This window comes from Deinococcus peraridilitoris DSM 19664, assembly GCF_000317835.1.
Taxonomy (GTDB): Bacteria; Deinococcota; Deinococci; order Deinococcales; family Deinococcaceae; genus Deinococcus_A; species Deinococcus_A peraridilitoris.
In genome coordinates this window covers 166,292-394,561 of the sequence record NC_019789.1, presented here as the reverse complement: position 1 = coordinate 394,561, position 228,270 = coordinate 166,292, and the positions used below count along the sequence as shown (strand labels likewise).

Genomic DNA, 228,270 nt, shown 5'->3' with positions numbered 1-228,270 from the left:
CACCTCACGACGTCCAGCATGAACGCACTCACCCCTCTACAGGAACAAGCGCGCCTCGCGGAACTGCGACGCTACGCCATCCTTGACACCCTCCCGGAAGACGCCTTCGACCGCCTCGCCAAGCAGGCCGCCGCGCACTACCACGCGCCCATCGCCCTGATCTCACTCATCGACCAGGACCGCCAATGGTTCAAAGCCTGCGTCGGCCTCGACGACCGCGAAGCCAGCCGCGACGTTTCCTTCTGCGCGCACGCCCTGCACGCCGATACCCCCCTGATCATCCCGGACGCCACCCAGGACGAACGCTTCAGCCAGAACCCATTTGTCACGGGAGAGGCCCACATCCGCTTTTACGCCGGCGCGCCCATCATCACCCCCCGCGGTCACCGACTCGGAACCCTCTGCGTCGTCGACACCCAACCTCGCGCGTTCAGCTTCGAGGACGCCGAGTTCCTGCAGCAGCTCGCCGCGTCCGTTACGAGCGAACTCGAACTGCGCAACGCCCTGCACCGCCTCAAGTACGAAAAAATCGTACTGCAAAGCATCGACGACGCCCTCGTCGTGCTCAACCAGAACTGGCGGGTGGCCATGCTCAACCAGGCCGCGCAGACCCTGTACGGCGTCACCGAGGAGATCCTCGGAAGACCCGCGAGTGAACTCTTCACCGCCCGCTGGCCCAGCCCGGAAGCAGAACGCGAAGTCCAGGAAACCTTGGCCCGGAATGCTTCCTGGACGGGACAGGTCACGCATCGCTTGCGTGATGGCAGCGAACGCCACGTCGCCCTGACCATCACAAACATCCTCGCTCCGGACGCCCGCCAGCAGGGACAACTCTTCACCATCCGCGACCTGACCGAGCAACGCCGCCGTGAAACCCTCGAGCAGGACCGCCGCGTCATCCTCGAAATGGCGATTGCGACCGCGCCACTGCCCGGCGTTCTGCACGCCGTGCTCCAAATGATCGAAAACCAGCTGCCCGGCAAGACGGCCGCCATCATGCGCCTGCGTGACGGACGACTCTTCAACGGTGCCCCGTCCAGCCTGCCTGCCGCGTATCTGGCGGCCATCGAAGGCATCGAAGCGGGTCCGAACGTCGGATCCTGTGGCGCGGCGGCCAGCAGCAAAAAGCTCACCATCACCCCCGACATCATGACCGACCCGAAGTGGCTGCCGTACCGTGATGGCGCGCGCACCTGCGGACTCATGGCCTGCTGGAGCATGCCCGTCCTCGATCAAACCGGGGCAGTGCTCGGCACCTTCGCCGTGTACGCACCCGCAGCGTGTACCCCCACGCCCGCCGAAGTGGAGGTCCTGCAGGACGCAGCGCAACTGACGTCGCTGCTGATCGAACGTGATGAAGCACAAAAAGCCACGCGCCGTCAGGCACTCCACGACCCACTGACCGGCCTGCCGAACCGCACCATGATTCACGAGCTCCTCGGGCACGCGCTGAGGACCGCAGTACGAACCGGTGAGTTCGTCGCGGTTGGCCTGCTGGATGTCGATCAGTTCAAACGTGTCAACGAAGCACTCGGGCAAGCCGGAGGAGATGAAGTCCTGCGACAGATCAGCGCGCGTCTGCAGACAGCGCTTCCCGTGAACTGCACGGTCGGTCGCGTCAGCGCCGACGAGTTCGTGCTGCTCGCCCCGCAACTCTCCGGGGACGGCGCGTTGGCCTCCCTGGCTCAAACCGCCCGGGAAGTCTTTCATACGCCATTCGTCGTGGAAGGTGAGGAACTGTTCGTCACAGCCAGCGCCGGCTGGGCGCTCTTCCCAGGTGACTCGCTCAATCCCGAAGCGTTGCTGAGCCTCGCGAACGCGGCCATGCAACGCGCCAAGCGTGACAACCTCGGCTGGACACGCTTCACGACTGGCCCCAGCCTCCCCGACCGCCGCACCCTGAGTCTGCGTAATGCCTTGCACCGCGCGCTGGAACGCCAGGAACTCAGCGTACACTTCCAGCCGATCGTGCACGCCGGGGACGCGCGACCGTACAGCGTTGAAGCCCTGCTGCGCTGGCAGCACCCGCGGTACGGCAGTGTGTCCCCGGCGACCTTTATTCCCCTGGCCGAAGAGTCCGGCTTGATCATGTCGATCGGTGAGTGGGTGCTGCACGAAACCTGCCGGGAGCTGAAGGCGCTGCAAGTCAGCACTCCAGGCTTGCGGGGACAGGTGAACCTCAGCGCCCGGCAGTTCAGCAGTCCGCACCTGCTCGGGAGTATCCGGGCTGCCCTCGAAGCAGCAGGGCTCGATCCCAGTCTGCTGGAGCTGGAAATCACGGAAAGCAGCATCATGAGTGCTGAGGATGCCGCCCTGACCATGCAAGGCCTGCGGAAACTCGGTGTACGCCTCGCAGTGGACGATTTCGGCACAGGTCATTCGAACCTGGCGTACTTCAAGCGGTTTCCCGTGCAGACCCTCAAGATCGACCGCTCGTTCGTGCAGGACGTTGGAGAGAACCCGACTGGTACGGACGCCATGATCGTCAGGACCATGGTGGGTCTCGCGCGGGCGTTGAACTTACAGGTTGTCGCTGAAGGCGTGGAAACCGAGAAGCAAGCCAGTTTCCTGCGAGATGCTGGGGTGGATTACCTGCAAGGCTGGCTGTACGCGCGCGCCATGACCGGCGAAGCTTTACTTCACTGGCTGACTGAACGTCACGAGCAGGTGCTTTCAAGGCCCTGAACGAACGCGGCAGCTAACCTGAGCAGAGGAGGAGCATGCACACCCCCACCGACTTCTCGCAGATACTCACGCGCGCCGTACATGCCGCGACCAACGGCCTCATCGTCACCCAGGCGGACGGTGACTTTCCCATCCTCTACTGCAACCCGGCTTTCGAAACGCTCACCGGCTACCCGGCCAGTGAAATCCTGGGACGCAACTGCCGCTTCCTGCAAGGCCCCGGTACGGACGCGTACACGCGTACACAAATGCGTGAGGCGCTGTGTGCTGGCCTTTCCCTGGACGTCGTGATTCTGAATTACCGCCGGGACGGCACGCCTTTCTGGAATGCCCTCAACCTGGCCCCAATCCATGACGAGCAGGGGCGTGTGACGCACTTCGTGGGTGTACAGACTGACGTGACGGACCGGGTGCGCCTCCAGCGGGCCCTGGAGAAGAAAATCCAGACGGATGACCTCACCGGACTCGGGAGCCGCGCGTCGTTCCTGGAGGCGTTGCAGCTCGCCATCCAACACTCTGCTTCTTCGCCATTCGCGGTGGGATTCGCTGACCTGGATGACTTCAAGCGCGTCAACGACTCGTTGGGCCATGAAGCGGGGGATGAATTACTGCGTCATGTGGCCATCCGCTTACGCGAAAGTGTGCGCAAGGGAGACCTGGTCGCTCGCCTGGCGGGAGACGAATTCGTGCTGCTGTTACGGGAACTGGAGGACTGCTCGGTGGTGGAAGCCGTCGCGAAGCGGGCGTTGCAGGCGCTTGAACGACCCTTCAGCCTCAAAGGACTGCAGGTGCGGGTTGGAGCGAGCCTGGGTTTTGTGGTGCCATCAAAAGGCGTGAGCGCCGTGGAAGTGCTCTCGAGTGCCGACCGGGCGATGTACGACGCCAAGCATCAAGGCAAGAACCGCTTCGTCATCCAGGATTGCCGCTGAGGCTCAAGGACGGCAAAGTATGGGGTCGCGAGCTTACTGCTGGGCACCAAGTAGAAAAGCAGACCTGCAGACTCCCGTTCTTCTCTTTCGGACAGGTCAGGCTGAATGACCTGCTGTCCGGCAGAGGATGTGCTGCGAGGCGTTATCTGGGGAGTTGCAGGTAAAACGTGGCCCGCTCACCCAGGCGCCCTTCTGCCCAGATGCGGCCATGATGACGCTCCACCATCCGCCGTACCGTTGCGAGTCCCACCCCGGCTCCCCGGAACTGATCCTTGCGATGCAAGCGTTGAAACACATCAAAAAGCCGTTTCTGAAAGCGCGGATCGAAGCCCGCACCGTTATCCGTCACCGAAAAAACGACGCTTTCACCCTTCACTTCTGCCTGAATCCCGATACAAGCGATTTCTCGTTTCGAGGTGTACTTCACCGCGTTGGACAGCAGATTTTCGAACGACTGACACCACAGCAGCGGGTCACCCTTCACCACCGGGAGGCGCTCGCTGACGCCACGCCGCCGTGCGGCTTGGGCAACGCTGACTTCGCTCCGCAGAACGGCCAGCACAACGGCTTCGTCGACGTCGACAGTCCAGGTTCTTCGTCGCTTTCCCTTCCTTGCCTCCAGTTTGCTCGCCCCTCGCATGTGCAAGGTCAGAACCTGGAAGCAACTCCTGAAGCACTGCCGGTTATTCTCGGAGTTCTGAACCCCGTAGAGGAACAACAGGTGCACCTCAGGAAGCCCACAGGCTCGGACCGTCCAGTCTTCTAACTTCCATCTCACATTTACAACGAAATCACGGTTTGTTATGCTGAAGTCATCAGGACAGAGTGACTCTCTGACTGATAGAAGCTTTGAAGCGTCGTCCTGTACACGGGCACCTGGGACGCGTGGAGCCAGTGGTGCGACCGGCTATTAGTCACGCTTTCCGCCTTACCCCGGAGAGCACCGCTGCCGTCTTCCCTGGAAGCGGCCTTTGCCAGAGTCAACAGGAGGCACCGTGCAACGAATTACCCGCACGGACAACGACCAGGGCATTCCGCTGACGGTCACGATCGAACGGACGGGCGCCCTCACCACGAGCAGCATCAGCATTGAAAGCGATGAAGAAAAGTGGCAGTTCGAGGACCACAACACCTTGACGCAGACACTTGATTGGATCATGCATGACGCGCGCAGCAAGGCGGAGCATATCTCCACCCAGTACCGCAACGCCGCGCTGGGCGGATGGGCCGTCACATTCATCATGCCGGTCGGTCATAACGGCGAACTGAGTATTTACGACCGGTGGCTGTTCAGGAAGCTGATGAGTTGCTGCCCTGCATTTCAAACCACCTGGAATACCATCGAGCACAGCGGCAGTATGACCCGCATCCTGCGCCAGGATGACCACTTCCGCGTACAGATTGCTCCGGAAGGTTCGCCTGCCCATGCACGAACGTTCTCCTTCAAGGCAGATAACTTCACCTCCATCCTCGAGCACATCGCTACCTACACCAGCACGGCCGCTGTCAAGCACGCGGCTGACTAAGGAGCTTCATGCGCAACCGCGCCGTACTCATTCCCCTGTTCCTCAGCCTCGCCGCATGCGGACAATACGCTGGCTTCCCGGCTGGTTCTCCTTCAACCCCCATTCAGATTCAAAGCGTCGCGTTGGGCGATACTCGGGTATTCATCGCGGACGGTTCCCGATGGTGGGCCGACGGCTCGCGCTGGTGGGCGGACGGCTCGCGCTGGTGGGCCGACGGCACCCGTTGGTGGGCGGACGGTTCGCGTTGGTGGGCTGACGGCACCTTTCAACCGGCCCCGGAAAACAGCGCTGCCTTCAAGCTCATCGGACTTGACCGCATTCAGGACCTCGCGTCCAAGATGGGGCAAGGGGTGATTGTCGCGGTCATCGACACGGGCGTGGACTTCGAGCATCCCATGCTCAAAGGCGCCCTCCTTCCTGGCCATGACTACATAAACAATCGCCAGGGTGCGCGTGAGGAGGGGGGAGACCACGACCTGGCTTATGGTCATGGTAGCGCCGTCGCCGGCCTCATCCGTCAAGTCGCGCCAGCCGCGACGATCCTGCCCATGCGTGTCCTCTCCCCGGATGGGAGTGGCCTTGACAAGGCCGTCGCGCAAGCCATTCGTGACGCGGCCGCGCAAGGCGCGCGGGTCATCAATCTGAGCCTCGGGACCAGCACCTCGACGGGCGGTGTGCGTGACGCCATCGTCAGTGCGACCGAACAAGGCGTGATTGTGCTCGGCGCGAGTGGGAACGCAGGCGAGTCCAAGCCACAATCACCCGCCTGGCATATGGGGAACCCGGATGCCGCTGGTCGGATGTCGCTCAGCGTCGGTGCAGTCGATCAAGCTGGAAACGCCGTGAGCTGGAGCAATGCCGGCAGTGAAGTCGTCGCTCCCGGTGTGAACATGACCACTGCTTACCCTGGCCAGCGTCTCGTGAACGCCTCCGGAACGAGCTTCAGCACGCCCTTGGTGAGTGGCGCGGTCGCCCTCGCGCTTGCAGAGGGCGCAAACGCGAGCCGCTTGAGCGAAACGTTGAAGAGCAGCAGTCAACAAGGCCGTCTGGACGTCGCAAACCTGATGGCTCAGCCAAAATAAAAGTTTCAAGAAGACAGGAGCGTGGCACGCCACGCTCCTGTCAGGGTGTCTATGTCCAATCGCCTGCCTACACCTTACGCTGGCCACACCATCCTGGAAGAAGCCCTGTCGCAATGCGGTCTGGACGATCAGCGTGCCATGCTGTTGTTCGAGCAGGCTGCCAGTATCGCGCGTGATACGCGTGATCGCGCTTTGTTGGCCAAAGCCTTGAATGGCATGGCCCGAATTGAGCATGCGCACGGCGACAGTCACGCCGCTCTTTTTCACCTGCGTGAAGCGCTTGAATTGCGCCGCGAAACGCACGACCTGAACGGCGAAGCGGCCATTCTGTGCAACCTCGGCGCTCTTTACACCGACCTCGGCCAGTACAACTTCGCTCTGGATTATCTGCTGAAAGCACTCGGCATTATCGATGAGCAAAGTGACCGCAAGCGCGCCTCCATGCTCGCCGCAAATCTCGCGCGAGTGTACGATGCCCTCGAACAAACCGGGTCGGCAGAAGAGCATTATCAGACGGCCCTGCGTCTCGCGCGTGAGTCCCAGCAGCGTATCGGAGAGGTGATCTTATGCGCCAACTACGGAGACTTCCGGCGCCGCCAGGGGCACTACGATCACGCCGAGCAGCTTCTGCGTCACGCCCTGGAGTGCGCAGGAGGTGAGGGTGTATTCCCGGCGATCGCGTTGCATCCGCTCGGGTTACTGCACCGTGATCGTCACGACCGTGCATCCGCTCTGGATGCCTTCGCGCAGGCGATGCGCTTCGCGCGTGAACACAACGACACGGACACCCTGCTCGAGATCATCCTCAGCCAAGCTGAAACGCACCTGCAATGCGATACACCCGAGCTGGCCAGGCAGGTGCTGGAAGAAGGCGTACAACTCGCGGAGGAAAGTGGACGCAATCGTACCCTCGGCCGAATCCTGCACCTGCTGACCGACGCCCTCGAACGGCTCGACCAACCAAGCCTGGCGCTCGCTGTTTCTCGCCGCGCCAACCAGGTCGACTCAGACGTTCTGACTGCGGAAGCGTACCGCCAGACCCGTCAACTCACCACCCAGTATGAACTCGAGCGCGCCAAGGCTGAACTGGAAGCGCAACATCAGAAGTACGACGCGCAACGTCTTGCCAAAGAAGAGCTGGAACGCGAAGCGACCGCGAGACTCCGCGAGCTTGAACGGCAAGCGTTGTACGACCCCTTGACCGGCCTGCCCAACCGCCTGCTGCTGGCCGACCGGTTTCGTGTCGCGCTCGAGCTCGCCGTGCAGCAAGGCACCCAACTCGCTCTGGGTGTCATCGACCTGAATAAGTTCAAGCAGATCAACGACACCTTCGGTCACCACATCGGCGACCAGCTCCTCGTGGAAGTCGCGCGTCGCCTGGAAGTCGTCATGAACGGGCAGGACACCGTCGCCCGCATGGGCGGGGACGAGTTTGTGCTGCTGATTCGTGACGCTGACCGGCCACAAACGGTGCTGAGCGTCGCGCGACGCGTCCTTCGAGCATTCGAGCCGGTCTTCGCGCTGTCAGGGCATGAACTCCACGTACGGCCCAGCGTGGGTTTCGCGGTGTACCCCGATGACGCCCTGACGTACGAAGCGCTGTTCGAGCAGGCCGATAAGGCCATGTACGACGCGAAAGTGCGTGGGAGTGGCTTCGAAATCCACAATCACCAGAGTGAACGGCGGGCGCCTGCCACGCTGGAAAGTGCATTACACCAAGCCCTCGCCTTGGGGCAGTTCAAGTTGGTGTACCAACCACAAACCACGGCAGGCGGGCAGGTTCGTGGCGCTGAGACGTTCCTGCGCTGGCAGCACCCGCACTTCGGGAATGTGCCGCCCGCTGAGTTTCTGCCACTCGCCGAAGCCACAGGGCTGAGCTTGCCCATCGGCGCGTGGGTGCTCGCGCAAGCCTGTCAGGAAGCGACCACCTGGCATGGCCGGATGGTCGCCGTAAATCTCAGCGCCCGCCAGTTCGCCCACCCCAACCTGTCAAGGTCCATTCATGAGGCGCTGGAGTGCAGCGGCTTGCCGCCTCATCTGCTGGAACTTGAAGTGAACGAGGAGATGCTGGCTCGCCACCCGCACCGCGCCCGCTCCACCCTGCAGGACTTGAAAGCGCTCGGAGTGCGGGTCGTGATTGACGATTTCGGCTCGGGCTTCACGAGCTTCGCGGCCCTCAAGCACGATCCAGTTGACGGTGTGAAAATCGATCGGGCGCTCGTGAATGACTTACAGGCCCGCGAGCGACCCGGTCGGGACGAAGCGCTGGTCACGGCCGTTGTGCACATGGCTCACGCGCTGAACCTGGACGTCATTGCCGAGGGAGTAGAAAACGAATACCAGCAGTGTTTTCTGGCGTCGCTGGGTGTCACAGCCGTACAGGGTTTCCTGCTCGCTCCTCCGCAACCGTCTGAAGTATTCCGGCTCTGGATGGAGAGCCATTGAGTGATGTCGTGCGGTGCGGACCTGACGCACCCGGACCGTTCGGTGCGCGTGACGTTCTGCACCCGAACGATCAGCTGTCCTCCAAGAAGCTGGTCTTGCGGGACCTTCCCGCGGGCAGCACCGTCACCCGCTCGCCCCGGCGGGTACGGACCGCTTTGGGAAGCTGGCGCTGGGTGGAAGGGAAGGTACTGCCACCAACCTGCGGCAATGACCGCCGAGCAGCGAACCCGTGAGCTCACCAGCGCTTGGCTCAGCCTCAACCACCGACGAGGTCGTGTAGGTCATCCTGACACACGCCATTCCGGCCACGCAGACCAGAGTGGACGGCGTGATCCTCGTGCAACCCGGCGGGCAGCACCTCGAAGTGCTCGGCTCGATGGTGACCCCTTATACCCCAGACTGACTGTCATTCGGCGACAAGATCGTGTTCGGTGGCTGCTACGCTCCTTGTTCGCGCTTGACAGATTGGAACATACGGGGACGTACGGCGATCAGCAGTTCCGCGCCATGCGTGCGAGCGAACGACGCGTTGGCGGCGGTGCCGTTTCCATGCTGGGCGTGGACCGTCGTGGCGGCCAGCAAGCTGGAGAACCGCGCTTCAGGCGTGGTGAAGATGTATTTCACAGGCAGTTTTGCGGGAGGCTCTGTCTCGCGCCAATGAACTTCCGATCGCCGGAGAATTGGCAGAATTAGAGGAAATCCGATTTGGACTGGCAGGTGATGTGGGCTCCTGCGTTCAGGTCATTCTCGGGCTGCTGGTGCGGAGGGAATCGGATCAGAAGGATCAGGATGGCCGTGGAGCTGACCCAGCATCGGGCCGGATCGGACAATTTATTGATGGCTTGTTTGCGCGGATAACGCCGAGAGTTGGTGGGCGGCCTTCAAGCGCAGCTGGCGTAGCCTGATGGCCTCGGCTTTGCGGAAGTGCTCGCGGGTGACGCGTTCGGCCCCATCCGCGTCTGAGCTTTTGATCGCCAGGAGTATCTCTTCGTGTTCCTGCAGGGCCTCCACGCGCCGCTCGTGAGTGTGCAGGGTGCTGGTCTGCATGCGTTCGATGGTTTCACGCAGTTCGGCGAGCCGCGTGGTGAGGTAGCCGTTGTGGGCCGCTTGCCAGACGGTGCTGTGGAAGGCGTGGTTGGTGCGGATCACGGTCTGGAAGTCGTCTTCCTCGACAGCGCGGTGCATGCTGTTGTTGAGGTCGGCAAGCACCCACAGGTCGATGTCGTTGCGCTGGCTGGCGGCGAGCCGCGCGGCGAGGCCTTCGAGGGCTTCTCGTACGACGCACAGTTCCGCGAGGGCCTCGAGGCTCACTTCGGAGACCATCAGGCTGCGCCCGCTGGGAACGAGGAGGCCTTCGGCCTGCAGCCGACGCAGCGCTTCACGGATGGGGGTGCGGCTGACGTTGAGGTGCCCTGCGAGGGAGACTTCGGTGAGTTTCACTCCGGCGTCGAGGACACCACGGATGATGGCGGCGCGCAGGGCTTCGTGGACGCCATCAGCGAGAGAGGTGTGAGTGGGGATGTTGATGGGAGGGAGGGGCATGCGGTGGTCCTTGTCCTGGTGTGATGCTGACAGCGTAGCCGAAGGATTGGAGAGGCGCGACAGCTCTCCCCGCTTGCATTCCATTGTATACAGTGGGATACTCAGCGAAACAACATTTGAGCGTCACCCAGCAGGAGAGGATCATGCACTCACCGACTGCAACACCGAATCACGCCAACCAGTACGACTCCATCGTCGTCGGTGCCGGCAATGCTGCCCTCTGCGCCGCCATCGCCGCGCGCCTCCAGGGCGCCCGCGTCCTCGTCCTCGAGCGCGGACCGCTCCATAAGCGCGGCGGCAACTCCTACTTCACTGACGGCGCCATCCGCTTCGCCTACAACGACCTGAGCGACATTCGCCAGGTCATCCCACGCATCGACGACGAGGAAGCCGACAAGATCGTCATGCCCGGTTACGCCGAAGACGACTACTACGGTGACCTGATGCGTGTCACTGGCAGTCAAAGCGACCCGGCGCTCGCCCGGCAGCTCGTCAGCCGCTCCCTCGACACCATCAAGTGGATGCACCAGCAAGGTGTCGTCTTCGACCTGATCTACGACAACCAGTCCTTTCTCAAGGACGGCAAGCACCACTTCTGGGGTGGCCTGCCCGTCAAAACCGACGGGAAAGGCATTGGCTTGATCCAGCGCCTGAACGAGCGCGCCGAAGAACTCGACATCGACGTCTGGTACGACACTCGGGCGGTGCAACTCGTGACGAAAGACGACCGCATCGCCGGCGTGATCGTGCAGCAAGGCGACGACCAACGCACCATTCCCGCCACCAGCGTCATCCTCGCCAGCGGCAGCTTCGAAGCGAACAAGGAACTTCGCGCCCAGCACATCGGCGCCGAATGGAACGCCGCCATCGTGCGCGGCAGCGAGTACAACACCGGCGACGGCATCCGCATGGCCGTCGAAGTCGGCGCGCAACGCTACGGCGAGTACTCCGGCTGCCACGCCATCGGCACCGACGCCGGCGCCCCCAAAGTCGGGGACTTCACCAAACCCGGCGACATCTACAAGAAGCACTCCTACCCGCTCGGCATCATGCTCAACCGCGACGGGCTGCGCTTCGTCGACGAAGGCGCCGACTTCCGCAACTACACTTACGCCAAGTACGGCCGTGAGATCCTCAAACAGCCCGGCCACGTCGCCTACCAGATTTTCGACGCGCAAGTCCGCCCCATGCTGCGCAAGGAATACAACCTCGAAGAAGCAACCCTCTACCAGGCGGACACCCTCGAGGAACTCGTCGCGCAGCTCGACGTGGACAAAGCGCAGTTCCTCAAGACGATTCAGGAATACAACACCGCCGTGCAGGACGGTGACTACAACCCCACCATCAAGGACGCCAAGGGCACCAGCGGTATCACGCCCCCCAAGACAAACTGGGCGCAGCGCATCGAGCAAGGCCCCTTTTACGCCTTCCCGGTCACCTGCGGCATCACCTTCGCGTTCGGCGGGATCAAGGCCAGCACCAGCGGTGAAGTGCTCGACGCCGAGGACCAGCCGATTCCCGGCCTGTTCGCCGCAGGTGAGATGATCGGCGGAATCTTCTACCAGAACTACCCGGGCGGCTCAGGCCTGATGTCCGGCGCGGTGTTCGGCAAGCTCGCCGGGGAAAGCGCCGCCCGCTACGTGCGCGCCAACCAGCCCGCCTCCGTCTGAACAACCCGAATTCACACGCAACAGCCCAGCCCATACTCAAGTACCCCAAACTCACGTTCCCCAAGGAGGAATCATGAACACCAAACGCACCTTTGCCGCCCTTGCCCTGATGGCTTCCCTCTTCACGTCGGCCCAGACGCTCGACAGCGTTCGCATCATGGCCCCCGCCGCGCCCGGCGGCGGCTGGGACCAGACGTCCCGCAACGTTCAACAGGTTCTGCAGGACACCAAACTTGCCAAGAACGTCCAGGTGTACAACGTGCCTGGCGCGGGCGGCACCATCGGCCTCGCGCAGTTCAACAACCAGAAGGGCAGCCCGAACTCCCTGATGGCGATGGGCCTGATCATGGTCGGCGCCATCGAAACCAACAAGAGCAAAGCCACGCTGGAAAACGTGACACCCATCGCGCGCCTCACCGGCGAGTACGAGGTCATCGTCGTGCCCGCCGCCAGCCCGCACAAGACCATGGCGGACCTCGCCGCCGCGTGGAAGAAGAACCCCGGCGCCGTCTCCATCGCCGGTGGCAGCGCGGGCGGCACTGACCACATGCTCGCCGGCCTGCTCGCGCAGGAAGCCGGCGTGGACCCCGCCAAGATCAACTATATCGCGCACTCCGGCGGTGGTGAATCCCTCGCCGCGCTGCTCGGCAATCAAGTTACGATGGGCATCAACGGGTACGGCGAGATGGCCGAACACATCAAGTCCGGCAAGCTGCGCGCCCTCGGCATTTCCAGCGCGAAACGCGTACCCGGCGTGAACATCCCCACCTTCGCCGAGCAGGGCCTCGACGTGGAACTGATGAACTGGCGCGGTATCGTCGCTGCGCCCGGCATCAGCGACGCGCACCGTAAGGAACTCACGGCGGTATTCGACAAGATGCACGCCAGCAAGGAATGGAAGGAAGTCCTCGCCAAGAACAACTGGACGGACCTGTACCTCAGCGGTGAGAAGTACGACGCGTTCCTGAAGTCCGAGCAGGCACGCGCCAAGAAGGTGCTGCAGTCCATCGGCCTGGTGAAGTAAGTTGAACAACCCACAAAGCGCCCCGCGAAAGCGGGGCATTTCCCTGGCCGACCTGGCCCTCGCGCTGGGCGTCACCGCCCTGGGCGGGCTGTTCCTGCTCGGCACCCTCCAGATTCAGGCGACCACCGGGTACTCGCAGGTCGGCCCGCGCTTCTTCCCCTACGTCGTCGCCACCGGCCTGCTCATCGTCGGGGTGCTCCTCACCATCGACGCGCTGCGCGGCGGGCGCGCGGAACCCGCCGCGGAGGAAGACGCCGACCCCAACGCCCCGAACAACTGGGCCGCGATGGGCTGGATTGCGCTTGGCATCCTGCTCGACATGCTCCTCATGAATGTGGGCGGGTTCGTCGTCGCGTCCATCGCCCTGTTCTGGTGCGTCGCGCGCGGCTTCCAGTCCAGGAAGCCCCTGCGTGACCTGGCCATCGCCGTGATCCTCGCCGTGCTGGTGTACGTGGTGTTCACCCGCGGTCTCGGCCTGAACCTGCCCGACGGCATCCTGAAAGGCCTGCTCTGATCGTGGAAACCCTCACCGCACTCTTCGCCGGATTCCAGACGGCCCTCACGCCCATGAACCTGCTGTGGGCGCTGGTCGGCACGGTCCTCGGCACGGCCGTGGGTGTCCTTCCCGGCATCGGCCCGGCCCTCACCGTCGCGCTGCTGCTGCCCGTCACCCTCACCCTCGAACCGACCAGCGCGTTCATCATGTTCGCCGGCATCTATTACGGCGGGATGTTCGGCGGGTCGACCACCAGCATCCTCCTCAAGACACCCGGGGAGAGCGCCAGCATCGTCGCGGCCATCGAGGGCAACAAAATGGCCCGCAACGGACGCGCCGCCACCGCCCTCGCCACCGCCGCAATCGGCTCGTTCATCGCGGGTACGCTCGGCACGCTCGCCCTGACGTTCGCCGCGCCCGCCATGGTCGAAGTGGCCCTGAAGTTCGGCCCGGCCGAGTACTTCACGTTGATGCTCCTCGCGTTCACGGCCGTGTCCGCCCTGCTGGGCTCGAGCGTCCTGCGCGGCCTGGTCAGCCTGCTCTTCGGCCTCGGCCTGGGTCTCGTCGGCATCGACCTGCAGAGCGGACAGGCGCGCTTCGCGCTGGGACGCGCCGAACTGCTCGACGGGATCGACGTGGTCGTCGTCATCGTGGGCCTCTTCGCGGTGGGGGAGACGCTGTACGTTGCCTCACGCCTGCGCACCGTGCAGGACGCCGTCATTCGCGTGCGCGAGCGTGTCAGCATGACCCGGGAGGACTTCGCGAGAAGCTGGAAACCCTGGCTGCGCGGCACCTTACTGGGCTTCCCGTTTGGTGCGCTCCCCGCGGGCGGCGCGGAAATGCCGACCTTCATTTCCTACCTGCTCGAGAAACGCCTGTCCAAGCGCAAGGAAGAATTCGGGAACGGCGCCATCGAAGGGGTGGCCGGGCCGGAAGCGGCGAACAATGCCGCCGCGGCGGGCGTGCTCGTCCCGCTGCTCGCGCTGGGCCTGCCGACCAGCGCGACCGCAGCGATTCTCCTCGCCGCGTTCCAGCAGTACGGCCTGCAACCCGGCCCGCTGCTGTTCACCAGCAACCCCACGCTGGTGTGGGGCCTGATTGCCAGTCTGTACATCGGGAACGTCATGCTGCTGGTCCTGAACCTGCCGCTCGCGCCATTGTGGGCTCGTCTCCTCGAAATTCCCCGCCCCTTGCTGTACGGCGGGATTCTGGTGTTCGCGACGCTCGGCACGTACAGCCTGAACAACAGCGTCTTCGACCTGATGCTGCTGTTCGTGATCGGCGTAATCGGCTTTCTGATGCGCCGCTTCGACATTCCCGTCGCGCCCGCCGTGGTCGGCATGATCCTCGGGCCCCTTGCCGAGCAGCAACTCCGCCGGGCCTTGTCGATCTCCCAGGGGGATTTCAGCGTCTTCCTCACGCGTCCCATCAGCGCGACCATCCTGGTCATCGTCGTGCTGATCCTGGTCGGCCCGCTCGTCGTCCGCTGGTGGCAAGCCACGCAACGCCGCTCCACCTGACGTGCCGCTCGTGAATCACCCTCAGCATCAACACCGGTGACCTCATCGAGAGTGAAACCCACCCTATGCAAGAAGCCCAAACGGTCGAATCCTCTGCGGTCCAAGTCCCTCTCCCGCAGCTCTTTCGCGAGTTCCTGCTGATCGGCTGCACCGCCCTCGGCGGGGGTGGCGCTCCCTTCATTCACGCCGCGGTGGTCCGCAAGCGCGGGTGGTTGAGCGAGGAGGACTTCCTGGAGGGCGTGACGTTCGCACAACTCACGCCCGGACCGAATTTCTCCAATCTCGCGACGTTCGTCGGCGCGCGCCTCGGTGGCCCGGCCGGTGCGCTCGTGTCGCTGCTGGCCGTGCTGACACCGGGCATGCTGGTCATCCTGACGCTCGCCGCGCTGTACACGTCCTTTCCGGTGAACGACAACCCCTACCTGCGCGGTGCCTTGAGCGGCGTGGCGAGCGCCGCCGTCGCAGTGCTTGGCGTGGTCGTGCTGCAAACCCTGCCCGCCGCGCTGCGCTCACGCCATGGCCTGTCCGTCGTGCTCGTCGCGTTCCTTGCAGTCGGGTTGTGGCGTGTCAACATCGCCTGGGTACTCTTGACCCTGCTGCCGTACGCGCTGTGGGCAAACCGGCCCGGCAGCGAGGAAGGCGGGAAGCGTGAGTGAACTCCTCGAACTGCTGCTGGTCTTCGCCCGGTTGGGGCTCCTCAGCGTCGGCGCGGCCTTCGCGGTCCTGCCGGAAATGGCACGCCAGCTCACCGAGGTGCACGACTGGCTCACCCCGCGGGAATTCACCGATGGGTACGCGCTTGGGCAACTCGCGCCAGGGCCGAACATGCTCGCCGTCTTCTTCTACGGGCACCGCGTGGCCGGGCTGCCGGGCGCGCTGATGGCCGGGCTGGGCATGTTCGGTCCGCCCCTGCTGATCGCGCTGAGCGTCACCCGCCTCTGGTCATCGGTGAGTCACACGCCTTGGGCACAGGCGGCACGCCGGGCGCTGGTGCCGGTCGGGGCGGGCCTGATGGCGTCCGGAGTGCTGACGCTGTCGCGGGGAGCCCTCCATGACGCGTTCACGCTGGCGCTGGCCGTTGTGGCGCTCCTGGTGCTATACCGCTGGCGCGTGAACCCCGCTTTGGTCGTCGTGATCGGCGGCCTGCTCGGCGCGCTACACGCACTCCTGGCTGCTTGACCACACTCGAGGAAACGGTCGGGATCATTCGCACTTCCATGGCCTTTGTCTCCTTGGGGTAGGCCTCAAGTGGGCACGTGTCGACGCCCCCAACTCTTACTTTGCGTCACCAACACCCGTGTAGCCCTCGCAACTCGGTCGAACCCCGCGCCTCCGGCTGGCTCGCGCTCGGCGTGTCACGCGCCACGCACTCCCATCTCCAGAATCTCTTCGTGGAGTCAGTCCTCCCGAGGATGCCCGTGAGTTCGCACTGCGTGAATCGTTCACTACGCCGTAAGGCGCAGGTCGACGCGAGTGCCACCTGTCACCATCAAGTGTTGCTGATGAGGTTGATGGACGTGCGATGTCCAAAGGAGCTGAACATGATTTCACATGTGGTTTTTGATTTCGACGGTACCCTCGCCGACTCTCCGCACCTGGTGGTCGAGCTGTACAACGAAGTGGCCAGAAAGCAGGGCTTCGGCGAAATGACCCCGGAGAACCTCCATCTGCTGCGCGGCCTGAGCGTGCGTGAACGCAGCAAACAGCTGGGCGTGCCCATGCACCGCCTGCCTGGCCTGATGGTGCAGGTCGCGCGCGCCTATCGCGCGGTCACCTCGCGCGTCGCATTGCACGACGGCGTTCCGGAGTTGCTGCGAGAGTTACGCGGCAGGGGTATGCGGGTCTGTGTGCTGTCCACCAACAACGAGGAGAACATCCGCGATGTGCTGCGCCGCTACGACCTCGAAGCGATGGTGTCACGCGTGTATTGCAGTAACCGCATCTTCGGCAAGGCGAGCCTGCTGCGGCGCCTGATGCACCACGAGAGCGTGCCGGCAGACCAGTTGGTGTACGTCGGCGACGAGCAGCGCGACGTGGACGCCTGCCGTGAGGTGGGCGTGCAGGTCATCGCGGTCAGCTGGGGAGTCGACACGCTCACGCGTCTGCAAGACGCCCGACCGGACTGGCTCGTGCACACTCCCGAAGGCATCTCGCGAGTCGTGGCCACGCCTCACAAGGCCATGGTGTGAAGCTCGGAAGCAGTCTGCGCCTCAGGTTGGCTGCGGCAGCGTGAACCGTCCGGCTCGCACCAGCATCTCCCCGGCGGCGCTCACGAGTTTCGACCACGGGTAGCCCACCGGTCGCAGCAGAAACAGCGCGATGTCGCCGCGCCGCACGTCCTCGGTCACCTCTCCGTCGAGCGTGTTGGTATAGCGATCTGAGCATCCACGCCACCGCGACGTACGTGAGCGCCTCGAAGGCGCGCAGGCCACCCACCTCGGCTTGACCGGCGTGGATGAAGTACGCCCTGATACCAATCAAAGCGGGTGAGGCTGGCGATGAGGTCACGGAACCGCACCCGCGCGAAGCCCACGTAAACGCTTTGGTCAGTCACGCCGTCCCCGGTCGTACAGTTCCCACAGGACGTCTGTGATCCTCGCTTCGCGCAGCTGAAGATCCTCGGCGGGCACGGGCGCAAGGGTGCGCGTGACGAGGTCGGAGGTGCGAACGCGCCGCGTGCATACACCGCCGTGAAGCGACCCTGCTTTTCGTCCGTCCAAGTGACGTGCAACTCGCGGGTCGGCCTTCAGAGGCGCGACGCTTCCGCGTGACGCAACGAGCGTCACACGGTCACCGCGTCTGAGATCTCTGCGCAACTGCTCGGGCACGCCGCCGAACACGAGCTGGCCTTCGACGATGGTAATAACGCGGTCGCTGCTCATTTCGGCACCCCCGAGGTGGTGTGCGGTGAGCAACAGCGTCGCGCCGAACTCACGGTTGGCGTGGCGCCGAAACTCGCGGATGCGCGCCTTGACGCTGACTTCAAGGCTGATGGTGGGCTCGTCAAGGAACACCACTTTGGGGTCGTGCAACAGGGCGGCGAGGTCCGTCCGGACGCGCTGCCCGAGGGAGAGTTTACGGGCGGGTGAAGTGAGCCGCTGGCCGCGGTCAGGTACGGTGGGAACAACGCCCGTTTTGGCCAGGAGGGTGGGCTGCTGCCCCCACGCCACGCTCCGAGGGTGGCTTCCGCGTGTCGGGGCAGGCCCGGTGTTCATCAGCAAGGCTGATGCACTTTCCAGACCGCCTTCATGCAAACGTCGTTCGTATCAACGGTGCGCTGCCAGGTAACCTATGGGCCGGTCTTGTCAGTTCAGTGGCGCTTGGTGCGCCAATACTTCAGCGCGGCGCGCGCTTCAGGCCACGCCGCAGGAACAACTGCCAGACTCGCCGCAGCGGCAACCAGGCAGTACGAGCACAGCGCTTTATGCTTCGCGATCTGCTCCCACGTGAGGTACCCGGCGTTGACGGCATCTACCGTCACTTTTCCTGCGAGGACAAGCGGGATCAGTGGATACTGGCGCGCCCGGTCCATTCCGGCCATCGTGGCCAGCATCACGGTCGCCGCGTAACTCACCAGCCCCAGCGCCGCGTCCGGCGTAGCGCTGCCCACGCGGTTGTACGCTTCCGGGGAAGCGTCGACCTTTTCAGCATTCAGGTACGGCAGCGGAGGCTCGGGAAGATGCTTGACGAGGCCAGTCTGGTACAACGTGACGGCCCCCATCGCTGCAGCGGCCAGCAAGCTCAGCCCCACGATGCGGCGTCGTTCCGCCAGGAAATCGCCTTCTTCTGCACGCCATTGCGCACTGAGCGTCTGTGCATTCATGCCTTCCTCCTCATGACCAGGGCGCCACCGAGTACTCCAAGCAGCCCCAGGGCGATCGTACGTCGGTTTTCACTCAGCCACAGTTGACGGCTGTACGGTCGGGCACGCTGATCGAACACCCCGTGCGTGCCGTGATCGTGAAGGTCATCTGCGGGAGCGTGCAGGTTGTTCGGCCGGGATTCATTCAGCGGTTCATCCAGCTGTTGTCCTTGCACAGCCGTTCTCGCAAGGTACCAGTCGCCAAAGCCTGGAAAGAACTTGTTTCCCCAGACCAGCAGGAAGTTGATTCCCCCGACCGTCATCTCGCGGCGTCCGGTGTCCGCCGCGAAGACGATGGCGCGCGCGGCGACTTCCGGCTGGTAAATGGGTGGCACAGGCTGCGCTTCGTTGGGCAGTCGGGACTTCACCCAGCGGAACTGTGGGGTGTTCAAGGCGGGCAACTGCACCATTCCGACGGTCACCTGGCTCCCGTCGTGCAGCAACTCGGCGCGTAAGGAGTCGTTGAAGCCCTGAATGGCGTGCTTCGCGCCGCAGTACGCCGCCTGCAGGGGAATTCCACGGTACGCGAGGGCGCTGCCGACCTGCACGATCCTCCCGTGATTCCTGGGCAGCATCCACTGGAGTGCGGCGAGCGTACCGTTCACCACGCCGAGGTACGTGACGTCCGTGACGCGTTTGAAATCATCCGCTGTCATTTCCTTCACGGGTGAGAACACGGACGTCATGGCGTTGTTCACCCAGACATCAATTGGCCCGAAGGTCTCTTCGACCTGCCGTGCGGCGTGCTGCACCGCCGCAGCATCGGCCACGTCGACCTGAATCGTGAGGGGAATTCCTCCTGCGGCGAGCACATCGCTGGCAACGCCCTTCAGTCCCGCCTCACCCCGTGCGAGCAATGCGACTTTCGCGCCTCGCTTCGCGAACTCAATCGCGGTTGCGCGTCCCACCCCGGCGGACGCGCCCGTCACGACCACTACCTGCTGCTTTCTGCTCATTCGGGTCTCCTTGTGTCACTCGTCAAGCCGAGCGGCCATGACGTCATTCCAGCCTAAATCCACCATCAAGCATGTCGTTTTCAAGACACATCACGCTTGAGGTGTCCTTCACGACCACATCTGATGTCGTGCGCTTGACACACGAACCTCCCATGGAAGTTCACGCTGACTTCGGAGGAACAACATGAACACAGAAAACCTCAAGGCGGGCGTCGTGGGTGGTCTGGCAGGTGGGCTGGTGTTCGGGATGCTGATGGCCATGATGGGCATGCTGCCGATGATCGCCAGTCTCGTCGGCAGTGAGAGTGCGGTGGTGGGTTTCATGGTGCACATGTTGATCAGCGCCCTGTTTGGCGTGATCTTCGCGGCGCTGCTGGGTAAACGCGTGCACTCCTACGGGCAGGGTGCCGGGCTCGGCGCGCTGTACGGTCTGGCGTGGTGGGTGCTGGGACCCCTGCTGATGATGCCGGTCATGATGGGAATGGGTCCGCAGTTCGGCAGTGCCTTGAGCATGCCGAGCCTGATGAGCCTGCTGGGTCACCTGATCTTCGGTGTGGTGCTTGGTGTCACGTACGCCGCCCTGGTCGTCAGGCACGCTCCACCCGCGCAGCGCGCCTCTTAAACGACCCTGGAGCCCGGCGCCCAGGACGGTCGGGCTTGATGCCCCGCACCTGGCGTGGAATGACGGGCAATGAAAGGCGAAGTCCAGCCGCTGGCTTTTAAGTGTCTGCCGCTTCAGTTCTTCCGTTGTGGCAACAGCACCCAGAACTACAGAATCCAGCGGCAGACAGGCTTCCCCGGCTCGCCTCCGCTCGCCCCACGTTTTGGGAGAACACCAAAACTCAAGTAGGAGGGACTTAAACCTCAGAACGCCGGGAGGGGCCAGCGGTGGATTTGGCCGGATTCATCTCCCGCGATCAGTTGTCCGCCGGAAACGATGAGGTTACTGCTGAGCGGAGCGTCCAGGTTCAGTTCCTGCCGCACCGAGCAGTGCGAAGCACAGCGGATGATCAGCAAGCGCTGGCGGTCCTGCGTGGGCAGCACGAGCTGGTGGTCGCTCAGCGCCACCGCCATGCTCAGGTTCCGGCTGCCGATCACGTGATTGGACACGCCCTCCAGGCGAGAAAAGGCGGACAGCACGCCCCCCCGTTCCTGGTAGTGATGCAGGACGCCTCCCAGATGGGGCGTATGTACCGCCCAGACCGCGTGAAGACCCACGATCGGCGCGAGCCAGCGGTTGGGTTGCTGGAAGTCGGGTCCCAGCGAACGCATGTGCAAGGTGGATTCGCGCTGCTCGATGACCGCCAGGGCTGAGCCACCCTGCGCGCTCGAACGGACGACTACCAGCGCGTCACGCTGATCCGAGGTGCGCAGTGGTCTGGCCTCAAGGTCTTCGAATACGTCAGGAGCGCCGAGTGTCAGTTTCGCGCGCAGCGCCAGGTGTGTGGAATCGAAAACGCCGATGCCGGTCGCTTCCACGGTGTCACCCAAAATGCCATGCCGGTAACGCTCACGGTTCGGGCCCCGCAGGGCCACAATCTGCCGCGTTCCATTTCCGGTCAGGTCCGCCAGGGTGAGTTGCGCGTCAGGCAAAGCGTCCGCCTGCACGCGTGCGGTTTCACGCCAAGTCCGGTCGCGCGTTTCGTACCGCACCAGGTCACCGTTCATCGCGACCGCCACCAGCCCGTCAGGAACGCAGGCTGGGCGGGACAGTGCTGAAAGCCGCGCACCCGACGTCGAAACGAGCTGCCCTGCGGTCCAGCGTTGCAGCTCACCGTACCCGTTGACGCCCACGACCCCGCCATCGCAGGCGATCAAAGGACTCAGCGCGAACGCCTTGTGCAGCAGGCGGATCTGACCGGCCTGCCAGGTGAACAAGTCGCCGCTCTGCGTGGTCCCGTAGACGCCTGACGCACCGTCCACCAGCCACACGACCGGTGCGGGAAGGGCAGGTGCAGCGCAGGCGACGGTGAGCGGGGGAATGCACAGCAGCCAACGAAGCACCCACAGGGCCCTCAAGGCTCACCCGTGTCAATCTGGAAGACCTCACCGAGCGTCTGCCGCTGCAAGCCGGGAACCTGCACGTCAGGAGCCGGGTACCCGACGTGCAGGACCGGCCTGGCGTCTTCGTTTTTCGCGCGGTTCAGCAGCTCCCCCACGAACCCCATCGGGTTGGGCGGTGACACCCCAGCGGCTCGAAGATCAACCCTGGAGAACCAGCGTAAAGTTCCTGAAAGGTCCGTCTGGGTCTGGACGTCATGCCCTTCCTTTCCTTCAGAGTTGCGTGACTTCGCCGCGGGCCGGGTAGTTTTTCTGCACCGCGAAATCCACTGCGCCGAGCAGGTCATCGAAGTTGGGACGGGCGAACGGCATGCTCTGCACGCTGGCGTAATACAACGTGCCATCCGGGCGCACCAGAAACACCCCGGGTTCGCTGAAGCCTTCGGGTTCCTCGATGCCAGTGGAAGTCTTTCCTCGTCCGCTGGAGATGTACAAACCCCACCGGCGGGCGTCGGGCAGGCTGAGACCGTACCCGAGTTTCAGCTGCGTCAGCTTCCAGTGTTCTGTGGCCTGTTCGGCGCGCTCCTGTGGATCGCTGCTGAGTGCGATGACGTTCACGCCTCGCTCTTCGAAGGCGCTGAGTTTGCTGTCCAGATCCCGCAGGTACCGGCCGCACACGGGGCAATGCAAACCGCGGTAAAAAACCAGCATCGTGAACTGTTCGGGTGACTGTGCGTGCAGGTTCCACTGGCCTCCCTGAGCGAGGGACACCGTGAGGTCCGGTACGGGTTGTCTGGGCATCAAAGCTTGGATCATGGTCATGCCTTCCTTTGCAGGGTGCGTTGCCGCTTGAAGCTGGTATGAAGAGGGCTGAGTTCAGGTGAGGGTCGGTTCGGGCTTCAGTGTCACAGGCGTGCTCATGAACAGGTTGTTCAGCGATTCACTGAAAGTCGGGTGGGAGAAGATTCCATCGCGGATCTGCGCGGCGGTGACGTTTCCCAGCATGGCCATCTGCAGGACGCTGAGCACCTCACCACCTTCAGGCCCGAGGACCGTGGCGCCCAGGATCAAGTCGGTGTCATCGTCCACGACGGCTTTCATCAGGCCACGGGTTTCAGCCGTTTCTATGGCGCGCGCAACGCGCGTCATGGGCAGCGTGTACACCCGGACGCGGCGTTGCTGCGCTTGGGCGTCGGTTTCACTGAGACCGACACGGGCGAGTTGCGGGTCAGTGAAGACCGTGTACGGAACCAGCCTCCCGGCGGTCGTTCGGGGTCTGTCATGCAGCAGGGCGTCACGCACGACGCGGTAATCATCGTACGAAATGTGGGTGAAGGCAGGCCCGCCCTTGACGTCTCCCAGCGCGTACACGCCGTCAGCGCTCGTACGTAGATGCTCGTCCACCTTGACGTACCCTCGCTCGTCCACCTCGATGGCGGCGGTTTCGAGTCCCAGGTCATCCGTGTTCGGAGTCCGTCCAGTCGCGACGAGCAGGTGCGAACCTGTGAGGACGTGCTTTTCCTGCGGGCCGTCCAAGGTGACTTCAACGCCCCGATCGGTGCGTCTGGCGCTGCGGACACGGTGGCTGAACAGGAAGGTCACGCCGTCTTCATGGAGTGCTGTGGTGAGGGCCTGCGCAACGTCAGGATCTTCACGCATCGCGAGGCGCTCAGCCTGCTCAATGATGGTGACGCGGCTGCCGAAACGCGCGAAAGCCTGGCCGAACTCCAGCCCGATGTATCCTCCCCCGAGAATCAGCAGGTGCTCGGGTAATTCAGTCAGGCCGAGAATTCCAGTGGAGTCCAACGCGCCTGCCTCACGCAGGCCCGTGACGTCCGGCCATCTTGGGCGGGTGCCGGTGTTGATGAACACCAACGGCGCGTGGAGCTCGCGCTGGGAGCCATCGTTCAGGGCAACCTGAATGGAATGAGGACCACTGAAGCGGGCGTGTCCCATCAGCAGTTCAACGCCGGCCTTGTGCACGCCGGTGGTGCTTCCCGAACGAAAACTCTCGACAATGTCATCCTTTCGTTCCTGAATCCGTGTGAAGTCCACGCTGACAGTACCGACGTTTACGCCGTAGTCGCTGGCACGGCGTGCCAGGTGAGCCACGCGGGCGCTGGCGATGAGGGTCTTGGTGGGAGTGCAGCCTTCGTTCACGCAGGTGCCTCCGACGTGGGATTTTTCGATCAGCGTGACGCGTCGACCGCTTCGGGCGAGCGCTCCGGCAAGTGGACCGCCTGCCTGCCCGGCGCCGATTACGATCACGTCCCGCTGCTTGTCCGCTGGGTGGGGTTCGGTCATACGTTCACCTTAAGGGTCGTGCTCGGCCGGATGTGTCTTACGGACGACATGGCATGAACGCCTCGACGTGAACTGAGTGAGACAGCAAGGAGGCACGTGACCCTTCCAGGAAGCTGCGCCCCACTCGAAAGGCGTGTTGTCCGGTGGAACCGGGCCAACCGTGCGCCTCGTCTTACGTGTGCGAGGGGCGCCTGGTTTTAACGGCATCTGATACAACGAATGGAGCATCAGTCACTGCGGCTTCTCCGGTGCGCTGCAGCGGTTGCGTCTCTCATCCGTCCCGTTTACTGCGCGTGAGTTCGCCTTGATCGTTTTGCAATAATGAACGGTGAACGTTTGCGTCCTCCCATAGTCCATGCTGCTTCAGCGCACCAGTAAGCCCACCAGCGCTGCCAGCAGGACCACCTTTCAATGGGACAGGGGCGGAAGTTTCCGCACGCCAATGCCCCGCACCTGGCCAGCATCAGCGTGGGGTTTTCTGCTGGGCACACGACCCACGTGTGCTGCCTGGCCAGCACGGTTTTTATGACTGCCACACTCAGGGAACGCGTCTGCATCCGAAAACCGGTCCGCTGGGCGTTTCAGAAGGGCGATTCGCCTGCCGTCTTTTCTCCTGGTGGCAGGCGAATCGCCACGAGTTTCTTCAAACGAAGGCGAGCCGTACCGTTCGATTGTTGGACTCCTGCTGAGCGATCAGTTCCAACTTATTGCGCGGGGCGATCATTTTGGTGTTCCGGACATGACGCTGGTCGGGAAGTTCGCTTGATGCGTGCTGCCAGCGGTTCAGTCTTCCGGCTGCAAGTGGCGGACATGAATGTCAGCGCGCGTGAAGTTCTCGGGTGAGATCGGTGCGCCCGCCGCGCGGCGCAGCAACGCGAGTTGCCCCGCGTGGGCCATGGCGTCCGACAATGGTCCTTGCAGCAGCAGCTGCGCTTCCCCCAGCGCCAGGTTGGTCCGTTGCTGCAAGACCTGATCGAGGGTGGCCAGAACGGAGGTGAAGCGTTGACACTCCTGTGCCCAGGGCTGATCATCCAACGGGGAGTCCGGTTGTTCCTCGAGGAGACGGATGGTGTATGAAAGGAGACCGGTCATGTGGCGCAGCAGGGCGTGTGGCGTGCGGACGCCGTAACCCAGCTCAAACGCTTCAAAGCCAGCAGGTGCGCCGTGAAGCGCTTTGTTGGTCCGGTACGCCAGGCTGGCGAGCTGATGACGCAGAAGCTGCTGCGTGTCCTTCATGCAGCTGATTTTAATCGGTGCTTCTGAAGCAGCGGTGACCTGCTCCGAAGAACTGGGGCAAAGTCAGCACCGGGCGCGGGGAGGGCTGGTGCTCACCGTCGCGCTGTGCGACGGTTTTCTCTTCGCGCTCGATGTGCCCACGATTTCGATCTTGTCTCTACGGCCGTGCTGCCGTCCGGGCATAATGAACTCTTCCGTTTGTGCTCAGCTTGCTGGCTGACAGGGCGAAGTGTTTTGCTCCACTGTCCGGTTCCAAGAGCTTACTCCAACACGAACAGACGAAGGACCCGCGTGACGACCTGCACGGAGAGGGAAAGGAGGGACCCGGTTGTCCGCTGGCCGTCCGCTGGCCGCCAGCACGTATGCTCATCGAGGCGTACCTCTGTCAAGCTTGGGTCGCAGTCGAGAGTGATGGGGCCGACGGATTTTACGAGATACCACACTGCTGAGTTAGATTCTCACCATGAAACAGTTCGCGAGTTGGATCAGCGTGATTCCCTACGAGGAAGCCACCGGCAAGCTCAAAATCCTGTACGACCGCATCAAAGGTCCTGGGAACGAGATTGACAACATCATGCTCACCCACAGCCTGCGTCCTCATTCCATGGAAGGTCACATGGCGCTCTACAAGAACGTACTCCATCATCACGGCAACAGCCTGCCGAAGTGGCTGCTGGAAGTGACGGGTGTGTACGTCAGCCTCCTGAATGGCTGCGAGTACTGCGTCGAACACCACCACGCCGGACTCACCCGCCTCCTCCGCGATGACGACCGCGCGCACGCCATCCGTGAAGCCCTGGAGAACCAGACGCCAGAGCAGGTGTTCGAAGGAAAGGAACTCGCGATTCTGCGTTACGCTCGGGCGCTCACCGAGACGCCCGCTTCGCTGCATCGGGATTCTCTGGCGGACATGCGAGCGGCCGGCATGGACGACGGTGAAATTCTGGAGGTGAACCAGGTCGTCAGTTACTTTGCGTACGCGAATCGAACGGTGCTGGGTCTGGGCGTCACGACTCAAGGAGACATGCTTGGTCTTTCGCCAAGTGACTCGGACGATCCGGACAACTGGAGTCACGGGTGATCACGTCATGACCGGACCCGGGCACCATACGTTCGTGCCCCTGGGCCGTTTGACGCTGATGGTTTCGTCGGTGAATCACGGTCGAGAATCCCAACTCGGGGCGGGCCGGACATCGAATCGGGTTTGTTGTCCGGCTCCTCTCGAAGAGAAGCTTGCCGCCGCACTGTCCTGAACAAAGATGGCCCTCGGCGACAACAGCACGCGGACCTCCTGAAGTGGCGTTGACGTGACTCCAGGCCGGACGGGTCTTTTGAGCCGTACACGTTCGTGACGTCTGCCGCGCGAGGACCGAGGTGATCGCGGCGTTTGGCGTGGAGTGGCCTTTCACTCCACGGCATGTTGCCCACAATCAATTTCGGGACGTTCACGAACACAGTGGTTCCTGACGTTGCCCCCGTTTTGAGGTCCAGGGCTGACACCCTAGGTAAAACAGGAAGAGTGTATGGCCAAACCACGGCACAGTGAAGAGAAAGTCCTCGAAATCCTCGGCCGGATCGAGAACGGCGAGAGCATTGCCGTTGTCAGCCGAACCAGTGGCATCAGCCGCAAGACCATTCAGTACTGGAAGGCCACCTACGGTCACCAACCCAAAACGGACGACGCCAAGCGGCTCAAACAGCTTAAGGATGAAAATGCCCGGCTGAAGAAACTCGTCGCCGACCTGGCACTCGACAACGCCATGCTGAAAGACGTTGTGGGAAAGAAGCCGCAGGCCGAGCGTAGCTCGGCCCGTCGGTGGTAGCGGCCGAGCAGCGCCGTGAAGCGGCACGCTACCTCCAGACACAGCACGGCGTCAGTGAACGGCGAGCCCTGCGCACCCTGGGCTTCGGGCGCTCTTCGCATCGCTACAAAGTTCGCAAAGACGACAAGAAGATCAGCGAACGGCTTCAGAAGCTGGCGGAGGAACGACCCCGTTTCGGCTATCGGCGATTGCATGTCCTGCTACGCCGCGAAGGCGAGATGGTGAATCACAAGCGGGTCTGGCGCGTCTACAAGGCCCTTGACCTCACCATGAGGAAAAAGACCCGGAGAAAGCGAACAGCGATGCGCCTGGATTTCGTCTCAGACCAGCTCGCCAGCGGACAGCGCTTCCGGGTGTTGAACGTGGTGGATGACTTCACGCGGAAATGTCTGGTGTGCTTCGCAGACACGTCCATCACAGCCGTCACCGTCGCCAGATTACTTGGGCAAGCCGTGAAGGAACGAGGGAAGCCGCAGGTAATTGTGAGCGACAACGGGCCAGAGTTTACAAGCCGTGCTCTGGACGCCTGGGCGCATCAGGAGGGGGTTGGACGGCATTTCATTGACCCTGGGAAACCGGTGCAGAACGCTTACGTCGAGAGTTTCAATGGACGCTTTCGAGACGAGCGGCCCCGCACCGAAGATCCGTATTGAGGCGCGTTGTTGGGGCCAAGACGTGTCTCAATCAGCACTGGTTTCCGAGCCTGCCGCAGGCTCGATTGGTCTTGAGCGTATGGCGGCGGGACTACAACGGGATCCGGCCGCACAGCTCGCTGGGAAACCTGACCCCGCAGGAGTTCGCGCGTCGGGTGGCAGGCTGAGGTAGGCTCAGGTGAGGGGTTCGAACTGGACCACAAAATGGGGCAGGCTCACATTCGACTTGCTGCGCAAACGTGTTCTGCTGGTAGTTCAGTGAGATGAACCCGCGGTTCAGGGGTAGAGCGGGGTGCCCAGCAGCTCGGCCAGCAGCCAGGGGCGCTCGGCGAGACCGGCGGCCATGGCGGGTGTGCGACGCTGGTACTTGCGCCGCCCCTGCGGTTCCTCCAGGGGCCGCTTGAGGCTCGCGTGCAGCCTCGTCCAGTTGTACGTGAGGGTCACGAGTTGCGCCAGCGCCACCCGGGTCGGCTCCCGACGCGCGAACGAGAGCCCCTTGCGGCGCATATGGGGCGTCATCTGACGGGCCGTGCTGTTCTGACGCTCGATCGCCGACGTGTTGGCGACGCTGTAGCCCAGGGCATCGAGCTCTCGATCCACCCGACGATGACTGCCATGAGCGAGGCGCGGCTCGACTCCGACGAGTCGCTTCCCTTTGCGGTGCTTGATGACCTGCATGTGGGCGAGCGTTCTGGGGATGCGGTGACGAACGGCGGGCGGACGGCCGTGCAGGTGTTTGCGCGGCGGGCGGTACGGAACGCCGAAGACGAGCGGGAAGAGCGTACGGTAGCTGACCTCGCCATCGGTAAGCAACACCAGGTTGTGCGGGTCGTCGAGGCGTTCCTTGGCGTCGAGGAGCAAGCGGTGGATCAGGGACTCATCGCGGCGACCCAGGGCAAGAGCCACGACGAGTTTGGTGCGGGGGTCCACGACCGTCGGCTCCCAGCAGGGCGTTTTCTTGGATCCGACAACGCCATGGCGCTCATCGGCTTGCAGGGCGGTGGTCTGGAGGCCCACGGCGCGCTGGTCGTGCAGGAGGCGGGCGTGTTGGCCGCTCACGAGGGCGATGCGCTCCACGGTGTCATGGTGCAGGCCCACCAAGCGGGCGGTGGCGCTCAGCGAGGTGCCTTCGGTGAGGTGCTGGGCGGCGGAGATGAACTCGGTGCGGTCAATCTTGCTGTTCCAGAAGGGCGTGCCGCGGGTCTCGGAGAACTCGCGTTGGCAGCGCCGACAGCGCAAGTAGCGCGTCGCCTCCTTACCGTAGGTCTTGCGGATGTAGAGGTTGTCCTGGCCCCTTTGGGCGTACAGAGGACACTCAGGGGTGGGGCACGCTAGGCTTTCAAGCGGGAGTGGTTCGGACATGAGACCCGCAGTGTGCGGAGGCCGGCTACTCCCTTTCCGTTACCCTCCGCGGGATCATCTCACCGAGCTACCTTCTGCTGGCTTCCTGACTCTTCCCGTAAAGCGCGGGAGACCCAAACTTCTGAACGTGCCCAACCGTGACGTCAGTCCCGCGACCGCGACATCTCCAACCCCATCATCGTTGGAGTCTTGGAAGGTTTCAACGTCCACTTCATACAAAATCGCCTCTTTGTACCACTGGGTTTGCGTCATTCCACCTCCTGGATCCAGGTACTCGGCGGGTCAATCGCGGTCAGGCTGCGCCGATAAGGCAATACGGGCACAGATACTGTCCACCGCCAGGCACAGGGAGCGCAGAAGTTCGGAGCCTTCGGCGTAGTCGGGCGCGGCGATGTCGTCGATGCGCTCTTCGGCTTCCACGCCGTCCGCACCCCAATGCACGGGCGTGTCGGGTTTGTTGACGCCCAGTGCGACACCGTGATGCGCGTTGAGCAAGGTGAAGCACGCGACGTCACTGCTGCCGTCACCGACGTAGATCATCTGGTGCAGTGGCACGTGCAGTTCGTCTTCGGGCAGGTGCCGGAAGACTTCGTACGCGGGGCGCTTGAGGTGTTTCTCCACCCCCTTTTCCACCAGGTGTAGATAACGGGGTTTTTCGGTGTGCTCGACGATGACTTTCGGAAATTCAATTTCTCCATCCGCTGCGAAATGAAAATCGCAACCCCAGATGCCGTCGAACCGTCCGGCAATTCGGGTCGCCCGGATGATGTCACCAAAACCGGAACTCACCACATAGAACAACACTTCAACGTTCGGGGTGGTGTGCGCGGCCCGCGCACGGATGCGCTCGAACATGTCCTCGACGCCCGGGTACGGCTCGAGGCGCTTTCCGTACGCCTGCAGGCGCTCGCGAGTGATTTTTTCTTCCCGGCGGTAAGACGCCTGAATCAGGGCGTAAAACCGAGCGGGAATTTTGCTCCAGCCGTCCTTGACGAGCGGATCGACTTCGGATTGATCAAACTCATCCGGGTTGATGCCCAGGTCGTTGAGCAAACCATCCCAGGTGTCCGGAGCGAGCGTGTCGTCGAAATCGAAGACCAACGCGATTCGGGGGGTTTCCGGATGCGTGTGGGTGACACCCGTGTGCTGGGTGCTCATCGGGCTGGAGTCTCCTGGCTTTTCGCGGACCGCTTCCCTGAAACGCACGTACCGTGGTTCATCGCGTGCCTTCCGGTGCCGTGAGGGCGAGTTGCAGTTCCACTGGTTCGCCGTCTCGCAGTACGGTCAGGGTGACGCTTTCACCGGGTTGTTTGGTGACCAGTACGCTCTGCACGTCCGTCAGTGTCGTGACCGGACGGTCGTCGACTTCGGTGATGATGTCACCCCCGAGCGTCAGCGTGGTGTCTCCTACCTGAGTCCTTTGATTCCCGACTTGCAAACCGGCGTCCGCGGCCGGTCCACCCGGAGCGACTTCCTGAACGAGGACGCCCGAGTCCGGCAGGCCGAGTTGCTGGCGAGTCGCGGCGTCCAGCGCCTGAATGGGAATTCCGCCGACCCCAATGCGAGGCACACTGATTTCCTCTCCGGCTTTCAGGCGTGTCAGCAGCGCTTTGGCGACGTTGATGGGAATCGCAAAACCCACCCCGGCATTTTGTCCGACGCCACTTTGGGCAGTTCCAGGCGAGAGAATTTGAGTGTTCACGCCGATCACGCGTCCATTGCTGGTGACGAGCGGCCCGCCGGAGTTGCCGGGGTTGATGGCGGTGTCAGTCTGGATACTGTTTTGGGGAATGCCTTGCATGCCTGTGGGTATCACCCGGTTCTTCGCGGAAATAATGCCTTGCGTCACCGTGAACTCCAGGCCGAACGGCGCACCGAGTGCGATGGCTTTCTGCCCCACCTTCACCTGGTCGCTGTCACCAAGTTCCATCGGATCGTACAGGTCGTCTGGCACTTCGGTCTTGAGGAGCGCCAGGTCATAATCGGGCGCTGTACCGACCACCCGCGCCGGGAATTCGCGATTGCTGCCGTGCAGGCGCACGCTGACTTGATCTGCCCCTTCGATGACATGGTAATTGGTGAGCGCGTAGCCTTCACCGTCGATAAAAAACCCTGAGCCGCTGCCGCTAGGTTGCGCTTCGCTGCCCGTCGGATTGCTGTTGGGATCGTACAAGGTGCCTTGAGGCTGATTCAGCCGCGTGACGAACACCACGCCATCCTGCTGTTCCTCGGCCACCTCGACGGTATTCTGTTCGTAGGCGAGCAGATCGGTGGCGGTGGCGCCCGGCGTTTCCTGCGCTGAAGGAGTGGAGTTGGCGGTCCTTTCGTCACGGCAGCCTGTCAGCACCAGTGAGAAGGAGAGCAGGTACAGAAGTGGTCGCTTGTCGGAAATCATTTCGGTGCCCTCCTGGAAAACTCGGGGTTGTGAGCCTGCCGACCACAAGCGAGCTTGGGGTGTCAGGTGCAAGAATCGTGGGTAGCATAAGGAGCATAAGGGTAAACCTCTGAGCTGAAGTTGACGCGCAGTACAGCCTCGTTCAAAAGGGTGACTCAGTCGTTCCTGGCCGCTGGTTGGAGGACAATTGTAATACGAATGGCGCCCGTACTGACGAGCCGGCCGTGTGGGCCCAGTTCCCAGAGATTTTTCAGGTTGATCGGCTTCATGCTTTCCCGTTTTTCGATCACGCCGATCCGCACTGACGAAATGAAAAAATCTGCGTTGAGTGAATCAAGTCAGGGTCATTTAGCGGTATGGGAAGGGTCCCATGCCGACTGCCGGTCCCCAGTACGGGGTGTATCCGTAGTAGCCGTAGTAGGGCTCGTAATAACCCACATGCTGGGGCTGCTCGGCCAGTTGCGGAGTGTACTCGGGGGACTGCACGACCCGCTCGCGTGACTGATTCAGCTGCACCCGGTCTCCCTCGATGCTGACGACCGCTTCCACCGGAATCAGGAAGCGTTTTTCTCCCAATCCCAGGAATCCACCCGCGCGGACATCCAGCAGCCGCACTCTGCGTTCCTGAGTGTCGATCAAGAGGTGCTCGACGTGCCCCAGGTTGTTGCCGTGCTCGTCCAGCACGGTTCGTCCACGAATGTCCTGCTGAGGATCTGCGATGGTCATGCCGGAGTCCATCAGCTTGACCAGCAGGGGAGGACCACCTGTCCTGCCGTCCGCCTGTGCGCCATGTGCTGCTGAGGAACCGTTCACACGCAGGCGGTTGTGCACGTCATGCACGCCACGGACGTGCAGCGCGACGTCTTCAGCGCGGCGTTTCTGTTGGCGGTCGTCCACCCGGCCGTGCAGGGTGACTTCTCGTGCCTGCACTTCGACTTCGATGTCCCGCGCGTCCACTGTGGGATCGTCCGTCAGGGCCTCGTTGACGTCTTCTTGGATGCTCTCGTCGCTCCTCGCGCCATGGCGTGGTCCCTTGCCGTACATGCTGTGGATCGGGACGAGGCGAGCTTCGTGAGGAGCGCCTGGATGGTCACGGTCATTCATGTTTCCTCCGGTCTTTGAGCCTGCGATGCAGCGTACGAAGAAATGCGGTCCTCCGGGCGCTCCCCTTACCGCACGGCGGGCAGCACGAAGCCAGGGGGCAGCAGGACCGCGTCGATGAGGTGAATCACGCCGTTGTTCGCGTTGATGTCCGCAGCGACCACGGTGGCATTGTTGAAGCGTACGGTGTTGCCGGCCGGTGTGGCTGAAATCGCGGCGCCCTGCAGCGTGCGTTCCTGACGAAGCCGGCCGAGCGTGTCGGCCGCATGGCGGTTGGGGAGAAGGTGGTAGCGCAACAGTTGGGTGAGGGCCGCTCGGTCACGCGTGAGCGCTTCGAGCTGCGCCGCGGGAATCTGGGCGAACGCGTTGTCGGTGGGTGCGAGCAGCGTGTACTGACCGTCATCGTTGAGGCTCACGTCGAGGTTGGTGAGGGTGAGGAGTCGTGCGAGAGTCGACAGTCGGGCGTCACGCTGGACAGTCCAGGCGATGCTGCCCTCGCGTGGCGTGACGGTTCCTACCGCAGTGGACGCCGCGGGGGTTGACGTGGAGGCAGCGGCCGTCGTACCTGGCGCTGTCGAGGTGGCGTTTCCAGGTTGCAAGACGTTGTCGATCTGATGAACGACGCCGTTACAGGCGCGAATTTCGCGTTCGAGGAGTGCTTCGTTCACGCGCAGTTGCTCGCCTCGCGGGTACAAGGTGAGTGGCCTTCCAGCGAGGGTGTTCTGCACTGAGTCACGCATGACGTTTTGCTTATCGTGTACGCCTTTCACGACGTGGTAACTGAGCAGGCGGGTGAGCGCCACCTTGTCGTTTTGCAGCGCCTGCCAGTCGTTGGTGTTCAGACGCTGAAAGGCGGCGTTCGTAGGCGCGAAGAGGGTATAGAGGGCAGGGCCATTCACGACGACCAGCAGGTCGGCACGCTCAAGGGCGCTGCGCAGGGTGCTGAATTGTGGATTCGCTGCGAGGATCTCCCCGATCGTCTGGCATTGCACGCTCGTTCGATCGAAGTCGAAAAGGATCTGGTAGGTGTCGGGACCCTCACGTTGTGCCGTCCAGGTGAGGACCGCGTTTCCCCGTGCGTACGAGGCGGTGGCTTTGTTGGTGTCATTGGCAGCCGCCCGTCGCTGGTATCCCTGCTGCGAGAGTTGCTGGGCGTAGAAGTCCATCAGCAGCGTGAGGCTGGCAGAGGTGCGCAGGGTGAACAGGGTGTCTTCGTTGAGGCGGCCGACGCTGAGGATGGTGGATCCGGCAGGTACGGGCAGCAACACGATGGCCGGAAACTGGGTGACGGGAGCGACGGGGATTTGAGGGGTGCCCGCGGGTGGCGTGGTCTGGGCTTGCGCGGTGCTCAGCAGCGTGGCGGCGAGTGCGATTGCTTTCGTCAGCTGGTTCACGGGTGTCTCCTTTCATGGTGTGTCGCGCGTCCGGCGTCGTGCCCTGCTGCCGCTCCCGTCACGCCTGCGCTGGGCCGGGAAGTGGCAGCCGGGGGTTAGCGGGAGTTAACGACGGTGACAGGGACGCAGGCGACGCCGGCGTCTGCGGGTGCGCCGCTCGCCTCGGCGGCGGTGTGGATATTGAAGTACGCGGCGTTGGAGATCGATCCGGTCGAGACGCTGCCGTTCATCATGAGGTCGCCATTTCCGTCGCTGCGTCCGACGACGGCTGATGACAGGATGGGAGCTCCGTTGGACGTGCACGGCTCTTTCGAGTCAAGTCCCATCACGTGGTAGTGACCGACGTAGTAGGTATTGGGTTTCAGGCCGAAGAGGATCACAGAGGTGCTGGTGGTGCCTTGGCTGTTGGCAACGGAGATCGAACCGTTCGGTTTGAGGGTTTCGGGTGCGCTCGCCTGGCGGGTGAGGTTGAAGGCGCGGGTGGGTTGGGCTGGTGTGGTGGACGCGTTGCTCATGGCGGGTGCGCAGGCGGTCAGGAGCAGGGTGCAGGTCAGCATCATCGGGAGCGTTTTCATGGAATCCTCCGGTGAGCGTGATGGCGGCCCTGTCAGGCTGCTCAGGAGTTCCTGACGGGCGAGTGAACGGACAGACAAAAGCCGGGTTGGATCATCTGGATTCTGCCGTGAGTGGGGTGAAGTATGGCGTGCCACTGGTTAAACGGTGAGGTCGATCTGCTCGGAAGCGGCTTTTGTCCGTCTACGCACAAAGCGATCCGGTGACCTTCCTGCACGACTGACTGCGCATCAACGTTCGACGAGCAGCGGGCGCCACGCCCGTGTGATTCAGCGCATGGCGTCCAGCAGATTCAAGCGAAAACGCCAGAGGTTCTGCGCTTCCTGGTGCAACAGAAATTCAATGCTCATATCGCCTTTCTGGTACCTGGCCCGCGCAAAGCCAGGACCGACCGAACGGCTGGCGTCTACCACCCGGTACCCCTGCCGCAGAAAATCGGCTTCGTAGCTGTGAAACAGCCAGAAACTCGAGATGCCTTCGGCTGGAATTCGCTGATCGTACCGCTGCGCGGGAATACGTGACACCCAGATCAACTCGGCGTCTTCATACCGCACGCCAATGACGTTCCCCACCGGATTGGCCACCAGCACCAGGTCACGCTGCACGGACGCCTTGACCTTCTGCAGCGTGTCATCGGTGTCGAACAAGGCCCAGCGCAGCTCGCCGGTGGTGCCAGCCAACACCGGCTGGTACGGTGTCTGCGCGGATGGAAGCGAGAGCAGTACGCTCACGCTGAACGCCACGAGCGCAGCGTGGGATGGCAGACGTTTGGTGGGCTTCGTGTTTGGCATGTTCATCCTTTGGTGAGCTCGGGTGCTCCTGCAGTCGAGACGCACTATCGGGTGGAAGGACGGTAGTCCAGGGTGGCGACGAATCGCCCCCCGGCTGAGGTTGTTTGCGGCTGCACACGCAGTTCGACGAACACCAGGTCGCGGGTGTAGCGCGCACTCACGCCGTTTCCCTCGGCGCTGGGCGACGGCGACGCGAGCTCAAATCCCTGAGCGGTCAGTTGCCCGGCGAGATGATCGAACACCTGACGGACGGGCAGGTCGGTATCGAACGGCAGACGAACCCTGTCCGCCTCTTCTTGCAGGTACGGCTCCCGGACGGCGTTCACCGCCCGTGGAAGCGCCAGCCGAACGAGGTCCTCGCGGGGCTGCACCGGTCCCAGTGCGCCCGCCCGGTAGAATTGCCAGCGCAGGCCGCTGTTGTACGTCACGAGCAGCGGTGGACCGTACGGACGCTCTGGAACGATCGTGCCGGAATTCGGTCGGTACGGCACACCGGCTTCGGTCGCGCTCGCACCACTCAAGTCCAGGATGACGTGGTAAGTCTCCGTGTGGCTGCGGATGACGTGTAACTCGACGTTTTCGTCGCCACGTTCGTACGTTCCGCGAAGCGCGCCGCTCCGGGTGATCTGCTCGCTGCTCGCGAAGCCCTGCTCGCGCAACTGTTCGTCAAGGCGTGCGTACACCGCACTGAGCGGCAGGTTCGACCGGAAAGCCAGGATCGCTTCTTCCTCGATCTGCTCGTACTCGGCGCCCAGTACACGTGCCCCGGGCGGTGCCGTCAGAGAGACCGAGTGTTCGCTTCGTTCCGGCGCACGTGCGCCGGGTCGGTACAGCCTCCAGTGCAGGTCGTGCGTGGTTCCTGCCAGAACCGTAGCAGGACCGTTGGCACTTTGGTTGACGTTGTGCTCCTGCGCGCCGCCATTAAGCGCTGCGAGCACCAGGAGCGTGCAGGTCGTGCGGACAAGTCGGGTCATGCGTTTCTCCAGGGGCGGGGACGGCAAGCGGATGGATGAAGGTCACGGCAAGCTCAGAGGAACAGTCGGTGCACCTTTTTGGACCGTCGGGAGCGAGCAGGGGAAGCGTGCGTACCGAGGGGCCTGAGGACGACTTCAATACAGGGAACCGTCATGAGCCGCTCAGGCTGTTGTTCGGTGAGTGCACGAATGCCGCATCCTCTGGGGTCTGCCGCGCGGTGAGGTCGTGATGACCGACGTGCAGGAACACCTGATCCTCGTGCTGGTCCGCGACCCACTCCACGGGAATCAGAAAGCGGCGTTGACCGAGGTTGACGGCCAGCTGTTCACTGACTTCCAGCCACCGGGCGTCGAGGGACGCGTCAATAAGGACTTCGGTGACGCCTCCGATGATGCAGCCATGCCGGTCGTACACCCGCCGGAACAGCCAGCCGAGCAATGGTGCCGCGTCCTTGACGTTGCAGCCACTGAGTGTCTTCAGTCCCGCAGGGGGAGCGCTGGGCTGCTCTGGGTGCCGCGCCGTCTGCCTTTGGGGAATACCGCTTCGGGAACTGTGCATGCGTGTACCTTCCTGTCAGGCGTTCCTTCGCTTCACGGGCTTGCGGTGCGAGGCTGTCTGTACCTTCTGGCGTTCAAGGTGTGAAGTCGAGGGTGACGACGTACCTTGCCGGCGTGCCGGTTTCACGTTCCACCGTGAAGCGAACAGTGCGGTCACCACGCGCGTAACGCGCGATGATCTCGGTGGCACTTTCCGTGAGTTGCCCGCTGACCTGCGAGAATCCTTGCTGTCTGAACTGCCGGTCGTAATGATCAAAGACTTCGCGCAACGGCTGTGGCGAAGCGAATTCCAAGGTGACGTCGTTGTCGATCAGTGCCGGGCGGTCGATGTTCGTGGCGCTGGGTGGCACGGCGAGGCGCACTCGCTGCTCGTCGCGCGTCAGGGTATCCATGCGGAAATCCGGACCGTACAGATCGTAGCGGAGGCCATTCATCTCGTGGCTGTACAGCGGGGCTGCTTCGGTATTCTGGCTGGGCGTGGTGTTGGCGAACGGCACTCCGCGTTCCTGACCGCTGACTGTGTTGCCGTCCCGAGCTCCTTCGAAGTTGAAGAGCAGCTGGTAGGTGCCGTTTTCTTCGCGTTCGGCTGTCCATTCGATGCGGTTTCGGGTGTTGGTGCGGCTAAACGTTGCGCCCGTCTTTTGTGGCTCGTTCGCCGCAGTTGAGGGCATCCGTTCAAATCCCTGGGCCTGAAACTGCCGAGAGTAGAATTCGGTGATCTGCGCGAGGGTCTGCGTGGAGCGGAAGGACAGCCGGATGTCTTCGTCTTCTTTCTGTGCGTCTACCAGCGTGGCGCCCTGAGGAACCGAGAGTCGGATGACCTTCTCGTCGCGTTGCAGGTTGTCGAGCGCTACGGGACCGAAGACCAGGTAGCCGAGGCGGTCGGTGTTCCCCTCGTCACTCAGGAGAGCGTTGCCCGGGGCGGCACTCGCGTCGCGACTGGTATTGGTGGCGTTGAGGGAGGTGAGTTCGCTCAGTTCGAGTTGCGCGCGGTAGACGTTGTGGGTGGTGTCGCTGTGCGTGAGGGTGAGTTGGAGTGAGCTACCATTGCGGGTGTAGCTGGCGCGGGCGTCGTTGCCGGTAAGGTTCATGTTGCTGCGTGTGAAGCCTTGTGCGCGAAGTTGCTGGTCGTGAAAGTCGAAGGTTGTCCGCAGGGGCGCGTTCTGTCGGTAAACCAGCAGGGCGTTTTGGGCGTCTTGCTGGTATTTGGCACCGAGAACCGTAGCTTGCGGTGGGGCAGAGAGGCGCAGTTGACTGGACTGTGCGCTGAGGTTGGGAAGGGGTCCTGGGCCGTAGAGGGTCCACGCCACGCCATTGGTGCGTCCTGAGAGGACTGATTGTTGTTGCGCGGCGGTCTGGCCGAGCAGGGTGGCAGTGAGCAGGACAGTGATGAGGGCAGGCCTTGATGTCATGGTGAACCTCCTGAGAAGCGGTGCTCGCAGACTTCGGATGTCGGCTGCACACGCGAGGAACAAGTGTCTCGGGTTAGGTTGTGCGGGCAGCAAGGCGCGTGGGGTGTTTCTTGCGACCATGCGTGCTGCCGGGCGGGCGCTGGTCGTCCCCGAACTTGCCTTCACAGTGCCACCAATAAAACATCGCAATGCGATATTTTACTGAAGAGCCCTTGAGGTTCGATACAGCTTCACCACTGGTACGGAACCGTGCCCAGGCCCACCTCACCCAGCATGACGCGGCATGCCTGTATGGACTGGGACTCGGTGGGAGCGCTCTTCACCCTGCTTCGGTCGGCACGGCCAAGTCCAACCGGGTTGCAGACCGCCAGAACCGTCTGGAAAGCGCAAACGGCCTGATGCAAGCACCACGAGTTATCGCAGTACGATATGAAAAATGGGACGTAGGTATGGAGGAGTTGAATTTCACTTCAGCGCAGCCTCCACCGGAGACGGTTTACTGCAGAAGGTCGGCGAGGCTTGTCCTCGCTTCACCTCCTGTGCAGGCTCCCGCCGTCATACGGGAGCCACTTTTATGGAGCAGTTCACTCCCAACATCTTCCGCCACACCACGGACGCCGACCACACGAGGATACGAGCGGGACCTCGCGCTGCTCTTCGGGCGCCTCGGCCGCGCTGAGGCGCCTGCTCATTACCCGCGACAATCTGCTGGAAGCCCTGCGCAGTGAGGCCGAAATGACTGATCCGGCGACGTACACCACGCTTGGCTGGAACGCAGTGGCAAATGGAGTGCTCAGAGCAAACCCTCCCGGGAGGCACAGGTTTTCGATGTCCGCATTGAGGATGGCGTGCAGACCATTCGTATCAAACTGGAATAGTGCGCGTGACTTCATCACCTTCGCGCCTTGTCCAGCTAATCCAAGTATCTCCTGTTTACGTTTCCGATCTTCGCTTCGCTCCAGATCTCCATTTTCAGCGGGGAAACCTAAAGGGGAGGCGACGGATGGCCGTGGAGGGCGCCGCACAGAAGCGTATGTCGCCCTGCCTCCACCCGCTCCTTGGGCTGCATTGACCACGCAGTGAACCGATGAGCAGCAGAAGCAGCCACGGGGATACCTGACGCAACAGGATGAACGTCCGCAGGTTCAGGTGCCGCTTCGCGGCGCTCGAGGTGTTCCGGGCGGTTCGGTTCACTGCCCGAATTCTAGCGAGGCCCAGCAGGGTTTTTCATGGCCGGCGCTGCGTCGCGCGCTGCTTCGCTGTCGGAGTGTCGGCGCCGAGGTGCTCTATCTGCAGCCAGGAGCGCTCTTACCGATCAACGTAGGGATGGTGAGCGGAACTTCCCGAGTTGCTCGGAGTGCGCGTCGAGGACGCTGTTCGCTTCGTTATAACCCAAGTCCACGGCCTCATCGAGGGACCCGAAATCTGCGTCATGAATCCCGTGTTGATCCAGAGGGGGGCGAATCGTGAGGTCAGGTGGGAACTGCCGGTACAGGTCTTCGACGATCGCGCCCCGGGTGATGACGTAAGCTTTGTACATCAGTTCGATGGGCAGCGGCATTTCCTTGTGGGCAGTTCTGGTGATCATGGCCAGCAGGCCTGTCTTGCGGTCCAGGTTGACTTTGCGAGCGGGGGTGGACGCGACGTCCACGACGATGACGGGGTCGCTGCTCAGCTCCCGGATGACGTCCAGGGGAACGACGTTCAGGATGCCTCCGTCCATCAGGGTACGGTTGTCATGCTTGACAGGCTCAAAGACGCCTGGAAAAGCGTTGCTGGCCAGGGCGGCGGGAATGAGCGCACCGGAGCGGTAAGTGTGCAGGGTGCCCTCCTGAATGTCCACGGCGACCAGGGCCAGGGGTATGCGCAGTTGCTCGAACTGTTCGGGAACGCGCCGCGCCAGCCATGTGCCGATCTGATCGCTGCTGAGCAGGCCACTTCCGAACTGAACGGCGGTCATGTCTCCAAAGTCCGTGCGGCGGGCCAGACGGTACAGTGTGCGTGCGTCGTAGCCTGCGGCGATCAGGGCGCCGATGATGGCGGCACTTGAACAGGCCGCGATGGCGCTGGGGTGGATCCCACGTTCCTCGAGCGCGCGGAGCGCTCCGAGTTGGGCGAAGCAGCGTGCTCCGCCTCCGCTGAGTACAAGTCCAGTCATGCCTTATACGGTCTTGCGTTGAGGATCTTCCGAGGAGCATGCTGAGGCGTGCCCCCCGAAGTTCGTTTGAAGCCGCACTTGACCTCGGATGAATTGCGCAAGTGCTATCGGTGCTGTGCTCACCCTGCCGACAAGACACGCTGGCACGCCTTGTGGTTGATCTCGCAAGACAAGGCCAATCGCCACGTCGCGCAAGTCGTCGACCGTTCGCATACTTGGGTCAACGACCTGGTGCGTGCCTACAACGAAGGCGGACCCAACGCCGTACCCACCCACAAGCGTGCAGGCGAAGCACGCGGCGGCAAGAAAGCGGTCTTGGACGTCAGCGGCGTCTTGGAACTCGGGCAAGCGCTCGACACCGAGGCACCGCCAGGCGGGGGACTGTGGACGGGCGCAAAGGTCGCGGCTTGGATTGCAGCGAAGACGGGCCATCGTCCTGACCAAGCGACCGGCTGGCGATACTTGCAAAAGCTCGGTTACAGCCAGCAAACGTCGCGTCCCGCGCATCCCCAGGCGGCCAGCAAGGAAGAGCAAGCGGCGTTCCAAAAAAAATCCTCGCACTGAGTGCCAAGCTCCAAGCCGAACATCCGGACAAGGACGTGCGGTTGTGCTTTCAGGACGAGGCGCGGTTCGGTCTCAAGCCCACGTCTCGCCGTCTGTGGGCCAAGAAAGGTCAGCGACCGACGGCGCCCAGTACCGTCAAGTACCAGTGGACGTACCTGTACGCAGTCGTCGAGCCTGCGCTGGGTCGGGTGTTCTGGTTCGTATTGCCGAAGGTTGACACGTGCGTCATGAGCGTCTTCTTGCGCGCCTATGCGGCTTCACTACCCGAGAAGGTCATCGCCCTGCTCGTGCTTGACGGTGCAGGCTGGCATTCGACCAGGAAACTCAAGGTGCCCGACAACATCGTGTTGGCCGTCTTGCCACCCTACTCGCCCGAACTCAACCCAGCTGAACGCTTGTGGACCTTGGTGCGTGAGGCGACGCACCACCAGACCTTCACTGATCTCGACGCCCTCGAACAGCGGCTGTGCACTCGCTGCGTGGAACTCGATGCACAGCCACAGGTCATTTCATCCGCAACGGCCTACTTGGGCTACTACCCTGAAAGTTCATGAATGCAATACCGTATTATTGGTTCAGCTCCGTGGTTCCTGCAGGTGAGGAAGCAAGGAATGGCACTTCAGGGTGGTGGGTTGCGCTGCTGACAGCCTGTGAGGGTGGGTCTGATGGGTAGCGCACTCTGCCGAGCGCCGCTATACTTGAATATATCGCAGTGTGATGTAATTCTGAAGTCCGCCTCAGCAGGGCAACAGTTTCGCCACAGCTTCGGAGAATCCCGTGAACACGCGCACCCCTCACTCCCATCAAACCTACCCTGCCATGGCCGCCTTCCGCAGCTGCCTCGCCGCCTACGCCCACGCCAGTGAGCGCATCGTGCGTCGCTTCGGACTGACACCACAACATTACTCTCTGCTCGTCGTCCTCGGCGCCCAAACCAACGGCACCGTCACGGTCGGCGAGGTGGCACAGGCCCTCAACATCGCTCATCACGGGGCCGTCGGCCTGACCCAACGCGCACAGCAGGCCGGGCTGATCGAACGCATCCGCGATTCTCACAGCCGACGGCGCGTGCTGCTGCACCTCACCGCGACCGGGCAGCAACGCCTTCAAGACATCACCCAGGCACACATGAACGAACTCCACGAGCAACGCGCCGGACTTCATCACGCTCTCCACCACTGGATCAAGGTACTCGACGAAAACGCGACCGAACCTGCCTGATCACGCCCTGGCCCGCGCTCAGGCAGCCGACCTGAGTGCCGCCACTCAACGCACGAAGCAAGGGCTGCCGAGCGCCCGGCCAGACCATCACCCCGCACTACAACTGAAAGGTGCAGCGCACATCACTGCAAAGGACCTGCAGTGAACCCACACCTGCCTCCCTCAGCACCGGGTACCGCACGAAATTCATCCCGGCCCCTGGGCACGCAGCGCAACCTCAGCCAAAGTTCACGTGTCACCCTCGTCTCCCCGTCTGCGACTCTTTCTCGCCAGAAGTACTGACGCGTGCACGCCAGAGGGTGAAGTACACCAGCGTGCCGAGCAAGGCCGGGAGCAACACGGTCGCCAAGCGGAACAGCGTGGAAGCTGCAAGTGCCTCTTCGGGCGGAAGGGCACTGTTGACCACCAGAAATCCCACGGCGCTGGCTTCCGCGACACCAAACCCCCCTGGAACCGGCGACAGGCGCGCAAGCAACGTGGGAAGTACGAAGGCCAGCACCAGCGGCCCGAGCGGTAAACTCCAGCCGACACCCAACAAGCACAGGTGCAGCGCCAGCACCTTGATCGCGAAGGACAGCACGGTCAACGCTGTGGCCGTGACAAGCACTGGCGCATTCAGCAACGACCGGGAGTGAGTGACGGACGCCCGCCACTCGTCACGTATCTTGAAGTGCGCCGCCAACTTCTGCGCTTGACGCACAAGTTGGCGGCGCAAGACCGGAATCGCCAGCAATGCCGCTGACACCAGAACTCCAGCTCCGATCAGCAAGGCAGGCAAACGCGCCTGTTCGTACCAGAGGGTCGCGATCATCACCCCGAGCAGCAGCAGCGCTTGATCGAACACGCTGGCGAGTAAGACGGGTGGTGTCGCGGACGACAAAGGCACACCCGCCACGCTGAGCAAGCCTGCGCGCGCGGCAAATCCCCCAGGCAGCAAGGCCACCGCCGTCCCAGCCAGATGGGCGAGCAGCACCGCCTGGGGGGCGACATCACTGACGGGTTTCAGCAGCGTCGCGAGCCTCAAGCCCTTCACGACCGGGTAAACGAGACCCAACGCGACGATCCACGGAGCGTACACGAAATCAAAAGTCGCGAACGCCTGCGTGAGCGCCTCCCCATTCAGGTACCGGACCGCCGTAAACACCAGCCCAACCAGGATCAGCGCACTCAATCCCCATTTCAGGACCGCTTTACGTGTCATACGGCCTCCAGGGTACAAATTGGATCGCGCTGTTTGATGGAACCACAAACGGTCGCGCCTTTCATCAGTCCCCGTGTTGACGGCCAAGTGCTGCCTTGGCAGCTGATCCTCAGAAAGTTCCGGTGGAGCGCAACGCCCGGTTCGATGCCCTGCTGAAGTCCAGTTTTGCACGGTACCGCCTTTCAGAGCGATCCTTTCCGTTAAGGAGCAGCACTCCGGACATGCCGTCGCGAGTGTATGAAGCCTCAGTACCCCACAACTTGAGCTGAGCAGTGCGATGGAGCGGAAAAAAATTTCACGACAAGGCTCAGGAGAGCCTGCCGCCCGCCCGTGTCTTAACGCCAGGAAGCGGCAAGAAGCTCCAAGGTCGTACCTGACGAGGCTCACTGCACGGCGTCCGTTCTGCCCAAGAGAGGCCAGCGCTTTTTTCCGGTCTACCAAGACCGCATCCTGGATCTGGCCGACTTGGGCATGTTCTCGCAGCCTGCACCACAAGAAGAGACCCGAGAACAACGAATCTGACACCCTCAACCTACCCCAAGGGAGGACCAGCATGTTCGTTCTCGGCATCGGCAAGCGAGAACTCCACGTCAGCACGATCCCTACTTTGTTCCTTTCATCAACACTGTATGGAAGCCGACTCCTCATACCGTGAGCCCTTTTATGGGTGGCCACGATTGGGCTGTAACCTTACTGCCGGTCAAGGGGTTTCCAAAGCCCGGTGGGAACGCCTTGACCATCGCTGTTGACAGGAGAATACCTGTCAGGTACAACCATAGAGAAGGAAAAAACCTGTCATGACGATCGTTGATCAACCGTCCTCAGAACGTGCGGTTGCCTTCCCCGGCATTCTCGCCCTGCTCCGCCATCGCCTGCACAGTCTCAATTCCTCCGCTCAAAAAACAGCCGAGATGATTCTCGCCGACCCAGCGCTGACCGCCAGCGAAACCCTGACCGAGTTGGCCGAACGAGCCGGCGTCAGCGAATCCAGCATCGTCCGCTTCGTCCGCCAGCAAGGCTTCAAGCGCTTTCAGGAATTCAAAGTCGCCCTGGCATTCGATGCTGCCCAGGAAGCCATCCAGCAAAACCCCACCGCACCCTCCGGCGAGCAACCGCACCCGCTGCAGCACCTGCTGCACTCATCCATCCGGTCTCTCGAGCAAACCTACGCCTACCTCGACCCATCACACCTCGGAGTGATCGCTGAGGAACTCATGCGCGCGGATCAGATTCTGGTGATCGGCGCTGGCGCGAGCGGCGCGCTCGCTCTGGAGTTCCAGTACAAGCTGGTGCGGCTCGGACTGCGAATCAACGCCACCAGCGACATGCATCTCGCCGCGATGCAGGCCAGCCTGCTCAACAGCAACAGTGCCGCCATCGCCATCAGCCGCTCAGGCGCCACCATCGACACCCTGCGCGCATTGGAGTTCGCCAGGCAGCAAGGTGCCACAACCATCGTGGTGACCAGCAAACCCAAAAGCAGCGCTGCACAAGGAGCCCGCCACGTTCTGCTCGCAGCCGGTGCGGAATCCCCCATTGAAGGCGGAGCGCTGACTTCAGAACTCAGCACACTCTTCATCCTGAACGCCCTGCACACCACCCTGCTCGACCGGCTCCCACATGCCAGAAGCACGCTCCTGAAAACCGCGCAGGCCATCAGCGACAAACGCGAATAAAGCCCTGGAGGATTACATGAAAAAACTGCTGCTCATCACCTCGTTTCTGTTCGTCAGCTCCGCCGTAGCCCAAACCACCCTCTCCTTGTGGTCATGGCGAACTGAAGACCGCGCCGCGTACGAGCAACTCATCAAGGACTTCGAACGCAAGAACCCCGACATCAAGGTGAACTTCATTCCCTACGAAGCCACCAGCTACAACACCGTACTCTCCACCGCACTGGCCGGCGGAAAGGGCCCTGACCTCATGATGGTGCGCGCCTACGGCGGTCTCGAACAACTCGCCAAAGCCGGTTATCTGGAGCCCATCACCAATAAATTTCCTGATCTCAAGAATTTCTCTGCTGAATCGCTGGCCGCACAGACCCTGCGTGCCGACAAGCAACTGTACGCAGTCCCGTTCGCCACCCAGACACTCGGCCTGTTCTACAACAAAAGCCTCTTCGACAAACTGAAGCTGCAAGCTCCCCGAACCTGGAATGACCTGACCAACGCTGGCGAGAAACTCAAGGCGGCCGGGTACATTCCATTCGCCAACGGCACCAAAGATGCCTGGCAGGGAGAAATCATGATGGGTGTCTTCGGGCCAAACATCTACGGGCAAGACTTTTACCAGGACATCGTGAATGCCCGCACTGACTTCGAAGATCCCCGCTTCGTGAACGCCATTCGCAAGCTGCAGGAACTCAAGCCCTTGATGCCACAAGGATTCACCGCAGTGGATTACACCACCGCCCAGCAGCTCTTCACCAGCGAGCGCGCCGCAATGTTCGCCGGAGGCAGCTTCGAAATAGCCAATTTCCGCAAGCAGAACCCCAACCTGAAGTTCGCTTTCGTGCCCGCCCCCACCTTGAAGTCCGGCGATCCGCGCATGGTCAGCCTGTTCGGTGACGGAGGGTACGCCGTCAACGCCAAAAGCCCCAACAAAAAAGCGGCGCTGAAGTTCCTGGAGTACACCGCCAGCCGCCAGTTCGGTCAGAAATTCACCGACCTGCTCGCGAACGTCTCACCCATGCAAGGGGTCGTGCCGAGCGACCCGATGGTGCGGCAGGTGATGCAGTACAACAAGAGCGCCTCACCGTACATCATGCTGGTCAACTTCCGTTACAACGACCCGACCGGTTCGACCCTGCTGCAACAGGCCCTGCAGAAAGCTTTTGCGGGTGACATGACCCCCGAACAGGCCGCCAGGCACGTCACGCAAGGAATGAGTGGCTACTTCAAGAAGAAGTGAGCACAAGCCAGGGCCACCCTATCAGGAGTCCGGTCCTGGCTTACGGCGCCGGCCACGCCCCAACGCACGGCACCACCGCATCGCGTGGCTCTGCTTCCTGCTCATCCCGCCCGCGCTGTTCTTCAGCACCTTCGTGATTCTGCCGATCCTCAGCGCCTTCTGGTACAGCGTGTACGACTGGGACGGTTTACGCCGCACCGAATACATCGGCCTGCAGAACTTCCGCACCGTACTGTTCACCCCGCCGTACAGCACCACCACCTACACCGCCTTCGGGCATAACGTGATCGTCTTCCTGACACTGATGGTCGTGCAGAATGGCACCGCGTTCTTCCTGGCTTACTTTTTAAGCAAGCAATTCCGCGGCTTCCGCTTTCATCAGGTCGTGGTGTTCTTACCCGTCATCCTGTCCACCATCATCATCGGAGTGCAGTGGAAGCTGCTGCTCAACCCGCTGTTCGGCGCGTTCAACATGGCCCTCAGCGCCCTGAATCTCTCTCACCTCGCGCAACCCTGGCTGGGCCAGGAAAGCACCGCGCTGCCCGCGCTGATGCTGGTGAACACCTGGCACTGGGTGGGCTTCCCCACGCTGGTTTTCCTCGCGGCCATTCAGCGCATCCCCACCGAACTGATCGAAGCGGCTCGGCTGGACGGTGCCAGTGAAGGCGTGCTGCTTCGACGAATCGTCTGGCCTCTCATCGCCCCCGCCGTGACCATCATCGTCATCCTCACCTTCATCGGGGCATTCAACTGGTTCGAGCTGCCGTACATCATGGCCGGACTCGACGGTCCTTACGGCACCGACGTCCTCGGCCTGTACTTTTACCGCACAGCCTTCGGAAACGTCGGAAGCAGCTTCCAGAACTTCGGACTCGGGAGCGCCCTGGCGGTCCTGATGTTCCTGTTCATCCTGATCTGCTCGGTCATTCTGACGCGCATACTGCGGCGCCGTGAAACCGAACTCTGAAGCGGAGATAGCGTGAGATCCAACCCCACCCACCACCTGCTCGTGCAGGGACTGCTCACCCTGAACGCCCTGGTGATGCTCGTCCCGATCCTCTTCATGCTCATCGCGGGCTTCAAAAGCAACAGCGATCTGCTCTCCAAACCCTTCAGCCTCACCACACCACTCCAGCTGGACGCCTACACCCGCGTACTCAGCGAAACCGAGTTTCCACGCTACCTGTTCAACAGCCTGCTGGTGACCGGCAGCTCACTGCTCCTCATCCTGATTCTCGGCACCATGGCCGCCTACGCCTTGGGGCGGTACGTCTTCCGCGGCAACGAAGTGATCTTCCTGTTCTTCCTGAGCGGCCTGATGATTCCGCTGAAGCTGGCCGTCATCCCGTTATTCCTGCAGCTCAAGGCATTGCAGTTGATCGACACGCATTGGTCGCTGATTTTCATTTACGCTGCCATGGGATTACCAAGCGCCGTATTCATCATCACCGGCTTCGTGAAGACCCTGCCAGCCGAGCTGGAAGAATCTGCACGCCTCGACGGCGCCAGCGAGGCGCGCATCATGTGGACCATCATGCTGCCGCTGGTCCGTCCCGCCATGATCATCGCGGGAATCTACAACGCCGTACCCATCTGGAACGATTTCTTCTTCCCGCTGATCTTCATTCAGTCTGCCGCCCTCAAAACGCTCCCACAAGGACTCACCATGTTCATGGGTGAATACAGCACTGACTGGAGCGTGCTGTTCGCCGGGCTGACCCTCTCCGTGCTTCCCATCACCGTGGCGTACATCCTGCTCTCACGACAATTCATCGCGGGGCTGACTGCTGGAGCCGTAAAATGATCACCACGTCACTCCCCACAGAGCAAATTGAAGTCCGCTTTGCCGACCTTGACCTGCTGGACGAACGCAACCTGCTCGAACGACTGCTGAACGACCAGGAGGGGGCCATCCGTGCCGTGCGCGCCAGCCTGCCACAACTGACAGCCGCCGCGAAGGCCGCAAGTGAGCGCTTACGCCACGGCGGCCGAATCGTCTACGCAGGTGCGGGTACCAGCGGAAGGCTCGGCATGATCGACGCTGCGGAACTCACCCCCACCTTCAGCTGGCCACCCGAGCGCACCGTAAATCTCGTGGCAGGCGGTCGAGACTCGTTCTTCGCGGCGGTAGAGAATGCCGAAGACGACGTTACCACTGCCGAACACCACTACCTGCAAGCGAATATCACCGAGCACGATGTCATCCTCGCCGTTGCAGCCAGCGGTACCACCCCCTACGTCTGCCGTGTCCTGCAACTTGCGCGTCAAAGCGGAGCGCTCACCATCGGCATCGCGAACAACCCGGGTACGCCGGTACTCGGCCTCTCCGAGCACGCCGTCCTGCTGGACACCGGTCCAGAAGTGCTGAGTGGCTCCACCAGACTCAAAGCCGGCACCGCCCAAAAAATTGCGTTGAATTTGCTCAGTACCACCGTCATGGTCCAGCTCGGAAAGGTCTACCAGAACCTCATGGTGGACCTCGTCGCCACCAATGAAAAGCTTGTCAATCGCGCCAACCGACTGGTGCAGGAAGCAGCGCAAATCGAACCCCAGCAGGCCGTCACGCACCTGCGTCAAGCCAACTGGAACGTCAAAACTGCGATCGTGACCGCCACTCAAGGCGTCGATGCACACTGCGCGCGCGCACTCCTGGACGCCCACCATGGACGCCTGCGCAGCGTCCTCCACCAGAACACCCCAAATTTCCCAGCACGCCCACTGCCCACAGGAGTCATCGTGTCCTGTCAAGCCCGCGCTGACAATCCACTGCACGGGCCGCAGTTCATGCGAGCCATGGCCCTCGCAGCCGCGCAAGCCGGCGCGGTCGGCCTGCGCGCCAACGGCGCAAGTGACATCCGTGCCATTCGGGACGCCAGCAACCTCCCAATCATCGGAATTCAAAAAGTATTCGGCAGTCCCTACGACGTGTACATCACTCCGGACTTCGGCTCGGCAAGGCTGGCCGCGCAAGCCGGCGCGGACATCATCGCGATTGACGCGACGCACCGTCCACGCCCTGTCCCCCTGCCTGACCTGATTCGCTTCATACACGAAGAGCTCGGTAAGTTCGTCATGGCCGACATCAGCACCAGCGATGAAGGAATGCGCGCCGCCGAATACGGGGTTGACTACGTAGCCACCACACTCAGTGGATACACCAGCACCTCCCCGACCCTACCAGGTCCAGATGTTCAGCTCGTGCAAGCCCTCGCCTCCCACCTTGACATCCCCATCGTCGCAGAGGGCCGCATACAAACACCACACGACATCAGGGCCGCACGTGAAGCCGGCGCTAACGCGGTTGTCGTAGGCACAGCCATCACCAATCCGCGCGAAATCACCCGGAGACTCGTCCACGCCTGGAGTGAATGATGCAACTCGGCATAGACGCAGGCGCGACTCGCGTGAAGTGGTCACTCGCGCACCACGGGAACATCCTCGCTCGCGGTGACGCCCCCGCCCTTACCGGGCATCTCTTCAGCAAAACCCAGCAGGGCAACGCGACAGAACGACTGCAGCACCTGCACGCCAGCGTCCACCAAGCCTGGCCGGACGTGAACCTGAGCTCGGTGCTCGCTGGTATCACCGGCCTCGACGCTGGCGAGCCTTCAGCGCTGACGCTCCGCACCTTACTCTCCCGCACCTTTGCACTCCCAGAACAAGCGGTACAGGTCCACAGCGACCTGCACCTCACGTACCTCGCGTACTACGAGCCTGGTGCGGGCGCCTTGCTGTACGCCGGAACGGGCAGCATCGCCTACCTGCTCGATTCGCAAGGCAAAGCTCACCGCACCGGGGGCTACGGATACCTGCTGGGCGACGAAGGTGGCGCGTGGTGGCTCGCGCGGGAAAGCCTGAAATGCCTGCTACGAATCAAGGATGACGGCCAACCGCCACCACCGGTATTGACGGCCAAACTGCAATCCTCACTCGGTCCCCTCGACTGGCCAACTCTCCGGGCATTCGTGTACGGCAGCGAACGCAGCCACCTCGCCAGCCTGGCGCCCCTGGTAACCGAAGCAGCACAAGAAGGTGATCCGGTGGCGCAAGCCATCATCGCAAACGCTGCAAGAGAACTCGCGAGGCTCTTGTCGAACCTCACCCGCCTCCACCCAGCACAACATGACCTCACCGCCTGCGGGGGCGCCCTCACCCCCTTCGTATTCACGCTGCTGCGCAGTTACCTTCCCCATCATCAGGTGACCTACGGGCAGCGCTGCGTCAGCGACGCCAACGCACTTCGCCTTACACCCGCCTCAGCAGAAGGACACGCTGAAAAGCGTGTCCTTCGACCCTCACAATGAGCGGGTGCAGCATCCTGGAGGCAACTGCAGAACTTCCTGAAGGCGTGGACGCCGCAGATTCTCCTTGAACAGCCACGCCCTTCAGCGGGAACATCATTTTGTTTCTCCGCTTCACGATATTGACGCCGCGAAACCTACGGACTGAGGAAGTAGAGCAATGTCGGACACCAAGTACAGCTGTACTGGCTGCGTCAGGCTGTTTGAGGTCAAAGGGCTGAAAGTCGTGCAGCTGTGACAAGTCAACGATGACCCTGGCGGTGCTGACCCCACCAGCCTTGCGTGACGAGCCCCTTCTCTTCAGCCTTGGGGGCTCGTAAGACACGAACAAGGCACACGTTGGCAACTCGCCGTCAGGACGAAAGTAAAAACCCACTCGAAGAGTGGGTTTTCCTGGTGCACCCGAAGAGATTCGAACTCCTGGCCTTCTGATCCGTAGGTGGAAGCTCCACCCAGGAACCTGGTGTCCATTGATGCTCCATGGCGTCCCCAATTCCGTTGCACACGCAATTTTCTATAACTTTTCGCGCCAGGTGACACCCGCTCGTAGCCATTCATACGCGCCCCCGTAAGGCACGCACCAACGACCACGGACATTCACCTTCTTCAGCAGGAGCACCCCCAAGCGACAGCGTCAATCACCGCCTCAACGAATAACCCTCATTAGGCGACGTACACCAAGTCCACCGGACCCGAGGAGCCCCACCTTTTTCCTGTCCGAAGCCAGTGGTCGGCTGACGTTCCCATTGCGCATCTGTGATTTCCTCGCGTTACAGCACAAAAAGATAGGTCTCCAAACACGGTTTCTACCATTGGCCTACAGACCCTACTACCGACAACGGTGGCACTCGCCGTTGAGCTACAAGACCCCGGTAGAATTCGAGCAGTTCAGGGAACGCAAGGCGGCGTCACTGAAAGCACGCAAACCGAGGCAGTCTCAGTCACAGTGGATCAGACGAGTTCATCCCAGTTCTGGTAACACAACCGCGCCCTGATCCAACCATTGAGGTTCGCCAGACCACACCACGCTCTCGGACACCGGTTTGTGCCTCAGGCGTTATCCTGCCCTCATGCCACTTTTCGACACCGTACGCGCCCTGGCTCCCTACCTCCAGTCATGGTTGGAGTACCAGCGGGACCAAGCGCGGGTGCCGGGCGTACAGGTGGCAGTGCGGGTAAGCGGTAAGCTGGCGGCCTCCTTTGCGCTGGGCGTGGCGAACGAGGCCACGGGGCAGCGGCTCACACCACGGCACCTCTTCCGTATCGCCTCGCACTCCAAGACCTTCACCGCAACCGCGATCTTCCAACTGGCCGAGACCGGAACGCTGCGTTTGGACGACCTGGTGGGCCGCTGGCTGCCGGAACTGGCGGGATCGCCCCCAGCGGGGTTGACGGTACGGGCACTCCTGGGGCACCAGTCCGGCATCAACCGCGATGGGGCCGACAGCGACTACTGGCAGCAGCTCCACGATTTCCCCGACCGTGACGCCCTGGTCGCACTGTGCCGGGCAGACGCCGTGTACCCACCGAATCAGTTCTTCAAGTACTCGAACATGGGCTACTCGCTGCTGGGCCTGATCATCGAGGTGGCCAGCGGCCAGACGTACGAGGACTACGTGGCGGCGCACATCACCGGACCGCTCGCGCTGACCAACCTGGGGCCGGAACTGCCGCAGGGACGCGAAAGCGAGCTGGCGGCTGGGCACAGCGGGCGGTTGGCAGGCAACGACCCCCGGCGGGTGCTGCCGTCTTCGGATACGCGGGCGATGGCGGCGGCCACAGGGTTTTACGGTACGGCGGAAGATGTCACAGCCTACCTGGCCGCGCACGCACTGGGACGTGTCGAATTGCTCACGGACGCGTCCAGGCGCCTGATGCAGCGCAAGGAATCCGAGATCAGCCGACCTGTGAAGCGCTGGTACGGACTGGGCTTCATGGTCGAGGAGATCGGGGAGCGCACGGTCGTCGGCCATTCGGGCGGCTTTCCTGGGTACATCACGCAGTCATGGCTCGACCCGGAATCGGGCCTGGCTGTATCCGTCCTCACGAATTGCCTGGGCGGCCCCGCAACCGATTGGGCGACGAACCTCATCAAGCTGATCGATCTGGCGATGAGCGTGCCGGAGAAGAAGACCACCGATGCGCCGGGCTCCGACCTGGATACCTTCACCGGTCGCTTTGCCACCGACTGGGGCGTGTTCGACCTGGTCAATCTGGGAGGCCGCCTGGTGTCCCTGACGCCGCAGGGCGATCCTGCTCTGAGTGCCACGGAATGGACCGTGGTCGACGCCGAGACGCTGATACCCGAACCGGAGGCTGGCTTCGGGGCGGTCGGTGAGCCGCTCCGGTTGCAGCGCACGGCGGCTGGCGACATCGAGTGGGTGCGCCAGGGCGGAGGGCGGGCCTGGCCCATCGCGGCGTACCGCCAGCGAGTGGGCCTCGGCCCGCTGCCCTGAGCCGTAAGGTGAATGGATCGCTTCCTTACGGTCCTGACAGGTAGGTGTGTCGAGCTGAGCCAAGGGAAGTTCAGCGCTCATGGAGCGTTTGTCATATTGATTGGTGGGATAGGGCGTGAGAGAACCAGCCGAGGATATCGGTTGAGGTGACAGCAGCAGATCGGGAAGCCCAGCCCCTGAGTAAGGCTTTGAGCCTGGAGAACAGCATCTCGATAGGATTGAAGTTCAGACTGTAGGGGGCAGGTAGATCAGGTGACAGCCCCGTGGCTTTGATCAAGTGGCGGACGCATCCCGCTTATGAGAAGCCGGGTTAACCATCAGCCCGGGTACGAGCGTCGGACAAAGCCCCTCACGCACCTACACCTCGAAGAGCTCAGTATTCACCGCACCTTCGATCACCAGTTCCGCCTGTGAGCCCTGCGAGCTCATGGCACACAGCAAGGTGAGGTTCTTGCCGGTGTTTCTCGGAACGCGGGCAAAGGCTCGCTGATTTCGTGGGGCCCTGGCATAGACGCGACTCATCCCGGTGTGGAAGCCACTTTCGTCGAAGCACACCAGGTCGTGCAGCTTCAGTCCAGTTATCTCATTCACAAAGGCGGCTCGAGCTTCAGGGGACTGTTCAGTGGCGCGGACGGTCTTTTTTTCTCGTGATTGAGAGCCGTTCGAACATGCGGTCCATGGTTTTGATGCTGACCCGCACGCCATGCTGCTCGAAGTAGTACTCCACGTGCTCGGCAAGGGTCGCGTCGGGGTACTGCTCCACCTGGGCTCGTAGGGCGGTGTGGCTGGCTTCTCCCAGGATTCGTACCCGGCCTTTGTGCCGGACTGGCGCCAGGGGCTGGCCTGCAGCGTGAGCCCGCACATAGCTGCGTACCGCTGATTCACTCAGCCGGAAGGTGCGGGCCACTTGCGCGATCACTGGCGTGTCCTGGTATGCCGCCACCACTCGCTCTCGTAAATCCAACGAATACGCCCTCATCCTTCTATCCTACTGACAAATGCTCTAAGGTTGGATTCCGGGTGAGGCGCTGGTTTCGTAGGCCTTTTCGCCTCACCCGGATTTTCATTTTACCACTAAGCGTTAACACCATCAAGGTAAACCAGGAAAAAACGCCAAATAACAGCACAATGAGGTAGATGGCTACTGTTCGTTGGAAACTCGCAGATTTTCTCGATCAAAGAGGAATCAGTACCTACGCTTTGGTGAAGGTAATGGGTACTACGCGTATGAACACGGTCTATCGCCTTGTCCGTCGCGGAGATGAACCAACTCGGGTTGACCTGCCTACACTCGCAAGCGTTATCGCAGGTCTCCGTCAGATGACTGGCGAGCCTGTGGACATCACCGACCTGCTCGAGTTCGATCCGGACGGGGGGGAGGGCACGAACGCAAGCCCGCTTCCCGGAAGCGGGGAAGCGGGCCGAGCAGTTGAAGCCAGCTCAGCGGGACGTAAAACTTACCAAAACCTTGTCCTCAAGACGGTTTCAGGTTTTTGAGGTTAGAACGCGGCTTGCTGGGGGTTAGACCACCTTCCGGTTTTGGCATCCGAAGTCATTTCGAGCTCTTTCACACTGCCACCACGCGTCTTGCGAACGGCAAGCCAGTGACGGGCACGCCGTCCCGGCACGCTCTCGCCGTTCTCGTCCTTCTCGGTTTGCGCGAGGTCCGCTTCCGTGACAGGTCGGTGACCGGTCACGACCAGACCGACGCGGGTGGTCATCACCTTCGCGCGGGCGACGTCGGTCTTCTCGGGCGGCCCGTTGCGCTTACGGCCGTCCTCGTTGGTCTGGCTCAGCATCGCAAGTACCAGCGTCGCACACCCGCCATGGCCGCCGGTCTCGCCGAGCGCCCCTGGCTGCTGGCCGAGCTGCTGGGCACCCCGCTCTACCCCTGAACCGCGGGTTCATCTCACTGAACTACCTGGATTTGCCGCAGTAGTGATTTGCGGGAAATGCGGATTGTCGGCCGGGTCCTCGTAGACTTCCGAAATCCACACGAAAGTGCCGCCTGGGCCGCGGTTTTGTGGCGCCATAGGTAGCCGGTCGCCTGCAGCTCCTTGAGCACGGCGCGAATGCCGTCACGCTTGAGGTGACCCTGCTTGATCAGGTCGCTCACGCTGACCGTCCAGTTGTCCGGCTTGCTCAGCAGGTAGCCCATGATGCCGCGGGCGTTCCACGACAAACGGTCGTCCTGCAATGCCCTGCGGTAGATCTGAGAGTATGGGTTCTCCCGAGAGCGTACCTTGCGAATGATTTCGCTCACGAGAACCACCCCAGGGCGCAGAAATCCTTGAGCTTGATCGTGACGTGGTCGCCTTGCAGTTTCGGGGCGGCCTCGATGCGGCCGAGGTGCGCGATGTGTTCGAGTTGCTCCATGATGTCGGGGATCCCGACCAGGAAGGTGGAGGCGTACTCGATGCGGTCGAAGGTGACGCCGCCGTCCTGGCTGTCGGTTTCGACCGCCAGCGTGTGCAGCCACAGGTAGAGGTGCAGCGTGCGGCCAAGCGTGAACATTCCCCGCGGGGAACGCAGTTCGCTTGGGACGAGCTCGATCGTCGCGTAGTGTTTACGCTCGAACTGCCCGGGTTTGACTTTGATGATGGTGGTTTCCTTGTGACGGCGGCTGAGCGAGATGAGTTCCAGAAAGCCGTGGTTGTCGAGGGCGATCAATTCGGACTGGGCGCGCTGAAAGTATGAAGAGGGGTGACTTGCTGGCTCGCCGGGCTGACGAATCCAGCGTTCGCCGAAGTCGATCAGGTTGATCTTCGTGAGACCGTTGGCGTCGGCCTGCGATTCGAGTTCCTGAAGGATGGCGGCGCGCTTGCGGCCGAGCTGGTTCAGGGGGTTGGCGTAGTCGTTGTAGCGGATATGGGGCATAGCGTCTCCTCGCCCTACCCTCGCCGAGGGCCCGGGCATTAAATGACTGACCCGCCGGGAGGGAGGGGCAATCTCCTTACCCCTCCCCGGTGAGGCACTTGGCCTTGTCGGTCAGGACGTACGGGCTCGCCAGGAAACGGTTGTTCGCGTCACGCTGACGGGGGTTGTCCAGGTAGCCGAGCTTCTTGAGCTGCTTGGTGAGGTGCTTGACCGCTTCGGCCTTGTTCTTGCCGGCTTCGGCGAGCTGCTTGTGGGTGGCGGCGCCGCCGAGTGCCAGAATCAGGGCGAGCACGCCGCGCTGGGCGTAGGTGATGTCGGTAAGGTGCGTGAAGCCTGCCAGGGTGGAGAGGCTCATGGAAGGGACGGTCGTCTCCTCACTGGACCTGTCCCAAACGGGAACCCGGCTCCATCGAAGCTGGATCGTGATTTGGCGACGTACTGCACTGGAGGGAAGCGGTATGCCAGCCCAGGGCCTCTCCTGCTTCTGGGCCACGCCGGCACGCTGGCCGTGCGGTGATGACCCCTCGTTGTTGCTGCAATCGGAATCGTGTTGTTGGGGCGCTCGGGTGATAGGGAAGTCAGCCATACTTTGACCCTACGCCGTTTTTTCGCGGGGACCGCTGATTTCTCAAAAAAAAACTCCCCTTTTGGGAAACTCGGACAGGGCGGGTTTGGCGGAGACGATCCACAGCGTCTGGTACGCACTTTCGTCCCGCTCGGCTTCCTGAAGGCCTGTCGAAGCTGCATAGGCAAGATCGTTTTGGCTGGTTTTCGGCTGACATTGCTGCACTTTTTGCCATGAATTGCAGTTGATTTTTGATCGTCGGCACTGCCGACAGGCGAGCAGTCGTTCGGAAGCGTGCCGCTCCAGCTCCGCGGCAGGCTCGTTCCGGGTAAAGACCGCTCACTTCTCCGGAGTGGTGCCCCGTCTGAGCTGGACGATCGGGTATGGCAGAACTTTTGGTATATGGCCGGTACTCCGGCATGAACGGCTGCATCGTCGCGTACACGCTGGTGGACGCGGCCGACGAACCTCTCGCCCGGCGCTACCGCTGGCACCTCGGTGGGCGTGAGCGGCAGTACGCCATGGCGGTCACGGAACGCGGAACAGTACTGCTGCACCGCCTGCTGCTCGAGGCCCAGCCGGGCCAGCGTGTACGGCACCTTAACGGCAACCGCCTCGACCACCGTCGGGCGAACCCGGAGTTGGTGCACGCAGTGAACGTCGTGCCTCCCCATGCCCGAGTTGCGATTGTCGCCGACGAAATTTATCCCCGCCCGGGAGCCCGGTCGTGAAGTTCGAACCCCAACCGCGCTACTTCTACACGCCCTCGGAACTCGCGGAGCTGCTGCGGGTATCCGAGGCGACCATCCGGCGGATGATCCGGCGGGGGGAGATCGAGGCGGTCAGCATCTGCCGGCAGTACCGCATTTCGCACATCGAGCTCTCCAGGCTGCTGGGGAATGCGGGACTCCCGGAGGAAGCCCTGCCGCCCACCCCCTGGCAGCAGCTGGAAAGCCTGTTCAAGCAGTGATGCCGAGAGGAAGTTCGTGGGCGCATGGTGGAAGGGGGAAAGCCGCTGAGCCGGATCATCCGCAGCCTGGCGATGTCGTTCCCCGCGGGGAACGGTCAGATAGACAGCAGCAAGAAGGTCGACCGTCGGCTGGGGCGGCGGGGGAGCGGCCATCGGAAGGGCCTCACCCTCTACTGGTGTCTCACCCCGAGGCGGCTGGACTCCATGCTGGCGTAGGGAAACTGAAGAGCTGAAGCTGCATTATGCATTACCCCCCCGCCATGAGTGTTCAGGATAGTGCCCGCTGCGTCCGGCCTGATGATCGGCATGTTCGATCCTTCGTTGATTCGCCCGCAGCGTGCCGTCGTTTCCCGCGCTTTCCGTGAGACCCTCCTGGGCCGGATGCCGCGCCTCCGCGATCAACTGGCGTACTGGCGCCCGTTGGGGCACGTTCTCTTCACCCCCTTTCTTGATGAATACCAGGCAGAGCGCGGCGCGGTGATTCCCCGCCCGCTGGCAGCGGCGCTGGAAGGCAAGGAAAAGGAGCTGCGAGGCGGCCGTTACCGCTCCTTACTTTTTCTGACGGGCTTCGTGGACGCGTGTGGCCTCGAGGCGACGCTGTCCCCTTACGACCACGAAGCGGGACGGGCGCGCGTGCTGACCTTGCGGCTGGAGCCGGCCCTGGACGCCGGATTGCAGCAGGAACTGCGCACCCCGCAGCAGCAGCTGTTCGAGCCGGTGGACTTCGAAACCGGTAAAGCGGTGGGTTGGCGTGGTGTGAACGAGCGGTGGCGGCAAGTGCGGCAGCACGTCGCGGTCGACCCTTCCCACCCGAACGCTGACGGCGTCCGTTACCTCAACGGTGTCTCGCCGCGCGTGTACGCGCCGCACCGCGAGCGGCTGGACGCCGCCTATGGTGTGTGCCTGACCTTGCCCGCCACCAAAGTGGACGCCAACTTGCGGATCCTGCGCAGCCTGCCCTGGCAGTTCGAACCCACCTACCAGCAGGTCCGCAAGTCCCCAAGGATCTACACCATCGGATCCTCGCTCGCACTGTGCTCGGGCGTGGTGCGCCGCTGCCTGCTGCACGACGCGGCCCAGTACGATCTGGAAAACGCGCAACCGGCGGTCGTAGCCTGTTTATGGGACATTCCCGACATCCATGCGCTCTTGCGGGAGCATGGCTCGATCTGGCCGCTGTTGCTGCGCCAGGCGGGTTTGTCGGACGAGCACAAGCCGAGCGTCAAGATCTGCGTGTACGCGGCGGTGTTCGGCCGCACGAGGTGGATGCTGAGGCAGGTACTGGCCAAAGACATCGGTGAAGAGCGGGCGGAGCGGCTGCTGGCGTCGCCGGTGTTTCAGAGCCTGCTGGACGCTCGCGACCGCCGAATGAAGGCCATCAAAAGGGACGGGGGAATGCGGGACGCCTTCGGCCGGTTTCACCCGCTGGAGCCGCAAAGCCGGAACATCCGCACGCTGCTGGCTTACGAAGCGCAGTCGTATGAAGTGAAGCTGATGTGGCCCATCTTCGACCTGGCGCGCCGGACAGATGATTACTCGATCGTGCTGTGGCTGCATGATGGGTTCTACGTGCGCAGTCATGACCGCAGCAAGTTCACGCGGCAGATGCGGCGGCTCCTCGGCGCGGTGGAACGTCAGGCTCAGGAGCTGAACATCCCCACCCGCCTGGTGGCCAGTGCCTGATGAACGAAAATGAAAGTCCGGCGGGCCGTTCGAGCTCTGTAGATCTCGGCGTAGGGGCGGGTGGGCTGGCCGAGCCACTGAGCTCACCCGGAGGAGGCCGGTCACGAGCAGGACGCACTTCGCTGCAGCGGCCACCTTTCTGTGGGCGGGTGCCTACAACGAGTAGCTGCTGGGATGGGTCCTCATTGACCGGAGCGGAGAGCCAGCGGTCTCGCACCACAGGGCTTTGCTGTATCCCCGCACGCGTCGGGCGTCCGGACGCAGTTTTGACAAGCGGACTATCGTCCGCGTCGAAGTCAGCCTGGTGGGGATTCTCGCCTGACGGTCCGCTGACTTCCCGTCCGCATCGGCCCCGACGGGTGATTCCCAGGCGAAGAGGCAGCCTCAGGCATGATCGAGATTCCGGTGTGTGGACGGTGGAAGCGGAACAACAGCCTGTTCATGCGGGCGCTCGTCGATGACGAGGACGCTGACGTGGCGTGGCAGTACATCTGGCGGCTCAGCCGGCGCGAGCCGCAGCAGGTCGTGGCCGATGTGGGTGGCTCGGTGATCGTGCTGCCCTCGCTGCTGCTGGGTTTGGAGGGTTGCGAACAGCGCCTGCGCGTCGAGCACCGAAACGGCAATAGCCTCGATAACCGCCGCCGGAACTTGCAGGTGGTGTCGCTTCCCGAGCGCGGGCGCGGCCGAATACCGGCAGGTCTCGGGGGTGTGGGCGACAGAAGCTGAGGCTGAGCGGTTTGGCTCCGGCAGTGCCCCGGACCGCGGGTGAAGCCAGGGTAGCTGGGTTGGCGCGGAGCGCGAGCGGAAGTCGCGTTGACGTCCGTTGATCGTAGGGTGTCCATTGTTCCCCGCGGGGAATGCCGGCGGAAGGCGGGGTCTGCGAGTGCAATGAACTTCCCACCTTTGGACGTCGCTTTGGCATTACATTAAGCGTTGATGATGACTTCTCCTTCTGCTCCCCGCCCGGATGAGATCGATCTGCGGCAGGTTTTTCAGGCGCTGCGGCGTCACGCGCCGCTGATCGCGCTGACCAGCGCGCTGGCGGCGGGAGGCACCTTCCTGCTGTCCAAACAGCAGGCGCCGGTATACCGGGCCACCACCAGCGTGATGGCCGGCAGCAACGAGGCCGGCAACTCCCTGATCAACAACACCCTGGTGACCGCGCCGCCCCTTCCGCAAGGGGCGCTGCAGGAAGCCCTGCACAGCCGGCGCGTGGTGGGCGCGGTGCTGGAGGGGCTGGAAAAAACCGACTTGCCGCCGGACGTCGTCGCGGTCATTCGCCGGGATCTGCAAAATGAGCTGGCCGACAACGTCTTCAGGCGCTTCACCGTCAAAGCGCGGCTCGATCCGCAGCAGCGCGGGGTGTATGAAATCAGCGCGACCGGCAGTTCTCCGGAAGCGGCGCGGACTTTGGCGGAAGTCGGGGTCACGGCCCTACTCGACTGGGACACGGCGCGCGCGCAGGCGGGGGTCAGCCGGGCGCGCCGCAGCGTGCAGGCGCAGTTGCGTGACACCACCGCCCGTTTGCAGGCCGCGCCGGCCGGCAGCCTCGACCGTCAGAGCCTGATCGCCGCGCGCGGGCAGCTGCTGCAGAACCTGTCGCAGGTGACCGTGCTGGAAGCGGCGGCCAGCGGCACCCTCAGCTTGGTGGCGGAGCCGGTCGCGCCGCGCCGTCCGGTGGCGCCACGGCCGACCCGCAACGCGGCGCTGGCGGGGTTGCTGGCGTTGTTTCTCAGCTCGGGGCTGGCCCTTTTGAGTGACAGCCTGCGCCGGCGGGTGAACGGCACCGATGATCTGCTGGCGTTGGGGTTGCCGGTGTTGGGGCAATTGCCGCTGGTGCAGCGCAAACACCTGCAGGGTGGTTTTGTGGCGGCCAGTGAAAGCGGGCCGCTGTACGAAAGCGTGGGGTTTTTGCGCATCAATTTGCTGAGCGTGCTGCCCGGCGATCGGCAACGGCGGCTGGTGGTGTCGAGTGCGCATGCCAGCGAAGGCAAAAGCAGCCTGACGGCGGCCCTGGCGGCCAACCTGGCGTCCGGTGGATTGCGGGTGCTGGTGATCGACGCGGATTTGCGCCGTCCCACCCAGTTCAAGGTGTGGGCGCCTGAGCAGACCGAACTGGTGGCGTTGCCCGGTGCGCAGGCGGGCCAGGCGCCCGTGGCAACCCTCAGCGGCGCCTTCTTGCAGCCGGAAGCGGCGCATGCGGTGCGGGTCTCGGAAGGAGTGGATCTGCTGCCGGCCGGCAAAGGTGCGCGGGGCGGGGAAGCCACCAACATTCTCAACCAGCCGGCGCTGCCGAAGTTGCTGGAGCGCTGGGCGGCCGGGTATGACGTGGTGCTGATCGATTCACCGCCGATGCTGTCGCTGCCGGACACGCTGTCGCTCGCGCGCAACGCGGACGGGGTGCTGCTGGTGGTCGAGGCGGGCAAGACGCGCCTGTCGGACGTGGAACGTTCGCTGGAGAATGCCCGCACCGCGGGCGTGGGCGTGCTGGGCCTGGCGCTCAACAAGCTGCCCCGCAACCGCAGTTCGTATTACGGGTACGGGTACGGCGAGGAGGAGCAAAAGCAGCGCTTTCGCGGTTTGAAACCCGTGCGGTAGAAAGGGTCTGAAGCGGGCTTGCACGACCGGGGAAGCAGGTGTGGTTGCCTTTCCGGTTGCTGGTCCGACGAAAAAGAAAGCGTAAAAAAAGTGCTCCCTGGCTCTGGCGGGCCGGGGAGCACTCTGCGCTGGTGGACGGTCAGTCGCCGGGATGCCGGCTGTTCCAGAACGAGCGCAGCTCGCGGTTTTTCTCGCGTTCGCGCTGACGAATGGTCAGGCGGTCGTGGAGTTCGCGTCCGCTGAAGACCAGCGCGACGGCAGAGATGGGCAGACCAATGGCCATGGCGAGCTCAAGAAAAGACATGTCGGATCCTTGCAGAGATGGCGAAGGGGAAGAAACAGGACACCGGTGGCTGAAGAACTTGCCTCAGCGTAGCGCGGCGGTTCTGACAAAACCCTGACGGCCCCGATGAAGGTGTGGCGGTCGGCAGTCAGGCGGACGGACCGGGCAGCCTCAGCACGCCGCTCGGTCCATTGAGCCGCAGGGAAGCGCTGGCCAGCGCGGACAGCTGGTCGAGCCAGGCCCGCGAGGGCGGGCTGGCGGGTGGTTTGGCCAGGGCCTCCTGCAGTTGCCCCAGCACCAGGTAATCGAGCCGTTCAGGGGTGATGGGGGCCAGCCGTTGGCCCTGCTGAAATTCGGCGTCCAGCCGCCAGCCGCTGAGGGCGCAGTACCGGTAGCCTCCGTACACGCTCACTTCACCCTCGCTGGTGGATTCAATGGTGGTGAGGCGCCAGGGTCGGCCTTTCTTCTCGATCACCACCCATTCACCCGCTGAGAAAATGAGAGGTTGGTGGGCGTCCATGGACTCACCATATGCGAAGAATGGACTGCCGTGAAGTCTGGCACGAGGTTTAGAACTTTTTTTATCGTTCGCTAATTTGTGAGTCCTCTACGAGAAATGTGTACTACGATGAAGCCACATGCACCCAGCATGAAAAATTTCACGGAAGCGTTGAAGCCTGCCTCAGTACACGGTCACCTTAGGGCAGGTGGAGCCAATGGTGAGCCCGGCCAGAGGAGTATTCATGAAAAAGGTTTCACTGTCGGTGGCGGCCTTGACCCTTGCGCTCATCCTCGCGGCCTGCGGTCAAGGCGCCCCTCAGGACGGCCAGCTCCCCACGGTCGGCAGCGTCACCTACGACGCCCAGACCGGTCAGGCCACCATCCTCGCGTCCGACAACGTTGGCATCAGCAAGCTCGAGTACAGCATCGACACCGGACCGGTCATCACCCTCAAGGTGAGCGGCAAAGGGCCCTACACCATTCCCCTGCCCAGCAGCCTCAAGCCCGGTCCGCACACCATCAAGGTCACGGTGTTCGACTCGGCCGGCAATCCCTCCAAAAAATACACCCTCAGCATCACCGTGCTCGACCGTCACGCGCCCACCAAGGTGGTTCTCTCCAGCACTGCGCCCCTGACGGATCCCATCACCCGGGCAGGGCCGCTGGGCCTCAGCGTTGCTGCCCAGGACAACGTCAAGGTCACCCGGGTCGAGTTTTATGACGGCGCCACCAAAATCGCCGAGGACACCACCCCGGACGACGGCTTCACCGCCAGCGTCGATTTCGCCGCCGGCAACCAGTCCAGCCACCAGTACAGCGCCCGCGCCTACGACGCGGCCGGCAACGCCAGCGCGCCCAGCAACACCCTCAGCGTCAACGTCAACATTCCCGGCCTGCCGGTCGACGTGCCCGCGCCGACCAACGTCGTGCTGTCGCGCGAGGGCGACGGGCCGGTCACCCAGCGCGGCGGAAGCGTGCTGCTGAAGGTCACCGCCGAAGGCGCCGTCGATCACGTCTTCTTCTACGACAACGGCGTGCAGGTCGGGACCGGGGATTTCACGCCCCAGGACGGCTTCGCCAAGACCATCGAGTTCAGCGCCGCCGACAACGGCACCCACGTCTACACCGCCGTGGCCTTCACCGCCGCCGGCAAAGCCAGCGTTCCCAGCAACGCGGTCAACGTCACCGTCGACATCGACGACGTCGCCCCCAGCGTCAGCGTCACCGCTTCTCCCGCCTCGCTCACCGCCGCCGGTCAGGTGGAAATCACCGCGGACGCCACCGACAACCGCTCTGTCAGCAAAGTGGAGTTCTACCAGAACGGCGCCCTGCTGGGCACCGACACGAACGGCAGCGACGGCTGGACGGCGGCAGCGGAGTTCAGCGCCAACAGCCAGAACGGTACGTACGACTACACCGCCAAAGCCTTCGACGTCGCCGGCAACCACACCATCAGCGACGCCGCCCGCGTCACCGTGGCGATTGACACCACCGCCCCGACGGTCAGCCTCAGCTCGTCCAGCCCGACCGTCACGAGTGAAGGCAGCCTGACCCTCACGGCCGCCGCGCAGGACAACGAGGGCGGCACCGGGGTGAATTACGTGGAGTTCTACCGCAACGGCGTGCTCGTAGCGACGGATGCCAGCGCGCCGTACGAGTACAGCGCCAGCTTCACCTTCGCCGACAACGGCACGGTGACCTTCAACGCCAAAGCCTTTGATCAGGTCGGCAACGTCGCGACCAGCGGCGACATGCAGATCAACGTGCAGATTCCCGATTCGCTGGCACCGGTGTTCGGCAGTGACCTGGCAGGCGCGGCGATCGTCAGCGTCGACGGTGGCTATGACGGGCGCATCACCGGCACGCTGAGCGACAACGTCGGCGTCACCAGCCTCACCTACAGCCTCAACGGCGCGCCGGCCGTGACGGTCTCGCCGATCACCAGCAGCCTGGATATCCTGGTGGACGCCTTGCAGGACGGCGAGAACAGCATTCTGCTCACCGCGCAGGACGCCCAGGGCAACACCGCCACCGCCACCGTCACCATCACCGCGCCGGACGTGGGCGCCCCCAGCTTCAGCAACGTCGTGACCGAAGTCCTCGGGGCGGGCAGCGACACGCCGACCCTGCGCATCAGCGGTCAAGCGAGTGACCTGGTCGGCGTGACCCGCGTGACCTACCAACTCAACGGCAGCAATGAAAGCGAGCTGCTGCTGAGCGGCAGTGCCCAGGACGCCACCTTCGACGCGACCGTCAGCGGTCTGGTCCCCGGCAGCAACACCCTCACCTTGCAGGCTTACGACGCGGCGAACAACGTTGCCCGTCAGACCAGCACCTTCTCGCTCAGCGCCAGCGACTCGATCGCGCCGACTATCAGCGGCCTCAGCGCGATTGCCAAAGGCAAGAGCCGCAACACCGCAATTAGCGCGACCATCAGTGACACTGCGCCGGTGGGCGCCACCGCCGGCATCGGTGACGTGCGCCTGTCGTACAGCGTGGACGGCAAGAATACCGACGTGAGCATCAAAGGCTCGCTCAGCGGCACCAGTTTGCAGCACAACCTCAAGAACGTGCCAGTCGGCACCACCCTTACCGTCACCGCCATCGACCTCGCCGGAAACAGCGTGAGCGCCACGACCATTATCGTGCGCCGCTGAACTCGGGCTGAACCGCCGGTCCGCCCGCAAGGGCGGACCGATGAGAAGTCATCCTTATGAGGAGGCCCGTCAAACCACCCTGCACCTGGGAGACAATCGCGGCCTCATGAAGATGAATAGTTTATGATGAGATCGGAGAAAAACGTGAAGAAACCCCTGATCGCCGGCCTGCTCGCAACCACCCTCGCTTCGTGCGGTGGCGCTCCGGCGCCCACCTACCCCTATAACCCCAACATGAACACCGTCGAGCAAAACAGCACCCTGGTGCCGTACTACGGCGACTGGGTCATAGTGGCCTCGCTCAACGATGGCACCCGGCGCTACGGTGTCGCCAGCTTCAGCAGCAAATACAAAAGCACCACCTACGTCAACGCCAGCGGTGGCGTGATGGCCTGGTGCTACAGCCAGTCGTGCAGCACCGACAGCGAACAGGGCGCCGGCATCATGGGCACCCTGAAGACCAGCTCCGGCTCGGCACTGGCTTCCGGCATGGTGCCCTTCAGCGACAGCAGCGTTCCGCGCGGCAGCAGCCCCACCCGCTTTTTCATGACCGACCTCGACGGCAAAGTCGAAGTGGTGAACAAGCAGGCCGTCATCGCCGGAAAAGGCTTGTGGACCAACGAAACCGGCACCGACCAGGCGGCCGGATTCGCCTTCGTGCAGGTAGAGACCAGCCCCAGCATCCGGCCGCAAGCCACGCCCAGCGCGGCCTACCTGACCGCGCAGACCGCCGCGCAGCAGGCGCTGACCGAAGCTCGCCTGAGCGCGCAGAGCAGCCTGAGTCCCGACGTGGTTCGCGCGGCCATCACCGACGCCACCCGGTAATTGAGGAGAGCAGCCAAGGCGCCCGAAAGGGCGCCTTCTTCTTGCGGTGCAGGCCAGTGTTCGACGTTCTCTCTGCCACGCCTGCTTCTCTTGGGCCTGGGTACGACAACAGGAAGAGCAGCCCTCGGGCCGCTCTTCTTTGACTGGTTTGGCTTCAGCCGGGTTTGGTCGGCGTGACGGCTTTTTGTGCGTCTTCGGCCGCTTTGTTGGCCGCGGTGAGGGCGGCGGGGTCGCTGAGCAGTTTGCTGAGGCCGTCCGGGGTGTTGGTGGCCAGCGAAGGGTTCTGGGCCAGGAAGTTGTTCACGGCGTTACCTGTGAACGTCTTGCCGGTGGCGGCTTCCAGCGCGGCGCGGGTGACCAGATTGGTGGGGGCGGCGGTGTTGCCGTAAGTCAGCAGTTGAGCGACGACTTCTGCCGAAATGCGCAGCTGTCCGGCCAGCGTGCTGAACTGGGCGGTGCTGGGGCGCACGCTCTGGAGGGTGGCGAGGTTCAGTTGCACGCCGCGCGCCTGGGCGATGGCCAGCAGGGTGGCGTAGCCGGTGAGGGCCTTGGCTTGAGCGAAGGCGGGAGAGGAGGCGACGAGCGCGGCGGCGGTCAGCAGTAGGACATTCTTCACATGGGCTCCCGTTAAAACCAATCTAACGAATGTCTCATTCTAGCACGGGCTCTCATACTGAGATGAGACGAACTGGCCGATCAGTACCATCACACAGCGTCAGTAGGCACCCGAGCCACGCAGCACCACCCGCACCGTGCGCACCAGAATCATGAAATCCAGCCAGAGGCTCCAGTTGCGCACGTAGTAGCTGTCCCAGCGTTCCATCCCGGCGGTGCCGGTGTCCGAACGACCGGACACCTGCCACAGGCCGGTCATGCCCGGCAGCACTTCCGCGCGAAGCCGCTGGACACAGTTTGGCAGCTCCCGGGCGTGGTAAGAGGGGAGAGGACGCGGCCCGACCAGGCTCATCTCACCGCGCAGGACGTTGCCGAGTTGCGGTAGCTCGTCGAGACTGGTTTTGCGCAGTACAGCGCCCACCCGCGTGATGCGCGGGTCATGACGCAGCTTGAAGCCGGCTTCCCACTCGCTCCGCATGGCGGCATCCTCGGCGAGTTTGCGCTGAAGGACTTCCTCGGCGTTGGGCAGCATGGTGCGGAACTTCCAGGTGCGGAACATCCGGCCGCCACGGCCCACCCGCTCCTGCACAAAGAATGGGTTGGCGCGGTCCTCCAGCCAGATCAGTCCGGCGATCAGCAGGCACAGCGGCAGCCACAGCGGCAGGGTGAGCAGCGTGACCAGCACGTCGAACACGCGTTTCAGCGCGACCGCGCCCGAACCGAGGAGCGTGTTGGTCAGTTCCAGCCCCAGCGTGCCCGCCAGGTCGCGCGTCCGCACCCACAGCGACTGCACGCCGAACAAGTCGGGAATGATCACCACCTGCCGGTACACCCGCAGGTTGTCATCGAGCAGGGCCTGCATCTGTGTACGCGGCGCTCCAGGCATGGCGAGAATGGCCATGGGCGCTGCGAGGGTGGTGTCGTGCGTTCGGCCGAGCACTGGAACACCCGCGACCGTCTGTCCTTGCAGCGAGGGGTCATCATCAAACACACCCACCGGGACGTACCCGAACCCCGGGTTGTCCTGCAGGGCGCGCACGACCTGCGCTCCGGTGGCTCCACCACCGTAGATGACGGTGGGCAAGCCCCATTGACCGATGCGAATCAGCAAGGTTTTGCCGAAGCTGCGCGCCAGCAGGATGAGCGGCCAAGCGATGGCGAAGTTGACCAGCAGGGCCAGCGCCGCGTTGAGCGAGCCTGCCTCGGTCAGGGCGTAGGTGAGGCTGCGGGTGAGCAGCACGATCAGCAGCAGTTGCGTGAGGCGGCGCATTTCTTCCGGTGCGCCCAGGCCCCAGCCGGGAGTGAGCCGCGCGGCGGCGGCACCCAAGGGCCACAGCAGCAGCACGACCCAGTCCCACTCGGGGCCGACGAACCGGTGAAGCAGCGCTCCCTTCACCACTGCCGCCAGCAACAGCGCCAGCTTGAGGGCCAGCAGGTCACCTGCCAGCAGAACCGCGACGTTGAGGGCCCGACGACGGTAGAAGCGAAAGGCGCGGGTGTCGCCCGGCGTGGTGGATTGTACAAGGACGGTCATCGCTGGCTCCTGGGGCACGCTCGGCTGAAACACCGAGCATCCGCTGTTTACCCAAGCAGCATAATGCTCTCATCCTGCTTCTGGTTAAGTATATTTGGCCGGCTTTGTGGACCAGTACTGCCAGCTCGCCAACATTGCGCTTTGAAGCCGTTTTTGGTTGAGCAGGTTCCCTGCAGCCCTCGAGGCCTGGATCAAATTCTCAACTCCAGATTCGCCAGGAGCGTTAATCTTTCCTTTACCGGATGGGCAGAAAAACTTTGCCCACCCAGATCGAGGACACCATGCGTACCTATCCTTTTCCCTGGTATCTGGCGGTACCCTTGACCGTTCCCCTGCTGTGGATGGCCAGCCTGGCCATCACCGAGCTGCGCGCACAGCAGCTCACGGCGCTCGCAGAGGCACAGCAGCAGGAATTTCAGTTTGACCAGGCTCAGGCGACCAGGCGGGCCGCGGCGGCGCTCAGTCCGCAGGACGCCGAGCTGCAGCTCGCTCTCGCCAAGGGAGCCCGTGCCCTGTGGACCTTTCGCGGCACTCCCGAACTGAAACGGGAAGCCGACTCGGCCTTTAAGCGCGCGTCGCAGCTCAGCCCGCACTGGGCCGAACCGGCCTATGAGCACGCCCGCATGTACAGCTTCAAGGAACAGTACGCCCACGCGCTGAAACTGCTCGAACCGGCCTTCAAGCATGACCCGAATCATGCTGGCTACTGGCTGGAGCGCGCCCGTTACCTGGAAGCCCTCCAGCGGCCTGCAGACGCCCGAACCGCCTACGCGCGCTGTGAGAAGCTCAATCCCGTTCGTGCCTGCGTGGACGGCGTGAAACGATTGGCGACGCCATGAAACCCCATCTGACCCGCTTGCTGGAACAGCTGAGCCTGGCCCTCGCCCTGCTGACGCTCGCCTGGGGCCCGCTGGCGCAGGGCAGTACCTTCACTTGGGGCTTCAGCGGACTGATTCTGCTGGGCTGCGTCACCTTCACCCTGACGCTGTTCACGGTGGGTCTGCGTGGGCAAGTGCAGATCGCCAATCCCTGGTGGGTGCTGGCCGCCCTCGTCCTGCTGGGCTGGATCTGGGCCAGCACCACCTGGGCGCCATACCAGTTGGAAGCGCAACGCTGGGCGGGTGTCTGGACCGCCGTCCTGGGTGTGGCGCTGAGCCTGCACCTGCTGGCCACCACCCACCGCCGGCAGCAGGCCGTGCTGACCACCCTGCTGCTGAGCGGCGCGGCTGCCGTCGTGATCGCCCTGCTGCAGCAGAGAGGAGTGATCCTGCCCGGTTACCAGGCGTTGCCCGGCACGCCCGAACAGTACTTGACCGGCCCGTACTTCCACCCCAGTCACTTCAGCGGTTACCTGGTTGGCGTGGCAGCGGTGGTGAGTACGGTGGTGCTCTGCACCCGCGTAGGTTGGCACACGCTGCCCCTGCTCGCGCTGGCGGTTGGAGTTCAGTACGTTAACCTCAAGACCGACGGCAGCTCTATCCCGGCGGTCATGCTCGCGGCGGTCCTGCCACTGGTCGTCTGGGCGTGGACGAAGCGCGTGTGGCTTGGTGCAGTGCTTACCGTCATGGCTATTTCTGGCGCGGCGGGTGGCGCCTACCTGCTGGGTACGGTGCATGGACAGGCGCTGTTTGCCGCGCACAAGCAGCAACTGGGCATAAAAAGCCAAAATCTGGAAGGCTTCCTGCAGACCCGATACGCCATTCACTATTTTGGCGAACAGCTTTGGAGAGCTCACCCCACTTTCGGCGTGGGCCTGGGTCAGTACCCAACCGAGTTTCAGCAATACCGTCGGCCTAAGGAAGATGTGCCTGGAAGCGTAGATCATGCCTTCGTGAATTACGCGCACAGCGATTACTACCAGATGCTCGCGGAACTCGGGACTCCCGGCCTCGTGCTGTTCCTGCTGTTTCTCGCCACGAGTATCCTGACGCGGCCATCAACCTTGACCGCTCTCGCCTGGTTCAGTTGTCTTGCCGCCTATCTCTGCACCGGGTTCTACGACAGCCACCTCACGGCGATCCCCGGCACTATGTTGACCGTCTTTGCCCTGGCTGGTGTACCGATGTCGCTTTCCCACAAGGCAGTCAAGCAGACCCTTGCTGAAGATCAAAGAGACGAAGGAGCAAAGCGTGGATTGCTGGCAACCAACTGAAAGGCTTACTCAAATGCGCGCACAGGTGACCCCGCTTTTTCACTATGTGGTCTATCCAGGGGCTGGGACGCAGTGAGCCCAGTCTTCTATCCGGTCATTCTGGCGGGTGGTAGTGGGGAACGCTTCTGGCCCCTTTCACGCCGTGCCAAACCCAAACAGTTCCTCACCCTTGACACCAGCGGCGAGAGCCTCCTGCAAGCTACTGCGCGGCGCCTCAGTGGCATCAATGGCAGCCTTGACAACTTGTACGTGATCACCAGCGGTGAGTACCGGAGTCAAGTCCTCGACCAATTGCCCGACCTATCCATCGAAAACCTGATCGTCGAACCGGTGGCGCGTGACACCGCCCCCGCCGTTCTGTATGCCGCCCTGCGGATCGCTCAGCATGACCCCAACGGCGTGATGGGCGTCTTCCCAGCCGATCACCGCATCACGGACACCCAAGGCTTCCACCGGGTGATCGAACGCGCCCGACACGCGGCAGAGATGTACGACAGCCTCGTCACCCTCGGCATTACGCCTACCTTTCCTTCCACCGGCTACGGCTACATCGAGAACGGTGACCGGGTCGAAGATGGCGAATTTCCCATCAACACCGTGACATGTTTTCGCGAGAAACCTGACCGAGGAACCGCCGAGGAATTCCTGCAGCAAGGGCACTATTGCTGGAATTCGGGCATGTTCGTCTGGAAGGTAGACAGTATCCTCAACGCTTATAGAGAGTTGCAGCCCCCGATGTACCAGGCGCTCAGCGAGGCGCTGCAATCTCGAGGTAAGGTACGCGAGGTATTTCCAGCGCTGGAGAAGATCAGCATTGACTACGCCATTTTGGAGCGTGCAAAGAATGTGCAGATCATCCCAGCCAACTTCGGCTGGGATGATCTGGGAGACTGGAACGCGCTGGAAAGACTTCTGCGCGGTGTAGGATCGAACGTCGCCGTAGGACGTCACGTTGGGCTCGACACGGACGGTGCCATCCTCTACACCACCAACAGTGACGACCTGATCGCCACCATCGGCCTCGAAGACGTCGTTGTCATCAGGACGCCTGATATCACGCTGGTGGTTCGCAAGGACCGAACGCAGGACATCAAACAGGTCGTCAAACGACTTAAAGAACACCCGGAGCTGGTGCGCTTCGCTTAACGGGGCATGGAAAGCAAAAGACTGCCGGAAGCGTACGCTTCCGGCAGTCTTTGTCTGCGAGTGGGGGCAGCATCGTCCGCTAAAGAGCCGAATTCAATGCCGGACCAGTTCTGAGTCGCGGTGCGTCAGATACCATTCCAGCGTCTGCTCAATCCCTTCGCGCAAATCGATGCGTGCTGTCCAGCCCAGCTCACGCAGCTTACTCACGTCCATCAGTTTGCGTGGTGTGCCATCAGGTTTGCTGGCGTCGAACGCGAGTGCTCCATCGTAGCCCACGACATCCCGCACAAGCAGAGCCAGATCGCGAATCGAGAGGTCCACGCCCGTTCCCACGTTGATCGGGCCGGGTTCGCTCACGTGCTGCATCAGGAACAGGCAGGCATCTGCCAGGTCGTCCACATGCAGGAACTCGCGCAATGGCGAGCCGGAACCCCAGATGTCTACGACCTGTTTCGCCTGCTCCTTGGCGTCCACCATTTTGCGAATCAAGGCGGGCAAGACGTGCGAGTTCTGCAGGTCGAAGTTGTCCCCCGGACCATACAGATTGGTCGGCATGGCGCTGATGAAGTCACACCCGTACTGGGCGCGGTAGTGATCACACAACTCAATCGCGGCAATCTTCGCCACGGCGTACGCACGGTTTGTCGCTTCCAGCGGCCCCGTGAGGAGGTACTCCTCGCGTAGTGGCTGCGGGGCGAGCTTCGGGTAGATACAACTGCTTCCCAGATTCAGGAGTTTCCGCACGCCCACTTCGTACGAGCCATGAATCACATTGGTGGCGATCATCAGGTTGTCGTACAGGAAATCAGCGGGGTAGGTGCTGTTTGCCAGGATGCCCCCCACTTTGGCCGCCGCCAGGAAGACATACTCGGGCCGCTCAGCCTCGAGAACCTCACGGACTGCCGTCTGGTTCCGTAAATCCAGCTGGCTACTGGCGCGTGTGATGATGTTGGTGTATCCCTCGGCCTGCAAGCGTCGAAGAATAGCGCCGCCCACCATGCCCCGATGCCCAGCAACGAATATTTTTGCGTGCTTGTCCATTCAGCTGGCACCCTTCAGTTCGTGCTGATGCCTTTGAGGGCAATCTGGTGTCCTGCATTGATCAGCGTTTTTTCCTGGCGGGCGAGCTCCAAGTCGTGGTCTACCATTTCGCGCACCAGTTCCTCAAAAGTGGTTTTTGGCTGCCAGCCGAGTCGCTGTTGGGTTTCCTCTGCATCTCCCAGCAGGTAATCCACCTCGGCGGGACGGAAGTAGCGTGGGTCGATCTCCACGTACTCCTGGTAATCCAGGCCGACCAGCGCGAACGCCCGTTCCGCGAACTCCCTCACGCTGTACGCCTCACCCGTGGCGATCACGTAATCACGCGGCGCATCCTGTTGCAGCATCAGCCACATTGCCTCCACGTAATCCCGCGCGTGCCCCCAGTCGCGCTTGGCTTCCAGGTTCCCCAGGTACAGCTTCTTCTGCAAGCTCATCTTGATGCGGGCTACCGCGCGAGTGATCTTGCGCGTCACGAAGGTTTCACCGCGCCGGGGAGATTCGTGGTTGAAGAGGATGCCGTTGCAGGCGTACAGGTCGTACGCCTCGCGGTGGTTCACGGTCTGCCAGAAGCTGTACACCTTGGCCACGGCATAAGGGCTGCGGGGGTGAAAGGGGGTGTTGAGGCCCTGGGGTGGCTTGGCCGCGCCAAACATCTCTGAGCTGCTCGCCTGGTAGTACTTCACTGCGTGGCCAGTGCGGTCGCGGTAATCGCGGATGGCTTCCAGCAGGCGCAGGGTGCCCAGGCCGGTAATGTCGGCCGTGTACTCCGCCTGGTCGTAGCTGACCTTGACGTGTGACTGCGCGCCGAGGTTATACACCTCATCAGGGCAGACGCGCTCGATTAGGAGACGGAGGTTGCTGCTGTCTGCCAAGTCACCATAGTGCAAGAACATCTTCGCCTGAGGATCATGAGGGTCGCGGTAGAGGTGGTCGATGCGGTCCGTGTTGAAGGAGCTGGCGCGGCGGATGATGCCGTGCACTTCATAGCCTTTGGAAAGCAGTAGCTCGGCGAGGTATGAGCCGTCCTGGCCTGTGATGCCCGTAAGTAAAGCCTTCTTCATCTTACTACCATACTAGTGCCTATTAAGATAGTGCTGATGAATTTTAGTCTTCAAAAGTTGGATGGCGAAAAGGACAACAAAGCGTGGATTATGACGGGCATAGCGCTTCCAGAGACGCTTTGGTTCCATCAGCAGGCGAAAGAGCCATTCTAGTCCCAGCTTCTGCAGTATGCTAGGTGCCTGCCGCACCCGCCCTGAATAAAAGTCAAAGGCCGCCCCCACGCCCAACATCACCAGCGGCAAACGGTCATGGTGCTCGTACATCCACCACTCCTGTTTCGGGCAACCGATGCCTACAAAGAGAATGCGTGCCCCGGACTCTACGATCTCGCGAGTGTGCCTTTCATCCTCTTCAGTCGTGAGTGGTCGAAAGGGTGGAGCGATGGAGCAGGCTATCCGAATACCAGAGAACTTGTGGTGCAGGAAGGCTTTGAAGTCGTGCAGGCTTTCGGGCGTGCCGCCGTACAGGCCAATGGGGATGTCCTCACGCACTGCCGCCTCGCAGACATGCAACATTAGGGTCGGCCCGTAAACGCGAGAAGCATCCGACACCCCCAGCAACTTCAAACCCCATATAAGCGGCATGCCGTCTGGCGTGACAAGATCTGAACTGTTCACGACACTTTGGAAGGGCACGTTGTCATACGTCTCCATCGTCATATGAACGTTTGCCACGGCAACACGACGTTCCTCGCCCGCTTTCGCCCACGTTAGGATGCGTTTCGCAGCGTCCTCGTAACTTGTCGCGTCCACGCGCATTCCCAAAATGTACCGGTGTTGCAAAATGTTCATCTCTTGCCCTGACGCTCCTCGTTATGCTTGATAGCTCTCCGGTAAATGCCGAGCAACTGCTCCACGTTCCGCTGTTGGGTATACAACGTTTGGTATTCCTCAGCAGCCTGACGTCGCAGCGTTCGCAAAAGATCATCATTCGATGCAATCAATCGCATCTTCGAGGCAAGATCTTCAGCATTACCGGTTTTAAAGTGTAGACCTGTCATCCCGTGACGGACCAATGTCGCTTGGGCTCCGATATCGGAACTCAGAACAGGCAGACTCTGTGCGTAGGCCTCGACGATAACGTTACCGAAACTTTCATAAAATTCCGAAGCTACGATCAAGGCCGTGGCGGAAGCCATTTCGTATGCGACTTGCTGCTTTGATCGCCAACCAAGAAAAGTTACGTTTGATAGTCCATGCTCTTTGACGGTCTGCTCCAACGCCGCACGCAAGTCGCCGTCACCGACAAGCCTCACGGTATACGGCATGGCTTTAGCCGCTTCAACAATCGTTCGAACCCCCTTCCGCTCATCCAAACGTCCGACGAACAAAAAGGTCGGAGGCGAAGGAATGGAGTTCTGAATGGACGCCGCTACTTCCACGAATGACGGATTGGGTTTGACGACAATCTTCTCGGCAGGAACTCCCGAACGTATGTTTATTTGCCGGGCGAACTCTGATGATGTGATAAAAACGTCGACATCATCCAACCAACCGGAGGCAACCTGAGAACGTCCTGCTAAAGCGGCAGCGACCGATTGAACGCGTGAACCTCGGTAGCAAGAGTGAACGATCCCAGAAAGCGGCGGACCTTGCAAGCAATCCGTACAAACCCTACCGTCACGGTACAACACTCCGTTTAAGCAGAAAGGACGGTAGTTGTGTAGCGTTTGCACGAGCGGCATGGCGCGTGCTTTAGCCGCCTTCACTGCAGCAACGGAAATTAAGGGGAAAATGTTGTGAACGTGAACGATGTCTGGCGAGAACCTGTCAATCGCGGCTTGAACGCCTTTATAATCTTGGCGGCTCCAGAGAACTCTACGGGCCACCTCCAGCCCTCCTTCACCTACGTCTTGACTTCGCACTACGTAAAATTCGACTTCGCAACCAGCAGCTCGCAGTAAGTCGGCTTCCGCCTCAACGACTCGGTCTTCACCTCCTGGTTGTTTGTAGTAGTTGTGTACTAGCGTGACTTTCATACGCCCAATCTGCGACGAATATCTGACGCGATACGCTCTGATACTTCCGATGTTGGAAGCAGAGGACTTGTGTCTGCTTTCGCAAGACCACCGGTCACTGCTAGACGCAATGCCCGATCAAAATCGTCCGCATTAAGAGGATCAAAACGGTTTTGCTCTGGAACGATCTCTTCGGTGCACCCCGCATAAACGGACGAGAGTACTGTCAATCCCGACCAAAGCGCCTCATTTACTACCAGGCCCCACACGTCCTCGAGAGTCGGGAATACTAAACAGTCTGCGGAGCGATAGACGGCAGGCATTCCTTCCGGCGCCTGCGGCGGTAGAAAGTGCACGTTCCGTAAGTTCAGGACGGCTGCTAGCTGCTCTAGTTCCTTCTGTTCCGGTCCACCCCCAACAAGCAGCAGGGTAAACACATATCCTTCATGCTGTATGCGCGCTGCGGATTCCATCAGGGCGCTCACACCTTTACGTCCAATCATCTGTCCTACGTATAGCAGCACGGGCCTTGGTTGGATGGTCATAAGGGCTGGCACAGGTTTTGAATACGTCGCCTCGTTCACCGCGTTCTGTATTTGTAAGATATGCTCGCGCGGTACACCTAATTTGCTCAGATATGTCGTGGACGATTCCCCGTAACTGATCCAGCGCTGAACCCAATGCACGAGAATGTCTCTCAAAATACGCTTCAACCGCCCGCGTCCCCGTTCTGTGTGAAGTGTACCGCCCCACCAAACCCATACCGGTCGATGTGTGAGCAAACCATAAAGTAAGGCGAAAATTGTACGCGTCCCGAGTTCGTTTGTGATCACAGCGTCGGGACGGTCGCGAAACAAGGCCGAAAGGTAGCCAGGCGTGATGTGTAGATAACGCAAATCCTGCACGCGGCCTCCCTGACGCACGCTGCGCTGAAACGTAACCCCCCAAGGGCGTACTATGCGAACGCCAGCCTGTTCAAGCTCGGTGATAGTGCCTGCCCATTTTGAACGATTACCTTCACTGCCAGAGATATACACCGTTAAATCGAATGCTTGCCCCAAAGCTTTGTAGATCGGCAGGCGGTATGGAGCGATGATATTAACCATGAGAGCCAGACGTGGAGTACGTGTCACTTTGTCCTCCGTTGAGGAGACACCAAAACACGTGCATATGGCGCAACCCAGTGAAGAGGCCAGAATAAGCCCGCGTGGCGTCGCGCAAATTGAATCCATTCCCGAGGCGGCAGGCCTTTAATACTCCGGATCTTTTGCCAACGAACACGACGTGGCAAAGTCCGATCTTGCCAGGTTCCAGCTTCTTGATTGCGGCTGCAGGTGCCAACAAACCCTGGAGCAACCCAAATCTCGAAACCTTCCTGCCGCGCACGTAAGCCATAATCAAAATCTCCCATTCCGTGAGAGAACTCATGGCTCAAATTTCCCACTGCTTTCGCTACCGCCCCTGGAATTAAGACGCAATTGCCATTCATCGTTTCAGCTGAGCCAGGGCGGTCGCTTGGTGTCACGCGTTCGAAGTACAAAGGTTTCAAAGGATAAGGGCGGACAACGCCACCGTATGTCAAGCCACCGGTCTGGGCATCGCGGGTTGACCCTACTACTATTGCTTGGTCAGCAAAAAAGGCAGAGGTGCGAAGCAGCTTTGTGAGTGCATCCGCGTCTAGCTCTGTGTCGTCGTTAAGCCACAAAAAGAAATCTGGTTGAAGTTCGACTGCGTCTTCCCAGGCACGGCGCATTCCACCATTCCAGTAGCATCCGCCGTCTCCTTGCAACACGACAACTTCTGGGAAGCGTTCATGAACGGCCGATGAAGTTTCATCCGTACTACCATCGTCAAGTAAATGGACAGTCAAGCGCACGCTTGGTCTGTCTTGCGAAAATAGACGTTCGAGACACGAAAGTGTTTTTTCGCGGCGATTAAATACGGTGAGAAGGACGGCTACGTGTATCATGACATACCTCCTACTTTGGTATGTTGGGGTTGTATGGAGTGAGAAGTTCTTTGTGTAAACTGTACGTAACTTGTCAATCCGAAAAACAGCCCAAAAAAGTAAGGTGCGGAGTACGCTCCGCCATAGACGAACAGTGCGAAAAGGACAAATTGTAGTGGGCGGAAGAGCAAGTTCTTACCTGCCAAGCGGGCCATCTGGCGGAATGCGACAATTAACAGGGCGAGATACACTGCTAAGCCAAGTCCGCCAAGATCTACAAGGAGTTGCACGTACATATTGTGCGGGTTATCCAAAACGACCGCCCCGTTTGAAAGCATCCGTTCGTACCCTGCCCCCATTGGTTGACCTACAGCGTAATTCGCGATGTCGGTGTAGCGTGTGGGACTCAGCAATTGCACCCAGCCATCAAAACGCCATTGGAATGTGTTGGTATTTGTGGCCGAGTTCTCCAACGACTCGCCCAATTGTCCGGGAAAAGCGAATGTGAGCAACCCGACGACAATTAAGCCGGCAATGCTCAGACCTGTAACGAGCCGCCCACGTCCTTGTCTTTCGATTAGGAGCCACACAAGAAGTGCTGCCACAGTTGCAAACCATACCGTTCGATGTTGCAAAATCACTACAGCAGTAAGGAGGATGTAAGGAACCCATGGAGAAAAACGCAACCATGGGCTAGTGCGCAGCAAGTACAGAGTGACCAAACCAGCTGACGCGAGAAAGAACGCTTGCCCCGCCCCCAAGAAACGAAACGTCCCCTGATACTCAGAATACGTTGCTACACCTGCTAGGTTCAGCACAAACCACACCAAGCCAACGGCCAGCGTGGCCAAGGCAAAGCGTACCCAAGTGCGGAGAAACCACTGCAGCATTGAGTCGTCCCAGCGAAGCGTGATCGAGTACAGCAGCATGCCAAGCAGCGTGATGTAAGGGCGCCCGGAGTTCACCACTTTCTGAAAATCAAAGTCCGTCAGCCCACGCAGGACTGCGACGAGAAACAGCGCAACAAGACCTAATGCGAGCAAGGTCGAAAAGTTTATTCTTCGTCGTAGCGCCCGAACTGTTCCGATAAGCAGGAGTAAACCTGAGACGGCATCAGCGGGATATATATTCGCAGTTGCCACTGCTACTGCAGGAGGTTGACCTTGGAAGGCTGCATCGAGCAGAAACACAATGAAAATACTCGAGATAGCAATTTTGGGGTAGCGCCACAACAGCAAACCCAGCATGGCAGCTAAGACGAGGGGCGCAAGTTGCATGTACATCGCATGCAGTGAAACCAAAAAATCCATTAAGAGTGGCCTCCTTGTCTCGTGTGAGGCCACACGTAAGCAGAAGACCCTGCTCGTACTGACACATCAAGTACGCGACATGATTCTGTGGCGCAGACGTATGCGGCTGCACCGTATATGGCAGGCAAGCACCTGTAGGAGCACGATTCATCGCAGTACATTTTGGATAAAAGCTTTGAACGAGGCAGCTTATGATTCATAGTACTCGCCGTAATACTTCTGCGTAAAGTTGCTCATAGCCTGTCAGCTGCGCTTCTATTGTGAAACGGGAGCGTGCCCACTCGCGTCCATAAGTTGAAAGTTGCTGACGTACAGCCGGATGATGAGCCAAGTTCAACATTGCGTTGCGCAGCGATGCAACGTTGGACACATCGATTAGCAAGGCGGCACGGCCTTGGTCTGTAACCCAGGGTACTGCTCCACTACGCTCGCCAGCGATTACGGGTAAGCCTAATGCCATCGCTTCAGCAAGGGCCATACCGAATGATTCCTCTAAGGAAGGGTGAACGAATATATCAGCCTCAGCAGAAAGTCGTGCAAGCATTTGGTCATATGGCGTTTTACCAGCAAATTCTACCCCACCTACCAGATCCTTCGCCCGAGCGTACTGGTAGGCTTCCTGGCCAGGACCGTAGCCCTCGCCAAACATTATCAGTCTCGTGTGCGGTAACTGTGAATGTAGTTCGCTAAAAGCGTGTAATAAATTGGCCCCGTTTTTTCGCTTTCCCCATCCCATCATAGAAGAGGCGAAGGTAAGATCTGTGCGGACCCAATCGATTGATGCAGTGTGTGTGAATGCTTCCGTTGGAATCCCGTTGGGTACTACATGCAAATCATATCTGCCTGTTGTTCGAGCGAAATGTTTTGCAATATAGGGCGAAACTGCAGTCATCAATGGCGCCTTCTGAGCCACCACGGCCGACATGGCGGCACGTGCGAGGCGATAGAGGTCAGGGTGATGCTGTAACACTTGAAGCGGCGCGTCATGGGCCGTAACAAGTACCCGGCGCGAACTGGCAAGCGCCGCTAGGGCAAACTCATATGTCCAGTGGGCATGCAGCACATCTTGCGGATGTGAACGCATTAACAGAGTTAATTCCTTACGCTCGACGGCGAAGAAATCACGTGCGCGACCTTTCAGTCGGTATGGAGCAACGTGTAAGCTCAGGCCATCCCCATAGTAACTGCGGGGCTTGGTGACATCAGGTGAAAGGGTAAATACCGCAACTTGGTGCCCCCGCTCGCGCAAGCCAAGCACCCATCGCGCCATCGGTGCGAAGGCATATCCGTCACTCAGCGCTTCCGCTCCCTCCAGGTAAGGTGTTAGGAGCGAAAGGGTGACTGGTCCGGCGACCCCGATTCTCATTGCTGCTCCACGCCTAGAACCCGGCAAGGATTCCCGGCTGCGATGCTATTGGCTGGAATGTCTTTTGTGACCACGCTTCCTGCACCGATTACTGCGTTATCACCGATGCTCACCCCTTTGAGAACTATAGTTCCTGTGCCCAGAAAGACATTGCGACCGATAGTCACGGGCGTATGTTGAGCTTGACTTAGCGGCGCATAGCGTCTTGCTGGATGTTGAACAGGATGAAAGTCGGTGTCGCTGATGGTTACATTTGCGCCCAGCATTGAGCCCGCACCGATTTCGACTCGCGCAGCTGCACAGATGCTGCCGCCGCTAATGCCCACGTCACTACCAATAATGATCTCGGCACCGGGCAACAGGGTTCGGAGAACAACAGGGTGATTGACACCCAGAGCGGTAGCTTCGCTCTCGGAGCATAAGACAACGTTGTCTCCAATGGAGATAACAGACTTTGGTGCGCAGGATATTATCGGAGTACCGTAGTAGGTGATGTTCACGCCGAGGCGCACGCCGATATGGCGCAAGTGTTGTTTGGTTCGGACCGCAATTATGGTTCTACGAAGTTTTCGACAAACTTTTTGGATAAGTGTCATGCGAACCGCCGGGCGAAGCGTTGGGGAAGTTTTCGTGTAAGTCGGTGGAGGTAGCGCTTTGTTTCGGGTTCGGTGAAGACGTTGGGCAGCATTAGGAGAAGGAGAAGCCAAGTCGTTCCGCTAACCAGGATCTCGAGAAGGAACTTCAGGAGGGCAGGGGCCGTCCAGAACTGCTCAATTAGGGCAGGTAAGAAAGCGCAAAGACCGGCAAGGAGTACGGCACGTAGGAGGATCCTCGAAATTGTGCCAGCGCTGACGCGAAGCACATTACATGCGGCGGCAGTCATGAGAGTGAAGCGAAGGGCATGAACGAACACGCCCACCCAGACGAGAGCGGCGAGAGACCAGCTTGCAGCAAGTAGGAGCGCAGGAATGGCGACCAACGCTGCAAGCGATTGCGCGCGGAGTTCTTCTTGAGGTCGGTTAAGGCCTGCAAGAATAGGACCGGCGATTGCCATCAGAGCAAACAGTGGCATTGCGATAGCGAGGGGGAGAACAAATGGGATGGCGTTCACCCATTGCTGCCCGTATGTGGCCTCCACTAATGAGGCTGCCGCCGCCGCCGCGGTCATAAACGCAGGAACTATGACAGTGGCAAGGCCGCCGAAGGTGGCGAGGTAGGTCTGTCGCGCGGTGTCGGTTTGATTTTGCGTTCTTGACGTTGCTGCGAACAGCACCCCTTGCGAAGCAGACACGACCACGGTAACGGGAGTATTCAGGAGAAAGAAAGCACGATTATAGAGACCGAGCGTCGCAGTGCCGAAGGCGCGTCCAAGCAGAAAGCTGTCAAGGTATGTGCTGACCCAATTTACGATATTGGTGGCAAGGATGCGGCCACCAAAGTGCAACATGTGAGTGTCGCGTTGCAACAGGGGGGCGATGGGATGGCGGGTCGCGTGGTATAGCAGCGCGAGGTTGAGGGTAGTTTGAAGCACTTGCGCACCAGTGAGGCTCCACACACCGAGGCCGAGGTACGCTGCAGGAATTCCGAAGCCAAGATAGCTCAGCAGGTAGCTCCCTACCTGTGTTTTTTGAATGCGGCGGAAGTCCATGCGTCGGCGCAGTAGGGCGGCAGAGGTTTGACTGGCGCTTTGAAGTACCAGCGTAAATGCGAGAACTTGTAGGACGGGGGCGAGGATTGGCTGGCTGTAGGCGTGCGCGAGAAGTGGAGCGGAGAGTGCGATACTGAGGGCGAGCCCTATGCCAATGAGCGTTTGCGCGGTAAAGGCGGTGCGAACGTCGTTGTCATGGATTTCTTTCCTCTGCACGAGGCTGGCGCTCAAGCCAGAGTCGGCGATCAGCAAGCCGAGACTGATAACCAAGCTGGCGATGGCGATAACACCGTAGGATGCTGGTCCTAGCAAGCGGGCTAACATAATGTTGATAGCGAAGCCAGAACCTGACCTTGTAGCAAATCCCGCCATGTTCCAAAGAAACGCTCTTCCGGCGTCACTTGCTGAGCTGGGTAGAGTAGGTTGCTTCACGATGGAAGTGAAGTTGTTTGCACACATCCCAGGCTGCGCTCCAGGCCTTCTCTAAGCGTCACTTTAGGTGCCCATCCCAAGAGTTGCAAAGCTCGAGTATTATCTGGTTTCCTCTGCTTTGGGTCATCTTGCGGCATAGGGCCGAACACAATGTTGAGGGCGGGGTTAACACGATCACGGATGATTTGTGCGAAGTGCAGAATGCTGTACTCGTCTGGATTGCCGAGGTTGATTGGCTCGTGGTATGTCACTCCCATCAGGCGAGCAATTCCCTCTACCAAATCATCGACGTATTGAAAGCTACGAGTTTGGCTGCCGTCGCCGTAAACAGTTAGAGGCTGACCCGATAATGCTTGATTGATGAAGTTGGTCACTACGCGTCCATCATCGGCTCGCATCCTAGGCCCAAAGGTGTTGAAGATACGGATGATTCGCGTGTCAATCCCCTTCGTGCGGTGGTACGCCATCGTGATGGCTTCTGCATACCGCTTAGCCTCGTCATAACAACTCCGCACCCCATTCGGGTTCACGTTACCCCAGTACGTTTCGGGTTGGGGGTGCATCAGCGGGTCGCCATATACTTCGCTAGTGCTGGCCAGCATAAACTTCGCGCCGTGCCCGTGCGCCAGCTCCAAGGCATTCTGCGTACCTTGTGCGCCGACCATCAGCGTTTCGATAGGGAATTGCTGGTAGTGAGGCGGACTGGCGGGGGAGGCGAAATGCATCACCCAGTCGAGGTTCTCGCCCTCGAATGGAATGCCGTAGCTCACGTCCGCCTCGATAAAGCGGAAGTTGGGGTGGCTCAGGAACAGTTCGGTGTTGCGCTTCTGTCCACTGATGTAGTTGTCGACGCCGGTCACGAAATGCCCCTCGCCGAGAAAACGCTCGACGAGGTGGCTTCCGATGAATCCGGCGCTTCCAGTGATCAAGATGTGTAGGGGTAGGGTCACAGCGCTCTCGATTCTATTGTTGGCGGTTTTGGAGTAGTGAAGCGATTAAGCGACGGCGTCCGCAGCAGTCCGCTCGGGGAGTTCTTTACCGATCTGCTCGATGACGGCCGGGACGTCCAGGGGTTCGCTGATGACGTTGCGGGCGTCGATGACCAGTGCATTGCGCATGGAGCGCACCTTGCTGTTCCAGTTGAGGCGGCGGTACTCGGTCCACTCGGTGGCGATGATCACAGCGTCGGCACCGTTGATGGCGTCCTGCGCGGTGGCCGCTTCCTGATAGCGCAGGTGAGCCCATTCCTTGCGGGCGCGCTCCATGGCGACCGGATCGTGCGCGACGACGGTCGCGCCGAGCAGATTGAGGCGGGCGATAAAGTCGTGCGCGGGTGCGTCACGCAGATCATCCGTGTTGGGCTTGAAGGCCATGCCGAGGACCGCGACGCGTTTGCCTTTCAGCAGGCGCAGGTGCTTTTGCAGCTTGTCGATGACAGTCGAGCGCTGACGCTGGTTGACCTCGATGGCGGCACTCAGGATCGGCATTTCGTATCCGTAGTCCCCGCCCGTAGTGATCAGGGCGCTGGTGTCCTTGCCGAAGCAGCTGCCACCCCAGCCCGCGCCGGCCGCCAGGAAGCGGTGACCGATGCGCTGGTCGAACCCGATGCCCGCAGTTACCTCGTCGATGTTGGCCCCCACTCGCTCGCACAGGCCGGCGATTTCGTTGGCGTAACTGATCTTGAGCGCCAGAAAAGCGTTGGCGGCGTACTTGATCATCTCAGCACTGGTGAGGGTGGTTTCCACGACGGCGGGGACGGTGTATTCCTTGGGACGCGGCACGTAGTCGGGCGCCTTGAAGGACTGGTGAATCAGGGGCGCGTAGAGCTGACGCATGCGCACGAGGCCAGCGGCAATGCCACCCAGCACGATGCGGTCCGGGTAAAGGCTGTCGCCGAGCGCGGTGCCTTCACGCAGAAACTCAGGGTTGGACACGACGAAGTAACGGTTGGCGTGGTAGTCCACCGCGTGCTCCTCGATGATACGCGACACCCAGTCACCGCTGCCGATGGGAACGGTGCTTTTGTTGACGATCACCTGGGTTTTCCCGTTGAGGTTCTGGGCAATGCTGCGCGCCGCTCCTTCCAAGTAGCTGAGGTTGGGCCGACCGTCGCTTTGTGGTGGGGTTCCGACGCAGATGAAGATGACGTCGGCATTAGGGATGGCGTGAGCGTAGTCGGTGGTCCAATGCAGATTGGCCTGAGCCTCCGCGAGCAGCTGGTCGAGTCCGGGTTCGTAAATGGGGATCTCCCCGCGTTTGAGCGACTCGATTTTCGTGGGGTCCGTGTCGAGGCCGATGACCTGATGTCCCAGGTAAGCGAGCATCACTCCGGTGCCCAGTCCTACATAGCCAGTGCCAACGATGGTGACATTCATGCTCTCTCCATTTCACTTGCCCTTGAACAAGGACTCATCTTCTGGTGATTGTAGTGGCCTGGGTGTCTTCAGGACGTAAACTTGCCCAGCCCGGAGCGACCCTGTCAATAGGGACCGCTGTCTTTAACAACCCCACATATAGGGCTCACTCTAACGGCATGTTTCTTGCAAATTTATGACAAATGCGGCGGAGAACCTCTCATGAGAAATCGCGTCCAGGACGGCGGTACAGTTGATCTTCGCTTGACGCCATGCCAGTGGCTGCGCCCTCCAGTTCTTCAGCCAGCAGCCACGCGCTTCAGACGATCTTTCGCATCTGGACAGCCTGACTGGGACCGGCGTTACCTCCAACTCATCCGGGCGAGCCCCCGGGGTGTGCTGAGCAGGGGTAAGCGCCAGCAAGGAAGGTCAGCTTGGTATGCTGCCAGACGTGCCCCCATCGCCTGCCGAGTTGTCTGCCCCCGAAGTGCTGGTTTTGTGGCAATTTCTGCTGCTGGCGCCCATAGCGCTGCTCGGGGTGAGCCGGACGAAGCTTTAAGAACTGCCGTCGGGCGAGCTCGGCACCTGGCGCGCCTCCATTCGCTGGGCGAGCGGAGCCTTGATGCAACAGGAGAATTTAAACAGCCTCGAACTGGATGCAGTCACCAGCACCCTTGGCCAGCGCGGGCTGCTCTTGACCAGGGAGAGAGGCCTCCAATTGACCCCGGCAGGTCTGGATGTGGCGCATTACTTGCTGACTGAGTTCATTGGTACGCTCGAAGCAAGGCAGCACCTTCGGGCCTGACGCCAACCTCCGAGAGTACCAGATTAGGCTCGGTGCGCGGCTTACTCTAACGGCGCAGCGCTCGCTTACCTTCAGCGCCGGGAAGACACAGGAGCATGCTGTGATTAAAAGGCCATGCACCCATCGCCCGAACCGCGCTGGCTGGCAACCAGCGGGCCCCACATCATACCGAAACGATTTCTTCGTGGGTCAGCCGTGAAGGAATTTATCTTTACTCCACGTCACTTCAGGACTCACCCGACCCCAGTGCGGTGAGACCGACGGTCGCGCTCGGTTGCCTCCTGTGGTCTCGATCCTGAAGATGGGCGGTCATGGACGTTTTGACCGGGTGAGGACCGGGCAAATTTCAACCAGAGCAGGAGGGGCCCGTGAGGCCCCTCCTACTCTGGTGCGCTGACTTGGTTTACCGAATAACCGTCAGCTGGCAGGTTGTGGAAGCCGACTTGCCGCTGGGGTCGGTCGCGGTGACCGTGACCGTCACTTCACCTGAGCTGTTGTTGTTGGCTTTGGTGATGCTGAGGATGCTGCCGCTGACGCTCAGCGTGGCGCCCTGGAAGGAAGCCGGGGTGACCGAGTAGGTCAGGGCGTCGCCGTTGGGGTCGCTGAAGGCGCCCGCGAGCTCGACCTGGATGGTCTGGTTGCGCAGCACCGTCTGGTCCGCGATGGTTCCCACCACGACTGGGTCGCCGTTGAAGTCGACCAGCACGGTGCTCTCGGCACTGCCAGCTTCGTTGCCGGCCGCGTCGACCGCGACCACGTGGTAGATGTGCGTGCCCTGGTCCGCCGAGGCATAGCTCACCGTGAACGAGGCGGCGCCGTCCTGTGCACTTTGGGTGCCGAGCAGCGTCGTTCCTTCGTACAGCTTGAAGGTCGCCACGCGGTCGTTGTCGCTGGCGCTCACGGTGAAGGTCGCGTCTCCAGCAGCGCTGACCTTCGCGGGGGCCTGCAGCGTGACGTGCTGTGGCGCCTGCACGTCCTGGCGGGTGAAGGTGACGCTCAGCGAGGCGGGCTGGCCGCTCACGACGGTCACGGTGCTGGTGTCCGGCGTGTACGTCCAGCCGCCGTCGGTGAAGCTCGCTCCCTCGAGGGTGTAGACGCCGCCCTTGAGGTCCTTGAGCGCGCTGCCGTGCTGAACGCTGGCGCTGAACCCGTCCGGGCCATTGAGAGTGAAACTGCGGCCTTCGGGAGTGCCCATCAGGCTGACGCTGAGCGTGCCGGTGACCGCCTGGTACGCGACGTTCACGACGCCCACCTGGCCGGCCTGCAGGTCCAGGCTGGCGGGCGTGACGCTCGCGGCGTACTGGTAAGTCCCGTCGGTCGCCGCCGCGGCGCTGATGGTGTACTGGCCCGGCTTGAGGTACGGCAAGGAGCTGAAGCCGCCCGCCGTGAGGGTGTGAGCAAAGCCGTCGGGGCCAGTGATGCTGACGCTGGGCGTCACGCTGCCTGCCTCGAGCGTGAGGTGGATCTTGCCGTCGATGGCGGCGAAGGACAGGGTGGCGTTCGTGGTTTGCCCGTTGACGACCTGAAACTGCACGGGCGCGGCGCGGTAGGTCATGTCACCGCTCTGCACGTCAGGGGCGCTGAGGGTGTAGGTTCCTGCGGGGAGACCGCTCACCAGCCCGCCGGTCGGAATGGTGATTCTTTCGTTGGCGGCGTTGGTGAGCACCAGCGCTATGCCCGCGTTGAGGGGCAGGCCGCTGAAGCCCACTTGCGCGCTGCCCGTGCTGATGGCCGCAGGCACGTTCACGGTGATGCTTTTGCTGGCGCTTGTGGACAGGCCGGCGGCGTCGAAGGCGGTGGCGGAGACCGTGAACGTGCCATTCTGGCTGAAGGAACGGGTGAAGCTGAAGCCGTCGCCGTCGGCGTCCTCGACCGTCTCGTCACCCAGCGTGAAGCGCACTTTGGTGACCTTGACGTTGTCCTGGGCGCTGGCGCTGAAGGTGACGTTGGTGCTGGCCTCCCGGCTCTGCGATCAGCGACACCCTCACGCCGACCTTATGCCGCTTTACAGAATGCGGACACCACAATGACAGGCCCTCCAGCATTCTCGTTTCTTCACAATCAACAGCTTTCTAAGAAGCTGCTTAAAATGCGACCAAGTGCGTTCTCGCCATCTCGCGTGATGAACGGGTTTCAATACAGAAGCCGGACCCACAACCCACCCCTGGAGGCCGTATGTTCGCACGCTCGACATCCGCATTCCCGCCTCGTTCCCTGCTCACGGCTTCTCTGGCCCTGCTGATGACGGCCTGCTCTCAGCAGGCAAGTTCGCCCGGGCCGCAGCCGAACGACCCAGGCTCAACGGGCACCGGTACCCTGAGCGTGGCGGTGAATGGCGTCCCCAGTGGGTCCACCGCCCAGCTCCAGGTGTCCGGCCCCAACAACTTCAGCAAATCCCTCGCAACGACCGCTTCATTGGCCGTCAAACCCGGCGTGTATACCGTGACGGCCAATGACCTCACCAGTGCGGGCAAAACGTACCGGGCCAGCCTCAGCAGTACCTCCGCCACGGTCACCGCCGGAAAAACCGCCAGCATCACCGCCACTTACGCGCTCGCCACCGCCAGCATCAATGAGTTGACCGCCACTCCTGCCGGCCTCGGCGCTGCCGGTGGCGCCCTCACCCTCAACTGGTCAGGCACCAACCTTGGCAGCAACAGCCTCAGCGTCGAACCCACCCTAGATGTGACCGGACTGCCGGGTGGAGCGATCAGCGCGAACAGCGTCACCGTCAACCTGCCCGGGAACAGCGGACTGACGGCCATGACCTACACCTTTACCCTCACCAGCACGTCCAGTTCGGGCGGCACTGTCACCCGCAGCATCACCGTCACCGTCGCTTCGGCCAGCAAAGGCGCCCTGAACCTCAACGTCATCGGGCTGCCACAGGACACCGGCGCCGAGATCAAAGTGACGGGTTCCGGTGGGTTCTCCCGAACCGTCACGACTACCAGCAACCTCACGGACCTCACTCCGGGCAGCTACACCGTCAGCGCCAACAGCGTCTCGGCCGGAGGCCTGAACTATCAGCCGACCGTCAAGGGCAGCCCGGTCAACGTGCAGGCTGGAAAATCAGCTTCAGTGGGCGTGACTTACACGCAGGTACCCGTCAGCGTCAGCCTCTCACCCAAAGGCGTCACGATGGCACCAGGCGACACCACCTCATTCGAAGCGACCGTTCTGGGCGCGGTGGACACCGGGGTGATCTGGACGACCGACGGGGGCGTCATCAGCGGCAGCGGCCGCAGGGTGATCTACCAGGCACCCGGCGAGCCCGGCACGTATCACGTCACCGCGACCAGCACCGCCGACAAAACCAAACAGGTCACGGCCACCGTGACCGCCCAGGCGAACGCCAGCGTTCCGAACCTGTCCGGCATCTGGGTGGGTTCGCACAACCTGGAACGAAGTGACGAGCGTCAGCTGCTGAACCTGGTCATCACGCAAGACTTCCAAGGCAACCTGAGCGGGCGCCTGCACACCGGACCGGATTTGTGGAACGTGCGGCTCACTGGCTCCCTGGGCAGCGGCGAACTCACGGGCAGCACCGCCAACGGTGGCGAGGTGACGCTCAAAGGAACCTTCCAGCGTGACGCGCCGTATACCTTCACGGGGATCATCACCGTCACACGCGGCGGCACACCCAGCGCCGACAATCTCACGATGAACCTCGACGTGCCCGGCGGTGAAGTAAAAACGCCGGCGCCAGAACCGCAACCCATCTCGGCGCTGTTGTCTTACAAGGGAAACTGGGTCTTCGGCTACTCCCCGGTTTACCACGGCCCGAGCGCCAAACGGGGTGTGATCTACCTGACCGAGGAGTCACGCACCAATGGCGTAATCACCGCCACCGGCACCCGCGCGGTCTGTGACCGGGATCCTGAAGCGCTCGACGCACAGTGCGAACTCGCCGGGCCTGCCAGTGTCACGGTCGAGAATAACGTCGTGACGGTGCTGTTCGAGGACGTGCATCCCGTCACCAGTTACCGCTCCCAGAACATGAAGTCGTCGGGAGGGCTGGTCCGCGAGGCGGGCCGATTCCTGATGGGGGGACAAGGAACCGCGATCGGTGGGGAGCGCGACAACGGCATTCAGTTCCAGATGTACCGCCGGGACCGTTGATCGACGAAACCCGTCAGGACATTCACACGCCAGGCGATCATCGCCTGGCGTCTTTCCTCTGGTCCTGACGGCCTGAGCCGAGGATGCAAAGACCGAATGGGATCTCCGTGCTTTTCCTGAAGCTTGGCCTGGCCTGGCGAAAACGACGGTCCTGAGGGATGCGAATTGATTTCGTCTGCCACTAATTGTGCCACTAAATAGGGCGGTAGAGAGGAGGCCTGACGGTGGGAGGCCGGGAAGGCCGTTAACAGAAAAGTGGGTGTAGGACGAGTTGGGCGAATTTAGGGTGTAGTGCAGGGAAGCCTTTCAGGCTTCTGTTAATCGAATGGTCGTAGGTTCGATCCCTACCTGCCGAGCCAGAAAAAACCCCCTCCTGGAGGGGGTTTTCCTTTTGGGAGAAAAACAGAATATGGGCTGACCGACGCCGTGCCACTCATTCTGCCACTAAATGTCGAAAGCGACCGCCAGAGCCGAGATCCTCCAACCCAGCCGGGAGCCAAGCTGGTCTCGTTCGGGGTGATTCCGGTGGTGGCCCTGGACGGCCGCTCAGATTGCAGGACAAGTGCAAACGCTCCGCCTTACAGTTTGTCGGTGCACAGTTCAGCGCGCTGCTTCGTCTTGGACGGTTCCACGTTCACCCGTGGCAGCCCACTCCGGCCCCCTTGAAGCACCCAACCCAGATTTTCTTTCATTTTTATTACCGAGAAGGTGGGTGGGAGATGTGACATGGCGTCTCAGTGCCGCTTTCTTTCAAAAAGAAAGTATGAGCCCACGGTGAACAAAATGCCCATAGATGAGCCTATCAAAAACCCTAACTGAGGTTTACGCTCATTATCAGACCGGTTTGAGACCGAGACGCGAGCCTGACCGACCGCCCGCCCGAACAGCTGAAGTGGCGGTGAGAACAACCCAAAGGAGGTGCATCTGGGAGACTGACCGCCCCCGGAATTCAAAGTGAAGACTGCGGCGTACATCAAGGCACGCCACAGTCGCCCACGTCATGCGGAACGGCCGGCAAGCAAGCTCCGCACCCACCCCAGCTTGAGGTGAACCCACCATACTGCACGGTTCGCAGCGCGAACCGTGTCGGCGGGCACCTCGCTGCTTTTTGACCCTGCCACGGCAGGGACACCCGAAAGGCAAGTGTCTCCCCATGCCCAGCCACACCCGCTCACGCGCCTGGTTCATCTCCCTCGTCCTGCTGCTCGGCAGCTGCGCCCAAGTGCCCCCGACCCCACACGACCCGGCACCCACCGCGTCCACCGGCACGCCCCGCCTTACCGGTACCCCAGCTTCCTCGGCCGTCAAACTGACCGTCCAAAGCGTACCCGTTCCGGACACCAGCGCGGCCTTCGCCTTTCTGGCCCCCCTGGACAGCCGCGCGACCAGCGACCTCACCCGCTTTGACGCGTCCCTCACGCCGTTGCTGTCCGTGACGGTATGCCGGGTCCAAGGATCGGCGTGTCCCGTCCTGGCGACCTTCACCAGCAGCAGCAAGACCAGCGAGCGGCTGCGTCTCGACTCGGCCGCCGGACAGTACCTCACCGCCTGGTCGGCCGCCAGCGCCGACCTGACGGCCGGTCAGACCCTGCGCCTCGCGGTGTCGCTGAGTGGACTGCAACTCGGGACGACCAGCCTGACCGTCGAAGCGGGCGGCAATCTGCGCACGATGGACGGTCAACTGATCAGCATCAACAAAAACCGCACCCTTCCGATCACCTTCCGCGTGGAGAACCACCCGGTCGTTCGGGCGCACGCCCTCAAGACGCTCGGCAAAAGCGCCAGCCAGATCGCTCAGGCGCTCAAAAGCGAGTTCGATCTCGCGGCGGACGTCACCGCACAACTGCTGCGCAACGAAGGCTTCAGTGCCGACCAGGTGGCCGGCGCGCTCAAGGACGTGTTCGCGCTGGGTGATCTGGCCACCGCCACGATTCTTCAGCGCGTCGAGTACCCGATCAACGCTATCGCCGGCGCCTTGAAGTCCGTCTTCAGTCTGTCCGACATCGGCAACGCCACCATCCTCAAAACCCTCAACTTTACTGCGCCTGAGGTGGCCGGCGCACTCCAGGCCGTCTACGCGCTGAGTGATCTGGCCAACGCGACGATCCTCAAGACCGTCGGTTTCGGGGTCGAAGGCATCACGCTGGCCCTGCAGCAGGTCTACAGCCTGACCGATACGGCCAATGCGACGATCCTCAAGGGCATCGGCTTTGCCGCCGACGCGGTCGCGCTGGGCTTGAAACAGGTTTACAGCCTGACCGACGCGGCCAGCGCCGCGGTCCTCAAGACGGTGGGTTTCGCGGCTGAACACGTCGCGCAGGCCATGAAGCAGGTGTACAACCTGACCAGCCAGGCCACCGCCAACCTGCTCAAGGGCGTCGGCTTCGCCGCCACCGCCGTGGCGCGCGCCATGAACCTCGCTTACAGTCTCGGGGACGCCGCGACCACCCAGGTGCTGAAACTCGCCGGTTTCACGGCCGTGCAGGTCGGCGAAGCACTCAAGAACGTCTTCAACCTGGGCGGTCAGGCCACCGCCGCCTTGCTCAAAGGCGCCAACTTCACGGTGAACGAAGTCGCCGAGAGCCTCAAGTCGGTCTTTGGCATCGCGGCGAACGTCGCCACCGTGATCCTGAAAGACATCGGCTTCCCCCCCGAACTGATTGGCGGTGCCTTGAAGATCATCTACGTCTTGACGGACGTCGCGGCCGCCAACGCGCTGAAGCTCGCCGGCTTCGCCGCCGAGCAGATCGCCAGCGCCCTCAAGATCGCCTACGCGTTGACGGACGTGCTGACCGCCAACGTGCTCAAGACCCTCGGGTTCACGGCCAGTCAGGTCGGTCAGGCCCTGAGGCAGGTCTTCCTGCTGGGCGACGCCGCGACGGCCGCGGCCCTCAAGTCCGCGCTGTTCACGGCCACGCAAGTGGCTCAGGCGTTGAGCGTGGTCTTCGGGCTGGGCGACCAGGCAGTATCAGGGGTGCTCAAAACCGTCGGATTCGCGGTCAATGAAATCGCTGAGGCCGGCAAAGCCCTCTTCGGCTGGAGCGGTCAGCGGGCCGGGGAAGTCCTCAAGGCCATCGGTTTTGGAGCGGACGCGATCGCCGGCATCCTCAAGGACGTGTTCGGCTTCTCGGTCCAGCAGGTGGCGGATTTGCTCAAGGATGTCCTCGGCTTCGGTCAGGATGCTATTGAAGGCGCGTTGGCGGCCGCAGGATTCCTGGCCGGCGAAATCGCCGGTGTGATCGAGGACCTGTTCGGTGCCGTCGGTGACGTGTTCTGTGGGATCTTCGGCTGCTGAGACCTGAAGGCGGTCTGCTGAGCAGTTCGAAGGCACCGCCCGGAACCACCCTCTGCTGAAATGCCACCCGGTCAGCAGCACCGAGTCAAGCGCAGCCACACCTTCAAGGTGTGGCTGCGCTTGACTGCGGCAGTGAAAATCACATCAGGCGGTGTTGGTTGGCCCGGCGCTGAAGGCCGAGGCGACCGCGGCACCGAAGCGGGTCATCGTGCTTGACCGTCAGCGCACTCCAAGGTCCGCCGTGATCAGCCGCGGACGCTATAGCGTCCCGTCCTCCAGCAACTCCTTCAAGCTGATCGCCGCGCGCTTGCGTTCCTGAGGCAGCGCGTCCTGATACACCCGCGCGGTGAAGGCCGGATCGGCATGCCCGACAAACTCCGCGATCGCCCGCAGCGACAGGCCTTTTTTGGCGCCCAGGATGCTGACGTAGGTGCGGCGCAGGTCATGCACCCGGATCTTCTTCACGCCCGCTTCGCGGCACAGGCGGGTGTGGGTGCGGTTCATGGTGCTGGGCCGCAACGGCCAGCCGTCACTCCACGACAGAAATACGAAGTCCTCTTCCCGCCAGGGTGCGGGAGTCAAGGCCGTGACGGGCGCCCAGCGCTCACGGTGCTCCTGCAGGATCGGCAGCAGATCATTGGGCAGCGGCACCACCCGCACGGCGTTGCGCGACTTCGGCGGGCCGAACTGCAGCTTGCCGGCAATTTCGGTGATGGTCACCCGGACGTGCAGCTCACGCTGCTCGAAATCGAGGTCCTGCCAGCGCAAGCCCGCCAGTTCTCCGCGCCGCAGGCCGGTCAGGATCGCGGTGATCCACAGCGCCTTGAGTGGATGGTCCTGGACGTGCTGCCAGAAGGTCTGCACTTCGGTGAGCGTCCAGGACTGCTGGAGGGTGCGGGGCACCTTGGGCGCGCGAACCAGCGCGGCGACATTGCGGGCGAGGATTTCTTCGCGCACCGCGTCCTGCAAGGCGGTCTTGAGGTGATTGTGGGCCCGGCGGATGCTGGATTCCGACCTGCCCGCCTCGCGGAGCTTGCGGTGCAACAGCCGGATGTCGTCGGTCGCGAGTTTCTCCAGCCGGACCGGACCGAGGTACGGCTTGACGTGATTCTTGAAGGTGCCGCGGTAATCGAGCAGGGTGGAAGGGCGTTTGTCGTTCTGTTCTTTGGCGAGCAGCCAGCCATCGAGATACTCCCCCAGCGTTTTGCGCCAGGCGATGGTGAGGGTTCCTTTGTCCCGCTCGACCATCGCCTGGCGCAGGTACCGCTCGGCTTCTTTCTGGGACGCGAAGGCGCGCTCCAGGTGACGTTTGCCGCTGGGATGGTGACGCGAGAGGGGCACGCGCGCCACCCACTGGTTGCGGGCTTCACGGTAAAACACGCTGCCGGTGTCGTTGCTGCGCCGGCCCTCGTTACGCGCCATACCAAACCCCACTGGGGGCGCAGGCGCTCAACGAACAAAGCCAGTGGTAAGTCAGGTGGGTCATGGTCGTCCTCCTCGTGAAGGGGGTGGCTTGAAGTCAAGTCACCCCGCGGTGGTCGCCAGACTTCTTTGCATGTTGAGCCGGGTAGAGGCATGCTCGGCTTGTCACGACCTCCCGAGCCGACAAGCCTGAAGACTTCTTGGACCCCCAAGGTCGCTACGCAAATCCTGGCTGGCTCGGGACCCTTCGCTCAGGCAGAACAGTACCAAAGGCTCCCAAGCCTGCATGCAAAATCATGCCGAACGAACCGGTACGTGACCACACCACCAGGAGGGTGCCATGTACGTCCTCGGAATCGACATCGGCAAGCAAGAACTCCACGCCAGACTCCTCCAAACCAAGACGCCCAACGACCCGCAAACAGTCAACCGACCGCGGGTCTACTCACATCTTGCAGTTTAGATAAAAGTCGTCTGGAGCGCACTTTTGGCCCCATTGTGGGGTGTGAATCCAAAAGAGCTGCGTTCCAGACGACTCTATTCTGACATCCTTGCTTGCTTCACCCGCAAGCAGCACCTCGACTCCTTCCAGGTCTTCCTCGACCTCCTGCTCGAAGCCAAAGGCAGGCCGCTCCCTGTACAAGCCACCGTCAAGTCGCCCGCCGCCCTGAGCCGCTTCCTCAATCACTACGGCTGGTCCACCCGCTTGCTGGTTCGAGCGATGAGGCAGCACGCACACCAAACCCTGCTCGACTTCTGGCAGCACGCCCCACATCAACACCCAAGGTTGGAACTGCTGATCGACCTGACCAGCCTCGAAAAGACCGGCAAGTTCGAGGAGCTCGACGACTGGATGCACGTGTATAACAGCGTCCAAGGGGTACATCTGGTCGTGCTCTACCTGTGCTGCGGGCCACTCCGGCTGCCCTGGACCTTTCAGGTGTGGCGTGGCAAAGACACTCCTTCACCCGCCATGTTGGCGCTGAAACTGCTGCGTACCGTTCCCAAACAGTTGTTGAATTCAGGACGGCAGGCCCGTGTTCATGCTGACGGTGGGTTCGACAGCGCCGACTTCATCCACGGCGTCCTCGACCAGGGGCTTGATCTGATCGTGGGTGTGCGCAAAAACCGCAGGCTCGCAGATGGATGCAAAGTGGAAAACCTGACCGTGCGGGGCAGCATGGTGCAACTCCAAGGACTCCGGCAGCCAGTGTGCATTTCCTGGGTGTGGCTGTACCGGAATGACGAAAGCGAGCAGCGCTTCGTGATGCAGGGCCGCAAAATGGGTGGCGTTCACCTCGCTCGGGTCGGCAAGCGGAGGTGGAAAATCGAGGGTTTTTTCAAAACGATCAAGGGGAGGTTCGGGCTCTCTCGCTTTGCCCAGCACAGCAAGCGGGCAGGCGTCCTCATGGGCGTCCGTTCTGCCCAAGAAACAGGGGGTGCTGCGCTGGTGGTGCCTGTCCGGACTCGCTTTTCTACTGTGCCACCTTCAGGACCTCGACTTGCCACCCAAGCAGTCGGGAAGCTGGCCCGACTGGGGAAAGCTGGCTCAGCAACTGCGGGTGATGCTTGTCTTTGAGGTCCGACGTGTTGCCCTGCTGCTGGAACTCGATGCCGCTCACGACGCCCTTCTCGCCTCATCTCCCTGAACTGCAACATCTGAGAGGAGTGAACAGCACCAGTGAGTCGTCCCGGGATCGCCACGCGCCTCCCGTGTGTCGTCATGCCTCGGATATTCAGCAGTCGAACGCTGCTTGACGCGGGAAGTCCCCGGCGGCGAACCTGCCTGTCCTCCGGTGATTACGACCGTTGCGAACATCAATGTTCCTGAGCGTGCTGCAGGGCATTTCCGATCAGCAGCGTCACGTGATGGTCTGCCAGCCGGTAGTACACGGTTCGGCCCACCTTCCGGGAAGCCACGAGCCGGTGAGCGCGCAGCAGCCGCAGCTGATGGCTCGTGGCGGACTCGCTGATGCTCACGACGAGCGACAGGTCGTGCACGCACAATTCTTCCGCTGCAAGAACGGAAAGCATTCGCAGTCTGGTAGGGTCCGCCACGACTTTCAGCAAGGCGCTGGCGTCCTCGACACACGCGTCGTCCGGGAGAGCCTGGCGGGCGCGCGCGACGGCTTCAGGGTGTGTGCAGGCCGTCTCGCAGATCGTCTCGCCGGCAGGGTGTGCTGTGAAAGGCGTCGTCATAGGTCTCCAGTAGGTCGCCGTGAGGCGGAGGTGCAGCGTGACCTCATTGGGGTCCACCACGGAAGCGCAGCAGGCGCAGTGCGTTCGCGGTGACCAGGGCGGTGGCGCCCGTGTCACTGAGAATGGCGGGCCACAATCCGGTGATGCCGAGCAGGGTCGTGAAGAGGAACACCAGCTTGAGCCCGACGGCGAACGCGACGTTCTGCTTGATGTTGGTCATGGTGGCACGGGAAAGGCGCACCATGTCCGTGACGCCTTGCACGCGGTGATGCAGCAGCGCCGCGTCTGCGGTTTCGAGGGCGACGTCGGTGCCTCCCCCCATCGCGATGCCGACGTCCGAGGCAGCCAGTGCAGGTGCGTCGTTGATCCCGTCCCCGATCATGGCGACCTTTCCTTGTTGCCGGAACTGCTCGACAAGCCGGAGCTTGTCTTCGGGGAGCAGCTCTGCGTGCACGTCCACACCAAGGTCACGGGCGATGGCCCGGCCTGTGCGGGCATTATCGCCGGTCAGCATCACGGGATGCACGCCCAGCGCCTTGAGGTTTGTGACTGCGGCCCTGGCGTCGGCGCGCGGTTCGTCACGCAGGGCGATCAATCCCAGAGGTCCGTCGCTGTTCGTCAGCACCACGACGGTCTTGCCCTGCTCCTCGAGCGCCTGAAGGCGGGTCTGCACTTCGGGGGTGAGGCCGACGGTGTCATGCGCGTGGCGGGGTGAGCTCACGGCATACGGGTGTCCGTCGATGGTGGCAGTGACCGCTTTCCCGGGAAGCGCACGCGCGTGCGTGGCCATGGGCACGTCGAGGCCAGCTGCGGCCCCCATGATCGCCTTTGCCAGCGGGTGGTTCGAGCCCGCTTCGATGCTGGCAGCGAGGCGCAGCACCTCCTGCTCGTTGCCGAACAACGGCGTGATGTCCGTCACGCGCGGGCGCCCTTCAGTCAGCGTGCCGGTCTTGTCGAACGCGACGGTGTTCACGCTGCCGATACTTTCCAGGGCGGCGCCTCCCTTGATGAGCAGGCCGTGCCGGGCACCGGCGCTGAGGCCGCTGGTGATCGCTGCGGGCACACTCAGCACCAGGGCGCAAGGGCACCCGATCAGCAGGAGGGTGATACCGCGGTACAGCGCGTCAGGGAGGTATTCACCCATCAGCAGCATGGGGATCACGGCGGTGAGGGTCGCGATCAACACCACGAGCGGTGTGTACACGCGTGAAAAGCGGTCGATAAAGCGCGCCACGGGCGCTTTTCCGGCTTCAGCCTGCTCGACCAGGTGGATGATGCGGGCGATGGTGTTGTCCCGCGTTTCACGCTCCACCCGGACAGTGAGCACGCCGTCCGTGTTGATGCTGCCCGCGTACACGGTCTCACCGACGGTCTTGCTGACGGGAACGCTTTCCCCTGTCACGGGAGAATCGTCGAGGTGGCTGGTGCCTTCGGTGATGACGCCGTCAGCGGGCACGCGGTCGCCCGGCTGCACCTGAACGAGCGTTCCAATCTGGAGGGCGTCGACGGGCAGCTCGAAGACCTTGTTTTTCTTGAGGACGCGGGCCGTCTTGGGCGTGAGTTTGGCGAGGGCCTTGATGCCACTGCGGGCTTTGCCGACCGCGACGCCTTCGAGCAGGTCACCGACCGCGAAGAAGAACACGACCACCGCTCCTTCTGCGGCTTCACCGATCAGCAGTGCGCCCAGGGCAGCGAGGGTGACGAGGGTGTTGATGCTGAAGGGATCACCGGCGCGGGCGCCCGCGACCGCTTTCTTCGCGAGGGGCCAGGTGCCGAGCAGGGTGGCGGCGGCGTAACCCCAGGGAGCAAGGCGAGGTTCGATTTGGCTGAACAGGAATGCGAGGGCGAGCAGGGCACCGGTGGTCAGGACGAGTCGGCCCTGGCGGGTAGCGTACCAGGGGGTGGCTTCATGTTCGTGTCGTTCACCGTCATCGCCAAGCAGGGGTTTGGGGGTGTGGCCGAGGTCGCGCAGGGTCTTTTCGAGGGTTGAGCGGGGTGTCCGTGTTTCGTCGAGGGTGACCTTGAGGGTCTGGGTGGTGAGGTTGGTGCGGGCGCTTGTGGCGCCGGGGGTGCGTTGCAGCGCCCCTTCAATTTTGCGAACGCAGGTAGGGCAGTCCATACCTTCCACGAAGTATTCGAGCGTGGCAGGCTCGGTGTGGGAAGCAGTCGCGGCTCGGCTCATACTGCCAGTATATCTGAATAGATGCTCAGAGATAAGGAAAAACGGGCTGTACCATGATCGCTACCACGGCAACGTACGTCACGTCGTTCGCTGCTCCTCGAACTGCTGGCCCGTTGGAAAGCCGTTGACTGGAGTGCCCGCGAGGTCCGCTGGCGCTCACCGGCATACTCGTCGAACGGCCACACCAGCTGCGAAGCGGCGAAGCTGGCAGAATGCCCGCGGGTACACGGCCCAAACGGCGCTACGTCCGGAATCGAACGCATACCGCGCGGAAGTCCAGCGCGGCACCATCCGCGTCGGGCACTACCTCACTTTCACCTGGCAACCGCGCCATCTGGCCGAACGCTTCAAGGCCGCCGGCTTCCGCGAGCTCGGACTCGTTCTCAGACCTTCGGCCATCCGGCCCGTGGAATCACTTGCGGCTCATGACCACCGACCAGCAGCGCCCACAGGACGTCATCAACGCTGCGATCGTCAACGTCGCCTCAGCTGACCGGCGGCCAAGGCGACGTGTCTCACTCCACTACCGGTCCCAAGGGTTCACTCCAGATGGGCGAACGCACCTGGTGTGGTGCGTATCAGGGGAGAGCCCCGACGTCGTACCCGAATCCGGATGAATTCAGGAACAAGAGGGCGGAATGCGGGCCAGTGCCAAGGTTGGCGACCCGAATGTTGTCTGTTCAGTTTCCTCGCGGAGGAATCCGGATGTCGTCGAGAAACGCCAGGATCATGTCGGCAGGAAGAGGCCGTGAGAACAAAAATCCTTGTCCGAACGGACAGCCGAGCTGCAGGAGCGTTTCACGTTGCGCTTCGGACTCGACGCCTTCAGCAACGCACTCCAGCCGCAGGTGGCTGGTGAGGCGCATGATCACCTCCATGAACGCGCAATCGCCGGGCAAGATCTGCACGAAGGACTTGTCGATCTTCAGTTTGTCGACGCTGAGCCGGTGAAGGTAGCTCAGGCTGGAGTACCCGGTCCCAAAATCATCGAGCGACACCCGAGCGCCAAGGGTCCTCAGCGCGCATAAGGTGGCGTTTCCTTCGTCTGCGTCGGCGATCAGGGCACTCTCGGTCAACTCCAGCACCAGCGCTGAGCCCGAAACGCCCGTATCACGAAGTGCACAGCGGACAAGCTCTACGAAATCGCCATGCTGAAACTGCAGCGAGGAGACATTCACACTCACCGTGACATCATGTCCAGCCGCATGCCACTCACCCACACGCCGGAGCGCTTCACGCAGAACCCATGCGCCCACCTTGACGATCAAACTGCGCTGCTCGAGGACCGGAACGAACTCCGCCGGTGACACGGTCCCCAGTTCGGGCGAAGACCAGCGAAGCAATGCCTCCAGAGAACGCGTGCGTCCACTCACGAGGTCGACAATCGGCTGGTAATGCACGCTGAATTCACCGCGTTCGAGCGCTCCTGCGAGATGCGTTTCGAGCTGCAGTCGCCGGTGCGCGCCTGCTTCCAAGCGCTCCTCATAAGCGCGCCAGGCGTTGCGGCCGTGCTGTTTGACTTCCCGCATGGCCAGATCAGCCTGGTAGAACAGCATCCCTGCTCCGTCTGCAGCGCGCAAATCGAGCATCGCGATGCCGACACTTGCGCTCATGACCACAGCCCCGCCACCGAGCTCAAACGGACGCGCGAGCGCTTCCACCACGGTCGCAGCCACCCGCCTGGCTTCGTCGGGTCCTGCGCCGCGCAACAGCACTGTGAACTCGTCTCCAGCGACCCGTCCGACAATGTCGTCAGAATGCACGCACCCCTTCAGACGCTTGGCGGTTTCCCTCAAGGCCACGTCACCGGCCGCCTGCCCGAGACTGTGATTGATCAGCTTGAAGTGATCAAGATTCACCGCCAGCAGGGCCAGGGGTGTCGCGCGTGTGCGCGCTTCGATTGCCGCGTCACGGGCGTGCTGGGTCAGCGCGTCGCGATTCAGAGCGCCCGTCAGCGCGTCATGTCGCGCCTGCTGGACGAGCAGGCGCTGTAAGTGGCGTTCCTGCATCTGAGCGAAGGTCGTGCGAAGCAGTGCCAGCAAGGCAACGAGGATCACACCGATCGTCACGCCGATTCGGCGAAGCATGCCGTCATCGCCGGGACCGCTCACGAGTACGGCGATGACGGCAAGCAGACCGAGATGGGGCAGGATCGACAGGGTGTCCTTCGCGCGCTCCTGCCAGATATCGTGCCAGCCCCGCTGAGTTCGGTTTCGCTGCTGCGCGGCGACGGCTGCGAACGCGAACAAGGCGCCACTCAGGGACCACAGGGCGTTGGTGGGATGCGACCACGTGACCCCGTGCGTGAGGAGCAGATACTGGTAAGAGACGTCGGCGGCGACGTAGGCGGCGAGCGCGGCGGACACCAGCACAAACTCGCGCGAAGCGATGTTGCGCGGATACCACAGCAGCGTGCTGAAGAGCAGCGCAAAGGTCACCAGGTCTGCGGCCGGAAAAGCGATGGCGGCAACGAGTGCCGTCCATGACCGCGAGGCGTCATGCAACGCCTCGGCTGTGAAGAAGTGCCAGTAGGCGGTGGCTGCCGCCGTGGTGACCATCATGGTGTCGAGGGTGAAGCCCAGACGGCTGCCGGTGGTGCGCGAATGAGTGCGGTAACGGGCAAAACCGAAGCACACAAAGGGCAGGAAGAACAGAAACGCGGCGTCTGAGAAGGTCGGGCTGACGTTGCGCTGCAGCGTCCATTCGATCCAGCCACTCGCTGCCTGCGCCGCGACCCACACGCTCAGCATGAGTGCAAACACCTGCCAGGTACGGCGGGCCCGGCCGTCGAGCGAACGGCAGGTCCGCCAGGCCAGGATTGCGCCGGGCACGAACGCGAGCACGTACATGGAGTTTCCGAAGTGCACTTCGGCGAGCTGTCCTCGGGGAGCGAAAAGTGCCCACAAGAAATGCCCCGCGGCAACCAGCAAGGCAAACATTGGCAGAATCTGCCTGATTTGGTCGGGTCTCTCGGTCCTGCCCACCGGGTGAGGGGCAGGCAGGATGCTTGCTGACCGCCTGAAAACTGTCATCGGTCCTCCATGAGACGGAATGGATGCTTGGCATCTGAGGGTGCTCGCGATCGTCAAATTGCCCGGCACAAGTTCTTGCCTCAAGAACAAATCTTTGGTTGACTGTATCGCGCAGGAACTCACAGTTTTCTTACACTATTTGCTTTTTTTACAAATGTTGCCGCTGCACGAAACGCTGAGTCCCTCAACTCCTGTAAAAACTGGAGTGAACGGCCTCAACCCCTGGCCGATCAGTCGGAACTGGCATGAGCTGGACCGATGCAGGTTTCATGCCACATATGCGCCTCACGGGGATGAAGATTTAGTTAAGGTTAGGGCATGACCGCCGCCTCGTACCCCCGCAACGAAGTCCTTCAGCTTCTTTCGCGCCAACCGCTCGATTACGCCGGAGCCGTCCGGGCCCTCAGCCCTCGCTACGGCCCGGACGCCATCGAAGGCGCGATCTTCGAGTTGCTTCACGACGACTCGCTCACCGTCGAACGCGACGTTCTGCGTCCCACTTCCAGAGCGGCAACCCACATCACGCCTTGGGAGTACCAGGCGCAACAGGCGCAGTTCATTTTCCAGCTGGTGGAGAAACTGAACGCCGCCGCGGACGATGGTTGGGAACTCGTCAGCATCACCACAGAATCCGCAGGCGCCTTCGCGGCGCAAGTGCATGTCGCGCTCCTGAAACGACCGCGCGCAAAGTAGGGGTTATGCCGTTCCCCACGTGCCCGCAGTGCGGCTCAAGCACGGTTCGCAAGGCCGGTCTGAACCGGGTTGGCCGGCAGGTATACCGGTGCACGACCTGTCAGCGGCAGTTCAGCAATGCTCACGAGCATCGGTACGTCGATGCGGACACCCGCCGACTGATTGATAAGTTACGTCGAAGCGACCTGCCTCCCGCACAGATTGCCCGCTTGGCGCAGGTCAGTGAGGCCTGGCTCGAGTGGTACTACCGGACCAACCGGCCGTAAGTGTGGGGCTGGGCCCATTGAGCTGCGAATGCTGGTCCAAGCGGACGCCTGGATCCAGGAGGTGTTACGGCCGCGAGTCACTCGCCGGTGCTCGGTATGGAGCTGGCGCGTCCCGGGAGTTGCCCGTTGATCGAGACGCCTCACCGGGTGTCGGGTGAGTCGGCCATCGCACCGTCATGCACGGTGGTCGCGGTGGTCATCAGGGTGGCTTGAGCAGCACCACGTGGGCGGGACACCGCGCAGACAATGTCTGCGATGCTTCACAGAATCGTGGCGACCATCGTTTTATGGTCCCCGTCGCCAGCCAAGGTGGACCTGGGGTGACCCGATCACACTCAGGAGGCCCGGTCACCAGTCGCCGATCACCAGTCGGCGAGGTCGGCTTCGTAATCATCCGGGGTGATCTCCGCGTACCGGCGGGTGGTGCTGATGTCCGCGTGCCCCAGAAAAGCCGCGACTGCCCCAAGGTCCTTGCGGCGGCGGTACAGCTTGGTGCCCGCGAGTTTGCGCAGTGCGTGAAAGCCCCGAAAGTCCTGCCAAGTGAGTCCGGTCAGTTCGCTGGTGCCGTTCACGAACTTGCGCAGGTGATAGAGGGCGCCCGGCCGCGTGCGATACGGAAACAGAGTGCCTTGCAGCGCGGCAGGTTTAAGGGTCTGGGTTTCACGTTGGTGGCGGCTGAGGCTCTGATACAGCCGGTCGCTGAGGGGCACGCGGCGGGTCTTGCCGCCCTTGCCGGACCGCACGATCAGGCGACGTTCACCCAGCCGTACGTCACTCCACTGCACGTTGACCGCTTCATCGATGCGCAGACCCGCGTGCGCGCACAGCAGCAGCAGCACTTCCAGGTGGCCGGGCGGCGTGGCGCGGTCGAGCAGCTGGCGAAGTTGCGCGTCACGGTAGGGTGGGCGGTTGGTGAGGGCGTCCGCCGGGTCTTTCGGAAGACGCACTTCCTTAAACGGATCCGCTTCGGTCGCGCCGGCCCAGTTGAGTGCGCGGTACAGCGCGCGCGCGCCTTGCACGTAGAGCCGCACGGTGGCGGGTTTGAGGATCTGGCCGTCGTCGTGCGAGGTGGCGAGGAGGTTGACCCAGCGTTGCGGGGCGTGCCGATCCGGCTTGAGCAGGTTCCAGGCCTGCGTCCGGGCGTGCTCGAGGAACACGCGCACTCCCAGCCGGTAGTTGCGCAGGGTGTGTGGGCTGGCCTGACTTGCGCTGCGACCGCGCTGGATCAGGTAAGCCTCCACGACGGTCCAGAGGCCGGCGAGGTCTTTGTCACGGGCGGCCGTGACGGCGAAGCGGCGTTGTTCGTCGTCGTGCAGTGCGGTGAAGGCGTGAGCTCGGTCGACGGGGCCATGGCGGATGATGTCAAGCTCGAAACTGGGCAAGAGTTCTCCTGGCGTGCGTGGTGGTCGGGCCTGAAAATTCGGTGCTCTCAGAATCGCCGTGAAGGTGCCTCGAATTCGTTTTGAGGGTTGGCGTACCTGGGAAATTCAAAACGGCCCGCCCGTGATTCTTTTACGCTAATACACATTAGCGTAAAAGAATTATTCAACGCATGTACCTCAGGACACTCTTTTAGCCTTCAAGCAGCAACGCACCCGACTCGGTGTAGCCGGGAAAACGTGCCCGCTTTGCACTCTTCCTACTGACCGGAAAAAACCGGATACACTGTAAAAACTATGGTACGCAGTCAATTCGCGGTCTCGGTTCGAGAACACGGACGTTTGAACTTACCCAAGGAATTACGGGAAGCCTTAGGCGTAAAAGAAGGCGAGAATTTGATCTTCCGCGTAAAGGAGGATGGCAGCGCTGAAGTGGTCACACCTCAAACGCTCGCACGGCGAGGCCGAGGACTATTCACTTACCTCAAGCAGGTCGAGAGTGAAACTGATGACTTCATTGCCCAACGCCGTAAAGAGGCTGAACAGTGAAGGTCCTTGACGCTTCTGCTCTGCTGGCGTACATCTTCGGAGAACCCGGCGCTGAACAGGTCGAAGCAGAACTGTCAAAAGGCACCACCATTCACGCGGTGAACCTCGCTGAAGTGCTCTCCCGGCTGGCCGAACGTGGCAGCGCTCCCGAGGATTCCCTGCAGACCTTCACCGACGCCGGCATCATGAAGCTGCTCAAAGTGGACATCGGCACGGTCGAGGACGCCCTGAGTGCCGCCCGCCTCCGGCCCATCACGCGCCGCCAGGGACTTTCCCTTGGCGACCGGTACTGTCTGGCCCTCGCCCAACGCCTCAAAGTACCGGTGATGACGGCAGACCGAGCCTGGAATGACCTCAGCGTCGGGGTCACCGTGGAACTGGTACGCTGACCTCACCTCCTGGGCGGTCAAGCGACACGGAGAACAGCAGACGTCACGCGGGCGACAAGGACGAGATCGCTGCAGGGCCACCCAGGGGTAACGATGAACGATGCACGTCACCCGACCCGGCCCTGCAGCCTGGAATTTCGTTATCAACACCCAAACAATTTTGCCATCCTCACCTCCACGTCAAAAGACCTATCAGTTCAACCGGAGGGCCCGTGCGATCGGCTCACGAGTCACCCGCCAAGCGACTGGCAGGGCCGCGAGTACACCCATGAAAATACTCACCGCCAGCACGACCAGCAGGACGCCTGGGGTGGTCAGGGCCGCCGGAACACCAGTCCGCGCGATGGTGAACGCGCTGAGAGCGTGGCCGGCGAGCCAGCCGAGCAGCGCGCCGCCCAGCCCGCCCACGCCGGTGAGGAGCACACCATCCAGCAGCAGGAGACCCACCGCCTGCCCGGGCTGCAGGCCCAGCGCTCGAAGCACGGCGAGTTCGGCACGTCGCTCGAAACCCACCATGGTCATGGTGGTCAGGACGGTCAGGAACGCGACCAGCAATGCCACCCCCGATAGCGCCCACTGCATCAGGCGGGCACCACGCAGCAGGCGTGTCATGACATCACGCGCTTCCAGTTGCGTGTGCACCTCGGCGTCCACGTGCTTCGCGAGCGTTCTCGCCACGTCCCACACGTCTTGGTCCGGCCTGACCTCCACCGCCGCGAGGGAAATCAGGCCGCGCACTTCCAGAATCGCCTGCAATGATCGCAGGGGAATGATGATGAACGCGTCGGTTGCCGTGCCCGTTGGCGCGAGGACACCGACAATACGAACCTGATGTCTGCGGTTCAAAGGGATGACGTCCCCGTTCTGTACCATCAGCTGCCGGGCGACCTGAGCGCCGACCACCGCCACGGGCGCGTGTTCGTCCGCTGGGATCAGTTGACGTCCGCGCAGCACGCGCGCGTACGGGTACACCTGCTTGAAGCCAATCGCGGCGGGAACACCGTAGAGTGTCACTTCCAGACCGGCATGCCGGTGGCGCTGCAGGATGACCGGCGTGACGAACTGAAGGCCGAGTGCCGCGCGCTGCGCCTGGATTTGTTCCAGGAGCTGCTCGGGCATGGTTGGAGGGGGTGCGAGCGCCTGCAGCAACCCTCCCAACGAAACCTGCAGTTGCGGCCGGATGCTGTTGGTCTGTTCCTCGACGGCCTGTCGTAACCCCGCCCCAAGGGACAGGAAGACCGTCAAGCCCGCGGTGGCAACGCTGACGCACAGGGCAGTGACAACCGATCGTGCCGGACGCCGGGTCAGACCGCGCGCGGACAAGACCAGCAAGGTGCCCGCCGGCCTGAAACGTCGCAGGGGTGCCACGCGCCCTACCGTTCCTTGGCGGAAGAAGCGACGCGCTCAGCTTGCCGCGCCGCGACTTCAAAGCGGTTGTGGTGGTAACCGTGACGGGCGCTTTCCAGCAGGTACAGCATCACGAACCGCACGATCCCGTAACGTCGGAACTGCTCGAGGTGCGCGAGTTCGTGCGCGACCCACGCGTCACTCTGCAGAAATTCTTCCCGGGTGGCGCCACTCAGGTGAATGGTGCCTCCGAGGACCATCGCCACGCGCTTCACCCTGAGGTTACGCCGGGCGACGCGTGCCAGCCACGACCGCTCGATGATTCGCACCCCGTTCACTTTGACCTCACGGCACCAGCGTACCGAACACCGAGCCTGCAGTGCGCTTGTTCTGCCGGCCTGCGAAGCTACTGCTCCAGTCGGAAGACGCGTGAGCTTGATTCGCGCGTCTTCCGACCGGAAGTCCCGGTCAAGCCACCTGGGACGGTGAAACCGTGCTCACGCGTCCTGCGGAGATTCTCGGAGCTCCGCAGGCTGACCGGCCCATCCTGCTTTACTCGTCATCGCCCTGTTTACCGGTCATGCGGACCCGTTTCGGCTGGAAGCGCCCCAGCACCCGCACCAAACCCGTGGCTTCCTGAATACCCGCCACCGTGTGGATGTCCTTGTATGCCACGGGCCTAGGGTCTGTTGACCAAGTGGTAGCTTGATGCACTGTGCCGTCATGACCTGACCGACGAGCAGTGGAACCGCCTTGCACCCCTCCTGCCTCAACAACAGACCCGAGGGCGGCCCTACCACGACCACCGCACTGTTCTCAACGGAATCCTCTGGATCCTCGCAACCGGCGCACCATGGCGTGACCTGCCGGAACGCTACGGTAAGTGGAACAGCGTCTACGTCCGCTTTCGCCGCTGGACACTCACTGGAATCTGGCGCAGCCTGCTCCACCAACTCCAAGGAGAGGCTGACCTCCGAGGACAACTCGACTGGAGTCGGCACTTCGTCGACAGCACCGTGATCCGCCCGCACCAATGTGCCGCAGGCGCAAAAGGCGGACAGCAGCATCAAGCCCTGGGCCGTTCCCGAGGAGGCTTCAGCACAAAGTTGCACCTGCGTGCAGATGGACAAGGCAAACCCATCGCCTTTGTACTGTCAGGTGGAGAGCGCCATGAAGCGAAGTTCCTGGAGCCCTTGATGAACTTGGGCCGAATCAAGCGAGCGGCTCAAGGACGCCCGCGGTCACGGCCCCACGTAATCATCGGTGACAAGGGCTACAGCTATCCCAGCTTGCGCCGCCTTCTACGCCTGCGGCGTATTCGTGCGGTTATCCCCGCACGACGTGACCAAGGGAAGATTCGGCACTTCGACCACGCCGCATACCGCGACCGGAACAAGATCGAACGCCTGGTGAACCGTTTGAAACGCCATCGGCGTGTAGCAACGCGGTTCGACAAGCTGGCAGCGCAGTATGAGGGCTGGGTCACCTTGGCGAGCATGCTGGAGTAGCTTTCTGAGGGTGACACGGTATAACAAGCCAACGCTTACTTGAGCGTCAGAGGGGAGCAGTGGATGGCTTACCACATGGGAACAGAGTGCTTGATCTGCGAGGGATCACCGCTGTTCTTCCGCCGCGCCTCGGACAGTCATACTCTCTTTCTGTTTTGTCCGGAGTGCGACTCGGTGTGGCTTGATCCATCGCAGCTGTCGGCAGAGCAGGCTCGATTTCCGGAGTTTGAACACCGATGGGTGATTCCAGGCACGGAGTTCCGCATCAAGGGTGGAGGCGCGCGTTGGGCGTCGGGTGGGGAAATCGAGCAGGTGGGATGGGGGCACTTGGTTGTGGGGACGTTTGAGGAGTCAGAATTTTAGATCCAGGCTTCTTTTTACCCCTGGTCAACAGGCCCTAGTCCATCCCGCCGACCAGCCGCGTCACGCCCATTGCCGCGAGGTGCGCGTCTACCACTTCACGCGACAAGGTCCTTTCCGCCTGTCTGCGGCCCAACTGACCGTCTGCACCGTGACTGGTGCTTCAAGCGGAGCGCACTTTCCAAGCCTTCCACCAGCAGCGCTTCGGACGCCATCAACCCGGGAACGATGCCCAGCCGGCCCGCTTCGGCCGGGGTGGCGCCTTCGCGGTGCACGATGGTGTTGCCGTTCCGCCACGTGAGGTTATGCCCGTTCCACAGGGACTGCATGGCGGGCACGTCCACGGCGCGCGGCACCCGCGTGTGGGTGAGTTCATGACTGGCCTGCGCCAAACGGCCCGCGAGGGTCATGGTGTGCCAATATTCCTCACCCTTTGCGTCGAGGTCCAGCCAGGCGAGTCGCGCGGTGTCGACGCGCGACTCCTTCCAGTCCGCGCCCCAGGTGCGGGCGAAGTTTCATGGCGAGGTCGGCGTGGTAACTGGCGATCTGGCCGCCCACTTCGCGCGAACCGAAGTGCGTGAGGAGCGCGGAGTGCGGCGGATCGTCGTGTGCGGCGCGGGACACCCCGAAGTCAACGACGTAATTCCCACTACCTTGCGAGCCGAGCAGATGGAGCGGCGACCTGGTGCAGGTGTCGTAACTTCACCGGAAGCGATCACCTGGCGTGGGTGTCATCAAATATTTCGCGGTGCTCACCCAATCCGCAGTAGCCTTTCACGAAGCTGGTAAGACGCAGCGCCAGCGCGTTCAGGCACTCCGTCTGCTCGGATCCGACGGGAGTTTCACCGGCTTTGTTGGCGTTTGTGTTTTTCAATAAGCGGCTGAACGGCTTTGAGTGTGCCGAGCCCGAGGCGTTCCTGCACGACTTCCGGGTCCCCAGTGAGCTCGAGGATGCGCAGGCCGGCGTTGTTTCGTAACGCGCGCCAGCCGCGGGCGATGGTGCTGCGGGGCGAGCGGGAGTTGACGTTGGCGTGCCCACAGAGGCTGTAGAGGGCGTGGCGGAGTTCGTTGTCGTTTTCGAAGCTGAAGAGGCGTGCGTTTCCGTCACTCTGGAAGAGCGTGGGAGCGCGGACGTCGTGCAGGACGCCTCGTGACTGCGCCAGGGTTCTGAGCGCACCCAGCAGCTCTTGTGGTTCTTCAACGAGGCGTTTTTTGATGCTGAGGATCTCACCGTGCATCCTGATGTCACTCCAGCGCAGCGAGACGACTTCAGGTCCGGTGAGTCCGGCGTGCGCGCCGAGCAGGACCATCACTTTTCCTTCGGTGTCGGCGTGGGCGAGCAGGCGTATGAGTTCTTCAGGAGTGTAGGTGTCGCGGTGGGCTGCCGGGTCGTATCGGGGGTTGTCGAGGCGGTCGAACGGGTCAGGAACCGAGTGGCCGAGCCCGTGGAGAACGTTGTAAAAACTCCTCGCCTGGCTGAGGCGGTTGTTGAGGGTGTTGGCCTGGGTGTCGTAGCGACTTTTGAGGTACTGAAGGTAATCCTCGCCGGTCTTGGGGTCCGGGTGGAGCACGCTGCGGCCCTGGTCGCGGGCCCATTGAAGGTAGATGCGGATGCCGCTGCGGGTGTTGATGCGGGTTCCTCTGGCTTGGGGCAGGTGGGGTTCGAGCAGGTCGAGTACGGCGTTGAGGCCGTGTTCCTGGCTGAGGTGACGGCGGATCAGCTCAACGCGTTCTGGCAGGAATGACTGGGCTTCTTGCAGGGCGGTGTGGAAGGGTTCGGGCATGCAACTCCTGTAATGAAGGATAATTGTTTTTGAAAGACAATCATACCCCCTCCCCTGTTCGCTCCACCAAGACAACGCAGAACCGCAGGAATGGGCAGCAGGTGACACACCACCCGCTGCGTGATAAAAGTGCATGGTTCGGTAGCCTCCAGGGCGCCAACCTCTTGAGCTCAAGCCACTGCTCATGCGTACGGTAAGACATCTGGCGAATCTCATTGCCCGTCGCCTACTGCGACCGCAAAAGCTCAACGAGTAAGGCCCCCTGAGAAGCTGAATTTGGACCACATGGCTTCGGCTGAAAAGCGGCTGGCTTTCCCGATGTGACGTGATGGCTATACCGCTTAAACAATTATTCTTCGTTGACGCCGACTACACCGCCTCTCAAGTCAGGGCTACAGCGCGCCACGCTCCCACCCTCTCTGCCCAGACACCGCCCCACCCGCTCACGAGATGTCACTTCTTTGTCGGCACGGGGGGAATACACAGCTACAAACGCGCCTTCAGAAAAAGTAGGGCGTCACCCTGGGCGTTTGCGGACAGTGCTCGTCGTAGCGGACCAAAGGCCTTCGACTTCTCGCTGGTGTTGAAGGTGCACGCAAAGCAGAAACAGAAACGTGGGTCGGTTGATGGCTTGTAGCTCGCCTACTCGGTGGGTTTGCTTCATGCAGCCAAGCGAGACTTACCCTTGGATTTGCTATGACGGCTGCGCTGATTTCCTTTGGAGATGATGGCGTCGAGCTTCACTTGGTGCAAGTACTCGCGGGCGGCTTCACCAGGCAGCTGGTCGTGCTCCAGGTTTGACTTCAGGCGATGACGCGAGCGTACGCCGGTGAAGTGAGGGTAGCCCAAGGAGTGGCGTACCTCAGGGCTGAATGCTTGCGTTCGCGGTGATAGCAGTGAAGAAAGGGGGGCATGGCCTCGCGCGAGCCTGTACAGAATTTTGTGGATCTGGGGCAGGAACCGCATCTGACGAAAGGACGTGTCCATGCCAGCAGCAGAAACGAAGCTTGACCCGCAACTCCTCGACCAGCTGCTCGACGGTCGCCGCACCCCCGACAGCTTTGGCGAGTCGGGGGTGCGGCGACCGTCGAGCTGACACACCACCTCGGCCACGAGTCGGGCGGACGGGTGACCAACGAAACAAGAAACACCCCAAACGGAAAGTCGAAAAAGACCGTGCAGGCTGAGTTCGGCAGCGTCGAGATCGACGTTCCCGCAACCGTCGTGGTGCGTTCGAGCCCGCGATCTTACCCAAGCACCAACGGTGAACGGTGATTCGAGGGATTGGACGACAAGATCGTCGCTGTACGCCCACGGCATGACGAACCGGGACATCCAGAATCAGCTGCAAGACCTTTCAGGCATGGCGCTCGCGCCCGTTAGAGGCGGTCTATCCGAGTCTTTACCTCGACTGCTTGCACGTCAAAATCCGCAAAGACGGGCTGGTCGCTCCCCGAGCGGTCTACCCGGCCATCGGCGTGAACCTCGAAGGAACCAAAGAGGTGCTGGGCTTGTGGACCCTCAAACCCGAGGGAGCCAAGTTCTGGCTCTCGGTGCTGACCGAGCTCGAGAACCGGGGCGTGCGGGATGTGTTCATCGCTTGCGTGGACGGGCTGAAGGGCTTTCCCGAGGCGATCGAAGCCGTCTTCCCCAAGACGCAGGTGCAACTTTGCACCGTCCACATGGTCCATGGTCCGGCTCTCGCTGGCCTTCGTGAACTGGAAAGAACACAAAGCAGTCGCGGCCGATCTCAAACGATCTATGCCGCCTCGACCGTTGAGCAGGCCGAGCGCGCCCTCGTCGCGTTCCGAGAGAAGCACGATGCCAAATACCCGGCGGTTGGGGCAACGTGGCAGCGCCACTGGGCCAGGGTCACGCCGTTCTTTGCGTTTCCGCCGGAGATCAGGAAGGTGGTGTACACAACCAATGCGATTGAAATAGTCGAAACGCAATTGACAAAACGGAACCCTCGGGCGGTCCCGCGAGGTCGGCACCGCATACCGAATCTCAACATGCTCTTCCTCCACGATCACTCGGTCCACCAGCAACTCGACCAGCAGGCGCTTCCGGTCAAAATCAGCATGCTCCAACCCTTCGCGCACTGACGCGCAGAACCCTTCCAGCGAGTCCGTCAATTGTGCCAATTCCTGTCGCTGCGCGACTTGCACCTGCACCAGGCGCTGCTGAATCTCGATCTGCTCGCGTTTGCGGTCCAGTTCCATCCGCGCTCGTTCGAACTCGCCCAACTCGATCACCCTGGCCAGGTAAGCCTCCAGCAGGCGTTGCCGTTGGCCCTCAAGTCCTGACAATGCCGCACGCAAGTTCGCTTGCCTGGCTTGTAGCTCCTGCGGCAACCAGGCCCCACCGTGTCGCCGTTCCAGTGCCAGTTCGATCAAGTCTGGCTGCTTGAGTACTGCGCATAAATCCGCCCAGACGATCTCGTCCAATTGCTGGGCAGGCGTGTAGCGAGCGGTACAGATTTCCACACCGTTGCCTGCGGCGCGCAGGTAGTTGGTTTTCAGGCTGCACGCATAGTATGACTGGCCTGATTTGGTCGTCCGGCCTGGGCAGGAACACCGGCAGCGCCCACAGCTGACCAAGCCCCGCAGCAGGTAGGGGTGTTTGGTGTTGTTCCGCCTGGATCGTTGCTGATTCAGCGACAACTTACTCTGCACGCGATCAAACACCTCCTGCTCGACGATGGCCGGCACGGCAATAGGTACCCATTCTTCACGGGGCCGCTGACGGTGGCTCTGACCGGACTTTCCAACTGGCTTGAACGGCGACTTCCGTGAGCGTGCCGGGATGGCTTCCCAGCGATTGCCATAGGTGGTGCCGGTGTACACGGGATTGCACAGCACTTGCCGGACGGTGGACGGAACCCATAAGGCTTTGCCTTTCGGACTTTGAATGTTCGCGTGTTTGAGACGAGCAATGATCGCCAGGAAGGTGGCGCCTTCTTCAAGGTACCAGTCGTAGAGCTGCTGTACGAGTTCGGCTTCCGCCGGTTCCAGGCGCACGCCCGCAGGGTCGCGTGGGCAAGCAGGATCAACGCGGTAGCCAAAAGGAGGCTGGGTCCAGGGCAGTAACACGCCTGCTTTGAGTTTGGCAAGGCGACCGCGCCGCATCCGATCAGCAATGAGGCTGCGTTCGTACTCTGACACGGCACCACGAATCTGAAGGAGCAGTTGGTCATGCGGGTCCTGGCTCATGGGTCGTTCGATGAACTCTACGGTGCATCCACGCTTCTCGAACTCTTCGAGGAGCAGCATCTGATGGACGTACTTTCGTGCCAGGCGATCAGGAGCCGTGATGAGCACGAGGTCCACGTCGTGCTGTGTGACGCGGTCACGTAACCGATCGAGGCCAGGGCGGTTGAGGCGGGCGCCGCTCAGTCCATCGTCACGGAAGATGTGGTCGGCGTCGACATGGTGGCCGCGCTCGTTCGCTGTGTTCTGAAGGCGTTCGAGTTGCTGTTCAATGGTCTGCGTCTGGACTTGGCGGCTGCTTGACACTCGGGCGTACAGGGCTACTCGCATCATTGACCTCCCGTTGGGGAGGCTGGGTTGCCCACTGCGTCAGGAACTGATAGGCCCGGTCGAGTTTCCGCAGGTCGGGGTGCTCGACAATGGTCCGTTGGATCTGGATGGGCTGCTTGATCGACGCTTGGCGTGGCATAACCACCTCCTTGTGTCGATCTTCTTCTTGCCGGCTGCCAGGCGCGCAACTTGAGGCGGGCAGGCCGAACAAAACAGAAAATGTCGTTTGTAATCAGGCCATCGAGTCCTTGAATTTTCAGCTGCGCAAGGTCACCAAGACCAGGGGGTCGTTCCTGAATGAGGAAGCCGCGTTGAAGGTGTTGTACCTGGCGATCTTGCGGGCCACTGAGCGCTGGACGAGACCCTTGAACGACTGGCGCTCAGCGCTGAATATTTTTACCATCATGTTCGAAGGACGGGCTCCCCAGCGTCTATGAACGCTCCCGAGGTATGGAAACGAAAAGGGCTTAAACCGCCACTTTTGTGCGTTTGTGAATAAAAACGTGCAGGTTCAAACTCAGCCTCCTCCTGACATCGGCAGAGGCTCCTCCAATTTCATCAGCTGCTGGACGGACCCAAAGCCCTTCACCACGTACCCACGCGCGCCTAACTGCACGGCACTCACCGCGACCTCCGGGTTTGCCAGACCGCTCAGAACCACCACAGGTTTCCCAGCAGCCAATAACAGTGCTCGGGACAGCACTTCCAGACCGAAACCATCCGGAATATCCAGGTCCAAGAGCAGCACATCGAACGCTCCTCCCGGCCAACATCGAGCAGCTTCCGCAAAGGTCTGCACGTGCTCCACCTGCCAGTCCGCGCCCACCAATTCCAGCAACTCCACCAGCAGCAGCGCGTCGGCGTCGTGGTCCTCGATGAGTAAGACCCGCCTCACCCCTGCCGCCCGCCCGGCAGCAGCCCCTTCAAGATTGGGCCGCTCCGAATATCACTGAGCAGCGCCGCCTTGTGCTGAACACTCATGCCGCCCTTTTCTTTGGCAAAGTCAGTGAAAAGACCGTGCCCCCCCCTGGATTGCTCTTCAGGCCCAGGCGCCCACCGTGCCGCTCGACGATCTTCCGGGCAATGGACAGCCCGATCCCGCTGCCTTCGTACCTGTCGCGGGTGTGCAGCCGCTGGAAGATGGTGAAGATCCGGTCGAAATACTCCGTTTCAATGCCAATGCCATTGTCCCGCACGGTGATCCGGACGAAGTTCCCTTCGTCCTGCGCGTCCAGGTACACCTCAGGAGCCCGCCCGGGATCACGGAACTTCAGCGCGTTGCCCAGCAGGTTCTGGAAGAGCTGCCGCAACTGCGTTCCGTCCCCGATAACACTGGGAATCGAGCTGATATGCACGGTGGCGCCGGAGCGCTCGATCTGCGCCTGCAAGTCCTGCCTCACCTGCGCCAACACTTCCTGCATATCTACCACGTCTTGCCGGTGTGCGCCGGCGCCCACCCGAGAAAAGGCCAGCAGATCCTGCAGCAGCGTTCCCATCCGCGCGGTTGCTTCTCCGATCAGTCGGATGTATATGTCCGCTTTTTCATCCAGACGCCCCTGATACTTCAAGGCCAGCAGCTGCGAGAAACTGGTGATGGTGCGCAAGGGTTCTTGCAAATCGTGACTGGCCACATACGCGAACTGCTCCAGCTCCGCGTTGGAACGCACCAACTCCTCCGTCCGCGCGGCCAGAGCGACGATACCCTCGGCCCGCTCCAAGGCCAGGCCCAGGCTGCGCACCACCGTCTCCAGCACCGCGCGGTCCGCCTGAGCCCAGGTGCGCTGCGCGAACAGCACCGCGATGAACACCCCGGCAACTTCCCCTCGCCTCAGGACGGGCAGCGAAGCCACCGTACTGACATGCTCCACCATCTCCAGCGGAGTGTCGCTGCCTTGAGCGTACTGATCCTGATACAGCGCCTGACTGGTCGTCCAAGGCACGTCCACACTGGGCGTGACTCCCACCAGTGGTCCAGCATCAATGAATGCCTGGAGGTCCGGGTTACGAGTCTCACCGATCTGCACCCGGTTGCGCCACCGCTCTCCGTCCCGTTCGTAGTACAGCGCGTACCCGTCGCTGAGCAGCGACATCACCACTTCCTGCGCGCGCTTCACCAGGCCGTACTGATTTGCTTCTGTACTCAGGTCCCGCGTGAGGTTCGCGAAGCCTTCCAGAGCTCTGGTGCGTGCGTCCAGTTCAGCGTTCTGCTCCGCCAGGCGAGCTGCAACGTCCGCGCGCTCCAGCGCGAGGGTGAGGCCCCGCACCACGGCGCGCACCAGCGCCTTGTCGCTCTCGCTCCACCGCGCGACGTCACGCAACGCGAAGCCGAGGATGCCCCGCACTTCCTCCTGCACGATCAACGGCGCAGCGACAGTGGCCTGGTACTCGCCGCTGCGCTCCACCCGCTCCTCCTCAGGATTCCAGGCTTCGCGGAACACCAGCTGCCGAGCCTGCTGCGCGTCCCTGAGGATGGGTGTGTCCTCCGGAAAACCAGCCTGCAGCATCGCCAGCAACTCATCGGTCATGTCCTCGGTCCACACCCGGCCTTTCCACAAGCCGTCCTGGCGTTCGTAGTACGTTCCGCTGCTGTTTGGAAAGCGCGTCTGGAGCGCCTGCATGGCTTGCCGTGCCAGGGCGAGGACATCTGTTTGCGTCCCGACGGCTTCGCTGAACGCCACGAAGGCGTCCAGGGCGGCCCGCTCGGCTTCCAACGTCCGTGCGTGCTCAGCCCGTTCCAACGCGAGACCGAGGCTATTCACCGCGGTTTCCAAAATGGCTTTGTCCCCGCGAGTCCAGGGGCGACTGACGTTGAGTCCATAAGCGAAGATGCCGTGGCATTCGGTACCCACGAAAAGCGGCAGGGTCGCGGTGGACGCGATGGTCTCCGATCCTGGCACGTCGTGGTCGAGGGTGGGGTTGTAGCGGTCCTGATACAGCGGCTGGCCGGTTTCCCAGGGAAAGCGGAGGTTGTGGGTGGTGTCGTACGGCAACGCGGACGACAGTGACGCCTGCAGGGGGGCGTGCTCGGTGCCGCCGGCCTGGGACTTCGGCATCCACGATTCGCCTTCCAGCTGGTAGTACACCGCGAAGCCCTCGCCGATGAGCTCAGCGACAGCTTCCTGTGCCCGCCCGATGAGTGCCAACGCGTCTGTTTCAGGTGTGCGGGCCAGGATCGCGAAACGCTGCAAGGCTTTGGTTCGGGCGTCGAGTTCCACGTTCCGGGTTTCGAGTAAGCGGATGAATTCGGTGCGTTCAAGCGCGAGGTTCAGGCCGCGTGCCACCGCGTGCACCAGCGTCTTGTCCTGCTCCGCCCATCGCTGATTGTCCCGCAGCGCGAGCGCGAGAATGCCGCCCACCTCGCCCGCCATGAACAAGGGAACGTTGACAGCCGTGCCGTACTCCTCAGAGTGCTCCACCTCTTCGCGCGTCGCGTTCCAGCCATCCACGAACACGCTGTCCTGTACTCGCAGCACTTCGCGGATCAGTGGGGTTTCGGGAAGCCCGGCGGTGATCAAGGCGAGCAAGTCGCCACGCAGGTCATCACTCCACACCCGCGCCTTCCAGAGGTCACCTACACGCTCGTAGTAGGCGGCGCTGCCGTCCGGAAAGCGGCGGCGCAACACCTCGACCGCTTGCTGAGCCAGGGCGAGCACGTCCGAGTGGGCGCCGACCGCTTCGGTAAACGACACGAAGACTTCGTACGCGCGGGCATCGTGTTCAATGATGGCGGTGCGTTTCCGCACCTGCTCCTGTAAGTCGGTGGTGAGCTGCGCGCGTCCCAGGGCAACAGCGCACTGCGCGGCGAGGGTGCGCAGAAAGCGGGTTTCCGGTTCGGTGAAGTGATGGGGCTGCTGGAAGTCCAGGACGAGGACGCCCAATGGCTGGCCTTCCAGAAACATAGGAAGGATTGCACTCCCGACGGCCACCTTGCCTCCGGTACGCGCTTCCAGGTCAGGGTAGGTGGCGGTCAGCGTTTCACTGTGCTCAACCAGCCAAGGCTCACGCGTCCGGAGCACGGCGGTGGCCGGCGTCCGGTCGGAAAGCGGACCATCCTGCCAGACGCTCTTGATGCCCGCGTCCTGACCGTACTGGGCAGTCACGTTCAAGGCGTCACCCTGCACCAGCAGCACCATGCCCGCTGTGGCGCCCAGCACGGCCAGGGCGGGGCGCAAAATGAACTCGAAGATTTCTGCCTGCGTGCCTGTCGCCGCGAGTTGTTCCGTGACGTCCTGCAGCTGGGCGATCAGCTGATCAGCGCGTTGTTGCCCGGTGAGCTCGGACGAGGTGGGGGATGGAGGTACGGGCGAGTCAGGCATCAGTTCCTTGTCCGGCGTTCAGCGCCATGCGATCTTTTCAACTTCAGCTTGGAGGTCGCGGGCCGTGGCGCGGGTGTAGCGGGCGGTGGTGTCGAGGGAGTCGTGACCCATGATCTGCGCAAGGCGGTGCAGGGGGACGCGTTCAGCCATCATGTATCCGAAGCGGTGCCGCAAATCGTGGGGGCTGAGGTCGAGTCCGGCGAGGTGAGCGTATTTGCGGATCAGGTGATCGAGCGCGCGGGTGGAAAGGGAAGCCGATCGGCGGTCAGAGGGAAAAACGAAAACAGCGTTCTCGGGAAGGGTCGGGAGGTACGTGTGCAAGGTTTCACGAGCGGTGCTGTTGAGGGGAACGTCACGCACTTTGTTGCCTTTGCCGGTCACGGTGAGCTGGCCGCTGCGTTTCGTGAGGGTGACATCCCGGCGTTTGAGGCAACTGGTTTCGCTGACCCGCAGGCCGGTGTGCAGCATCAGCACGATGACGGTGCGGTCGCGGAGTTTACCGTGCTTGGTGACGGCGCGCACCAGGGCGTCTTCTTCTTTATCGGTCAGGCCGCGGGGTGCGGGGCTGCCAGACGCACGAAACGAACGGGACGAGCAGGATCGCGCTGGATGCGGTGTTGCCGCTCGGCCCAAGCGGTGAATCGTTTGATGCCGACCAACGCGCGGTTGACGCTGGCGGGTTTGAGGGCCAGTTCGCCTTGCAGGTGCGTTCTGAAGCGGGTGATCAGGGGTGTAGTGAGCTGCTCCGGGAGGAAGGAGTTTGAGCGAGCGTCGTCATGCCAAGCCGATTCACACCAGAAGGCGAAGTAGCGGAGGTCCGCGAGATACGCACGCAGGGTGGGGGCTGAGGTCTTCAACTTCCCGCAGTGCGCGTTCGAATTCAGCAAGGACGGCGTGCGCTTCAGGGGTGAGCGTACCGGTGGCACGTTTGAATGCCGCGCGTGTTTTGTTCTCAGTCATCCGTTCACCGTCCTCCAGGTCTATTCTTCGCCAATTATGGCCTGTCTTGTCTGTAATTTATGCTGAGAATATCAATTCCTTGACAAGGAGAGTCACGTGCCCACGTTGGACGAGACGGCCTACCCCAGGCTGAAAAGCCAGCCGATCGAAAAAGAGTTGCTTGAGATCTACACCCCCAGCCAGGAAGAGCTGGCGCTGGCCGAACGCGTCGCGCGGGAAGCAACAGCCAAATTCTGTTTCCTGGTGCTGCTCAAGACCTTCCAACGTCTGGGGTACTTTGTACAACTGCGCGACGTACCGGAAACAATCACCGAACAGATCAAACATTCCCTGGGCCTGCTGATCCTGCCTGTCCGACTCGCCGGGTACGATGAATCCGGCGCGCTCACGGCATAGCAAAATCGTTCGTGAGCACTTGGCCATCACGCCCTTTGCACAGGGCGGCCGGGAAGTAATGGCGCGCACCCTGCGGGAGTTGGCTTTCACAAAACAGGACTTGCGTGACCTGATCAATGGCGCCATCGAAACCCTGGTGAAAGAACGCTTCGAACTGCCCAGTTTTGGTGTGCTGGAAGAAGCAGCCGAGCGGGTTCGTGGCGAGACGCACCGGGCGTTGTTCGAGTTGGTCTTTGCGGCGCTGAGCGAGAAGGATCGAGGCACGCTGGGCCAACTCTTCGTGCAGCCTGGTCGGGACAGCGGGACCACGCTCTGGAACGACCTCAAGCGGGAACCTGGTCGGCCCACGCTGACCAAGCTCAAAGAGTGGCTGGTTCACCAGCAGTGGCTGGCCGGCTTGCAGGTCGGCGCGAATGTCGCGGCGCTGCTGTCCGAAGCGAAAGTGCTGCATTTTGCTGAAGAAACGAAGAGCTTGAACGCGTCGCGCATGCAGGAAGTCGAGCCCAGAAAGCGCTTCACCCTGGCTGCGTGCTTTCTGCACGTCCGGCATGCTGCGGCCCTCGACGGGCTCGCCGAGCTGTTCGTGCGGCGCATGGGGAACATCAGTCGGGACGCGCAGCTGGCCTTCGAGGCGGACCGGGAAGGTGCGCAGCAGCGGGTGAACGACCTGGTGCTGAAGCTCAAGGAAGTCGCGGTGGCTTACCAGCGGGAAGGCAGCGAGAAGGAACGGTTGGGGGTGGTGGGCCAGGCGCTGGGTGAGCCTGGCGCTGTGATCGAGGCCTGCGAGGCGCACGAGGCGTTGGTGCAGAACAGCAGTGCGCCGTTCGTCTGGCGTTGTTACGCCAGCTCCCGTTCAATGGTGCACGCGCTCTTCCGGACCCTGACGGTCAAGACCACCAGTTATAGGACGCCGGGGTGGAAGGAGCGTTGCAGTTCGTGCTGGAAACAGCGCATCTTCGGGCGGAGTCGTTGGTCCTGGTCGGACCGAACAAGGTGCCTGGCGCCGAACAACTCGATTTCGCCTGGATTCCCCAGGGATGGTGGCGACTGGTGACCGGGCAGGGCCGCCGGGACGCTCTGGTGAAGCAGCTCCACCGCCGGCATTTCGAGGCGTGCGTCATGCTGCAGGCTCGCGAGGACCTCAAAAGTGGTGACCTGTGCGTGCAGGGCGCACGGGACTACGCCGATTACCGCGAGCAGCTGGTGAGTGACCAGGAGTTTGAACGCCTGGTCGGGACGTTTTGCGAGGAGGCGGACTTGCCACGAGCGGGGGCGGCGTTTGTGGCGAGGACGAGAGCCTGGCTTGGGGAAGTTGCACAGCAGACTGACGCTTCATTTCCACACAACGAAGCTCTGCGCATCGAGAAGGGCGAACCGACACTCACCAAACCGAAGAAGAAGCTGCCGCACCCGAAGCTGGCATGGCTGGAGGCGGCCGTCAAGGCCCGGCTGGTGCAGAAGGACGTGGCGATTCTGGACGCCTTTGTTGCCGCAGCGAACGAAACAGGCCTGACGCGTCCCTTCGGTCCAGTCTCCGGCTTCGACTCGCGCCTGGAGGACGCTCAGGCCAGGTATGTCGCGGCGGTCTTCTGTTATGGCTGCAATCTGGGTCCCAGCCAGACTGCGCGGAGCCTGATCGGCACGGACCGCAAGCAACTGGAGTGGGTCAACCTGCGGCACATCACCGAGAAGTCGCTCGACGCGGCCATCACGTTGGTCATCAATGCCTACGCCCGGCTCGCTCTGCCAGGCGTGTGGGGGACGGGGAGCGCGCTTCAGCGGATGGAACGAAGTGGAACATGTACGAGCAGAATCTGCTGGCGGAGTACCACCTGCGCTACGGCGGGTACGGCGGCATCGGGTACTACCATGTGTCAGACCGCTACATCGCGCTGTACTCGCATTTCATTCCTTGCGGGGTGTACGAAGTCCGCTTCATCCTGGACGGCCTGCTCAGGAACGAAAGCGATCTGCAGCCGAACACGGTGCATGCCGACACTCACGGGCAGAGCACACCGGTGTTCGCTCTTGCTTACCTGTTGGGGATCGAGCTGATGCCGAGGATTCGGGACTGGAAGAACCTGGTGTTTTACCGCCCCTGCAAAGGGGTTAGGTATCAACACATCGACAGCCTATTTGGGGAAAGCATCGACTGGGCGCTGATCGAGGAGCACTACGATGACCTGCTGCGGGTATGCGTCAGCATCAAGGCGGGCCGGATTTTTCCCTCGACTGTGCTGAAGAGGCTGGGCAGCGCGGGTCGGAAACGCAACAAGCTCTACGTGGCCTTTCGGGAGCTTGGCCGGGCAGTCCGGACAGCCTCCCTGCTGCGTTATCTGGCCAACGCTGAACTGCGCGCCACCATCCAGGCGCCCGTGAATAAGAGCGAGCAGTTCAATGCCTTCAAGGACTGGGTTTCCTTTGGTGGGGACGTGATTTCCAGCAACGACCGCGACGAACAGCGTAAGCGGGTGAAGTACAACCAGCTGGCGGCCAACTGCGTCATCTTCCACACCGCCTGCTTGCTGACGGAGATTGTCAAAGAGCTGCTGGCTGAGGGGTACGAAGTGCCACTGGAAGCTTTGGCTGGTGTGAGCCCGTATCTGACGGAGCATATCAACCGCTACGTGGACTACACGTTGAACCTTGACCGCGTGCTGGCTCCGGATTATGCCTTCAGGCTACCCTGAATTCACAAGCGTCACAAAAGTGTAGGCTCAGCCTCTTTTCGTTTCCAAACCTCCTCCCCGTCCACAAAATTCTGAACACCTCCGTGTCAAAGCGTACCTCCGCGACAGCTCATGCAAATCATTGCGGCGCGTCCAGACCGTCCCACCGGGCGCGCCGGACCTGATCCGACAACGCTAAGAGCTCCAGCACATCCTGAACGGCCTCTCGTTTGGCGTCCTTGAACGGGCGTTGCCACTCATCGGTATAACGTCGGACACTCTGCTCGACGTACCGAGTGTAGATCACGCTGGAGGAAATATGCGCGTGGCGCAGATGCCTCTGCACCTCGTAAATGTCACGGCTGACCTTGTACAGGCGGGTACCGCTGGTGAGACGCAAGCCGTGCACCTGCTGCAACCCGTACTCCACGCCGGCGCGCGCCCCGAGCGAACGCAGCTTGCGCTCCATAGTCAGAGTAGTCCATCACCGCAAACATCATATGTATTGTATCTTGGCCAAGTGACTCCACAGCCTGCCAAGCCCCGACCGCACCACGAGCGGTTGGTGGAGGAACTCACCGGGCGAATCGCAAGCGGGCAGCTCCCACCTGGAACCCTGCTTCCGTCGGAAATACAACTCGCGGCAGAGTTCGGCGTGAGTCGCATCGTCATCCGCGAAACCGTGAAAGTGCTTGTCACAAAAGGGCTTTTGGACGTTCGGCAGGGACGCGGCACAACGGTCCGCCCAGAATCCGCGTGGAACGTGCTCGACCCAATGGTCCTCCGGTTCAAGCAGCAAGACGGCGACACCAGCAGACTCTATGGTGAGCTACTTGAGGCGCGTGGAATCTTCGAAGTGCAAATTGTCGCTCTCGCCGCAACGCGAATCAGTGACGGGGAACTGAGCCTGCTCAGCATGCACCTTCGCCGGATGGATACCGTTACCGGTGACGTAGACGCGTACCACGCCGCCGACGCGGAGTTTCACTTGATGATCATCCGCGCCGCCCAAAACCGCGTCCTGGCCGCACTCATCGAACCCGTACGCGCCCTCCTCGAAGAGGCGCTGCGGGACACGGTCGCTCTCCCCGGATCAGCGCACCGCGCCCAGGTTCTGCACTGGAACATCTTCCGGGCTTTGGAGCGCCACGATCGGTCGGCCGCAACCGAAGCCATGCACGGGCACCTCGACCAGGCCGCCAAGGATTTGATGACGGTATCCGCAAAGAAATCAGGCAAGCGTGAGCCGCGCCAACCAAGCCCACACCACGTTCGCTCGGAGGACGCTCTCCAGGATTCCCTGGCCATTTCAGGCCAGTCACTCCCGGGCGTGCCTTCCTTGCACACGACCCTCCACAACGACGCTGACGAGGTGAAACAATGACAACGGTCCCCACTGATGACGCTTTCGCTGAACTGCATTCACGTCTCGGTGCGAAGCTGAGCCGCGCTCCTGGAGACTTGAACGCCCACGGATACGACGAGGGCGGCTCGCTTCAGCACTACCCGCCTCACGCTGTGGTGTTCGCAGAGAACGAACAGGACGTTGTGGATACCCTTGCCTTTGCCGCTCGGCATGGCGTCCCGGTGACACCTTGGGCGGCAGGAAGCGGCCTGGAAGGCAACGCACTCCCCGTACGTGGGGGCATCAGCTTGGACGTGACCAGGATGAACCGGGTGCTGCGCCTTGACCCTGACAACTTCAGCGCAACGGTCGAGCCCGGCGTGCTGTATCCGGAACTGTCTCGCCTGGCGCGACCCCATGGTCTGTTCTTCGCGGTCGACCCGGGGGCGGAAGCTTCGCTGGGTGGGATGGCCGCTACTGGTGCCAGTGGCACTGGCGCGGTCCGGTACGGCACGATGCGGGACAACGTCCTGGAAATGCGTGTCGCCCTGACCGATGGTCGAGTCATTCGAGTTGGCAGTCGTGCACGAAAGTCCTCCGCTGGGTACGACTTGAAGAATCTCTTCGTGGGTTCGGAAGGAACCCTGGGCGTCATCACGCAACTCACCGTAAAACTACACCCACTTCCTGCCACGCTCGCGAGCCTTCGTGCGAGTTTTCCGACGGTCGAATCCGCAGTGCAAGCGGCAGTGCTCGTGATGGGCGCTGGAGTGCGCCCGGAACGCCTGGAGTTGGTGGACGCCAACACCGTCCAAGCAGTGAATGCGTACAAGAACACCCGTTACGACGAAACGCCCACCTTGTGGATTGAACTCTCAGGACGCGACGAGACGGATCTTCAAACCCAGCTGAATCTCGTGATGGACCTGTGCGGTGAAACCGACGGGTACGGCTTTGAACGGGCCACGACGGAAGGTGAGCGGCTCGCCTTGTGGACGGCCAGGCATCATGCGTATTACGCGATTCGCGCCTTGTTCCCAGGTCACCGGATTCAAAGCACCGACGTGTGCGTTCCCATTGCGGAACTCCCCGGCGCCATTCGAGAAACTCAGCGGTTGTTGGATGCACACGACATTCACGGGCCTATTCTCGGTCACGTCGGGGATGGCAACTACCACGTCTCGCTTCACGCGCCCGGCGATGACACGGCCGCTTGGGCCCGCACGCAGGAGGTGCTCAAGGGCATGGTCGCGTACGCCCATGGGGTCGGCGGAACCTGCACGGGGGAGCACGCGGTCGGGTTGAACAAGCGCAAGTACATGCGTGCGGAACACGGCGAAGCGCTCGACGTCATGCGGTCCATCAAGCAGCTCCTCGACCCCCAAGGCATCCTCAACCCCGGCAAGATCTTCCCCGATGAATGACTCCAACAAGTTGTGGGTCACTGCAGCGGCAGGTAAGGAGGCGAAATGAAACTCGTCAAAATCGAAATGAACGGCACGCCGTGCTGGGCGGCAGAACGGGACGGCCGCTATCTGGCTCTGCAAGGCACCTTGGACGGCTGGCTCAGTGGGGGGGGCCTGCCGGAGGTGACGCCGGAGGAGGTCCGTGGACCCCAGCTCGCACCGATCGACAGTCAGGAGGTTTGGGCGTCCGGGGTGACGTACCGCCGCAGCCGCGAGGCCCGCAAGGTCGAGTCCCGTGGCGCGGACGTATATGACCGCGTGTACGACGCGCAACGCCCCGAGTTGTTCTTCAAGGCAACGGCGTCACGCACCGCAGCACCCGGCACGCCCGTGGGCATTCGCCGTGATTCCCGCTGGAACGTCCCTGAGCCGGAACTTGCCCTGATCCTGAACGCCCGCGGTGAGATCGTTGCGTTCACGATTGGCAACGACATGTCCAGCCGTGACATTGAAGGCGAGAATCCACTGTACCTGCCCCAAGCGAAAGTGTACGACCGTTGCCTCGCGCTCGGTCCGCACCTGGTCACCACCGACGAAGTGCCAGACGTCACGCGCCTTACAATCCGCATGAGCATTGAGCGCGCCGGGCAGGACGTCTTCACCGGTGAGACCAGTACAGGGCAGCTCAACCGTTCCATCGAGGAACTCGCGTCGTACTTATGGCGTTCACAACGCTTCGCGCATGGCGCGGTGCTCCTGACTGGCACCGGAATCGTGCCTCCTGAGGCGTTCACCCTGGCCGCGGGTGACGTGGTCGGAATCGAGATTGAGCACATCGGCGTGCTCCAAAACCCTGTCATGGAGGTTTAACGTGACTGAGCAACTGCAACCCGTCCTGATCAATGGTGCCTGGCGCGACGCGACTCGACCCTCAGCCAGCTTCACTGCCAGCAACCCCACCACCGGCGAGAATCTCTCTGACACGTATCCCGTCTCCGAAGTGGAGGATGTCGAAGCGGCCCTGCAGGCTTCCTGGGAAGCCGCGGAGTTGCTTCGGAGCCTGCCGGCGGAGACGCGCGCTGCGTTCCTCGAACGGTATGCGGAGCGGATTGAGCAGTACCGCGAAGACTTGGCGGAGGTGGCCGAACTGGAAACCGGGCTGCCAGCCAAGGGGCGTTACATGAACACCGAGATTCCCCGCACCGTGAACCAGCTGAGACGCGCGGCGCGCGCGGTGCGCGAACGCACGTGGACGCGACCCACCATTGACACACAACACAACCTGCGTGCCATGTTCGGCCCACTGCACGGTGTGGTCGTCGTGTTCGGACCGAACAATTTCCCGTTTGCGTTTAACGGCGTGGCAGGAGGTGACTTCGCCGCAGCGATCGCCGCCGGAAATCCCGTGATTGCCAAAGCCCACCCGGCTCACCCGACCACCTCACGCCTGCTGGCAGGGCATGCCTTGCAGGCTGCCGTGCAAACCGGGTTTCCCGCTGCGGCCGTGCAGATGCTGTACCACCTACCCAACGAACTGGGTGTCCAGCTGGTCTCGGATCGTCGGGTGGCCGCGATTGGATTCACCGGGTCGCGCGGTGGTGGGCTGGCACTCAAGGCCGCCGCCGACAAAGCCGGGAAACCGTTCTACGCAGAGATGTCCAGCGTGAATCCGGTCTTCGTGTTGCCAGGCGCCCTCAAGGCGCGCGCCGAAGGCATCGCTGACGAGTTCTTCACTTCGTGCACCGTCGGGACCGGACAGTTTTGCACCAACCCCGGGCTGGTCATCATGATCGACGGCCCGGAAGCGCAGGCGTTCATGCGGGAAGCCACGCAACGCTTCGAAGCCGCTCCTGCCGGCGTGCTGCTTACCCGCGAAGCCCCACGGCAACTCGAACGCGGCGTCGCGCACCTCACCGCCGCTGGCGCGCGCGTCGTCACGGGCGGGAAATCCATTGAGCCAGGCTTCCGCTTCGAAAATACGCTTCTGAGCGTCTCCGGCGCGGCGTTCCTCAAAGCCCCGGAGGAACTCCAAACCGAACTGTTCGGCCCGACCAGCCTGCTCGTCCTTGCCCGCGATGAACAGGAATTGTGGCGCGCAGCGGAAGTCCTCGAAGGAAACCTTACTGGAACGATCTACAGCGGCGACGGGGACGAACCACTATACGCGCAAGTCGCGCCGAAAGTGCGCCGGAAGGTCGGGCGACTCCTGAACGACAAGATGCCCACCGGTGTCGCGGTAAGTTCTGCCATGAACCACGGTGGCCCTTACCCCGCCACTTCCCATCCCGGTTTCACCAGCGTCGGCCTGCCTGCCGCCATCACGCGCTTCGCGGCGCTGTACAGCTTCGACAACGTTCGCGATCACCGCCTTCCACCCGAACTTCAGGATGCCAACCTGCTGGGCATCTGGCGCTTGGTGGATGACGAGTGGACGCGTGACGCGCTGCGCCCAGCGCAGGGCGCAGCAATGTGACCAACTCGTTCCGGCTTGTGCTGGCGAAGTGATCACGCCTGGCGAAGCACGCCCGCCGCGCTCTGGGAAGGACAAGGAGGCTGAATATGATGGACGACACACCACACCCTGACGACCTCCTGAACGTGCAGACCAAAGCAGCCGGGCCCGCCGGAAACCTGCCGTTCACGCCGGAAATGCTGCTCAGCCGTCCGAGCGGCGACGTGTTCGCCCTCAGCCAGAATGCCGGGATGGGCTGGAATCCCGCGCAACTGAACCGGCGGGAAATCCTGATCCTGTCCACCCAGGGTGGGATCCGGCAGCCGGACGGGACTCCCATCGCCTTGGGCTATCACACGGGCCATTGGGAAGTTGGACTGCTGATGCAGGCTGCCGCCGAGGAAATCGCCAGCCGGGGCGGCCTGCCTTTCGCCGGGTACGTCTCCGATCCGTGCGATGGCCGTACTCAAGGCACCACCGGAATGATGGACTCACTGCCGTACCGCAATGACGCCGCGCTCGTCCTGCGTCGGCTCATTCGGTCCCTGCCGAACCGGCGCGGCGTCCTCGGCGTCGCGACGTGCGACAAGGGGCTGCCCGCGATGCTGATGGCGCTCGCGGCATTCCCCGACCTCGCAACCGTGATTGTTCCTGGTGGAGTTACGCTGCCCGCAGATGGTGGTGAGGACGCCGGTAAGGTGCAAACCCTGGGCGCACGGTACGCGCACGGACTCATCACTTTGAAGGAAGCGGCTGAGGCAGGCTGTCGAGCGTGCGCGACACCAGGTGGAGGTTGCCAGTTTCTCGGTACGGCGGCCACCACGCAGGTGGTGGCTGAGGCACTGGGACTCTCCGTTCCTCACGCGGCGCTCGCGCCTTCCGGGCAACCCATCTGGAAAGAGATGGCGCAGCGATCCGCACGCTCGGTTCTTGACCTCGACTCGTGGGGGATTACCACCCGGGACATCCTCACCGATGAGGCCATCGAGAATGCCATGACGGTACACGCGGCGTTTGGGGGTTCGACCAACCTCTTGTTGCACATTCCCGCCATTGCGCATGCCGCTCGGTTGCGTCGCCCCAGCGTGGACGACTGGGCGCGGGTGAACCGCGCCACGCCACGCCTCGTGAACGTCTTGCCAAACGGGCCGGACGACTACCCGACTGTGCTGGCCTTCACCGCGGGTGGGGTTCCGGAAGTCATGCTGCACTTGCGGCGGCTTGGGCTGCTCCACGAGGGTTGCCTGACGGTGACCGGCAAGACGCTCGGGGAGAACCTCGACGCGTGGGAACATTCTGAGCGGCGGGTGCGCTTGCGGGCGTTGATGTGGGACCGCGACGGCGTCGATCCTGATAACGTGATCCTCCCGCCAGACCGCGCGCGCGCGCGGGGCCTGACGAGTACCGTGTGCTTCCCCACTGGAAACGTCGCGCCGCAGGGCTCGGTGATCAAGAGCACCGCGATCGACGCGTCGGTCGTGGACGCCGACGGCGTGTACCGCAAGGTCGGCCCGGCGCGTGTGTTCACCACGGAACGCGCGGCGATTGAGGCGATCAAAGGGAAAGGTCCTCAGGCCGTGCAGGCCGGTGACATCCTGGTGCTGATCTGTCGCGGGCCAATGGGAGCCGGCATGGAGGAGATTTACCAGATCACGTCCGCGCTCAAGTACCTGCCGTGGGGGAAACAGGTGGCGGTGATTACCGACGCGCGGTTCTCGGGCGTGTCGACGGGGGCGTGCATTGGGCATGTGGGCCCGGAGGCGTTGGCTGGTGGGCCCGTGGGGAAACTCCTCGACGGGGACCTGATCGAAATTCAAGTTGACCGGAACCACCTGGTGGGAAGCGTGAACCTGGTGGGACGCGGCGAAACCGTGTGGGGTGCGGAGGAGGGTGAGCGCGTACTCGCGGCACGCGCTCCGAGGCTGGATTTGCAGGCCGACCCGGCCCTGCCGGATGACACGCGGCTGTGGGCGGCCCTCCAGAACGCCAGTGGTGGGACGTGGGGTGGGTGCGTCTACGACGTTGATTCGATTACCGCGTTCTTTGGCGGATAGAGAGGGACGGCAGGGACCGCGCACACGTTTCTCCGCGCGGTCCCTGCCGTCCCTGTGCGATGAGCCACTTCACGGTTTCCCCGTATGACTGCAGCACGATCGTGGGTTCGACTGGCTGGAGGCGCTCGTGGTCGTGGGTACCGTGCGTGAGTGCCACCGAGCGCCTCCCGGCCGCTCGTGCCATTTGCACGTCGTGTGGTGTATCCCCGATCATTACACAATTCACGGGCTGAGCGTGCAGGCACTCCGCGGTGAGGAATCCCAAGGCCGGGTGGGGTTTGGGCAGCGGCACCATATCCGATCCAACCACTACCGGAAAGAAGTGGGCGATGCCTGCTGTTTCGAGCATGGCAAGGGCCACCGTCTGAACCTTATTTGTGGCGACCGCCAGCGCGAAGGCGGCGCCGCGCAGTTCATTCAGGCCGCTTTTCACCCCTGGGGTACAGGAGCGCCTCGGCGCGGGGCGTGACGTGCAGTTTGTACAGGCGGCGGTAGTCAGCCACGGCTTCCTCGACTTCCTGTGAGTCCACGCCGACGTTCAGGAGCGTCGCGAGGAGATTCGGCAGGCGCGTGCCCACCAGGGCGCGGACCCGTGCGGGGGAAACGTCTGGGTGGCCGCGGGCAGCGAGGATTTGGCGGAACACCCGCGCAACGGCCGGCGGCGTGTCCATCAAGGTGCCGTCGAGGTCGAAGAGAACGGCGCTCAGGGGAGGCACGGGCGCACCAGAACACGCCGGTTTTTCCAGGTTTTGCGTCGCCAGGGGTGTGGTGTCGAGCGGCTGACCGACCGGGTTGCCGTGTTCTTCTTGTGGTCCGACAAGTCGCTCCAAATGTCTGATAATTGACAAGCCTCGCCGCCTCGGTTACATTGTCGAGCAATCAACAATCTCACCGGGTGCAAGGCTGCACCCCGTGTTAACCCTGGTCGGCCGCCACCCATAGCTGGATGCATATGAGCGCGCCAAGGAGGACGAAGCCAAGATGACGAGCACTGCTCCTCGAATGAGAAAACGTTGTTCCGCAAATCGGGCTGACGAAGCGCGAGCAGTCGGGGCGCCCACGGAATGAAGCGGGCCGAAGCACTGCTGTTCCGCTTCCTGGAATTTTTGATCGTTCTGCTGTTGATTGGCATGGTCGGCATGGTGTTCACGAACGTCGTGCTGCGGTATGCATTCAATACCGGCCTGCTGATCTCCGAGGAACTCTCACGCTTCTTCTTCGTCTGGCTGACCTTTATCGGCGCGGTCATCGTGTCCCGCGAACACGGACACCTCGGGGTGGACATGCTGGTCAGCAAATTCAGCCTCAACGGGCGTCGGATTGCTATGATCATCACCGACCTGCTGATTCTGTTCACCACCTGGGTGCTGTTCGACGGAACCTTGCGGCAGCACGGCATCAACGCGACCACGACCTCTCCCGTCAGCGGAATGAACATGGGCGTGGTGTACGGCATCGTGTACTTCAGCGCGGTCGGCATTGGATTGATCACCCTCGCGCGGCTGTACCGGGCCCTCACTGGCAAGCTCAGCGCAGCTGAACTGGACCGTTTCGCGGGCCGAGTGGACGAGGACGTCACCCACACCGCCAAGGGGCACCTGGAATGACCATCGCCGTGTTCCTCACCGCTTTGATCGGGTCAATGGCCATTGGCGTACCCATCGCGTTCGCGCTGCTCCTCACCGGAATTGCCTTGATGTGGTACATGGGGCTGTTCGACACACAGATCATCGCGCAGAACATGGTGCTGGGCGCGGACAGCTTCCAACTGCTGGCCATCCCGTTCTTCCTGCTGGCGGGTGAATTGATGAACGCTGGCGGGCTCTCCAAGCGCATCATCAACTTCGCGCTGGCGTGGGTGGGGCACCTGCACGGCGGCATCGGATACGTCGCGATTTTCGCGGCATTGATCATGGCGTCACTGTCCGGTTCCGCCGCGGCCGACAGCGCGGCCCTCGCGGCCATCCTGATTCCGATGATGCGCGAAGCCGGGTACAACATGCCACGCTCGGCAGGCCTGATTTCTGCCGGCGGCATTATCGCGCCCGTCATTCCGCCCTCCATCGCGTTCATCGTGTTCGGCGTGGCCGCCAACTTGTCCATCACCAAGCTATTCATGGCTGGAATTGTGCCCGGCGTGCTGATGGGCGTTTCCCTCGTGGTCGCCTGGGCCATCGTGTCCCGCCGAACGACGTCCATGACCGTCCTGCCGAAGCAAAACATGCAAGTGCGCATGAAATCCCTGCTGGACGGCTTCTTCGCGCTGGTGATGCCCATCGCGGTTCTCGGCGGCATCCGCTTTGGCATCGTGACGCCCACTGAGGCCGGCGTGCTCGCCGCCGTCTACGCGTTTGTCATTGGCACCTTCGTGTACCGTGAACTCAAGCCGCGACACATGTACGCTGTGCTGCTCACCGCTGCCAAAACAACGGCGATGGTGATGTTCCTGATCGCTGCCGCGGTGGTCTCCGCGTGGCTGATTACCCAGGCGAACATTCCCTCTGAGATCCTCAAGGTCCTCGCCCCGTTCACCGAACACCCCACCTTGCTGCTGCTCGTAATCCTGGTGTTGGTCTTGGTGGTGGGCACCGCGCTAGACTTCACTCCAACCGTTCTGATCCTCACGCCCGTCTTGATGCCCGTCATCAAGCAGGTTGGCATCGACCCCATCTACTTCGGAGTACTGTTCATCATGGCCAACGCGATCGGACTCCTCACGCCGCCCGTCGGGGTGGTACTGAACGTCGTCAGTGGGGTCGGTAAGGTCTCCATGACCAGCGTTATCAAAGGCGTCACCCCCTTCCTGGTCGCGCAAACCCTCGTGATCGTCCTGCTCATCCTGTTTCCGCAACTCGTCCTCGTCCCTCTTGAGTGGCTGTCCAGCAGGCGTTAGGTGCGCCCGCTTCAGTCGCTCGCGAAAGGAGAAAGTATGAAGAAGTTCGCGATCCTCGCCCCCGTCACCCTCGCCCTGCTCAGTGTCAGCGCCCACGCGCAAATTCAGAACCGAACGATCCGCGTGTCCAACGGGGTGAACGACACCCACCCGGTCGCGACGGGCGTGAAGGCCATGGCAGAATGCGCCGCCAACCGTTCTGACGGCAAACTCAAGATTCAAGGCTTCTGGAGCGCCGCGCTGGGTGATGACGTCGCTGCCACCAACGCCTTGCGTTCCGGTACCCTGGAAATGGTCATCCCATCCAGTTCCGCGCTCGTCGGCATGCAGTCAGCCCTCGGCGTGTTCGACCTTCCCTTCTTGTTCAACAACGAGAAGGAAGCTGACGCAGTGCTTGACGGTGCGTTCGGCCGCAACATCTCGAACAAAATGACGAGCCTCGGCCTCGTCAACCTTGCCTACTGGGAGAACGGCTTCCGCAGCGTCACGAATTCCAAACGTCCTATCAACAAGATGGAGGACCTCGCGGGCCTCAAGATCCGCGTGATCCCCAACCCCATCTACCTGGAAACGTTCAAGGCGCTGAAGACCAACCCGGTGCCCATGCCCTTCAGTGAAGTCGTCCCGGCCCTCGAAACCGGTGCGATCGACGGTCAGGAGAACCCGCCGGTGACCATCGAGACGTCCAAGATGTACGAGGTGCAGGACTATCTGTCCTTTAGTCGTCACATCTACACGCCCTTTATGGTGATGTACTCCAAGAAGCTGTGGGATCGCCTCTCCAAGGAAGAGCAGAAGATCATCAGCGATTGCGCCGTCGTCGGTCGTGACGCTCAGCGCAAAGCGTCCCGCACTCGCACGGATGAGGCCGTCGCCGCCCTGAAATCGCACGGCATGAAGGTCAACGAGATCGCGCCGGCAGAAATCGCCAAGATGCGCGCCGCCGTGAAGCCAGTGTACGAGCAGCAAGCCAAAACCATCGGCCAAACCAACATCGACCAAATCCAGAAGGTCCTCGAAGGCCTGCGCAAGTAACGCCCGCCCTGGGACCATGAGTTGCTCATGGTCCCAGGGTTTTGACAGCAAGGGAAAGACGGTGACCCACCCAACGATGAGCGCGCCACCCACACTCACCAAACCCCGCGTGCACAAGGAACTGGTGGACCGTCTTGCCCGCCGGATCGTGGGTGGGGAATTCACGCCTCACCGGGACTTCCCCACCGAGCAGATGCTGTGCCAGGAGTACGGCGTGAGCCGCAGCGCCGTTCGTGAAGCCATCCGGGTCCTCGCGACGCGCGGAATGCTCGAAAGCCGCCCGCGCGTCGGAACCCGTGTCCTCGATCAGGAACAATGGAATTTCCTTGACCCTCACGTCTTGGAGTGGATCGACCAGACGACCGGCTGGTACCGCTTCATCGACGACTTGATGGACGTCCGGCTGGTCGTCGAGCCAATGGCGGCGGAACTCGCCGCACGTCGAGCCACCGCGGCAGAAGTCGCGATGATCGAAGCGGCCTTCCTGCGAATGGCGCACAACCTCGGGGCGGCGCCTGAAGAAGCCACGCGAGGCGACGTGGCATTTCACATCGCCATCCTGCGCGCCAGCCACAACGTCATCTACGCCCAGCTCGCGAACTCATTCGAAGTCGCGCTGACCAAGCAGATTCTCCTTGCCAACAACTACAACTCCCACAAGCAGTCAACCCAAGAGCACCTCGCGGTCCTCGACGCCATCCGCCTTCGCCAACCGGACGAAGCGCGACGCTTGATGACGCAGATGCTCCTCGTCGGGCAGCGCAACTTGAAACGCGTTCGAGGCGAACAAGCGCGCGACGAGTCCCCCGTCGCTTACTGACCAGCCGTCAGACCACCGAGAGTTGCTTGACGCCAGAAATTCGCATGGCGCCAAGCAACTCCGCGTGCATTGATGCAATCCCGGAGGCCATGTGAAAATCACTGCACTTGAATTGTTTACCGTCCCTCCACGCTGGCTCTTCTTGAAAATCACCACCGACGAGGGTTTGGTTGGTTGGGGTGAACCCATCGTGGAAGGCCGGGCGGGAACCGTGAAAGCTGCCGTTGAGGAGCTCAGCGAGTACTTGATCGGACAAGACGCGAGTCGAATCGAGGACCTCTGGCAGACGCTCTACCGCGGCGGCTTCTACCGAGGTGGGCCTATTCTCAGCAGCGCCATTTCAGGCATCGAAATGGCCTTGTGGGACATCAAAGGCAAAGCCCTCGGCGTGCCCGTCTACGAACTGCTCGGCGGTGCCGTACGCGACCGGATGCGGGTGTACGCCTGGATTGGCGGGGACAACCCGCGAATCGTGGTGGAAGAAGCCAAACGGCTGATCGACCATGGCTTTACCGCCGTGAAGATGAACGGCACCGAGCGCATGGGCTGGATTGACTCGCCCTCGCGCGTCGCGGAAGCCGTGGAGCGCGTTGCGCTCGTGCGAGAAACGTTCGGGCCGGAAGTGGCGATTGGTGTGGACTTCCACGGGCGTGTGCACAAAGCCATGGCCAAGGTCCTCGCGCGGGAACTCGACCAGTTCGGCTTGATGTTCATCGAAGAACCCGTCCTCGCAGAGAACCTCGAAGCACTGCGCGACATCGTGCAACACACCAGCACCCCCATTGCAACGGGTGAACGGATGTACACCCGCTGGGATTTCAAACGCGCCTTGCAAGAAGGGTACGTGGACATCGTCCAGCCTGACGTGGCCCACACCGGCGGCATCTTCGAGACCCGCAAGATCGCTGCGATGGCCGAAGCCTACGACGTCGCGGTGGCCATTCACTGCCCCCTGGGGCCAATCGCGCTTGCCGCGTCCCTGCAAGTTGATTTCTGCACGCCAAACGCGTTCATTCAAGAGCAAAGCCTCGGCATTCACTACAACCAGGGCACCGACCTGCTGGACTACCTCAGCGACCCCGGCGTGTTCCACTACCAACGTGGGTACGTGGAGCGCCTCAAGCGGCCAGGCCTTGGCATTGAAGTGAACGAGGAGAAAGTCCGTGAAATGGCCCAAGTTGGCCATCAGTGGCGCAACCCGATCTGGCGGTACGAGGACGGCAGCATCGCTGAATGGTAAGTGCAAGCCGCCGCCTTACTCTGCCACCCATTGAAAAGGAGTTCTGCTTGATTGCCCTTCTCGATTCCGGAACCACCCGAACGCGGCTCCGCCTGTGGGATCAAAATCACGTCGTATGGCACGGCGAACGCCAAGTCGGTTCCGCGGACGTCGCGCGCGCTGGAGTCAACCATCAACTTCGAGCAGCCATCGCTGAATTGCTGAGTGAAGCACGCCGTACCGGCTCGATCACCACCATCATCGCGTCCGGGATGATCTCCAGCAACGTCGGGCTGCTTGAAGTTCCACAACTCCACGCACCCCTCACCTACGAAGCGCTCGCCACGAGCCTGATGCTTCATCATTTCACTGACCTCGGGGAGGTGCTCTTCGTCCCGGGCGTCCGCACCCTCCCGTCCACACTGTCTTTGGATGACCTCGCGCAAGCGGATGTCATGCGAGGCGAAGAAACGGAGGTGGTTGGCCTCAGGCGCCTCCTGAGCCTCTCCGGCAACGTGACCTTCATGCATTACGGCTCGCACCACAAGCTCGTCTGGACTGACGATCAAGGAATTCACGCCAGCCGCACCAACCTGAACGGTGAACTGCTGGCCGCCATCTCCATGCACACGATTCTCCGCAGCAGCGTGCCACCCCTGGACACCTTCCATGAAGTGAATGACCACTGGTGGCACCAAGGGCTGAACGCCAGCGTGCAGCATGGCTTCAGCCGGGCTTGCTTTATGGTGCGGCTCGCCGACCAGTTCCTCAAGGCCACCCCTCAGGACGCCGCCAGCTTCCTGCTGGGCGCGATCGCGAGCCTCGACCTGTCCCTCCTGATGGGCCAGCCGCACTTGGTGCTGTACGGACGCTCCACCATGACCCTTCCCATGCAGCGCTACCTTCAAGCGCGCGGTCAGCAAGTCGACGTCGCGGACGAAACGACAACCCAGCAGGCGGCCATCGCCGGAGCCCTGCACTTACACGAGCAATACACGTCCCGCAAGGAGTAAGCGTGCTCGAATTGATTGAGCAACACCGATTGATTGCCATTCTCCGCGGCGTACCCCCACAACACGCCCCCAAGCTGGCCGAGCACCTGCACGGCGCCGGGGTGCGCCTGCTCGAAGTGGCCCTCAGCGACGCATTCGGCGTGCCCGCCCTGCAGGCCATCCAACAGCACTTCGGCCACGACCTGCACCTCGGCGCTGGGACCATCACCACCCCCGAGCGCGCCGAAGCTGCCCGGCAAGCCGGCGCGACGTACATCCTCACCCCGCACCTGATTCCCGACGTGAACACGTACGCCCGCCAGCACCAGCTCGGCCTGATCAGCGGTGCCACCACCCCAACCGAAATCCAGCAAGCCCGCGCCCAGGGCAGTGAAGTCGTCAAGCTTTTCCCCGCTGGGAATCTGGGGGCGGGGTACGTGAAGAGCCTCCTTGGGCCTTACCCGGACCTCCCGATTCTCGCCGTCGGCGCGATCACCGAGGACAACTTGCAGGACTTTATGAAAGCCGGCGTGGTTGGTGTTGGCTTGGGAAGTTACCTCACCAGCACAGACTGGTCACGTCCGGACTACTCCCTCCTTCAAAAACGTGCCCGCCGGGTCCTTCAGCAGCTGCACGGCTGAACCTGAGAAGGGAGAATTTCACCTTGACGGCACCCGGTCCAAACGAGCGAACACGCATGACACGAAAAGTCTCCGTCACGGATTGCGACTATGCCGCACTTGTCCTTGAGCGGCAAGCGGTGGAAACGGCCAGCGTGACCTTCCACCCGACCCCGTTCCGCCCCGAAGAAGCCGTCATCGCCAATTGCTTTGATGCGCAAGGCTTCCTCACCAGGCGAGTCCTCTCAGCCCTGCCCAACCTGCGCGTCGTCGCCCGCTCCGGCATTGATGTAGACACCACCGACGTGGACGCCGCCACTGAGCTTGGCATCACCGTTTGCAACGTCGCGGATTACAGCGTCGAGGAAGTCAGCGATCACGCCACCGCGTTGCTCCTGAACTTGACGCGCGGCGTGACACGGCTCGACTGGGACGTACGCGACGGACAGTGGGACTTCAAGCAAACCCAGCGCCTTCACCGCTCACCGGGCCAAACCTCGGTCTGGTCGGCTACGGACACCTTGGTCAAGCCACCGCCCGTAAAGGCCAAGGACTCGGCTGGCACGCCATAGCTTACGATGCATCCGCTGAGCCCGGCAGCCGTGGTGCTGGTGGAGTGAAGATGGTTACGCTGAGCGTTGCGAGCTGAAGCGGACTTGATCTCCCTGCACGTTCCTGACCAGCCGGAAACACCCCCTGATCGACGCGGCCGCGCTGCGGCGAACGAAACCCAGAGCGGTCCTGCTCAACACCGCCTCAGGCGGCATTCTCAACACGCAAGCACGCCTCACCGCCCTTCACGAAGGCTCGATCAGCGGGACTGGACGTGGCCGAGCAGGAGCCGCTTCCCCAGCTCACCCCCGGACCACGCGGACCACCTGCGTCGTCACGCCGCACGTCGCGTGGTACTCCGAAAAGGCCCTGTTTGATTTGAAAGTCAAATGCGCACAGCAAGTCGTCGCCGTCCTGCAAGGCGTGGCTTCGAGATACGGCCTGAAAGCGCAAGTGATTGGTGCAACCATGAACGTGCAAGGCACCCTTGCCCACGTCACCGGAAAGCAGCATGACCGCAGCGAACCCATTTCCCGCTTCCCCGAAAGAGGTTGAGCTTGAATACTGAACGCATGATCGAGACGCTGCGCAAGGCACGCGTCGTCGGAATCCTCCGAGCCGACGACGCCCAAAGCGCCAGGCTTGCCGCTCACGCCGCCGTCAGGGGCGGCCTCACGTCCATCGAGCTGACCTTCACCACCCCGGGCGCCGCCGAAGCCATCCGCTCATTGCGCACCGAGCTGCCTGCAGGCATCTCCATTGGTGCTGGCACCATCATGACCCCGCAAGACGCAAACGACGCCGTCGAAGCCGGCGCGGAATTCCTGGTCAGCCCCCACTTGGACGCGGAGGTCGCCGCTACCGCCCGGCAAGCTCAAGTCATGTACATCCCCGGCACGCTCACACCCACCGAGATCGTGAGCGCCATACGCTGGGGTGCGCCAATCGTGAAGATCTTTCCAGCCGGCTCCGCTGGCGGCACGCAATACCTGCGTGACCTGCTTGGCCCACTTCCACAACTCAAAGCATTGGTCACTGGAGGCATCAAGCCCACCGAGGTTCCCGGTTACCTCCACGCTGGTGCACTCGCGGTTGGTCTTGGGTCGAATCTGTTCCCTCGCGAAGCCCTCCGCGCTCACGACGCCCACGCGATAGAGCACGCGACCCGCGCTGCACTGCATGAATCGGGATTGGCAGGAGGCACGTGCTCGACTTGATTGCGGTCGGCGAATGCATGGTCGAGTTGTGGTCCGACCAGCCGTTGAGTGAAACGCCCACACTGAATGTCGCTTACGGGGGTGACGTCCTCAACAGTCTCGTCACCGCGAGCCGGCTCGGTGCGCAGGTGGGTCTCGTCACGCGAGTCGGCACGGACCCCTTTGGTCCTGGTTTGCTGCGCGCGTGGCAGGCTGAAGGAATCGACGTGCGGTCCGCCCCGTTGGTTCCGGGTGAAAACGGAGTGTACTTCATCAGCGTACAAGCGGACGGAGAACGCGAATTCACGTATCGGCGCACCGGCAGCGCCGCGAGTGCCATGCGCCCTGAAGACCTCAATCCCACGTACCTGGAGAGCGCACGAATCGTGCTGCTGTCCGGCATCACCCAAGCCATTTCCGACACCGCCGAAGCCACCACGATGGAGGCAGCCCGTGTGGCCAGGGCGGCAGGAGTGCAGGTGGCCTACGACCCGAACTACCGAGCGAACCTCTGGGCGAAGCGTGGCGGACTTGCCGCGGCCCAGCGCGCGGCACAGTCACTTCTTCCCCTGGTCGACATCCTGCTGCCCAGTCACCCTGCCGATCACGGCCTGGTTAACGCAAGCCCAGGCGAGGACACCCTCGAACGGTACCTCAACTGTGCGCCGCTCGTCGCCGTGAAGCGCGGCGAGGAAGGCGTCACCCTTGCCGAAGGTGAATGCGTCACCCACGTGCCCGCCGTACCCGCCGCGCACGTGCGCGATACCACCGGCGCCGGCGACGCCTGGAATGGCGCGTTCCTGTACGCCCTGACCCAGCAGCGAGGATTGCTGGAGGCCGCCCGGCTCGCCAACTCGGTCGCAAGCCAGACCCTCGCGTACCGTGGTGCGATCCCGCCACGGTCACCATGATCGACCTCGCCGAACACTTTGCGGACGCGTCAACGCGCCGCGGCCAGCGGTGCCGAGCGGTGCTTGAGGCGCGGTTCAACGTCGTAATGCCGGTCGTGATGGTCGCGGGTGTCGGCATGATCCTCGTGAACGACATGCACATTGACCAGCACACCATCGCGCGTCAGTATGTACGGCCTGTGGCGTGTCCCCGCCATGGCGCTCGACACCCTGCCTGGCACAACCGTCGCTGCTGCCAGCGCTGCACGCCTGCACTTACTCGGCGTGTACGTGTCCACCGTGGCGATCATGGCTTACACCATGCGGCTGCGCACACCGCAACAAGCCAGCGTCACCCGCCGTTCCAACGTGGTCGCCGCGGCCATCGGGAACAACGGTAATTTCAGCATGCTGATCAGCCTCTTCGCGCCCGGGCCAGCTGGCCATTCGCGTCCGTCACGACGACGCTCAATGTCTCATCGACGAGCGTACCCGCGTCCTCCTCGGAGCCGACGAAGAACGCACGGTCGGCCCCTCACCCACGACACCCATGTTTGACGACACCCAGCGGTATGTGTATGGAGCGGTACCACCGGCGACGTGCACGCTCGCTTCAATGTCGTGATGATCGACGATGTTCATGCTGACCGTGGGGTAGGCGCCGCCTCGACGGCAGGAACGTACACGACCTTGGAATTCACGGTCTGGCCGTTGACAACCGAGGTGTACACGTACTGTATGCTCACGCCCGCTCGCTGCTGGAGACCATCAGCCAGGACCCGCTTCTTTGGTCGTCCTCTCGATTCCGACCAGCATTCCCGATGATTCTCCACGCAGAACCGGCCGAAGTGCGGCCGCAAGAAATCAGCAGTCACCCTCATGTAATCCAGCAGGAAGCACGGAAAGCCCCTGCGTAGGGCGCCCACAGACGACCGGGCCAGGTCAGCCTGGAGACCCGGGCAGGCGATCGGCCGAGGCGCTCAGTGCAGCGCATGCTCGGGGAGTCATGAATGTTCGCGGGGTGGACGTGAGAGCTTCCCGGCGATCACGGCGTGCCGTGCACCCGTGGTGTGCGGTAGGGTGTTCGGCCAGCCTTGATAGGCGTAGTAACCGAGAATCCCGAAGGCAGCGGCTTCGCGCGCGCTGGAGTTCCAGCCGCGCTCTTCGAAGGTCAGCACAGGAATGGGTGCGAGGGCGTCGCGCAGCTGACCCATCAAGGTCGGATTGTACGCCCCGCCGCCCGCGACGATGATCTCGTCGAGTCCCCGTGGAAGCACGAAGTGGTGGTAGGCGTCGGCGATGCTGGCGGCACTGAAGGCCGTGACGGTCGCGGCGATATCGCGCGCATCGAGCTCAAATACGCCCGGCAGGCGTTGCAGGTTCCAGCGTTCACGTCCCGTGCTTTTGGGCGGAGCGAGTTGCAGGTAAGGTTCGCGCAGCCAGGTCTGGACGAGCGTGTCGGCCACGCGACCACTGGCGGCCATCTTTCCGCTGTCATCGTAGCGCCGCTCGAACAACTCGGCCGCTTCGTCGATCAATGCGTTCGCGGGTCCGGTATCGAAAGCCAGCACGCCGTGCGCGTCGAGGCCCGGGAGGTACGTCAGGTTACTGATCCCCCCAAGATTGTGGATGGCGCGTCGCACGCCGTGTTCGGCGTACAGAATGCGGTCCGCGAATGGCACGAGAGGCGCGGCTTGCCCGCCGGCCGCCAGGTCGGGCGGGCGGAAGTCGGACAGCACGGGTTTCCCGGTGCGCTCGGCGATCAGGGAAGCTTCACCGATCTGCAGGGTCGAACGGGTGTGCCAGCCGTGCTGCTCGTCGAGGTGCGGGATGTGATGTATGGTCTGTCCGTGACTGGCGATCAGATCAGCGTCCGGTGAGAGTTCCGCGGCGGCGTCCGCGAGTGTTTCGCCCAGCCAGAAGTGCAGTTGGGTGATTTCGCTGGTGTTGGCGTTATTGCGGCTGGCACGCAGCAGGGCGTCACGCAAATCGTCCCGAAAGGGCGTGTAGCGGTGCGCGAGGATGCGGGCGCGTGGCGCGGGTCCGTGCAGTTCGGCGGGAGAGCCGGCTTCACCGACGGCCGGCCAACCGGGGAGTTCGAGCAGTACGGCGTCGATGCCGTCAACGCTGGTGCCGTTCATCAGGCCGAGCAGGCGGGGTGCGCGCGTCACGGGCGAACACCTTGCATCTCGATGATGAAGTCGTACTTGTCGCCGTGGTGATGCGCGGTCGTGAATTCGAGTGGAGTGCCGTCCGCGAGGTAAGTGACGCGTTGCGTGAACAGGGCAGGCGCGCCGACGTGCATGCCGAGCAGTGACGCTTCGTAGCCCCGCAGGGCGACCGCGCGGATGCGCTGCAAGGCCCGCACGGGGTGCACACCGTGGGCCCGCAGGGCGGCGTAGAGCGAATCGCCGAGGTTTTCGAGTGGGGGGAGGTGATGGCTGGCGAGGGTGGCGCATTCCACGGCGACGGGTTCAGCATTGGCATACCGCACCCGGATGAGGCGGGCGACGCGGATGTCCGGAGCGAGACCGAGCGCCATGGCTTCCTGCGGAGTTGGCCGGCCAAGCTGTCGCTGCACCCATCTGGAGGAGGGCGTGAGTCCGCGGGCGCGCATGTCATCACTGAAGCCGGTCAGGCTGGCGAGGGGTTGTTCGATGCGCTTGGCGGGGAAGGTACCCAAGCCGCGTTTCCGTACGATGTCACCGTGAGTTTCGAGCAGGCTGAGGGCGCGGCGGACCGTGATGCGGGAAATCCCGAGTTTCTGCGCCAGCTGGCGCTCCGAGGGAAGCGCGGCGTTTTCGCTCCATTCGCCGCGCTGGAGGGCGTCACGCAGGAGGTTGCCGATTTGAATGTACTGCGGGGTACGGAGCTGGGGATCCGGTTTGCGGCTGGGCATGTGGTAGCGCCCTCCGGGGCGTTGGGGTGAATCCACACTGAGGTGCTGAATCTTTGAGCCCAAATGTACACCACTTGAATACCACTATCCATCCCATTACACTTTTGAAGAACCATTCACAGCACACCCCCTCACCCCAGAACAGGAGGCACAGATGAAGTACCTCACCGTTTCACTTTTGTCCGCCACCCTCGGCCTCGGCGCCGCTTGCGCCCAGCCGGTCGATCGTGGTGGCACCCTGCAACTCGCCGTCGATCAGTCTCCCGTGGGTCTTGATCCGCACCTCGCTACGGCCTTCTCCACCTTCGCCATCACCGGGCAAGTGTACGAAGGCCTGCTCGAAGTCGATGCCAAGCTGAAACTTCGCCCGCTGCTGGCCAGCAAGCACATCAAAAGCGACGACGGCCTGACGTACACCTTCACCTTGCGTCAAGGCGTCAAATTTCATAACGGCAATCCGCTCACCGCGGAAGACGTGGTCTACACCATGGACCGCATCAAGGACCCCAAACTCGCCTCGCCGCTCGCCAGCCGCCTCAGCGCGGTGAAGGACATCAGGGCCAGCGGTCCGAACGAAGTGACGTTCGTCCTCAGCAAACCCTTCGCCCCGTTCCTCAGCGAAGTGGCCACCATCGGCATCGTCGACAAGGAGTACGTCAGCGGTGGCGGCGATCTGCAACGCAAAGCCGTCGGGACCGGCCCGTTCCGCCTGCAGGAGTGGGTCCCGGACACGTACGTGCAGCTGGAGAAGAATCCCAGCTACTGGGTGAAGAACCAGCCCTACCTCGACGCGCTCAAGTACAACATCGTCCCGGACGCCTCCACCCGTCAGCTCGGCTTGCAAAGCGGCACGTACCACTTCCTGCCCACCATTGACGCCAGTCTGGCCGTCAACCTCAAAAACACGCCCAGCGTGCAGCTGCTCAAATCCCAGGACCTCGCGTACAACCTGCTCGGGATGAACACCACCCGCAAACCCTTCAACGATCCGCGGGTCCGCGAAGCCCTCAATTACGCCGTCAACCGTCCTGAGCTGGTGGAAGCGGTGTATTTCGGTGACGCCGTTCCGGCCGGGCCGATTCCCGCCGCGCTGAATACCCTCGCCACGCCCACGAGCAACTTCGGCTGCTACAGTTACAATCCCGCGCGCGCCAGGCAACTGCTGCGTGACGCCGGCTACCCCAACGGCGTGAACTTCGACCTGCTGACATTCTCTACCATCAAAACCGTCGCGGACACCGCTCAGGTCCTGCAAGCCCAGCTCGCCAAAGCCGGCTTCAACGCGAAGATCGACGTGCAGGAATTCGGGAATTTCGTGCAGAACTGGCGAAACTCCAACTTCGATGCCTTCGTCTCCCTGAACGGTGGCAGCGTCGATCCGGACGGACACCTGTACCGCCACCTCATTTCCGGCGGCTCCACCAACGTCTTCAAGTACAGTGACGCCACCGTCGATAAGCTGCTCGAGCAGGGACGCACGTCGAGCAGCAGCGCCAACCGCCTGCGCACGTACGCGCAGCTGCAGAAGATTCTGGCGTGCCGTGGGCCCATCGCTTTCCTCGCGCACGGCACCCTCTACTCTGCCGCGCGTCAGAACGTGAAAGGCTTCACGCCCAACCCCACGCGGTCACTGTCCTCTTTCAAGACCACCTGGCTGGACCAGTAAGCACCCGGACCTGCGCCCGCGTCACGGACCGGGCGCATTTCGCAGGCTCTCCCAGGCGCCGACGCGCCGGAAATCACGAGTCGACATGCTGACTTACCTGATCAAACGCCTGCTGGATCTCCTGATCGTGCTGTTCGGCGTCTCCATCCTGGTCTTTTTGATGATCCGCCTGATTCCCGGAGACGCGGTGCAGATCATGCTGGGCGCGAATATCGAAGTCACGCCCGAACAGATCGCCCAACTGCGCGCCCGGCTCGGACTTGACCGTCCCATCCTGCTGCAGTACTGGAGTTGGCTGGGCAACGCGCTGCGCGGCGACCTCGGGGAGAGCGTCTGGACGGGCGCGCCGATCAGCCGGGAAATCCTGGGGCGTCTGCCCGTCACGCTGGAACTCACGCTGCTGCCGCTGCTGCTCGCAACGCTCCTCGCGGTGCCGCTGGGCATCCTGACGGCCGCGTGGCGCAACTCGACCCTCGAGCGCGTCATTCGCTTCGTCACGATCGCCGGCATCACCACCCCGGCCTTCTGGCTCGGCACACTCTTCATTTACATCGCTTTCGTGCTCGCTCCCGGTTGGCCGACCATCGGGTACGTCCCCTTCAGCCAGGATCCCCTCGGTCACTTCTCACGCCTGATCCTGCCCACCATCGCACTCGCCTTGCCAATGCTCGCCGGGCTGGTGCGCATCCTGCGGTCCTCGCTGCTGGAAGTGCTCGGGCAGGACTTCATCCGCACGGCGCGCTCCAAAGGCCTCCCGGAACGCCGGGTGCTGTACAAGCACGCGCTGCGCAACGCCCTGGTGCCGCTGCTGACCGTCCTGGGCATTCAGGCCGGGTACCTGTTCGGCGGCGCCATCGTGATCGAGCAGGTGTTCGCCATTCCCGGGTTCGGTCGTTTGATCGTCGGTGCGATCAACGAGCGCAATTACGCCCTGGTGCAGGGCGCCATCCTGGTGGTCACGGCAGGTTTCGTGGTGATCAACTTCTTCGTTGACTTGCTGTACTCGGTGGTGGATCCCCGGGTGGAGTACGCGTGAGCGCGCCGCAACCACACGTGCTCCCGGACCGCGCGCCCCGCCGTACATCACCCGGCCTGCTGGCGCGCGTGACGCGCAACCCGCTGGGACTGCTCGGCCTGCTGCTGACCCTGGGCGTGCTGCTGCTCGCCCTTGGCGCCCCCCTGCTCAGTCCGGTCGGGCCACTCGACCAGCAGATCCTCGAGCGCTTCAAGCCTCCCAGCGTCAGCCACCCGCTGGGCACCGACCAGTTCGGACGCGATACGCTCGCGCGCATCCTGTACGGGTACCGCGCTTCACTCAGCGTCGCGGTTGCCGCGGTGACCATCGCCCTGCTCGTCGGTGGCTCGCTCGGCGTGATCGCGGCGTTCATGGGAGGCTGGCTTGACCGGCTGATCATGCGGGTCATGGACGTCCTGCTCGCCTTCCCGGTGATTCTGCTGGCCATTGGCATCGTCGCGGTGCTCGGTCAGGGTCAGTTCAACACGGCCCTGGCGATTGGCGTGGTGTACATTCCCACCTTCGCCCGCTTGTTGCGTGGGCCCGCGCTGGTGCTCAAGGCAAGCGATTACGTCAGTGCCGCCCAGGCCCTCGGGGCTCGTGATGCCCGAATCATCTTCCGTCACATCCTGCCGAACATCACCGCGGTCGTGCTGGTCCAGACGTCCCTGGCGCTTTCCACCGCCATTCTGGTGGAAGCCTCGCTGTCCTTCCTCGGGCTGGGCACCCAACCGCCCCATCCCAGTCTGGGCTTGATGCTCTCCGAGTCACGCACGTTCCTGACCTTGCAGCCCTGGCCGGCCGTGTTCAGCGGACTGGCAATCCTGCTTGCTTCACTGGGTTTCAACCTGCTGGGCGACAGCCTGCGTGACATTCTCGATCCGCGCCTGCGCGGCCGCGACTGAGCTCCTGAAGGAGCCACGCTGTGGCTCCTTCGCTGGTGCGGGTCGGGCTTCCCCGGCCGGCGGACACCCAACATAAAACCAACCGGCTCCCACCCAACCAGGCGGCTCACTGCGCTCAGCACCGCACCCGTCAGGCGGGCTGCGCTTCGCTCGTCGCGTGACGTTTGTACTCCTGCTCGAGCTCCCACGCCGTCAGTTCCTGCCAGCGCCACCCCGCACCCGCCGCGATCGCGAGGGTCACCAGCCCACCAAACACCGTCGCGCGCACCACGCCCAGAAAGTGAGACGCCACGCCGCTCTCCAGCGCCCCGATCTCATTGCTGGTCCCGATGAACACCAGACTCACCGCGCCGACACGGCCGCGCATGTCATCCGGCGTGCGGGTCCGCACGATCGCCCGGCGAATCAGCATGTTCACGCCGTCGAAGGCGCCGCTGAATGCCAGCGCCAGCCACGACAGCCAGAACACGCGCGATACGGCGAACACGATCATCGCGACACCGAACAGCGCGACGCTCAGCACCAGCCAGCGGCCGGTGTGCCGCAACGGCGGAAAGCGCGTCATCCACAGCATCACCACGAGCGCCCCGACCGACGGTGCGGCCAGCAGTACCCCCAGGCCGCTCGGTCCGACCGCTAGGAGGTCCGTGGCGAAGATCGGCAGCAGCGCGATGGCCCCACCGAAGAGCACTGCGAGCAGATCGAGCGCCATCGACCCGAACAGCACCTGATCACGCACGACGAACCGCAAGCCTGCCCCGATGCTCGCGCGAACCCCATCCCGACCGGCAGGTGCGGCGGGCGGAATGCGCGGAATGCGCCACAACGCCAGCCACGACACGCCATACAGCGCGGCCATCAGCAGGTAGGTGCTGCTCGCCCCGAATTGCGCGAGGATCACCCCACCCAGGATCGGCCCGAGAATGCCCGCTGCCTGGCCGACACTGCCGAGCCACGCGGAGGCATTCACGTACGCGCCAGGCGGCACGATTCGCGTCTCGAAGGCGCTGGAGGCCGGATCGCCGAATCCACGCGCGAACCCCATCAGGATGACAAGCGCGAACAGCAGGACCACGCTCGTGGCAGAGCCAGAAAGCGAGAGTACCGCGAACGCCAGGCCGCTCAGGACCAACAGGGCGCGCGTGACGAGCAGGATACGGCGCCGGTCGAGCCGGTCGGCGTAATGTCCGCCGAGCAGCGCGAGACTCAGGGTGGGCAGGGCGGTGGCGAGCCCCAGCAGACCAAGTGCGAGCGCACTGCCCGTGAGCTGGTACACCTGGTACCCGATCACCACGGAGAAGGCCTGTCCGGCGAAGGACGCGCTGGCGGAAGACGCGATCAGCCGCTGGAAGTCCGCGAAACGAAGGGCCGCGAAGGCGTCAGGTGAGGCGGTGGGTGGGGTCATGGAAAGGAACCCCGGAAGTGTAGCGCAAGGGCGAAGCCCGAGCGTGCTCCGAAACGGTCAGGCGGAAACGTCGGCCCTGCACGCTGGGAATTTCGGGTGCGCAGCGAATTCGAGTTGCAGGCGTTCGGGTTGTACCCGGGCCGGGTACGTGATGGCGGGGCAGCCAGAATACACTTGCACCGGATTCGGTTTGGCACGCGTGGCTGCAGTACCTGCACGTAAAGCCACAACTGACGCAACGTTTCCCGGGTGGCTTTGCCGGACTACGACAGCAGCAGGTCGCGCAGCACGACGGCAGGAGAGCGTGCGCAACGCCACGCCCGCGGATGGTCCTGCGTCTTGACCCCGCGCTACCAAACGGAAATCATGGCGCCATGCTGACCCTCACGGAATTACGCGAACGCCTGCGGATCCTCTGCGACATCGACGCCATCTCCGGCGATGAACGCCCCATGCTGCGCTATCTGCGCCAGCAGCTTCAAGGTCGCGTGGATGACTTCAGCATCGACGTCGCCGGGAATGCCTACGCCGTGAAACGCGCTGCCGAACCCGGTCCGACGGTTCTGATCGCCGCGCACACGGACGAGATCGGTTTGATGGTCAAAAGCATCGAACCGGGCGGCTTCGTGCGCTTCGAGAAGATCGGCGGGGTGATTGACAGCCTGCTGCCCGCCCGGATGGTCCGGGTGAAAGGCGTGCAGGGCGTGATTGGCGTGAAAGCCGGGCACTATCAGACGGAACACGAACGCACGCAAGGACACACAGCCAGTAATCTGTACCTTGATTTGGGGTGTGCGAGTGCCGCGGAAGTCGCCGCACTCGGCGTGCGTGTCGGTGATCCGATCGCGTTCGTGAGTCCGCTGTTGGAAGTCGGCGCTCAGCAGCATCTGGTGGCGGGGAAAGCGGTGGATAACCGCGTGGGGTGCGCGTTGCTGCTGGAGCTGGCGTTGCGCTTCACTCCAGAGGCAGGGACGGTGGTGCTGGCCTTCACTTCCCAGGAGGAAGTCGGGCTGAAAGGCGCGAAACTCGCCGCGGAACGCTTTCGTCCGGACCTGGCGCTGGCGCTGGATACCATGCCGACCGGGGACACGCCGGACATGAGTGAGCACCGCGATCTGAACGTCCGCCTGGGAAGCGGGCCGGCGTTGCAGGTCATGGCAGGCGCGGGGGGCCGGGCGAACCTGCTGCATCCGGGCGTGAAGGATTTTCTGTTGAACGTCGCGCAGCAGCGGCAGGTGCCCCTACAGGTGTGCACCTTCAGTGGCGGGTCGAATGACTCGGCGTCGATGGCGTGGGCGGCGCTCGGCGTCGCGGCGGGCTCCTTGACGATTCCTCGGCGGTACTCGCACTCCCCGGTGGAACTGCTGGATTTGCGCGACGCGCTGGGCGCGCTGAGCATCCTGTCGGGCGTGCTGGAATGCTTGCCTGACCTGCCGGACTTCTCGTTTCTGGCCCGTGACACGTAGCAACTCCAGAAGTCACGTTAGGAAGACAGCATACATTTTAGCTCCTGCCCGACCTGCAATCACTGAGTTGCGTTCGTTGTTAGGGATATTTTGGAGTGCTTCCAAAATGGCCTCAGCCATACCGGCAACGTGACCCTGATAACACTGGCAGAGCGTCCGTTCGAACTCGTCACGGGGTGTGTCTGCTCCGTAGACGAGGCACAGTACGTGGACGGACGCACAACACAATTTCCTACTCATCAAAATTCAGAGCGCTCCCCGCAAGCATGAGGTTAGACACCCTCTTTTTCGCGCTAGGGAGCGCTCTTTCACCTATCCGGGAGAAGTATCTGAGTTTAGCGACAGGTATCAATTACTTTGATGTTGATGGATTTGCTTTGCACGACTTGTTGCGCAGCATTTAACATCTCGTAAGTTGCGGTAACATTTGAACCCTGCGGTAAGTCTTTGCACGAATTGCTGGTCAACCACTGGTAAACAAACTCACTGCTGTTCACGTCCTGTCGGGTTCCAGGATAGATCCGGTTGCCAATCTTGAACTGCGCTCCCACCACGTCTGCCTGGACGTTTGGATTTGCGACCTCCGAGACGAACAGGACACTATCCGCCGGGCGCACAATTGAAACTTGTTCCTCAGAGAAGGTCACCCTGTACGAGCCGGGCTCATAACTCGGGCGGCAGGCTGACAAAGTGAGGATTAAGCATCCAGCTAATACGATTCGTTTCATCTGCGGTCCACTCCTTCTACTAGGGGATAATCCGCACTCCATTAACAGTTTTTGTTATAAGTGCACAGATACCCATATCCGTAGGCCCACCATACAGCTTCTCCCACATCGATAAGGCCAGCACCGTTCACATTGCCATCTGTCGTATTCCGCTTGACTGTCTGATTCAGAATATCCAGAGCATTCTTTCGGCTCATATTCGGAAATCGCTGTTTCATCATAGCCATCGTTCCTGAAATGAAGGGGGCAGCGGCTGAGGTCCCGTTGTACGTCTCAACTGCGCCAGCTCGATCACTGCATCGGGTGGCTGTGGAATAGCATGAAGCCCAGCCCAGAGGGCTCGGACCAACGTTGAGCACTTCGGCGGGCGCCCAGATGTCAACAGCAGGGCCAAAATTGGAGTAAGAGGCTCTGGTGTTGTTCCATGTCGTAGCTCCAACCCCAATCACGGTTGGCCAAACTGCTGGCACCGGGTATAAAAACCATGGATATCTGTTGTTATCGGTATAACGATTGTCGTTTCCCATTGCTGCGACATTGATGACCCGAGCGTTGTCCGAGCGCTGCAGGGCAGCACCGAGGTAGGTGTTTGGGACTCCGGCTCCGCCAGGGGTTAAGGTGCTGAACGACATATTGATGACGTCGGCACCCCACGCTACGGCAGTGTCAACAGCCCAGCCTGCGTCATAGTAGCTGAGGAGATTGCCGACGCCACGACCAATCCGGAATAGGAATGGGGTAGCATCTGGGGCGATGCCTGATGTGCCGTAGTGGTTGTTCTGGGCAGCGAGTGCGACAGCCGCCGCACCATGTCCGTGCCAGGAAACGCCGTTAGCATTCACATCACCAGTACTGTCAGCTGATACGTCATAATCTCTCTGTCCGAAGTCATACTCGTACACGAAGCGCCAGCCTCCGTACGTGATGGGGTCGTAAGCAGTCATGTCCCAGTCCCGTGGAGTAAAGCCCGTGTCGATGATGGCCACATTCACGCCTGCACCTGAAGCGCCCGACTTCTCCCAAGCAGGGAGTACGTTCCCGGTGCTCGGACCATTCCACCAATCATTTTTTGGCTGCATAAATGAGGTGCTGGACGAGCGGTGTTCAAGCGCACTACCGCTGGCTGTGGCATGCATGACGTAGTTCACGCCGGTACTGACATCCACACCGTTCTCGTAGTCGAGCGCCAGGCTGTACAGGTTCGCCGTTGCTTGATCGGGAACTTCTACTTTCCCTTTGATGCCACGCTTGGCCAGCTTCTCGGCGAGCACGTCGAGAGCGACGGGTGGCGCTTTTATTGAACCCGGCATTGGTTGGAGGTCATCAGCTTGCTTGGCAGCTCTACGTAACGCACACGTTGCCATGCGGCAGCAAGCCTCGCCTTCAACTCCTTCACCGTTCTGGCGCAGAAGTTACCCAGCACGTTGCGTTTTACGTACGCCCACACCAACTCGATCGGGTTCAACTCAGGGGCATACGGCGGCAAATACACCAAGGATAGGCGCTCTTTGCTGTCCACGAACGCCTGAACCTGTTTGGCTCCGTGAATGCCTGCATTGTCCAGCACGACGATGACCTGACCTTTGACCTTGCTCAATAGGTGCGTGAAAAAGCGGATGACGTCACTGCTGCACATGGCGCCCTTCTTGGTGTTCTGGAAAAAGTGCCCTCCAGAGGTGATGGCTCCGATGGTGGAGAGCTTGTCCCAGTTCGCTGGTAACCGCACCAGGGGGGTTACACCTCGGGTGCTCCAAGTGCGTCGTCTCACCCCCTTCATTGCGAAGCCCACCTCGTCGAGGTAGACCAGTGTTGCGCCCTCAGCCACCTTTTTTTTCCAACTCCGGGTGGACTTGTTCCACCCAGGTCATGATCCGCTGATCGTTGCGCTCGACTGCACGCCCATCGGGTTTCTGTGGAGTGAACCCCAAGGCGTGCAGCAGTTTCCGGACATGGTCCCGGTGATACCAGACGTTCAGATTCCGGCCGATCAGTTCTCGCACGCGGGGCGTGGTCCAGGTGTCATCAGGAAAGCCATGCGCCAGCGGTCCTTCTCGCAGCAGTGTCCGCACCTGGTCGTGCTGCTCCTGGGTCAGGAAGGGTGTGCGTCCTTGGGCCACCGTGGCTTGAAGGGTACCGTTTTTCTTGAGGCGTTCCTTCCAGCTGGAGACGGTTTTGACCGAGACACCGAAGTGTTCAGCGATTTCTTTGTATGTGGCGGTGCTTGCTTGCAGCCATTCCAGGGCCGCCAGTCGTCGCTCTTCGAGCTGTACGCGGCTGTATTTGCTGGGTTGCCAACTGGCCATCCCCACAGCTTATCCCGCAAAGCTATGCCGGTATCAATAACGTTCAAATGAGCGGGTCTGCAAGTCGCGGCCCTTTGAGTCGCAGGACCTCTCGGATTTTGCGCATGCTGACTCGCTTTCGTGGCATACCTCAACTGTGGGGTTGAGAAGCCGGGAGTCTCGCATCGCCGGGTAGGGTGATCGGCACCGTTTTCGTGTATCGAATTGAACCAGTTTTGTGTATCGCTTTCGAGCGTCATCGCGTATCGACTTCGACCAGCTTCCTGTCTCGAAATCAGCCGAAATACGCAGCCAGCACGTGCGTGGCGTCGGTGCGCTGTTTGCCTCGCAGACGAAGTAGGCCCTGGTCACGCAAGCGGGTGAGCATTTTATCCAGCAGGACATGTTCGTGGCCACCAGCAATCAAGCGGGCTCTGAACTCAGTCAGGACGGTGTGGTCGAAGCCAGGGTCGGTGAGCTCCAGGCCGAGTGCGTACTTCCAGTCCACACGTGCACGGACTTGATGGGCGGCTTCGCGGTCGGTGAGGTGTTCGAGGAACTGAAAGACCGTGACCAGCGCGAGTCGCCATGGAGGCAGGGCGGGGTGCCCGAGGGGCGGGAACAGGGCCGCGAAGTCCTCGTCGGCGTAGAGGATACCGAGCTCGTCACGCATCTGGAGGTACAGGTGACCTTTGGGGAAGGCAGCGCGTGCAACACCGGCGGAATCTTCGGGGACAGCACCAATGGGCTCAGCCCGTAACATTCTTCAGTGTGCGCCCAAGCGCCTCACGCCCGCCTGAGGACTTCGCCAACGGAATCCGACAGTGACGTCAGGCCAAGTTGAGCAAGCTGATCGCCCTTAGCGCATACATAACACAGCTCTTCACGCGTTCTTAACGTGCGTGGTTTTGCCGGATGTGCGGCCCGCGTAGAAGTCCGACCGCTTAAAGTCCGGAAGAGGTGAATATGAGAATTAAATGTATGTTCTTGTTGACCGTCACCGCCCTTCTTGCTGGTTGTGGCCAACAAGTTCCGACCCCAGCATCGTCCATCGCGTCGGCCGCTTCGTCAGCGAGCGGCGCACCGACCGCGCAAATCGCGGTCATTCCGGTATTTCCTACCTCAACCAAGACAGGGTCTGCTCAGCAAGCCCTCTCCACGCAAAACAGCAGCGCCGTACAAACGGCGTTTGCTGACGCCAAAGCCGTCACGCCAGGCCAGCCCTGGAAGATCAAAGGGGCGAAGAGCCCCGGCAAAGGCGCGGACGGCTACACCCTGCCTTTCTACGACTTCTATGGCGTCAGCTTCGGCTACCTTACGTTCGCTGATCGCGACGGTCACACCAAACCGGCAGACTTGATTGCCACGGCTCAACGCGACACAACGGCTGACCCCAGTTCACCCGAAACATGGCAAGTCGGCACCCTCCTTACCGGCGCCAACACGTCCCGCTCGGTGATCGGCACCTTCGAACACGGCGTTCCCGTGCTCGACACCCTCTTCGGCGAAGCAGGCAAGGTCGCCGGATTCAAAATGGCTGAGGTCGATCAGTACGTCATGCCAACCGAGGGCATCTACTGGGCCAAGATGAAGGACGGCCGTTTTTACGACCTCAAGATGCGCGCGTACGTTTCGAGTGAGCAGGTGCAGGCCAAACGCACAGAGTACGACCTGATGGTGCAACGTTTCGTCGACAACCGCGAGCTCACGCGCGCCAAAGACGAGGACAAGTGGAAAAAGGCCAGTGCCGACAATTTCGTGCAGATTGCCGACGCCGGCACCGTGACGGCCACGGCCACCGCTCAAAGCAACAACACCGTCACGTCGCAGTCATACAGCTTCACTTGCGGCAGGCGCACCGCGCTGTTCTGGTCATGGGAAGCCTGCGACAATCAAGCCTCCACCTTCCGCGGCGACATGACCGAATACATGGACATGTCCAGGGCGTCTTACAAAGGTGACACGAAGACTTACACCAATCCGAATGGCTGGGGTGGGACGTTTATCGGAGGTTACTACTACGACGAGCAACGCAACCGCGCAGATGGCCAACCCGAGGGTTGCGGTCCTGTTTCGGTCGCGACGGTCCTGAAGTGGTACCGGGACATGAAGCCGTACGCCTGGAACCGCCTGCCGTACTACGCCAATCCCATGGATGCCGGAACAGATGGGTACACCAGCACCGTGGAGCAACTCGTCGTCGACATGCTCACTTGGGTTCCGGCCGGGGGTGGCGTGCGCAACACCGAGCACAAAGACTTCATTTATGGCGCAAACGCGTACCTCAATCGTCGCTCGCCCGCCTCGCTCCTTTCGTTCGGGGGCACGTACGGGCAACCCAGCCTGAATTGGGAAGCTCAGGCGGACATCTACAAGGATAAGTTCAGCAAGAACGAGCCGGTCATCATGATGCACGGCAGCAATGCGGTCAAGCACTTCGGCATCGTCCAGAAGTTCGAAAAAGGCAGTTGGACTGACCTGATGGTCTTCGTGCCGAGCTGGTACAACTCTTGGTTCAATCAATCCTCGACTTGGTACGCCTACCTGACCGGCGCCTATGCCGTGTATTATTGACAGGATGCTGACATGAAAAAGCTCTCCTTGCTCGCGTTCCTTTTCCCTGTACTGGCCGCTTGCGCCATTGGGAAATCGGAGGGGCCACCTGTAATGCGGATCGTTAACAGCAATCAACAGACGACCCAAAGCACGCGCGTCGCCCTGTACTTGAATGGTGTGCAGCAGCCTTCATTGGTGGTGCCCCCTCAGAAGAACGTTTTCAAGAACCTTCCGGCTGGGCAAGTCGCCTGCATCATTGTGGAGGAAACGACTTTAGGTTACCGCTTTACCGTGAAATCCCATCGTAACTCCACAGTTCCTTACGTCTTCGAATTGAATGCGGACGGACAGATGGTCACAGAGTTTTCTCAAGGCTATGAATTGAACGGTGCAACCCCAACCACCAGTTGCCCTTAACGGGCCGCGACTTGCAGACCCGCTCATTTGAACGTTAGTAGCGCTACTCACCTTTTCGGTATGGGGGAATTTGCCGTGCTGAACAGCTTTTTGTCGATTCCAGCTGCTTGACGCTAAACACACGACTTCGCACCTGGCCGTACAGTGCTGTTCAGACAGTTATTCCGAAAAGCCGCGCCGGGGGGCTGTTGGGTGGAACCAGACCAGCCCCACTGTGAGCGGTCGGCGTGTGAGGGAGAAGACAGGGCATGTCAGATACGCTCCTTCCCCTGGAAAACTTTGCCTGCCCCGCACCGCACTGTGACCTCCGAGGCCAACCAGGGCAAGGCAACCTGCGCGTTCGTAAGCTCTACTGTGACGGGCAGCGCCGCCTGCTGAAGTGCCGTGCTTGTGGCACTGAGTTCAGTAGACCTCTTGCGAAAGTGGAGGGTTAAGGTCATGGTGTGGAGCAAGACCGCCTGACCCGCACACTGAAGATGAACCGCAAGCAGTTCCGCCGACGCACCGGAATTTACCCCGAAACCTTCGCCGAGATGGAAGCGGTGCTCGCGGAACGGGAAGCACAAAAAAAGAAAGCTGGCCGCCCAGCCGCGCTCAGCGTGGCTGAACAACTTCTGATGACCCTGGAATTCTGGCGCGAGTACCGCACCTTCGCGCACCTCGGCGACGACTGGGGTGTCCACGAGACGACCGTGCACCGCACGGTGGAACGTGTCGAAGCGGCCCTGATCGCCAGTGAGCAGTTCCAGATGCCCAAAAAGCGCGTGTTTCAGGAGGCACAGACGGTCTACAGCATCGTGGTCGTGGACGCTTCTGAGGTGCCCTGCGAGCGGCCCAAAAAAAGCAGTGCTGCTGGTACAGCGGCAAGAAGAAGCAGCACACCCTGAAATTTCAGGTGCTGATGTGCACGGTGACTCATCGCATTCTGGGCACGGCCACGAGTGCCGGGGCAATTCATGACCTGAAGCTCTTTCGTCAGTCTGGAATGCGTTTTCCTCACGACACAACCCTGATTGGGGATGCAGGGTATCAGGGCCTCTGGAGAAGCCACGGGCACGCCATCACGACCCACAAGGCGACACGAGCGTCGCCCCTCTCTGCCGAACAGCGTCAAGAAAACCGTGTGCTGGCGCATACCCGCCAAGGGATAGAACACGTCATCCGCCGCATGAAGGTCTTTCGCGTGCTCAAGGGCATATATCGTGGATTTGCAAGGGTTTTGTGGAAGGTCAGTTGAGTCTGGCCCCTCAGTACCCCACATCTTGAGCTGAGTGCTGTATTGGAGCGGGAAAAGGTTGCATGACGAGGCTCAGGAGGATGGTTCGATCACTCGTTCCCCAGCGCAAAGCGGCAGCAAGGCGTTCCAAGCCGTACTTGACGAGACTCACCGCCCGGCGTCCGTGCTTTTTGCGCTTGATGGGCCGCTGCTCGTGGCACCATGTACCGATCCGCAAGCACCAAGCCATCGCCAGCGTCACTACGCCGACCAGCCGCTCCAACCGAGCGGGTTTGGTCATCGCACTCGCCTCAAGGTCGAACCCCCTCGATTTCTGCGCGCTGAAGGTGCTTTCTACCGACCACCTCAAGTGGTACACGCCTCTGGTCTCGTCGATTTTCAGGTCGGTGGCCAGGGCGAGCAGTTCACCCTCGGGCGTGCGCGTCACCACCAGTTGCATGACCTGACCGTAGATATTGGCTTTCTCCAGCAGGCCGACCACCTGTCCCGGCTCGACGTACGCCCATCCCTCATCGAGCCGCAAATCATCCACGCGGCTGTCGCCTCGAATGCGCAAACAGCGTTTCACACCCCGACGCCTGAGAAAGGCAAACCACTCCCGCCCCACGAACTCTCGATCAGCGACCAGAACGCGCCATTGCTTCGCAGGCAGCACCTTCAGCAGTCGAGCGACCAGACGCTCGCGTGTCCTGGTGTCGCTGCTGCCCCCATGGGGCAGGGCCGTCCACACCAGCGGTAATGTGAAGCCTTCAAGCACCACGCCGAGCACAAGGACGTTCAAGTCGGCTTCGCCGTACTCCCAGTTCGTACGGTCCATCGTCATGACGAGCTTGTCATCAGGGAGGAGCGGCAAGAGCAGCTTCAAAAAAACGTCCTGATCGAGCTGAGGGTCGTGTAGGCAGCGCTCGACGCGGCGCAGCTTGACTGAACTGCTGGCGTGTCCGGGCAGATGAAGTGCGAGCCGAGCGTGCTTGGTCGAACGCGCTTGGATCAGAGCGGTGACGACGTCGGCGAGGCGTTGCAGGGTGTCTCGGCGCAGAAAGGGCAAATGGTGTTTGAACACCTCGCCGAGCTTGGTAGGATCAGTCAGAGCGGCTTCTTGGAGCGACACACTCCCTTGATGCCGCTCTTTTTGCGTTTATGCCGCGATCAAATCGCCCTTCTGGACGTTACCCACTCCGAGTTGTGGGGTACTGAGGTCTGGCCCACTGTTCTTCGAATTTCTGAGGCGAAACGTACCCCAGGCTTGAATGACGGCGTTCACGGTTGTAGAAGGCTTCTACCCACTCGAATACCAGCGTTCTGGTCCACTGCCGGGTTCCCTGGGCTACATCCAAGTCGAGTTCCATCTTCAAGGTCGAGAAAAAGCTCTCCAGCGCGGCATTATCCCAGCACTCCCCCTTGCGACTCATACTCTGCACCGCATTCAGACGCTCCAGCACCTCCTGGTACGTCCCAGACGCATATTGCACCCCTTGGTCCGAATGATGCAGCATCCCTTCCCCCGGCTGCCGAGCCTGCTCCGCCAGCTCCAAGGCGGCCAATACCAGCTCGGTGTGCAACGTTTCCCGCATGGCCCACCGATGACCTTCCTGGAGAAGAGATCCATCACCACGGCCAGGTACAGCCAGCCCTCACGCGTCGGTAAATACGTGATGTCCGTGCACCACTTCTGATTCGGCGCCGCAGCCGTGAAGTCGCGCTCCAGCAGATTCTCGGCTACAGGATGGCGATGCTTGGAATTGGTCGTCGTGCGGAATTTTCGCTTACGCCGCACTTTGAGACCAGCGGACTTCATCAACCGGGTGACACGTGCCCGGCTGACATGCTTCCCCTGCTCCCGCAACTCGACTTGCACCCTGGGTGAACCGTACGTCTCTCGGCTCTGCCGGTGAATGCTGCTGATCGACTCGGTCAACGCCCGATCCTCGCGTGTACGGTCACTTTCTGGCCTTCCCCGCCAGGCGAAATAGCCACTCACGCTGACCTCCAGAACCCGGCACATCAGCTCCAGGGGAAACTGATCGCGGTGTTCCTGGATGAAGCGATAGATTAGCGGTTTTCCTTCGCGAAGAAGCGGGCAGGCGTCCTCATGGGCGTCCGTTCTGCCCAAGATAGGCCACGGCTTTTTTCAGGACATCACGTTCCTGCCGCGCAATCTCAAGCTCACGTTCGAGCTGGGCGATGCGGAGTTCCTGCGCGGAGCGGGCTGGAACGCCCCGGCCGGTGAAGCTGGGTTTCCCTGACGCTTCGCGCGCCTCGTGCTGTCGCTTCCAACGGACCAGCAGGTAATCGGCGATTCCCAGGTCGCGGGCGACCTCAGCGCAGCTCTTCCCGCTGCTGAGGACCAGCCGGACGGCTTCCTGCTTGAACTCCGCGCTGTGAGTGACACTTTGTCTTGGCATCTCAGTCCCCATTCTGGCTGAGACTTAACTCCCCCTCCACCAAACCCTAGCAAGACCAATCGACATCGATGTCGCCGGTTCGCTCTCCGGGTTCAGCTCATTGCCGCGCTCTGCAATCTTACCCGCGCCCGTCCTAAATGACTTTCGCAGATACTGTGTTTGCCTACGTGCGTCAAGGGCAGGGTGAGCTGGCCAGCTCACCCTGCCCTTGACGCACGTAGCCCTGAGCATAAGGAATCCCGGAGCGGAGTACTGCGAAGCAGATCCGCAGCAATTTGCGAGCAAGAGCAATCAAAGCGACCTTCTTCGGCTTTCCAGCCTTCACCAGACGACGGTAGAAGTCACCTTGCGGCGTCTGCATCCGTGACGCGCTCACCGCGCACATGTACAACCCGCGCCGCAAACGAGCATTGCCGATCTTTGAGATGCGGCTCTTCCCAACCATCGTGCCTGACTGCCTCAGGACGGGCGACAAACCCGCGAAAGCCGCCCACTGCCTGGAGTGCTCCATCTTGTCAAGGTGAGCTGTCTCCGTCAGCAGAATCGCCGCGGTCAGCCGGCCGACGCCGGGAACACTACAGAGCAGGGCAATTTGTTCGCGAATCCCGTCGATGCTGTCCGTACAGGTTCTGATCGCCGCATCAACGATGTGCAGCTGGAGGTCGAGGAGTGTGAGGCGCTCTTCTCCCAGGCTGGTGATGAAGGTGTCCGTGGTGTGGCGGTGGCAAAAGGCGTGTAAGCGGTTGCTTTCCAGCGTGCGGAGTTCGAGCAGGACGTCCCGCTCGTGCAGCAGGTCGCGCAGTTGCTGCACGTCCGCTGGCGTGGGGTGCCAGGGAGCCGGGTGCATGGTGGCGCCGTAGCGAGCGATGATCTCGGCATCCATGGTGTCGGTCTTGCCGCGCCTGAGGGTGCTTTTAGCGAAGAACTTGATTTGGGCGGGGTTGACGACGCATACGGTATAACCCTGGTCGTGAAGGGTGACGGCGACGCGCTCCCAGTACACGCCGGTGGCTTCCATGACCACTCGGCTGTCCTCAGGCGCCACGTGGAGACTGGCGAGCCAGGTGCGTGGCCTGCGGGTGTGTTTGGGTAGACCCGCGGTCGGTTGACTGTTTGCGGGTCGTTGGGCGTCTTGGTTTGGAGGAGTCTGGCGTGGAGTTCTTGCTTGCCGATGTCGATTCCGAGGACGTACATGGCACCCTCCTGGTGGTGTGGTCACGTACCGGTTCGTTCGGCATGATTTTGCATGCAGGCTTGGGAGCCTTTGGTACTGTTCTGCCTGAGCGAAGGGTCCCGAGCCAGCCAGGATTTGCGTAGCGACCTTGGGGGTCCAAGAAGTCTTCAGGCTTGTCGGCTCGGGAGGTCGTGACAAGCCGAGCATGCCTCTACCCGGCTCAACATGCAAAGAGGTCTAGTGAACGAAAAGGCACACCCCTGTGGAACACTCGGGCTACCGAAGACCAGTTGGTAAGCGCTGTGGAGCACTTGGGCGCCGGGAATGCCCTGAAGACCACCGCGAAGTTGACCAAACTGAGCCGCCCGACTGTCCGTCGTCTGGCAATCCTGACCGGGGTTCACGCCCAGGGCATTCATGACCAGCAGGCCAGAGACCTCCAGCTCAGCGCATGGCAGGCCGATGAGCGCTACGGCTTCGCTGAATGCAAGGATCAGCAGCTGTGGGAAGCGACTGTGATTGAGCCCAGGAGTAGGTTTCTCGTGCAAAGCGAGCTTGGTCAGCGGAACGAAGACCTCGGACGGAGGCTGCTGCTGGGTGCCCGGCAACGACTGGCTAACCCGCATGACCTGGTGCTGTTCACCGATGGCTGGGCCGTGTACGAGTCGCTGTTCCCGGAGGTGTTCGGGGTGCCGTACCGACCACCACGGAAGGGATCGTACGGGCGCTTCAAGAAGGTACGCTTCCGAGTGCCTCGTATTCCGAGTGCCTCGTACCCTTGCCCACATGCTGATCGTGAAACGGCGGGAAGGTCGACGGGTGGTGGAAGTACTCCAGCGCGTTGCTCACGGGAACTGGCCGAGGGTGAATGCGGAGGTCGAGAAGCTTGGGTACCAGACACCGAACATTTCGCCAGTGGAACGCCAGAACGGCACCGCCAGACGAATGAACGCCCACGAAGCCAGGAGGAGCCTAGCCTTTGCTCGTACGTGGTTGATGCGCCGAGCGCTGAGTCAGCTGTGCATGGGCATTTACAACTGGTGCAACGAACAGCGAGCACTGCGCATCAAGCTGCCGAGCCACAGGGACGGCGGCTGTATCAGCAGCGTACCCCTGCCATGGCGATTGGACTCAGCGCATTGGTGTGGTCAGTGGGTGACCTACTCCGCTTTCCGCTCTACCAGCGGTGATTGAGCTTCAGAGCAATGCTGGTCAGAAGCAAGGGCGTAAGGATCGGAGTTGTCGGTTCGAGACGGCCAGCTCCGGTTCTTTGGCAGACGATGAACCCCTGGCGTGCAGCACGCCTGGACTCACGAACAGCCCTTTCTCCGTCCAAAACACCTTGATCCGCTTGTTCTGAAAGTAGCCTGGCGTCGGGCGCAGAGGAATCATCCACAGGGAATCCTCGGGCAATGAATCGTCCACAACGCACCCGAAGATAATTGTCGAAGCGGCTGTTGGGCGAGAGACCCTCCCCCCGAACGGTAACGGCTTCAACGCGAAGTGCTCGGAGCGAGAAGGTGGAGTGAGTGGAAGGCGCACTCCAAGTTCGTATCACGGTCGTTCGAGGCCAGACCCACCAGGTGGCAGCGAGTACGAGCACAGTCAGCCCTATGCCAGAGGCGATCAGCAAAATGCGTACACCCAACACATCAATACTTTATTGTCAGCAACCGTTCAGCAGTTGCACACGTGAAGCACGGTGTGAATCAGCGCTCCCACACGCCGACCGCTCACAGTGGGGCTGGTCTGGTTCCACCCAACAGCCCATCCAGGTCACCTGTGACTACCAGCTTGACCCGCGCGGCGTACGCGTCTGTCCCTCCGTCCACACCTTCGACGGTGAACCACGCTCTCTGCCCGTCCGGCCAGACGAACGGTTCGTCGAGCGAGCAGTGTACCCCACGCCCATCCTTGATTTCCTGAAGCCGGACGTGCACCTCAAGACGAGCAGTGAGACCGAGGTCCCTCAAATACCCGTGCAGCTTGGCCTGCCCGACGTCACGAACCTGCCAGAAGGTGGGGAGGTCTGCACCGCCTGGGAAGACCATGAAGGACGTCGACACGCCCCATCTTCGCACCGATGGAGTTCTCCGCTCCCTCGGAATGCCCTTGTTCGCGACGCCTTACCTGCCAAGGACAACACGTAGGGCCGCGATGAATTCCTCGTAGACATCGGACAGTTCTTCGTCATCCCACCTGGAGATGTACTCGACTCTCTCTGTCGAAAGTGGTTTAAGGTGGGGGCATGAACGTCAAAGGTCTGGTTTTCGTAGCGCTACTCCTGGGGTCAGTTGCCACCGCGCAGACCGTGAACACCCAGGGGACCATCACCGGTGTGGATGTCCTCAATGAAGTTAATTGCCCGGAAAGCGTAACGCGCTTTCACAAGGTTCTCGTGCGGTGCGGCATCAGCACGCTACGCCAGCCCGACGTTGAGAAATTCATCATTCCGGTGCTGGCCCCAGCCGACGTAGCCTTCTACAGTTCCGCTGAAGCAAGCAGCCAGTGGAACGTCACGATATCAGAGTCGAAAACGTTCGTGATCTGGCACGATGCAGGTGCGGTCGTCACGCAAGGCTGCGTCCTTCCCGACGTGACTGGTCTTATTGCGCCGCTGTGCCGACCGAACATGAGGTACATCAGCCGTACACCAATGTCGCCTAGTCCCTGCTGGCCTGTTTCTTTGGGGGCAAAGCCTCCGAGAGAATGCCGCCCCGAAAACGAACGCTGAGCCTACCAAGTGCTTCTGCACCCCTGAGGGTGCATTGGATTTTTCATGCTTCAATTCAACACCCGTCATCGCGAAAACCTGGAAGTGGTCTAAAGGAAGGAAGGCTGTTCCGAACGGAGCCACCGATGAACGCCGGAGAATTCTATCGCCGGTACGCTCCCATCCTCACTCGCAGCGCGTTCCGTCACCCTCAACCGCAGTGCGCACCGCCAGCGGTACACCAGACGTCCAAGGCGAGCGTGGTACACGGCATGATGGGCGCAGCGAAAAGCGGACGAGACTGCCACGAGGAAGAAACTGGCGGGGTCTCCTTCTTCATGCCGGGGCAGTTTCGTGTACACAATGGTGTCCTGAAACGCGATAAGAAAACGCTCCGTACTCAAACGGAGCGTTTTTGTTCTTCGCCGTGTTATTGAACGGTGACCGCACCCGCACTTTGAACAGAGATATTCAGTTGCTCAGGCAGCAGGTGGCTTTTGGCCAGCGTGGAGTTCCTGGAATCGTACCCGTACGCGAAGACTAAAGCATTGTAGGTCGTGCCGGGAGTCAAAGCCGGACTGACGGTACTTGTAAAAGGCAATTTGGTTGCCTCACCGCTGACGCCAGTGCCGGCAATGCCTTGTCCGGTGGTCTGGTCATACACGCCACCAGCCACCCAGACAGCCCCGCTTGGCGCGGTAGCATTCAGGCTCACGCTTGTACTCGTCAGTGTTATCGATGGGTTCGTGACGCGGCCGAGTGTCTTGGTGGCGTCGATGCTGAAGGTCTTGGTGTACGCCTTACCACCAATGGTGGCGGTGGCACTGTACTGACCGGTCACTGGCACCGCATTGGCGTTCAACCCGGAGCCTCCGGTGGAAGCGAAGATTTTGCTGTCCAAAGCATTCCCGGCGTTGAAGCCGGTAGGACCAGTGATCACCGCTGGGGTGTCGGTGGTGACGGTCGTGCCGTCGGCATTGCGGAAGAACAGGCGGATGTACGTGCGCAGGTTAGGGCTGGTCGAGTCGTTGATTGTTCCACCACGCGCATCGAGGCCGTATGTGGCAATGTTGACGGTGGTGGATTTTCCGTCGATCGCCGCGGTGATGGTCACGGGAGTGGTGAGGTCCGTGAGGTGCCGTGCAGTGATCTTACCGTTTGCATCGACGCTCACCAGGGCCGGGTTGCTGGAGGCCCACGCAACGTTTTTGCCTGTGATGGTCGTCCCATTGGCATCTTTGGCGGTCGCCTGAAGTTGCAGGGTGGTGTCGGTTTGTACGGGTCCGTTGCCTGCGCCGCTGATACTCACGCTGTTGACCGTCGGTGCGGGAGGCGTTTGTCCTCCGCAGGCGGCGAGCAGGACGGTCAGGGGCAGAACTGTGAACAATGAGTTTTGGCGCATGAATCTCCTTTAAGGCCTGACGTCACTGTCGGCGGGATAAGTCACGTTAGGAAGGCGGGACACAATTGACACCTATGCTGTCCAGGTCATCCCCATTTCATCCAGGGCATCCGGATCACGCAAGGGGCGCATCACCCCCGCTGCAACGTCATCGGGCACCTCGAAGCGATACCGGCCCAGCATGTTGACGTGTGCAAACTTCAGCGGCGATAACCGTGCAACGTCCTCCTCGATCACGTCCTCACCAAGGCCCTCCAGCCACTCCAGGATCGCTGCGGTGTACCGGGTGTTCCACAAGACAATCGCGTTCACCACAAAGCCCAGTGCGCCCAGCACGTCTTCCTGCCCCTCCCGATACCGTTCCCGTACCTCCCCACGCCGACCGTGAAAGACCGCGCGGGCCAGGCTATGCCGGCTCTCTCCGCGATTCAGCTGCGTCTGGATACGGCGCCGGTAGCCTTCGTCATACAGGTAATTCAGCAGGTACAGCGTCTTCGAGATGCGCCCTAACTCCGCGACAGCTTTCCCCAATCCTGAAAGACTGCTGCCCCTCGACAGCACCCGCATCACGTCCGGCGCCTTCACTTTGCCCAGCTTCAACGACGCGGCCAGTCGCAGTAAATCCGGCCATTCCTGCGCAATCAGACCCATGTTGATGTGATGACGTGCTACCCCCTGAAGCTCGCCATAATCCGCTTCGCGGTCCATGCGCCAGTACCGCGTACCCTGCAAATCCGCCAGACGTGGCGAAAACCGGTAACCCAGCAGGTGAAACAACCCAAAGACGATATCGCTGTATCCCGCGGTGTCCGACATCAGCTCCTTGGGGTGCAGGGCGGTCTGGTGTTCCAGCAGGCCAGCCAGGATGTGCAGGGAGTCGCGCAACGTTCCGGGCACGACGATGCCATGAAAAGCCGTGAACTGGTCGCTGACGAAGGTGTAGTACGTGATGCCGCGCTGAGCACCGAAATACTTGCGGTTGAACCCAGCGTTCATCGTCTTGACCGGCACTACGAAGCGCAGTCCATCCGCGCTGGCCACGTCCCCACCACCCCAGCGGCCGGCCAGGGGCAGGTCCAGCTGCGCGTCCACGAGCTTCGCGTTGGCTCGCACCAACGTGTCAGCACGCAGGTAGTTCTGTTGCACCCACGATAGCCGCCCCAGATTGAGGTCCGGGTGATCCGGACGCATGACGGCTTTCAAGCCAATATTGCAGGCCTGCGCGACCAGCACCGCGCACAGACTGAGTGTCAGTCCCCTGGAAGGCTCTTTGCCATCTGCGCGGACAATCTCGTCAAGACAACCCGTCCAGGCATTCATTTCCAGCAGCAACTCGGCAATGTCGATGTCCGGCAGGCGCGCTTCCACCTGCGTTTGCAGCAGACGCAATGATGGCGCGTCCAGAAGTGCGGAAAGGGGCGTCAGGATCAGCGCGGATTGCCCGTCCACCTGTTCGATTCGCACCGCTGGATTCTCGTTCAGCCCAGCAGCAGTGGTCCTGAAGGCGGTATCGAGCTCACCGGCCAACCGATCAAGTTCCGGTTGAGCTTCCAGCGATCAGCCCAGGTCACGGGCGACGTCATCCTTCACCGCGTCCCACTCGGCGCCTTGCAGCAACTGGGCACGGGGATCACCGAAGCGCAGGCTCTTTGGGGCGAAGATACTTCGGCGCTTCAGCGCCAGGTGCAGTTGCCGTGCGGCGCACAGGACATACGCGCGGCGGTTCACGTCATCCCCTGGGAACACACTGGCCTTCCATGAAGCGGGCACGAACGTGCGCGGCGCTTTGTTCCAGTTGCGTCGCTTTGCCCCATCGGCTTTGGTCAGGAAGCGCAACGCGTCCAAAATAGGCTGGTCTCGGTCGACCCCGTCGAACTCGATGGTGGCGGCCAGCGGAATCAGGAATCGTCCCACTGTGGTCGCCGCGTGCAGCCAGGTTTCACTCTCTTCGTCATCCGCGTTGCTGGCGAGTTCTGACACCGAACCGACCGCTTCGGCCAGCTTGCCTTCGTCGATCAGCTTGAAGACCGCTGTGCGCAGTTGGCCATCGGGAACGGAGCGGTCCAGGATCAGCCGTGCGGCGTCACGCAGCAGCAAGGCAGCGGCGTCGAGGTCTTTCAGTGTACGGAGGCGCTCGTTCGTGCGTTTCCGTGCGACGGACAAGCCCTGTTGCTGCATCAAGGCTTCGAAGAGCTCCAGGGCATCATCGGTGGCGCGCCGTTCCAGATGCTGGGTAAAGGCGAGTAGGGTGGCGAGGCGACGGTCACGTCCGAAGTTGGCAATGGAAAAGGCAAACAGCGTCAGACCTTGTCGGGCCAGCACCGCAATGCGCGAGGCAGGCAGATCCGAGAGATCAATGCGGCTGACTCCCAGCGCCCGGATGGTGTGCAGGCGGTCGAGGGCGCCCAGCAGACCGGGAGCGGTGACGCGTGTCGGAGCAGCCCGCATCCGTTCGAGCGGGGTGAGTTTCTGTCCATCTGGAACGATGAGCAGGTCTTCGAGCGATTGGGCTTGCTGGTTGTTCAGTCGGGCGCTGAGTTTCCTGGACAGGGCCGTGGCGTTGCGCTGCCGGACTTTCTGGACCAGGCGTTCGAGGGTGGTGACGCCGGGCAACACCATGTGTCGGCGAGTGAGGTGCTGGGTGGCGAAGTCGAGCAGTTGAGCGGGCTTGTCGTCGGAGATCAGGTGACGGGCGAGCAGCAGGCGGGCAAGGCGAACCACTTCGTAGCCCTGAAACTCGCGGTACTGAAGGTGTTTGCGGATCTGGGCTTGGTGTTCGAAACGTGTTGGGCGGCGATCCAGGTACTGGCTGAGCACACTGGTATGTTTGAGGCCGAGCTGCCGGGCCAGGGTGCGAACGACAATGGCGGGGACGTCGACCGGATGTTCAAGGAAGGTACCGAGGAATTTGAGTGTGCAGAGCTGGATGGCGAAACCCAGCCGGGTATGGTCACGGCGGAGGTTAGCGATGACAGCGAGGTCTTTTGGGGTCAGGCGGAAGTAGTTGTAGAGCTGCTGGGGGGTGGGGTCGCCGTTGTATTTGCCGTAGGCGTCACGCTGGGCGCGCGTGAGGAAGGTGTCGGGCACAACGGAGCGTACCAAGAGCACTTCAGCTGACCGTAATTGTGTCCCGCCTTCCTAACGTGACTTATCCCGCCGACAGTGACGTCAGGCCGACCAGCACAGCATTCGCTTTCAGGAGTGCGTCCAGTCGCACGTAGTGCTGCTTGACGAACGACAGCCGTCCCAACGTCAACGCTGGAATATTCGAGCGGGCCACCGCTTTGAGCCCGATATTGCACGCCTCAGCCACCAACACCGCGCAAATACTGGTGGCAATATCCCCACGTCTCGGCGCGCCGTCCACCGCTTCGACCATGGCGTCGATGAACGGGGCGAACGAGTTAGTTTCCAGCAGCAGCTCGGACAGGTCGATGACCGGCAACCGGACATCTGTCTGGCGTTCCAACAACCGGTAGGACTCGGTGTCCGGCATTTTATCCAGTGGGGTGAGCACGACCACGTCGTGCTCAACACGAACAAAGGCGTTGTCTGGAAGACGTGCCAGCATCGCCCGATACGTGCCGTCCACTTCGGATGCGAGGGCCTGCACGTACACCTTGGGGTCGTCAGGAAGATCCAGGGCCCGCAGCACCTCACTCTTGGTGGCGTCCCAGGCTTCACCCTGCAACAGCTGCGAACGCGGATCGCCATACTTCCCGCTGCGGATCACGAAGACTTCCCGCCGTTTGAGTGCTTCGTGCAGTCCATGTGCAACGCAAAGCTGGTAGACCCGCTTGTCCGGGTCGCGCTGCCCGAACGGGAACACCACTGTTTCCCAGGCTTTGGGCACAAAGGACCGGGGCGCCCGGGACCATACTGGAGCAGCAGCTGACAGGAATTCAAGGGCATCCAGCAAGGGTTTCGTGCCTGCGGTCCCACCGAACTTCACGGCCTCGATCAAGGCGGGGAAGAACTGTCGGACGCTGTGCAGGGCGTACATCCAGCGTTCCGTGTCCTGATCGCTGACGTCACTGGCCAATTCCGTCACTCGGGCGATGGCCAGCGTAAGCTGATCGGCGCCGAAGGTGACTTTGAGGCGCTGCCGAAGCTGCCCTTCAGGGATTTCTTCGTTCAGCACGACCCGCATTGCGTCGCGTAACAGCAGGGCTGCCCCATCGAGGTCCTTGAGGTACCGCAGGCGTTCCTGGCGGCGTTTCCGTTCCCCTTTGAGGCCAAGGTCGTTCATGTGAGCATCGAAAATGTCGAGCACGTCGTCGGTGGCGTGAAGCTCCAGGTGCTGCAACGTCGCCAGCAGGATGGCGTAGCGACGTGGCATGGCCATGCGGGACAGTGTGGAGGTCCAGTGGATCAGGCCGTCTCGTTGCAGCACACCCAGCCGCCCAGATGGAAGGTCAGTCAGGTCGATGTCCGAGAGGCCAAGCTTGCGGATGGCCTGCAAGCGGTCGAGCGCGGTCCTGATGCCTTTCCCCGAGACAAGCGTGGGGCCGGCACGCAGTTTTTCGTATGGCGAGAAGCGTTCTTTGTGGGCCACGACCAGCAGGTCGTCGAGCGTACGTTGCTGGGCGGGCGTAAGCCGACGGGCGAGTTGCACGAAAGTTTGCTGGGTGACACGTTCGCGAACGGCAACGATCAGCTTGGCGAGGGTGGTGGCTCCGGGCAAAACAATCTTGCGCTGCACGAGCTTTTTGGTGACGTGGTCGAAGAGGACGATGGGGCGTTCGCTGCTGAGACGCAGGGTCGAGTAGAGCCAGCGTGTCAGATGCAGCCATTCGGTTCGGTCGAAGTCCTTGTACCCGAGTTCATCCTTGATTTTCGCCTGGTGATCGAAGCGGGTCGGCCGTCGTGACAGGTAACGCGGAAGAACCTGCCTGGGGTTGCTGATGCCCAGTTGCTGAGCAAGAACGTTGAGGACAACGTCCGGGACAGCGGTGGGATCGACAAGGAAGGTGCCCAGATGGAGGAGGGTGGCGCGCTGGACGGTGTAACCGAGCCGAGTGTGATCATGCCGGAAGTCATGCTTCAGCCTGGCCAGCTCGGCGTCTTGGAGGTGAAAGGGGTCGCCAAGGACCAGGGCTGTGAGGTTGGGAGCGTATTGTCCGTACCGCGCGAGGTGCATGTCTGAGAGGAACTCGAAAGGCATCGGCTACGGTAGCAGTGTCTGTGCCCCGGGATAAGCTTTCGCCTGGACAGCAAATGTGTCTTCGATTTCTAACGTGACTTCTGGAGTTGTTACCTGTCACGGGCCTTTCTGGCGGAAGGTTGAGGGGGACGTGAAGCCGCCTGCTTTCCTCACGAGGAGCAGCGGGTAAGGTGAAGCATGTCACTCCTGCCCGTGGCTGTTCTGACCGGTGTGCTGCTGTGCGCCTGCGCTCCACCGGCCGTCGCGTTCAATCCACAACAATTGCCTGCCGCGAGTGATTTCGGACCGCGGAACGCTCCGCTGGAATGGTGGTACGTCTCCGGGTACCTGCCTGAAAGCGAACTGGCGTTCCACTGGGCGCAATTCAAGGTGAACTTCCGTGGCGTGCCGTTCTTCACCTCCCATGTGGCCGTCACGGATCTGCGAAACAACACCCTCACGTTCACCGAGCAGACCAGCGGACCCAGCGAATTCTCTTTCCCACCGCTCAAGGTGCAGCAAGGCGAATGGAAACTTCAGCAGGACGCGGAGAGCTACACGCTGAATGCCGGACCATTGCAGCTCAACCTCACACCCCGCAAGCCGGCAGTGCTGCACCCACCCGGGTATTCGGGCACACCGGAAACCGGGCAGATGTACTACCAGAGCGTCACGCGTCTGGACGTGACCGGAGTGGTGAATGGACGTGAAGCCCGGGGTGAGGCGTGGTTCGATCACCAGTGGGGGGACCAGCTGCCTTCACGCAGCGTCACCTGGGACTGGTTCGGTCTGCAGCTCTCCAACGGAGCGGACCTGATGGTGTACCGGGTCAAGAACGCCCGCGGTGACGTGGTGCAACTGGCTGGCTCGTGGGTGGACGCGCAGGGCGTGGCGCGTGAAGTGCGGAACTTGCGTGCGGTCCCGCTGGAGGCGTGGCGTGCTCCAAGTGGTCGGTCGTACGTGCTGTCGTGGGAGCTGCAGGCAGCGGAATTCCATTTACGGGTGGATCCCGTCAGGCGCGAGCAGGAACTGCTGTCCGGTACGACCTTCGTGGCGTACTGGGAAGGTCCGGTGCGTGCTGAGGGAAGCTGGGGTGCCGAGCGCGTCCGAGCGCAAGGCATGGCGGAGTTCGTTGCTGGGCCGCTGTTCTGAAGTGCTCGGGTAACCGGAAGGCTGCTTCTTCTCGCAGCGGACTTCACGTGTTCGTCCGTGCGGCGACGACGAGATCAGCGCCGTGCTGTAAGGGGAGCCGTCTCGTCCCACGGCTGCCAGGCGGGATCATACAGCTCGTTGCGTTGGTACGCACCCGGGAGTCGGGGTCCTCGACGCCCGGCTCGTACCACAGACGCTCCGCAGACGTCTCGCCATGAATGCGTTCGCTCAACCTGGGGGTAAGACAAGATTTTGAAGTTTTTGTACGCTCAGCCGTTTCTATGGTCGCCACACTCGAAGGCGTGTTGCTTGTGGAAGCGCGGGTGCTGACCCAGCCCATCGTCTCAAAATCCGCCCTGAGGGCGGCAGCGTCTGCCCTACCCCTCTTTCCAAGAGCAAGCACACCTCGGTTGTCAGCCCTTCCTCAGGCTCCGCATTACTGATGACCGATGATGGGATGCGGCACGTACGGCTCTTCCAGATAAGCGACTTCTTCCGCTGCCAGCTTGACCGACAACGCGCCGACGGCATCCTCCAGGTGGGAAATCTTCGTCGCCCCGATGATCGGCGCGGTCACCGGCCGCTTCTGTAACAGCCACGCCAGCGCGATATGAGCGCGCGGCACCCGATGTTTCTGGGCGAGTTCAGCGACGCGCTCCACAACTTGACGATCTGTGTCTGCGGTCGCGTCGTACTTGCTTTTCGCTATCGTGTCCGTTTCGGACCGCAGGGTGCGTTCCGAGCCCCAGTCACGGGTCAGCCTGCCGGACGCCAACGGGCTGTATGGAATGACACCGATGCCCTCCGCGCGGCAGAGTGGCAGCATCTCCCGTTCCTCTTCGCGGTAGATCAGGTTCAGATGGTTCTGCATGGAAACAAAGCGCGTCCAGCCATGCTTTTCCGCCACGTGCAACGCCCGCTGGAACTGCCAGGCCCACATGGCCGAAGCGCCGATGTAGCGGGCTTTTCCCGCTTTCACCACGTCATGCAGTGCTTCCATCGTCTCCTCGATGGGCGTGGCGTCATCCCAACGGTGAATCTGGTAGAGGTCCACGTAATCCGTCCCGAGCCGTTTCAGACTGTGGTCGATCTCGCTCAGGATGGCTTTGCGTGAAAGCCCACCACCGTTGGGTCCTTCATGCATCTTGCCGTGCAGCTTGGTGGCAATCACCACTTCATCGCGCTTGGCGAAGTCCTTCAAGGCGCGCCCGAGAATCTCCTCACTCCGCCCGATCGAGTAGACGTTGGCGGTGTCGAAAAAATTGATGCCCAACTCCAGGGCTTTCTGAATGACCGGGCGGCTGTCTTCCTCGTTCAGCACCCACTGGTGAATCCAGCGTTCCTTGTCCCCAAAGCCCATGCAGCCCAGGCAGATTCGGGAGACGTCCAGCCCAGTGCTTCCCAGTTTCGTGTATTCCATGCGGCCTTCCTCTCTTTCCAGTCTTTCCAGCGTCGGCGTCGAGACCAATTGACAACTCAGCGTGTGGCAGGGAGCCCTAAACGGCAACGGGACGGTTTCAACGTGCGGTGGCTCTATGCCTCGTCAAGGCGTTCGGCTTCTCAGGGTCCTGTGTGTCTCCTGGCTTGGCGTCAGCTCCTGGCGCCAGGAGTAGTCGCCGGTCAGTCCAATGTGCTCCCAGCCGAGCGGCGAGACGTGTGCCAGTCGTTCATCTGGCACGTCCTGGCCCTCCAACCGCAACACCTCGACGGCCCGCCCCAAGTACACCGTATTCCAGGCGAAATTGGTGGCCACGACAAGGTTCAGGCGATTGGCCCGATTGCTCTACGTCTCGAATGACCGGTCCCGCATCTCCCCACTGCGATGGAAGTCAACCGCGCGCTTCAACGCGTGCAGCGATTCCCCCTTGTTCAACCCTTGTTCAGTCCCGCCACCACCCGACACTGCGGCCACACAGCCTTCGCATCACACGAACCAGGTGCGATCAGGGAGGATCCTTATGGCGAGCGAAAGGTATGAGCGTGTGTGGGTTTCAGCAACACGACGGCACGTGTGGGTGCACCGGCTTGTGGCAGAGCAGGTGCTCGGGCGGCCGCTGCGGCCCGGCGAGGTCGTGCATCACGTCAACGGTGACAAACTCGACCACCGCCCGGAAAACCTGCGGGTCATGACGGGCCGGCGGCAGCACATGCTTCTCGGGCACCTCGAGCGCCGCGCAGCCCGCGGGCAACGCCCGCTGTTCGACCCTGACACCTTCCGCAGCAGCTGAAATAGGGCCTGTGTGGCCGCAGCCTGGCGCGCCAGTGCTCGCGTTAAAGCTCGTCGCGGGTGGGTTCGGGAGGAACAAGTCGTTTGCCGGAGTGACGACGCGCCAACCTTGAGATTTGCCACTGTGTCATACCGGACGTCAGGTGATCTGCACTTCCAGACTCGGTCATCCGCGGGGTGCGCATGACACCTTCGCAGATCTGCGAGAATTCCGGGGTGAAACCGTCATGATCACCCTGAGTTTCACTGGACGACCGTTGGTGCCAAGCGACCTGCCCGCCGGCATGCCGTGGCTCGCTCCCTGTCGTGAACGCGCAGGGACGGGCCCGGCAAGCGTTGATTCGCAAGCTGAGGGGGGCGGCGTGGTGCTCCTGCATGCCCGCTGACGTGACCCACAAGGTCGTTCCCGCTTCGGCGGCTGTCATCGGTGCGCTCGCCTTCGTACTGATGGGCGGCGTGCAGGCCCTGTACGGTCCCTCCCTTCCCGGTTTCAGTCAACATTTCGGTCTGCCCGTAAGTACGGTGGGGCTGGTCATCAGCGCGCATGGCCTCGGCGCGCTCGCTGGAGTGCTCGGTACCATACCGCTTACCGCTCACCCCGCGGGGCGTTACAGGACCGGCGCGGCCGTCGTCCTGCTGGCGGTGGGAGCCCTGACGTTGGCGTTGACGACCGTGTGGCCCGTGGCTTTGCTCGGCGCGCTGACGGTTGGGATGGGGTACGGCGTCCTGACGGTCGGACTCAACAGCCTGTTCGCGGTGAGCTTCGGACAGCGCAGTGCGGCGATGGTCAATCTCCTCAACGCCGTGTTTGGGATGGGTGCCATTCTGGGTCCCCTGCTGGTCGGAAGGGCCGGCGGGAACGTCAGTGGGCCCTTTTTTATCGTTGCACTGGGAGCTGGGCTGCTCGCCCCCTTCGCGTTCTCCCTCGATGACCGGCTCCCTGTACCCGCTGCCAGGCAAGAAGCTTCAATCGACCAGGGAAGAAGCCTGCTGGTGGGTTTTCTGGTGCTGTTGGCATTGGGCGTGGGCCTCGAAGCGAGCAGCAGCGGATGGAACGCCACCTACCTGGTGGCTTTGGGGCATACCCCGGCGACGGCTGCGAGTTTCACCTCGCTGTTCTATCTGGCGTTCACCGCGGCGCGTCTGGCCGCGGTACCGCTGAGCCTGCGCCTGTCGTCGTCCACTTTGGTGACAGCGTCGCTCACACTGGCCGCGGTTCTCCTGCTGCTCGCCCAGATGCCGGCGCTCGCACCGTACATGCTCGCCATGCTGGGAGGATCGGTGGCGCTGCTCTTCCCCAACACCTTCACCTGGTTGGCACGCACTTTGCCGGCGGCCCGAGGTGGAACGGCGCTGATGGTTGCCGGCGCTTTGCTCGGCGGCGCGCTGTTTCCGGCGTTGATCGGTCAGGCTGTGGCCGCGTTTGGTGAGCGCGTTCTCCCGAACGCCATGCTGGCCCTGACAGTGCTGGCATTGATCCTGGCGGTGTGGCTCCTCAGAATGTCGAGGGATCTCAGGAGGCGCCGGTAGGACGAACACAAGTGTGCGGACACACCCGCGTGTCGCGCCTGCCCGGAGCAAGTGACCCGGCCTCTCCACAACGTGGCAGTAGGCCTGAAGTGACAGCTGACCAGACTGGGTGTGTTTCTGTGGGTCCAGGCTGCCTGGATCGAACACCGCCGGAATACACTTGACGACGATGAAGCATTCACGGAACTGGGCGGGCAACTATACCTACCAAGCAGCACGCTGGCACGCACCGGAAACCACCGCGGAGCTTCAGGAGATCATCCGTCGCTCCAGTCACCTCCGCGTACTCGCAACACGTCATTCGTTCAACGATCTTGCTGACACCCCGAGCGATCTGCTGACCCTCGAGCATTTTGACCGGATCGTCGAGCTGGACACCGCGCAGCGGACGGTCACCGTGGAAGCAGGGGTCCGGTACGGTGAGCTGTGCAGCTTCTTGCATCACCACGGCTTCGCCCTTCATAATCTGGCGTCGCTTCCGCACATTTCCGTGGTGGGTGCCTGCACGACCGCGACGCACGGTTCGGGTGATCGGCATGGCAATCTCGCCACGGCCGTCACGGCCATCGAATTCATCAACGCCGAGGGCGCGGTCATGGTGGCTTCTCGCACCTCGCACCGTGAACATTTCGCGGGAATGGTCGTCGCGCTGGGTGCTCTGGGTGTCATCACCAGACTGACCCTCGAGGTGCTCCCTGCTTACGCGGTACAGCAGGACGTCTACGAGAATTTACGGTTGGCGCAACTGGCAGAGCACTTCGACGCCATTACGGGAGGTGCGGACAGCGTCAGCTTGTTCACGGACTGGCAGCACCAGCGCTTCCATCAGGTCTGGCTCAAACGCCGGCTCGCGGGTGACGTCATTTTCACGACTCCCGCGGTCTGGTTCGGCGCGACGGCCGCCACGAAAGAGCTTCATCCGATTCCAGCCATGTCTGCTGTCAACTGCACGCCGCAATTGGGCGTTTCCGGTCCGTGGCATGAACGCCTGCCTCATTTCCGCCTTGAGCACACTCCCAGCGTCGGCTCGGAATTGCAGAGTGAGTACTTCGTGCCGCGATCACGAGCAGTGGAAGCCCTGCAGGCCGTGTTCACCCTGCGAGAAGTGCTCGCGCCGGTGTTGCTGGTGTCCGAGATCCGCACCGTCGCTGCGGACGACTTGTGGATGAGCCCCTGTTATCAGCAGGACAGTATCGGCATTCACTTCACGTGGCAGCCTGACTGGACGAGGGTCCGTGAAGTCCTGCTCCTCGTCGAAGCGCAACTGGCGCCGTTCAATGCCCGGCCACACTGGGGCAAGCTGTTCAGGATGCCCCCCGAGCGACTGCACACCCTGTACGAAAAACGGCAGGACTTCCAGCGACTCCTGCGGTCTTACGATCCGCAAGGAAAGTTCAGCAATCCCTTCGTGAACGCGTACATCTTCAACAGCTGATTCAGGGTTCCCTCGGAAGGGTGCACGGGCCCCTGCAGCCAGCACCGAGCGCAGGTCGTGCCGATCCGAGATGCGCTGGTACGCCCGGGCAGCAGCACGAACACCGGAAGTCGTTGTGGCTGCGCGGCGGCGGAGATGGGCGCACCCGTACCGCGTGTAAATTCTGCGAAGCCCTGCTCGCTCCAAGGAAGGATTCGCAACGCTTTGCAGTGAGGTGTGGATTGCAGCGTCGTGATGAGTTGCTCCAGGTCAGGGTCATCTCGAATAACGCACGCGAGGTACGCGAAGCGATCCGGGAAGCGCAAAGCTGCCGCTTACGCGAGTGGAAACACATGCCTGAATACCCCGTTGGGTAGTGCATACCCGGGAAGGATGCGTGGCCGCTCGTCGAATTTCAGTATTCGTCGTTCAGAACCTGCGCCAGGAAATCACTTGTTCTTCGAGGGTCATGGTGGTGTTCGTCGTGAAAGCTCCGGTGAGGAAAGCAGACCAGCTTGGCTGGATTGAGTTGGGACAGAGACAATCGGGGCGCGCTCAGAATCAGGGAACCGCCGAAGCTCAATTCGGCGCAGAGGCTGATCGTCGGTCGTCATCACGTGGGGTGCGGGTGACAAAGCGCTGCATCCAGCCCAGCAGCGCTTCATTCTGCGCCTGCCGGACCCACAGCGGTCCCTTGAGCGAGCCCGCGTGTGCGCTTTTCGGCAGGCGGACCATCTCGACCGGGCAACCAACGGCCTTGAGCGCGGTGTAGAACTGCTCGCTTTGCTCGGGTGGGCAACGTCGGTCTTCCTCACCTTGAATCAACAGGGTGGGTGTGGTGCAGCGGTGTGCGTAGGTAAGCGGAGAAGACTTGTGGTACACCTCGGGAATTTCGTGTGGTAAACCGCCCATCTGCCGCACGGCGAACCAGGGAATGTCGCTCACCCCAAAAAAACTCGTCCAGTTCGTCACGGGATTCTCCGGAACGGCAGCCTTGAAGCGGGTCGTCTGACCGACAATCCAGCAGCTGAGGTTCCCACCACCCGAGAGACCACAGCATCCCAGTTGCTGCGCATCCGTGTGACCTTGCGCGATGGCGAAATCCACGCCGGACATCAAATCCTGGTAATCAAGGTTGCCCCAGTCGCCGATGATGCGGGTGGAGAAGGCGTCTCCATAACCGGTCGAACCGCGCTGGTTGATGATCAGCACCGCGTAGCCCGCTCCGGTGAGCATCTGAAAGTCAAACGAGAAGATATGCCCGAAAGCGGAGTGCGGTCCACCGTGAATGTACAGCACGGTGGGATGTGGCGCACTCCCGCCGGGCGGTGTTAACAGCCATCCTTCCAGCGGTGTGCCGTCCACTGCCGGGAAGCCGAGGTGAACGACTTCAGGCTGGGCGCGCGCGCCCAGCAGGTCGTGGTTGAGGTGGGTGAGGGGCGTTTCGCGGGCGTTGTCGAGTTGCAGGATGGACAGGTCTGTTGGGCAGTGCAGCGTGCTGGTGCACAGCAGCAAAAACTCATCGCTGACACTGAGCGGCCAGCAGGCCCGCTCTCCGGCCACCACGGGCGTGCAGTGCTCAGGGCCGGACAGGGCAATCTCGTAAGGGTGAATGCTGCCACCGTCCTGCACTCCCCAGTACGCCAGGTGGCCATCCGGGTGCAGCTGAAGTTCGGGCGGGTTGTCCAGCATGGCGGGCATGTCGGGTTGCAGATTGCCGTGCAGCCCGAGGTGCAGGCTGCCGGTACGGCATTCGGGATGGCCGCCCGCAAGCGGAATGATCCACAGATCACTTTTTGAACCGATCAGGCGGCCCTTGGGCGTGCCGACGAAAGCGACCGAGTGTCCGTCCCGGGTAAAGGCGGCTGTCTGTACGCTTCCCCAACCGTCGAGCACCGCGCGCTCCTCCCCGCTGAGGCTGACGCTGCGCAGGTCCGCCTGGTCCGCTGACAGGATGTCGTGTTCAAAGCGGCTGACGAACAGGATCTGCTGGCCGTCCGCTGACCAGCCGGGAGAGCTGCACAAGCGGTGCTCCGTGAGTTTGCGCGCTTCGCCGCCCTCGGTGCTGATGACATGCACATCGTGGCACTGGTCTTGCAAGTTGCCCAGTTCGTCGAAGCGGTAGGTGTTCTGGGTGACGCGGTACGGCTTTTCGGGGTCCTGCGGGGTGGTGCTGCGGGCGATGAACGCCAGCTGCTGACCGTCCGGCGACCATGCGGGAGGACTGCTCACCCCTTCAGGAAGGCGCGTCAGCGCCCGCGCTTCGCCTCCATCAGGGGCGATCAGGTGCAGTTGCGGCTTGCCGGTGCGGTCGGAGAGAAACGCGATGCACCGCCCGTCCGGCGCCCAGCGCGCCGCCCAGTTGCGGTGTGAGCCGTGCGTCAGTGGACGCGCCTCGTGTGTCGCCACCGACAGCAGCCACAGATTGACACGCTGGCAAGCCTGGTGCAGATCTGCCGGGCAATCCTGATCTCGCTGCACTGAGGAGAGCGCGTAGATGACCTGCTGACCGTCAGGAGAGAGTTGTGCACCCTGGATGAACTGCAGGTCAAAGAGGTCGTCAGGAACAAATGACGGCAGGGTGGCTTGATGGAGTGTGTTGAGGTCAGTCAAAGCCGAATTCCTTTGCAAAGTGAGACGGCGTGCCGGCAGACCGGAGGGTCATTTCTGGTCCCGTGGATCGAGCAGGTCACGCAGACCATCACCGAGGAGGTTGAATCCCAGCACGGCCAGCGTGATGGCAATGCCGGGAAAGATGGCCAGCCAGTCGGCCATGTTGAAGAAATCCCGGCCTTCGTTGAGCATGAGTCCCCAGGACGGGGTGGGCGGCTGCGCACCCAGCCCGAGAAAGGACAGTGCGGCTTCTGCGAGAATGGCGAAGGCCAGCGAGAGGGTCGTCTGGATGATCAGTGGCCCCTGGATGTTGGGAAGGACATGCCGGAAAATCATACGGGCCTTGTTCGCGCCGAGACTATGGCTCGCTTCGATGTACAGCTGCTCCATCACGTTCAGCGAGGCGGCGCGTGTGACGCGGGCGAATGACGGTGTGTACACGATGCCGATGGCGATCATGGCGTTGACGAGGCTGGTGCCGAAGGCGGCCATGATGGCGATGACCAGCAGCAGGAACGGAAAAGCGAACAGCACGTCCATGACCCGCATGATGAGGTTGTCGATCCAGCCGCGGGTGGTGGCGGCGATTAAGCCCAGCAGGGTACCGAGCAGCAACGCGATGCCCACCGAGACGCTGCTGACGACGAAGGAAAGCCGTGTGCCGTAAATGATGCGGCTCAGCTGATCACGGCCGAACATGTCGGTGCCCAGCGGAAACTGAGCGGAAGGTCCCTCGAGCGCGTGGTCGGTGTACTGCTCGGCCGGATCGTAGGGTGCGAGCCAGGGCGCCAGGACCGCGCAGAGTGCCATGATCAGAATGATCACGCTGCCGAACATCAAGGCGCGGTTGCGCAGGTACTTGCGCACAAAGCGGCGGCTTTCGCTGCGTTGCTCGGGTACGGTGGGGGTCATGAGTAGCGGATCCTGGCGTCGATCAGGCCGTACAGCAGATCCACGATGAGGTTCACCAGGGTGAAGGTCAAGGCGAACAGCATCACGCAGGCCTGTACGACCGGGTAGTCGCGTTGATTGATGGCGGTGATGGCCAGGCTGCCCACCCCGGGCCAGCCGAAGATGGTCTCGACGATGATGGTGCCGCTCAGGAGGAACCCGACGTTGAGACCGATGACGGTGACCACCGGAATCAGGGCGTTGCGCAGCGCGTGACGGTACAGCACGCTGCGCTCAACGGCGCCTTTGGCGCGTGCGGTTCGCACGAAATCCTGGTTGAGGACTTCAAGCATCGCACCCCTTGTGAAGCGCGTCAGGATGCCCATCACCTGAAAGCCGAGCGTGATGGCCGGAAGAATCAGCAGCTTGAGGAACAGCGACGGATCCTCCGACGGGGCGACGTACCCGGCAGGTGGAAGCCAGCCGAGCTTGAGGGCGAACACCAGAATCAACAGCGTGCCCAACCAGAAGTCGGGCACGGAAATGCCGAGCAGGGCGGTGATGCTGATGACCTGGTCAGGCGCGCGGTTCCGGCGCACTGCCGCGAGAATACCCAGGGGAATGCTGAGGGACACGGCCAGAATGATCGCTGCGAGGGTGAGCTGAGCGGTCCGGCCGAAGCGCACCGCGAGGTCCTGCCCGATGGGCAGCCCGGACCGGATGGATTCACCCAGATTCCCTTGCAACACATTGACCAGCCAGTCGAAGTACCCGATGATGACCGGCTGGTCGAGGCGCAGATTGCGCCTGAGCTGCGCGGCGACTTCCGGGTCGGCGTTGGTGCCGAGCATCACGGCCACGACGTCACCGGGAATGGTGCGCGTCAGAAAGTACGCCACGATGGTGATTCCCAGCAGGATGGGAATCACCGACAGCAGGCGTTTCAAGGTGAAGATGAACATGCCAGCGCAGCTTTATTTCTTGATCCAGGTGTCTTTCAGCGATTCCAACGAACCGGTCGAGTAGTGCACGTACCCCTGGACGTTCGGCCTCACGGCTTCGTACTGATCGTTGATGTGCAAGAAGACATATCCCACCTGGTCCGCGATGAGCTGCTGGGCTTGCCGGTAGATCTCCTGCCGTTTGGTTTTGTCGACCGTGCGGCGTCCCTGGTCGAGCAACTGGTCGACTTTCTTGTTGGAAAAGCCCTGAGCGTTGAATTTCTCGCCGGTGCGGAACTGGTAGTACAGGAAGTCATCCGGATCGACGGAGCCGATCCAGCCAAGCACGACCGAGTCGAAGTTCTTTTTGTTAAAGTCGTCGAGGAACGAACCCCATTCCATCGGTGAGACCTTCACATTGATATTGAGCGGCTTGAGCTGCGCCTGAATGGCCTGCGCGATGTTGACCTGAGATTTGTAGTCCGCGCCGACCTTGATGGTCATGTCGAACCCTTTGGCGAACCCTGCTTCGCTGAGCAGCTGCTTGGCTTTGGCCTGATTGGCGACCTGCACCTTGCAGTCCGAGTGGGCCCAGTGTGAAGGGGGAATCGGTCCACAGTTGATGGTGGTGCCCTTGCCGAACAGCGCGGTCTTGACGATCACGTCACGGTTGATGGCGTGCGAAAGGGCCTGACGGACCTTGACGTTGTCAAAGGGCTTCTTGGCGAGATTCAGGCCGAGATAGTCGTACCAGGTGCCGGGTCCGCCGACCAGCTGGATGCTGGTGGATTTCTTGAGGGTATCGACCTGGTTCTGTGGAACCGCGAGGGCCAGGTCGATGGTGCCGGTCTGGATGTTGGTGATGCGGGTGACGTCGTCCTTGAGGGCCTTGAAGACGAGTTTGTCGACGTGAGGTTTGTTCGCTTCCCAGTAGTGGGGATTGCGCTCGAGGGTGACGGCGTCTCCTGGCACCCAGCTGGCGTACTGGAAAGGTCCGGAGCCGAGCGGTTTCTTGTTGACGTCGTTGGCTTCGGCGTACCCGCTGGGCATGATGCCCATCAGGGAGCCCCCGACTTTGGTGAGGAACGGTGCGAAGGGTTCTTTGAGCTTTACGACGACGGTGGTGGCGTTCGGGGCGGTGATGGAGGCGATTTTGCCGAGGTCATTCTGTCGGGGAGAAGCGGTTTTGGGGTTGGTGATGCGTTTGAGCGAGTACACCACGTCTTTGGAAGTCAGGGCTTTCCCGTTGGAGAACTTGACGTTCGGGCGCAAGGTAAAGGTGTACGTGAGGCCGTCACCCGCAACGTTCCATTTCTGCGCGATGGAAGGTGCAGGCTCCCCTTTGGGCGTGACGGTCAGCAGTGAATCGTAAATCTGTTCGGCCACCCAGGCAGAGGACGCCGCTGAGACAGTGTGGGGATCGAGGCCGACAATGTCGGCTTGACCGCCCACCCTGAGGGTGCCGCCGCGGGTTTGTGCGTCGCTGACGCTGGCGACGCCAAGAAGAGCCAACGTGACGCTGAGGTGGACAGTCCGGGTGCGGTTACGCATAATTCCTTCTTTCTCTGCGGAGTGCAGGCAAAAAGCGCGGGGTGTCTGCTCGTGGTCGCGGCTCAGGAGGTCGTGGCGGGCGCCGTCTCCTCCTTTTGGACCAGCCCTCGTTTGCGGGCTTCAGCGAGGTCGAGGTGTCCGGTGGGGTTCGCGTGGGTGGGCAGCATGTCCATAAAGGGCAGCAGTTGTTGCTTCACGACGTCATACACCCGTTGGAGGTCATTGACAGGGTCGTGGTGATCGTCAACACGGATGTCGACCAGTGGGTACTGTTCGGTGCTGAAAACCTTCAGCGCGGCGGACTGTTTACCGCGTTTGTCCCCGCCAGCCAGCTGGCCCGTCCGAAGCGCGAGCAGCAGCCGTTGCGCCAGGGATTCGCCCGGGTGCTGTACAAAGGATGCCTGCATGGCGTCGAGCGTTTCCGGACCGACCAGCATGTTCCCGGCGATGGCGTACTGATCACCGGTGAGGTGTCCATACCAGCCGTCGCAGCCGTCACCGGAGAACGCAGCAGAACGGCCGTGGCGATCGACGATGGCGATCTGACGCAACGCGATGCCTTCATCGCGTTGCCTGAGTTGTTCCAGAACCTGATCGGCACGGTGGCCTTGGGCAAGGAGTTCAAGTCCCCACAGGCCAAGGTAGGGATTGACGAAGGACTGCGTGGCCACGGCACCGACGTCGGCCTGGACGAACGGGCAGAGCATGCCGACACAGGGAATTGCCGTCGCGACGGCAATTCCCAGGTGGCCGGTGCGTTCGCAGCGGGCGGTGATCGAGAAGGTGCGGAGCTGGATCATGACGTACCTCGCGTTGGTGGAGTCGTTTTGCCTGAGGAGATGCGGCGATCACGGCTGTGGGTGATGCGCGGTGATCGAGGGTCTGAACGATGGAATACGACGCTTTCCCGGAACACTCGGGCACGGCGCGAAAGACAAAAGCACCCGTCTTATTCAGACAACATTTTGGTGAATAGAATTATTCAGAAGGTAGCACAGGACATTTGCGGTTTGGAAGAGGCCCGAGGTCAAGCGTCTTCGCGATTCGACAAGGCTCGACAGCGCAACTTCATCCGGAACGTCCGAGGGTGGGCAGGATGTGGTGGGCAGACCGAGAAAGCCGTCACCGTCAGAAAGGAAGAAAGCATTGCGCAAATCGACCGCTTCCTTCGCGCACGCGACCATCCCGCCACCGGCAAGGCGTCATTGAGCTCGTCGTCACCCGTAAGCACCAGCACGCTTCGATGGGCTGAACGAGAAGGTCATCGTGCCGTTCGCCCGAAGATCGAGCACGCGCGAGATTCAGTGCCAACTCCGCAAGCGGTACGGCGTACGAGTCGGCCCGGCCTTCATCGGCAAAGCCTACCCCGTGCCCTTGAGCTGGGTGGGAAAGGGCGGCGTATCCGTGCGAATGCATGTCTTCCTGCTGCTTTCGGCACTGTCCCGAAGCCACAATGTCGTGCCCATACTGTGGCGGAGTTAATTGCTGTATCCGAGATCGGCGGAAATCTTCGCGGCGTACTGCCTGACGTAAGTCACGTACTGCGTGTGTTTTTTTTCGTCGAACCGCATGGTCGGTCCGGCAACGCTGAGCGCGGCGATCACGTCGCCAGCGTGGTTCTTGATGGGTGCAGCCACGGAGAAACTGTTTTCGTCGAGGTCATTCATGGCCACGTGGTACTCCTGACTGCGAATCTGTTCAAGCACGGCCAGAAGTTCCTGGGGTGTGCGAACCGTCGCACTGGTGTACTGGTCGAGCGGAAGTGCGAGGACCCGCTCGACCACGCTCTTTTCAGCGAAGGCCAAGAGTACTTTGGGTGTGCCGCCCGCGTGCAGCGGTCCGATTCGACCGATCCGGGCGTACATGCGGAGTTCGTGGGAAGAGTTACGAACGTCCACGACCACCGAGTGCAGGCCATCACGTACGACGAGGTGCACGTTTTCCTGCGTGACGCGGTTGAGGTCGTCCATGGGTTGTTTGGCGGCCCGTACCAGTGACCATTGGGATTCTGCGCGTTTTCCCAGCAGGTATGAACGGCTTCCCAGGTGCATGCCGTGCAGCTCGTCCTGCCAGACGTAACCTCTCGCTTCGAGGTTGCGCAGGATACGAAAGACGTTGCTTTTGGTCAGCTGGGTTTTTTCGGCGAGCTGCAGGAGTTTGAGGCCTGGTTGTTCCGCAATGGTCTCAAGGACCCGCAAGGCGGAGTCAAGGGCGGCGATGGTATAGGCGTTCTCGCTGGTGGAAGTTGACTTCTGCATAAGGAGGGCTAAACTAAAGACATCTTACAAGTTGAAACGCTGTTTTACCAGGTAAAACACCAGGAGGGTTCATGATCAACACCCAGGAGCAGGGAGTACTCGACGCCGTTCACCTCGACACCCCGTGGGCCCTCATCGAACGCTTCTCGACCCTGAAGCGCGAAGATCCCCAGGATGTCCGCCAGGCCGCCGAAATCATTGAACAGTCCCTCCAGCAGCTTGGCATTCCCGTTGAAATCCACCGACCAGAGCTGTTTCTCAGCATCCCCCGCTCGGCTGCGGTCCGGCTGGGCGACATGACCTTTCCTGCCAAGGCCATGGCGATGAGCCTCAACGTTCCCGAGGGCCTCACCGCACCCCTGGTGTACCAGGCCAGTCAATACGCGCTCGACGCCAACGACGTCTTTGCCCACCAGGACATCAACGACAATCAGGATGTCCGCGGAAAGATCGTGGTCACCGAAGGCTTCGGCATGCCCAGCAAAGTTCGCGCCCTCGAGCAGCGCGGTGCACTCGCCGTCATCACCGTCAACCCGGGCGAACGCGCCCACTGGGGCATCTGCACCACCATCTGGGGCAGCCCCGATCTGTACGACCTGCCCCGCAAACCCACTGTCGCGGTCGTCAACGTCAACCAGACCGACGGAGCCCACCTGATCACCGCCGCGAAAGCCGGCGAGCAGGCGACCGTCATCACCGAACTCACCGAAGGCTGGTTCGAGTCTCCCGTCCCCGTGGTGACCATACCCGGCACGGAAGAAACCGAGAAGTTCGTGCTGCTGCACGGACACTACGATTCCTGGGATTACGGGATCGGTGACAACGCCGTCGGAGACGCGACCATGCTGGAAATCGCCCGCGTGCTCTGGGCAAAACGAGATCAACTGCGCCGCTCTGTCCGCATCGCCTGGTGGCCAGGGCACTCCACCGGCCGCTACGCCGGAAGCACCTGGTTCGCAGATCACTTCGGCATCGACCTGTACGAAAACTGCGTTGCACAAGTGAACTGCGACTCCCCTGGCTGCCGCTGGGCCACGTCCTACCACGACATCTCGTGGATGCCGGAAACCGAACATTTTGCCAAACAGGTCATCTTCGATGTCACCGGGCAGGAAGCGATCGGAGAGCGACCCGCCCAGGCCGGCGATTACTCCTTCAACAACATCGGGCTCTCGGGTTACTTCATGTTGCTGTCCACCATGCCCAACGACCTGCGCGCCGAAAAAGGCTACTACGCCGTGGGCGGCTGCGGAGGCAACATCGCCTGGCACACCGAAGACGACGTGATGGACGTCGCGGACCGTGACATCCTGCTCAAGGACATCAAGATCTACCTGCTTTCCGCGTACCGCACCGCCAGCAGCACCATCATCCCGTTTGATTTCACGCTCGCCATCAAAGATCTTCAGGACACCCTTGACCGTTACCAGAATGCAGCGGGTCAGCACTTCAGCTTCGAGTGGGCCCAACAGGAACTCAAGACGCTACACACCGCGGTCAGCGCCCTGAACGAGCAGGCCAAAACCCTCAACGCACGTCCCCTCACCGATCCGCTGGTCCGCGCCACCAACGAAGCCCAGCTGCGCCTCGCCCGCTACCTCGTCCGGGTGAATTTCACGCGTGAAGCGGAATTCTTCCATGACCGCGCGGAATCCATTCCCGCCCTGCCGGACCTCGCCGTCGCCGAGGAAATCCCGGGCGCTTCCGCGGACACCATCGGCTTTTACCGCACGCACCTCACGCGAGGCCAGAACCGGCTGCTCGCGTCCTTGCGTGATGCACGTATTGCAGTGGAACGCGCCACTGCCGTCCCAGCCTGACACCCCTCCGCCCCCTCTCTTCCATGGAGGAAGTATGCGTAAAGGACTCTTCGTTCTCGGTGCAGCCCTCGCCCTCAGTTCCGCCAGCGCTCAGGGAGACATCCTCAAACTCCCCCTCATCAACGACCCGATCATGAATCCCCTGATCGCGCCGGACCTCGGCTCCATCCTGATCAACAAAGTCATCTTCCCCGGGCTGGTCCGGCAAGGCGAGGATCTGCTTCCCAGACCTGACCTCGCCAAAAGCTGGAAAGTCAGCAACGCCGGGCTGGTGTACACCTTCAATTTGCGTGACGACGTCAAATGGCACGACGGCAAGCCCTTCAGCGCGGATGACGTCGTCTTCACCTTCAAAACCGCCACCGACCCCAAAAGCGGTTCACGTCTCGTATCGGACTTCTCCAGCATCAAAAACGTCGAAGCGGTCAACAAGAACACCGTGAAATTCACGCTTTCCCGCCCGTTCGCGCCTTTCCTCACCCTGCTGGGCCACAACGCCGGCATCGTCCCGAAACACCTGCTTGAAGGCAAGGACCTCAACAACCTCGCCAGTTTCAACCGGCAGAATCCGATTGGCACCGGACCGTTCAAGGTCGTGCGTTCCGTGCCCGGTTCGAGCATCACGCTGGAAGTCAACAAGGACTATTACGGCGCGAAACCCAAACTGAGCGGCGTCACCTTCAAGGTCGTGCCGGACATCAATGCGCAGGTCGCGCAACTCAAGGCCGGAGAGCTGAACTGGGTGACCATCGAACCCAACAACCTGCCCAGCGTCCAGAACGACCCGAACATCGCGGTCAAGCAGGCCAGCGCCATTCAGCACTTCCTGGTGTTCTTCAATATGAAAAATCCCCTCTTCGCGGAAGCGAAAGTACGCGAAGCCATGCAGTACGCCGTGAACCGCAAGGCCATCATCGATGGGGTGCTGAAAGGCTACGCGGATTACCCCACCGGGACGATCCCGACGGCCCTGAGCGCGTATTACGACAAGAACATCAAACCCATCCAGTACGATCCCGAACGCGCCAAGACGATCCTGGCGCAAGCCGGCTGGAAACCCAACGCGAACGGGCAATTGGTGAACGCCAAAGGAGAACCCTTCAAGTTCACGCTGCTGGTCGACAAAGGCAACCCCAGCCGCGAGCAGGCGGCGCTGGCCGTGCAGCAGGACCTCAAACGCATCGGCATGGACGTCACCCTCGACACCAAAGAATTCGGTGCGGTGGTGCGTGATTACCTGCTGCCCGGCAAATACGACGCCAACCTCATCTGGTGGAACACCGCTCCCGATCCGGACCAGTACTCGTACTACGGTATCGGACAGAGCAACAACCAGGCTTTTTACGCCAACCCCAAAGCCGACAGCCTGCTCAAACGCGGCCGCGAAACCACCGACCTCAAGGCACGCCAGCAGATTTACAGCAATTACCAGCGCCTGACCATGACCGATCCGCCCGTGCTGGTCCTGTACTACCCCAAGGAAATCCAGGCGGTCAGCAAAAGCCTCACGGGAGTTCCCAACCTCGGTATCCGTGACGCCTTGCGTTACACCGAAGTCTTCGATCTGAAGTGAATCCTGATGCCCTTCCCCTACCTGCTCAAACGCCTGCTGCACGCCGCCGTGGTGCTGGTGGTGGTGTGCGTGATCGCGTTCTTCCTGATTCGCCTGGCGCCAGGAGGGCCTTCGTTGCTGGCCGACCCGAACCTTGGTTCAGTGGAACGTCAGGCCATCGAGGAGCGGCTCGGGCTGAACGACCCACTTCCCGTGCAGTTCGCCAAGTGGACCGCCCAGCTTGCTCAGGGTGAGTTGGGGCAGAGTTTCCTGTACGGCACGCCCGTCACGCAGATCATCCTGTCGCGCCTGCCGAACACCCTGTTGCTCGCCGGCATGTCACTGCTCATCACGATTCTGATCGCGATCCCCCTGGGGATGCTCTGCGGACTGCGACCCAACAGCTGGCTTGACCGCGTCATCAGCACGATCAGCGTCGTCTTCATTGCCGTGCCGGTCTTCTGGCTGGGGTTGCTGCTGATCATCCTGTTCGCCGTGACCTTGCACGTCCTGCCCGCGGGCGGGATGTACACCACCGGACGGGAGGGGAACCTGCCCGACCTCGCACGGCACCTGATCCTGCCGGTACTGGTACTCTCTTCGGCCAGCATCGCGGAGGTCCTGCGTTACACCCGCTCCAGCACCCGCTCGGTCAGTCGGCAGGACTACGTCCGAACCGCCCGCGCCAAAGGACTCAACGAGTTCAGCGTGCACTCCCGCCACACCCTGAAAAACGCGCTGATTCCGGTGCTGACCGTCCTTGGCCTGCAGTTGCCCCGTTTGATCGGGGGAGCGGCCGTCACGGAAACCATCTTCTCCTGGCCGGGCATGGGCCGTCTCAGCGTCGAAGCCGCTTTGGGGCGCGACTACCCGCTGATGACGGCCATCACGATTTTCGTGGCGCTCGCGGTGGTCATGTTCAATCTGCTGATCGACATGCTCTACCCCTTGATCGATCCGCGCATCAAGGCAGAAGCGTAACATGACCACCGCGACCCTCTCCCCCAGCGCACGCAGCGTCCGCAAGCTCAGCCGCAACCCGACCGCCATGGTCTCCCTGTTCATTCTGACCCTCGTCACGTCCTTCGCGTTTCTCGGTCCGCTGGTGTACCTGGCCGATCCTGAAGCCATCGATTTCGCCCGTCAGTTCGCACCGCCCAGTTTCGCTCATCCCCTGGGGACGGACGAGAACGGCCGTGACATCCTGATCCGCCTGATGCTGGGAGGGCGCGTCTCCCTCACGGTCGGTTTCGCCGCAGTCGCCATCTCATTGTTTTTTGGGGTGCTGCTGGGCGGACTCGCCGGGTACCACCGCGGCCTGTTCGATTCGCTTGTCATGCGCTTCACGGATGGGATGCTGGCCATTCCGGCGTTCTTCATCGCGCTGCTCGCGCTGACGTTCTTCGGAACCGGCCTGCTGCAACTGGTCCTGGTGATCGGCCTGACGTCATGGATGGGCCTGGCGCGCCTGGTGAGGGGTGAAATCCTGCGATACCGCGAGGAGCTCGTCGTCGAGGCGGCCCGCGCACTGGGCGCGGGTGATTCACGCATCCTCGCGCGGCACGTCCTGCCTCAAGTGATTCCCACTGTCATCGTCTACACCAGCGTGGGTATTTCCTACGCCATCCTCACGGAATCCGCGCTGTCCTTCCTGGGCCTCGGAATCCAGCCACCGGCGGCGAGCTGGGGCAACATGCTCAACGGCGCGCAGAACTATATCTACTCGTCTCCCTGGCTGGCTGTTTATCCCGGAGCGTTGATTCTCCTGACCGTCCTCGCGTTCAACCTGCTCGGTGACGGTTTGCGTGACGCGACCGACCCGAATGCGTGAACAAACCCCGCCGGGCACCTGCCGCTTCAACATGACTTCCTGCGTTCAGGCACCTCCGCCAGAGGACCACCTTCACCCGCAACGCAAACCACGTGAGCGTCGCACCGTCAGTCACTGCCGGCGGCCAGACTCACCACACCACCAAGAGTGCCAGGAGCTGAGAAATGACCACCGAACCGACCGAACGTCCGATGCAGCAAAAAAAGTACGACGGCTACAAATCCTACTCGTACCTGGAACCGCACGTGGACTACAAAGTCTTCCCGCTCGCCCAGGAAATCAACCGCGTGCCCAGCCGCAAGGTCGACGTGTCCCCCGAAGAGGAAGAACGTGTCCGGCGCATCTTCCAGGAACAGCTGATCATCTCTCTGCATGATCACTGCTTCGTGGCGCCCGAAGACCTCGATCAGTTCATGGAATTTCGCCGCTGGGGTCGAGACTGGACCGGCTACGAGGGGCTCAGCGTCTCCGGGCTTGACTGTGTCTTCGACAACCTCATGAACGGTACCGCCATGATCACCTCCCGCGGTGGCTGGAAATGGGACGACATCATTTACGACCTTGGCATGCGCCTGAGTGACATCGACCATCAGGACATGGTCGTGCTGTGCCGCACCACCCAGGACATCGTCAATGCCAAGAGAAACGGTCAGATCGCCTTTGTGGTCAGCATCGAAGGGGCCGCGATGATCGAGAATGAGCTTGACCGCCTCGACATCCTGTACGGACTTGGCGTGCGTTGTCTGGGCATCGCGTACAGCGAAGGCAACCAGCTGGGAGGTGGCCTCAAGGAACCCCGCGATGGTGGCCTCACCAGCTTCGGCCGGAAAGCCGTGCAACGCATGAACAGGCTCGGGATCGCCATTGACGTCAGTCACTCTGGCGACCAGACTTCCCTCGACACCATCGAAGTCAGCGACAAGCCCGTGTTCATCACCCACGCGGGTGCGCGCGCCCTGTGGAACAGCAACCGCCTCAAACCCGACGACGTCATCAAAGCCTGCGCGGAAAAAGGCGGGGTGATTGGCATCGAAGCGGCGCCACACACCACCATCAGCGAAAAGAATTCCCGGCACAGCATCGAATCCTACATGGAGCACTACGAGTACTGCGTGAACCTGGTCGGCATCGACCACGTCGCATTCGGCCCGGACGTGCTGTTCGGCGATCATGTGGGACTCCACACCACCCTCTCGGCCGCCTTGTCCATCGGTGCATCCCGCGGTCACCTCCCCTACGAGAAAGTCCCTTACGTGGATGGCATCGAAAACCCCGCTGAAGCCTTTCCGAACATCGTGCGCTGGCTCGTCAAGCACGGCTACAGCGATAGCGACATCGGCAAAGCGGTCGGAGGGAACATCATGCGCGTCCTGAAGGAAGTCTGGTACCGCTGAGCGTGGAAGGGCATGCAGCGGGCTGCGTCTGGCGTATGACGGTCACGGCAGCGCAGCAGCCATCGCCACACTGCACGGCGGTCCCGGCATGGCCAACCGCTTGGGAGACCGGGCGGCCTTCCAGCCTCTCAGGGACACGCCCCGGCTGAACAGCGACGACCAACGCGGAAACGGCGAATCAGAAGACGCGGCGCCTGACAGGCACGAACAGTGCGTTCAGACCCTCGACGGCGAATGAGTGACATTGAGGGTTGCCGTGAAAGCGTCGCGATGATTCAGCCGCTGTCTCCCATGAACCTTGATCCCGAAGCGAACGCTCAGCGACTTGCCCGCCTCCCCTTTCGGTACGCGATCCATAACCGGGCTTTCAGTCGAAATCCACCTGGGTTCGACCTCACCGGTCGACGGGGCTCAGCGGACACACCCAGGACACGGCGCGCGGTTCTCCTTGCGGACAGCGGAAATGATTCGAAGCTGCGGACGCCCTGAGTGTCCGCCGCTTCGGTTTCGCTTTGAGGACGTGACGGTGACCGTCACTGCGCCTGCCGGTCACCTTAACATCACGGCTGGACCCATTCCCCGTTGGACCGAAGTGGTATAAGTGAAGCGCATTGCACGCACCAACGGCCGCCGCGAGATGGCCCCGGACCGGCTGTCCACGCTGATTTTCACCATTCAGGGAGTACCTGATGACCGGATTGCCTGCAGACCACAAGCGCCCCCGACCCCAGCCGACGGGTGGCGTTGCCGTCACCGCGGCCACGGCCGTGCTGATCGCGACGGCCATCCAACAGCGACCACGTCCCACCTTGCCGGAAGTCCGGGCCGCCGCTTGGCGTCTGCTGCGAGCGGTACTGCCCAGCCGCCGCGCGTTTGCGGTGCAGCTGTGGGATGGCAGCGTCCTGCCCGCCACCGAACCTGAAACGGCTCGGCTGATCCTGCGGAGTCCCGACTCACTCGGCCGTATGCTGCGCCTTCCGCTGGACGTGGCGATGGGCGAAGCGTACCTGCGTGGTGATTACGACATCGAGGGTGACGTAGGCAGCGTTGCCGGCATCGCCGACACCTTCGATGCTCACCTGACCCCCACCTCGATCGCGCAACACCTGCGCGACGTCGAAGTGCTGCGCCGCCAGGCGGGTGGCGCGCCACCTCCGCCGTTCGCTCAGCTTGAAGGTCAACCGCACTCCCGCAAGCGTGACCGGCAGGCCATCACTTACCATTACGACGTCTCCAACAACTTCTATCAACTGTGGCTGGATCGCCGTATGGTGTACTCCTGCGCCTACTTCCCCAACGGGAGCGAGACACTGGATGAAGCACAACACGCCAAACTCGAACTGATCTGCCGCAAATTGCGTCTGAAACCCGGTGAGCGGCTGCTGGACATCGGCTGCGGATGGGGTGGTCTCGCCATTTACGCCGCGCAGCATCACGGTGTGCAGGTGTTGGGCGTGACGCTCTCCGAACGGCAGTTGCGCGAAGGGCGTCAGCGGGTGGAGGCGGCCGGTCTGGCCGGGCAGGTCAAGCTGGAGCTTCTCGATTACCGTGACGTGCGCGGGGAGTTCGACAAGATTTCCAGCGTCGGCATGGCCGAGCACGTGGGGCGCCGTCAGATGTCCGCCTACTTTGCCAAGGCCTACGCCGCGCTCCGCCCGGGCGGGTTGATGCTCAACCACGCCATCTCCGACGGACTGCAGCAGGCGCGGGTCTCGAGCCTGCTGCAGTCCGGGAACTTCGCGCGCAGGTACGTCTTTCCGGACGGCGAGCTGCTGTCCATCTGGGAGACCCTCAAGTACGCCAGTGAGGCACTGTTCGAGGTGCGTGACGTGGAAAATCTACGCGAACACTACGCCCAGACCTTGAAACATTGGGCCGCGAACCTCGAACGGGAACAGGCGTCGGCGTTGGCGGAAGTGGGACCGGAGCGCTTCCGCCTGTGGCGCCTGTACCTGAATGCCGCGGCGTACTACTTCGAGAACGGGCACCTGTCGATCTTTCAGGCGCTGCTCGCCAAACCCGATGAGCAGCGCCGGGTAGACCTGCCCCGCAGCCGCGCCGATCTGTATCGGTGACGCTGAAGGGCTGCCGTCGCGCCCTGACGCCAGCTCCGCGTGACCCAGCGCGGGCAGGAGTACGCTTGAAAGGCTCGAGCTGGAGGCGCGCCTCCATCGGCGTCGTACACGTTCGGTCATGCCAGCACGTCTGTGCGTGAATGCTGCGGGCGTTCTTGTCCGCGAGAAGCAGCGCTCGCGAGGTGCCCGACGCAACAGGGAATGGCGTTCGGGCAGGTCGTCTGCTGATCATCTGGAATACGCACCGCGACGGATGACTTCGAAGTATGGCCAGCGATCGAAAGTCGCCTTCATTTTCAGGTGCGTTCTCCTGCCAGGTCAGGAGCCGCATGTGCCCGCCATACCGGATCCGAATCGGGGTTCACTGGTTCGAACTCGACGACCTGGGGCGTGTCATACGGTCTTGCGTTGAGGATCTTCCGAGGAGCATGCTGAGGCGTGCCCCCCGAAGTTCGTTTGAAGCCGCACTTGACCTCGGATGAATTGCGCAAGTGCTATCGGTGCTGTGCTCACCCTGCCGACAAGACACGCTGGCACGCCTTGTGGTTGATCTCGCAAGACAAGGCCAATCGCCACGTCGCGCAAGTCGTCGACCGTTCGCATACTTGGGTCAACGACCTGGTGCGTGCCTACAACGAAGGCGGACCCAACGCCGTACCCACCCACAAGCGTGCAGGCGAAGCACGCGGCGGCAAGAAAGCGGTCTTGGACGTCAGCGGCGTCTTGGAACTCGGGCAAGCGCTCGACACCGAGGCACCGCCAGGCGGGGGACTGTGGACGGGCGCAAAGGTCGCGGCTTGGATTGCAGCGAAGACGGGCCATCGTCCTGACCAAGCGACCGGCTGGCGATACTTGCAAAAGCTCGGTTACAGCCAGCAAACGTCGCGTCCCGCGCATCCCCAGGCGGCCAGCAAGGAAGAGCAAGCGGCGTTCCAAAAAAAATCCTCGCACTGAGTGCCAAGCTCCAAGCCGAACATCCGGACAAGGACGTGCGGTTGTGCTTTCAGGACGAGGCGCGGTTCGGTCTCAAGCCCACGTCTCGCCGTCTGTGGGCCAAGAAAGGTCAGCGACCGACGGCGCCCAGTACCGTCAAGTACCAGTGGACGTACCTGTACGCAGTCGTCGAGCCTGCGCTGGGTCGGGTGTTCTGGTTCGTATTGCCGAAGGTTGACACGTGCGTCATGAGCGTCTTCTTGCGCGCCTATGCGGCTTCACTACCCGAGAAGGTCATCGCCCTGCTCGTGCTTGACGGTGCAGGCTGGCATTCGACCAGGAAACTCAAGGTGCCCGACAACATCGTGTTGGCCGTCTTGCCACCCTACTCGCCCGAACTCAACCCAGCTGAACGCTTGTGGACCTTGGTGCGTGAGGCGACGCACCACCAGACCTTCACTGATCTCGACGCCCTCGAACAGCGGCTGTGCACTCGCTGCGTGGAACTCGATGCACAGCCACAGGTCATTTCATCCGCAACGGCCTACTTGGGCTACTACCCTGAAAGTTCATGAATGCAATACCGTATCATGCTGCGTCCGCCGATCGCACCCCGGCTCCGACAAACGCTTGCCTTCAGGACGCGCGACCTCGTCAAGCGACGCGCCGAACCGCGCTGAGATCATGACCCGAGCGACGCGTGCCGTGCTTGCGGAAGCGCAGCGTTCCGAGAGCAGCCAAGCGTCGGGGCGGATCACGTTCAATCCCGCTGCTGTGCCGGCGGCTTGGGCGGCACCGCACCTGCCCACAATACCTTCTTGGGGTACACCACTCCCTGGGCTACACTCACTGCACCGGCGCACGCTCACATCGCCGCTTGAAGTCATTCCTGGAGCACTCTCTTATGCGCCTTGACCTTGTTTCGCTGCTCGACATGCTCGTCCGCATTGACTCCATCAACCCCAGCCTCGTTCCCGGCGGAGCAGGGGAAGCGAACATCGCGCGCGCGCTCGCGCAGCTACTGACGCAGCAAGGCGTGAAGGTGGAACTCGACGAGGCCGCACCTGGACGCACGAGCGTCATCGCCACCGTCAAAGGACGCGGTGGTGGACGCGCGCTGATGCTGAATGCCCACCTGGACACCGTGGGAGTGAGCGGCATGACCGCCCCGTTCACGCCCCGCATCGAGCACGGACGAATGTACGGTCGCGGCACCTACGACATGAAAGGCGCACTTGCCGCGTGCATTCTGGCGCTGCTGAGCGCGCGCGGTGTCGACCTGCGGGGTGACGTCATCCTGACTGCAGTCGCGGATGAGGAGCACGCCAGCCTCGGCATGCAGAGCGTACTGACACGCGTGACGGCCGACGCGGCCATCGTCGCCGAGCCGACCGGTTTGCAGCTGTGCACCGCCCACAAGGGCTTCACCTGGCACGAGATCACCACGCACGGTCGCGCTGCGCACGGTTCCCGAGCTGACCTCGGCGTGGACGCCATTTCGCACATGGGCCGGGTGCTCGTCGCGCTGGAGCAGCTCAACCGGAATCTGCAGCAGCGCGCCGCGCACCCGCTGCTCGGGCACGCCTCCCTGCACGCCTCCCTCATCGACGGAGGGCAGGAACTCTCCAGCTACCCTGAGCGCTGCACCCTGCGGCTTGAACGCCGCACGCTGCCCGGAGAAAGCGTCACGCAGATCGAAGCGGAACTGAAGGACCTGCTGGCGGACCTGGGTGCTCAGGACCCGACGTTCCAGGCAGAACTCAAGCTGACCCTTGCGCGCGAACCGTTCAGTACGCCCCCCACTGCGGAGATTTCCCGTCATCTTCTGGAGCAGGCAGAACGCATCCTCGGTCGGGCTCCCGCGAAAGTCGGCCAGGGATTTTGGATGGACGCCGCGCTCATCGCGGCGTCCGGTATTCCGACCATTGTGTTCGGTCCGGATGGCAGCGGCGCGCATGCGACGGAAGAATGGGTGGATCTCGACTCCCTCCGCGCCTGCACCGACATTCTGACGGCCACCATCCGCGTCTTCTGTGCCTGAACGAGGAGCCCGTCTGTATGAACACCGAACGCGCCCGACTGTACTGGAATGAACACCCACAGCGCTGGGGGGAGCTCCCGGACGCCGACGGGCTTGGCGCCTTTCATGCCCGGCTGCCGGGGTACGCGCCCACGCCACTGCGCGCGGCTCCATCTGCAGCACGCCAGTTGGGTGTCCGGCAGGTGTGGGTCAAAGATGAATCCGACCGGCTGGGCTTGCCCGCCTATAAGATCCTCGGAGCGTCCTGGGCCACCTACCGCGCGCTGGAGGCGCGCTTCGGCCCGTTCCAACCGTGGTGCACGCTCGAGGAACTCTCGCGTCAGCTCCGCGCGCATCTTCCCCTGGAGCTGGTATGCGCGACCGATGGGAATCATGGACGTGCCGTGGCACGCATGGCCCGCTGGCTGGGCCTGAACGCACGAATCCTGGTGCCTGCGGACATGGCGAGCGCCCGGGTCGACGCCATCGCGCAAGAAGGAGCGACGGTGCAGGTCGTACGGGGAACGTATGATGACGCGGTCATGCAGGCCGCGCGGCTCGTCGGTGAACGGTCCCTGGTGATCAGCGACACCGCCTGGGAAGGGTACGAGCAGATTCCGCGCTGTGTGGTGGAAGGGTACGCGACGATTTTCCGTGAAATCGACGGGCAGCTCGCCGTGCTGGGTGAAGCGCCACCCGAGGTGGTGGCCGCGCAGATGGGAGTGGGTGCGCTGGCCGCGTCGGTCGTGCGTCACTACCGCCGTGCGGGTGCATCCTCGCGGGTGGTCGGGGTGGAACCCACCCGCGCCCCGTGCGTCCTCGAGTCGGTGCTGGCAGGCGGTCTGGTCAGTGTGCCCGGGCCGCACGATTCGATCATGGCGGGCCTGAACTGTGGTCGCCCCTCGCCGGTCGCCTGGCCGTGGGTCTCGCAGGGGATCGACGCCTTTCTGGCCGTGCCGGATGAACGGGCGCGGGAAGCGATGCGTTTGCTGGCACGCGACGGCATTGTTTCCGGTGAGAGTGGCGCGGCAGGGCTGGCAGGCTTCATCGAACTCTTCACGGGCGCAGGGCGGGAGGAGCGTCGGGAAAGGCTCGGGTTGACCGCTGACTCAGCGTTGCTGGTGATCAGCACTGAAGGAGCAACGGACCCCGTCGGGTACGCCCGCGTGGTTGGTCAAGTAGCCACCAGGGGCACTCAGGGTTTGTCGTGAGAACCGTGAAGCTGCTCCTGGCGGACGAACGCGCTTCCGCTCCGTTGGCCGCTCGTGGCCTGTCCGCGAAAGTCAGGAGGTCAGGGTGTGACAGGGGCGTGATGAGTCGGCCCGTATTCCTGTCTCACGTATTTTTGGCACGCCGGTTGCCACCACCCGCCGTGTAAGGGCGCCTGACGAGCATACAGGACAATGGGAAGTGTCTTACGGCCGCTCGTGCTCGCTTTTCGTCTGTGGCAGTGCGGCAGGAACGTTCTGGCCTGCGCTGGTACCCAGTCTTGCCTGTCCTGGCGTTGCTGCTTTGGCCTGTCACCCGTGCGGCCGGATTGAAGGGCGCAAGCGCCCGCCACCAGTTTTCCAAGCCCGAGTTTCAAGATCCGGAGTGCGCGGTTCTGCGACACTCGCGGAAATGTGTTGAAGTATGAGGCCGTGAAAGCAGGAAAGTAATGCACTTACGTTGAGTGTTTTCGGGCACAGGATTGCGGTCAATCTGCATCAGCCGCAGCTGAATGACAAGAATGACCGGGACTGAAACTGTCTTATTCCTCCTTTGTAAACGCATGGTCTGTAATTTTTTTCATAATATTCTGTGTGATAGTTCAATGAAATGCCGACAGTTAATGCCCGAGCGTCACTTCGACGCCTGCCTCTTGGCCTGATCAGCTTCACCCTGCTGCTCGCCAGCTGCGGCAACAACCCACCCTCACCTTCCGCCCAGACCCAACCAGCGCCAACGAGCATCGAACCCCAGGCGCTGCCCGCCGACGCCCTGCGCATCTCGAGCTCCACTGCCAGCAGCGCCAGCAGCAGCAGCAACACTTCAGTGAAATCCTGGGATGACAACCTCGGCACCTGGTGGAGCGCCAACGGTCTCGGCCAGTGGGTACGGTACGACCTCGGGAGCGCGAAGACCATTGACGCCGTCTCGCTCGCATGGTACCGCGGGGATAAACGCAAGGCCACCTTCGACGTCGAGCTCAGCAAAGACGGCAGCAGCTGGACCAAAGTGCTCAGCAAAGTCAGCAGCAGTGGCACCACCCTCAATCCCCAACGCCACAACGTTCCCGATCAGGCCGCCCGCTACATTCGCGTGACCAACCACGGAAACACGGAAAACTCCGCCATCGCCATTACGGAAGCCATCGTGCACGGCACGGGCGGCACCCTCAGCGCGGGCAAAGCGTACTACGTCGATTGCAGCGCCGGCAGTGACAGCAACAACGGCACCAGCAGCAGCAGTGCCTGGCGCAGCCTCGGCAAAGCCAACGACAGCATTCTCAATCCGGGTGACCGTCTGCTCCTCAAGCGCGGCTGCAGCTGGACCGGACCCCTCAAAGCCCGCTGGAACGGAAGCAGCAGCAGCCCCGTGACGATCAGCGCGTACGGCAGCGGCGACCTTCCACTGATCCGCAACGGCAGCCCGGGTGCGGTCGCCATCAGCGGCACCTACCAGATCATCGAGCATGTGCGCGTCACGGCTGACCAGCCTGCACCCTACCCTCTTGCCATCAAATGCACCAGCACGCCCAACGGCTGGAAGATCGGTTTTTCATTCATGAGCGGTTCGCACCACAACACCCTCCGGCACGCCAGCGCTTCCGGACTCACCGCCGGAGTCCACCTGGCGACGGGGAGCGCGCGCAACAAAGTGCTGCGCAACCGCCTGACCGACAACAAGGTGATGTCCTCCAATACCACCGACCCGAACATCGACAATTCCGGAGCTTGGGGCGTGCTGATCAATGGGGACCACAACGAGGTCGCGTGGAATTATTTCTCTGGGAATTCCGCGTGCTCGGAAAAGTACACCATCGAAGGCGCCAGCCTGGAAGTCTACAAAGCCAGCGGAAACTACTTTCACCACAACACCAGCATCAACGACACGACCTTCAGCGAAATGGGCGGCAAACCCGATCAACGCTCGGAAAACAACGTGTACGCCTACAACCTGTTCGCGCCGCTCAACACCCCCTACAAAACAGGGGAGTTGCTCGTCGTGCGCGGCTGGAACAGCGAGCACTGGGGAGCGAACCCCGGAACGAAGTTCTATAACAACACCGCCTTCAACGTGAACCTCGGTATCGCCTGCGCGTACGGTTGCGACAAAAGCATTCTCAGCGCGCGCAACAACATCATCGTGATGCGCGCTGACATGACCAAGTTCGCCCTGGAATCGGACGCAGACTTCGACGAAGGCAACAATATCTACTGGCGACTCGGCGGCGGTGACCCGAAAGTCATCCGTCCGGGAGGCATCGATCCCACCTCGAGAATCACCGATCCGCAGTTGAGTGACCCGATGAACCGTAATTTTGGGCTGAACGCGGGCAGCCCGGCAGTGGACGCCGGGGTGTACGGGCCCGTGCAGGATCTGGGAATCACCCTCGACCTTGACGGAAAAGACAATACGGTTGGTACCAACCCGGACCTTGGGGCCTTCGAACGCCAGTAGTGAATCGCTTCAGGTGACGTCGGTCACCTGAAGCGAAGCTGAGGTGCACGCCGAGCGGGAATTCATTGCCAGAAGGTCGTCACTACCCGGCGCCGCTTACCTTTCAACACCGTGCCGGAACCATACAACCAGGGGCGCAGCGAAAAAGAGTCATCTCTCCGCTGCGTCCCTGATCTGATCGACGGGCGCCCACGGCACAACCGGAATTCGTGCGACGATGCCTGGCGCGCTTTGCATGTGGAAGTTGAGTACACCGGAAAGTCCTTTCGTTCCGAAACGGCTTCTTGTCCATCAGGCCCAACGTCAGGGCAGCGGCCGTGAAACGCCACCGAGAGCGCCGTATGGGCGTCCGGACCGTCCCTGTCAGGTCTTCCCCGCCCTACTGCTGAGCGCGCGGCACGCCAGACCGCCCGCCAGTTCCGGCACAGGAAAGTCATGATGTCGGCCAGCCAGAAAAAGCCCGGCGCGCCTTCTGGCTCACATCGAGGATTTGCGTGGTCGCGCGGCGTTGTTCGACGCCTTTAACCTCACCAACCGTGCGCCAGGTGAGGTGCGCTGCGTCATCGCGAGCGTCGGGGAGAACGTACCCAGGGTGGTCGCGTAGCACAGCACAGCGGTCCAGGACTCCCGGTGGGGCAGGGAGTACTCGTCGTGCCGGTGACGCAGGTGCTGTTCGTCAGGGAGGGAGAGCGAGTGCCCGTCTACGACCTCACGGTTCCCGCTCGCTTGAGGGAGGACCACGCGGAGATGAGCTTCTGGCAGTTCGCCCGGCACCAGGACGTGTTCGTGATGAGCGCTGAGTTCGTGATAGCCCTACATCTCCATGCCGCGTGACAGACCGCCGCCTGCAGTGAACGTCACGTGCTGCCCCTGCAGTACGTTCCCGGCATCCCTCGTGCGTGCCACGATTACCCGGCCCGAATCCTCGACGAGCACCGTCTCCGCACTTTTCAGCGTGACATGGCCGCTATACTGCCGTCCGCGACTCGCCGTGGCGACGTACATCTCGTTCCAGTTGACCTGTGCGTGCTCCAGGCTCCGAATGGCGCTCTGCAGCATCCGCACCTTATCCGGGCTGGTGACTTCCAGCGTCATGCGCCGCATCGGTTCGTTATCCCCGCTCATTGCGGCGATGCTCACCTGGATCATGCGCTCCTGCGAGATGACAGAGAAATCCACGGTATGCCCGGCGTGCTCCGCGAGCTGCGTAATAAACGCCCGCTGCGTTCTACCGTTCCCCTCTCGGAAAGGATGGGCCGCGTTCATGTCCGCCAGCAGGTCCGCTGCTTTCCGCGTGAACTCATCCCTGGTGGTGGCACGCAGGTGGTTTTCCTGCGCGAGCTGCTGAAAGACGCTGTTCAGGTACGGCTCGATCTGCGCGGTATGCGCGAAGGTCGTATCACCCTTGTGCAGGTAGCCATGCAGCGTAAACGACTCGCCATCAATCGTGGTCAGTTCACCCCGCAACTTCCCCGAAAAAGCGTACACGTCCTGAAACAGGTGGTGGTGGATCGCCTTCAGTAGTCTGCCCCCTGAGAAGTGGTCCAGCTGAATGGAGAGGATACGGCCTCAGAAAGACGAGGATGGATCCATGCCGAAGAGCAAGTTGACCGATGAGCAGACCATACAGTTGTTACGCGAAGCCGAGAAGGGCGAGAAGACGGTGGAGGCGCTGTGCCGGGAGTACGGCATCAGCGACGCGACCTTCTACAAATTGCGCAACAGGTACGCGGGCAGTGACGTGCAAGACCTCAAGAGATTGAAGCAGCTGGAAGCGGAGAACGCTCGGCTGCTGAGGTTGGTGGGGCAACTGACGCTGGAGAACAGCGCCATGAAGGAAGTGGTCCGAAAAAAGTTCTGAAGCCTCAGGAGCAACGCCAGGCGGGTGAGTTGCTGATGCAGCAGGGCGTATCGCAGCGCAGGGCAGCGCAGTTGCTCGGGATGCACCGTTCCAGCTTGAGGTACCAGAACAAGCCGAGATCACCGAGCACGGCGGCACTGACGGCACGAATACGCGCACTCGCGGAGCAATACCCGACCTACGGGTACCGGCGGATTCATGTGGTGCTGCTCAAAGAACACTGGTACGTCAACCGCAAACGGGTGCACCGGATCTGGAAACCCGAGCAGCTGGTACGAAAGCCAACACCGAAACGCAAGAGGCTCAGAACGGGCAACAGTGTCCCAGAGCGGGCGGAGTACCCGAATCACGTGTGGTCGTACGACTTTGTATTCGACGAGGTCAGCGGTGGGGAGAAGCTGAAGTTCCTGACCCTGGTGGATCAGTTCACCAGGGAGTGTCTGGCCTTGGAGGTGGGGCTGTCGTTCACGTCCAAGGATGTCCAGGAAGTATTGGAGCGGGTGATGACGCTGCGGGGCGTGCCAGTGTACCTGCGGAGCGACAACGGGCCGGAGTTCATCGCGCATGACTTGCAGATCTGGCTGGGCGTGTCAGGCACAAGGGCGCGCTACATCGAGCCAGGGAAACCGTGGCAGAACGGCTTCTCGGAGAGCTTCCATGCGCGCTTTCGGGAAGAGTGCCTGAACCGCGAGGTGTTCGGCAGCCTGCTGGAAGCCAAGGTGGTGTCCAGGGCGTTCCAGCGCTTTTATAACGAGGAGCGACCCCACTCGGCTTTGCGGTATCTGGCGCCGCTGGAGTTCCGGCGGTGCTGGGAGGCTCAGCAAGCTGAGTTGAAGGTGGTAGCGTAACCCAGGGCCTTTCCTCTCGATTCAGCTGGACCACTCAATGGGGACCACCCAGCACCTTTATCGACGAAGATCTTCATGAACGCAGAAACATCAATCTCGTCAGTTGTTAGCACGAGGCATCGGTCTTTGGCTTCAAGACTGACGTCGTACCTGAACTGCTCCATCTCGTGAGGATTGAGGATGTAGAGGTTCAGCTGGTGAAGAAGTTGACGCAAGTCCTCGCCGAACTCTCGGTTATTTTCGCCGACTTCCAGAATCCCCTTATCAACAGCAATGTCGACTTGCCTCGTAATTTGCTGAATTGCTTCCCTGACTTTATTGGCGTCTGCCTCTGTCTTGAATGTCCCCACCATCACCAGATTCATCGAGTGCTCCGAGCCGTACCCCTGCCAGACTTTCATGAACCCTCCTCGGGAGACCGCATCCGAAGTGCACGAAGTGCGGAACGAATATTGCCACTTTCCAATGTGACTCCTATACGACTGAATGACGTTGGGAGCAATCTTCCGGCGGCATTGATGTGTGCGTATGAGTCAAGAGCTCGCTCCTTGGGTAGGGCCCGACATGTAGGAAAAGATTCAGCCTTGGTTTCACTCATGGTGAGGGGAACAGCACCCTGGTACGAATCCATCCACCTGCGCAGCTGCGTAAGTGTGTCTGCCTCGATTCCAGTACAACCCATCGTGGATTCCTCAGGAAGCAACAGCAGTTCTCGTGCACCGACTCTTTCAGCTAGCGCCGCTACGGCAGGTAGGTCACCCACCGTTCTGGCGTTCACTACCATGTTCAGCCCAAAAGGGGCCAGCGAGCGGGCTGTCTCTAACCGTTGCATAACAGCCTGAAACGGTCTTTTCCGTAATGCTTCGTAAGTTGTACCGACCCCGTCTACACTCACACGGATAAAGTGAACATGACCTTCCAACTTCCGCGCCAACTCCCTATCCAAGTGATGGCCATGAGTCGTAAAGGTCACAGCCACCTCAGTCTGGATGGCAGTGAAACGGACAATTTCCGCAAAGTCGGGATGCAGTGTCGGTTCTCCTCCACCGAACCCAACCCCAAAACATCCCAATTCGTCGAATTCCAACAACCAGCTTTTCAACCGAGTGAACTCCAACCGGTGACGAGACTTTGGTGCGTAACAGTACGGGCAGGACAAATCGCACGCGTTGGTTAACGCGATCGAGACCTGCCGTGGGGCCACAGACCACTGCTCCTCCGGGATGCCGCACTCGTCGAGGAGGATGTTCCAGCCTGTTAAGCGGTCGAAGAAGTGGATACCATCTGGGCCGAAGCGTGTCTTCACTTATTGATACCGGCATAGCTTTGCGGGATAAGCTGTGGGGATAGCCAGTTGGCAACCCAGCAAATACAGCCGCGTACAGCTCGAAGAGCGACGACTGGCGGCCCTGGAATGGCTGCAAGCAAGCACCGCCACACACAAAGAAATCGCTGAACACTTCGGTGTCTCGGTCAAGACCGTCTCCAGCTGGAAGGAACGCCTCAAGAAAAACGGTACCCTTCAAGCCACGGTGGCCCAAGGACGCACACCCTTCCTGACCCAGGAGCAGCACGACCAGGTGCGGACACTGCTGCGAGAAGGACCGCTGGCGCATGGCTTTCCTGATGACACCTGGACCACGCCCCGCGTGCGAGAACTGATCGGCCGGAATCTGAACGTCTGGTATCACCGGGACCATGTCCGGAAACTGCTGCACGCCTTGGGGTTCACTCCACAGAAACCCGATGGGCGTGCAGTCGAGCGCAACGATCAGCGGATCATGACCTGGGTGGAACAAGTCCACCCGGAGTTGGAAAAAAAAGGTGGCTGAGGGCGCAACACTGGTCTACCTCGACGAGGTGGGCTTCGCAATGAAGGGGGTGAGACGACGCACTTGGAGCACCCGAGGTGTAACCCCCCTGGTGCGGTTACCAGCGAACTGGGACAAGCTCTCCACCATCGGAGCCATCACCTCTGGAGGGCACTTTTTCCAGAACACCAAGAAGGGCGCCATGTGCAGCAGTGACGTCATTGGGGTTGGGTCGATTTTGCGTAGGTGAAGTTAAGCGGCTTGAGCATGGCGGTCGGCTTGGTGTGGTGTCAAGTAGCCGAGGGTCGAATGGCGGCGCTGACGGTTGTAGAACACCTCCAGGTACGAGAAGATCGCTGCCCTGGCGGCTTCGCGCGACTCAAAGGGTTCACCGTCCAGCAGTTCCCGCTTGAGGGTGGCGAAAAAGCTCTCGACGCAGGCATTGTCCCAGCAATCTCCCTTCCGACTCATGCTGGCTTGCGCTCCGATCCGCTGGAGTTCAGCCTGGAAGAGGCCACTGGCGTACTGGCTTCCTCTGTCGCTGTGATGAATCAGCCCTGGAGGTGGGGAACGGCGCTGGACAGCCATCTGCAAGGCCGCCACCGGCAGCTCGGCAGGCATGCGGTCGTTCATCGACCACCCCACGATTAACCTGGAGTACAAGTCCAACACCACCGCCAGGTACAACCAGCCTTCTTTGGTGGGAATGTACGTCAGATCTGCCGCCCACACCTGGTTGGGCTGCTCTGGCTGGAAGTCGCGTTGCAGCAGATTCTCTGCCACAGCCAGTTCGTGATTGCTGTCGGTGGTGACAACATGCTTGCGCTTGCCTTTCGCCCGTAGACCTGCCGTCCGCATCAGACGAGCCACGCGCTTCTTGCTGCACTTCAAGCCCTCTTCGGTGAGTTCGACGTGCAGGCGGGGAGCGCCATAGCGGCCCTTGTACTGCTCGTGCAGTGCTTTGATCCGCAAAGAGAGGGCTTCGTCTCGCAGGGCGTGTCGCGACGCTGGCCTTCCTCGCCAGGTGTAGTAGCCGCTGATGGTCACCCGAATACTCGACACAAGATGTCCAGGCGGAACTCGTGTCGGTTGTCGTGGATGAACGCGAAGATCAGCGACTTTCTTTGGCAAAGAAGCGGGCAGGCGTCCTCATGGGCGTCCGTTCTGCCCAAGACAGGCAGCCGCCTTTTTTAATATTTCCCGTTCCTGCCGCAGGATTTCATTTTCCTGTCGGAGCCGCTTGATCTCTTGCTGCTCCGGCGTGAGGTGCTGACGGCCCTGCCCAGGAAAGGCTTGCATGCCCTGCTGGGCCGCTTTGATCCATTTTCGCAGTACGGAGTCGCTGATCCCCAGGTCTCTGGCTGTGCCCGCGACGTTGCCGGTGGACTCGGCCAGGTTGACGGCATCTCGTTTGAATTCGGCGGTGTACACTTTGCGATTCGTCATGGTGGTGCCCCCTATCTTTGGGCTTATTCCCACCTGCGTAAAATCGGGTCAACCTCACATCCGCTTTTTCACGCACCTATTGAGCAAGGTCAAAGGTCAGGTCATCGTCGTGCTGGACAATGCAGGCATTCACCGGGCGAAAGCGGTTCAGGCGTTCGTGGAGAGCAAAGAGCGCCTATCCGTGGTGTATTTGCCGCCGTATGCCCCTGAGTTGAACCCGATCGAGTTGGTGTGGGCGTACGTAAAACGCAACGTGCTGGGTAACTTCTGCGCCAGAACGGTGAAGGAGTTGAAGGCGAGGCTTGCTGCCGCATGGCAACGTGTGCGTTACGTAGAGCTGCCAAGCAAGCTGATGACCTCCAACCAATGCCGGGTTCAATAGCTCCTAGCCTAGCGGACACAAAGTGCCAGGAGGTTCAGTCACGAACGGCCAATGTGGGTGTGCCCTCAGCCATTCAAAACTTCTCCTCGGCCACTCGTGAGGTGGAGAAGCGCACTTCCCATTGAAGCGAGGGTGGAGGGGAAAAGTATTGTCAATTTTCCCCTCCACCCTCGCTTCAAGTTTCAGAAGTCCATGTCCATCTGCTGGTTCCGCTTGCGGGCGCGGCTGGCTCCTCCGCCTTCCGTGGCGTCGGTGGAGTCGTTGGTGGTTTTGATGTCCATGCCTTGATCGTGCGTGCGTTCCATCCGGTGTTTCAGTTCGTGCATCAACGCTTTCCGCAAAGCGCTGTCTGCTTCGAAATCACCGACTTCCCGCATGTACCTCAGTTGCTCACGGCCAAGCTTCTCGTCGGTGAAGGCGATGACGTGGACGTGCGCGTTGTCCGTGTGCCGGTCCTCGCCAGCGTGCGCGAAGGCAACGTACCGGTGATCCTGGAAGCCCATGCGTTTCATCACGTCCTTGGTCCACTCACGGATGTCCTCTTTCCCCATCTCCTCCCCCGGACTGAGGACCATGCGGTAGGCGAGATCCCACTTCTCCCCTTCCCGTTCGATGATCTGCGCGACTTCGTATTTGGTCAGTTCATCCTGCGAACCGTTGAAGCCCGCCCGGTACGCTCGCTGGCCCTCCGCGTTGGGTCTATGGGCGTAATACTCGGCGCTGTCCTTCACCCGCCCTACGGCGCTTCTGGAGAGCTTGCCGGAACTGGAACGCAGCCGCGTGTACTTCGCCTTCACCACCGTCCGAGTCTTGCTCCCTTGTGGCGTCACCCGCCGCCTGCCATTTGACCCAGGCAGTCTCACCCGACCGAGCTTCACTCTCCGCTCGGACTGAGGTGCTTCCTGCGTCACGCCACGCTACTTTCCCTTGACGCCACCTCCACCAGCTCCGGTAACTCCTGCAGCGGCGTTCGCAACGCTTCCACCGTTTTCTTCCAGTACTGATCGCTCACGCCCTGCACCAGCTGCTCGTTCTCAAACCACGACGACATGAAGTACACCAGCAGCCGCCGTGACGTGCCACTCTCCAATCCATTGCGGACCAGCAAGCGGGCCAGACGGTCAAAGCCGCGTTTGAATTCCGTGCGGATCACTTCCTCCACCACCGGCATTAACAACGACTCCCCAGCGAACTCCACTTCACTCTTCACGGCCTTCTCCAGCAGCTCCGAAGCCACCGAAGAAACCGACACGCGACGCGCCGTCGCCAAGCGGTTCAAGGCATCAAAAACATCCGGTTCAACGTACGTTGTCAACTTTGACTTCATTCCAACCACCTTCCAGGGAAAACGCTCCTCCACGTGCAAGGAACGACGAGCAGCACGACAAAAACACCCTCAGCACGCCCCACGCACGTCAAAACCACGTGCGCCAACCACACTCCACGCGCCGAAAAGGCCCTCCAGCACAACAAAAACACCCCATCCACGCGCACCCCTTATCCTGCCTACCTCAGTGAGTTCTTCGACGCAGGGGACGGGTACCTCCGAGGGGTGCGGGGTCGGAAGACCCTGCAGGCACGTGTGCCCTGCTTTTGGTGTGGTGTTGCAAGGTGGATTGCCACGTTGATTGCGTGTGGCTTTGCAGCTCCTTGCTTTGGGGTGAGTCGGGTAGTTCGTTTGACACCGCGTGTGGTGTCGTTGTGGGCGTTCGGGTATGAGGGGAGGGGTGTGGGTGGCCGCAATGACCACCGCACCCCTCTGGCGATGCTCAAGCTTGAGCATCGCCTGTCTTGTCGCCTGCCTACCGGCTCTTCTTCGGCTTGACCTGCAGTTTCCGCCGGTACTGCTGCGCCTTCTTCTCGAAGTCCACCTCACCCGACAGCAGGTCCTCGAATGACACCGCCATGGACCGGGCAGCTGGTTTGGTGTGCAGCTGCTGCTTGGTGCGCTCAATCCATTTGTCCAGTGTCGGCCCGGCCTGGATTGCTTCATCCTGCCGCCTGGCTTGTTTGCTCTCGTTCGCTTTGCCTGGCTTGGCTTCCAGGGTGAAGCTGCTGGTGAGCGGTATGGCTTTCAGGGTGCCTTGCCGCAACGCTTCTTTGTAATGGCGCACCACAGCGTTCCGTTCGGTAGGTTCGAACTGCTGCAGCATTTCACTGAGTCGCACGAATGAAGAAGTGGTGGCTGCCGGTGGCGTTGGCGTGGGGTGCTGCTCAACTGTCGGCGCTGTTTGTTCTTGGGTGTCTGTGTGGCTGTTGTGGGTGTGTTCGTAGGTGGCGGTCATGATGAATGCTCCTGTGGAACAACAGTCCGCAAAAGGAAAGCGGGGCTGTTGGTGAGGGTGTTGCTGTAGGGATTGTTGTGAGGATTTCAGGTGGGATTGCTGTCCTGATTCCTGTGGGGTGTTGCGCCTGTTGTGCTTACTCTTCGCGCGGCTTGGGCAGGACGTCTTTGGCGCTGAGCAGGTACGCTTTGTTCCAGCGTTTCCCAGTGACATACAGCGTCTCGTCGGCAGGGTTGTACACGATGCCGTTGAGGACGTTGTCTTTGTCGCTGTTCAGGTGCTCCTGGGCGATCTTGCTGAGGTCGATCCAGCGTTCCACGAAGCCGGTGTCAGGGTCGATCACGGCGATGCGTGTGGTCAGCCAGACGTTCGCCAGGATGTATCCGTGCCCATATTCCAACTCGTTGAGGTACGTGACCAGACTATCCTTGGTCTGCACGGCGAGCTGTCGTTCGACTTGGTACGTCTTGGGGTTCAGGAAGCGCAGGACGTTACTGCCGTCACTGAGGATCAGGTGGGTGCCGTCTTGGGTGAGTCCCCAGCCTTCTCCGTGATAGGTGAACTGACCTTTCTGCTTGAATGACTCGCGGTCAACGATGCGAGCGAATCCGTTGCGCCAGGTGAGTTGCACCAGGTCGTTGCCGCTCTGGGCGAGACCTTCCGCGAAGATGTTTTCAGGCAGTTTCGTGCGGCGTTTGACTTTGCCGGTGGTCAGTTCAACTTCTCTGAGTTTGGAGTATCCGTATAACCCGGTGCTTTCGAATAAGCGGCCGTGGTGAATGACGAGACCTTGGGTGAAGGCCTGCGAGTCATGCGGGAGCGTGTGCAGGACAGCGGGGGTGATGACGCGTGGTTGTTGCTGCGTGATGAACACAGTACCACCGAGCGCTGCTGTCCCTGCGAGGAGGGGCAGTGCGATTGCTTTCATTTCGTGGCCTCTGATGGGAGGAATGGAAGCGGGAGGTGGTAGAGCGAACGTTCCTAACGGTTTCAGCACTCAAAAACGACACCATCACGATACACGACGGTCGCCTATGGAAGGTATGTCTGGCGAACCAGGAGCAGACAGGTCGTGGTCTGTCTGCTCCTGGTTTGTCGCGTATGTCGTGCTGGGTTTAGGGCTTTGTCCCGAGCTGTTCGAACTGGAGAAGCGTAGCGGGTTGGGTGATCATCATGCCGGTCGAGCTTCGCCGAAGGGTTTTCGCGTCGTCCGGAAGTTGCGCCCACCGCTTCTGGAACTCTGCCGGGCTCGATACACCGAGGACTGCTGCAACTGGAGCGAACCGGCGGTTTGATGCAGCGCGTTGTGTGAGCGCTCCTTCAAATCGGTTGTAGTACACCAGTGTTCGCGGGTACCAGTGGTCGTCGTGCAGTTCTGCCCGAGCCCAGAGGAGTGCGTCCATTTCGATGTATTCACCTATCAGAACGAGCGGCGATTCGGCGGTTTCGACGATCATATCGGCGTGCAGGCTGATTCGATTGAGGTTCAGGCGTCGCTTGCGTTGTGTATCGAGCGCATCAAGATACCGGTCGAAAATCCCGAATGGTTCGTTGACGGTTCTGCCGCGACTGTGTTCTTTGAAGTGATAGGAGTGGGACAGCAGTTCAACAACGGGAGTTAGGTTGCCCGTTTTGGTGAGTATCACCATGCCGTAGACGAACAGTTCGCGCAGTGAGAAGCGCACGTGGTCGTTCTCGCCATCGAATATGTAGTTGTTGGTGTGGACTCTGAATATCAACGGGAGTGCCCGCTCGAAGAAGTCGATGAGTGGCGTGGCTATTTCCAGCTGTGGGACATATCGAGAGAAGTGATGGAGGACTTGCGCGAATTCGACTTTGTATGGCGTGAAGGCTTGGATTTCTCGGCAGATCAGGTCATCGTCAAGCCGTTGGCCGTCTTGCGCGATGGGCATGTCGCTCAGGACCTGGAGGAGGACATCCAGGTAGTCGGAGAAGATTCCGAGCGTGAACGTATCCCGGCCGCGTTCGATGTTGGTTTTGATCTGGTCGAACTTGCCGGTCGTGGCGAGGGGTGCGCGGGTGTCTTCCAGGATGAACTGTGGGGTTTGGCCGACGGTGGGTTTTTTGCGGATCGGCTTTTCGTAGATGAAACGCACGAGCTGCTCGAAGTTTTGGTTGAGCAGTGTTTCCGTGGACATGTCGATGAAGATTCGTGAGGCGAGGTACGCGGGGACGTAGGGGTTCCCTTGGTCATCGTTCTGGAAGATGACGGGGACGAATTTGCTTTCTTTATCGGTGGACTGGTTGTACACCTGGGGGGAGATGATGGTGCTTTCGTGGCCGACTCCACCTGCGCGTTCATCAGCCCGTTCCGCGTATCGCTGGTCGCATATCATCACGACCTTGGTGACGGTCTTGTCGGAAACGGAGCGTTCCATAAAGTGGTATTTGTCTTGGCCTTCCTTGAGGTCGTATTGGTCAAGGAGTACGTCGATGCCGCTGGCGAGAAGTCGATCGGCCAGGTCACGCACGCGTTCTGCGTGTTCTTCAGAGGTCCAGCTGTAGGAGATGAAAATTTTTGGCTGGGTGGGGGTTGTCATCAGGTTCATGGTATGAAATGCGTCGAATCCGGGTTGCGATTTGAGGGCCGTTGCTTGGGCCGAAGCGGTGGATTGCGGCAAAATTTTCAGGCATTTGGAATGTATATATTCATGGTGATCTCGTTAGTCAGTCCTTAGGCATACCGGGAGCAGCGGGGGACGTTTGAGGTGTGGTGCTGAGCCGCCTCGCGCCACGCCTGTCCCCCGCTGCCGGGGAGGGTTGGTGCGGAGGGAAGCGGGACAAAAGCACAGTGGTGTTCTGTGCTTTTGGGGGCCTCCCTACCCGCGCCCCTGGTGGTGTTCCAGGGGCCTTGCTGTTCCCGCTTTCGTGCGTTGCCGGGGTGCGCCTTGACGTCGCGCGAGGGTCTTCTGCTCTTGCTGATGCCTGAGCGGTACCCGCCTTCTCGTATTGCCGGGTGTGCCTCGCCTGGCGTCGTTGTTGGAAAGGGGCGGGCAGCGGTCGTGAAGGGCACGCGAAGCGTGTCCTTGTTCCTTACGTATCGGTCAACTCGGGGTGTTTCCGTGGCATGGCCTTCAGGGAGTTTGAGGGCGGGAAGCCCTCAATACACCGTGGGTGTTCCTGTTGTGGTGGTGTGTGGGGGTGGCTGCAGGGGTCGTACAGGGTCGGTGAGACTCACTGCGACGCTGTTTTTTTGTTCCTGGGTATTCCAATAAGCATGATTTTTAGGGGTGTTGCCGAGTGACGGCAGCACTTTTTTGTTGGGTGTTCCGGGGGGTTTTCTGGGAGGCTTGCCGTCACTGTTGCCGTCAGGAGGTGGGTTGTTTTTCGCGCAATTCGAGCTCGAAGCCCAGGGCCTCCGCGATACGGTCGAGTAGATCGAGCGGTAGGGGACTGCGGCCGGTGAGCACGTGGTTGAGATAGGTGCGACTGAGGCCGAGCTGCCGGGCCAGTTCGGCTTGGCCGCCATAACCGCGATTCTTGATGTGTTCGCGCAGCGTGGCGCGGATGGCTTCGGCGTCCATGGCATTACCGTAGCACAGTTGTAGAGTTATAGCTTGACAATGTAGAGCTATTACTATACACTTGGGACATCAAAGAAGGCGCCCCAACCGGTCAAGTTCAAGCGCCTTCTCTAAAATTCCCCCTCTGGAGAGAACTATGGACGATCTTAGCACCCCCTACATCAAGCAACCCCGCCCGGGAGTCATCTTCGAGCGCAGCAACCAGGGCGAACAGGTGATCCTCAACAGCGACCTGACCGTCACCATTGTCAAGGACGGCCAGAGCCGCGTCACCGTGCCCAGCTTCGAACAGTGGGACACCTGGGCCGTCGACGCCTTCGACGCCATGGTGGGCATCGTGCCCCACATCACGCTTGGTGAGGTGGGCCTGCGCATGGGCGAGAACTACGAAGTGCGCATCATGGCCGCCCGCAACTGCCGCAGCGACTACGCCGCCTGAGACGCCACCCGGGGCTTCGGCCCCCACTCTCCCCCACCTGGAGCGCAGCATGCACCTCACCGAAACGACCATCGAACACACCACCGCCAAAGTGAAGCAAGCCCGCGTGCGCCTGCACGCCGCGATCGACAACGAAGCCGACAAGCGCCTCACCCTCGAATACCACGAGGCGGAGAAGCTGCTGGAAGGCGTGCCCAGCAAGAACGAGAGCGAGCGCCATGCCCGGCTGCTGGTCGACCTGCACGAAGACCACGAAGCGCTGGAAGAGGCTGAGCAGGAAACCCGCGCAGCCCGGCTGGACTTCGATCTCGCCCTGGCCGACCTCGACGCGCTCAAGCTGGCCCTGCGACTGCGCGAGAGCGCCATGAAGGAAGGTGCGCTGTGACCGCGCCCTTCATGATCGTGATGCACCCGGATGGGCGGCGTGAACAGTGCCCGTGGCCAGCAGATGACGACGCCCAGCTCGCCGTGCTGCAGGAGGCCGTGGGCGGGTATGTCGAGTACGTCTCCCCGGCCTGGCACGCGCTGACGAACTGGGATGTGTACGTGAACGAAGAAGGCCTCGACATGCTGCCTCATAACGTAGTCGGGTCGCAATTGGCCGGGCTGGATTTGCGGATGTACGCGCCATGGTGTGGGCCGGTGGTGCTGGCCCCACGGGTAGGCAGCTCAGCGGCTGAGCGTGAGCGGGCGCGGGAATTCTTCGCCCGGCTGGAGGCAGCGGCGGAGTACGGTGCGCGCCTGCCGGGCTGGGGAGTGGTGATTGACGCCCGAGCCAGTTGAGGCTGAATGTTGATGACTGGGACGTGCTGTCTGGCACGCCTTTATCTGTGTCGGGGTGCCGATGCGTTCCTTGAAATGCAGCCGCAAACGCGCTCACCGAGCACCTGCTGAGCCGCGACGAATACGGGAACGACCTGCCCCCGGTGGATGAGTCCCGGCGCATTCTCAAAAGCCGCCCAACCAGTCTGCGCCTCGGATCGGACCTGGAGCGCCGCCTGCGCACACTGGCGGAACTGAAAGGCACCAGCTATCAGACGCTGCTGAAAGAATTCGTGTTAGAACGGATCTACGAAGAAGAAAAACGTCACGGCATCCTCTGAAAGGTGGCAGCCATGAACCACGACTCCCTCATCGCCCACAACCCCATCCATCCGGGTCGGATCCTACGCCGTGAACTGCAGGCCCGCGACCTCACCATGGACCGTGCTGCCCGCGAATTGAACATCCATCCCGACCACCTCAGCGCCCTCCTCGCAGGCGAGCGCAATCTCACCGAAGACGATGTGCAACACATCGCGACGGCCTGGAATATGAACCCGCAAACGTGGCGTAACCTGCAGGCAGGCTACGATACACACCCGAAAACGCGTCTCACACGATGAATCAAAAAACACCCCCGCCCGGGCGGGGGTGTCGCTTAGGGCTGCCCCTCCCTACCTCCTCAAGGAGCCTTATGCCTCAATACCTGATCGTCCTCGAACCCGGAGCCAACAACTGGAGCGCTTACGCGCCCGACCTGCCCGGGGTCGTCACCACCGGCAAAGACGCTGACGACACCACCGAGCGCATGCGCGAAGCCATCGCCGCTCACTTGTACGAGCTGCAGCAGGATGGCGACGAAATCCCCGTGCCCACCAGCACTCCTGAAACTCACGTCTCGGCCGACTTAGGCAACGTGCTTTGTATGATCGAGCCTGCTCCATAAAGCCCGTTGCACATGCAGAGAGCCGCCACGATGGGCGGCTCTCTGGTTTAAGGTGGGTTAAGCGATTCCCTTAGGGCAGCGTGATGTAGTTCCCGCTCGAGAACGTCAACGTGACTTTAGGGTTTGCCGCGTCAGTAGCATTTACGGCGCAGGAGACGAGGTCTGCGTTGGGTTGAACTCCATAACTTTCGAGGCCCTTTGTACAGTCGGAGGACACTTTATCTCCGGCGACTGCTGCAGCCATTACCGCCACATAAACTTTTCGTGCATAGGATTTCTGATCCGGGTCGACCGCGTTTTTACGCGTACCCAGCATGCTTGGAAGTAGAAGGTACATCAAGAGTAGAACTGGGAGAATCAAGGTATGGACGCAGATCAAAACCCATTTCAGGACCTCTGAAATACTCTTTTGCGTGCTGCCGGCAGAGTACATCTGCACGTAAATCTTCCGGTACTGGACATGCATGACGAAAAACAAACCAAGCCAAATCAGAAGGCCGACGGGGACGAAGCCAGCCCAGAATGACAGTGCCATCAGAACCATCGAACCAAGGGCTATTCCAATCCAGCCGAAATGCCAACCTGGACGGTTGATATAGGTAAAACCCGCTCCAGGGAGAAGCCAGTTCAGCACAAAGCCAAGCCAATAATTCGGGTGGCGTTTGCCGTGTGTTGGTGGTATGCCATTTTGCTCAACCGCAGTCATGAAAGAATCATAAGTCAGTACCGCCCTTGTGGGCGCGTATTTGCCGACGATTCCCCATGATGCTTGATGTGCAGGACATGCAATTCCCGCCACAGCTCCTCAAGGTGCAACAGTCGCGCCGCCGTCCACTCTTCCGTGTCATGCACCGTCACGATGTACCAAAGTGACGCTTCGTCCCGCTTCAGGCTGACGGTCACGCGCTCGCCTGGCTGAAGAGGCGCCTTGGTTCTGCTCATTCCGAAATTCTACGAAGGTGTTTACTATAAGTCATGAAGCGCCCTCGGCTCGTCTCCATCCGCTACGCCCCGACACGCGAACTGGGCGAGCGCCTTCAGGCCGAACAGCACCTCATCGAGTCCATCCAGACGGCACTCGGCGAGGATGTGCTGGTGCGTTTCGAAGAGGTCAGCGATGACGAGTACTGGAAACGCACCCGCGTCCGCATCACCGGACCGTGGGCAGAACCGCGCGACGTGGTCTTTGCCGCGGTCAGCCTGTGTCTGAGTACAGTGGAGGCCGCCTGACGTGTGCGGACGCGTGAACGGGAATTTTCATCCCACGAACTTCCACAGCATGTTCGGCCTGATACTTCCACCAGAGTGGCCGGGCGCGTATGCCGTCGCGCCCACCATGCCTTACCCCATCGTCCGGCTGCCTCCTGGTAAGCGTGTGCAGGCCACTCTGGCCCGCTGGGGCCTCGTGCCAGCCATGTACCACGGGGTACTGCGCAAGTTCAAACCCAGTACCTTCAACGCCCGCAGTGAGGACGCACAACAACGGCCTTCTTTCACACTCGCGTACCAGGAGGCACGCCGTTGCCTAGTGCTGGTCCAAAGCTTTTACGAGTGGAGCGGCGAACCTGAAAAACGCCAAGCATACGAGATCCAGCGCGCTGACGGTCGCCCCCTCGTCCTTGGCGGGCTGTGGGAAACGTGGATTGGCGAGTTCGGCCCGTTGGAGACCTTCACCCTGCTGGCCTGCCCGGCGAATGCCCTGGTCTCGCAGCTGCACGACCGGCAACCCGTGATTCTTGAGCGCTCGAACTGGCGAGCTTGGCTAGACCCACGTACACCAGAAAGGCCAATCTCAAACCTGATGCAGCCATGCGCTCATGACGTGCCGCGCATCTCCCCTGCCAGCAGCCAGGACACCCGGCCCATGCACAAACGTCCCGCAGAGCAAGTGGCCTGATGGGTGGGAAGCTCGCGTGCCTTGTTCGTGCCTTACGCGCACGAGAACAAACGGAGTTGTCCGACCATAAAAGGGCATCACAAGAAGGGCGGAGTGCTGATAATCATGGCCTTGAAGGCATGTGCGGGCATCAACAGGCACCAATCATCATGGCGGAGCTTCCACCAACGGATCAGAAGGCCAGGAGTTCGAATCTCTTCGGGTGCACCAAGAAAACCTTCACTCAGTGGGGGTTTTTACTTTTTCCCTTCAGGCTCCAGGCAGCGTTTTCAGCCGCTCGTGATAAATTCGTGTCAAAACGGTTTTCCGGCCCTTCCCTGCCCAGAAGCCGTGAGAAGTCCAGCGCGAACTCCTGAAGCTCCTGCCAGTACACCGTCCGGTAGATGTCGAGTGTTATGGTCACCGTGCTGTGCACCAGGTGCCTACTGACCACGTCAATCGGCACCTGGGCCTCCATCTCGAACACCTTCGGATGCGGCGGCAATTGGCGATTACTTAGGTTGAGTGGCAGCGTTCTGCTCAGTGGTACTGGACGATGCGTCAGGCTGGTTCTCCAGTACGCTCGTCACTTCGCGTCCAGTGTCAGCCAAGGCACTCAAGCGAGCCTTGGCATCCTGCACTGCCTGCCCCACTTCTTGCGGGTCCTGCGACGACAGAATGACCTGCGCATCTTCGGCGAGTTTGGCAGCGGGCTCGATGCCTCCCTTTGCGACTTGAGCGACTTCCTGACCTTTCTTCACCATGTTTACGGCTTGTCCGGCTTTATCCCGCCATTGCTGGACTTGCGCACGTACCTGCGACGCGTCCCGTTGTGCAACTTCAGCCAGCGTGCCTTGTCGTGCTGCTTCCTGGTATTCGGTGAGTTTTTGCTGCAGCTGCTGTTGCCGCTTGGGTTGGCGGAGCACCAGGTACGCGCCACCCGCGATGAGCAGCAGCAGAAATGGATGACCTCGGCGTCGAGCTACAGCCAGGTCCTTGTCGAGATTAATTTGCACCTTTGCTTTTCTGGTCATATCCAGTTCATCGTCAAAGAATGACGATGGCTGTGGTGAAGCGCACCTTCACTAACCTTTGCCCTTCTGCCGTTCATGAGTACTGCTTGCCTTCGAGCCGCTAAACGGTGAACGTTTGACTGCGTGGCGGGGAGTGATCACCTGATGCTGACTACTCTTGTAAGTTGGTAGTGGGACACGGCGTGGCAGACCGAACTACCCAGGGTGCCAGAAACCGATTTTGAGCCTGCGTCGCCACGTCGCCCAATCCCGGCCCCGAATCCCGAACAGCTGCGTGAACCTCGGAGTTCGTTTCTGCAAGGTTGGGTGCGGCCGGAACACGTCCCGGGAGGTCCTGCATGACGAACCCGGAACTCTTTGTTGGTATTGACGTTTCTCAACTGCGTCTCGATGTTGCCTTGCACCCCACTGGAGAAACCTTCCACGTCAGGAACGACGAAGCCGGCTTTGAACTGCTCTGCACGCGCCTGGCCGCTGTGTCACCCACCCTGATCGTCTGTGAGGCCACCGGCGGAATGGAGCGCCCAGTTGTTCTGGCCTGCACCCTCGCCCAGCTCCCCATGGCCGTCGTCAATGCTCGGCAAGTCCGCAATTTCGCACGAGCAACAGGCCAGCTTGCCAAGACTGACCGCCTCGATGCTCTGATTCTCGCTCACTTCGCGCAGGCCGTACGGCCAGAAGTACGGCTCGTCCCTGACGAACAGATCCGTCATCTCGAAGCACTTGCGGTACGTCGCCGGCAAATCGTCACGATGTTGACCGCGGAACGGAACCGTCTGGGGGCCACGCACGATCAAGTCCTCCGAGGACATATCGAGAAACTCATCGCTCACCTGCAAGCACTCCGCAAAGACCTCGACCGCGAATTACTGGAGGCCGTCCAGGCTGACCCGACGACGCGGCATCGCTTTGAACTGCTGTGCAGTGCACCTGGTGTTGGTCCGGTGGTCGCATTGACGCTCCTGTCGGCTTTGCCAGAACTTGGCATGCTGTCCCGAGGGCAGGTTGCTGGGCTGGTGGGGGTCGCCCCACTCAATCGGGACAGCGGACGAATGCGGGGAAGACGCACGACTTGGGGTGGTCGGGCGGACGTTCGCACAGCGCTGTACATGGCGACCACCGTAGCAGTGAGGCACAATCCAACGATCAAGGCGCACTACGAGCAACTCGTCGCTCGGGGAAAACCAAAAATGGTGGCGCTGATCGCCTGCGGAAGTTCGTGGTCCGCCTGAACGCCATGATTCGAGCTGATGGACCGTGGCACGACCAAGTCGACCAAGCAGGCGGATCAGCAGGGTCGGTCAGCGCCGTAAACTAAAGGTGCCGACTTCGAAGTGAGCCAACAGAGCTCGTGCCGGTCCGACACGGATCCTTGTTCGAGGTCGGCTTCTTGTTCTGTCACTGTTCTTAGCGGGCTGGTCAAGGTTGGCGCCGCCAACCTTGACCAGCCCGAAGGCTCGAATCTTGACTTTCAAGACAGCTGCTCAAAACGTCGATGAGGAGTGAAAAGTCGGCTCCTGTAACGTGTTTCTGCTATGAAAACCGCTGGGAGCCGACCACCTCACGATACCCTGCAAGCCGCCCTCCTCAGTACCCCACATCTTGAGCTGAGTGCTGTATTGGAGCGGGAAAAGGTTGCATGACGAGGCTCAGGAGGATGGTTCGATCACTCGTTCCCCAGCGCAAAGCGGCAGCAAGGCGTTCCAAGCCGTACTTGACGAGACTCACCGCCCGGCGTCCGTGCTTTTTGCGCTTGATGGGCCGCTGCTCGTGGCACCATGTACCGATCCGCAAGCACCAAGCCATCGCCAGCGTCACTACGCCGACCAGCCGCTCCAACCGAGCGGGTTTGGTCATCGCACTCGCCTCAAGGTCGAACCCCCTCGATTTCTGCGCGCTGAAGGTGCTTTCTACCGACCACCTCAAGTGGTACACGCCTCTGGTCTCGTCGATTTTCAGGTCGGTGGCCAGGGCGAGCAGTTCACCCTCGGGCGTGCGCGTCACCACCAGTTGCATGACCTGACCGTAGATATTGGCTTTCTCCAGCACGCCGACCACCTGTCCCGGCTCGACGTACGCCCATCCCTCATCGAGCCGCAAATCATCCACGCGGCTGTCGCCTCGAATGCGCAAACAGCGTTTCACACCCCGACGCCTGAGAAAGGCAAACCACTCCCGCCCCACGAACTCTCGATCAGCGACCAGAACGCGCCATTGCTTCGCAGGCAGCACCTTCAGCAGTCGAGCGACCAGACGCTCGCGTGTCCTGGTGTCGCTGCTGCCCCCATGGGGCAGGGCCGTCCACACCAGCGGTAATGTGAAGCCTTCAAGCACCACGCCGAGCACAAGGACGTTCAAGTCGGCTTCGCCGTACTCCCAGTTCGTACGGTCCATCGTCATGACGAGCTTGTCATCAGGGAGGAGCGGCAAGAGCAGCTTCAAAAAAACGTCCTGATCGAGCTGAGGGTCGTGTAGGCAGCGCTCGACGCGGCGCAGCTTGACTGAACTGCTGGCGTGTCCGGGCAGATGAAGTGCGAGCCGAGCGTGCTTGGTCGAACGCGCTTGGATCAGAGCGGTGACGACGTCGGCGAGGCGTTGCAGGGTGTCTCGGCGCAGAAAGGGCAAATGGTGTTTGAACACCTCGCCGAGCTTGGTAGGATCAGTCAGAGCGGCTTCTTGGAGCGACACACTCCCTTGATGCCGCTCTTTTTGCGTTTATGCCGCGATCAAATCGCCCTTCTGGACGTTACCCACTCCGAGTTGTGGGGTACTGAGGCCGCCCTCGAGTCCGCCTTTCGCCTCGACGCGCGCCGCCTGGCCGTCCTGAGTGCGCTTATTGGAGCGTCAGGAATGGTATGTCCTAAACGCGTTCAATCGCAATTCTGATGCGTCAAGATGGCTGGCCCATACACCGTCACCACCGGAACCCACCCCTCAGTCAACTCGGCGAGCCGCGAACGGTCCAGCAACAAGTACCCCAGCTCGTCCACAGCTCGACTGGTCCTCCATAACGGAATGCGCTGAATGATGCCCGCCAGCTCTGTCAAGTCCGCTTCCTCCCAACGCCCGTAGGTCGAGCTGACGCACGGCGGATTCCCGCGGTAACGGGTGAAAAAACGCTTTAGTGCATCGTTCCTCAATAGCGGTAAAGAACCGCATGTCGCCGGAAGCGCGGCGTCCTCGCGGGTCGCCCCCACACCCATGGGCACGCCCTCGCATTCAACCGCCGCGTCCCGTCTTGCACGGCCTGCTCAACCTCCGCCGCGTCCACGAACGTCATGCCCGCAAACGCTTCTCGGCGCAGCAAACGCCACCACGGCTCGATCAGATTCAGCCAGCACGCGCCCTTCGGAATGAACACGTGTCTCACCCGTGGGTGCGTCTCCAACCACGCCTGTACTGGAGCGCTCTTGTGGCTTGCGAGGTTATCGCTCACCACCAAGATGTCCCCTTCCGGGTTGTCGCGCTCCACCGCCTCCAGGAGCTTGACGTATCCGACCGTGTTCCTCGATGGCCCGCACTGCGTGAGTACCTGTCCGTCTCGCACGCGCAGCGCCCCGTACACCCACGTGCGATCCAGCCCTCGGCTGTACTCCAGGGGCGCTTTCACCCGATGCCCGTCCTTCGTCCAGCCCCCTGCTGGTGGAAAGGTTCTTGGCGACACCGGGCCGAGTTCATCGACGCAGACGGTCGTCGCGTTCACCGGGCATTCGGTGTAGGCCGCGACGACCGCCGCTCTTTTGGGATGAAGTCCGCATCCGGGCTGGTGGCCCATGACCGGGGCTGCCTCCACCGCACGCCTTCGTGTTGCAGGATGCGGCGCACCTGACTCCGACCCACGATGATGCCCTGCTCACGAGCCACCTCGACCAAGGCATCGAGCGTCCACAGGGCGGGCTTCTTGACGTCCACGGCTACGAGTTCACCGCTCGCGTCACGCACGGCACGGCCAGGGGGAGTGCGGCCGACAAGGGTGATGAGTCGACCGCGCTCTTCTTGGGTGAGGCGCGGCTTGCGTCCCGCGCCGGGCAGTGTGTTCAGGCCTTCGAGGCCATGCGCGTTGAAGCGGGCGAAGCGTTCGCGCACGGTTTGGGGGTGACAGCCGAGGTGCTCGGCGATGGACATGGTGCGATGCCCGTCCCAGCTCAAGACGATCGTTTGGGCGCGCTGCTTGAGGTCATGCGGGGCGTGGCGAGCTCGAGCGAGCTGGCGGACCCGAGCCTCCTCGGTGGGATCGAGCGGAGGACGAGCAGAGAGGAGTTTGGGCATCGGGGCCTCCCATCATTCAAACTCTACTCCCATTGAGGAACGATGCATTAGTACTACAGCCGCATATGCAGGCGGGCACGGCGTTGGAAGTGGCAGCGCCGTGCCCTGGCTTGATGCTGTCGCCGCCACCTTGACCACTCCAGCACGAAGATAGGCTCAGGCTGGGATGGCCATACCAGCCGAGCGAGCAGACGACGTACCTCCGGCACGGTCAACGGGATGAGGTCGCCTCCCCGAACGCCCCCTTTTTATGCCCGGCACGCACAGCGACGAGTAAAGCGTAGGCAAACAAGGACAGCGTGACGTGGCGATGCCATCCAACCCACGACCGCACCTCATACTCATCCAACCCTGCGTCGTTCTTGGCCTGCTCAAAGCCAACCTCAATCGACCAGCGCGTTCCCGCTGCCCGCACCACCTCGTCCAGCGTCGTGCCGATGGGTGCAAACACCCGGTAGTAAGCCATTTCTTCGGGTTTGTCGACACTCCGTCGTGCCAGGATCCACTTGTCGAAGCCAGAGGCATTTGCTGGACGCAGATCATCGGTGAGGCCCAGCGACCGAAAGCTGATCCAGGCCCAGTCGAACTCCCGTTCGCCCTTGCTGCCCACGCCTGCCGACCTTCGCTGCCAAGACGACTTCCCGAGCTCTGCAAATAGTTCGGGCAGCTCGGCGATCCTCAAGCGGTTGTTCTCCAGAAAGCGGAGGACCGCGTTCGTCGCGGTAGCGAGTACATACGGCTGCTGTCTGGCCTCCAGGGAACGGCGCAACGCGGCAGCGGAGTACACGCTGTCACCGGTCACCCAGGCTGGCTTCACCTCAGCATTGAGCGCGCGTTCGATCATGGCCAGGCCGAGTTCGGCTTTGGTCTGAAATACACGCTCTTGGGGAATTCGGGCAGCGTCGCGCCGGCTGTTGTCGTTCACCCATTCCTGCGGTAAGAACAGCTCGCGGTCAATAAACGCGCTCCCGTGTTCGGTGGTATAGGCGAGAAATACGCCAAGCTGGCAGTTGTCGATGCCGCCCGCGGTGCCGCTGTACTGGCGTTTCACTCCGGCGGACTTGGTACCTTTTTTGATGAAACCTGTTTTGTCGACTACGAGGACACCGCCCGGCCCAAGGTGGTCGAGGACATAGCAGCGCAGATCATCGCGTACATCGTCGGCGTTCCACTCAGCCGTGGAGAGCAGGCGCTGCATCCCGTCCGGGGTGCGTTCCCCAGCGTGTTCGGCCAGTTGCCAGCCGTTGCGTCGCTCGAGGGGCGCGAGTAGACCACGCAGATAGGCAAGGCTGCGTTTTCTCGGTTCGGCACGTACGAAGCGTGGGGCGAGCCGCTTGGACAGGAGGGCCAGCTCGTGTTGCCACTCCTGTACGGCCTCGAGGCAGAGTCCGCTCATCCCTTGACCTTATCAACTGCGGCTGTAGTACTAGGCCGTGTGACTTTGGCCCGTGCGACGTTCCCTGCCGCGTTACGGTCGGCCTTGACGGTGTATCCGCACGCGAGGCACCGGTACGTCGCTTGATCGGAGCGGTTGCTCTTCTTTCCGCAACTGCATTCAGGGCAAGCTCGATTCGTGTCCGCGGGATTGACTGGAGCCACGCCAATTCCCCTCGAGGAGCCTTGCCTCCGTGACAAAGACGTCCTTGCAAAGCCTGTCACATACGCGTAAGCCAGTCCACATTGTGTTGCAAAAACGATTGTAAACTCAAGGAGCACCTACAAAAAGTTTTGCGATCTTGCGATCTGAGTTTCTCGTCTCCCAGAGAGGTCCCTCATGGCACACCAGTTCCATATCGGCATCGCTACACTGCTCGCCACCGCACTGCTGGCCCCAGCGGCCTCAGCGCAGCAGCCCAAAACCGGCGGCACCATCACCATTGCCCTCACCGAAGAACCCGACACGCTTGATCCGCAAAGAACCAGCACCCAGGTCGCCTCGATGATCCTGCGCTACGCAGGCGACACACTTGTTCAAAAAGACCCGGAAGGACAGATTATCGCTGGCCTCGCGAGCAGCTGGACCGTCAGCAATGACGGACTGACCTACACCTTCAAACTCAAGCCAGGCGTGAAATTCCACAACGGTGCCGCACTCGACGCAGCTGCCGTGAAAGCCTCCATCGAACGGGCCATCGACCCGAACCTGAAATCCCCCATCACAGCCGGGTACTTCGATCAGCTCGCCAGCGTCACCACGCCTGACAAGAACACCGTCGTCATCAAACTCAAGAAGCCTTCCGCGCTGTTCCTCGAGAACCTCGCCGACTCAAGGGCCTCCATCGTCCACGCCAGCAGCGCGAAAAGCGTTGGCAACCAGTTCGGTCGCGCGCCCGTGCTCAGCGGACCGTGGATGATCAGCAAATGGGATTCCGGTACGCAGATCACCTTGAAGCGCAACCCGAACTACAACTGGGGACCTGCTTACGTTCACAAAGGACCCGCTTACCTCGAGCAACTTACCTTCCGCGTGATTCCCGATTCGGCCACGCAGATCTCCGCCTTCAAAGCCAACGACGTCCAGGCACTCACGACCGTCCCACCGAACGACGTCGCTTCCCTGGAATCCGCCAGGAACGCCACACTCAATAAATCCCTGCGAACCGGTGTCGGTCTGTTTTTGGAGTTCAACACGACCAAAGCGCCTTTCAATGACGTGCGCGTCCGCAAGGCCATCAACATGCTCGTCAACAAGGACGCACTCGTGAAAGTCGTCCTCAAGGACCTCGGCGTTCCCGCTTGCGGCCCCCTCTCCCCTTCCTTGTGGGGGTACTGGAAAAACGCATGCAGCTACGCTCCGGAGTACGACGTGACGGCCGCCAAGGCCCTGCTTTCCCAGGCAGGCTGGAAACCCGGACCTGGCAATACCCTGCAAAAGGACGGCAAACCATTCGAGTTCACGCTGTACACCGCGCCGATCGACACATGGACGCAATCCGCGCAGCTCGTGCAGGCGATGCTGCAGCAGGCCGGCATCAAAATGAACATCCAGCAGTACGAATTCGGCACACTGCTCGAAAAGACCAAGGCAGGCGAGGACCAGGCTCACTTCATGGGTTACACCTACCCGAACGCCGATATCGTGTACCTGTGGTTCCACTCCGACAACGACAAGACAGGGCTGAACCTCAGCCACTACAAAAACGCGACGCTTGACCAGCTCATCGACCGTTCCCGCACCACGACGAACAGCAGCACCCGCATGAGCACCTACCAGGCCATTCAACAGCACATCATCGACCAGGCATTGTGGGCTCCGCTGTGGATCAACGAAAATTACAGCGCCGTCCGACCGAACTTGAAAGGCGTGAAGGTCAGCTTCGATGGAAGCCTGATCCTGAACGACGCCTACCTCGAAAGTAAATGATCGGATTCTTGCTTCGGCGTTTGGGTGGGGCTCTGATGGTCATCCTGGCCATCAGCGTCCTCACCTTCAGCATGCTGCACCTCGTTCCCGGCGATCCGGTCGCGATCATGCTCGGAGAGCAGGCCACCGCCGAACGCATCAGCGTCCTCCGTCAGCAGCTCGGTCTGGACCGACCACTGTACGTGCAGTACGGCACCTTCCTGCTCAACGCTCTGCAAGGTGACTTCGGGACCTCCATCCGCAGCGGTCAACCGGTCCTGCAGGAAGTCACGCGTCAATTGCCGGCCACTCTCATCCTCGCACTGAGCGCCGTCGCCATCGCCGCACCTCTCGGGATCTTGCTCGGCACGGTCGCGGCCGTCACCCGTTCCCGCTTCCTGGAGTTCCTCACGACGACCGTCCCTCTGATCGGCCTTTCGATGCCGACCTTCTGGAGTGGACTGCTGATGATTTTGCTGTTCAGCTTGTATTTGGAATGGCTGCCCGTCGTGGGGAACGCTGGTCTGGCTTCGCTGATCATGCCTGCCATCGCGCTGGCACTCCCGGCGTCAGCCGTCATCGCCCGCATGACCCGCTCCACGCTTGCCGAGGTCCTTGGCCAGGATTACGTCCGCACCGCCCGCGCCAAAGGCCTCCTGGAACGCGTCGTCACTTACAAGCACGCTCTTCGCAACGCGCTCATTCCGACCGTCACGATCATCGGCCTTCAATTCGGAGGTTTGATCGGCGGTGCGGTCATCGTCGAATCGGTCTTCGCAAGGCCCGGACTCGGACGTCTCGCCGTGAACGCCATTCTCACGCGTGACTTCCCGATGGTGCAGGCCGTCGTTCTGTTCGGCGCAGTCGGCTACGTCCTCGTCAACCTGCTCGTGGACCTTCTATACAGCGTCCTCGATCCGAGGATCCGCCAATGAGCGTCGCCACACTACGACTCCGCGTCCGCGACCGCCGCCCAAGGCTTCCCAAAGCCTTCCGCAAACCCGCCGCGCACCTCGGTCTGGCACTCGTCATCGTCGCCGTGCTCACAGCTCTGTTCGCGCCCTGGATCGCGCCTCACAGCCCGACCGAGTCCTTCTTTGACGCGATTCAGCAACCACCTTCCTGGCGATTCCCTTTCGGTACCGACGAACTCGGACGCTGCGTGCTGTCACGCGTCATTCACGGCGCGCGCATCTCCCTTTCCGTCGCTCTCAGCGCCGTCCTCATCGGGCTGTCCATCGGAACGCTGCTCGGACTGCTGGCAGGGTACTTCCGCGGATGGCTCGACACGATCCTGATGCGCGTCACGGACGTCATGCTGGCCTTTCCCGAGATTCTCCTCACGATCGCGATCGTCGCGATTCTCGGACCTGACCTGAAAAACACCGTGCTTGCCGTGGGGCTCGCCGCGGTTCCCGTGTACGCTCGCACCGTGCGAAGCGCCGTTTTGCAAATCCGCGAACTCGAGTACATCCAGGCTGCCACCGCGCTCGGACGCAGCGAAAGAGGCATCCTTCTTCGGCACATCCTCCCGAACGTCACTTCGCCGATCATCGTCGTCGCGACCGTCAACGTCGGAACCGCCATCCTGATCACGGCCGGACTCAGTTACGTCGGTCTTGGCGCGCAACCGCCCACACCTGAGTGGGGAGCGATGCTCAGCGCGTCCCGCGCGTACCTGCAAAACGGCTGGTGGATCGCGACTTTCCCAGGACTGGCCATCACCATGCTGGTCATCGCCTTCAACCTTATCGGGGACGCCGCGCGCGACGTACTCGATCCACGCCACCGGCAACGTTAAGGAATTATGCTCGAAATCGTACAGCATTACAGTCAACTGTTCGGTCCTTCCGGAGCGGAGGACCGCGTCATCACCGCCTTCGTCAACGACATGCGCGCATGTGGACTGAGTCCCCGCGTGGACGCTCTCGGCAACGTCATCGTGCCAGTGCGCGAGCCCGACCCTGGTTACCCGCACATCATGGTGTCCGCCCACCTCGACGAGATCGGAGTCGTCATCCGAGCCGTCACCCCCGACGGCTTCCTGCGAGTGCACCGCGTCGGAGGCATGCACGACCGAGTCGTGCCAGGACAGCGTTTCATGTTCCTCGCAGACGACGGGCAACTCATCGAAGGCATCGCGGGAGTAAAAGCCAAGCATGCCAGCGACGCGAACGAACTCACCCAGGCGACCAGCATCGACGACGTGTACATCGACGTCCTCGCCCGCTCCGCAAGCGACGTCGCCGCGCTCGGTCTGCGCGTCGGATGCCTCGGCACCTTCACTGCTTCCTTCACCACCAGGGGCGACCTGGTGTGCGGCAAAGCCCTCGACGACCGCGCCGCCGTCGCCGTCCTCATTCAACTCGCCCGCTCACTGCAGGACAAGAACTTCCAAGCGGGACTCACCATCGTCGGCACGGTCCAGGAAGAATTCAGCATTCGCGGAGGCATCCCAGCCGCGGCGGTCGTACAGCCAGACCTGGCTTTGTGCCTCGACATCGCCCTCGCGACCGACACGCCCGACATGCGCGGAGCGGGCGACCTGCCACTCGGCGGAGGAGCAGTCCTCGGCGGCTTTTCACGCGCCGCCGTGAACGGCATCATCCCAAACCCAAAACTCGTCAAGTACGCCCGAGCCACCGCCAGCAAGCACGACATCCCAATCATGTTCGGAGTCATGCAAGGAGGCCTCACAGACGGGTCATTCATGCAGTACACCGGAGAAGGCATACCCTTCCTCGACCTCGGCTTCTCCACCCGCTACACCCACACGCCCGTCGAAACGTGCAGCCTCAAAGACCTCGAAGCGCTCGCCCGCCTTTGCGAAGCGATGATTCGTGACGTTCCGCAGCAATTCGACCTCACACGTGGCATGCACACACCCCAACACCAGCAAACCGCGGAGCGCGCATGACGAACATCACCGAACGCGAAGACCTCGATTTGCGCGTGCACGCCATCGACGAGACTCGGAAAGTCGCCGAACGCGCCTTACAAAGCCAATTGCCGGGAAACTGGACCTGGCTCACACCGCAAGCCCGCGTCGCCGCCACCGACCGCGTATCCATCCTCGCCAAACCGCAAGTCAGCGCCACGCAGGTGACCGAAGCGCTGCTCGGAGAAGAAGTCGATTTGCTCGAAGAGCGCGAAAACGGATGGGCCTGGGTTCGCACCCGTCATGACGGATACCTCGGCTTCACGCGCCTGGACCAACTCAGCGAAAACCCAACGGGACCCACCTTGCAAGTCACCGCTCTGCGAGGTCACCTGTTCCGCGCTCCGAACATCACATCCCCGATCCTAGGCGTTCTCTCCTGCGGCGCGCGCGTCGCGCTGCTCGACGAAACCCCGATTCAGGACCGCGAAAGGATGTGGTGGCGAACCCGTTACTGCGGTGAGGACGCGTACGTGCAGACCAGCACAACCGACCCCATCCCAGGCGGAACATGCCGGAACCTCACCTTTATTCAGAAGTTCCTCGACACGCCGTACGTGTGGGGAGGACGCAGCGCGTGGGGCATCGACTGCTCCGGACTCGCGCAATTGTTCCACGCCAACCGCGTACCACGCGACGCCAATCAGCAAGAAGCGTACCTGCCACGCGTGACCAAACCAAAAGCAGGTGACCTGGCCTTCTTTCCAGGGCACGTTGGCATCATGCTCAATGAAAGAGACGTGCTGCACGCCAATGCCACTCACATGCGTGTCACCATCGAAACGCTCGGCGAAGGTACCTACGGAGAGCGGCTCGCGCACGAACTGCGCGGCTTCGGACGCTACACCGACTCGGCACCAGAGGAGGTCGGCACATGAACGTCACGTGGGAAACACACGACCTCCGCACAGCACAACCATTCGGCATCGCACGCTGGACACACAGCCTGTACCCCCGCACATTCGTGACGTTGCAGCACGAAGGACGCATAGGACGAGGAGAAGCCGCACCGAACGCCTTCTACGGCGAAAACCGCGCGACCGTAGAAGCCGTCCTGCCAAGCCTCGCCACGGCCCTGCGAGACCCATGGGACTGGGAAGGCCTGCAGCGCGCCTTCGCGTCCCTTTTCCCCTACGACCACCCGAGCGTGAAATGCGCTCTGGAAAGCGCCGCACTCGAATGGTGCGCCGTGACGGCAGGCGTGCCGGTGTGGCGACTCCTGGGCCTCTCGAACCGGCCCATCCCGGAAACGAGTTACACCATCAGCATCGCGGGCATTCCGGACATGCGCCGCCAAACGCGTGAAGCCATCAAGGCAGGACACTCTACCCTCAAAGTCAAGCTCGGCACGGAAAGTGACGAAGCGATCCTCACGGCACTGCGTGAGGAAGCGCCGAACGCGCGCGTCCGCGTGGACGCCAATGCCGCCTGGTCAAGGTCGCAGGCGAAGAGGATGCTGGACGTCCTCAACGCCGCGAACGTCGAATTCGTGGAGCAGCCACTCAAAGCCCACGACCTCGAAGGTCACGCGGAACTCCGGCGCGTCTCGAAAGTCCTGATCGTCGCGGACGAAAGCCTTCACCACGTCGAGGACGTGCCCCGCCTCGCCAACGCGTTCGACGCCGTCAATCTGAAACTCGCGAAGCTCGGCGGTCCCATCCAGACCCTGCACGCCCTCAGAACAGCCCGCGCTCTGGGCATGAACGTCATGCTCGGATGCATGATCGAATCGAGCCTCGGCATCGCCGCTGCCGTTCATCTCGCCGGTCTCGCCGACTGGGTCGATCTGGACGGAGCGTTACTGCTCGCCGCGGATCCCTTTGAAGGACTCTCTTGGGAGGCCGGGCACGTTGCGCGACCGGGCTCACCCGG

The 228,270-nt window shown here is 61.8% G+C and carries 216 protein-coding genes, 9 pseudogenes and 1 riboswitch (1 of these 226 running past the window's edge); of the genes and pseudogenes, 115 read left to right on the top strand and 110 right to left on the bottom strand.

Features of this window, described 5'->3' with window-relative positions; translation table 11 throughout:
• Nucleotides 1-18 precede the first annotated feature (18 nt).
• Both DEIPE_RS20610 and DEIPE_RS20605 read left to right on the top strand, forming a co-directional pair.
• Nucleotides 19-2,685 (top strand): bifunctional diguanylate cyclase/phosphodiesterase, encoded by a 2,667-nt coding sequence (locus DEIPE_RS20610; protein WP_015231485.1) that lies wholly within the window; start codon nucleotides 19-21, stop codon nucleotides 2,683-2,685.
• Between the two features lie 35 nt (nucleotides 2,686-2,720).
• On the top strand, nucleotides 2,721-3,614 hold the full coding sequence (locus tag DEIPE_RS20605) for a GGDEF domain-containing protein (protein ID WP_015231484.1): 894 nt from the start codon (nucleotides 2,721-2,723) through the stop codon (nucleotides 3,612-3,614).
• 142 nt (nucleotides 3,615-3,756) lie between these two features.
• Here the strand turns inward: DEIPE_RS20605 and DEIPE_RS20600 are convergent, their stop codons facing one another.
• The gene (locus DEIPE_RS20600; RefSeq protein ID WP_041231824.1) at nucleotides 3,757-4,254 is read right to left on the bottom strand and encodes a sensor histidine kinase; all 498 of its coding nucleotides are present in this window, start codon (nucleotides 4,252-4,254) and stop codon (nucleotides 3,757-3,759) included.
• Between the two features lie 193 nt (nucleotides 4,255-4,447).
• A riboswitch (cyclic di-GMP riboswitch) is annotated at nucleotides 4,448-4,532 on the top strand.
• Between the two features lie 77 nt (nucleotides 4,533-4,609).
• Between DEIPE_RS20600 and DEIPE_RS20595 the strand changes: the two genes are divergently transcribed.
• Genes DEIPE_RS20595 through DEIPE_RS24270 form a run of 4 tightly spaced genes read left to right on the top strand, consistent with a single transcriptional unit; the run spans nucleotide 4,610 to nucleotide 8,900 of the window.
• Nucleotides 4,610-5,140 (top strand): hypothetical protein, encoded by a 531-nt coding sequence (locus tag DEIPE_RS20595; RefSeq protein ID WP_015231482.1) that lies wholly within the window; start codon nucleotides 4,610-4,612, stop codon nucleotides 5,138-5,140.
• An 8-nt stretch (nucleotides 5,141-5,148) separates the two neighbouring features.
• Nucleotides 5,149-6,222 (top strand): S8 family peptidase, encoded by a 1,074-nt coding sequence (locus DEIPE_RS22770; RefSeq protein ID WP_015231481.1) that lies wholly within the window; start codon nucleotides 5,149-5,151, stop codon nucleotides 6,220-6,222.
• A 51-nt stretch (nucleotides 6,223-6,273) separates the two neighbouring features.
• Nucleotides 6,274-8,667: an EAL domain-containing protein gene (locus DEIPE_RS20585; RefSeq protein ID WP_015231480.1), complete on the top strand. Its 2,394-nt coding sequence runs from the start codon at nucleotides 6,274-6,276 to the stop codon at nucleotides 8,665-8,667.
• The gene (locus DEIPE_RS24270; RefSeq protein ID WP_041231823.1) at nucleotides 8,664-8,900 is read left to right on the top strand and encodes a PAS domain-containing protein; all 237 of its coding nucleotides are present in this window, start codon (nucleotides 8,664-8,666) and stop codon (nucleotides 8,898-8,900) included. Before DEIPE_RS20585 ends, DEIPE_RS24270 begins: the two co-directional genes overlap by 4 nt.
• Before the next feature lie 205 nt (nucleotides 8,901-9,105).
• Here DEIPE_RS24270 and DEIPE_RS24265 read toward each other — a convergent pair whose 3' ends face one another.
• A complete protein-coding gene (locus DEIPE_RS24265) occupies nucleotides 9,106-9,291 on the bottom strand; it encodes a hypothetical protein (RefSeq protein ID WP_041231822.1) in 186 nt (61 codons plus the stop codon).
• Nucleotides 9,292-9,498: 207 nt separating this feature from the next.
• Nucleotides 9,499-10,209, bottom strand: a complete 711-nt coding sequence (locus DEIPE_RS20570) for a GntR family transcriptional regulator (protein WP_015231478.1) — start codon at nucleotides 10,207-10,209, stop codon at nucleotides 9,499-9,501.
• Nucleotides 10,210-10,352: 143 nt separating this feature from the next.
• Here DEIPE_RS20570 and tcuA point away from each other — a divergent pair, with 143 nt between their 5' ends.
• From tcuA to DEIPE_RS20535, 7 genes are all read left to right on the top strand, one after another.
• Entirely contained in the window at nucleotides 10,353-11,879 is a 1,527-nt protein-coding gene (gene tcuA, locus DEIPE_RS20565) for an FAD-dependent tricarballylate dehydrogenase TcuA (protein WP_015231477.1), read from the top strand.
• 73 nt (nucleotides 11,880-11,952) lie between these two features.
• Nucleotides 11,953-12,903 carry a Bug family tripartite tricarboxylate transporter substrate binding protein gene (locus DEIPE_RS20560; RefSeq protein WP_015231476.1) on the top strand — a complete coding sequence of 317 codons (951 nt, stop codon included), beginning with the start codon at nucleotides 11,953-11,955 and terminating at the stop codon, nucleotides 12,901-12,903.
• Between the two features lies 1 nt (nucleotide 12,904).
• Entirely contained in the window at nucleotides 12,905-13,417 is a 513-nt protein-coding gene (locus DEIPE_RS20555) for a tripartite tricarboxylate transporter TctB family protein (RefSeq protein WP_015231475.1), read from the top strand.
• 2 nt (nucleotides 13,418-13,419) lie between these two features.
• Nucleotides 13,420-14,919, top strand: a complete 1,500-nt coding sequence (locus DEIPE_RS20550; RefSeq protein ID WP_015231474.1) for a tripartite tricarboxylate transporter permease — start codon at nucleotides 13,420-13,422, stop codon at nucleotides 14,917-14,919.
• A gap of 65 nt (nucleotides 14,920-14,984) precedes the next feature.
• The gene (locus DEIPE_RS20545) at nucleotides 14,985-15,575 is read left to right on the top strand and encodes a chromate transporter (RefSeq protein WP_015231473.1); all 591 of its coding nucleotides are present in this window, start codon (nucleotides 14,985-14,987) and stop codon (nucleotides 15,573-15,575) included.
• The gene (locus tag DEIPE_RS20540) at nucleotides 15,568-16,098 is read left to right on the top strand and encodes a chromate transporter (RefSeq protein WP_015231472.1); all 531 of its coding nucleotides are present in this window, start codon (nucleotides 15,568-15,570) and stop codon (nucleotides 16,096-16,098) included. Before DEIPE_RS20545 ends, DEIPE_RS20540 begins: the two co-directional genes overlap by 8 nt.
• A 362-nt stretch (nucleotides 16,099-16,460) precedes the next feature.
• Entirely contained in the window at nucleotides 16,461-17,108 is a 648-nt protein-coding gene (locus DEIPE_RS20535) for an HAD hydrolase-like protein (protein ID WP_015231471.1), read from the top strand.
• A gap of 21 nt (nucleotides 17,109-17,129) precedes the next feature.
• Here DEIPE_RS20535 and DEIPE_RS24260 read toward each other — a convergent pair whose 3' ends face one another.
• The 4 genes from DEIPE_RS24260 to DEIPE_RS20520 all read right to left on the bottom strand — a co-directional run bounded on the left by DEIPE_RS24260 (nucleotide 17,130) and on the right by DEIPE_RS20520 (nucleotide 19,737).
• Nucleotides 17,130-17,267 carry a hypothetical protein gene (locus DEIPE_RS24260; protein ID WP_157449118.1) on the bottom strand — a complete coding sequence of 46 codons (138 nt, stop codon included), beginning with the start codon at nucleotides 17,265-17,267 and terminating at the stop codon, nucleotides 17,130-17,132.
• A gap of 198 nt (nucleotides 17,268-17,465) precedes the next feature.
• A complete protein-coding gene (locus tag DEIPE_RS22765) occupies nucleotides 17,466-18,089 on the bottom strand; it encodes a hypothetical protein (protein ID WP_157449117.1) in 624 nt (207 codons plus the stop codon).
• Between the two features lie 140 nt (nucleotides 18,090-18,229).
• Nucleotides 18,230-18,742 (bottom strand): vitamin K epoxide reductase family protein, encoded by a 513-nt coding sequence (locus DEIPE_RS20525; RefSeq protein ID WP_015231470.1) that lies wholly within the window; start codon nucleotides 18,740-18,742, stop codon nucleotides 18,230-18,232.
• Nucleotides 18,739-19,737 carry an SDR family oxidoreductase gene (locus tag DEIPE_RS20520; protein ID WP_015231469.1) on the bottom strand — a complete coding sequence of 333 codons (999 nt, stop codon included), beginning with the start codon at nucleotides 19,735-19,737 and terminating at the stop codon, nucleotides 18,739-18,741. Before DEIPE_RS20520 ends, DEIPE_RS20525 begins: the two co-directional genes overlap by 4 nt.
• A gap of 184 nt (nucleotides 19,738-19,921) precedes the next feature.
• Between DEIPE_RS20520 and DEIPE_RS20515 the strand changes: the two genes are divergently transcribed.
• On the top strand, nucleotides 19,922-20,359 hold the full coding sequence (locus DEIPE_RS20515) for a hypothetical protein (RefSeq protein ID WP_015231468.1): 438 nt from the start codon (nucleotides 19,922-19,924) through the stop codon (nucleotides 20,357-20,359).
• Between the two features lie 242 nt (nucleotides 20,360-20,601).
• Here the strand turns inward: DEIPE_RS20515 and DEIPE_RS20510 are convergent, their stop codons facing one another.
• The 5 genes from DEIPE_RS20510 to DEIPE_RS20495 all read right to left on the bottom strand — a co-directional run bounded on the left by DEIPE_RS20510 (nucleotide 20,602) and on the right by DEIPE_RS20495 (nucleotide 25,278).
• The gene (locus DEIPE_RS20510) at nucleotides 20,602-21,756 is read right to left on the bottom strand and encodes a hypothetical protein (RefSeq protein WP_157449116.1); all 1,155 of its coding nucleotides are present in this window, start codon (nucleotides 21,754-21,756) and stop codon (nucleotides 20,602-20,604) included.
• The gene (locus DEIPE_RS24255; RefSeq protein WP_157449115.1) at nucleotides 21,753-21,923 is read right to left on the bottom strand and encodes a nitroreductase family protein; all 171 of its coding nucleotides are present in this window, start codon (nucleotides 21,921-21,923) and stop codon (nucleotides 21,753-21,755) included. The genes DEIPE_RS20510 and DEIPE_RS24255 overlap by 4 nt, the downstream gene beginning before the upstream one ends.
• A gap of 88 nt (nucleotides 21,924-22,011) precedes the next feature.
• The gene (locus DEIPE_RS20505; protein WP_041231821.1) at nucleotides 22,012-22,560 is read right to left on the bottom strand and encodes a peroxiredoxin-like family protein; all 549 of its coding nucleotides are present in this window, start codon (nucleotides 22,558-22,560) and stop codon (nucleotides 22,012-22,014) included.
• A 54-nt stretch (nucleotides 22,561-22,614) separates the two neighbouring features.
• Nucleotides 22,615-24,042 (bottom strand): mercuric reductase, encoded by a 1,428-nt coding sequence (locus tag DEIPE_RS20500; protein WP_015231465.1) that lies wholly within the window; start codon nucleotides 24,040-24,042, stop codon nucleotides 22,615-22,617.
• Nucleotides 24,043-24,825: 783 nt separating this feature from the next.
• Nucleotides 24,826-25,278: a hypothetical protein gene (locus DEIPE_RS20495; protein WP_015231464.1), complete on the bottom strand. Its 453-nt coding sequence runs from the start codon at nucleotides 25,276-25,278 to the stop codon at nucleotides 24,826-24,828.
• Between DEIPE_RS20495 and DEIPE_RS24250 the strand changes: the two genes are divergently transcribed.
• The 5 genes from DEIPE_RS24250 (at nucleotide 25,268) to DEIPE_RS25655 (ending at nucleotide 27,921) form a co-directional block, all read left to right on the top strand.
• Nucleotides 25,268-25,498: a hypothetical protein gene (locus tag DEIPE_RS24250; RefSeq protein ID WP_157449114.1), complete on the top strand. Its 231-nt coding sequence runs from the start codon at nucleotides 25,268-25,270 to the stop codon at nucleotides 25,496-25,498. The two genes, DEIPE_RS20495 and DEIPE_RS24250, sit on opposite strands and share 11 nt — an antisense overlap.
• Before the next feature lie 243 nt (nucleotides 25,499-25,741).
• Nucleotides 25,742-26,359: a carboxymuconolactone decarboxylase family protein gene (locus DEIPE_RS20490; RefSeq protein ID WP_015231463.1), complete on the top strand. Its 618-nt coding sequence runs from the start codon at nucleotides 25,742-25,744 to the stop codon at nucleotides 26,357-26,359.
• A gap of 442 nt (nucleotides 26,360-26,801) precedes the next feature.
• Entirely contained in the window at nucleotides 26,802-27,101 is a 300-nt protein-coding gene (locus tag DEIPE_RS24765) for a transposase (RefSeq protein ID WP_015231462.1), read from the top strand.
• Nucleotides 27,095-27,754, top strand: coding sequence for a DDE-type integrase/transposase/recombinase (locus DEIPE_RS20480; protein ID WP_041231820.1), 660 nt, complete (start codon nucleotides 27,095-27,097; stop codon nucleotides 27,752-27,754). The genes DEIPE_RS24765 and DEIPE_RS20480 overlap by 7 nt, the downstream gene beginning before the upstream one ends.
• A complete protein-coding gene (locus DEIPE_RS25655) occupies nucleotides 27,751-27,921 on the top strand; it encodes an integrase core domain-containing protein (RefSeq protein WP_083865920.1) in 171 nt (56 codons plus the stop codon). Before DEIPE_RS20480 ends, DEIPE_RS25655 begins: the two co-directional genes overlap by 4 nt.
• Nucleotides 27,922-28,030: 109 nt before the next feature.
• Here DEIPE_RS25655 and DEIPE_RS25175 read toward each other — a convergent pair whose 3' ends face one another.
• The 11 genes from DEIPE_RS25175 to DEIPE_RS22755 form a co-directional block, all read right to left on the bottom strand.
• Nucleotides 28,031-29,116, bottom strand: a complete 1,086-nt coding sequence (locus DEIPE_RS25175) for an IS1 transposase (RefSeq protein WP_015231461.1) — start codon at nucleotides 29,114-29,116, stop codon at nucleotides 28,031-28,033.
• Nucleotides 29,117-29,398: 282 nt separating this feature from the next.
• Entirely contained in the window at nucleotides 29,399-30,274 is an 876-nt protein-coding gene (locus DEIPE_RS20460; RefSeq protein WP_015231459.1) for an HAD family hydrolase, read from the bottom strand.
• A 58-nt stretch (nucleotides 30,275-30,332) separates the two neighbouring features.
• The gene (locus DEIPE_RS20455; protein ID WP_015231458.1) at nucleotides 30,333-31,511 is read right to left on the bottom strand and encodes a S1C family serine protease; all 1,179 of its coding nucleotides are present in this window, start codon (nucleotides 31,509-31,511) and stop codon (nucleotides 30,333-30,335) included.
• A 348-nt stretch (nucleotides 31,512-31,859) separates the two neighbouring features.
• Nucleotides 31,860-32,615: a BON domain-containing protein gene (locus DEIPE_RS22760; RefSeq protein ID WP_015231457.1), complete on the bottom strand. Its 756-nt coding sequence runs from the start codon at nucleotides 32,613-32,615 to the stop codon at nucleotides 31,860-31,862.
• 65 nt (nucleotides 32,616-32,680) lie between these two features.
• On the bottom strand, nucleotides 32,681-34,006 hold the full coding sequence (locus DEIPE_RS20445) for a fasciclin domain-containing protein (RefSeq protein ID WP_015231456.1): 1,326 nt from the start codon (nucleotides 34,004-34,006) through the stop codon (nucleotides 32,681-32,683).
• A gap of 95 nt (nucleotides 34,007-34,101) precedes the next feature.
• On the bottom strand, nucleotides 34,102-34,581 hold the full coding sequence (locus DEIPE_RS20440) for a C40 family peptidase (RefSeq protein WP_015231455.1): 480 nt from the start codon (nucleotides 34,579-34,581) through the stop codon (nucleotides 34,102-34,104).
• Between the two features lie 267 nt (nucleotides 34,582-34,848).
• On the bottom strand, nucleotides 34,849-35,370 hold the full coding sequence (locus DEIPE_RS20435; protein WP_015231454.1) for a hypothetical protein: 522 nt from the start codon (nucleotides 35,368-35,370) through the stop codon (nucleotides 34,849-34,851).
• A gap of 44 nt (nucleotides 35,371-35,414) precedes the next feature.
• On the bottom strand, nucleotides 35,415-36,344 hold the full coding sequence (locus DEIPE_RS20430) for a hypothetical protein (RefSeq protein ID WP_015231453.1): 930 nt from the start codon (nucleotides 36,342-36,344) through the stop codon (nucleotides 35,415-35,417).
• A gap of 151 nt (nucleotides 36,345-36,495) precedes the next feature.
• The gene (locus DEIPE_RS20425; RefSeq protein ID WP_015231452.1) at nucleotides 36,496-36,903 is read right to left on the bottom strand and encodes a PRC-barrel domain-containing protein; all 408 of its coding nucleotides are present in this window, start codon (nucleotides 36,901-36,903) and stop codon (nucleotides 36,496-36,498) included.
• Nucleotides 36,904-36,976: 73 nt separating this feature from the next.
• The gene (locus DEIPE_RS20420; protein ID WP_015231451.1) at nucleotides 36,977-38,314 is read right to left on the bottom strand and encodes a hypothetical protein; all 1,338 of its coding nucleotides are present in this window, start codon (nucleotides 38,312-38,314) and stop codon (nucleotides 36,977-36,979) included.
• 1,315 nt (nucleotides 38,315-39,629) lie between these two features.
• Nucleotides 39,630-40,472: a patatin-like phospholipase family protein gene (locus DEIPE_RS22755; protein WP_015231450.1), complete on the bottom strand. Its 843-nt coding sequence runs from the start codon at nucleotides 40,470-40,472 to the stop codon at nucleotides 39,630-39,632.
• Nucleotides 40,473-40,520: 48 nt separating this feature from the next.
• Here DEIPE_RS22755 and DEIPE_RS20410 point away from each other — a divergent pair, with 48 nt between their 5' ends.
• The 3 genes from DEIPE_RS20410 to DEIPE_RS20400 all read left to right on the top strand — a co-directional run bounded on the left by DEIPE_RS20410 (nucleotide 40,521) and on the right by DEIPE_RS20400 (nucleotide 42,257).
• Nucleotides 40,521-41,036 carry a winged helix-turn-helix domain-containing protein gene (locus tag DEIPE_RS20410; RefSeq protein WP_083865705.1) on the top strand — a complete coding sequence of 172 codons (516 nt, stop codon included), beginning with the start codon at nucleotides 40,521-40,523 and terminating at the stop codon, nucleotides 41,034-41,036.
• A complete protein-coding gene (locus DEIPE_RS20405) occupies nucleotides 40,925-41,590 on the top strand; it encodes an IS630 family transposase (RefSeq protein WP_083865706.1) in 666 nt (221 codons plus the stop codon). Before DEIPE_RS20410 ends, DEIPE_RS20405 begins: the two co-directional genes overlap by 112 nt.
• 223 nt (nucleotides 41,591-41,813) lie before the next feature.
• Nucleotides 41,814-42,257, top strand: a complete 444-nt coding sequence (locus DEIPE_RS20400; protein WP_015231449.1) for a MarR family winged helix-turn-helix transcriptional regulator — start codon at nucleotides 41,814-41,816, stop codon at nucleotides 42,255-42,257.
• A 235-nt stretch (nucleotides 42,258-42,492) separates the two neighbouring features.
• On the opposite strand, the gene DEIPE_RS20395 is transcribed toward DEIPE_RS20400, so the two are convergent.
• Nucleotides 42,493-43,458 carry a lysylphosphatidylglycerol synthase transmembrane domain-containing protein gene (locus DEIPE_RS20395; RefSeq protein WP_015231448.1) on the bottom strand — a complete coding sequence of 322 codons (966 nt, stop codon included), beginning with the start codon at nucleotides 43,456-43,458 and terminating at the stop codon, nucleotides 42,493-42,495.
• Nucleotides 43,459-44,255: 797 nt separating this feature from the next.
• Between DEIPE_RS20395 and DEIPE_RS20390 the strand changes: the two genes are divergently transcribed.
• From DEIPE_RS20390 to DEIPE_RS20360, 7 genes are all read left to right on the top strand, one after another.
• Complete coding sequence (locus DEIPE_RS20390; RefSeq protein WP_015231447.1) at nucleotides 44,256-45,134, top strand: MurR/RpiR family transcriptional regulator; 879 nt, start codon at nucleotides 44,256-44,258, stop codon at nucleotides 45,132-45,134.
• A 16-nt stretch (nucleotides 45,135-45,150) separates the two neighbouring features.
• The gene (locus DEIPE_RS20385) at nucleotides 45,151-46,368 is read left to right on the top strand and encodes an extracellular solute-binding protein (protein ID WP_015231446.1); all 1,218 of its coding nucleotides are present in this window, start codon (nucleotides 45,151-45,153) and stop codon (nucleotides 46,366-46,368) included.
• A 133-nt stretch (nucleotides 46,369-46,501) separates the two neighbouring features.
• Entirely contained in the window at nucleotides 46,502-47,335 is an 834-nt protein-coding gene (locus DEIPE_RS20380) for a carbohydrate ABC transporter permease (RefSeq protein WP_245557659.1), read from the top strand.
• Between the two features lie 12 nt (nucleotides 47,336-47,347).
• Nucleotides 47,348-48,172: a carbohydrate ABC transporter permease gene (locus DEIPE_RS20375; RefSeq protein WP_015231444.1), complete on the top strand. Its 825-nt coding sequence runs from the start codon at nucleotides 47,348-47,350 to the stop codon at nucleotides 48,170-48,172.
• The gene (locus tag DEIPE_RS24760) at nucleotides 48,169-49,740 is read left to right on the top strand and encodes an N-acetylmuramic acid 6-phosphate etherase (RefSeq protein WP_015231443.1); all 1,572 of its coding nucleotides are present in this window, start codon (nucleotides 48,169-48,171) and stop codon (nucleotides 49,738-49,740) included. The genes DEIPE_RS20375 and DEIPE_RS24760 overlap by 4 nt, the downstream gene beginning before the upstream one ends.
• Entirely contained in the window at nucleotides 49,737-50,672 is a 936-nt protein-coding gene (locus DEIPE_RS20365; protein ID WP_157449113.1) for an N-acetylglucosamine kinase, read from the top strand. Before DEIPE_RS24760 ends, DEIPE_RS20365 begins: the two co-directional genes overlap by 4 nt.
• A gap of 1,067 nt (nucleotides 50,673-51,739) precedes the next feature.
• Nucleotides 51,740-53,125, top strand: a complete 1,386-nt coding sequence (locus tag DEIPE_RS20360; protein ID WP_015231441.1) for a serine hydrolase domain-containing protein — start codon at nucleotides 51,740-51,742, stop codon at nucleotides 53,123-53,125.
• Between the two features lie 357 nt (nucleotides 53,126-53,482).
• Here the strand turns inward: DEIPE_RS20360 and DEIPE_RS22750 are convergent, their stop codons facing one another.
• From DEIPE_RS22750 to DEIPE_RS20325, 6 genes are all read right to left on the bottom strand, one after another.
• The gene (locus DEIPE_RS22750; protein WP_052326859.1) at nucleotides 53,483-53,716 is read right to left on the bottom strand and encodes a transposase; all 234 of its coding nucleotides are present in this window, start codon (nucleotides 53,714-53,716) and stop codon (nucleotides 53,483-53,485) included.
• A 28-nt stretch (nucleotides 53,717-53,744) separates the two neighbouring features.
• Entirely contained in the window at nucleotides 53,745-54,104 is a 360-nt protein-coding gene (locus tag DEIPE_RS20350) for an IS630 transposase-related protein (protein ID WP_083865919.1), read from the bottom strand.
• Nucleotides 54,105-54,624: 520 nt separating this feature from the next.
• Entirely contained in the window at nucleotides 54,625-54,924 is a 300-nt protein-coding gene (locus DEIPE_RS20340; RefSeq protein ID WP_015231440.1) for a hypothetical protein, read from the bottom strand.
• A gap of 110 nt (nucleotides 54,925-55,034) precedes the next feature.
• Nucleotides 55,035-55,388 carry a hypothetical protein gene (locus DEIPE_RS20335; RefSeq protein WP_015231439.1) on the bottom strand — a complete coding sequence of 118 codons (354 nt, stop codon included), beginning with the start codon at nucleotides 55,386-55,388 and terminating at the stop codon, nucleotides 55,035-55,037.
• The gene (locus DEIPE_RS20330) at nucleotides 55,385-56,002 is read right to left on the bottom strand and encodes a hypothetical protein (protein ID WP_015231438.1); all 618 of its coding nucleotides are present in this window, start codon (nucleotides 56,000-56,002) and stop codon (nucleotides 55,385-55,387) included. Before DEIPE_RS20330 ends, DEIPE_RS20335 begins: the two co-directional genes overlap by 4 nt.
• 76 nt (nucleotides 56,003-56,078) lie before the next feature.
• Complete coding sequence (locus DEIPE_RS20325) at nucleotides 56,079-56,357, bottom strand: helix-turn-helix domain-containing protein (RefSeq protein ID WP_015231437.1); 279 nt, start codon at nucleotides 56,355-56,357, stop codon at nucleotides 56,079-56,081.
• Nucleotides 56,358-56,950: 593 nt separating this feature from the next.
• Between DEIPE_RS20325 and DEIPE_RS22740 the strand changes: the two genes are divergently transcribed.
• From DEIPE_RS22740 to DEIPE_RS20290, 5 genes are all read left to right on the top strand, one after another.
• Nucleotides 56,951-57,298 carry a hypothetical protein gene (locus DEIPE_RS22740; protein WP_015231436.1) on the top strand — a complete coding sequence of 116 codons (348 nt, stop codon included), beginning with the start codon at nucleotides 56,951-56,953 and terminating at the stop codon, nucleotides 57,296-57,298.
• On the top strand, nucleotides 57,295-57,537 hold the full coding sequence (locus tag DEIPE_RS20315) for a helix-turn-helix domain-containing protein (protein WP_015231435.1): 243 nt from the start codon (nucleotides 57,295-57,297) through the stop codon (nucleotides 57,535-57,537). The genes DEIPE_RS22740 and DEIPE_RS20315 overlap by 4 nt, the downstream gene beginning before the upstream one ends.
• Nucleotides 57,538-57,813: 276 nt before the next feature.
• Entirely contained in the window at nucleotides 57,814-59,220 is a 1,407-nt protein-coding gene (locus DEIPE_RS22735; protein WP_157449112.1) for a hypothetical protein, read from the top strand.
• Between the two features lie 390 nt (nucleotides 59,221-59,610).
• A complete protein-coding gene (locus DEIPE_RS20295; protein WP_015231432.1) occupies nucleotides 59,611-59,946 on the top strand; it encodes a hypothetical protein in 336 nt (111 codons plus the stop codon).
• A 213-nt stretch (nucleotides 59,947-60,159) separates the two neighbouring features.
• On the top strand, nucleotides 60,160-61,818 hold the full coding sequence (locus DEIPE_RS20290) for a polysaccharide biosynthesis tyrosine autokinase (RefSeq protein WP_245557658.1): 1,659 nt from the start codon (nucleotides 60,160-60,162) through the stop codon (nucleotides 61,816-61,818).
• A 139-nt stretch (nucleotides 61,819-61,957) separates the two neighbouring features.
• Here the strand turns inward: DEIPE_RS20290 and DEIPE_RS24240 are convergent, their stop codons facing one another.
• Together DEIPE_RS24240 and DEIPE_RS20285 are read right to left on the bottom strand one after the other, a co-directional pair.
• Nucleotides 61,958-62,122, bottom strand: coding sequence for a hypothetical protein (locus DEIPE_RS24240; protein ID WP_015231430.1), 165 nt, complete (start codon nucleotides 62,120-62,122; stop codon nucleotides 61,958-61,960).
• Nucleotides 62,123-62,249: 127 nt separating this feature from the next.
• On the bottom strand, nucleotides 62,250-62,621 hold the full coding sequence (locus DEIPE_RS20285; RefSeq protein WP_015231429.1) for a hypothetical protein: 372 nt from the start codon (nucleotides 62,619-62,621) through the stop codon (nucleotides 62,250-62,252).
• A 223-nt stretch (nucleotides 62,622-62,844) separates the two neighbouring features.
• Here DEIPE_RS20285 and DEIPE_RS22730 point away from each other — a divergent pair, with 223 nt between their 5' ends.
• Both DEIPE_RS22730 and DEIPE_RS20275 read left to right on the top strand, forming a co-directional pair.
• Entirely contained in the window at nucleotides 62,845-65,259 is a 2,415-nt protein-coding gene (locus tag DEIPE_RS22730) for an Ig-like domain-containing protein (RefSeq protein WP_015231428.1), read from the top strand.
• A gap of 144 nt (nucleotides 65,260-65,403) precedes the next feature.
• Nucleotides 65,404-66,084, top strand: a complete 681-nt coding sequence (locus tag DEIPE_RS20275) for a hypothetical protein (protein ID WP_157449111.1) — start codon at nucleotides 65,404-65,406, stop codon at nucleotides 66,082-66,084.
• Nucleotides 66,085-66,238: 154 nt separating this feature from the next.
• On the opposite strand, the gene DEIPE_RS20270 is transcribed toward DEIPE_RS20275, so the two are convergent.
• On the bottom strand, nucleotides 66,239-66,700 hold the full coding sequence (locus DEIPE_RS20270; RefSeq protein WP_015231426.1) for a hypothetical protein: 462 nt from the start codon (nucleotides 66,698-66,700) through the stop codon (nucleotides 66,239-66,241).
• A gap of 99 nt (nucleotides 66,701-66,799) precedes the next feature.
• Nucleotides 66,800-68,233, bottom strand: coding sequence for an undecaprenyl-phosphate galactose phosphotransferase WbaP (wbaP, locus tag DEIPE_RS20265; RefSeq protein ID WP_015231425.1), 1,434 nt, complete (start codon nucleotides 68,231-68,233; stop codon nucleotides 66,800-66,802).
• Between the two features lie 242 nt (nucleotides 68,234-68,475).
• On the opposite strand from wbaP, the gene DEIPE_RS20260 reads away from it, so the two are divergent.
• The 3 genes from DEIPE_RS20260 to DEIPE_RS20250 all read left to right on the top strand — a co-directional run bounded on the left by DEIPE_RS20260 (nucleotide 68,476) and on the right by DEIPE_RS20250 (nucleotide 71,531).
• The gene (locus tag DEIPE_RS20260; protein ID WP_015231424.1) at nucleotides 68,476-69,072 is read left to right on the top strand and encodes a tetratricopeptide repeat protein; all 597 of its coding nucleotides are present in this window, start codon (nucleotides 68,476-68,478) and stop codon (nucleotides 69,070-69,072) included.
• Nucleotides 69,069-70,385: an O-antigen ligase family protein gene (locus tag DEIPE_RS20255; RefSeq protein ID WP_015231423.1), complete on the top strand. Its 1,317-nt coding sequence runs from the start codon at nucleotides 69,069-69,071 to the stop codon at nucleotides 70,383-70,385. Before DEIPE_RS20260 ends, DEIPE_RS20255 begins: the two co-directional genes overlap by 4 nt.
• A gap of 72 nt (nucleotides 70,386-70,457) precedes the next feature.
• Nucleotides 70,458-71,531 carry a mannose-1-phosphate guanylyltransferase gene (locus DEIPE_RS20250; RefSeq protein ID WP_015231422.1) on the top strand — a complete coding sequence of 358 codons (1,074 nt, stop codon included), beginning with the start codon at nucleotides 70,458-70,460 and terminating at the stop codon, nucleotides 71,529-71,531.
• Nucleotides 71,532-71,624: 93 nt separating this feature from the next.
• Here the strand turns inward: DEIPE_RS20250 and DEIPE_RS20245 are convergent, their stop codons facing one another.
• The 14 genes and pseudogenes from DEIPE_RS20245 to DEIPE_RS25330 form a co-directional block, all read right to left on the bottom strand.
• Nucleotides 71,625-72,572, bottom strand: a complete 948-nt coding sequence (locus DEIPE_RS20245; protein WP_015231421.1) for a GDP-L-fucose synthase family protein — start codon at nucleotides 72,570-72,572, stop codon at nucleotides 71,625-71,627.
• Nucleotides 72,573-72,586: 14 nt separating this feature from the next.
• Nucleotides 72,587-73,633, bottom strand: a complete 1,047-nt coding sequence (gmd, locus tag DEIPE_RS20240) for a GDP-mannose 4,6-dehydratase (protein ID WP_015231420.1) — start codon at nucleotides 73,631-73,633, stop codon at nucleotides 72,587-72,589.
• A 12-nt stretch (nucleotides 73,634-73,645) separates the two neighbouring features.
• Nucleotides 73,646-74,425, bottom strand: a complete 780-nt coding sequence (locus tag DEIPE_RS20235; RefSeq protein WP_015231419.1) for a WecB/TagA/CpsF family glycosyltransferase — start codon at nucleotides 74,423-74,425, stop codon at nucleotides 73,646-73,648.
• On the bottom strand, nucleotides 74,422-75,612 hold the full coding sequence (locus tag DEIPE_RS23445) for a glycosyltransferase family 4 protein (protein ID WP_015231418.1): 1,191 nt from the start codon (nucleotides 75,610-75,612) through the stop codon (nucleotides 74,422-74,424). The genes DEIPE_RS20235 and DEIPE_RS23445 overlap by 4 nt, the downstream gene beginning before the upstream one ends.
• On the bottom strand, nucleotides 75,609-76,724 hold the full coding sequence (locus DEIPE_RS23440; RefSeq protein WP_015231417.1) for a glycosyltransferase family 4 protein: 1,116 nt from the start codon (nucleotides 76,722-76,724) through the stop codon (nucleotides 75,609-75,611). The genes DEIPE_RS23445 and DEIPE_RS23440 overlap by 4 nt, the downstream gene beginning before the upstream one ends.
• Entirely contained in the window at nucleotides 76,721-77,560 is an 840-nt protein-coding gene (locus tag DEIPE_RS23435) for a glycosyltransferase family 2 protein (RefSeq protein WP_015231416.1), read from the bottom strand. The genes DEIPE_RS23440 and DEIPE_RS23435 overlap by 4 nt, the downstream gene beginning before the upstream one ends.
• Entirely contained in the window at nucleotides 77,557-78,849 is a 1,293-nt protein-coding gene (locus DEIPE_RS20225) for an O-antigen ligase family protein (RefSeq protein WP_015231415.1), read from the bottom strand. The genes DEIPE_RS23435 and DEIPE_RS20225 overlap by 4 nt, the downstream gene beginning before the upstream one ends.
• 196 nt (nucleotides 78,850-79,045) lie before the next feature.
• Entirely contained in the window at nucleotides 79,046-80,215 is a 1,170-nt protein-coding gene (locus tag DEIPE_RS23430) for a glycosyltransferase family 4 protein (protein ID WP_015231414.1), read from the bottom strand.
• Complete coding sequence (locus tag DEIPE_RS23425; RefSeq protein ID WP_015231413.1) at nucleotides 80,212-80,811, bottom strand: DapH/DapD/GlmU-related protein; 600 nt, start codon at nucleotides 80,809-80,811, stop codon at nucleotides 80,212-80,214. Before DEIPE_RS23425 ends, DEIPE_RS23430 begins: the two co-directional genes overlap by 4 nt.
• Nucleotides 80,808-82,295, bottom strand: coding sequence for a lipopolysaccharide biosynthesis protein (locus DEIPE_RS20220; protein ID WP_157449110.1), 1,488 nt, complete (start codon nucleotides 82,293-82,295; stop codon nucleotides 80,808-80,810). Before DEIPE_RS20220 ends, DEIPE_RS23425 begins: the two co-directional genes overlap by 4 nt.
• Entirely contained in the window at nucleotides 82,292-83,245 is a 954-nt protein-coding gene (locus tag DEIPE_RS20215; RefSeq protein WP_015231411.1) for a UDP-glucuronic acid decarboxylase family protein, read from the bottom strand. The genes DEIPE_RS20220 and DEIPE_RS20215 overlap by 4 nt, the downstream gene beginning before the upstream one ends.
• A 45-nt stretch (nucleotides 83,246-83,290) precedes the next feature.
• On the bottom strand, nucleotides 83,291-84,670 hold the full coding sequence (locus tag DEIPE_RS20210; RefSeq protein ID WP_015231410.1) for a UDP-glucose dehydrogenase family protein: 1,380 nt from the start codon (nucleotides 84,668-84,670) through the stop codon (nucleotides 83,291-83,293).
• 1,187 nt (nucleotides 84,671-85,857) lie between these two features.
• A complete protein-coding gene (locus DEIPE_RS25335) occupies nucleotides 85,858-87,009 on the bottom strand; it encodes an Ig-like domain-containing protein (protein ID WP_342663298.1) in 1,152 nt (383 codons plus the stop codon).
• Between the two features lie 195 nt (nucleotides 87,010-87,204).
• Nucleotides 87,205-87,402 (bottom strand): annotated as a pseudogene (locus DEIPE_RS25330) (PKD domain-containing protein); the annotation flags it as partial.
• A gap of 380 nt (nucleotides 87,403-87,782) precedes the next feature.
• Here DEIPE_RS25330 and DEIPE_RS20195 point away from each other — a divergent pair.
• Complete coding sequence (locus DEIPE_RS20195) at nucleotides 87,783-89,576, top strand: hypothetical protein (RefSeq protein WP_157449109.1); 1,794 nt, start codon at nucleotides 87,783-87,785, stop codon at nucleotides 89,574-89,576.
• Nucleotides 89,577-90,729: 1,153 nt separating this feature from the next.
• Nucleotides 90,730-92,871 (top strand): hypothetical protein, encoded by a 2,142-nt coding sequence (locus tag DEIPE_RS20190; RefSeq protein ID WP_015231406.1) that lies wholly within the window; start codon nucleotides 90,730-90,732, stop codon nucleotides 92,869-92,871.
• 258 nt (nucleotides 92,872-93,129) lie between these two features.
• Here the strand turns inward: DEIPE_RS20190 and DEIPE_RS20185 are convergent, their stop codons facing one another.
• Nucleotides 93,130-94,293 carry a tyrosine-type recombinase/integrase gene (locus tag DEIPE_RS20185; RefSeq protein ID WP_015231405.1) on the bottom strand — a complete coding sequence of 388 codons (1,164 nt, stop codon included), beginning with the start codon at nucleotides 94,291-94,293 and terminating at the stop codon, nucleotides 93,130-93,132.
• 487 nt (nucleotides 94,294-94,780) lie between these two features.
• Here DEIPE_RS20185 and DEIPE_RS23420 point away from each other — a divergent pair, with 487 nt between their 5' ends.
• A complete protein-coding gene (locus tag DEIPE_RS23420) occupies nucleotides 94,781-95,872 on the top strand; it encodes a transposase (protein ID WP_015231403.1) in 1,092 nt (363 codons plus the stop codon).
• A 239-nt stretch (nucleotides 95,873-96,111) separates the two neighbouring features.
• On the opposite strand, the gene DEIPE_RS20165 is transcribed toward DEIPE_RS23420, so the two are convergent.
• The 3 genes from DEIPE_RS20165 to DEIPE_RS22720 all read right to left on the bottom strand — a co-directional run bounded on the left by DEIPE_RS20165 (nucleotide 96,112) and on the right by DEIPE_RS22720 (nucleotide 101,613).
• The gene (locus tag DEIPE_RS20165; protein ID WP_041231810.1) at nucleotides 96,112-96,492 is read right to left on the bottom strand and encodes an ArsR/SmtB family transcription factor; all 381 of its coding nucleotides are present in this window, start codon (nucleotides 96,490-96,492) and stop codon (nucleotides 96,112-96,114) included.
• Between the two features lie 43 nt (nucleotides 96,493-96,535).
• Nucleotides 96,536-98,674 carry a heavy metal translocating P-type ATPase gene (locus DEIPE_RS20160; protein ID WP_015231401.1) on the bottom strand — a complete coding sequence of 713 codons (2,139 nt, stop codon included), beginning with the start codon at nucleotides 98,672-98,674 and terminating at the stop codon, nucleotides 96,536-96,538.
• A 680-nt stretch (nucleotides 98,675-99,354) separates the two neighbouring features.
• Nucleotides 99,355-101,613, bottom strand: a complete 2,259-nt coding sequence (locus DEIPE_RS22720; RefSeq protein WP_052326856.1) for a putative bifunctional diguanylate cyclase/phosphodiesterase — start codon at nucleotides 101,611-101,613, stop codon at nucleotides 99,355-99,357.
• A gap of 411 nt (nucleotides 101,614-102,024) precedes the next feature.
• Between DEIPE_RS22720 and DEIPE_RS20150 the strand changes: the two genes are divergently transcribed.
• Nucleotides 102,025-102,399 (top strand): DUF4177 domain-containing protein, encoded by a 375-nt coding sequence (locus tag DEIPE_RS20150; protein WP_015231399.1) that lies wholly within the window; start codon nucleotides 102,025-102,027, stop codon nucleotides 102,397-102,399.
• A gap of 5 nt (nucleotides 102,400-102,404) precedes the next feature.
• Nucleotides 102,405-102,665 (top strand): IS1/IS1595 family N-terminal zinc-binding domain-containing protein, encoded by a 261-nt coding sequence (locus DEIPE_RS25650; RefSeq protein ID WP_015231398.1) that lies wholly within the window; start codon nucleotides 102,405-102,407, stop codon nucleotides 102,663-102,665.
• Nucleotides 102,666-103,027: 362 nt separating this feature from the next.
• On the opposite strand, the gene DEIPE_RS20140 is transcribed toward DEIPE_RS25650, so the two are convergent.
• On the bottom strand, nucleotides 103,028-104,047 hold the full coding sequence (locus tag DEIPE_RS20140) for a tyrosine-type recombinase/integrase (protein ID WP_015231397.1): 1,020 nt from the start codon (nucleotides 104,045-104,047) through the stop codon (nucleotides 103,028-103,030).
• 294 nt (nucleotides 104,048-104,341) lie between these two features.
• Here DEIPE_RS20140 and DEIPE_RS23415 point away from each other — a divergent pair, with 294 nt between their 5' ends.
• Entirely contained in the window at nucleotides 104,342-104,593 is a 252-nt protein-coding gene (locus DEIPE_RS23415; RefSeq protein ID WP_015231396.1) for an AbrB/MazE/SpoVT family DNA-binding domain-containing protein, read from the top strand.
• Nucleotides 104,590-104,982 (top strand): type II toxin-antitoxin system VapC family toxin, encoded by a 393-nt coding sequence (locus DEIPE_RS20135; RefSeq protein ID WP_015231395.1) that lies wholly within the window; start codon nucleotides 104,590-104,592, stop codon nucleotides 104,980-104,982. Before DEIPE_RS23415 ends, DEIPE_RS20135 begins: the two co-directional genes overlap by 4 nt.
• Before the next feature lie 192 nt (nucleotides 104,983-105,174).
• Here DEIPE_RS20135 and DEIPE_RS20130 read toward each other — a convergent pair whose 3' ends face one another.
• The 3 genes from DEIPE_RS20130 to DEIPE_RS24755 all read right to left on the bottom strand — a co-directional run bounded on the left by DEIPE_RS20130 (nucleotide 105,175) and on the right by DEIPE_RS24755 (nucleotide 107,004).
• Complete coding sequence (locus DEIPE_RS20130) at nucleotides 105,175-106,350, bottom strand: ABC transporter permease (RefSeq protein WP_015231394.1); 1,176 nt, start codon at nucleotides 106,348-106,350, stop codon at nucleotides 105,175-105,177.
• A gap of 5 nt (nucleotides 106,351-106,355) precedes the next feature.
• Nucleotides 106,356-106,667 (bottom strand): eCIS core domain-containing protein, encoded by a 312-nt coding sequence (locus DEIPE_RS20125; protein WP_015231393.1) that lies wholly within the window; start codon nucleotides 106,665-106,667, stop codon nucleotides 106,356-106,358.
• Nucleotides 106,668-106,881: 214 nt separating this feature from the next.
• A complete protein-coding gene (locus DEIPE_RS24755; RefSeq protein WP_217218496.1) occupies nucleotides 106,882-107,004 on the bottom strand; it encodes an RtcB family protein in 123 nt (40 codons plus the stop codon).
• 38 nt (nucleotides 107,005-107,042) lie between these two features.
• On the opposite strand from DEIPE_RS24755, the gene DEIPE_RS20120 reads away from it, so the two are divergent.
• Nucleotides 107,043-107,837: an IS5 family transposase gene (locus DEIPE_RS20120; protein WP_015231392.1), complete on the top strand. Its 795-nt coding sequence runs from the start codon at nucleotides 107,043-107,045 to the stop codon at nucleotides 107,835-107,837.
• Nucleotides 107,838-108,295: 458 nt separating this feature from the next.
• Here DEIPE_RS20120 and DEIPE_RS22715 read toward each other — a convergent pair whose 3' ends face one another.
• From DEIPE_RS22715 to DEIPE_RS20105, 3 genes are all read right to left on the bottom strand, one after another.
• A complete protein-coding gene (locus tag DEIPE_RS22715) occupies nucleotides 108,296-108,646 on the bottom strand; it encodes an RtcB family protein (RefSeq protein WP_083865918.1) in 351 nt (116 codons plus the stop codon).
• Nucleotides 108,624-108,821: a hypothetical protein gene (locus tag DEIPE_RS22710; protein ID WP_052326854.1), complete on the bottom strand. Its 198-nt coding sequence runs from the start codon at nucleotides 108,819-108,821 to the stop codon at nucleotides 108,624-108,626. The genes DEIPE_RS22715 and DEIPE_RS22710 overlap by 23 nt, the downstream gene beginning before the upstream one ends.
• Before the next feature lie 218 nt (nucleotides 108,822-109,039).
• Entirely contained in the window at nucleotides 109,040-109,981 is a 942-nt protein-coding gene (locus DEIPE_RS20105; RefSeq protein WP_015231390.1) for a tyrosine-type recombinase/integrase, read from the bottom strand.
• Nucleotides 109,982-111,321: 1,340 nt separating this feature from the next.
• On the opposite strand from DEIPE_RS20105, the gene DEIPE_RS24235 reads away from it, so the two are divergent.
• Nucleotides 111,322-112,086 carry an IS256 family transposase gene (locus DEIPE_RS24235; RefSeq protein ID WP_425387772.1) on the top strand — a complete coding sequence of 255 codons (765 nt, stop codon included), beginning with the start codon at nucleotides 111,322-111,324 and terminating at the stop codon, nucleotides 112,084-112,086.
• Nucleotides 112,087-112,413: 327 nt separating this feature from the next.
• Here DEIPE_RS24235 and DEIPE_RS20100 read toward each other — a convergent pair.
• Nucleotides 112,414-113,520 (bottom strand): annotated as a pseudogene (locus DEIPE_RS20100) (recombinase family protein); the annotation flags it as partial.
• A gap of 116 nt (nucleotides 113,521-113,636) precedes the next feature.
• Between DEIPE_RS20100 and DEIPE_RS24230 the strand changes: the two are divergent.
• Nucleotides 113,637-113,957, top strand: a complete 321-nt coding sequence (locus tag DEIPE_RS24230) for a transposase (protein WP_157449108.1) — start codon at nucleotides 113,637-113,639, stop codon at nucleotides 113,955-113,957.
• Nucleotides 113,958-114,037: 80 nt separating this feature from the next.
• On the opposite strand, the gene DEIPE_RS20090 is transcribed toward DEIPE_RS24230, so the two are convergent.
• The 4 genes from DEIPE_RS20090 to DEIPE_RS25160 form a co-directional block, all read right to left on the bottom strand.
• Nucleotides 114,038-114,415: a response regulator gene (locus DEIPE_RS20090; RefSeq protein ID WP_015231388.1), complete on the bottom strand. Its 378-nt coding sequence runs from the start codon at nucleotides 114,413-114,415 to the stop codon at nucleotides 114,038-114,040.
• A gap of 82 nt (nucleotides 114,416-114,497) precedes the next feature.
• Nucleotides 114,498-117,836 carry a GAF domain-containing protein gene (locus DEIPE_RS22705; RefSeq protein ID WP_015231386.1) on the bottom strand — a complete coding sequence of 1,113 codons (3,339 nt, stop codon included), beginning with the start codon at nucleotides 117,834-117,836 and terminating at the stop codon, nucleotides 114,498-114,500.
• 18 nt (nucleotides 117,837-117,854) lie between these two features.
• Nucleotides 117,855-118,358 carry a tyrosine-type recombinase/integrase gene (locus DEIPE_RS25165; protein WP_245557684.1) on the bottom strand — a complete coding sequence of 168 codons (504 nt, stop codon included), beginning with the start codon at nucleotides 118,356-118,358 and terminating at the stop codon, nucleotides 117,855-117,857.
• Between the two features lie 23 nt (nucleotides 118,359-118,381).
• On the bottom strand, nucleotides 118,382-118,693 hold the full coding sequence (locus DEIPE_RS25160) for a hypothetical protein (RefSeq protein ID WP_245557683.1): 312 nt from the start codon (nucleotides 118,691-118,693) through the stop codon (nucleotides 118,382-118,384).
• A gap of 199 nt (nucleotides 118,694-118,892) precedes the next feature.
• Here DEIPE_RS25160 and DEIPE_RS25325 point away from each other — a divergent pair, with 199 nt between their 5' ends.
• From DEIPE_RS25325 to DEIPE_RS22685, 3 genes and pseudogenes are all read left to right on the top strand, one after another.
• Complete coding sequence (locus DEIPE_RS25325; protein WP_052326853.1) at nucleotides 118,893-119,192, top strand: DUF4158 domain-containing protein; 300 nt, start codon at nucleotides 118,893-118,895, stop codon at nucleotides 119,190-119,192.
• Nucleotides 119,167-120,246, top strand: a complete 1,080-nt coding sequence (locus DEIPE_RS22695; protein ID WP_083865916.1) for a DUF4158 domain-containing protein — start codon at nucleotides 119,167-119,169, stop codon at nucleotides 120,244-120,246. The genes DEIPE_RS25325 and DEIPE_RS22695 overlap by 26 nt, the downstream gene beginning before the upstream one ends.
• A gap of 65 nt (nucleotides 120,247-120,311) precedes the next feature.
• Nucleotides 120,312-121,882, top strand: a pseudogene (locus tag DEIPE_RS22685) (transposase).
• A 118-nt stretch (nucleotides 121,883-122,000) separates the two neighbouring features.
• On the opposite strand, the gene DEIPE_RS20070 reads toward DEIPE_RS22685, so the two are convergent.
• Nucleotides 122,001-122,330, bottom strand: coding sequence for a tyrosine-type recombinase/integrase (locus DEIPE_RS20070; protein WP_041231808.1), 330 nt, complete (start codon nucleotides 122,328-122,330; stop codon nucleotides 122,001-122,003).
• Nucleotides 122,331-122,381: 51 nt separating this feature from the next.
• On the opposite strand from DEIPE_RS20070, the gene DEIPE_RS22680 reads away from it, so the two are divergent.
• The 5 genes from DEIPE_RS22680 (at nucleotide 122,382) to DEIPE_RS20045 (ending at nucleotide 129,118) form a co-directional block, all read left to right on the top strand.
• A complete protein-coding gene (locus tag DEIPE_RS22680) occupies nucleotides 122,382-123,245 on the top strand; it encodes a FadR/GntR family transcriptional regulator (protein WP_015231385.1) in 864 nt (287 codons plus the stop codon).
• Complete coding sequence (locus DEIPE_RS20060; protein ID WP_015231384.1) at nucleotides 123,242-124,630, top strand: FAD-binding oxidoreductase; 1,389 nt, start codon at nucleotides 123,242-123,244, stop codon at nucleotides 124,628-124,630. The genes DEIPE_RS22680 and DEIPE_RS20060 overlap by 4 nt, the downstream gene beginning before the upstream one ends.
• 45 nt (nucleotides 124,631-124,675) lie before the next feature.
• The gene (locus DEIPE_RS20055; RefSeq protein ID WP_015231383.1) at nucleotides 124,676-125,482 is read left to right on the top strand and encodes a fumarylacetoacetate hydrolase family protein; all 807 of its coding nucleotides are present in this window, start codon (nucleotides 124,676-124,678) and stop codon (nucleotides 125,480-125,482) included.
• 1 nt (nucleotide 125,483) lies between these two features.
• Nucleotides 125,484-127,085: an aldehyde dehydrogenase (NADP(+)) gene (locus tag DEIPE_RS20050; protein ID WP_015231382.1), complete on the top strand. Its 1,602-nt coding sequence runs from the start codon at nucleotides 125,484-125,486 to the stop codon at nucleotides 127,083-127,085.
• A gap of 89 nt (nucleotides 127,086-127,174) precedes the next feature.
• Nucleotides 127,175-129,118, top strand: coding sequence for a YjhG/YagF family D-xylonate dehydratase (locus DEIPE_RS20045; protein ID WP_015231381.1), 1,944 nt, complete (start codon nucleotides 127,175-127,177; stop codon nucleotides 129,116-129,118).
• On the opposite strand, the gene DEIPE_RS25645 is transcribed toward DEIPE_RS20045, so the two are convergent.
• On the bottom strand, nucleotides 129,096-129,551 hold the full coding sequence (locus DEIPE_RS25645; protein ID WP_052326848.1) for an HAD family hydrolase: 456 nt from the start codon (nucleotides 129,549-129,551) through the stop codon (nucleotides 129,096-129,098). The two genes, DEIPE_RS20045 and DEIPE_RS25645, sit on opposite strands and share 23 nt — an antisense overlap.
• Nucleotides 129,532-129,948, bottom strand: a complete 417-nt coding sequence (locus DEIPE_RS22670) for an HAD family hydrolase (protein ID WP_052326847.1) — start codon at nucleotides 129,946-129,948, stop codon at nucleotides 129,532-129,534. Before DEIPE_RS22670 ends, DEIPE_RS25645 begins: the two co-directional genes overlap by 20 nt.
• A gap of 234 nt (nucleotides 129,949-130,182) precedes the next feature.
• Here DEIPE_RS22670 and DEIPE_RS20035 point away from each other — a divergent pair, with 234 nt between their 5' ends.
• The 13 genes and pseudogenes from DEIPE_RS20035 to DEIPE_RS24220 all read left to right on the top strand — a co-directional run bounded on the left by DEIPE_RS20035 (nucleotide 130,183) and on the right by DEIPE_RS24220 (nucleotide 139,893).
• Nucleotides 130,183-130,725 carry a TRAP transporter small permease gene (locus DEIPE_RS20035; protein ID WP_015231380.1) on the top strand — a complete coding sequence of 181 codons (543 nt, stop codon included), beginning with the start codon at nucleotides 130,183-130,185 and terminating at the stop codon, nucleotides 130,723-130,725.
• Entirely contained in the window at nucleotides 130,722-132,011 is a 1,290-nt protein-coding gene (locus DEIPE_RS20030; RefSeq protein WP_015231379.1) for a TRAP transporter large permease, read from the top strand. The genes DEIPE_RS20035 and DEIPE_RS20030 overlap by 4 nt, the downstream gene beginning before the upstream one ends.
• Nucleotides 132,012-132,047: 36 nt before the next feature.
• Entirely contained in the window at nucleotides 132,048-133,046 is a 999-nt protein-coding gene (locus DEIPE_RS20025) for a TRAP transporter substrate-binding protein (protein WP_015231378.1), read from the top strand.
• A gap of 61 nt (nucleotides 133,047-133,107) precedes the next feature.
• Nucleotides 133,108-133,866, top strand: coding sequence for a FadR/GntR family transcriptional regulator (locus tag DEIPE_RS20020; protein ID WP_169316628.1), 759 nt, complete (start codon nucleotides 133,108-133,110; stop codon nucleotides 133,864-133,866).
• Nucleotides 133,867-133,957: 91 nt separating this feature from the next.
• Nucleotides 133,958-135,106: a galactonate dehydratase gene (gene dgoD / locus DEIPE_RS20015; RefSeq protein WP_015231376.1), complete on the top strand. Its 1,149-nt coding sequence runs from the start codon at nucleotides 133,958-133,960 to the stop codon at nucleotides 135,104-135,106.
• A 47-nt stretch (nucleotides 135,107-135,153) separates the two neighbouring features.
• On the top strand, nucleotides 135,154-136,098 hold the full coding sequence (locus DEIPE_RS20010) for a 2-dehydro-3-deoxygalactonokinase (protein ID WP_015231375.1): 945 nt from the start codon (nucleotides 135,154-135,156) through the stop codon (nucleotides 136,096-136,098).
• A gap of 2 nt (nucleotides 136,099-136,100) precedes the next feature.
• On the top strand, nucleotides 136,101-136,718 hold the full coding sequence (locus DEIPE_RS20005) for a bifunctional 4-hydroxy-2-oxoglutarate aldolase/2-dehydro-3-deoxy-phosphogluconate aldolase (protein WP_015231374.1): 618 nt from the start codon (nucleotides 136,101-136,103) through the stop codon (nucleotides 136,716-136,718).
• Nucleotides 136,719-136,774: 56 nt separating this feature from the next.
• Nucleotides 136,775-137,104: pseudogene (locus tag DEIPE_RS22665) on the top strand (hypothetical protein); the annotation flags it as partial.
• Between the two features lie 41 nt (nucleotides 137,105-137,145).
• Nucleotides 137,146-137,346 (top strand): NAD(P)-dependent oxidoreductase, encoded by a 201-nt coding sequence (locus DEIPE_RS25640; RefSeq protein WP_157449104.1) that lies wholly within the window; start codon nucleotides 137,146-137,148, stop codon nucleotides 137,344-137,346.
• Nucleotides 137,347-137,372: 26 nt separating this feature from the next.
• Nucleotides 137,373-137,804 carry an NAD(P)-dependent oxidoreductase gene (locus tag DEIPE_RS25635; protein ID WP_083865936.1) on the top strand — a complete coding sequence of 144 codons (432 nt, stop codon included), beginning with the start codon at nucleotides 137,373-137,375 and terminating at the stop codon, nucleotides 137,802-137,804.
• Nucleotides 137,805-137,821: 17 nt separating this feature from the next.
• Nucleotides 137,822-138,466, top strand: coding sequence for a bifunctional 4-hydroxy-2-oxoglutarate aldolase/2-dehydro-3-deoxy-phosphogluconate aldolase (locus tag DEIPE_RS19995; RefSeq protein ID WP_015231373.1), 645 nt, complete (start codon nucleotides 137,822-137,824; stop codon nucleotides 138,464-138,466).
• On the top strand, nucleotides 138,454-139,356 hold the full coding sequence (locus DEIPE_RS19990; RefSeq protein ID WP_015231372.1) for a sugar kinase: 903 nt from the start codon (nucleotides 138,454-138,456) through the stop codon (nucleotides 139,354-139,356). The genes DEIPE_RS19995 and DEIPE_RS19990 overlap by 13 nt, the downstream gene beginning before the upstream one ends.
• A gap of 168 nt (nucleotides 139,357-139,524) precedes the next feature.
• Nucleotides 139,525-139,893 (top strand): hypothetical protein, encoded by a 369-nt coding sequence (locus tag DEIPE_RS24220; RefSeq protein WP_157449103.1) that lies wholly within the window; start codon nucleotides 139,525-139,527, stop codon nucleotides 139,891-139,893.
• Nucleotides 139,894-140,339: 446 nt separating this feature from the next.
• Here the strand turns inward: DEIPE_RS24220 and DEIPE_RS19985 are convergent, their stop codons facing one another.
• Entirely contained in the window at nucleotides 140,340-141,506 is a 1,167-nt protein-coding gene (locus DEIPE_RS19985; RefSeq protein WP_015231371.1) for an anhydro-N-acetylmuramic acid kinase, read from the bottom strand.
• Nucleotides 141,503-142,234 (bottom strand): GntR family transcriptional regulator, encoded by a 732-nt coding sequence (locus tag DEIPE_RS19980; protein ID WP_015231370.1) that lies wholly within the window; start codon nucleotides 142,232-142,234, stop codon nucleotides 141,503-141,505. Before DEIPE_RS19980 ends, DEIPE_RS19985 begins: the two co-directional genes overlap by 4 nt.
• Nucleotides 142,235-142,388: 154 nt before the next feature.
• Here DEIPE_RS19980 and DEIPE_RS19975 point away from each other — a divergent pair, with 154 nt between their 5' ends.
• From DEIPE_RS19975 to DEIPE_RS19965, 3 genes are all read left to right on the top strand, one after another.
• Complete coding sequence (locus tag DEIPE_RS19975; protein ID WP_015231369.1) at nucleotides 142,389-143,900, top strand: ABC transporter substrate-binding protein; 1,512 nt, start codon at nucleotides 142,389-142,391, stop codon at nucleotides 143,898-143,900.
• 85 nt (nucleotides 143,901-143,985) lie between these two features.
• The gene (locus tag DEIPE_RS19970) at nucleotides 143,986-144,936 is read left to right on the top strand and encodes an ABC transporter permease (protein WP_015231368.1); all 951 of its coding nucleotides are present in this window, start codon (nucleotides 143,986-143,988) and stop codon (nucleotides 144,934-144,936) included.
• A complete protein-coding gene (locus DEIPE_RS19965) occupies nucleotides 144,933-145,820 on the top strand; it encodes an ABC transporter permease (RefSeq protein ID WP_015231367.1) in 888 nt (295 codons plus the stop codon). Before DEIPE_RS19970 ends, DEIPE_RS19965 begins: the two co-directional genes overlap by 4 nt.
• Nucleotides 145,821-145,950: 130 nt before the next feature.
• Here the strand turns inward: DEIPE_RS19965 and DEIPE_RS19960 are convergent, their stop codons facing one another.
• Nucleotides 145,951-147,225, bottom strand: coding sequence for an MFS transporter (locus tag DEIPE_RS19960; RefSeq protein ID WP_015231366.1), 1,275 nt, complete (start codon nucleotides 147,223-147,225; stop codon nucleotides 145,951-145,953).
• A gap of 374 nt (nucleotides 147,226-147,599) precedes the next feature.
• Between DEIPE_RS19960 and DEIPE_RS19955 the strand changes: the two genes are divergently transcribed.
• A complete protein-coding gene (locus DEIPE_RS19955) occupies nucleotides 147,600-148,691 on the top strand; it encodes a M42 family metallopeptidase (protein ID WP_015231365.1) in 1,092 nt (363 codons plus the stop codon).
• A 335-nt stretch (nucleotides 148,692-149,026) separates the two neighbouring features.
• On the opposite strand, the gene DEIPE_RS19950 is transcribed toward DEIPE_RS19955, so the two are convergent.
• The 4 genes and pseudogenes from DEIPE_RS19950 to DEIPE_RS19930 all read right to left on the bottom strand — a co-directional run.
• Entirely contained in the window at nucleotides 149,027-149,419 is a 393-nt protein-coding gene (locus DEIPE_RS19950) for a hypothetical protein (protein ID WP_015231364.1), read from the bottom strand.
• Nucleotides 149,420-149,460: 41 nt separating this feature from the next.
• Nucleotides 149,461-150,690 (bottom strand): S8 family peptidase, encoded by a 1,230-nt coding sequence (locus DEIPE_RS23405; RefSeq protein WP_217218500.1) that lies wholly within the window; start codon nucleotides 150,688-150,690, stop codon nucleotides 149,461-149,463.
• 23 nt (nucleotides 150,691-150,713) lie between these two features.
• A protein-coding gene (locus DEIPE_RS24750) for an IS630 family transposase (RefSeq protein ID WP_217218499.1) occupies nucleotides 150,714-151,722 on the bottom strand; the annotation gives its coding sequence in 2 pieces (ribosomal slippage) (nucleotides 150,714-151,253 and nucleotides 151,255-151,722; 1,008 coding nt in all).
• Nucleotides 151,723-152,008: 286 nt separating this feature from the next.
• Nucleotides 152,009-152,464: pseudogene (locus tag DEIPE_RS19930) on the bottom strand (transposase); the annotation flags it as partial.
• A 218-nt stretch (nucleotides 152,465-152,682) separates the two neighbouring features.
• Between DEIPE_RS19930 and DEIPE_RS19925 the strand changes: the two are divergent.
• The 4 genes from DEIPE_RS19925 (at nucleotide 152,683) to DEIPE_RS19905 (ending at nucleotide 155,911) form a co-directional block, all read left to right on the top strand.
• Nucleotides 152,683-154,275 (top strand): hypothetical protein, encoded by a 1,593-nt coding sequence (locus DEIPE_RS19925; RefSeq protein WP_041231803.1) that lies wholly within the window; start codon nucleotides 152,683-152,685, stop codon nucleotides 154,273-154,275.
• 12 nt (nucleotides 154,276-154,287) lie between these two features.
• Complete coding sequence (locus DEIPE_RS19920) at nucleotides 154,288-154,674, top strand: hypothetical protein (RefSeq protein WP_015231361.1); 387 nt, start codon at nucleotides 154,288-154,290, stop codon at nucleotides 154,672-154,674.
• Nucleotides 154,675-155,117: 443 nt separating this feature from the next.
• Complete coding sequence (locus tag DEIPE_RS19910; RefSeq protein ID WP_052326843.1) at nucleotides 155,118-155,561, top strand: transposase family protein; 444 nt, start codon at nucleotides 155,118-155,120, stop codon at nucleotides 155,559-155,561.
• Between the two features lie 8 nt (nucleotides 155,562-155,569).
• Nucleotides 155,570-155,911 (top strand): transposase family protein, encoded by a 342-nt coding sequence (locus DEIPE_RS19905; protein WP_052326842.1) that lies wholly within the window; start codon nucleotides 155,570-155,572, stop codon nucleotides 155,909-155,911.
• Between the two features lie 10 nt (nucleotides 155,912-155,921).
• On the opposite strand, the gene DEIPE_RS19900 is transcribed toward DEIPE_RS19905, so the two are convergent.
• The 4 genes and pseudogenes from DEIPE_RS19900 to DEIPE_RS19875 form a co-directional block, all read right to left on the bottom strand.
• Entirely contained in the window at nucleotides 155,922-157,022 is a 1,101-nt protein-coding gene (locus DEIPE_RS19900) for an IS4 family transposase (protein WP_015231360.1), read from the bottom strand.
• A gap of 58 nt (nucleotides 157,023-157,080) precedes the next feature.
• A pseudogene (locus DEIPE_RS19895) lies at nucleotides 157,081-158,316 on the bottom strand (IS3 family transposase).
• A 172-nt stretch (nucleotides 158,317-158,488) separates the two neighbouring features.
• Nucleotides 158,489-159,334, bottom strand: a complete 846-nt coding sequence (locus DEIPE_RS19885) for an IS110 family RNA-guided transposase (protein ID WP_245557682.1) — start codon at nucleotides 159,332-159,334, stop codon at nucleotides 158,489-158,491.
• Nucleotides 159,335-161,223: 1,889 nt separating this feature from the next.
• Nucleotides 161,224-161,556 (bottom strand): hypothetical protein, encoded by a 333-nt coding sequence (locus tag DEIPE_RS19875; RefSeq protein ID WP_041231800.1) that lies wholly within the window; start codon nucleotides 161,554-161,556, stop codon nucleotides 161,224-161,226.
• 182 nt (nucleotides 161,557-161,738) lie between these two features.
• Here DEIPE_RS19875 and DEIPE_RS19870 point away from each other — a divergent pair, with 182 nt between their 5' ends.
• Nucleotides 161,739-162,224 (top strand): hypothetical protein, encoded by a 486-nt coding sequence (locus DEIPE_RS19870; RefSeq protein WP_015231357.1) that lies wholly within the window; start codon nucleotides 161,739-161,741, stop codon nucleotides 162,222-162,224.
• Between the two features lie 409 nt (nucleotides 162,225-162,633).
• Here DEIPE_RS19870 and DEIPE_RS19865 read toward each other — a convergent pair whose 3' ends face one another.
• The 4 genes from DEIPE_RS19865 to DEIPE_RS19855 all read right to left on the bottom strand — a co-directional run bounded on the left by DEIPE_RS19865 (nucleotide 162,634) and on the right by DEIPE_RS19855 (nucleotide 168,769).
• Nucleotides 162,634-163,605, bottom strand: a complete 972-nt coding sequence (locus tag DEIPE_RS19865; protein ID WP_041231799.1) for an LPS-assembly lipoprotein LptE — start codon at nucleotides 163,603-163,605, stop codon at nucleotides 162,634-162,636.
• A 72-nt stretch (nucleotides 163,606-163,677) separates the two neighbouring features.
• A complete protein-coding gene (locus DEIPE_RS25630) occupies nucleotides 163,678-165,132 on the bottom strand; it encodes a Tn3 family transposase (RefSeq protein WP_245557681.1) in 1,455 nt (484 codons plus the stop codon).
• A 30-nt stretch (nucleotides 165,133-165,162) separates the two neighbouring features.
• On the bottom strand, nucleotides 165,163-166,692 hold the full coding sequence (locus DEIPE_RS25625; protein ID WP_245557680.1) for a DUF4158 domain-containing protein: 1,530 nt from the start codon (nucleotides 166,690-166,692) through the stop codon (nucleotides 165,163-165,165).
• 61 nt (nucleotides 166,693-166,753) lie between these two features.
• Nucleotides 166,754-168,769: a DUF4158 domain-containing protein gene (locus DEIPE_RS19855; protein WP_015231356.1), complete on the bottom strand. Its 2,016-nt coding sequence runs from the start codon at nucleotides 168,767-168,769 to the stop codon at nucleotides 166,754-166,756.
• Nucleotides 168,770-168,946: 177 nt separating this feature from the next.
• Here DEIPE_RS19855 and DEIPE_RS19850 point away from each other — a divergent pair, with 177 nt between their 5' ends.
• A complete protein-coding gene (locus tag DEIPE_RS19850) occupies nucleotides 168,947-169,900 on the top strand; it encodes a lipocalin family protein (RefSeq protein ID WP_015231355.1) in 954 nt (317 codons plus the stop codon).
• Nucleotides 169,901-170,336: 436 nt separating this feature from the next.
• Here DEIPE_RS19850 and DEIPE_RS19845 read toward each other — a convergent pair whose 3' ends face one another.
• Entirely contained in the window at nucleotides 170,337-171,320 is a 984-nt protein-coding gene (locus DEIPE_RS19845; protein WP_015231354.1) for an aldo/keto reductase, read from the bottom strand.
• Nucleotides 171,321-171,443: 123 nt separating this feature from the next.
• Nucleotides 171,444-171,776 (bottom strand): annotated as a pseudogene (locus DEIPE_RS25145) (Tn3 family transposase); the annotation flags it as partial.
• Nucleotides 171,777-171,858: 82 nt separating this feature from the next.
• Between DEIPE_RS25145 and DEIPE_RS19835 the strand changes: the two are divergent.
• From DEIPE_RS19835 to DEIPE_RS19820, 3 genes are all read left to right on the top strand, one after another.
• Nucleotides 171,859-172,128: an HNH endonuclease signature motif containing protein gene (locus tag DEIPE_RS19835; RefSeq protein WP_083865911.1), complete on the top strand. Its 270-nt coding sequence runs from the start codon at nucleotides 171,859-171,861 to the stop codon at nucleotides 172,126-172,128.
• A gap of 374 nt (nucleotides 172,129-172,502) precedes the next feature.
• Nucleotides 172,503-173,657, top strand: a complete 1,155-nt coding sequence (locus tag DEIPE_RS19825) for an MFS transporter (RefSeq protein ID WP_015231353.1) — start codon at nucleotides 172,503-172,505, stop codon at nucleotides 173,655-173,657.
• 169 nt (nucleotides 173,658-173,826) lie between these two features.
• Nucleotides 173,827-175,092: a D-arabinono-1,4-lactone oxidase gene (locus DEIPE_RS19820; protein ID WP_015231352.1), complete on the top strand. Its 1,266-nt coding sequence runs from the start codon at nucleotides 173,827-173,829 to the stop codon at nucleotides 175,090-175,092.
• A 558-nt stretch (nucleotides 175,093-175,650) separates the two neighbouring features.
• Here DEIPE_RS19820 and DEIPE_RS19815 read toward each other — a convergent pair.
• The 6 genes from DEIPE_RS19815 to DEIPE_RS19790 all read right to left on the bottom strand — a co-directional run bounded on the left by DEIPE_RS19815 (nucleotide 175,651) and on the right by DEIPE_RS19790 (nucleotide 183,325).
• The gene (locus DEIPE_RS19815; protein ID WP_015231351.1) at nucleotides 175,651-177,684 is read right to left on the bottom strand and encodes a S9 family peptidase; all 2,034 of its coding nucleotides are present in this window, start codon (nucleotides 177,682-177,684) and stop codon (nucleotides 175,651-175,653) included.
• A 48-nt stretch (nucleotides 177,685-177,732) separates the two neighbouring features.
• Nucleotides 177,733-178,596, bottom strand: a complete 864-nt coding sequence (locus DEIPE_RS19810) for an ABC transporter permease (protein WP_015231350.1) — start codon at nucleotides 178,594-178,596, stop codon at nucleotides 177,733-177,735.
• Nucleotides 178,593-179,537, bottom strand: coding sequence for an ABC transporter permease (locus DEIPE_RS19805; RefSeq protein WP_015231349.1), 945 nt, complete (start codon nucleotides 179,535-179,537; stop codon nucleotides 178,593-178,595). The genes DEIPE_RS19810 and DEIPE_RS19805 overlap by 4 nt, the downstream gene beginning before the upstream one ends.
• A 12-nt stretch (nucleotides 179,538-179,549) precedes the next feature.
• Entirely contained in the window at nucleotides 179,550-181,067 is a 1,518-nt protein-coding gene (locus DEIPE_RS19800) for an ABC transporter substrate-binding protein (RefSeq protein WP_015231348.1), read from the bottom strand.
• 62 nt (nucleotides 181,068-181,129) lie between these two features.
• Entirely contained in the window at nucleotides 181,130-181,867 is a 738-nt protein-coding gene (locus DEIPE_RS19795) for a DUF1028 domain-containing protein (RefSeq protein WP_015231347.1), read from the bottom strand.
• Nucleotides 181,868-182,545: 678 nt separating this feature from the next.
• Nucleotides 182,546-183,325, bottom strand: a complete 780-nt coding sequence (locus DEIPE_RS19790; protein WP_015231346.1) for an IclR family transcriptional regulator — start codon at nucleotides 183,323-183,325, stop codon at nucleotides 182,546-182,548.
• A 71-nt stretch (nucleotides 183,326-183,396) separates the two neighbouring features.
• Here DEIPE_RS19790 and DEIPE_RS19785 point away from each other — a divergent pair, with 71 nt between their 5' ends.
• The 12 genes from DEIPE_RS19785 (at nucleotide 183,397) to DEIPE_RS19730 (ending at nucleotide 199,447) form a co-directional block, all read left to right on the top strand.
• Entirely contained in the window at nucleotides 183,397-185,145 is a 1,749-nt protein-coding gene (locus DEIPE_RS19785; protein ID WP_015231345.1) for a M28 family peptidase, read from the top strand.
• A 34-nt stretch (nucleotides 185,146-185,179) separates the two neighbouring features.
• Nucleotides 185,180-186,718 carry an ABC transporter substrate-binding protein gene (locus tag DEIPE_RS19780; RefSeq protein WP_015231344.1) on the top strand — a complete coding sequence of 513 codons (1,539 nt, stop codon included), beginning with the start codon at nucleotides 185,180-185,182 and terminating at the stop codon, nucleotides 186,716-186,718.
• Nucleotides 186,719-186,724: 6 nt separating this feature from the next.
• Nucleotides 186,725-187,678, top strand: coding sequence for an ABC transporter permease (locus tag DEIPE_RS19775; protein WP_015231343.1), 954 nt, complete (start codon nucleotides 186,725-186,727; stop codon nucleotides 187,676-187,678).
• Between the two features lies 1 nt (nucleotide 187,679).
• Complete coding sequence (locus DEIPE_RS19770) at nucleotides 187,680-188,528, top strand: ABC transporter permease (protein ID WP_015231342.1); 849 nt, start codon at nucleotides 187,680-187,682, stop codon at nucleotides 188,526-188,528.
• A 164-nt stretch (nucleotides 188,529-188,692) separates the two neighbouring features.
• Nucleotides 188,693-189,922: a dipeptidase gene (locus DEIPE_RS19765; protein ID WP_015231341.1), complete on the top strand. Its 1,230-nt coding sequence runs from the start codon at nucleotides 188,693-188,695 to the stop codon at nucleotides 189,920-189,922.
• 689 nt (nucleotides 189,923-190,611) lie between these two features.
• A complete protein-coding gene (locus DEIPE_RS19760; protein WP_015231339.1) occupies nucleotides 190,612-191,997 on the top strand; it encodes an SAM-dependent methyltransferase in 1,386 nt (461 codons plus the stop codon).
• Nucleotides 191,998-192,435: 438 nt separating this feature from the next.
• A complete protein-coding gene (locus tag DEIPE_RS19755; protein ID WP_083865705.1) occupies nucleotides 192,436-192,951 on the top strand; it encodes a winged helix-turn-helix domain-containing protein in 516 nt (171 codons plus the stop codon).
• Entirely contained in the window at nucleotides 192,840-193,505 is a 666-nt protein-coding gene (locus tag DEIPE_RS19750) for an IS630 family transposase (RefSeq protein ID WP_083865706.1), read from the top strand. Before DEIPE_RS19755 ends, DEIPE_RS19750 begins: the two co-directional genes overlap by 112 nt.
• Before the next feature lie 329 nt (nucleotides 193,506-193,834).
• Entirely contained in the window at nucleotides 193,835-194,971 is a 1,137-nt protein-coding gene (locus DEIPE_RS19745) for an ArgE/DapE family deacylase (RefSeq protein WP_015231337.1), read from the top strand.
• Between the two features lie 17 nt (nucleotides 194,972-194,988).
• On the top strand, nucleotides 194,989-196,161 hold the full coding sequence (locus tag DEIPE_RS19740) for a diaminopropionate ammonia-lyase (RefSeq protein ID WP_015231336.1): 1,173 nt from the start codon (nucleotides 194,989-194,991) through the stop codon (nucleotides 196,159-196,161).
• 607 nt (nucleotides 196,162-196,768) lie between these two features.
• Entirely contained in the window at nucleotides 196,769-198,613 is a 1,845-nt protein-coding gene (locus DEIPE_RS19735; RefSeq protein WP_015231335.1) for a discoidin domain-containing protein, read from the top strand.
• A 630-nt stretch (nucleotides 198,614-199,243) separates the two neighbouring features.
• Nucleotides 199,244-199,447, top strand: a complete 204-nt coding sequence (locus tag DEIPE_RS19730; RefSeq protein ID WP_015231334.1) for a hypothetical protein — start codon at nucleotides 199,244-199,246, stop codon at nucleotides 199,445-199,447.
• Here DEIPE_RS19730 and DEIPE_RS19725 read toward each other — a convergent pair.
• Complete coding sequence (locus DEIPE_RS19725; RefSeq protein ID WP_281168022.1) at nucleotides 199,427-200,125, bottom strand: Fic/DOC family protein; 699 nt, start codon at nucleotides 200,123-200,125, stop codon at nucleotides 199,427-199,429. The two genes, DEIPE_RS19730 and DEIPE_RS19725, sit on opposite strands and share 21 nt — an antisense overlap.
• 79 nt (nucleotides 200,126-200,204) lie before the next feature.
• Here DEIPE_RS19725 and DEIPE_RS19720 point away from each other — a divergent pair, with 79 nt between their 5' ends.
• Together DEIPE_RS19720 and DEIPE_RS19715 are read left to right on the top strand one after the other, a co-directional pair.
• The gene (locus tag DEIPE_RS19720; protein WP_015231333.1) at nucleotides 200,205-200,474 is read left to right on the top strand and encodes a transposase; all 270 of its coding nucleotides are present in this window, start codon (nucleotides 200,205-200,207) and stop codon (nucleotides 200,472-200,474) included.
• Between the two features lie 35 nt (nucleotides 200,475-200,509).
• Nucleotides 200,510-201,322, top strand: a complete 813-nt coding sequence (locus tag DEIPE_RS19715; protein WP_015231332.1) for an IS3 family transposase — start codon at nucleotides 200,510-200,512, stop codon at nucleotides 201,320-201,322.
• Here the strand turns inward: DEIPE_RS19715 and DEIPE_RS19710 are convergent.
• Nucleotides 201,292-201,723, bottom strand: coding sequence for a DUF6375 family protein (locus DEIPE_RS19710; protein ID WP_015231331.1), 432 nt, complete (start codon nucleotides 201,721-201,723; stop codon nucleotides 201,292-201,294). The two genes, DEIPE_RS19715 and DEIPE_RS19710, sit on opposite strands and share 31 nt — an antisense overlap.
• Complete coding sequence (locus DEIPE_RS23390; RefSeq protein ID WP_245557689.1) at nucleotides 201,720-202,526, bottom strand: radical SAM protein; 807 nt, start codon at nucleotides 202,524-202,526, stop codon at nucleotides 201,720-201,722. Before DEIPE_RS23390 ends, DEIPE_RS19710 begins: the two co-directional genes overlap by 4 nt.
• A 136-nt stretch (nucleotides 202,527-202,662) precedes the next feature.
• Here DEIPE_RS23390 and DEIPE_RS24745 point away from each other — a divergent pair, with 136 nt between their 5' ends.
• Together DEIPE_RS24745 and DEIPE_RS25620 are read left to right on the top strand one after the other, a co-directional pair.
• Complete coding sequence (locus DEIPE_RS24745) at nucleotides 202,663-203,154, top strand: winged helix-turn-helix domain-containing protein (protein WP_217218498.1); 492 nt, start codon at nucleotides 202,663-202,665, stop codon at nucleotides 203,152-203,154.
• Nucleotides 203,147-203,383: a transposase gene (locus tag DEIPE_RS25620; RefSeq protein ID WP_041231795.1), complete on the top strand. Its 237-nt coding sequence runs from the start codon at nucleotides 203,147-203,149 to the stop codon at nucleotides 203,381-203,383. Before DEIPE_RS24745 ends, DEIPE_RS25620 begins: the two co-directional genes overlap by 8 nt.
• Before the next feature lie 2 nt (nucleotides 203,384-203,385).
• Here DEIPE_RS25620 and DEIPE_RS19690 read toward each other — a convergent pair.
• Nucleotides 203,386-204,579 (bottom strand): annotated as a pseudogene (locus DEIPE_RS19690) (IS3 family transposase).
• On the opposite strand from DEIPE_RS19690, the gene DEIPE_RS19680 reads away from it, so the two are divergent.
• On the top strand, nucleotides 204,578-204,961 hold the full coding sequence (locus tag DEIPE_RS19680; RefSeq protein WP_083865908.1) for a transposase: 384 nt from the start codon (nucleotides 204,578-204,580) through the stop codon (nucleotides 204,959-204,961). The pseudogene DEIPE_RS19690 and the gene DEIPE_RS19680 overlap by 2 nt on opposite strands.
• Nucleotides 204,962-205,143: 182 nt before the next feature.
• Here the strand turns inward: DEIPE_RS19680 and DEIPE_RS19675 are convergent, their stop codons facing one another.
• The 6 genes from DEIPE_RS19675 to DEIPE_RS19650 all read right to left on the bottom strand — a co-directional run bounded on the left by DEIPE_RS19675 (nucleotide 205,144) and on the right by DEIPE_RS19650 (nucleotide 210,791).
• On the bottom strand, nucleotides 205,144-205,761 hold the full coding sequence (locus DEIPE_RS19675; protein ID WP_041231794.1) for a relaxase/mobilization nuclease domain-containing protein: 618 nt from the start codon (nucleotides 205,759-205,761) through the stop codon (nucleotides 205,144-205,146).
• A 107-nt stretch (nucleotides 205,762-205,868) separates the two neighbouring features.
• Nucleotides 205,869-206,321: a hypothetical protein gene (locus DEIPE_RS19670; protein ID WP_157449100.1), complete on the bottom strand. Its 453-nt coding sequence runs from the start codon at nucleotides 206,319-206,321 to the stop codon at nucleotides 205,869-205,871.
• Between the two features lie 442 nt (nucleotides 206,322-206,763).
• Nucleotides 206,764-207,246 carry a hypothetical protein gene (locus DEIPE_RS19665; RefSeq protein WP_015231326.1) on the bottom strand — a complete coding sequence of 161 codons (483 nt, stop codon included), beginning with the start codon at nucleotides 207,244-207,246 and terminating at the stop codon, nucleotides 206,764-206,766.
• Nucleotides 207,247-207,382: 136 nt separating this feature from the next.
• Entirely contained in the window at nucleotides 207,383-208,174 is a 792-nt protein-coding gene (locus DEIPE_RS19660) for a glutaminyl-peptide cyclotransferase (RefSeq protein WP_015231325.1), read from the bottom strand.
• A 187-nt stretch (nucleotides 208,175-208,361) separates the two neighbouring features.
• Nucleotides 208,362-209,807 (bottom strand): SEFIR domain-containing protein, encoded by a 1,446-nt coding sequence (locus DEIPE_RS19655; RefSeq protein WP_041231793.1) that lies wholly within the window; start codon nucleotides 209,805-209,807, stop codon nucleotides 208,362-208,364.
• A gap of 768 nt (nucleotides 209,808-210,575) precedes the next feature.
• Nucleotides 210,576-210,791, bottom strand: coding sequence for a helix-turn-helix transcriptional regulator (locus DEIPE_RS19650; protein WP_015231323.1), 216 nt, complete (start codon nucleotides 210,789-210,791; stop codon nucleotides 210,576-210,578).
• A 136-nt stretch (nucleotides 210,792-210,927) separates the two neighbouring features.
• Here DEIPE_RS19650 and DEIPE_RS19645 point away from each other — a divergent pair, with 136 nt between their 5' ends.
• The 6 genes from DEIPE_RS19645 (at nucleotide 210,928) to DEIPE_RS19625 (ending at nucleotide 212,938) form a co-directional block, all read left to right on the top strand.
• Nucleotides 210,928-211,230, top strand: coding sequence for a hypothetical protein (locus tag DEIPE_RS19645; protein WP_015231322.1), 303 nt, complete (start codon nucleotides 210,928-210,930; stop codon nucleotides 211,228-211,230).
• Between the two features lie 49 nt (nucleotides 211,231-211,279).
• Complete coding sequence (locus DEIPE_RS19640) at nucleotides 211,280-211,615, top strand: hypothetical protein (RefSeq protein WP_015231321.1); 336 nt, start codon at nucleotides 211,280-211,282, stop codon at nucleotides 211,613-211,615.
• Nucleotides 211,612-212,013 (top strand): DUF3846 domain-containing protein, encoded by a 402-nt coding sequence (locus tag DEIPE_RS19635; RefSeq protein ID WP_015231320.1) that lies wholly within the window; start codon nucleotides 211,612-211,614, stop codon nucleotides 212,011-212,013. Before DEIPE_RS19640 ends, DEIPE_RS19635 begins: the two co-directional genes overlap by 4 nt.
• A gap of 143 nt (nucleotides 212,014-212,156) precedes the next feature.
• A complete protein-coding gene (locus DEIPE_RS24210; protein WP_015231319.1) occupies nucleotides 212,157-212,333 on the top strand; it encodes a hypothetical protein in 177 nt (58 codons plus the stop codon).
• Nucleotides 212,334-212,345: 12 nt separating this feature from the next.
• A complete protein-coding gene (locus DEIPE_RS19630; protein WP_015231318.1) occupies nucleotides 212,346-212,615 on the top strand; it encodes a HigA family addiction module antitoxin in 270 nt (89 codons plus the stop codon).
• Between the two features lie 71 nt (nucleotides 212,616-212,686).
• Nucleotides 212,687-212,938: a type II toxin-antitoxin system HicB family antitoxin gene (locus DEIPE_RS19625; protein ID WP_015231317.1), complete on the top strand. Its 252-nt coding sequence runs from the start codon at nucleotides 212,687-212,689 to the stop codon at nucleotides 212,936-212,938.
• 70 nt (nucleotides 212,939-213,008) lie between these two features.
• Here DEIPE_RS19625 and DEIPE_RS19620 read toward each other — a convergent pair whose 3' ends face one another.
• Both DEIPE_RS19620 and DEIPE_RS19615 read right to left on the bottom strand, forming a co-directional pair.
• A complete protein-coding gene (locus DEIPE_RS19620; protein WP_015231316.1) occupies nucleotides 213,009-213,644 on the bottom strand; it encodes a hypothetical protein in 636 nt (211 codons plus the stop codon).
• Nucleotides 213,645-213,658: 14 nt separating this feature from the next.
• Complete coding sequence (locus DEIPE_RS19615) at nucleotides 213,659-213,880, bottom strand: hypothetical protein (protein WP_015231315.1); 222 nt, start codon at nucleotides 213,878-213,880, stop codon at nucleotides 213,659-213,661.
• A 33-nt stretch (nucleotides 213,881-213,913) separates the two neighbouring features.
• On the opposite strand from DEIPE_RS19615, the gene DEIPE_RS19610 reads away from it, so the two are divergent.
• Both DEIPE_RS19610 and DEIPE_RS19605 read left to right on the top strand, forming a co-directional pair.
• On the top strand, nucleotides 213,914-214,168 hold the full coding sequence (locus DEIPE_RS19610; protein WP_015231314.1) for a hypothetical protein: 255 nt from the start codon (nucleotides 213,914-213,916) through the stop codon (nucleotides 214,166-214,168).
• Between the two features lie 13 nt (nucleotides 214,169-214,181).
• Nucleotides 214,182-214,835 (top strand): SOS response-associated peptidase, encoded by a 654-nt coding sequence (locus DEIPE_RS19605; RefSeq protein ID WP_245557678.1) that lies wholly within the window; start codon nucleotides 214,182-214,184, stop codon nucleotides 214,833-214,835.
• Nucleotides 214,836-215,058: 223 nt separating this feature from the next.
• Here DEIPE_RS19605 and DEIPE_RS19600 read toward each other — a convergent pair whose 3' ends face one another.
• Nucleotides 215,059-215,280, bottom strand: coding sequence for a hypothetical protein (locus DEIPE_RS19600; RefSeq protein WP_157449099.1), 222 nt, complete (start codon nucleotides 215,278-215,280; stop codon nucleotides 215,059-215,061).
• 46 nt (nucleotides 215,281-215,326) lie between these two features.
• Complete coding sequence (locus DEIPE_RS19595) at nucleotides 215,327-215,848, bottom strand: hypothetical protein (RefSeq protein ID WP_015231312.1); 522 nt, start codon at nucleotides 215,846-215,848, stop codon at nucleotides 215,327-215,329.
• 338 nt (nucleotides 215,849-216,186) lie between these two features.
• Between DEIPE_RS19595 and DEIPE_RS23380 the strand changes: the two are divergent.
• A pseudogene (locus DEIPE_RS23380) lies at nucleotides 216,187-217,166 on the top strand (IS110 family RNA-guided transposase).
• A gap of 269 nt (nucleotides 217,167-217,435) precedes the next feature.
• Here DEIPE_RS23380 and DEIPE_RS19585 read toward each other — a convergent pair.
• From DEIPE_RS19585 to DEIPE_RS25615, 6 genes are all read right to left on the bottom strand, one after another.
• Nucleotides 217,436-218,536: an IS4 family transposase gene (locus DEIPE_RS19585; protein ID WP_015231310.1), complete on the bottom strand. Its 1,101-nt coding sequence runs from the start codon at nucleotides 218,534-218,536 to the stop codon at nucleotides 217,436-217,438.
• A 182-nt stretch (nucleotides 218,537-218,718) separates the two neighbouring features.
• Nucleotides 218,719-219,051 carry a DUF6210 family protein gene (locus DEIPE_RS25140; RefSeq protein WP_245557688.1) on the bottom strand — a complete coding sequence of 111 codons (333 nt, stop codon included), beginning with the start codon at nucleotides 219,049-219,051 and terminating at the stop codon, nucleotides 218,719-218,721.
• Nucleotides 218,985-219,623, bottom strand: a complete 639-nt coding sequence (locus tag DEIPE_RS19575; RefSeq protein ID WP_217218470.1) for an IS630 family transposase — start codon at nucleotides 219,621-219,623, stop codon at nucleotides 218,985-218,987. Before DEIPE_RS19575 ends, DEIPE_RS25140 begins: the two co-directional genes overlap by 67 nt.
• Nucleotides 219,548-220,117 carry a helix-turn-helix domain-containing protein gene (locus tag DEIPE_RS23370; RefSeq protein ID WP_015231308.1) on the bottom strand — a complete coding sequence of 190 codons (570 nt, stop codon included), beginning with the start codon at nucleotides 220,115-220,117 and terminating at the stop codon, nucleotides 219,548-219,550. The genes DEIPE_RS19575 and DEIPE_RS23370 overlap by 76 nt, the downstream gene beginning before the upstream one ends.
• A 211-nt stretch (nucleotides 220,118-220,328) precedes the next feature.
• Nucleotides 220,329-221,513, bottom strand: a complete 1,185-nt coding sequence (locus DEIPE_RS19565; protein ID WP_041231789.1) for an IS701 family transposase — start codon at nucleotides 221,511-221,513, stop codon at nucleotides 220,329-220,331.
• Nucleotides 221,510-221,776, bottom strand: coding sequence for a zinc ribbon domain-containing protein (locus tag DEIPE_RS25615; RefSeq protein WP_425387771.1), 267 nt, complete (start codon nucleotides 221,774-221,776; stop codon nucleotides 221,510-221,512). The genes DEIPE_RS19565 and DEIPE_RS25615 overlap by 4 nt, the downstream gene beginning before the upstream one ends.
• 115 nt (nucleotides 221,777-221,891) lie before the next feature.
• Here DEIPE_RS25615 and DEIPE_RS19560 point away from each other — a divergent pair, with 115 nt between their 5' ends.
• The 6 genes in view from DEIPE_RS19560 to DEIPE_RS19535 are tightly spaced (at most 6 nt apart) and all read left to right on the top strand, a layout consistent with a single transcriptional unit that may run on beyond the window.
• A complete protein-coding gene (locus DEIPE_RS19560; protein WP_015231307.1) occupies nucleotides 221,892-223,481 on the top strand; it encodes an ABC transporter substrate-binding protein in 1,590 nt (529 codons plus the stop codon).
• Entirely contained in the window at nucleotides 223,478-224,395 is a 918-nt protein-coding gene (locus DEIPE_RS19555) for an ABC transporter permease (RefSeq protein ID WP_015231306.1), read from the top strand. The genes DEIPE_RS19560 and DEIPE_RS19555 overlap by 4 nt, the downstream gene beginning before the upstream one ends.
• A complete protein-coding gene (nikC, locus tag DEIPE_RS19550; RefSeq protein WP_015231305.1) occupies nucleotides 224,392-225,261 on the top strand; it encodes a nickel transporter permease in 870 nt (289 codons plus the stop codon). Before DEIPE_RS19555 ends, nikC begins: the two co-directional genes overlap by 4 nt.
• Before the next feature lie 6 nt (nucleotides 225,262-225,267).
• The gene (locus tag DEIPE_RS19545) at nucleotides 225,268-226,377 is read left to right on the top strand and encodes a M42 family metallopeptidase (RefSeq protein ID WP_015231304.1); all 1,110 of its coding nucleotides are present in this window, start codon (nucleotides 225,268-225,270) and stop codon (nucleotides 226,375-226,377) included.
• Complete coding sequence (locus DEIPE_RS19540; protein WP_015231303.1) at nucleotides 226,374-227,276, top strand: C40 family peptidase; 903 nt, start codon at nucleotides 226,374-226,376, stop codon at nucleotides 227,274-227,276. The genes DEIPE_RS19545 and DEIPE_RS19540 overlap by 4 nt, the downstream gene beginning before the upstream one ends.
• Nucleotides 227,273-228,270, top strand: partial view of a dipeptide epimerase gene (locus tag DEIPE_RS19535; protein WP_015231302.1) — the 5' portion only. The gene runs 52 nt beyond the window's last position; only the first 998 of its 1,050 coding nucleotides appear in the window; the start codon lies at nucleotides 227,273-227,275; the stop codon falls past the right edge of the window. Before DEIPE_RS19540 ends, DEIPE_RS19535 begins: the two co-directional genes overlap by 4 nt.

Excerpts from the sequence above, each read along its gene's own strand:
- DEIPE_RS23435 (WP_015231416.1), bottom strand. The coding sequence starts at position 77,560 with ATGATACACGTAGCCGTCCTTCTCACCGTATTTAATCGCCGCGAAAAA.
- DEIPE_RS20515 (WP_015231468.1), top strand. The coding sequence starts at position 19,922 with ATGAACACAGAAAACCTCAAGGCGGGCGTCGTGGGTGGTCTGGCAGGT.
- DEIPE_RS23425 (WP_015231413.1), bottom strand. The coding sequence starts at position 80,811 with ATGACACTTATCCAAAAAGTTTGTCGAAAACTTCGTAGAACCATAATT.
- DEIPE_RS19620 (WP_015231316.1), bottom strand. The coding sequence starts at position 213,644 with ATGACTGCGGTTGAGCAAAATGGCATACCACCAACACACGGCAAACGC.
- DEIPE_RS19970 (WP_015231368.1), top strand. The coding sequence starts at position 143,986 with ATGCTGACTTACCTGATCAAACGCCTGCTGGATCTCCTGATCGTGCTG.
- DEIPE_RS20390 (WP_015231447.1), top strand. The coding sequence starts at position 44,256 with ATGACGATCGTTGATCAACCGTCCTCAGAACGTGCGGTTGCCTTCCCC.
- DEIPE_RS19760 (WP_015231339.1), top strand. The coding sequence starts at position 190,612 with ATGACCGGATTGCCTGCAGACCACAAGCGCCCCCGACCCCAGCCGACG.
- DEIPE_RS25650 (WP_015231398.1), top strand. The coding sequence starts at position 102,405 with ATGCCGTTCCCCACGTGCCCGCAGTGCGGCTCAAGCACGGTTCGCAAG.
- DEIPE_RS19795 (WP_015231347.1), bottom strand. The coding sequence starts at position 181,867 with ATGATCCAGCTCCGCACCTTCTCGATCACCGCCCGCTGCGAACGCACC.
- DEIPE_RS24220 (WP_157449103.1), top strand. The coding sequence starts at position 139,525 with ATGTACGGCCTGTGGCGTGTCCCCGCCATGGCGCTCGACACCCTGCCT.
- DEIPE_RS19775 (WP_015231343.1), top strand. The coding sequence starts at position 186,725 with ATGCCCTTCCCCTACCTGCTCAAACGCCTGCTGCACGCCGCCGTGGTG.
- DEIPE_RS20495 (WP_015231464.1), bottom strand. The coding sequence starts at position 25,278 with ATGAAGGACACGCAGCAGCTTCTGCGTCATCAGCTCGCCAGCCTGGCG.
- DEIPE_RS20430 (WP_015231453.1), bottom strand. The coding sequence starts at position 36,344 with ATGACCCGACTTGTCCGCACGACCTGCACGCTCCTGGTGCTCGCAGCG.
- DEIPE_RS19850 (WP_015231355.1), top strand. The coding sequence starts at position 168,947 with ATGTCACTCCTGCCCGTGGCTGTTCTGACCGGTGTGCTGCTGTGCGCC.
- DEIPE_RS24240 (WP_015231430.1), bottom strand. The coding sequence starts at position 62,122 with ATGTCTTTTCTTGAGCTCGCCATGGCCATTGGTCTGCCCATCTCTGCC.
- DEIPE_RS20385 (WP_015231446.1), top strand. The coding sequence starts at position 45,151 with ATGAAAAAACTGCTGCTCATCACCTCGTTTCTGTTCGTCAGCTCCGCC.
- DEIPE_RS20070 (WP_041231808.1), bottom strand. The coding sequence starts at position 122,330 with ATGGAGCGCAAGCTGCGTTCGCTCGGGGCGCGCGCCGGCGTGGAGTAC.
- DEIPE_RS19665 (WP_015231326.1), bottom strand. The coding sequence starts at position 207,246 with ATGACCGCCACCTACGAACACACCCACAACAGCCACACAGACACCCAA.
- DEIPE_RS20545 (WP_015231473.1), top strand. The coding sequence starts at position 14,985 with ATGCAAGAAGCCCAAACGGTCGAATCCTCTGCGGTCCAAGTCCCTCTC.
- DEIPE_RS20585 (WP_015231480.1), top strand. The coding sequence starts at position 6,274 with ATGTCCAATCGCCTGCCTACACCTTACGCTGGCCACACCATCCTGGAA.
- DEIPE_RS19825 (WP_015231353.1), top strand. The coding sequence starts at position 172,503 with ATGCCCGCTGACGTGACCCACAAGGTCGTTCCCGCTTCGGCGGCTGTC.
- DEIPE_RS20210 (WP_015231410.1), bottom strand. The coding sequence starts at position 84,670 with ATGAATGTCACCATCGTTGGCACTGGCTATGTAGGACTGGGCACCGGA.
- DEIPE_RS20605 (WP_015231484.1), top strand. The coding sequence starts at position 2,721 with ATGCACACCCCCACCGACTTCTCGCAGATACTCACGCGCGCCGTACAT.
- DEIPE_RS20360 (WP_015231441.1), top strand. The coding sequence starts at position 51,740 with ATGCCACTTTTCGACACCGTACGCGCCCTGGCTCCCTACCTCCAGTCA.
- DEIPE_RS19575 (WP_217218470.1), bottom strand. The coding sequence starts at position 219,623 with ATGGGCCACCAGCCCGGATGCGGACTTCATCCCAAAAGAGCGGCGGTC.
- DEIPE_RS19955 (WP_015231365.1), top strand. The coding sequence starts at position 147,600 with ATGCTGACCCTCACGGAATTACGCGAACGCCTGCGGATCCTCTGCGAC.
- DEIPE_RS20260 (WP_015231424.1), top strand. The coding sequence starts at position 68,476 with ATGGGCAGAAAAACTTTGCCCACCCAGATCGAGGACACCATGCGTACC.
- DEIPE_RS19565 (WP_041231789.1), bottom strand. The coding sequence starts at position 221,513 with ATGAGCGGACTCTGCCTCGAGGCCGTACAGGAGTGGCAACACGAGCTG.
- DEIPE_RS20505 (WP_041231821.1), bottom strand. The coding sequence starts at position 22,560 with ATGACCATGATCCAAGCTTTGATGCCCAGACAACCCGTACCGGACCTC.
- tcuA (WP_015231477.1), top strand. The coding sequence starts at position 10,353 with ATGCACTCACCGACTGCAACACCGAATCACGCCAACCAGTACGACTCC.
- DEIPE_RS19920 (WP_015231361.1), top strand. The coding sequence starts at position 154,288 with ATGAAAAAGCTCTCCTTGCTCGCGTTCCTTTTCCCTGTACTGGCCGCT.
- DEIPE_RS22730 (WP_015231428.1), top strand. The coding sequence starts at position 62,845 with ATGAAAAAGGTTTCACTGTCGGTGGCGGCCTTGACCCTTGCGCTCATC.
- DEIPE_RS19655 (WP_041231793.1), bottom strand. The coding sequence starts at position 209,807 with ATGACAACCCCCACCCAGCCAAAAATTTTCATCTCCTACAGCTGGACC.
- DEIPE_RS20440 (WP_015231455.1), bottom strand. The coding sequence starts at position 34,581 with ATGAAAACGCTCCCGATGATGCTGACCTGCACCCTGCTCCTGACCGCC.
- DEIPE_RS19835 (WP_083865911.1), top strand. The coding sequence starts at position 171,859 with ATGGCGAGCGAAAGGTATGAGCGTGTGTGGGTTTCAGCAACACGACGG.
- DEIPE_RS20030 (WP_015231379.1), top strand. The coding sequence starts at position 130,722 with ATGACCATCGCCGTGTTCCTCACCGCTTTGATCGGGTCAATGGCCATT.
- DEIPE_RS19715 (WP_015231332.1), top strand. The coding sequence starts at position 200,510 with ATGCAGCAGGGCGTATCGCAGCGCAGGGCAGCGCAGTTGCTCGGGATG.
- DEIPE_RS19855 (WP_015231356.1), bottom strand. The coding sequence starts at position 168,769 with ATGCCTTTCGAGTTCCTCTCAGACATGCACCTCGCGCGGTACGGACAA.
- DEIPE_RS20235 (WP_015231419.1), bottom strand. The coding sequence starts at position 74,425 with ATGAACATTTTGCAACACCGGTACATTTTGGGAATGCGCGTGGACGCG.
- DEIPE_RS19790 (WP_015231346.1), bottom strand. The coding sequence starts at position 183,325 with ATGCAGAAGTCAACTTCCACCAGCGAGAACGCCTATACCATCGCCGCC.
- DEIPE_RS19650 (WP_015231323.1), bottom strand. The coding sequence starts at position 210,791 with ATGGACGCCGAAGCCATCCGCGCCACGCTGCGCGAACACATCAAGAAT.
- DEIPE_RS19765 (WP_015231341.1), top strand. The coding sequence starts at position 188,693 with ATGACCACCGAACCGACCGAACGTCCGATGCAGCAAAAAAAGTACGAC.
- DEIPE_RS19640 (WP_015231321.1), top strand. The coding sequence starts at position 211,280 with ATGCACCTCACCGAAACGACCATCGAACACACCACCGCCAAAGTGAAG.
- DEIPE_RS20165 (WP_041231810.1), bottom strand. The coding sequence starts at position 96,492 with ATGACGACGCCTTTCACAGCACACCCTGCCGGCGAGACGATCTGCGAG.
- DEIPE_RS20325 (WP_015231437.1), bottom strand. The coding sequence starts at position 56,357 with ATGAGCCTCTCCACCCTGGCAGGCTTCACGCACCTTACCGACATCACC.
- wbaP (WP_015231425.1), bottom strand. The coding sequence starts at position 68,233 with ATGACCGTCCTTGTACAATCCACCACGCCGGGCGACACCCGCGCCTTT.
- DEIPE_RS19995 (WP_015231373.1), top strand. The coding sequence starts at position 137,822 with ATGATCGAGACGCTGCGCAAGGCACGCGTCGTCGGAATCCTCCGAGCC.
- DEIPE_RS19740 (WP_015231336.1), top strand. The coding sequence starts at position 194,989 with ATGAACACCGAACGCGCCCGACTGTACTGGAATGAACACCCACAGCGC.
- DEIPE_RS19720 (WP_015231333.1), top strand. The coding sequence starts at position 200,205 with ATGCCGAAGAGCAAGTTGACCGATGAGCAGACCATACAGTTGTTACGC.
- DEIPE_RS19615 (WP_015231315.1), bottom strand. The coding sequence starts at position 213,880 with ATGAGCAGAACCAAGGCGCCTCTTCAGCCAGGCGAGCGCGTGACCGTC.
- DEIPE_RS20500 (WP_015231465.1), bottom strand. The coding sequence starts at position 24,042 with ATGACCGAACCCCACCCAGCGGACAAGCAGCGGGACGTGATCGTAATC.
- DEIPE_RS19645 (WP_015231322.1), top strand. The coding sequence starts at position 210,928 with ATGGACGATCTTAGCACCCCCTACATCAAGCAACCCCGCCCGGGAGTC.
- DEIPE_RS24765 (WP_015231462.1), top strand. The coding sequence starts at position 26,802 with ATGGCCAAACCACGGCACAGTGAAGAGAAAGTCCTCGAAATCCTCGGC.
- DEIPE_RS19845 (WP_015231354.1), bottom strand. The coding sequence starts at position 171,320 with ATGGAATACACGAAACTGGGAAGCACTGGGCTGGACGTCTCCCGAATC.
- DEIPE_RS19810 (WP_015231350.1), bottom strand. The coding sequence starts at position 178,596 with ATGACCCCCACCGTACCCGAGCAACGCAGCGAAAGCCGCCGCTTTGTG.
- DEIPE_RS20160 (WP_015231401.1), bottom strand. The coding sequence starts at position 98,674 with ATGAGCCGAGCCGCGACTGCTTCCCACACCGAGCCTGCCACGCTCGAA.
- DEIPE_RS19960 (WP_015231366.1), bottom strand. The coding sequence starts at position 147,225 with ATGACCCCACCCACCGCCTCACCTGACGCCTTCGCGGCCCTTCGTTTC.
- DEIPE_RS19710 (WP_015231331.1), bottom strand. The coding sequence starts at position 201,723 with ATGAAAGTCTGGCAGGGGTACGGCTCGGAGCACTCGATGAATCTGGTG.
- DEIPE_RS19560 (WP_015231307.1), top strand. The coding sequence starts at position 221,892 with ATGGCACACCAGTTCCATATCGGCATCGCTACACTGCTCGCCACCGCA.
- DEIPE_RS19735 (WP_015231335.1), top strand. The coding sequence starts at position 196,769 with ATGCCGACAGTTAATGCCCGAGCGTCACTTCGACGCCTGCCTCTTGGC.
- DEIPE_RS22740 (WP_015231436.1), top strand. The coding sequence starts at position 56,951 with ATGGCAGAACTTTTGGTATATGGCCGGTACTCCGGCATGAACGGCTGC.
- DEIPE_RS20190 (WP_015231406.1), top strand. The coding sequence starts at position 90,730 with ATGCCCAGCCACACCCGCTCACGCGCCTGGTTCATCTCCCTCGTCCTG.
- DEIPE_RS24760 (WP_015231443.1), top strand. The coding sequence starts at position 48,169 with ATGATCACCACGTCACTCCCCACAGAGCAAATTGAAGTCCGCTTTGCC.
- DEIPE_RS20560 (WP_015231476.1), top strand. The coding sequence starts at position 11,953 with ATGAACACCAAACGCACCTTTGCCGCCCTTGCCCTGATGGCTTCCCTC.
- DEIPE_RS20295 (WP_015231432.1), top strand. The coding sequence starts at position 59,611 with ATGATCGAGATTCCGGTGTGTGGACGGTGGAAGCGGAACAACAGCCTG.
- DEIPE_RS20285 (WP_015231429.1), bottom strand. The coding sequence starts at position 62,621 with ATGGACGCCCACCAACCTCTCATTTTCTCAGCGGGTGAATGGGTGGTG.
- DEIPE_RS20045 (WP_015231381.1), top strand. The coding sequence starts at position 127,175 with ATGGACGACACACCACACCCTGACGACCTCCTGAACGTGCAGACCAAA.
- nikC (WP_015231305.1), top strand. The coding sequence starts at position 224,392 with ATGAGCGTCGCCACACTACGACTCCGCGTCCGCGACCGCCGCCCAAGG.
- DEIPE_RS20330 (WP_015231438.1), bottom strand. The coding sequence starts at position 56,002 with ATGCCCCATATCCGCTACAACGACTACGCCAACCCCCTGAACCAGCTC.
- DEIPE_RS20600 (WP_041231824.1), bottom strand. The coding sequence starts at position 4,254 with ATGCGAGGGGCGAGCAAACTGGAGGCAAGGAAGGGAAAGCGACGAAGA.
- DEIPE_RS20395 (WP_015231448.1), bottom strand. The coding sequence starts at position 43,458 with ATGACACGTAAAGCGGTCCTGAAATGGGGATTGAGTGCGCTGATCCTG.
- DEIPE_RS22755 (WP_015231450.1), bottom strand. The coding sequence starts at position 40,472 with ATGACTGGACTTGTACTCAGCGGAGGCGGAGCACGCTGCTTCGCCCAA.
- DEIPE_RS19865 (WP_041231799.1), bottom strand. The coding sequence starts at position 163,605 with ATGCGCCAAAACTCATTGTTCACAGTTCTGCCCCTGACCGTCCTGCTC.
- DEIPE_RS20610 (WP_015231485.1), top strand. The coding sequence starts at position 19 with ATGAACGCACTCACCCCTCTACAGGAACAAGCGCGCCTCGCGGAACTG.
- DEIPE_RS19555 (WP_015231306.1), top strand. The coding sequence starts at position 223,478 with ATGATCGGATTCTTGCTTCGGCGTTTGGGTGGGGCTCTGATGGTCATC.
- DEIPE_RS19745 (WP_015231337.1), top strand. The coding sequence starts at position 193,835 with ATGCGCCTTGACCTTGTTTCGCTGCTCGACATGCTCGTCCGCATTGAC.
- DEIPE_RS25175 (WP_015231461.1), bottom strand. The coding sequence starts at position 29,116 with ATGTCCGAACCACTCCCGCTTGAAAGCCTAGCGTGCCCCACCCCTGAG.
- DEIPE_RS19595 (WP_015231312.1), bottom strand. The coding sequence starts at position 215,848 with ATGACCAGAAAAGCAAAGGTGCAAATTAATCTCGACAAGGACCTGGCT.
- DEIPE_RS20365 (WP_157449113.1), top strand. The coding sequence starts at position 49,737 with ATGATGCAACTCGGCATAGACGCAGGCGCGACTCGCGTGAAGTGGTCA.
- DEIPE_RS20060 (WP_015231384.1), top strand. The coding sequence starts at position 123,242 with ATGACAACGGTCCCCACTGATGACGCTTTCGCTGAACTGCATTCACGT.
- DEIPE_RS19545 (WP_015231304.1), top strand. The coding sequence starts at position 225,268 with ATGCTCGAAATCGTACAGCATTACAGTCAACTGTTCGGTCCTTCCGGA.
- DEIPE_RS22705 (WP_015231386.1), bottom strand. The coding sequence starts at position 117,836 with ATGCCTGACTCGCCCGTACCTCCATCCCCCACCTCGTCCGAGCTCACC.
- DEIPE_RS19625 (WP_015231317.1), top strand. The coding sequence starts at position 212,687 with ATGCCTCAATACCTGATCGTCCTCGAACCCGGAGCCAACAACTGGAGC.
- DEIPE_RS20460 (WP_015231459.1), bottom strand. The coding sequence starts at position 30,274 with ATGAGCACCCAGCACACGGGTGTCACCCACACGCATCCGGAAACCCCC.
- DEIPE_RS22720 (WP_052326856.1), bottom strand. The coding sequence starts at position 101,613 with ATGTTTGCCTTGCTGGTTGCCGCGGGGCATTTCTTGTGGGCACTTTTC.
- DEIPE_RS20520 (WP_015231469.1), bottom strand. The coding sequence starts at position 19,737 with ATGAGCAGAAAGCAGCAGGTAGTGGTCGTGACGGGCGCGTCCGCCGGG.
- DEIPE_RS19630 (WP_015231318.1), top strand. The coding sequence starts at position 212,346 with ATGAACCACGACTCCCTCATCGCCCACAACCCCATCCATCCGGGTCGG.
- DEIPE_RS19870 (WP_015231357.1), top strand. The coding sequence starts at position 161,739 with ATGAACGTCAAAGGTCTGGTTTTCGTAGCGCTACTCCTGGGGTCAGTT.
- DEIPE_RS23415 (WP_015231396.1), top strand. The coding sequence starts at position 104,342 with ATGGTACGCAGTCAATTCGCGGTCTCGGTTCGAGAACACGGACGTTTG.
- DEIPE_RS19770 (WP_015231342.1), top strand. The coding sequence starts at position 187,680 with ATGACCACCGCGACCCTCTCCCCCAGCGCACGCAGCGTCCGCAAGCTC.
- DEIPE_RS19660 (WP_015231325.1), bottom strand. The coding sequence starts at position 208,174 with ATGAAAGCAATCGCACTGCCCCTCCTCGCAGGGACAGCAGCGCTCGGT.
- DEIPE_RS20290 (WP_245557658.1), top strand. The coding sequence starts at position 60,160 with ATGACTTCTCCTTCTGCTCCCCGCCCGGATGAGATCGATCTGCGGCAG.
- DEIPE_RS20435 (WP_015231454.1), bottom strand. The coding sequence starts at position 35,370 with ATGCCAAACACGAAGCCCACCAAACGTCTGCCATCCCACGCTGCGCTC.
- DEIPE_RS20340 (WP_015231440.1), bottom strand. The coding sequence starts at position 54,924 with ATGCTGAGCCAGACCAACGAGGACGGCCGTAAGCGCAACGGGCCGCCC.
- DEIPE_RS19540 (WP_015231303.1), top strand. The coding sequence starts at position 226,374 with ATGACGAACATCACCGAACGCGAAGACCTCGATTTGCGCGTGCACGCC.
- DEIPE_RS19925 (WP_041231803.1), top strand. The coding sequence starts at position 152,683 with ATGTTCTTGTTGACCGTCACCGCCCTTCTTGCTGGTTGTGGCCAACAA.
- DEIPE_RS19680 (WP_083865908.1), top strand. The coding sequence starts at position 204,578 with ATGGTGGTGCCCCCTATCTTTGGGCTTATTCCCACCTGCGTAAAATCG.
- DEIPE_RS20025 (WP_015231378.1), top strand. The coding sequence starts at position 132,048 with ATGAAGAAGTTCGCGATCCTCGCCCCCGTCACCCTCGCCCTGCTCAGT.
- DEIPE_RS20035 (WP_015231380.1), top strand. The coding sequence starts at position 130,183 with ATGAAGCGGGCCGAAGCACTGCTGTTCCGCTTCCTGGAATTTTTGATC.
- DEIPE_RS20425 (WP_015231452.1), bottom strand. The coding sequence starts at position 36,903 with ATGCACAGTTCCCGAAGCGGTATTCCCCAAAGGCAGACGGCGCGGCAC.
- DEIPE_RS19820 (WP_015231352.1), top strand. The coding sequence starts at position 173,827 with ATGAAGCATTCACGGAACTGGGCGGGCAACTATACCTACCAAGCAGCA.
- DEIPE_RS20570 (WP_015231478.1), bottom strand. The coding sequence starts at position 10,209 with ATGCCCCTCCCTCCCATCAACATCCCCACTCACACCTCTCTCGCTGAT.
- DEIPE_RS20150 (WP_015231399.1), top strand. The coding sequence starts at position 102,025 with ATGACCGCCGCCTCGTACCCCCGCAACGAAGTCCTTCAGCTTCTTTCG.
- DEIPE_RS20185 (WP_015231405.1), bottom strand. The coding sequence starts at position 94,293 with ATGGCGCGTAACGAGGGCCGGCGCAGCAACGACACCGGCAGCGTGTTT.
- DEIPE_RS20255 (WP_015231423.1), top strand. The coding sequence starts at position 69,069 with ATGAAACCCCATCTGACCCGCTTGCTGGAACAGCTGAGCCTGGCCCTC.
- DEIPE_RS20055 (WP_015231383.1), top strand. The coding sequence starts at position 124,676 with ATGAAACTCGTCAAAATCGAAATGAACGGCACGCCGTGCTGGGCGGCA.
- DEIPE_RS23430 (WP_015231414.1), bottom strand. The coding sequence starts at position 80,215 with ATGAGAATCGGGGTCGCCGGACCAGTCACCCTTTCGCTCCTAACACCT.
- gmd (WP_015231420.1), bottom strand. The coding sequence starts at position 73,633 with ATGAAGAAGGCTTTACTTACGGGCATCACAGGCCAGGACGGCTCATAC.
- DEIPE_RS20350 (WP_083865919.1), bottom strand. The coding sequence starts at position 54,104 with ATGAGGGCGTATTCGTTGGATTTACGAGAGCGAGTGGTGGCGGCATAC.
- DEIPE_RS19785 (WP_015231345.1), top strand. The coding sequence starts at position 183,397 with ATGATCAACACCCAGGAGCAGGGAGTACTCGACGCCGTTCACCTCGAC.
- DEIPE_RS20455 (WP_015231458.1), bottom strand. The coding sequence starts at position 31,511 with ATGATTTCCGACAAGCGACCACTTCTGTACCTGCTCTCCTTCTCACTG.
- DEIPE_RS22695 (WP_083865916.1), top strand. The coding sequence starts at position 119,167 with ATGAATCCGGCGCGCTCACGGCATAGCAAAATCGTTCGTGAGCACTTG.
- DEIPE_RS20490 (WP_015231463.1), top strand. The coding sequence starts at position 25,742 with ATGAAACAGTTCGCGAGTTGGATCAGCGTGATTCCCTACGAGGAAGCC.
- DEIPE_RS20525 (WP_015231470.1), bottom strand. The coding sequence starts at position 18,742 with ATGAATGCACAGACGCTCAGTGCGCAATGGCGTGCAGAAGAAGGCGAT.
- DEIPE_RS19975 (WP_015231369.1), top strand. The coding sequence starts at position 142,389 with ATGAAGTACCTCACCGTTTCACTTTTGTCCGCCACCCTCGGCCTCGGC.
- DEIPE_RS19780 (WP_015231344.1), top strand. The coding sequence starts at position 185,180 with ATGCGTAAAGGACTCTTCGTTCTCGGTGCAGCCCTCGCCCTCAGTTCC.
- DEIPE_RS22770 (WP_015231481.1), top strand. The coding sequence starts at position 5,149 with ATGCGCAACCGCGCCGTACTCATTCCCCTGTTCCTCAGCCTCGCCGCA.
- DEIPE_RS23445 (WP_015231418.1), bottom strand. The coding sequence starts at position 75,612 with ATGAAAGTCACGCTAGTACACAACTACTACAAACAACCAGGAGGTGAA.
- DEIPE_RS22760 (WP_015231457.1), bottom strand. The coding sequence starts at position 32,615 with ATGAATGACCGTGACCATCCAGGCGCTCCTCACGAAGCTCGCCTCGTC.
- DEIPE_RS19610 (WP_015231314.1), top strand. The coding sequence starts at position 213,914 with ATGAAGCGCCCTCGGCTCGTCTCCATCCGCTACGCCCCGACACGCGAA.
- DEIPE_RS20535 (WP_015231471.1), top strand. The coding sequence starts at position 16,461 with ATGATTTCACATGTGGTTTTTGATTTCGACGGTACCCTCGCCGACTCT.
- DEIPE_RS19950 (WP_015231364.1), bottom strand. The coding sequence starts at position 149,419 with ATGAAACGAATCGTATTAGCTGGATGCTTAATCCTCACTTTGTCAGCC.
- DEIPE_RS20105 (WP_015231390.1), bottom strand. The coding sequence starts at position 109,981 with ATGCCCGAACCCTTCCACACCGCCCTGCAAGAAGCCCAGTCATTCCTG.
- DEIPE_RS20245 (WP_015231421.1), bottom strand. The coding sequence starts at position 72,572 with ATGGACAAGCACGCAAAAATATTCGTTGCTGGGCATCGGGGCATGGTG.
- DEIPE_RS19805 (WP_015231349.1), bottom strand. The coding sequence starts at position 179,537 with ATGTTCATCTTCACCTTGAAACGCCTGCTGTCGGTGATTCCCATCCTG.
- DEIPE_RS19980 (WP_015231370.1), bottom strand. The coding sequence starts at position 142,234 with ATGCCCAGCCGCAAACCGGATCCCCAGCTCCGTACCCCGCAGTACATT.
- DEIPE_RS25140 (WP_245557688.1), bottom strand. The coding sequence starts at position 219,051 with ATGGGTGTGGGGGCGACCCGCGAGGACGCCGCGCTTCCGGCGACATGC.
- DEIPE_RS20420 (WP_015231451.1), bottom strand. The coding sequence starts at position 38,314 with ATGACATCAAGGCCTGCCCTCATCACTGTCCTGCTCACTGCCACCCTG.
- DEIPE_RS23370 (WP_015231308.1), bottom strand. The coding sequence starts at position 220,117 with ATGCCCAAACTCCTCTCTGCTCGTCCTCCGCTCGATCCCACCGAGGAG.
- DEIPE_RS19885 (WP_245557682.1), bottom strand. The coding sequence starts at position 159,334 with ATGGAAGCCACCGGCGTGTACTGGGAGCGCGTCGCCGTCACCCTTCAC.
- DEIPE_RS25335 (WP_342663298.1), bottom strand. The coding sequence starts at position 87,009 with ATGACCTACCGCGCCGCGCCCGTGCAGTTTCAGGTCGTCAACGGGCAA.
- DEIPE_RS20225 (WP_015231415.1), bottom strand. The coding sequence starts at position 78,849 with ATGGATTTTTTGGTTTCACTGCATGCGATGTACATGCAACTTGCGCCC.
- DEIPE_RS19800 (WP_015231348.1), bottom strand. The coding sequence starts at position 181,067 with ATGCGTAACCGCACCCGGACTGTCCACCTCAGCGTCACGTTGGCTCTT.